At 45.3% G+C, this 230,686-nt stretch carries 210 protein-coding genes, 1 pseudogene and 2 other annotated features (2 of these 213 cut by a window edge); of the genes and pseudogenes, 53 read left to right on the forward strand and 158 right to left on the reverse strand.

The window, feature by feature from the left end:
- From OM416_RS03555 to OM416_RS03575, 5 genes are all read right to left on the reverse strand, one after another.
- Positions 1-284 carry the beginning of an ABC transporter permease gene (locus tag OM416_RS03555; RefSeq protein ID WP_413775762.1) on the reverse strand. 646 nt of this gene lie to the left of the window's left edge, so only the first 284 of its 930 coding nucleotides appear in the window; it begins with the start codon at positions 282-284; its stop codon lies off the left edge, out of view.
- Between the two features lie 591 nt (positions 285-875).
- Positions 876-1,667, reverse strand: a complete 792-nt coding sequence (locus OM416_RS03560; RefSeq protein WP_264927061.1) for an HAD family hydrolase — start codon at positions 1,665-1,667, stop codon at positions 876-878.
- Between the two features lie 28 nt (positions 1,668-1,695).
- Positions 1,696-2,205 carry a hypothetical protein gene (locus OM416_RS03565; protein ID WP_017688037.1) on the reverse strand — a complete coding sequence of 170 codons (510 nt, stop codon included), beginning with the start codon at positions 2,203-2,205 and terminating at the stop codon, positions 1,696-1,698.
- A gap of 126 nt (positions 2,206-2,331) precedes the next feature.
- Positions 2,332-2,541 carry a DUF896 domain-containing protein gene (locus OM416_RS03570; protein WP_264927063.1) on the reverse strand — a complete coding sequence of 70 codons (210 nt, stop codon included), beginning with the start codon at positions 2,539-2,541 and terminating at the stop codon, positions 2,332-2,334.
- Between the two features lie 95 nt (positions 2,542-2,636).
- Positions 2,637-3,014: a LysM peptidoglycan-binding domain-containing protein gene (locus OM416_RS03575; protein WP_264927065.1), complete on the reverse strand. Its 378-nt coding sequence runs from the start codon at positions 3,012-3,014 to the stop codon at positions 2,637-2,639.
- Positions 3,015-3,311: 297 nt separating this feature from the next.
- Here OM416_RS03575 and lexA point away from each other — a divergent pair, with 297 nt between their 5' ends.
- On the forward strand, positions 3,312-3,938 hold the full coding sequence (gene lexA, locus OM416_RS03580; protein ID WP_017688034.1) for a transcriptional repressor LexA: 627 nt from the start codon (positions 3,312-3,314) through the stop codon (positions 3,936-3,938).
- Positions 3,939-4,047: 109 nt separating this feature from the next.
- On the opposite strand, the gene OM416_RS03585 is transcribed toward lexA, so the two are convergent.
- Positions 4,048-5,349 (reverse strand): aldehyde dehydrogenase, encoded by a 1,302-nt coding sequence (locus tag OM416_RS03585; RefSeq protein WP_264927069.1) that lies wholly within the window; start codon positions 5,347-5,349, stop codon positions 4,048-4,050.
- 446 nt (positions 5,350-5,795) lie between these two features.
- Between OM416_RS03585 and OM416_RS03590 the strand changes: the two genes are divergently transcribed.
- Positions 5,796-6,281: a hypothetical protein gene (locus OM416_RS03590; RefSeq protein ID WP_264927071.1), complete on the forward strand. Its 486-nt coding sequence runs from the start codon at positions 5,796-5,798 to the stop codon at positions 6,279-6,281.
- A 429-nt stretch (positions 6,282-6,710) separates the two neighbouring features.
- Here OM416_RS03590 and glnA read toward each other — a convergent pair whose 3' ends face one another.
- From glnA to OM416_RS03690, 20 genes are all read right to left on the reverse strand, one after another.
- Positions 6,711-8,039, reverse strand: coding sequence for a type I glutamate--ammonia ligase (glnA, locus tag OM416_RS03595; protein ID WP_264927073.1), 1,329 nt, complete (start codon positions 8,037-8,039; stop codon positions 6,711-6,713).
- 129 nt (positions 8,040-8,168) lie between these two features.
- The gene (locus OM416_RS03600; RefSeq protein ID WP_056689944.1) at positions 8,169-8,582 is read right to left on the reverse strand and encodes a MerR family transcriptional regulator; all 414 of its coding nucleotides are present in this window, start codon (positions 8,580-8,582) and stop codon (positions 8,169-8,171) included.
- An 82-nt stretch (positions 8,583-8,664) separates the two neighbouring features.
- Entirely contained in the window at positions 8,665-9,918 is a 1,254-nt protein-coding gene (locus OM416_RS03605) for an aminotransferase class I/II-fold pyridoxal phosphate-dependent enzyme (RefSeq protein WP_264927075.1), read from the reverse strand.
- Positions 9,919-10,002: 84 nt separating this feature from the next.
- The gene (gene hflX, locus OM416_RS03610) at positions 10,003-11,289 is read right to left on the reverse strand and encodes a GTPase HflX (RefSeq protein ID WP_264927077.1); all 1,287 of its coding nucleotides are present in this window, start codon (positions 11,287-11,289) and stop codon (positions 10,003-10,005) included.
- Between the two features lie 119 nt (positions 11,290-11,408).
- Positions 11,409-12,380 (reverse strand): AAA family ATPase, encoded by a 972-nt coding sequence (locus tag OM416_RS03615; protein WP_264927079.1) that lies wholly within the window; start codon positions 12,378-12,380, stop codon positions 11,409-11,411.
- 110 nt (positions 12,381-12,490) lie between these two features.
- Complete coding sequence (locus OM416_RS03620; protein WP_062835000.1) at positions 12,491-13,054, reverse strand: DUF402 domain-containing protein; 564 nt, start codon at positions 13,052-13,054, stop codon at positions 12,491-12,493.
- A gap of 288 nt (positions 13,055-13,342) precedes the next feature.
- Entirely contained in the window at positions 13,343-15,985 is a 2,643-nt protein-coding gene (locus OM416_RS03625; RefSeq protein ID WP_264927082.1) for a PBP1A family penicillin-binding protein, read from the reverse strand.
- Between the two features lie 170 nt (positions 15,986-16,155).
- Positions 16,156-16,398, reverse strand: coding sequence for an RNA chaperone Hfq (gene hfq, locus OM416_RS03630; RefSeq protein ID WP_017687918.1), 243 nt, complete (start codon positions 16,396-16,398; stop codon positions 16,156-16,158).
- Between the two features lie 373 nt (positions 16,399-16,771).
- Entirely contained in the window at positions 16,772-17,719 is a 948-nt protein-coding gene (gene miaA, locus OM416_RS03635) for a tRNA (adenosine(37)-N6)-dimethylallyltransferase MiaA (RefSeq protein ID WP_413775763.1), read from the reverse strand.
- Positions 17,709-18,494, reverse strand: a complete 786-nt coding sequence (locus OM416_RS03640; protein ID WP_264927103.1) for a class I SAM-dependent methyltransferase — start codon at positions 18,492-18,494, stop codon at positions 17,709-17,711. Before OM416_RS03640 ends, miaA begins: the two co-directional genes overlap by 11 nt.
- Before the next feature lie 17 nt (positions 18,495-18,511).
- Entirely contained in the window at positions 18,512-20,734 is a 2,223-nt protein-coding gene (gene mutL, locus OM416_RS03645) for a DNA mismatch repair endonuclease MutL (RefSeq protein ID WP_264927105.1), read from the reverse strand.
- Positions 20,735-20,756: 22 nt separating this feature from the next.
- Complete coding sequence (gene mutS / locus OM416_RS03650; protein ID WP_264927107.1) at positions 20,757-23,558, reverse strand: DNA mismatch repair protein MutS; 2,802 nt, start codon at positions 23,556-23,558, stop codon at positions 20,757-20,759.
- A gap of 203 nt (positions 23,559-23,761) precedes the next feature.
- On the reverse strand, positions 23,762-25,012 hold the full coding sequence (locus tag OM416_RS03655) for a putative amidoligase domain-containing protein (protein ID WP_264927109.1): 1,251 nt from the start codon (positions 25,010-25,012) through the stop codon (positions 23,762-23,764).
- 201 nt (positions 25,013-25,213) lie between these two features.
- Complete coding sequence (locus OM416_RS03660; protein WP_062835006.1) at positions 25,214-25,774, reverse strand: outer spore coat protein CotE; 561 nt, start codon at positions 25,772-25,774, stop codon at positions 25,214-25,216.
- A gap of 75 nt (positions 25,775-25,849) precedes the next feature.
- Positions 25,850-26,827, reverse strand: a complete 978-nt coding sequence (locus OM416_RS03665; RefSeq protein ID WP_264927112.1) for an aromatic acid exporter family protein — start codon at positions 26,825-26,827, stop codon at positions 25,850-25,852.
- A gap of 132 nt (positions 26,828-26,959) precedes the next feature.
- On the reverse strand, positions 26,960-27,109 hold the full coding sequence (locus tag OM416_RS03670; RefSeq protein WP_264927114.1) for a hypothetical protein: 150 nt from the start codon (positions 27,107-27,109) through the stop codon (positions 26,960-26,962).
- A gap of 67 nt (positions 27,110-27,176) precedes the next feature.
- The gene (locus OM416_RS03675) at positions 27,177-27,968 is read right to left on the reverse strand and encodes an ABC transporter permease (protein ID WP_264928801.1); all 792 of its coding nucleotides are present in this window, start codon (positions 27,966-27,968) and stop codon (positions 27,177-27,179) included.
- Between the two features lie 38 nt (positions 27,969-28,006).
- Positions 28,007-28,801 (reverse strand): ABC transporter ATP-binding protein, encoded by a 795-nt coding sequence (locus tag OM416_RS03680; protein WP_264927115.1) that lies wholly within the window; start codon positions 28,799-28,801, stop codon positions 28,007-28,009.
- A gap of 29 nt (positions 28,802-28,830) precedes the next feature.
- A complete protein-coding gene (locus tag OM416_RS03685) occupies positions 28,831-29,835 on the reverse strand; it encodes an ABC transporter substrate-binding protein (RefSeq protein WP_264927117.1) in 1,005 nt (334 codons plus the stop codon).
- Between the two features lie 159 nt (positions 29,836-29,994).
- Positions 29,995-31,509: a carboxypeptidase M32 gene (locus tag OM416_RS03690; protein ID WP_264927119.1), complete on the reverse strand. Its 1,515-nt coding sequence runs from the start codon at positions 31,507-31,509 to the stop codon at positions 29,995-29,997.
- Positions 31,510-31,735: 226 nt separating this feature from the next.
- Between OM416_RS03690 and OM416_RS03695 the strand changes: the two genes are divergently transcribed.
- The 4 genes from OM416_RS03695 (at position 31,736) to OM416_RS03710 (ending at position 33,939) form a co-directional block, all read left to right on the forward strand.
- Entirely contained in the window at positions 31,736-32,311 is a 576-nt protein-coding gene (locus OM416_RS03695; protein WP_169481075.1) for a beta-class carbonic anhydrase, read from the forward strand.
- A 172-nt stretch (positions 32,312-32,483) separates the two neighbouring features.
- Positions 32,484-33,050: a PadR family transcriptional regulator gene (locus OM416_RS03700; protein ID WP_264927122.1), complete on the forward strand. Its 567-nt coding sequence runs from the start codon at positions 32,484-32,486 to the stop codon at positions 33,048-33,050.
- Positions 33,051-33,148: 98 nt separating this feature from the next.
- Positions 33,149-33,655 (forward strand): hypothetical protein, encoded by a 507-nt coding sequence (locus tag OM416_RS03705; protein WP_062835013.1) that lies wholly within the window; start codon positions 33,149-33,151, stop codon positions 33,653-33,655.
- Between the two features lie 5 nt (positions 33,656-33,660).
- Entirely contained in the window at positions 33,661-33,939 is a 279-nt protein-coding gene (locus tag OM416_RS03710; RefSeq protein WP_017687903.1) for a YxcD family protein, read from the forward strand.
- Positions 33,940-34,081: 142 nt separating this feature from the next.
- On the opposite strand, the gene tyrS is transcribed toward OM416_RS03710, so the two are convergent.
- The 5 genes from tyrS to OM416_RS03735 all read right to left on the reverse strand — a co-directional run bounded on the left by tyrS (position 34,082) and on the right by OM416_RS03735 (position 39,978).
- The gene (gene tyrS / locus OM416_RS03715) at positions 34,082-35,344 is read right to left on the reverse strand and encodes a tyrosine--tRNA ligase (RefSeq protein WP_264927126.1); all 1,263 of its coding nucleotides are present in this window, start codon (positions 35,342-35,344) and stop codon (positions 34,082-34,084) included.
- 117 nt (positions 35,345-35,461) lie between these two features.
- Positions 35,462-35,689 (reverse strand) — a binding site (T-box leader).
- Positions 35,690-35,788: 99 nt separating this feature from the next.
- Complete coding sequence (locus tag OM416_RS03720; protein WP_264927128.1) at positions 35,789-36,238, reverse strand: DMP19 family protein; 450 nt, start codon at positions 36,236-36,238, stop codon at positions 35,789-35,791.
- A 20-nt stretch (positions 36,239-36,258) separates the two neighbouring features.
- On the reverse strand, positions 36,259-36,702 hold the full coding sequence (locus tag OM416_RS03725; RefSeq protein ID WP_264927130.1) for an immunity 63 family protein: 444 nt from the start codon (positions 36,700-36,702) through the stop codon (positions 36,259-36,261).
- A 154-nt stretch (positions 36,703-36,856) separates the two neighbouring features.
- A complete protein-coding gene (locus tag OM416_RS03730) occupies positions 36,857-38,326 on the reverse strand; it encodes a protein adenylyltransferase SelO (protein WP_264927132.1) in 1,470 nt (489 codons plus the stop codon).
- Between the two features lie 335 nt (positions 38,327-38,661).
- Positions 38,662-39,978, reverse strand: coding sequence for a nucleobase:cation symporter-2 family protein (locus OM416_RS03735; protein ID WP_264927134.1), 1,317 nt, complete (start codon positions 39,976-39,978; stop codon positions 38,662-38,664).
- A gap of 333 nt (positions 39,979-40,311) precedes the next feature.
- Here OM416_RS03735 and OM416_RS03740 point away from each other — a divergent pair, with 333 nt between their 5' ends.
- The 3 genes from OM416_RS03740 to OM416_RS03750 all read left to right on the forward strand — a co-directional run bounded on the left by OM416_RS03740 (position 40,312) and on the right by OM416_RS03750 (position 43,878).
- Positions 40,312-41,964, forward strand: a complete 1,653-nt coding sequence (locus OM416_RS03740; RefSeq protein WP_264927136.1) for an AraC family transcriptional regulator — start codon at positions 40,312-40,314, stop codon at positions 41,962-41,964.
- A 130-nt stretch (positions 41,965-42,094) separates the two neighbouring features.
- A complete protein-coding gene (locus OM416_RS03745) occupies positions 42,095-43,090 on the forward strand; it encodes an ABC transporter substrate-binding protein (RefSeq protein WP_264927138.1) in 996 nt (331 codons plus the stop codon).
- A 2-nt stretch (positions 43,091-43,092) separates the two neighbouring features.
- Positions 43,093-43,878 (forward strand): hypothetical protein, encoded by a 786-nt coding sequence (locus tag OM416_RS03750; RefSeq protein ID WP_264927140.1) that lies wholly within the window; start codon positions 43,093-43,095, stop codon positions 43,876-43,878.
- 72 nt (positions 43,879-43,950) lie between these two features.
- On the opposite strand, the gene OM416_RS03755 is transcribed toward OM416_RS03750, so the two are convergent.
- The 4 genes from OM416_RS03755 to OM416_RS03770 all read right to left on the reverse strand — a co-directional run bounded on the left by OM416_RS03755 (position 43,951) and on the right by OM416_RS03770 (position 46,862).
- Positions 43,951-44,721 carry an NRDE family protein gene (locus OM416_RS03755; protein WP_264927142.1) on the reverse strand — a complete coding sequence of 257 codons (771 nt, stop codon included), beginning with the start codon at positions 44,719-44,721 and terminating at the stop codon, positions 43,951-43,953.
- 46 nt (positions 44,722-44,767) lie between these two features.
- Positions 44,768-45,067 carry a Dabb family protein gene (locus tag OM416_RS03760; protein ID WP_264927144.1) on the reverse strand — a complete coding sequence of 100 codons (300 nt, stop codon included), beginning with the start codon at positions 45,065-45,067 and terminating at the stop codon, positions 44,768-44,770.
- Between the two features lie 20 nt (positions 45,068-45,087).
- Positions 45,088-45,633, reverse strand: coding sequence for a PadR family transcriptional regulator (locus OM416_RS03765; protein WP_264927146.1), 546 nt, complete (start codon positions 45,631-45,633; stop codon positions 45,088-45,090).
- A 71-nt stretch (positions 45,634-45,704) separates the two neighbouring features.
- Complete coding sequence (locus OM416_RS03770; protein ID WP_264927148.1) at positions 45,705-46,862, reverse strand: YhgE/Pip domain-containing protein; 1,158 nt, start codon at positions 46,860-46,862, stop codon at positions 45,705-45,707.
- 98 nt (positions 46,863-46,960) lie between these two features.
- On the opposite strand from OM416_RS03770, the gene OM416_RS03775 reads away from it, so the two are divergent.
- A complete protein-coding gene (locus OM416_RS03775; RefSeq protein WP_264927150.1) occupies positions 46,961-48,214 on the forward strand; it encodes a cytochrome P450 in 1,254 nt (417 codons plus the stop codon).
- A gap of 96 nt (positions 48,215-48,310) precedes the next feature.
- Here the strand turns inward: OM416_RS03775 and OM416_RS03780 are convergent, their stop codons facing one another.
- Positions 48,311-48,676 (reverse strand): hypothetical protein, encoded by a 366-nt coding sequence (locus tag OM416_RS03780; protein ID WP_264927152.1) that lies wholly within the window; start codon positions 48,674-48,676, stop codon positions 48,311-48,313.
- 438 nt (positions 48,677-49,114) lie between these two features.
- Between OM416_RS03780 and OM416_RS03785 the strand changes: the two genes are divergently transcribed.
- The 3 genes from OM416_RS03785 (at position 49,115) to OM416_RS03795 (ending at position 52,225) form a co-directional block, all read left to right on the forward strand.
- On the forward strand, positions 49,115-50,230 hold the full coding sequence (locus tag OM416_RS03785; protein ID WP_413775743.1) for an NADH:flavin oxidoreductase: 1,116 nt from the start codon (positions 49,115-49,117) through the stop codon (positions 50,228-50,230).
- Between the two features lie 217 nt (positions 50,231-50,447).
- Positions 50,448-51,299, forward strand: a complete 852-nt coding sequence (locus OM416_RS03790; RefSeq protein ID WP_264927156.1) for an AraC family transcriptional regulator — start codon at positions 50,448-50,450, stop codon at positions 51,297-51,299.
- Positions 51,296-52,225, forward strand: a complete 930-nt coding sequence (locus tag OM416_RS03795; RefSeq protein WP_264927158.1) for a DMT family transporter — start codon at positions 51,296-51,298, stop codon at positions 52,223-52,225. The genes OM416_RS03790 and OM416_RS03795 overlap by 4 nt, the downstream gene beginning before the upstream one ends.
- Positions 52,226-52,244: 19 nt before the next feature.
- Here the strand turns inward: OM416_RS03795 and OM416_RS03800 are convergent, their stop codons facing one another.
- Positions 52,245-52,946 (reverse strand): pseudouridine synthase, encoded by a 702-nt coding sequence (locus tag OM416_RS03800; protein WP_264927160.1) that lies wholly within the window; start codon positions 52,944-52,946, stop codon positions 52,245-52,247.
- A gap of 204 nt (positions 52,947-53,150) precedes the next feature.
- Between OM416_RS03800 and OM416_RS03805 the strand changes: the two genes are divergently transcribed.
- The 5 genes from OM416_RS03805 (at position 53,151) to OM416_RS03825 (ending at position 58,793) form a co-directional block, all read left to right on the forward strand.
- Positions 53,151-53,783, forward strand: a complete 633-nt coding sequence (locus tag OM416_RS03805) for a DUF1963 domain-containing protein (protein WP_264927162.1) — start codon at positions 53,151-53,153, stop codon at positions 53,781-53,783.
- A gap of 341 nt (positions 53,784-54,124) precedes the next feature.
- Positions 54,125-55,333: an MFS transporter gene (locus OM416_RS03810; protein WP_264927164.1), complete on the forward strand. Its 1,209-nt coding sequence runs from the start codon at positions 54,125-54,127 to the stop codon at positions 55,331-55,333.
- Between the two features lie 90 nt (positions 55,334-55,423).
- Positions 55,424-56,662, forward strand: coding sequence for an aspartate aminotransferase family protein (locus OM416_RS03815; RefSeq protein WP_264927166.1), 1,239 nt, complete (start codon positions 55,424-55,426; stop codon positions 56,660-56,662).
- 272 nt (positions 56,663-56,934) lie between these two features.
- Entirely contained in the window at positions 56,935-57,984 is a 1,050-nt protein-coding gene (locus OM416_RS03820) for a zinc-dependent alcohol dehydrogenase (protein ID WP_264927167.1), read from the forward strand.
- A 71-nt stretch (positions 57,985-58,055) separates the two neighbouring features.
- Positions 58,056-58,793 carry an HAD family hydrolase gene (locus OM416_RS03825; RefSeq protein WP_264927169.1) on the forward strand — a complete coding sequence of 246 codons (738 nt, stop codon included), beginning with the start codon at positions 58,056-58,058 and terminating at the stop codon, positions 58,791-58,793.
- Between the two features lie 146 nt (positions 58,794-58,939).
- Here OM416_RS03825 and OM416_RS03830 read toward each other — a convergent pair whose 3' ends face one another.
- Positions 58,940-59,122, reverse strand: a complete 183-nt coding sequence (locus tag OM416_RS03830) for a YjfB family protein (RefSeq protein ID WP_264927171.1) — start codon at positions 59,120-59,122, stop codon at positions 58,940-58,942.
- Positions 59,123-59,284: 162 nt separating this feature from the next.
- Here OM416_RS03830 and OM416_RS03835 point away from each other — a divergent pair, with 162 nt between their 5' ends.
- A complete protein-coding gene (locus tag OM416_RS03835; protein ID WP_264927173.1) occupies positions 59,285-60,391 on the forward strand; it encodes a hypothetical protein in 1,107 nt (368 codons plus the stop codon).
- 68 nt (positions 60,392-60,459) lie between these two features.
- Here the strand turns inward: OM416_RS03835 and OM416_RS03840 are convergent.
- The 3 genes and pseudogenes from OM416_RS03840 to OM416_RS03850 form a co-directional block, all read right to left on the reverse strand.
- A pseudogene (locus OM416_RS03840) lies at positions 60,460-60,654 on the reverse strand (HAD family hydrolase); the annotation flags it as partial.
- Between the two features lie 120 nt (positions 60,655-60,774).
- Positions 60,775-61,233 (reverse strand): SMI1/KNR4 family protein, encoded by a 459-nt coding sequence (locus OM416_RS03845; RefSeq protein ID WP_264927175.1) that lies wholly within the window; start codon positions 61,231-61,233, stop codon positions 60,775-60,777.
- Positions 61,234-61,289: 56 nt separating this feature from the next.
- Positions 61,290-61,811, reverse strand: a complete 522-nt coding sequence (locus OM416_RS03850; protein WP_264927177.1) for a GNAT family N-acetyltransferase — start codon at positions 61,809-61,811, stop codon at positions 61,290-61,292.
- Between the two features lie 187 nt (positions 61,812-61,998).
- Between OM416_RS03850 and OM416_RS03855 the strand changes: the two genes are divergently transcribed.
- Entirely contained in the window at positions 61,999-63,156 is a 1,158-nt protein-coding gene (locus tag OM416_RS03855; protein ID WP_264927178.1) for a S8 family peptidase, read from the forward strand.
- Between the two features lie 117 nt (positions 63,157-63,273).
- On the opposite strand, the gene OM416_RS03860 is transcribed toward OM416_RS03855, so the two are convergent.
- The 10 genes from OM416_RS03860 to OM416_RS03905 form a co-directional block, all read right to left on the reverse strand.
- Positions 63,274-63,672 carry a RidA family protein gene (locus OM416_RS03860; RefSeq protein WP_076331772.1) on the reverse strand — a complete coding sequence of 133 codons (399 nt, stop codon included), beginning with the start codon at positions 63,670-63,672 and terminating at the stop codon, positions 63,274-63,276.
- Positions 63,673-63,976: 304 nt separating this feature from the next.
- Complete coding sequence (locus OM416_RS03865; RefSeq protein WP_264927180.1) at positions 63,977-65,419, reverse strand: 6-phospho-beta-glucosidase; 1,443 nt, start codon at positions 65,417-65,419, stop codon at positions 63,977-63,979.
- A gap of 34 nt (positions 65,420-65,453) precedes the next feature.
- The gene (locus OM416_RS03870) at positions 65,454-67,367 is read right to left on the reverse strand and encodes a beta-glucoside-specific PTS transporter subunit IIABC (RefSeq protein ID WP_264927182.1); all 1,914 of its coding nucleotides are present in this window, start codon (positions 67,365-67,367) and stop codon (positions 65,454-65,456) included.
- Between the two features lie 444 nt (positions 67,368-67,811).
- Entirely contained in the window at positions 67,812-69,752 is a 1,941-nt protein-coding gene (locus OM416_RS03875; RefSeq protein ID WP_264927184.1) for a beta-glucoside-specific PTS transporter subunit IIABC, read from the reverse strand.
- Between the two features lie 168 nt (positions 69,753-69,920).
- On the reverse strand, positions 69,921-70,763 hold the full coding sequence (licT, locus tag OM416_RS03880) for a BglG family transcription antiterminator LicT (RefSeq protein WP_017687870.1): 843 nt from the start codon (positions 70,761-70,763) through the stop codon (positions 69,921-69,923).
- A gap of 224 nt (positions 70,764-70,987) precedes the next feature.
- Entirely contained in the window at positions 70,988-71,293 is a 306-nt protein-coding gene (locus OM416_RS03885) for a hypothetical protein (protein ID WP_264927187.1), read from the reverse strand.
- Between the two features lie 61 nt (positions 71,294-71,354).
- On the reverse strand, positions 71,355-71,915 hold the full coding sequence (locus tag OM416_RS03890) for an AAA family ATPase (RefSeq protein ID WP_264927189.1): 561 nt from the start codon (positions 71,913-71,915) through the stop codon (positions 71,355-71,357).
- 165 nt (positions 71,916-72,080) lie between these two features.
- The gene (locus OM416_RS03895; protein ID WP_264927191.1) at positions 72,081-73,169 is read right to left on the reverse strand and encodes an acyltransferase; all 1,089 of its coding nucleotides are present in this window, start codon (positions 73,167-73,169) and stop codon (positions 72,081-72,083) included.
- Between the two features lie 139 nt (positions 73,170-73,308).
- A complete protein-coding gene (locus OM416_RS03900; protein WP_264927193.1) occupies positions 73,309-73,842 on the reverse strand; it encodes a GNAT family N-acetyltransferase in 534 nt (177 codons plus the stop codon).
- Positions 73,843-73,991: 149 nt separating this feature from the next.
- The gene (locus tag OM416_RS03905; RefSeq protein ID WP_264927194.1) at positions 73,992-76,715 is read right to left on the reverse strand and encodes an alpha-L-rhamnosidase; all 2,724 of its coding nucleotides are present in this window, start codon (positions 76,713-76,715) and stop codon (positions 73,992-73,994) included.
- Between the two features lie 134 nt (positions 76,716-76,849).
- On the opposite strand from OM416_RS03905, the gene OM416_RS03910 reads away from it, so the two are divergent.
- Positions 76,850-77,734, forward strand: a complete 885-nt coding sequence (locus OM416_RS03910; RefSeq protein WP_264927196.1) for an AraC family transcriptional regulator — start codon at positions 76,850-76,852, stop codon at positions 77,732-77,734.
- 9 nt (positions 77,735-77,743) lie between these two features.
- On the opposite strand, the gene OM416_RS03915 is transcribed toward OM416_RS03910, so the two are convergent.
- The 8 genes from OM416_RS03915 to zwf all read right to left on the reverse strand — a co-directional run bounded on the left by OM416_RS03915 (position 77,744) and on the right by zwf (position 88,396).
- Entirely contained in the window at positions 77,744-78,310 is a 567-nt protein-coding gene (locus tag OM416_RS03915; protein WP_264927198.1) for a 5' nucleotidase, NT5C type, read from the reverse strand.
- A gap of 166 nt (positions 78,311-78,476) precedes the next feature.
- Positions 78,477-79,940, reverse strand: a complete 1,464-nt coding sequence (locus OM416_RS03920; RefSeq protein WP_264927200.1) for a glycoside hydrolase family 1 protein — start codon at positions 79,938-79,940, stop codon at positions 78,477-78,479.
- Between the two features lie 49 nt (positions 79,941-79,989).
- The gene (locus OM416_RS03925; protein WP_264927202.1) at positions 79,990-81,909 is read right to left on the reverse strand and encodes a beta-glucoside-specific PTS transporter subunit IIABC; all 1,920 of its coding nucleotides are present in this window, start codon (positions 81,907-81,909) and stop codon (positions 79,990-79,992) included.
- Between the two features lie 146 nt (positions 81,910-82,055).
- Complete coding sequence (licT, locus tag OM416_RS03930) at positions 82,056-82,898, reverse strand: BglG family transcription antiterminator LicT (RefSeq protein WP_264927204.1); 843 nt, start codon at positions 82,896-82,898, stop codon at positions 82,056-82,058.
- A gap of 327 nt (positions 82,899-83,225) precedes the next feature.
- On the reverse strand, positions 83,226-84,329 hold the full coding sequence (locus tag OM416_RS03935; RefSeq protein ID WP_264927205.1) for a metallophosphoesterase: 1,104 nt from the start codon (positions 84,327-84,329) through the stop codon (positions 83,226-83,228).
- 365 nt (positions 84,330-84,694) lie between these two features.
- Positions 84,695-86,113 (reverse strand): NADP-dependent phosphogluconate dehydrogenase, encoded by a 1,419-nt coding sequence (gene gndA, locus OM416_RS03940; protein WP_264927207.1) that lies wholly within the window; start codon positions 86,111-86,113, stop codon positions 84,695-84,697.
- Positions 86,114-86,173: 60 nt separating this feature from the next.
- Positions 86,174-86,839, reverse strand: a complete 666-nt coding sequence (fsa, locus tag OM416_RS03945; RefSeq protein WP_036613461.1) for a fructose-6-phosphate aldolase — start codon at positions 86,837-86,839, stop codon at positions 86,174-86,176.
- Positions 86,840-86,872: 33 nt separating this feature from the next.
- Positions 86,873-88,396: a glucose-6-phosphate dehydrogenase gene (gene zwf / locus OM416_RS03950; RefSeq protein WP_264927210.1), complete on the reverse strand. Its 1,524-nt coding sequence runs from the start codon at positions 88,394-88,396 to the stop codon at positions 86,873-86,875.
- Between the two features lie 112 nt (positions 88,397-88,508).
- Between zwf and OM416_RS03955 the strand changes: the two genes are divergently transcribed.
- Positions 88,509-89,393: a LysR family transcriptional regulator gene (locus OM416_RS03955; RefSeq protein ID WP_062835045.1), complete on the forward strand. Its 885-nt coding sequence runs from the start codon at positions 88,509-88,511 to the stop codon at positions 89,391-89,393.
- Positions 89,394-89,484: 91 nt separating this feature from the next.
- Here OM416_RS03955 and OM416_RS03960 read toward each other — a convergent pair whose 3' ends face one another.
- From OM416_RS03960 to OM416_RS03980, 5 genes are all read right to left on the reverse strand, one after another.
- Positions 89,485-91,500 (reverse strand): chemotaxis protein CheA, encoded by a 2,016-nt coding sequence (locus OM416_RS03960; protein WP_264927212.1) that lies wholly within the window; start codon positions 91,498-91,500, stop codon positions 89,485-89,487.
- Between the two features lie 14 nt (positions 91,501-91,514).
- On the reverse strand, positions 91,515-91,940 hold the full coding sequence (locus OM416_RS03965) for a chemotaxis protein CheW (RefSeq protein WP_264927214.1): 426 nt from the start codon (positions 91,938-91,940) through the stop codon (positions 91,515-91,517).
- A gap of 24 nt (positions 91,941-91,964) precedes the next feature.
- Positions 91,965-93,554 (reverse strand): methyl-accepting chemotaxis protein, encoded by a 1,590-nt coding sequence (locus OM416_RS03970; protein ID WP_264927216.1) that lies wholly within the window; start codon positions 93,552-93,554, stop codon positions 91,965-91,967.
- Positions 93,555-94,094: 540 nt separating this feature from the next.
- A complete protein-coding gene (locus tag OM416_RS03975) occupies positions 94,095-94,775 on the reverse strand; it encodes a hypothetical protein (protein ID WP_062835049.1) in 681 nt (226 codons plus the stop codon).
- A 141-nt stretch (positions 94,776-94,916) separates the two neighbouring features.
- The gene (locus tag OM416_RS03980; RefSeq protein ID WP_062835050.1) at positions 94,917-95,510 is read right to left on the reverse strand and encodes a cupin domain-containing protein; all 594 of its coding nucleotides are present in this window, start codon (positions 95,508-95,510) and stop codon (positions 94,917-94,919) included.
- A 270-nt stretch (positions 95,511-95,780) separates the two neighbouring features.
- On the opposite strand from OM416_RS03980, the gene OM416_RS03985 reads away from it, so the two are divergent.
- Positions 95,781-97,289 (forward strand): hypothetical protein, encoded by a 1,509-nt coding sequence (locus OM416_RS03985; RefSeq protein ID WP_264927219.1) that lies wholly within the window; start codon positions 95,781-95,783, stop codon positions 97,287-97,289.
- A 77-nt stretch (positions 97,290-97,366) separates the two neighbouring features.
- Here OM416_RS03985 and OM416_RS03990 read toward each other — a convergent pair whose 3' ends face one another.
- The 7 genes from OM416_RS03990 to OM416_RS04020 all read right to left on the reverse strand — a co-directional run bounded on the left by OM416_RS03990 (position 97,367) and on the right by OM416_RS04020 (position 103,539).
- Complete coding sequence (locus OM416_RS03990; protein WP_264927221.1) at positions 97,367-97,858, reverse strand: hypothetical protein; 492 nt, start codon at positions 97,856-97,858, stop codon at positions 97,367-97,369.
- Between the two features lie 20 nt (positions 97,859-97,878).
- A complete protein-coding gene (locus tag OM416_RS03995; protein WP_047843476.1) occupies positions 97,879-98,250 on the reverse strand; it encodes a DUF3784 domain-containing protein in 372 nt (123 codons plus the stop codon).
- Positions 98,251-98,337: 87 nt separating this feature from the next.
- Complete coding sequence (locus OM416_RS04000; protein WP_264927225.1) at positions 98,338-98,718, reverse strand: hypothetical protein; 381 nt, start codon at positions 98,716-98,718, stop codon at positions 98,338-98,340.
- Between the two features lie 18 nt (positions 98,719-98,736).
- Positions 98,737-99,480 carry a hypothetical protein gene (locus OM416_RS04005; RefSeq protein ID WP_264927227.1) on the reverse strand — a complete coding sequence of 248 codons (744 nt, stop codon included), beginning with the start codon at positions 99,478-99,480 and terminating at the stop codon, positions 98,737-98,739.
- Positions 99,480-100,787, reverse strand: a complete 1,308-nt coding sequence (locus tag OM416_RS04010) for an SPFH domain-containing protein (protein ID WP_264927229.1) — start codon at positions 100,785-100,787, stop codon at positions 99,480-99,482. The genes OM416_RS04005 and OM416_RS04010 overlap by 1 nt, the downstream gene beginning before the upstream one ends.
- 817 nt (positions 100,788-101,604) lie before the next feature.
- Complete coding sequence (locus OM416_RS04015) at positions 101,605-102,270, reverse strand: Type 1 glutamine amidotransferase-like domain-containing protein (protein WP_264927231.1); 666 nt, start codon at positions 102,268-102,270, stop codon at positions 101,605-101,607.
- A gap of 195 nt (positions 102,271-102,465) precedes the next feature.
- Positions 102,466-103,539 (reverse strand): ankyrin repeat domain-containing protein, encoded by a 1,074-nt coding sequence (locus tag OM416_RS04020; RefSeq protein ID WP_264927233.1) that lies wholly within the window; start codon positions 103,537-103,539, stop codon positions 102,466-102,468.
- A 190-nt stretch (positions 103,540-103,729) separates the two neighbouring features.
- On the opposite strand from OM416_RS04020, the gene OM416_RS04025 reads away from it, so the two are divergent.
- Positions 103,730-104,710 carry a serine hydrolase domain-containing protein gene (locus OM416_RS04025; RefSeq protein WP_264927235.1) on the forward strand — a complete coding sequence of 327 codons (981 nt, stop codon included), beginning with the start codon at positions 103,730-103,732 and terminating at the stop codon, positions 104,708-104,710.
- Positions 104,711-104,794: 84 nt separating this feature from the next.
- Here OM416_RS04025 and OM416_RS04030 read toward each other — a convergent pair whose 3' ends face one another.
- The 3 genes from OM416_RS04030 to OM416_RS04040 all read right to left on the reverse strand — a co-directional run bounded on the left by OM416_RS04030 (position 104,795) and on the right by OM416_RS04040 (position 107,352).
- The gene (locus OM416_RS04030) at positions 104,795-105,817 is read right to left on the reverse strand and encodes a serine hydrolase domain-containing protein (RefSeq protein WP_264927237.1); all 1,023 of its coding nucleotides are present in this window, start codon (positions 105,815-105,817) and stop codon (positions 104,795-104,797) included.
- 240 nt (positions 105,818-106,057) lie between these two features.
- Positions 106,058-106,786: a DUF1361 domain-containing protein gene (locus OM416_RS04035; RefSeq protein ID WP_264927239.1), complete on the reverse strand. Its 729-nt coding sequence runs from the start codon at positions 106,784-106,786 to the stop codon at positions 106,058-106,060.
- 29 nt (positions 106,787-106,815) lie between these two features.
- Entirely contained in the window at positions 106,816-107,352 is a 537-nt protein-coding gene (locus tag OM416_RS04040; protein WP_264927241.1) for a hypothetical protein, read from the reverse strand.
- Between the two features lie 133 nt (positions 107,353-107,485).
- On the opposite strand from OM416_RS04040, the gene OM416_RS04045 reads away from it, so the two are divergent.
- Together OM416_RS04045 and OM416_RS04050 are read left to right on the forward strand one after the other, a co-directional pair.
- Complete coding sequence (locus OM416_RS04045) at positions 107,486-108,127, forward strand: spore coat protein (RefSeq protein ID WP_413775764.1); 642 nt, start codon at positions 107,486-107,488, stop codon at positions 108,125-108,127.
- A 242-nt stretch (positions 108,128-108,369) separates the two neighbouring features.
- The gene (locus tag OM416_RS04050; RefSeq protein ID WP_264927243.1) at positions 108,370-109,323 is read left to right on the forward strand and encodes a hypothetical protein; all 954 of its coding nucleotides are present in this window, start codon (positions 108,370-108,372) and stop codon (positions 109,321-109,323) included.
- Positions 109,324-109,419: 96 nt separating this feature from the next.
- Here OM416_RS04050 and OM416_RS04055 read toward each other — a convergent pair whose 3' ends face one another.
- Positions 109,420-110,355: a sigma-70 family RNA polymerase sigma factor gene (locus tag OM416_RS04055; RefSeq protein WP_264927245.1), complete on the reverse strand. Its 936-nt coding sequence runs from the start codon at positions 110,353-110,355 to the stop codon at positions 109,420-109,422.
- Positions 110,356-110,389: 34 nt separating this feature from the next.
- Positions 110,390-110,836 (reverse strand): carboxymuconolactone decarboxylase family protein, encoded by a 447-nt coding sequence (locus OM416_RS04060; RefSeq protein WP_062835074.1) that lies wholly within the window; start codon positions 110,834-110,836, stop codon positions 110,390-110,392.
- Positions 110,837-111,122: 286 nt separating this feature from the next.
- Here OM416_RS04060 and OM416_RS04065 point away from each other — a divergent pair, with 286 nt between their 5' ends.
- Positions 111,123-112,169, forward strand: coding sequence for an aromatic ring-hydroxylating oxygenase subunit alpha (locus tag OM416_RS04065; RefSeq protein WP_264927248.1), 1,047 nt, complete (start codon positions 111,123-111,125; stop codon positions 112,167-112,169).
- 101 nt (positions 112,170-112,270) lie between these two features.
- Here OM416_RS04065 and OM416_RS04070 read toward each other — a convergent pair whose 3' ends face one another.
- Both OM416_RS04070 and OM416_RS04075 read right to left on the reverse strand, forming a co-directional pair.
- A complete protein-coding gene (locus OM416_RS04070) occupies positions 112,271-113,068 on the reverse strand; it encodes a cupin domain-containing protein (RefSeq protein ID WP_264927250.1) in 798 nt (265 codons plus the stop codon).
- Positions 113,069-113,219: 151 nt separating this feature from the next.
- Entirely contained in the window at positions 113,220-114,269 is a 1,050-nt protein-coding gene (locus tag OM416_RS04075; RefSeq protein ID WP_264927253.1) for a leucine-rich repeat domain-containing protein, read from the reverse strand.
- Positions 114,270-114,377: 108 nt separating this feature from the next.
- Here OM416_RS04075 and OM416_RS04080 point away from each other — a divergent pair, with 108 nt between their 5' ends.
- Positions 114,378-114,698, forward strand: a complete 321-nt coding sequence (locus OM416_RS04080; protein WP_264927255.1) for a hypothetical protein — start codon at positions 114,378-114,380, stop codon at positions 114,696-114,698.
- A 79-nt stretch (positions 114,699-114,777) separates the two neighbouring features.
- Here OM416_RS04080 and OM416_RS04085 read toward each other — a convergent pair whose 3' ends face one another.
- From OM416_RS04085 to OM416_RS04115, 7 genes are read right to left on the reverse strand one after another with little or no spacing between them, the layout of a single operon-like run.
- Complete coding sequence (locus tag OM416_RS04085; protein ID WP_264927256.1) at positions 114,778-115,404, reverse strand: SMI1/KNR4 family protein; 627 nt, start codon at positions 115,402-115,404, stop codon at positions 114,778-114,780.
- Positions 115,405-115,423: 19 nt separating this feature from the next.
- Positions 115,424-115,825: a hypothetical protein gene (locus OM416_RS04090; RefSeq protein ID WP_319951887.1), complete on the reverse strand. Its 402-nt coding sequence runs from the start codon at positions 115,823-115,825 to the stop codon at positions 115,424-115,426.
- A 53-nt stretch (positions 115,826-115,878) separates the two neighbouring features.
- Positions 115,879-117,180: a hypothetical protein gene (locus tag OM416_RS04095; RefSeq protein WP_264927261.1), complete on the reverse strand. Its 1,302-nt coding sequence runs from the start codon at positions 117,178-117,180 to the stop codon at positions 115,879-115,881.
- A 21-nt stretch (positions 117,181-117,201) separates the two neighbouring features.
- Positions 117,202-117,936: an SMI1/KNR4 family protein gene (locus OM416_RS04100; RefSeq protein WP_264927263.1), complete on the reverse strand. Its 735-nt coding sequence runs from the start codon at positions 117,934-117,936 to the stop codon at positions 117,202-117,204.
- 45 nt (positions 117,937-117,981) lie between these two features.
- On the reverse strand, positions 117,982-118,539 hold the full coding sequence (locus OM416_RS04105) for a hypothetical protein (protein WP_264927266.1): 558 nt from the start codon (positions 118,537-118,539) through the stop codon (positions 117,982-117,984).
- Complete coding sequence (locus OM416_RS04110; protein WP_264927268.1) at positions 118,536-119,189, reverse strand: hypothetical protein; 654 nt, start codon at positions 119,187-119,189, stop codon at positions 118,536-118,538. The genes OM416_RS04105 and OM416_RS04110 overlap by 4 nt, the downstream gene beginning before the upstream one ends.
- A 45-nt stretch (positions 119,190-119,234) precedes the next feature.
- Entirely contained in the window at positions 119,235-119,843 is a 609-nt protein-coding gene (locus OM416_RS04115; RefSeq protein ID WP_264927269.1) for a hypothetical protein, read from the reverse strand.
- 267 nt (positions 119,844-120,110) lie between these two features.
- Here OM416_RS04115 and OM416_RS04120 point away from each other — a divergent pair, with 267 nt between their 5' ends.
- Positions 120,111-121,100 carry a multicopper oxidase domain-containing protein gene (locus tag OM416_RS04120; protein WP_264927271.1) on the forward strand — a complete coding sequence of 330 codons (990 nt, stop codon included), beginning with the start codon at positions 120,111-120,113 and terminating at the stop codon, positions 121,098-121,100.
- Between the two features lie 56 nt (positions 121,101-121,156).
- Complete coding sequence (locus OM416_RS04125) at positions 121,157-121,858, forward strand: Crp/Fnr family transcriptional regulator (RefSeq protein ID WP_264927274.1); 702 nt, start codon at positions 121,157-121,159, stop codon at positions 121,856-121,858.
- Between the two features lie 131 nt (positions 121,859-121,989).
- Here the strand turns inward: OM416_RS04125 and OM416_RS04130 are convergent, their stop codons facing one another.
- Complete coding sequence (locus OM416_RS04130; protein ID WP_264927276.1) at positions 121,990-122,712, reverse strand: ZIP family metal transporter; 723 nt, start codon at positions 122,710-122,712, stop codon at positions 121,990-121,992.
- Between the two features lie 174 nt (positions 122,713-122,886).
- On the opposite strand from OM416_RS04130, the gene OM416_RS04135 reads away from it, so the two are divergent.
- From OM416_RS04135 to OM416_RS04160, 6 genes are all read left to right on the forward strand, one after another.
- Positions 122,887-123,588 (forward strand): Crp/Fnr family transcriptional regulator, encoded by a 702-nt coding sequence (locus OM416_RS04135; protein WP_264927277.1) that lies wholly within the window; start codon positions 122,887-122,889, stop codon positions 123,586-123,588.
- Positions 123,589-123,890: 302 nt separating this feature from the next.
- Positions 123,891-124,124 (forward strand): DUF2249 domain-containing protein, encoded by a 234-nt coding sequence (locus OM416_RS04140; RefSeq protein WP_036613358.1) that lies wholly within the window; start codon positions 123,891-123,893, stop codon positions 124,122-124,124.
- Positions 124,125-124,141: 17 nt separating this feature from the next.
- Positions 124,142-124,516 carry a hypothetical protein gene (locus tag OM416_RS04145; protein WP_264927281.1) on the forward strand — a complete coding sequence of 125 codons (375 nt, stop codon included), beginning with the start codon at positions 124,142-124,144 and terminating at the stop codon, positions 124,514-124,516.
- Complete coding sequence (locus tag OM416_RS04150; protein ID WP_264927283.1) at positions 124,503-125,108, forward strand: DUF2249 domain-containing protein; 606 nt, start codon at positions 124,503-124,505, stop codon at positions 125,106-125,108. The genes OM416_RS04145 and OM416_RS04150 overlap by 14 nt, the downstream gene beginning before the upstream one ends.
- A gap of 13 nt (positions 125,109-125,121) precedes the next feature.
- Complete coding sequence (locus OM416_RS04155; protein WP_264927285.1) at positions 125,122-126,354, forward strand: hypothetical protein; 1,233 nt, start codon at positions 125,122-125,124, stop codon at positions 126,352-126,354.
- 31 nt (positions 126,355-126,385) lie between these two features.
- Positions 126,386-126,685, forward strand: a complete 300-nt coding sequence (locus OM416_RS04160; protein WP_036613395.1) for a metal-sulfur cluster assembly factor — start codon at positions 126,386-126,388, stop codon at positions 126,683-126,685.
- Between the two features lie 266 nt (positions 126,686-126,951).
- On the opposite strand, the gene OM416_RS04165 is transcribed toward OM416_RS04160, so the two are convergent.
- The 9 genes from OM416_RS04165 to OM416_RS04205 all read right to left on the reverse strand — a co-directional run bounded on the left by OM416_RS04165 (position 126,952) and on the right by OM416_RS04205 (position 140,017).
- Positions 126,952-127,293 (reverse strand): cupin domain-containing protein, encoded by a 342-nt coding sequence (locus tag OM416_RS04165; protein WP_264927288.1) that lies wholly within the window; start codon positions 127,291-127,293, stop codon positions 126,952-126,954.
- 144 nt (positions 127,294-127,437) lie between these two features.
- The gene (locus OM416_RS04170) at positions 127,438-129,399 is read right to left on the reverse strand and encodes an ABC transporter permease (protein WP_264927290.1); all 1,962 of its coding nucleotides are present in this window, start codon (positions 129,397-129,399) and stop codon (positions 127,438-127,440) included.
- The gene (locus tag OM416_RS04175; protein WP_264927292.1) at positions 129,374-130,144 is read right to left on the reverse strand and encodes an ABC transporter ATP-binding protein; all 771 of its coding nucleotides are present in this window, start codon (positions 130,142-130,144) and stop codon (positions 129,374-129,376) included. The genes OM416_RS04170 and OM416_RS04175 overlap by 26 nt, the downstream gene beginning before the upstream one ends.
- A 190-nt stretch (positions 130,145-130,334) precedes the next feature.
- Entirely contained in the window at positions 130,335-131,333 is a 999-nt protein-coding gene (locus OM416_RS04180; RefSeq protein ID WP_264927294.1) for a sensor histidine kinase, read from the reverse strand.
- Positions 131,330-132,043, reverse strand: a complete 714-nt coding sequence (locus tag OM416_RS04185; protein WP_264927296.1) for a response regulator transcription factor — start codon at positions 132,041-132,043, stop codon at positions 131,330-131,332. The genes OM416_RS04180 and OM416_RS04185 overlap by 4 nt, the downstream gene beginning before the upstream one ends.
- Positions 132,044-132,126: 83 nt before the next feature.
- Positions 132,127-133,101, reverse strand: a complete 975-nt coding sequence (locus OM416_RS04190) for a sugar kinase (RefSeq protein WP_264928805.1) — start codon at positions 133,099-133,101, stop codon at positions 132,127-132,129.
- Positions 133,102-133,172: 71 nt separating this feature from the next.
- On the reverse strand, positions 133,173-134,216 hold the full coding sequence (locus OM416_RS04195; protein WP_264927298.1) for an SPFH domain-containing protein: 1,044 nt from the start codon (positions 134,214-134,216) through the stop codon (positions 133,173-133,175).
- Positions 134,217-134,673: 457 nt separating this feature from the next.
- Positions 134,674-139,041 carry a glycosyl hydrolase 53 family protein gene (locus OM416_RS04200; protein WP_264927300.1) on the reverse strand — a complete coding sequence of 1,456 codons (4,368 nt, stop codon included), beginning with the start codon at positions 139,039-139,041 and terminating at the stop codon, positions 134,674-134,676.
- A gap of 259 nt (positions 139,042-139,300) precedes the next feature.
- Positions 139,301-140,017, reverse strand: a complete 717-nt coding sequence (locus OM416_RS04205) for a YceI family protein (protein ID WP_264927302.1) — start codon at positions 140,015-140,017, stop codon at positions 139,301-139,303.
- A gap of 192 nt (positions 140,018-140,209) precedes the next feature.
- Here OM416_RS04205 and OM416_RS04210 point away from each other — a divergent pair, with 192 nt between their 5' ends.
- Both OM416_RS04210 and OM416_RS04215 read left to right on the forward strand, forming a co-directional pair.
- On the forward strand, positions 140,210-140,896 hold the full coding sequence (locus OM416_RS04210; RefSeq protein WP_062835107.1) for a response regulator transcription factor: 687 nt from the start codon (positions 140,210-140,212) through the stop codon (positions 140,894-140,896).
- Positions 140,881-142,347 carry a sensor histidine kinase gene (locus OM416_RS04215; protein ID WP_264927304.1) on the forward strand — a complete coding sequence of 489 codons (1,467 nt, stop codon included), beginning with the start codon at positions 140,881-140,883 and terminating at the stop codon, positions 142,345-142,347. Before OM416_RS04210 ends, OM416_RS04215 begins: the two co-directional genes overlap by 16 nt.
- 65 nt (positions 142,348-142,412) lie before the next feature.
- On the opposite strand, the gene OM416_RS04220 is transcribed toward OM416_RS04215, so the two are convergent.
- Entirely contained in the window at positions 142,413-143,225 is an 813-nt protein-coding gene (locus OM416_RS04220; protein ID WP_264927306.1) for an AAA family ATPase, read from the reverse strand.
- 306 nt (positions 143,226-143,531) lie between these two features.
- Between OM416_RS04220 and OM416_RS04225 the strand changes: the two genes are divergently transcribed.
- Both OM416_RS04225 and OM416_RS04230 read left to right on the forward strand, forming a co-directional pair.
- Positions 143,532-143,687: a DUF1540 domain-containing protein gene (locus OM416_RS04225; RefSeq protein WP_264927308.1), complete on the forward strand. Its 156-nt coding sequence runs from the start codon at positions 143,532-143,534 to the stop codon at positions 143,685-143,687.
- A 202-nt stretch (positions 143,688-143,889) separates the two neighbouring features.
- A complete protein-coding gene (locus tag OM416_RS04230) occupies positions 143,890-145,347 on the forward strand; it encodes a 4-hydroxyphenylacetate 3-hydroxylase N-terminal domain-containing protein (protein WP_264927310.1) in 1,458 nt (485 codons plus the stop codon).
- A 20-nt stretch (positions 145,348-145,367) separates the two neighbouring features.
- On the opposite strand, the gene OM416_RS04235 is transcribed toward OM416_RS04230, so the two are convergent.
- Genes OM416_RS04235 through OM416_RS04245 form a run of 3 tightly spaced genes read right to left on the reverse strand, consistent with a single transcriptional unit; the run spans position 145,368 to position 147,250 of the window.
- On the reverse strand, positions 145,368-145,934 hold the full coding sequence (locus OM416_RS04235) for a nitroreductase family protein (RefSeq protein WP_264927312.1): 567 nt from the start codon (positions 145,932-145,934) through the stop codon (positions 145,368-145,370).
- A gap of 51 nt (positions 145,935-145,985) precedes the next feature.
- Entirely contained in the window at positions 145,986-146,792 is an 807-nt protein-coding gene (locus tag OM416_RS04240) for a hypothetical protein (RefSeq protein WP_264927314.1), read from the reverse strand.
- Positions 146,793-146,797: 5 nt separating this feature from the next.
- Complete coding sequence (locus tag OM416_RS04245) at positions 146,798-147,250, reverse strand: flavodoxin (RefSeq protein ID WP_264927316.1); 453 nt, start codon at positions 147,248-147,250, stop codon at positions 146,798-146,800.
- A 292-nt stretch (positions 147,251-147,542) separates the two neighbouring features.
- On the opposite strand from OM416_RS04245, the gene OM416_RS04250 reads away from it, so the two are divergent.
- The 3 genes from OM416_RS04250 to OM416_RS04260 all read left to right on the forward strand — a co-directional run bounded on the left by OM416_RS04250 (position 147,543) and on the right by OM416_RS04260 (position 149,655).
- On the forward strand, positions 147,543-148,406 hold the full coding sequence (locus tag OM416_RS04250; protein WP_062835114.1) for a class I SAM-dependent methyltransferase: 864 nt from the start codon (positions 147,543-147,545) through the stop codon (positions 148,404-148,406).
- A gap of 2 nt (positions 148,407-148,408) precedes the next feature.
- The gene (locus OM416_RS04255; protein WP_264927319.1) at positions 148,409-149,131 is read left to right on the forward strand and encodes an RluA family pseudouridine synthase; all 723 of its coding nucleotides are present in this window, start codon (positions 148,409-148,411) and stop codon (positions 149,129-149,131) included.
- 179 nt (positions 149,132-149,310) lie between these two features.
- Entirely contained in the window at positions 149,311-149,655 is a 345-nt protein-coding gene (locus OM416_RS04260; RefSeq protein ID WP_264928806.1) for an MGMT family protein, read from the forward strand.
- A gap of 103 nt (positions 149,656-149,758) precedes the next feature.
- On the opposite strand, the gene OM416_RS04265 is transcribed toward OM416_RS04260, so the two are convergent.
- The 24 genes from OM416_RS04265 to OM416_RS04380 all read right to left on the reverse strand — a co-directional run bounded on the left by OM416_RS04265 (position 149,759) and on the right by OM416_RS04380 (position 183,039).
- Positions 149,759-151,270 carry a DHA2 family efflux MFS transporter permease subunit gene (locus OM416_RS04265; protein WP_264927321.1) on the reverse strand — a complete coding sequence of 504 codons (1,512 nt, stop codon included), beginning with the start codon at positions 151,268-151,270 and terminating at the stop codon, positions 149,759-149,761.
- Positions 151,267-151,713 (reverse strand): MarR family winged helix-turn-helix transcriptional regulator, encoded by a 447-nt coding sequence (locus OM416_RS04270; protein WP_062835118.1) that lies wholly within the window; start codon positions 151,711-151,713, stop codon positions 151,267-151,269. Before OM416_RS04270 ends, OM416_RS04265 begins: the two co-directional genes overlap by 4 nt.
- Before the next feature lie 275 nt (positions 151,714-151,988).
- Entirely contained in the window at positions 151,989-152,429 is a 441-nt protein-coding gene (locus OM416_RS04275; RefSeq protein WP_062835119.1) for a MarR family winged helix-turn-helix transcriptional regulator, read from the reverse strand.
- 228 nt (positions 152,430-152,657) lie between these two features.
- Entirely contained in the window at positions 152,658-155,120 is a 2,463-nt protein-coding gene (gene gyrA / locus OM416_RS04280; protein ID WP_264927325.1) for a DNA gyrase subunit A, read from the reverse strand.
- A gap of 12 nt (positions 155,121-155,132) precedes the next feature.
- Positions 155,133-157,112, reverse strand: coding sequence for a DNA topoisomerase IV subunit B (gene parE / locus OM416_RS04285; RefSeq protein WP_264927327.1), 1,980 nt, complete (start codon positions 157,110-157,112; stop codon positions 155,133-155,135).
- A 76-nt stretch (positions 157,113-157,188) separates the two neighbouring features.
- Positions 157,189-158,178 (reverse strand): ABC transporter permease, encoded by a 990-nt coding sequence (locus tag OM416_RS04290; protein WP_145148733.1) that lies wholly within the window; start codon positions 158,176-158,178, stop codon positions 157,189-157,191.
- Positions 158,171-159,136: an ABC transporter ATP-binding protein gene (locus OM416_RS04295; RefSeq protein WP_100527270.1), complete on the reverse strand. Its 966-nt coding sequence runs from the start codon at positions 159,134-159,136 to the stop codon at positions 158,171-158,173. The genes OM416_RS04290 and OM416_RS04295 overlap by 8 nt, the downstream gene beginning before the upstream one ends.
- On the reverse strand, positions 159,137-160,009 hold the full coding sequence (locus OM416_RS04300) for a GDSL-type esterase/lipase family protein (RefSeq protein WP_264927332.1): 873 nt from the start codon (positions 160,007-160,009) through the stop codon (positions 159,137-159,139).
- Between the two features lie 289 nt (positions 160,010-160,298).
- The gene (locus OM416_RS04305; protein WP_264927334.1) at positions 160,299-161,084 is read right to left on the reverse strand and encodes a CAP domain-containing protein; all 786 of its coding nucleotides are present in this window, start codon (positions 161,082-161,084) and stop codon (positions 160,299-160,301) included.
- A gap of 314 nt (positions 161,085-161,398) precedes the next feature.
- A complete protein-coding gene (locus OM416_RS04310; protein WP_062835126.1) occupies positions 161,399-161,857 on the reverse strand; it encodes a GNAT family N-acetyltransferase in 459 nt (152 codons plus the stop codon).
- Positions 161,847-163,034: a formate-dependent phosphoribosylglycinamide formyltransferase gene (gene purT, locus OM416_RS04315; RefSeq protein WP_264927337.1), complete on the reverse strand. Its 1,188-nt coding sequence runs from the start codon at positions 163,032-163,034 to the stop codon at positions 161,847-161,849. Before purT ends, OM416_RS04310 begins: the two co-directional genes overlap by 11 nt.
- Positions 163,035-163,286: 252 nt before the next feature.
- Positions 163,287-164,309, reverse strand: a complete 1,023-nt coding sequence (locus OM416_RS04320) for an NAD(P)/FAD-dependent oxidoreductase (protein WP_264927339.1) — start codon at positions 164,307-164,309, stop codon at positions 163,287-163,289.
- 62 nt (positions 164,310-164,371) lie between these two features.
- The gene (locus OM416_RS04325) at positions 164,372-165,361 is read right to left on the reverse strand and encodes an ABC transporter substrate-binding protein (protein WP_264927341.1); all 990 of its coding nucleotides are present in this window, start codon (positions 165,359-165,361) and stop codon (positions 164,372-164,374) included.
- Between the two features lie 132 nt (positions 165,362-165,493).
- Positions 165,494-167,134: an AraC family transcriptional regulator gene (locus OM416_RS04330; protein WP_264927343.1), complete on the reverse strand. Its 1,641-nt coding sequence runs from the start codon at positions 167,132-167,134 to the stop codon at positions 165,494-165,496.
- A gap of 211 nt (positions 167,135-167,345) precedes the next feature.
- Positions 167,346-169,196, reverse strand: coding sequence for an ABC transporter ATP-binding protein (locus OM416_RS04335; protein WP_264927345.1), 1,851 nt, complete (start codon positions 169,194-169,196; stop codon positions 167,346-167,348).
- Positions 169,193-170,965 (reverse strand): ABC transporter ATP-binding protein, encoded by a 1,773-nt coding sequence (locus OM416_RS04340; RefSeq protein WP_062835132.1) that lies wholly within the window; start codon positions 170,963-170,965, stop codon positions 169,193-169,195. Before OM416_RS04340 ends, OM416_RS04335 begins: the two co-directional genes overlap by 4 nt.
- Positions 170,966-171,298: 333 nt before the next feature.
- Positions 171,299-174,976 carry a dynamin family protein gene (locus tag OM416_RS04345; protein ID WP_264927347.1) on the reverse strand — a complete coding sequence of 1,226 codons (3,678 nt, stop codon included), beginning with the start codon at positions 174,974-174,976 and terminating at the stop codon, positions 171,299-171,301.
- A gap of 310 nt (positions 174,977-175,286) precedes the next feature.
- On the reverse strand, positions 175,287-175,559 hold the full coding sequence (locus OM416_RS04350; RefSeq protein ID WP_017687779.1) for a hypothetical protein: 273 nt from the start codon (positions 175,557-175,559) through the stop codon (positions 175,287-175,289).
- A gap of 23 nt (positions 175,560-175,582) precedes the next feature.
- On the reverse strand, positions 175,583-176,278 hold the full coding sequence (gene nth, locus OM416_RS04355) for an endonuclease III (protein WP_036607558.1): 696 nt from the start codon (positions 176,276-176,278) through the stop codon (positions 175,583-175,585).
- Positions 176,279-176,441: 163 nt separating this feature from the next.
- Entirely contained in the window at positions 176,442-179,180 is a 2,739-nt protein-coding gene (locus OM416_RS04360) for an S-layer homology domain-containing protein (RefSeq protein WP_264927353.1), read from the reverse strand.
- A 72-nt stretch (positions 179,181-179,252) separates the two neighbouring features.
- Positions 179,253-179,930 carry a GerMN domain-containing protein gene (locus OM416_RS04365; protein ID WP_264927355.1) on the reverse strand — a complete coding sequence of 226 codons (678 nt, stop codon included), beginning with the start codon at positions 179,928-179,930 and terminating at the stop codon, positions 179,253-179,255.
- 35 nt (positions 179,931-179,965) lie between these two features.
- Positions 179,966-181,375, reverse strand: coding sequence for an N-acetylmuramoyl-L-alanine amidase family protein (locus tag OM416_RS04370; RefSeq protein WP_264927357.1), 1,410 nt, complete (start codon positions 181,373-181,375; stop codon positions 179,966-179,968).
- 257 nt (positions 181,376-181,632) lie between these two features.
- Positions 181,633-182,886 carry an N-acetylmuramoyl-L-alanine amidase family protein gene (locus OM416_RS04375; RefSeq protein WP_264927359.1) on the reverse strand — a complete coding sequence of 418 codons (1,254 nt, stop codon included), beginning with the start codon at positions 182,884-182,886 and terminating at the stop codon, positions 181,633-181,635.
- A gap of 9 nt (positions 182,887-182,895) precedes the next feature.
- A complete protein-coding gene (locus tag OM416_RS04380) occupies positions 182,896-183,039 on the reverse strand; it encodes a hypothetical protein (protein WP_264927361.1) in 144 nt (47 codons plus the stop codon).
- Positions 183,040-183,389: 350 nt separating this feature from the next.
- Here OM416_RS04380 and OM416_RS04385 point away from each other — a divergent pair, with 350 nt between their 5' ends.
- Positions 183,390-183,959: a hypothetical protein gene (locus tag OM416_RS04385; RefSeq protein WP_264927363.1), complete on the forward strand. Its 570-nt coding sequence runs from the start codon at positions 183,390-183,392 to the stop codon at positions 183,957-183,959.
- A gap of 114 nt (positions 183,960-184,073) precedes the next feature.
- Here the strand turns inward: OM416_RS04385 and leuD are convergent, their stop codons facing one another.
- The 5 genes from leuD to OM416_RS04410 form a co-directional block, all read right to left on the reverse strand.
- Positions 184,074-184,676 (reverse strand): 3-isopropylmalate dehydratase small subunit, encoded by a 603-nt coding sequence (gene leuD / locus OM416_RS04390; RefSeq protein WP_169482515.1) that lies wholly within the window; start codon positions 184,674-184,676, stop codon positions 184,074-184,076.
- 31 nt (positions 184,677-184,707) lie between these two features.
- On the reverse strand, positions 184,708-186,129 hold the full coding sequence (gene leuC, locus OM416_RS04395) for a 3-isopropylmalate dehydratase large subunit (protein ID WP_264928807.1): 1,422 nt from the start codon (positions 186,127-186,129) through the stop codon (positions 184,708-184,710).
- 371 nt (positions 186,130-186,500) lie between these two features.
- A complete protein-coding gene (locus OM416_RS04400) occupies positions 186,501-187,958 on the reverse strand; it encodes a glycoside hydrolase family 1 protein (RefSeq protein ID WP_264927366.1) in 1,458 nt (485 codons plus the stop codon).
- 45 nt (positions 187,959-188,003) lie between these two features.
- Positions 188,004-188,843, reverse strand: a complete 840-nt coding sequence (gene licT, locus OM416_RS04405) for a BglG family transcription antiterminator LicT (protein WP_264927368.1) — start codon at positions 188,841-188,843, stop codon at positions 188,004-188,006.
- Positions 188,844-188,879: 36 nt separating this feature from the next.
- On the reverse strand, positions 188,880-190,793 hold the full coding sequence (locus OM416_RS04410) for a beta-glucoside-specific PTS transporter subunit IIABC (protein ID WP_264927370.1): 1,914 nt from the start codon (positions 190,791-190,793) through the stop codon (positions 188,880-188,882).
- Between the two features lie 366 nt (positions 190,794-191,159).
- On the opposite strand from OM416_RS04410, the gene OM416_RS04415 reads away from it, so the two are divergent.
- A complete protein-coding gene (locus OM416_RS04415) occupies positions 191,160-192,080 on the forward strand; it encodes a LysR family transcriptional regulator (protein ID WP_264927372.1) in 921 nt (306 codons plus the stop codon).
- Between the two features lie 234 nt (positions 192,081-192,314).
- On the opposite strand, the gene OM416_RS04420 is transcribed toward OM416_RS04415, so the two are convergent.
- From OM416_RS04420 to OM416_RS04435, 4 genes are all read right to left on the reverse strand, one after another.
- The gene (locus OM416_RS04420; protein ID WP_017687767.1) at positions 192,315-192,500 is read right to left on the reverse strand and encodes a hypothetical protein; all 186 of its coding nucleotides are present in this window, start codon (positions 192,498-192,500) and stop codon (positions 192,315-192,317) included.
- Positions 192,501-192,591: 91 nt separating this feature from the next.
- Complete coding sequence (locus OM416_RS04425) at positions 192,592-193,413, reverse strand: carbon-nitrogen family hydrolase (protein ID WP_264927374.1); 822 nt, start codon at positions 193,411-193,413, stop codon at positions 192,592-192,594.
- Positions 193,414-193,486: 73 nt separating this feature from the next.
- Positions 193,487-195,109: an AraC family transcriptional regulator gene (locus tag OM416_RS04430; protein ID WP_264927376.1), complete on the reverse strand. Its 1,623-nt coding sequence runs from the start codon at positions 195,107-195,109 to the stop codon at positions 193,487-193,489.
- A 199-nt stretch (positions 195,110-195,308) separates the two neighbouring features.
- Positions 195,309-196,304, reverse strand: a complete 996-nt coding sequence (locus OM416_RS04435; protein ID WP_264927378.1) for an ABC transporter substrate-binding protein — start codon at positions 196,302-196,304, stop codon at positions 195,309-195,311.
- 260 nt (positions 196,305-196,564) lie between these two features.
- Here OM416_RS04435 and OM416_RS04440 point away from each other — a divergent pair, with 260 nt between their 5' ends.
- From OM416_RS04440 to OM416_RS04470, 7 genes are all read left to right on the forward strand, one after another.
- Entirely contained in the window at positions 196,565-197,773 is a 1,209-nt protein-coding gene (locus tag OM416_RS04440; RefSeq protein ID WP_264927380.1) for a pyridoxal phosphate-dependent aminotransferase, read from the forward strand.
- 64 nt (positions 197,774-197,837) lie between these two features.
- Positions 197,838-198,052, forward strand: a binding site (T-box leader).
- Between the two features lie 82 nt (positions 198,053-198,134).
- Positions 198,135-199,238: a glutamate 5-kinase gene (gene proB / locus OM416_RS04445; protein ID WP_264927381.1), complete on the forward strand. Its 1,104-nt coding sequence runs from the start codon at positions 198,135-198,137 to the stop codon at positions 199,236-199,238.
- A 56-nt stretch (positions 199,239-199,294) separates the two neighbouring features.
- On the forward strand, positions 199,295-200,542 hold the full coding sequence (locus tag OM416_RS04450; protein ID WP_264927383.1) for a glutamate-5-semialdehyde dehydrogenase: 1,248 nt from the start codon (positions 199,295-199,297) through the stop codon (positions 200,540-200,542).
- Between the two features lie 36 nt (positions 200,543-200,578).
- On the forward strand, positions 200,579-201,439 hold the full coding sequence (gene proC, locus OM416_RS04455; protein ID WP_036607595.1) for a pyrroline-5-carboxylate reductase: 861 nt from the start codon (positions 200,579-200,581) through the stop codon (positions 201,437-201,439).
- A complete protein-coding gene (locus OM416_RS04460; protein ID WP_264927385.1) occupies positions 201,436-202,659 on the forward strand; it encodes a 2,3-diketo-5-methylthiopentyl-1-phosphate enolase in 1,224 nt (407 codons plus the stop codon). The genes proC and OM416_RS04460 overlap by 4 nt, the downstream gene beginning before the upstream one ends.
- On the forward strand, positions 202,656-203,333 hold the full coding sequence (locus OM416_RS04465; RefSeq protein ID WP_062835151.1) for a 2-hydroxy-3-keto-5-methylthiopentenyl-1-phosphate phosphatase: 678 nt from the start codon (positions 202,656-202,658) through the stop codon (positions 203,331-203,333). Before OM416_RS04460 ends, OM416_RS04465 begins: the two co-directional genes overlap by 4 nt.
- Positions 203,334-203,336: 3 nt before the next feature.
- Entirely contained in the window at positions 203,337-203,990 is a 654-nt protein-coding gene (locus tag OM416_RS04470) for a methylthioribulose 1-phosphate dehydratase (protein WP_264927388.1), read from the forward strand.
- Positions 203,991-204,142: 152 nt separating this feature from the next.
- On the opposite strand, the gene OM416_RS04475 is transcribed toward OM416_RS04470, so the two are convergent.
- From OM416_RS04475 to OM416_RS04595, 25 genes are all read right to left on the reverse strand, one after another.
- Entirely contained in the window at positions 204,143-205,447 is a 1,305-nt protein-coding gene (locus tag OM416_RS04475; protein ID WP_413775744.1) for a multi-tm2 domain protein, read from the reverse strand.
- A gap of 28 nt (positions 205,448-205,475) precedes the next feature.
- The gene (locus OM416_RS04480) at positions 205,476-205,928 is read right to left on the reverse strand and encodes a hypothetical protein (protein ID WP_264927392.1); all 453 of its coding nucleotides are present in this window, start codon (positions 205,926-205,928) and stop codon (positions 205,476-205,478) included.
- Positions 205,921-206,421: an RNA polymerase sigma factor gene (locus OM416_RS04485; protein ID WP_319951888.1), complete on the reverse strand. Its 501-nt coding sequence runs from the start codon at positions 206,419-206,421 to the stop codon at positions 205,921-205,923. Before OM416_RS04485 ends, OM416_RS04480 begins: the two co-directional genes overlap by 8 nt.
- A 246-nt stretch (positions 206,422-206,667) precedes the next feature.
- Positions 206,668-207,372, reverse strand: coding sequence for a DnaD domain-containing protein (locus OM416_RS04490; RefSeq protein ID WP_082762797.1), 705 nt, complete (start codon positions 207,370-207,372; stop codon positions 206,668-206,670).
- A 20-nt stretch (positions 207,373-207,392) separates the two neighbouring features.
- Positions 207,393-208,688 (reverse strand): asparagine--tRNA ligase, encoded by a 1,296-nt coding sequence (gene asnS, locus OM416_RS04495; protein ID WP_017687752.1) that lies wholly within the window; start codon positions 208,686-208,688, stop codon positions 207,393-207,395.
- Positions 208,689-208,788: 100 nt separating this feature from the next.
- On the reverse strand, positions 208,789-209,994 hold the full coding sequence (locus OM416_RS04500) for an acetate kinase (RefSeq protein WP_264927399.1): 1,206 nt from the start codon (positions 209,992-209,994) through the stop codon (positions 208,789-208,791).
- A complete protein-coding gene (locus OM416_RS04505; protein ID WP_062835158.1) occupies positions 209,991-210,863 on the reverse strand; it encodes a 3-hydroxyacyl-CoA dehydrogenase family protein in 873 nt (290 codons plus the stop codon). The genes OM416_RS04500 and OM416_RS04505 overlap by 4 nt, the downstream gene beginning before the upstream one ends.
- 133 nt (positions 210,864-210,996) lie before the next feature.
- Positions 210,997-212,499: an AAA family ATPase gene (locus OM416_RS04510; protein ID WP_264927401.1), complete on the reverse strand. Its 1,503-nt coding sequence runs from the start codon at positions 212,497-212,499 to the stop codon at positions 210,997-210,999.
- The gene (locus OM416_RS04515) at positions 212,492-213,019 is read right to left on the reverse strand and encodes a hypothetical protein (protein WP_062835160.1); all 528 of its coding nucleotides are present in this window, start codon (positions 213,017-213,019) and stop codon (positions 212,492-212,494) included. Before OM416_RS04515 ends, OM416_RS04510 begins: the two co-directional genes overlap by 8 nt.
- A gap of 422 nt (positions 213,020-213,441) precedes the next feature.
- Entirely contained in the window at positions 213,442-213,972 is a 531-nt protein-coding gene (locus tag OM416_RS04520) for a DUF5590 domain-containing protein (protein WP_264927404.1), read from the reverse strand.
- A 39-nt stretch (positions 213,973-214,011) separates the two neighbouring features.
- Positions 214,012-215,316: an amidohydrolase gene (locus OM416_RS04525; RefSeq protein WP_264927406.1), complete on the reverse strand. Its 1,305-nt coding sequence runs from the start codon at positions 215,314-215,316 to the stop codon at positions 214,012-214,014.
- A complete protein-coding gene (locus OM416_RS04530; RefSeq protein ID WP_264927408.1) occupies positions 215,303-215,956 on the reverse strand; it encodes a redox-sensing transcriptional repressor Rex in 654 nt (217 codons plus the stop codon). Before OM416_RS04530 ends, OM416_RS04525 begins: the two co-directional genes overlap by 14 nt.
- Before the next feature lie 217 nt (positions 215,957-216,173).
- The gene (gene dinG, locus OM416_RS04535) at positions 216,174-219,035 is read right to left on the reverse strand and encodes an ATP-dependent DNA helicase DinG (protein WP_264927410.1); all 2,862 of its coding nucleotides are present in this window, start codon (positions 219,033-219,035) and stop codon (positions 216,174-216,176) included.
- A 142-nt stretch (positions 219,036-219,177) separates the two neighbouring features.
- Positions 219,178-219,825, reverse strand: coding sequence for a tetratricopeptide repeat protein (locus OM416_RS04540; RefSeq protein ID WP_264927412.1), 648 nt, complete (start codon positions 219,823-219,825; stop codon positions 219,178-219,180).
- 93 nt (positions 219,826-219,918) lie between these two features.
- Positions 219,919-220,302 carry an aspartate 1-decarboxylase gene (gene panD / locus OM416_RS04545; RefSeq protein ID WP_017687742.1) on the reverse strand — a complete coding sequence of 128 codons (384 nt, stop codon included), beginning with the start codon at positions 220,300-220,302 and terminating at the stop codon, positions 219,919-219,921.
- Positions 220,295-221,191, reverse strand: coding sequence for a pantoate--beta-alanine ligase (gene panC, locus OM416_RS04550; protein WP_264927416.1), 897 nt, complete (start codon positions 221,189-221,191; stop codon positions 220,295-220,297). Before panC ends, panD begins: the two co-directional genes overlap by 8 nt.
- Entirely contained in the window at positions 221,188-222,066 is an 879-nt protein-coding gene (gene panB / locus OM416_RS04555) for a 3-methyl-2-oxobutanoate hydroxymethyltransferase (protein WP_264927418.1), read from the reverse strand. The genes panC and panB overlap by 4 nt, the downstream gene beginning before the upstream one ends.
- 345 nt (positions 222,067-222,411) lie before the next feature.
- Positions 222,412-223,389 (reverse strand): biotin--[acetyl-CoA-carboxylase] ligase, encoded by a 978-nt coding sequence (locus tag OM416_RS04560; RefSeq protein ID WP_264927420.1) that lies wholly within the window; start codon positions 223,387-223,389, stop codon positions 222,412-222,414.
- On the reverse strand, positions 223,376-224,674 hold the full coding sequence (locus tag OM416_RS04565; RefSeq protein WP_264927421.1) for a CCA tRNA nucleotidyltransferase: 1,299 nt from the start codon (positions 224,672-224,674) through the stop codon (positions 223,376-223,378). The genes OM416_RS04560 and OM416_RS04565 overlap by 14 nt, the downstream gene beginning before the upstream one ends.
- Before the next feature lie 63 nt (positions 224,675-224,737).
- Entirely contained in the window at positions 224,738-225,898 is a 1,161-nt protein-coding gene (bshA, locus tag OM416_RS04570; protein ID WP_264927423.1) for an N-acetyl-alpha-D-glucosaminyl L-malate synthase BshA, read from the reverse strand.
- 99 nt (positions 225,899-225,997) lie between these two features.
- Positions 225,998-226,696 carry a bacillithiol biosynthesis deacetylase BshB1 gene (bshB1, locus tag OM416_RS04575; protein WP_237174719.1) on the reverse strand — a complete coding sequence of 233 codons (699 nt, stop codon included), beginning with the start codon at positions 226,694-226,696 and terminating at the stop codon, positions 225,998-226,000.
- Positions 226,693-227,133 (reverse strand): methylglyoxal synthase, encoded by a 441-nt coding sequence (mgsA, locus tag OM416_RS04580; protein WP_017687735.1) that lies wholly within the window; start codon positions 227,131-227,133, stop codon positions 226,693-226,695. Before mgsA ends, bshB1 begins: the two co-directional genes overlap by 4 nt.
- An 11-nt stretch (positions 227,134-227,144) precedes the next feature.
- On the reverse strand, positions 227,145-227,948 hold the full coding sequence (gene dapB / locus OM416_RS04585; RefSeq protein WP_264927428.1) for a 4-hydroxy-tetrahydrodipicolinate reductase: 804 nt from the start codon (positions 227,946-227,948) through the stop codon (positions 227,145-227,147).
- Positions 227,949-228,030: 82 nt separating this feature from the next.
- Positions 228,031-228,555 carry a tetratricopeptide repeat protein gene (locus tag OM416_RS04590; RefSeq protein WP_264927430.1) on the reverse strand — a complete coding sequence of 175 codons (525 nt, stop codon included), beginning with the start codon at positions 228,553-228,555 and terminating at the stop codon, positions 228,031-228,033.
- A gap of 50 nt (positions 228,556-228,605) precedes the next feature.
- Complete coding sequence (locus OM416_RS04595; RefSeq protein WP_017687732.1) at positions 228,606-228,935, reverse strand: nucleotide pyrophosphohydrolase; 330 nt, start codon at positions 228,933-228,935, stop codon at positions 228,606-228,608.
- A 172-nt stretch (positions 228,936-229,107) separates the two neighbouring features.
- Between OM416_RS04595 and OM416_RS04600 the strand changes: the two genes are divergently transcribed.
- Positions 229,108-229,977, forward strand: coding sequence for a YitT family protein (locus OM416_RS04600; protein WP_253438555.1), 870 nt, complete (start codon positions 229,108-229,110; stop codon positions 229,975-229,977).
- Between the two features lie 111 nt (positions 229,978-230,088).
- Here the strand turns inward: OM416_RS04600 and OM416_RS04605 are convergent, their stop codons facing one another.
- Positions 230,089-230,686, reverse strand: the 3' portion of a protein-coding gene (locus OM416_RS04605) for a sporulation protein YpjB (RefSeq protein ID WP_264927436.1). It continues 272 nt past the right edge of the window; 598 of the gene's 870 nt are visible here — the last part of the coding sequence; the start codon falls outside the window, past its right edge; it ends in the stop codon at positions 230,089-230,091.

Consider the following 230,686-nt stretch of genomic DNA (forward strand, 5'->3'; position numbering starts at 1 on the left):
AAGAGCAACGCGAGTCCGCCCAACATCAGCGTATTACCAAATACTCTCCAGAAGGTTGGGTCCTCGATGAACATTTTGAAGTACCTTAATCCAACCCATGTTTCTCCAAATATACTGCCCCCCGGAACAAAACGTCTGAACGCAATCACATTACCAATCATCGGTCCATATTTAAAAATAATGAGGTAGATGATGGGAAGGATTAATAGTGAATACAGCTGCCAGTCTTTGCGGAACAAGGTTGCTGCGGTTCGTAATCTGCTCTCTTTACGTAAAGATGTCATGGTTAGTGTTGTTTTAGCGGTTTCCGACTCCATGTGATTTCACTCCGATCCAGGACTTGATAGGTAAAGACGAATTCATGTACAACTCCCATCGCTTCTTCTTTTTGTAGAAGACAACCAATCCCTCAACTTCACCCCCACTGCGAAATAGATGATAGCCAAATGTAAGCGATGTCATTTTGATGTGTTATGTAGAATCACACAATTCAAAGTGCTTCACATCATTCATTAGCACTTAAGAGGTGGTGTGATCTCCAAATCAAAAGAAGGTGTTCAAAAGTAGGTGAAGCGCTTACAATATGTTGGAAATAATAAGCAACAACTCATGCTTCCATTCAAATGAAGTAAGTCAAAAGAAATTGCTCTAGGACAATCTAAATACTAGTCATACTAGTATGTTAGTTATATTCTAATCCAGCTTCCCCCTAATTTCAATAACTTTTAGCAAATAAAATTGATATCTCATTTAACAAGGTAAATTAGCCAACCTGCCCAAATAAAAAAACATTGGCAACTTCACGAACGATATCATCGTTCATTGAAGCTTCCAATGTTTCAGGGTGCTGAGGAAAGATGTTATAGCTGATCTGCTCAGGAATTAGCAATAAGCTGATCCAGTTCAGATAAATGCGTTATTTCATGGTCAGGCGCATACGTTTCATTGTTGGTCTTATGCTCACGGTTAATCCATACGGATTGGATGCCAGATGATAAAGCCCCACGAATATCAGTCGTCAACTTGTCTCCAACCATCATGCTCTCTTCAGGTTTAACATCCAGTTTACTCAAAGCATGTTCAAATATGGATGGATCCGGTTTTCCTTTTCCAAAGTTACCCGAGATAATAATCTCATCAAAGAAAGGAGTCAATTCAGGCACACCGTCCAACTTCTCTTGTTGCAAAGCAGGACAACCGTTTGTTAACAACAAAAGTTTGTAATTTCCTTGCAACTTACGCAAGGTATCCATCGTTTCTTCGTACACATGGGGTCTGGATCTCCGTTCTACTCCAAACTGCGAGGCAAGCTGTTCAGCAAGATCTTCCCGATCTACACCCAACTTCAACAAGCCACGACGCCAGGATTCTTTACGGTAAACTGGAGCAAGCTGTTCCAACTGACGAAACTCAGGTTGATCCCCACCAGTAAAGTTAGCCCAAAGGCCTTCAAACGGATTGATTCCAATCATTTTAGTAAAAGGAAAGGTTTCATATGATTCATACAGTCCACGTGCCTCATTACGAACAGCTTCTTCAAGTTCTTCTGGTTTAATCCCTGTCTCTTGCGCTGCGATTAGACAAGTCTCATGAAAAGCTTCTCGAACACTACGCTCATCCCATAATAAAGTATCATCTAGGTCGAACAAAATCGCTTTTAACGCCATTCCGATCATCTACCCCTTTATGCAATAATTACTTTTCGACGGTTTCCACGGTGATCTGGTGTGCTTTTGCAAATTTCAGCAAACGTTCTGCAATCGCATCTGTATCGTAACGGTTCAATAACTTGGTAAACACCCATCTTTTCCCGCGACTGTTATGTTCGATAACAACTGTACCTGGTTCAATTCTGAATTTAACGATATCGTCAACCCCGATTGAACGTTCACGATTACCCTTCGTCGTTATAATCCGATTACTGCTAATCTTGATGTATGGACGGCGAAGCATGAAGATGACTGCCAAAAATACGTAAAGCAGCATGGTCACCCAGTCCCAAGTTGTCATTGGAGCTTGTACAAGAAATGTGCTCATAAACAGATACAAAAAGGCGAGACCGATCAAAAATATAGGGAACAACAGGCTGCGTCCTTTAAAAACTTCTTCACCTGGTGTACCTGTAATTGGTTGACCACTTTTTTTGCGTTGCTGATTTAACTGCTTGGAATTTTTCTTAACCGTTCTCTCGAACGAACGCGACATGAGAATCCCCCTTATGTGTCTTTGTATCGGCTTACATAACTGTAAACCAACATTTCCCCCTATAAATTGCACACTCAAAATAACAGGAAGAAACCTAAATATCATAAATGATATCATTAGGTTTCGTTAGTGTTTGAGTTTGCCTTGGTGGCCTTTGTCATTCTCATCATCAACAATCTCAATGGTATCCAGTTGCTGTCTGAAATTGCTGCGAATATTACTCAAATAAATCTCTCTTAGCTCGGCACGTTCAGCAAGTTCTTCCTCCGACAAACCAGAGGACTTTTGCTTACGAGCCAATTCGTTAATGCGTGCTACCAGACTATCTATATCCAAGCTTGTCCCCTCCAAAAATACAAAGTCATATTAACTTTGCCATGATAAAGGCAGCTTGTCAAGCTGACACGCACTAACACGCATTGATGTGCATTTTATTCTGCAAATTGCGGTAGAGCTAATACTTGTCCCACTTGGATCGAAGTCGTCTGAAGTTGATTCACTTTCTTAATTGCTTCTATATAAATACGTGTATCCATATTCGTCGGTTTATGTTCCAAAGAAATACTCCATAATGTTTCCCCTTGTGAAACGGCTATCTCTCCTCCGGGAAGAACATCATTTTCATTGCCAGCAAATACAGTTAAAACGGTGCTGCATCCAATAAATATAATTAAAGAGGTAATTGCAATCTTTAACATCCATGAAGAAATTTTAAAACGCGCTAAAACCTTCTTGTAGTTCCCTATGTTAGACTTCACCAGTTCCGAATTCATCGGTTCATAAATGCTTTGATAAGTAGAATATCTCATTAAATACCCGCCTCCAAACGTTTGTTCCTATCTGTTGGAATCAATATAACACGAACACTTGTTTTGTTCAATAGGTTTTTAGAACAATTGTTCGCTTCTTTTTTCGAAGGAGAAATATCTGAATTGAAGTCTTTTTGCAAAGCATTTGCAGTATTATACTCCGACTTTTGGACAAATTCTGTTCTGAAAGTTAAAAAACACTGATTTTATGCCATTTTATTTAGAACTTATGTTTGTACGAACGGAGGTTCTATGTTATAATTTTCCCAAACGTTACTAAAATGGGGTTGATACGGTATGTCGAAGATATCCAGCAGGCAGCAGGCTATTCTGGAGTTTATACGAAATGAAGTCCGGTTGAAGGGGTATCCTCCTTCCGTACGGGAAATTGGTGAAGCGGTTGGACTGGCTTCCAGCTCAACAGTGCATGGACATTTGGATCGTTTGGAGAAAAAAGGGTTGATCCGACGTGACCCTACCAAGCCAAGAGCTATTGAGCTTTTGAGCCAGGAAGAATCTGAGCACTCTCATCAATTTGCTCATAGCGTTGCACGTATTCCTGTCGTTGGTAAGGTTACAGCGGGTGTTCCAATCACTGCAACCGAGAACATTGAAGACTACTTCCCTCTTCCTACGCATTATGTAGGCGAACAGAAAGTGTTCATGCTTTCGGTAGTCGGAGATAGTATGGTGGAAGCTGGAATCGTTAACGGAGATTATGTTATTGTCCGTCAACAGCAGACTGCTGATAACGGTGATATCGTCGTTGCAATGACTGAAGACGATGAAGCTACAGTGAAAACGTTCTATAAAGAGAAAGATCATATTCGCCTTCAACCGGAGAATGCGACCTTCGAACCTTTACGTTTGAAACACGTTAGTATTCTGGGTAAAGTCATTGGCCTTTTCCGAGATATTCATTAATATTTAACATGAGTAACAAAACTAGATGTAATGCAATAAATACGAAAAGAGGTTGTCCTGATGAACAGGACAACCTCTTTTTTCATGTTTATGTTGTTTTATCGGCTAATTATTCACTGCGTTTCAGAACACTTTTGTGATGGGAAAATACATCAAAGCTCTGTTGTCCATGATATGAGCCCATACCGCTCTCTCCTACACCACCAAACGGGAGATAGTGTGAAGTCATATGAGAAAGGGTGTCATTAATACATCCCCCACCGAAGGACACTTGATTTAGAACCTGTTCCTGCAGTTGCTCATCCTGTGTGAAGAGATATAGCGCCAATGGTTTTGGACGACGAACAATCTCATCCAGCATCGGGTTGAGGTCATTGTACGTAAATACAGGAAGAATCGGACCGAATATCTCTTCTTGCATGACAGGTGATTCCCAGTTCACATTTCCAAGCACAGTCGGCTCAATAAGCAATTGCTCACGCACAGAACGTCCACCTATGAGCGTTGTACCATCTGTGAGGAATTTCGACAACCGATCGAAGTTACGCGCGTTGACAATATGCGGGAAATCAGCGTTCTGGAGCACATCATCTCCAAATTTATCTTTGATCTCTGCGCCAATCAGATCGATCAGTTCATCATGAACTTGTTCATGCACAAGCAAGTAATCTGGAGCAACGCAAGTTTGACCTGCATTCAGGAACTTACCACGAACAATACGTTGGGCTACCAGCTTCAGATCTGCATCAATATGGACAATAGCAGGACTTTTACCGCCCAATTCAAGAGTTACAGGAGTCAGGTGCTCTGCAGCTGCCTTCATAACAATGCGGCCAACACCAGTACTGCCTGTGAAGAAAATATAATCAAACTTCTCTTTCAACAATGCTGTGCTAGCCTCGACTTCCCCTTCCATAACGGCAATATACTCCTGTGGGAAGATCTCCTGAATCAGATCAAACGTCAGACGAGACACGGCTGGTGTTAATTCAGATGGCTTGATAACTGCACAGTTACCGGCTGCAATTGCTCCAATCAGTGGACCGAAGGCCAGTTGGAAAGGATAGTTCCAAGGTGCAATAATAAGCGCCACTCCGTATGGTTCAGGGTAAATGGTGCTCACCCCATCCGGCATAGCCGAATTCGTTGGGACTTGTTTTGGTGCAGCCCATTCCTGCAAATGCTCTAATGCAAAATCCAGTTCACCCAGCACAATGCGAATCTCGGAACCGTAAGCTTCTGCCTCAGATTTGTTCAAATCTGCCCGAAGTGCTTCTTGAATCCGTTGCTGATACTTTTCGATTCCTTTTCTAAGCTGTTGAAGCGCATTAATCCGATACTCGATATTTTTAGTTTGACCTGTATAAAAAAATGTACGTTGTTCTGTCACTAGTTGTTTTGCTTGATCCATATTAACATCTCCAATTAATTATTTAAAATTAAATTGCTCAAAATTTAATTATAGTATACCTCTTCTATATGAAACTTTCAACATACAAATGAAACATTGATTTTCATGTAATTTGAAGTTGGGGTAGTCGTATGACGATTATTCTACATCACAGAGATGAATGACTCGGAGAGATCACGAATGTTCAGTCGTTGTTTAGTCCACTCAAACTTTATAAGAACAACTGAGATGCGTAAAGACAAGGTAAAACAAGAAGTTAGTAGTTCACGATCATCTAGGACAAACTGACTGACTGATACAATGACCTTGGTTAAGGTTTCTGAGAGGCTATCCAAATCTGGTTGTGACTCCAATGTACTAGCTTTTCCACATCCACTCATTTACATAGAAAAATATACTTAGGTCTGATAGACTATACAAAGAATACATATATTGGAGGAATCATCTTGAAAAAAGCATTACTTTTGTTGTCAGCCTTAATGTTGACGATAGCAATAACAGCATGTGGAAGTGAGACAGAAAAAAAAGCCGGTACAGCGCCTGTGAAATCAAATGAAACAGAATTAGCAGGAACGCCTGTGCCTGAAGTAGAAGACACTGAGCAAACAAAAGAAGAAACTAAGCAAGAAGAAGTAGCAGAACCAGTTGAAGCAATCGAATATGAATTTGATGGTTTAAAAATATCGGAAGTGTCCGTCAAAGATGATAATGGGATGTGGTCTTTAACAGCCTCTATTGAAAATACTGATAAAGAATTCGAAGTTGCTTTGCTCAAGGTGACCATTAACGACAAAGGAGGAAAACAAATCGGTACAGCAGACGGTACGGTTGACTTCTTGGGAAAAGGTGAAAGCAAAACGGTTGAGTTTTACTCAATGGATGATCTTACGGGTTACGATTCTTTCAAATTCCAGATCGACAATAAAATGTGATGAAGATCGGATTACGAAGCCCAGCCTGAAAGAGCGTTGTAAGCAAGCTTAAACCAATACCAATAAGTCATCATTCATCAAACTATATTCGATATTAATAAGAAAATCAAAAGTCATATTAAATGAAAATAAGGCCCTTTCAGCTAAGTGCTGATAAGGCCTTATTCTATTTCTAGACGCTTGGAAATATATTAGTTGTAAAAATTACGTGCATTTAGCGATATAGTAGAACTCATAGTTGTTTTGGATTACAATGTAAATTACTCTGAAGAATTTCTTTGATTGATCTTGTCAAAAACTATTTTTGACCATTTATTTCGCTTACAAAGAAAAATATTTTGTGGGCACTTTGGTTTTTCATTAAGAATATAGGCACTTGCCCACAAAAAGAAAAACCCCTCAGCGCTAGAGCGCCAAGGGATTGAGCTATTAGTACAACGTAATATATTGATCGCGTTCCCATTGGTGGACTTGTGTGCGATACATATCCCACTCAATTTCTTTCAGCTCATAGAAGTGAGCCAAGGCGTGGTCACCGAGAGCATCACAGATTACTTCGCTGCGGATCAATTCATTCAATGCTTCTTTCAGGTCAGCTGGCAAGCTTGGAATGCCTTCTTCCACACGCTCTTCTTCTGACATGATGTAGATGTTACGGTCAATTGGAGCTGGTAAGGAAAGCTCACGTTTGATTCCGTCCAGACCTGCTTTCAACAAAACAGACAAAGCCAGGTAAGGGTTAGCAGCCGGATCCGGGTTACGAACCTCAACACGTGTACTCAGACCACGGGAAGCTGGAATACGGATCATTGGGCTACGGTTACTAGCAGACCATGCTACATAACAAGGCGCTTCGTAACCTGGTACAAGACGTTTGTATGAGTTCACAGTTGGGTTAGTAATTGCTGCAAACGCACGCGCATGCTTCAGAGTTCCAGCCATGAAGTGACGTGCAGTTTTGCTCAGACCCAGCTCGTCCGACTCGTCAACGAATGCGTTCACATTGCCTTGGAACAAGGATTGGTTACAGTGCATACCGGAACCGTTCATACCAAACAGCGGTTTCGGCATAAAGGTAGCATGTAGACCATGCTGACGTGCAATCGTTTTAACAACGAGCTTGAACGTTTGGATCTGGTCTGCTGCTTTCAGAGCATCAGCATATTTAAAGTCGATTTCATGCTGACCTGGAGCTACCTCATGGTGGGAAGCTTCGATCTCAAAGCCCATTTCTTCAAGTGTGATAACGATGTCACGACGACAGTTTTCACCAAGATCCGTAGGTGCAAGGTCGAAATATCCACCTTGGTCATTCAGTTCGTTAGTCGGGTTTCCTTTTTCGTCTGTTTTGAACAAGAAGAACTCTGGTTCAGGACCAACGTTGAAAGAAGTGAATCCCATTTCTTCCGCTTCCTTCAGGTTACGTTTCAAGATGCCACGTGGATCTCCTGGGAACGGATTACCATCTGGAAGATACACGTCACAAATCAGACGAGCAACACGGTTTTCTGCTACCCATGGGAAAATAAGCCAAGAATCTAGATCTGGATAGAGGTACATGTCGGACTCTTCAATACGCACATAACCTTCAATGGAAGATCCATCGAACATCATTTTGTTATCCAGAGCCTTAGTCAACTGGCTCACAGGAATCTCAACGTTTTTGATAGCTCCAAGCAAATCAGTAAATTGCAATCGAATGAATCGTACGTTTTCTTCTTTCGAAATGCGGAGAATGTCTTCTTTTGTATAACTCACTATAACCTCTCCCTTTCTTATCTGCGTATTTGGCTTGCCTGTTATATTTGTACATTAGAAAGTTCCACGGGTCAAGGAGTCTGCCATCACAAGTGCATGATTTCCCCTCACTCGCCAAGTTATGCGAACTTACTTTTTATTAAAGAATCGGGAAAGCTCTCCCTGAATGAGAGATACTTGTCCAGGTCTCTTACCTGATACAAGCTGCTGCTTCAGCAAGCGGTGCAACTGCGTATCGGATAGCTCTCTGCGTTTGACTTCAGTATCTGGCGTGATAACTGTAGCTTCCTCGGATTCTTTCGAAACAGGATTCATCACTTGTTTGATCCCCGCGATGTTAACTCCTTTTTCAATCAAAGCCTTGATCTCTAGCAATCTCTCTACGTCATTAAAAGAGAACAAACGCTGATTACCTGACGTTCTCGCAGGAACAATCAAGCTGTGTTGCTCATAATAACGAATCTGCCTTGCGGACAGATCCGTAAGTTTCATTACAATACCAATCGGGAATAAGGCCATATTTCTGCGAATTTCATCACCCATGTTCATCAACCTTCCAGTCATCTATTCTTCTCCCTATTGTACATTTAGTTGTTACCAAGTGTCAATGACGTGTTAGATAAACTCACAATAATTTACGATCTTTCATCGTCTGTAACGCCATTAAAACGCCATATTTAACATGAGAGTACGTTAATCCGCCTTGCATATACCCGATATACGGCTCCCGAATAGGCGCATCGGCTGACAATTCCAGACTTCCGCCCTGAATAAACGTACCTGCCGCCATAATGACAGGATGCTCATAACCAGGCATGTCCCATGGTTCAGGAACCACGTGGCTATCTACAGCGGCTGCACGCTGGATTCCTTGAACGAAGGCGATCAGATGCTCAGCAGAGCTGAACTGAACAGCCTGGATCAGATCTGTACGGACTTCATTCCAGGCGGGTTTGGTTACAAATCCAGATTCAGCAAACATCGCAGCAGCAAACGTACTTCCTTTGATAGCTTGTCCTACAATTGTCGGAGCCATGTAAAGTCCTTGGTAGATGCCGCGTGTTGTCCCCAGCATCGCTCCCACTTCTCCCCCAATTCCCGGGGCTGTCAGACGATAAGCTGCCAGCTGTACGTACTGTTCCTTCCCACATATGTATCCACCGGTTTCCGCAATGCCTCCACCAGGATTCTTGATCAGTGACCCGGCCATCAGATCAACTCCGACTTCTGTCGGTTCACGTTCCTCCGTGAATTCACCGTAACAATTATCCACGAATACGATAACATCTTCCTTCAGCGCTTTAACACGCGTAACCATCTCAGCGATCTCAGCAACGCAGAAGGAGGAGCGCCAGTCATATCCACGTGAACGTTGAATCCCAATGACTTTTGTAGCCGGTGTCATGCTTTTCTCAACTGCTGCCCAGTCCACTCCACCTTCAGCAGTTAAGGCCGTCTCACGGTAACCGATGCCAAAATCACGTAACGAACCTGTACCATCGCCTGGTTTGCCAATAACTTTATGCAATGTGTCATAAGGCTTACCCGTGATGTACAATAATTCGTCACCTGGGCGCAACACGCCAAAGAGAGCCGTACTAATCGTATGTGTACCTGAAGCAAAATGAGGACGTACCAACGCGGCTTCCGCGCCGAAAACATCAGCATATACTTCATCAAGCACTTCACGCCCACGATCGTTATACGCATAACCTGTTGAACCTGCAAAGTGAAAATCGCTTACTTTTCGCTGTTGGAAAGCATTAATGACCTTCCATTGATTGTGATCTGTGATCCGATCAATCTGTTGCAGTTGTCCTTCAATCTGACGCTCCACTTGATGTTGAAGTTCAGATATTTCTGAATCAAAGCTTACCATCTTACTTCATTCCCCTTCATAGCACGAATCTGACATTACATATCTATTATCGTGTCAACTTATCACACAAATATGTCATGAATATTACAATTCAATGAAATCTTCAAGCATATGACCAAATTTCTCATATTCACCTTTTTGTAATTCCACTTCATAAATGACATCATTCTCTTCAAAGCTGGTATCCACTACATCACCAATTTTGTAGAGTACTGACGTAAGATCACCACGTTCTGCCGGAATTCGGAAGCGTTTCGTGTCACCTGTCAGCTCTGTCTGAATCAATTCACGGATTTTAAGCAGATCGTCCGAGTCCAATGCGCTTACTTTAATATGGTCTTTATCCAATGGAAGCATCTCAAGCTGTTCAGGTGTACATGCATCTTTTTTGTTATAAAGCACTAACTGTGGCTTGTCCCCTGAACCAAGTTCTTGCAGAATCGTATTAACAGTTCGCATCTGATCTTCACGCATAGCCGATGAGGCATCCACAACATGCAGGATCAGATCTGCTTCATTTACTTCCTCAAGCGTTGCACGGAATGCTGCAATCAGATCATGCGGGAGGTTTTGGATAAATCCTACTGTGTCGGTAAGTACGATTTCTTTTCCACTTGGAAGGTCCATCGTACGCGATGTTGGATCAAGAGTAGCGAATAACTGATCTTGAATATACACATCTGCAGCAGTCAACTGCTTGAGTAAGGTTGATTTGCCTGCATTCGTATAACCAACAAGGGCCACCTGAACAATACCCGTCTTTTTACGACGTTCACGATGCAACTTACGATGACGTGTCAATTCTTCCAGATGACGTTTCAGATCATCGATGCGACCACGGATGTGACGACGGTCCGTCTCAAGCTTACTTTCACCTGGGCCTCTTGTTCCGATTCCGCCCCCGAGTCTGGACAGATTCTTGCCATGACCCGACAACCGTGGCAGCAAGTAACTATGCTGAGCCAATTCCACTTGAATAATACCTTCTCTAGTGTTGGCACGTTGTGCGAAAATGTCCAAAATTAATTGGGTACGGTCAATAATTTTAAGATCCAGTGTCTCTTCCAGATTACGAACCTGAGCACCTGACAATTCCTGATCAAAAATAGCTGTAGTTGCTCCGAGTTCCTCCGCGATCACACGGAGTTCTTCCACCTTACCTTTACCAATAAACCATTTGGTATCACGTTTTTCCCTGTTCTGAGAAAGTACACTCAGCACTTCCACTCCAGCTGTCTCGGCAAGTTTCACCAGTTCCTCTAAAGAGTACTCCGGATTGATGCCTGAACGTTTTACATCATCCGTAACAAGACTCACCAAGACGGCGCGATCTTTTTTGACCATATCTGTATCATGTGTACCATTTGTCATGTATATGTTCACTCCCTCTAATTACTAATCCTTTGAAATACATTGCCATGAATATGCCATAGCATGCCTTAAGCCGAACCGGTTGGCCCGGCCGGCTGGTGTAAAAACTATATTATCGCTTACTTTCGCTCAAAGTTCAAATCCTCTGTACGGATTGTCATCAGCTCCAGTTTTCCTGGACTGCCTTCCGTATATTGTTCCAACAATCGAACCGCCTGATGCCTGATCGAACGCTCAATGGCATTACGAACGTATCTGGCGTTACTGAACGCATGCAGCGAATCATTTTTTTCCTGAAGCAGATGTTGCTTCAACTTGAGTATGGTCTGTGGCATTAGAATATAATCACGCTCTTTGGCCATAATCTCAGAGATTTGAATCAACTGATCAATGCTATAGTCTGGAAACTCTACCTGAATGGGAAAGCGGGATGGTAGCCCCGGATTCGTCTGGAGAAAAAAATCAATCTCTTCCGAATATCCAGCCAATATGAGGATGAATTGGTTTTTATTATCTTCCATGGACTTTACAAGCGTATCAATTGCTTCCTTGCCAAAATCTTTCTCACCACCGCGGGCCAAACTATATGCTTCATCAATGAACAAGATCCCACCGAGTGCCTTCTTAACCAGATCTCTTGTTTTCTGCGCCGTGTGACCGATATATTCTCCAACCAGATCGGCACGCTCTACTTCAATAAGATGTCCTTTACTCAACACACCCATCTTTTGAAAAAGTTTGGCAACAATTCTGGCTACGGTCGTCTTGCCGGTCCCCGGATTTCCTTTGAAAATCATATGATACACGTGCGCGCCACTAAGTAAGCCTGCTTCGGTACGCATTTGAGCAATCTGTAGGAAAGCATAGATTTCAAATACCAAGTCTTTGATATTTTCAAGTCCAACCAATTGCTCCAATTCACCCTGTATCTCCTGGAAGTGCGCATGTTTGGTTAAACTCTTAGCCGCCTGTACTGCAGCTGCTTCGTCTTTGACCAACATCTGAGGTTCCTGGTTACGCAATACAATATTGATTTGTCTGGATGGTCTGCCTCCCGGTTGCTCTCCTGCAGCCATGACCCGTCCGTTCATTCGCCATCACCTCTATTTTATCGGGCTGAACTCTCCTGATTATTAATGTATTCTATCAGGTGCTCCAATATTAGAAGTATCATGAAGAATTCTGCAGCTAGATACATGACTTAAATCTGAATGTTTTTCCGAAACTCTCCGTTCTCAAACAAACTCTGCCTGTGCTTCAGGGATAACTGAAAGTACGGGAATACATGTGCATCAATGGCATGCAGCAGTTCCTTTGCCGTCTTGTTCGCCAAATCATAGTCACCTGTCGTAATATGCTTCCGTGAAAGTGCATCTTCAAGCTCATCTTCATCCAGCAAAAATACTTCTCCATCTTTCAACACAACGACATCCAGATACAGGTCATCAAACCAAGGAACACCCTGATCGGTTATCCCCTGACTACGGCATGTATCAATGTACCATTCCACAATCCGTTCCTGATCGTCAAACATCGCTGTAACTACAAAGTGCTCTCCCTTCGGATAGTATTGCAGCCAGGAATAGCCTTTATCTGCGATACAGAAGGTACTGCCTCCATATGTTTTCCACAAAGGTTCTTTCAAATCCTGTATGGTGTACAACGTAATATATCCTGTGAAAATTTTGGATTGAACGAACCGGCATGTGAATTGTCGGTTCGTAATCCGGCGCCAGTTCGCGCGGTCCCCGAATTTCCGTTTCATACGAACCCCTCTTTGCCGACTACAGGCCCGTGACCTGCTCTCATATTGGTGAACAATGTAATAACGTCCGCATGATGGCTTCCAGCGCTCTGGACCCGCCTTGCACAACGTATTACGAATAGTTACAGCTTACCATATTTAAGGTATACACTCAAAATCAAGCTTTGTCCCACCTATTCATTAAATGAGCTTCTATTACAGATGGTTCCGTAACACACAAAAAAACTGCTTCACCGGTTTTCCGGGAAGCAGTTTTTTTTCAATGTAGCTATTTACTGATTCAATGGCTTAGCCGCCGGTTCCAGCTTGAGAATCTGCAGGTGTATCTGTTCCTCCAGTATCCCCACTCGTTCCGCTGTCCGGAGGAGTTACAACTTCCCCAGGCGTCGTTACGGACCCATCCTCGGAACCTTGACCGGTACCGCCTGGATCTGTCGTCCCCTGACCAGGTGGGGTCGTATTTCCTTCCCCAGGTTGACCGTTTCCGCCATTATTACCATTGTTGCTATTGTTTCCGTTATTACCATTACCATTACCGTTACCGTTATTACCGTTCGAGTTGCCATTATCCGGTGAACCATTATCCGGATTCTCTGTACCTGGCTGCTCAGGGTCTATCTCTGTTCCAGGGTCTATGCCAGGATCAGGTTCCTCCGGTGGCACTTCCTGCGCTTCAATCATCAGTGAAATGGTGTTGGAAGGATCCGTCTCCAGTCCTGATGCCGAGTCGTAGGCTGTCACATAGTACTCATAGGTCAGACCAGGCAACGCACTTAAATCTTGCGCATTAGTCGCGCCTACTGCATCTATGAGATGAGTGAACTGGGCTTCGGAGGTTTCTTTACGATACACCCGATATTGTGTGCTTCCGTCACCTGTTCCAGTCCAACTCAGTGAGACGGTTTGAGCAGATGGATCATATGATCCACTCAGACCACTAACGGACAGAGCTGGCTGTTCTGGTTCTTCTACTGGCGGAGGTGCTTGCCCTCCAGCCGGTGTTTTGAATTGCTTCACAGGAACGCCTTTCATCGCATCTCCCATGACTTTGGCAAAGAAAGCTGCCGACAGCTTACTGCTGTTCTTAAGCATATGATTCGCATCAGGATTGTCATACCCCATCCAGACTGCGGCAGTCCATTCTGGTGTATATCCAACGAACCATACATCACGGTTGGCACTGTTGCCAGAGATGCCACTTTGAACAGTTCCTGTTTTACCCGCTACCGGACGATCCAGACGTGCTGAACGTCCCGTACCGTCATTAACAACGTTCTGTAGCATCTGTGTAAGCTGATACGCATTTTGCTCACTCATGACACGCGTTGTGTCCGAGTTATCATGTTTGTACGTAGTTTTGCCTGCGCTATCCTTAATTTCCTTAATGGAATAGGCTGCTCGGTATTCTCCAAGGTTAGCAAATGCACTATAGGCTTGCGCCATTTCCAGTGTATTTGTACCTTTACTTAGACCACCAAGGGCAATCGCCAGGTTTTTGTCTTCATCCGTAAGTTGTATGCCTACACTCTTGGCAAAATTAATGCCTGTGTTAACGCCTATTTTATCAAGTAGCCAAACCGCAGGAATATTTTCCGACTTCGTAATGGCTTCCGTCATACTGATGGTTGAAGAATATCCATGCAAGTTACCAGGACAATAGTTACCAAAACATTGCTTCGCATTACTCAGCGAGGAGTTGGCACTGTAATTTCCTGATTCTAGAGCCGGTGCATAAGACACAATCGGTTTAAAAGCTGAACCCGGTTGTCTTCGACTCTGCGTTACACGGCTATAGCCTTTAGTTTGATAATCCCGTCCGCCCAGGAGGGCAACGAGGCTACCATTCTCATGGTTCATGATAACCATGGAGCCTTGAACCTGTTGATCATCTTTGCTTGCCTCGAACAGACTATCATCTGTGAAGGCAGTTTCCATGGCTGTTTGAGCCTGAGCATCCATGGTTGTGTAGATTTTGTATCCGCCGATATTCAGATCATCTTCCGTTTTGCCAGTTACACGTTCAGCTTCACGGAGCACATAATCAATAAAGGCTTGATATTTCTGATCTTTTTCTGGTCGCTTGTAGTTATAGTTAATCTCTTTTGCTTCATCCATCTCCGCCTTGGTAATGTAGCCTTGTTCATACATCAGCTGTAATACCACACCACGGCGTGCTTTAGAGTCGTTTGGATTACTCACCGGATTGTAGGCCGACGGGCCTTTCGGCATAGCTGCCAATGTAGCGATTTGCCATAACTTCAACTGACTCAAATCTTTTTGTCCAAAATAAAATTCAGATGCCGCTTTAATGCCGTAACGCTGATGACCGAAGAAAATTCGGTTCAGATACATCGTCAGGATTTCGTCTTTTGTGTACTTGCGCTCTAGTGCCATTGCAATCGATACTTCTGTTGCCTTCCGGAAGAACGTCTTGTCACGGGACAAGAACATGTTCTTGGCAAGCTGCTGGGTGAGTGTACTACCACCTTCCACCATAGAACGGGCCATGACGTCCTTAACCGCCGCACGCCCAATGGACCAGATATCCACGCCCTGATGATCGTAGAATCGTTTATCCTCCGTCGCAACAAAGGCTTGCTTCAACAGTTCAGGAATATCATCTTCTTTGACGGGTTCCAGCTTCTGAATGGACAGCTCCCCCATTAATTGGCCATTGCGATCATATACTTTTGAAGTTTCATTAATTGTGGTTTTGTCTTTGTTGGCTTTGAGCAGATTTTCGCCACTCACCATAATAAATAAATATCCGCCTAGTGCACAGAATATGGCGATTGCCATTGTGAAAAACAGTGTCCATCCAACGCGTTTACCCGTAATTTTTTTCTTTTTAGAGGTCTTTGGCTTCGCTTTTTTGGGTGACTTGTTATTGTTGTTGCGATTGTTAGACCTCGACAACGGATCGTTTGGCATGTTACCTCCTGACTCCCTTTCGGTTGCATAATTTCTATTCGTCTGTAGGCTCAGGCATATATTAAACATATTTTGCCCGGAATGAAAAGAACAACCCTTTATTCAGGTTGCTCTGTTTCAATACCTATACTTGTAGACGAAATGGTTGGTGAAAAGGTTTCGTAATTTTTTTAAGCTTCGCCGCTGTTATCTTGCTGCATCAGCGATACGCTGCGTTGCGGCGTGAACGTGGAGATGGCATGCTTGTAGACCATTTGCTGGCGTCCGTCGCTGTCAATGACGATCGTAAAATTGTCAAATGCCTTGATCGTCCCGCGGATTTGGAAGCCGTTGGTCAGATAGACCGTAGCAGGAATATTCTCTTTCCGCAGTTGGTTCAAGAACGTATCTTGGATGTTGATGGACTTGTTCATTAGCCGTACCCCCATTGGTTCATTTGAATTCGTGTTCAAGTAATATTCAATATCGCTGAGTAGCTTTCGTGCTATTATATCATGAACAGTTTCATATAATCCACAAAAACCCCTTGTCTGCTATTTTGCACCCATTCTTGGCGTCGTGTACAACTAGAAGACTTATCCATTATACACCGCTTGCCAGATTTGCAAAAGAGGGACAAGATCTTCGTTTTCAAGCATACTCCTTGCTTGTTTAGTGAAGCGTAAATCCCTTCCATCTGTTCTAGTGATAAGCAAAAACCTCTATCTTTTTAAATTTCAAAAGGTAGAGGTTTACATTCGCTGATCTAATCCAGGCATATGAGATCAATACTAAACATTGCTCAAATCAGTTAAATTTTCGTGTAATCAAGTCACTTACCTGATTGTAGTTACCTTCAAAATCTTCGGTATCTGTCATGTCCACCCATTCAATATCCTTCATATGGCGGAACCAGGAAAGCTGACGTTTGGCAAAACGCCGCGTATCTCTCTTCAACCACTCAACCGCAGCTTCCCAACTCACTTCCCCTTGCAGGAACGCCGCAATTTCCTTATATCCTAGCCCTTGCATGGAAATATGACCTCTGGCCACTCCGCGTTCCAACAGGGATTCCACCTCATTCACCAGACCTTGCTCGATCATCAGATCAATCCGCTCTTCCACCCGGGCATACAACTTCTGGCGATCCATTGTCAAACCAACAATAAGAAGGTCATAAGGCGACTCTTTCTTCTGTACTGCCAGCTGATCAGACCACTTCTCGCCTGTGAGGTGATGGATCTCAAGTGCACGTACAATTCGCCGTTGATCATTCGGATGCAGACGATCCGCACTAACCGGATCAACTTCCCTGAGTCGATCATGAAGGGCCTGTGCTCCATGTTGCTCCGCATAGCTAAACTGCTGCTCCCTGAACGCTTCGTCCGAGCCACTATCGGAAAATTGGAAGCCGTAACATACCGATTCCACATACAGACCAGTGCCGCCTACAATAAAAGGCATTTTACCGCGTTCATGGATTTCATTAATCAATCGTGTACAACTCTCCTGAAACTCGGCCACAGAGTACGGATACTCGGGTTCATGGATGTCAATGAGATGATGAGGTACACCCTTCATTTCTTCAGAAGTAATCTTGGCTGTTCCGATATCCATTTCACGATATACCTGCATCGAATCTCCTGAGATAATCTCACAATTGAAAGCTTGGGCAAGCTCGATGCTCATTCTTGTTTTGCCTACTGCTGTTGGTCCAACCAGCACAAGCAGTTTAGGTTTTGGTTTAACTTCCACTTTCAACATTAATCACTCCGTACAGGGTTTTTGCATTCGCCCGATCAAGTATTTCAAATCCGAGCCTGTCAAACTCCGCGCTGCCGCGCTTTTCTTTCATAACAACACGTTTACGGGCAACCCGTCTCGCTTCCATAATGCTCTGTTCGTGCAACGCGTGAGCATTTGCATAATCTCGCAAGGGCTGAATAGCACTTGAATCCATCATCGGTTCACGGAACATGGGGTCAAAATATACGGTATCACAGCTTCGATCCGGCATGGACCGCAGCAACTCAAGATGATCCACATGCCGCAGATCTATGCGCCGGAAAGCCTCATCCACCAAAGGCTGATTGCTCTTATAATGAGACATGCCCTCTAGCAGCAGGGTATAGAGCGGTTGAGAACTTTCACAGGCGATGACTTGTCCACTCTTACCAGCCGCAACCGAAAATACCAGCGCATCTGAACCGAGTCCAGCGGTACAATCAACAATGGTGTCTCCTTCGAGTACCGCACCAGCTTCAAGCATGGGGTCGGCTTCCCCTCTTAGAACACGTTTAGCGCGAACAAATCCCATACTGGGGTGAAACTCAAGCTCCGTTGCATCCTTGCGAAACAGGCGCGCTCTGCCATTGAGCACGACCAGTATTTCGTTGATACCATAATGTTCAATCAGTTTGGGTAAAGACGTTCTATTTCGCGGTACGTAGGTACCTCCAGTCATTTCGGCGAGCTTACGTGCACGCTCCACCTGAGAGGCAATCTCCTTGTCACCGGTTGTAATGTACATAATGTCCCCCTAAATAGCTACATCACTCGTTTAAATAATTTTTCCAAATCATACGTTGAAAATGAAATCACTATCGGCCGCCCATGCGGACACGTGTAGGGCTGTCGACATGAACCCAGACGCTGAATCAGCACTTCTGCTTCCTGATCGGTCAGCTTCTGGTTGGCTTTGATAGACGCCTTGCAGGAGCACATAATGGATGCAGCTTCTCGCATCTTGGCCACATCTATGCTGCGCTCGCTAAGAACCCATTCGGACATTTCTTCAATAATGTCTTTCTCGTCCCCTTTTGGGAACCAGAAAGGGTGGGAACGCACACGGAACGTCTGTCCACCAAAATGCTCCAAATATACACCCGCCTGTTCGAACCAGGGCAGTCTTGTTTTCAGCTTTTCCGTCTCCGAAGGTGTAAATTCCAGCGTAATCGGCAGCAATAACTCTTGTGAGGCCTGGGCAGGGTTACCGAATTGCTCGTAATAATACTCATAATTGACACGTTCATGAGCGGCATGCTGATCAATCAAATATAAACCTTGGTCATTTTGCGCGATTAAATACGTACCATGATGCTGTCCGATCAGACTCAGCTCCGGAAATGCGGGCATGGAAGCATCCGATTTAATGGCAGCAGCGAGTTTAGTGGCATCAGGCAATCCTGAAGTTTTCCACGTCCGTTCACTTCGCGTAACCGAAGACGGATTATACAATGAACGTGCTTCTCTAACCGGTGAATATACAGAGTCGGAGCGATACGTTGTTGGTTTGCTTTCAGCTAGCGGTTTTTCTATTGCTCCACGATCCCCACCATCTTGAGAAGAGAGGTCAGATTTGGGAACAGTTTCGGTAGAACTTGTACTTGTACTTACATCCTTAGTGCCTTCTTGCACGTTAACGGATGTCTGCTCCCCGTCATGACTAGCAATCTTCTGCAAAATATCCCCGTTCCAACTTTCTAACTGCACAGGGGGGTGTGTAATCTCAGGTGGAGCTTCGGGCAGCGGGACCAACTGACCCTGTTCAGATACTGGCTGTCCTGTGGTCACATCCGCCGGAGCTTCCAAATCCAGATCATCATCTTCCGTAGTCAACTTCAGCAATGCACTAGCAGGTTTCCCGAGTGGACCTTGTTGACCATATCCTTCTGGATCTGTTGCATCTTTCAGAGGACCACGTGGAAAGAGGAATTGCTCCTGGATAAAGGAGCTATCGTCTCCGCGTCGAATCTGCTGCTTTTTGACCTGTGGAATCAATACTTCCTGCCGGAGTATTCCCCGTAATGTCGTCTCTATGAATTCATACAGTTCCGGTTCCTTGCTGAAGCGAACCTCCAGTTTGGCCGGATGCACGTTCACATCCACAAGAGATGGATGCATCTCCAGTTGCACCACGACAAGAGGGAAGCGATTGATCGGCAGCAAGGTATGGTAGGCTTTGAGAATAGCCTGATTGAGACCGTAATTGCGAACAAATCGCCCATTAACAATCGTCGACATCCCACCACGATTCGCTCGTGTCCATTCAGGCAGGCTAATCAGCCCACTCACTCGGTAATCCAGACTTTCTCCCTGAATGGGAAGCATGGCTTTTGCTGCACTTGTTCCATAGATCGCTGCAACCACTTGCAGCAGATCCCCATTGCCCAACGTCTGAAGTAACACATTCTCATTATGGCGCAGTCGGAACGAAATGTTCGGGTGAGACATAGCCATCCGGTACAGGACATCGGAAATGTGTCCCAGTTCCGTCTGGATCGTTTTCATATATTTGAGTCTGGCTGGCGTATTGTAAAATAGTTCTTTCACTGCAAAATCTGTACCTTGGGGTGAGGTTGCGTCTTCATGAGTACGAAGGTTCCCGCCTTCAATTACGATGCGGCGCCCCCGCCCGTCATTACCACTTGCCGATAATACCTCTACCTTGGACACTGCGGCAATACTCGCTAAGGCTTCTCCGCGGAATCCAAGACTAGTGATCTGGAACAGATCTCGGCCATGGGCTATTTTGCTGGTCGCATGACGATAAAAGGCGGTTTCCATATCCTCTGGCTCAATACCTGAACCATTGTCTTTGACACGAATACTGAGGAGTCCACCCTCTTCCACCGTCACTTCAATCTTGGTGGCGCCTGCATCCACCGAGTTTTCAAGCAACTCCTTGACAACTGAAGCAGGTCGTTCGACCACCTCACCCGCCGCGATCTGGTTGGCAATATGTTCATCAAGCACATGTATTTTCGCCACAGGTTTTCCCCCTCCCATATATTCAGGATAATTGCTGTGCCTTCAATTTGAGATCATTCAATATTTGCATCGCCTGAAGAGGCGTCATATTCATGACATCGATATCTTTCATCGTACGGATGAATTCTCGCGCAGGTTTATCCACCGCAACTACATCCGCTTTCGTTGCCACACTCGGCTCATCATCTCCAAAGATGGACAGTTGAACCACATCCGAATGGCTGCCACTGGACTGTACCTTACTGTTGTCTTTCTTAGCATGCTGATTCCCGGTCGAACCTTCAATAGAAGGTGTGTAATCTGTACTTTCCGCAGTCTCTTGCTCCCGAATCAATGGTGCTGAATCCGTGTGCTGGAATTCTACACCTTTTACCTTCAGGTCTGCTTCCTGCTTCTCGCTACCGGTATATTCACTACCCACCGCTACCTGCGCAGCTGCATGCTCGAACCCATGTAATAGTCCATTAGCCCGCTCGATAATACTATCAGGCAGACCTGCCAGACGCGCGCAATAGATACCATAACTGCTGCTTGCTGCTCCGGCAATTAATTTGCGCAAGAAATTAACCTTGTCGCCGCTCTCCTGTACTGCCATCGAGTAGTTGGCCAGCTTGTCCAGACTCTCCTCCAGATGAGCAAGTTCATGGAAATGAGTTGATACAAGGGCTTTACAGCCGATAATATCATGTACATATTCAATAACGGACTGAGCAATCGCCATACCTTCGCTGGTCGACGTCCCGCGTCCCAATTCATCGATAATAATTAGACTGCGTGGTGTCGCTTTGTCCGTCATGACCTGAATATCGGCCATCTCCACCATGAATGTGCTTTGTCCGCCAATGAGATCATCCGCGGCACCAATCCGTGTGAAAATACGATCCATGATCGGCACTTCCGCCTGACCCGCAGGTACAAAACAACCCACTTGCGCCAAAATGGAGATTAAAGCGACCTGTCGCATATAAGTACTCTTACCAGCCATATTTGGACCGGTAATCAGCAGAATACGTGCCTCTTCCTTGGTCATTGCCGTGTGATTGGCAATAAATGCGCCGTCTCGCATGACCGCCTCGACGACCGGATGGCGTCCTTCTTCCACAACCAGGTCATAACCGTCGGTCAGCGTAGGCCGTACAAAGTTGCGCTCAGCGCTAATCACCGCAAAAGACTGATATACATCAATCTCTGCAACCTGTTCGGCCAGCTTCTGCAGTCTTGCAATCTCTTTGTTCAATCGCTCGCGCAGCTCTGCAAACAGTCCATACTCAATATCAACCATTTTGTCCTGAGCTTCGAGAATCAACGTCTCTTTTTCCTTCAACTCTGGCGTAATATATCGTTCTGCATTGGCAAGTGTCTGTTTACGTTCGTAACGTCCCTCTGGCAACGCGGACAGATTGGACTTGGTGATCTCGATATAATAACCAAACACTTTGTTATATCCAATCTTCAACGATCGAATGCCTGTCGCCTCACGCTCTCGCGCTTCCAACTCCGCAATCCACTGTTTCCCGTTGACCGAAGCCTCACGCAATTCATCCAGACGTTCATGATATCCTTCACGAATCAGACCTCCGTCCCTTACCGATACCGGCGGCTCGTCCACAATGGCTAGCCCGATGGCTTCACGCAGATCATTGCAATCATCCATCGTTTCGGCAATGTGCTGCAGCGTTACGGAAGATGATCCTGAGCAATGCTGCCGTAGCCCTGGAATTTTCTCCAGCGATGACTTGAGCGCGTTCAGGTCACGACCATTGGCATTACCAAACGCAATCCGGCCTACCAAGCGCTCCAGATCATAGATGTCTTTGAGTTCTGCCCGCAAATCCTCACGCAATATAAACTGGTTGTACAGCTTATCCACCGCTTCAAGACGCTCATTAATCTTCCCTTTTTGCAATAATGGCTTATCGACCCAACGACGCAGCATTCTCGCACCCATGGACGTCTCGGTCCGATCAAGCAACCAGAGCAATGAACCTTTTTTGGAGCGTTCACGCACAGTTTCCACCAATTCCAGGTTTCGGCGGGTAAACGGGTCTAAGATCATATAATGATCCGGCTCATACGTTGAGATTTGTGTTAATTGTCCGAGCGAACGTTTCTGAGTCTCACTCAGATAAGAGAAAAGTCGTGCAATACACGCTTGACGTTCAGGCTCCAGTCTTGCCCACACAGCCTCGCCAAACTGCTGACGGACCAGATCTTCCTTATTCTTTGTCCACGACGTATAGACCACAGGGCGACCGATTGGAGACGCCTCGGATTCTACCGTTTCAAGCAGCGCTGCATCCCCCACCAGCTCCGATGGTTCATAGATCCCGATCTCGTCCTTGAGCCATTCCTTGGAATAGGGCACTGATGTCACATATAACTCACCTGTTGACAGATCACAGGCCGCGAGCGCCAGCGTATTCTGATTACCTGTAAGGCAAACCATGTAGTTGTTGGACTTGTCCCCTAGCGTCTTTCCTTCCATCACCGTTCCGGGTGTAACCACACGTACAATTTCACGACGTACCATGCCTTTGGTTACACTCGCATCTTCCATCTGTTCGCATATCGCAACTTTATATCCTTTTTCAATCAGACGCTGTATGTAATTGTCAGCCGAATGATAAGGTACACCGCACATCGGAATTTTGTCATCCGTGCCCCCATTACGTGCGGTCAGCGTGATCTCAAGTTCACGGGAAGCATTAATCGCATCCTCGAAGAACAGTTCATAGAAGTCACCCAGTCTAAAAAATAGAAAAGCATCTTGTGCTTCGGCTTTCACTTGCAAATATTGTTGAATCATTGGCGTATACTGAGCCATGATGAATATCCTCCATCCCGTTCCTATAATGTCAGGAAGAAACGCGCCCTGGAAGGACAATAAGACGGTCAGGCACTGTGTTTGCGCCTCCGCCTTATGTTTTGGCTATTCGCCACTTCCTTCAAAGGTTGCTGCTCCATATCTTCCGTAGCTCTCATTTATAAAAGACTTGTTTCTTATTATATCAAAAAAACGTCCGTTCTTCATGAACCTGCCCGAATATTCCAGAGTTTGCGAATATCTCGGCTCTCATCCCAAGTTCTTCCCAGTTTTAATTGAAGGAGTAACGGTGACGCATACCGTTCATAACGTGCATATCCATCCAACCTCTTCAGATCATCTACCAGAGCTGGGATGTGTTCCTTGATCACATCGCGCTTTCCTTCATAAAAAGCGGTATGAACCTCAGCTTTCTCCAACGGACGCTGCCGTAATTGAGTATACCCGCTCGCGATCAGGCCTGCCAAGGCCACAACGCCTTTTGCAACAAGGGGCGACACAAGAAAGCTGGGTAACGTACGATACTCAAACCCACCGTAGGATTTCAGGCGAAAATCACCAAGTGCTCCATAACGTGGCCGTCTCCCCGATCCACGCGGATCTTGAAGAAATGCCAGCGGCAATGCCAGATAATTGTCCAGTGCACGGAGCAGTTCCCCGGTAAGATTCACGCCACTAAAATGAATATGACCGCCAAGAGGTAACCCACGCTGTGGCATCCCCCCTGCCTGCCAGATGAGTGAGTGATCACTTATGCTGCGGGAAGCCGCTGCAAATGCCCTCATTAGATGAGCCATTAGCTCACGCGGCTCAGAGCTGGGTGCGGGCCGCAATTCAGCAATTGGGTATATGCGCCGGCCACCAATCGTCACAGAATCACAACCTGCCATTCCTGTGCGTTCCAGAAATCTGGAGGCGGGTACGATTTTGGATTCTGGCATCTGTACCAGAAGAAACTCCGGGTCCATGCCGAGTATTGGAATGGGTCTGTGACTCACTTCCTCATCCAGCAGTTCCTGATGCTGCTTCCAGCTTTCCCTATAGGTAGCAGCAAGGTTGGTCACCCCTTTCCAGGGACATGGATCAATCGAAATCACTGCACAACCGCCGTTCCCTGAGGATTCCATTCGAACAGCTCCATGATTCAGTCCAAGCGTATACAGCGTTTTGATTGCAAGACGTTCAACACGCTTGAATAAGGTTGAACTCGCCTCACGCTCTAACAGACTTTCCTGTGTACTTCCCATACCGCTAGTATCCTTGCGCTTGATCCGGATCGCCTGCAGACAGCTTATCTCTACGTCGTAGCGTACACGCAAACCGGGTTCACGCTTGCGCCGATCCTGTAGTGACAATACTTCTATGCCTGCCTGTTTCAACCGTCCTGTACGTTGGGCAGAGGTCATATTTTCATATCGGCGTAGCGCTTCCTCCGCTTGTTCCATCACATTCATTACGTCCCCCCTCCCAGATCATGCAACTAAAATAAAAATAACCCCGCAATGCGGAGCCTTCCCGTGAAAGGTATTCCAGGCACATTGCGAGGCTCGTTACCACCCATTTTTTAATATTTAAGAAGAAAGAGGGCTTACGCCCTCTTCACCGCGCCTTCTGGCGCATATGATACCTTGGGTTATCAAATACAGGCGTCAAACTCACAGCTCATCGTCGAGCAGATCGGGATCGAGATCGTCATAATCTCCATCGCCACTGCCAAAGTCATAGTCCTTGTCTTCGTAATCACCGCAACCATCTGTGCAGACCTTCACACAAACTTTAGTCTCGGCAACGAGTTCCACAGCGAATTCCCGTTCTACTCGGATAATTACACTGCTTCCACCTGCTGATACTGTGGCTTCCACACAGCTAGGTTCCTGCGTTGCATCCGCAGATACCTCTACTGTGGAAGTCCGGTGTTTCGGGTCCAGATAGGACAAAGGTACATGTTCTACATACGACACCGTTTCTTTGGCTACATCCGTCTGCGAATTCTTGTCATAGGAATACCAAATGTTGATATCGTAAGTACCAATAACTTCAATTCCGTCACCCGCTGATACGGCTTCATATTGGTGGTTGATAATCCAAGCCCCCAAAATACTTGTCGGACCATTTGGCGGAGTCACGGTATGTGTTACGGTAGAGAACTTACGACCTTTGCCGCAGATCGCCTTCGTGATAATCTCTCTACATTGATGTTTATGACTCAATGACATCTTTAAACCTCCTCCATACAATCATTCACTACAAGTGTATGCAGGGCATTCGTCTAGGGTGACAACTATTTTCTATTATTCGTTTGTAGATTGGGACCGGTCCGAGATTGGGGACGGTGCTTTGTCCTTCTTCGCGACTTTCAGATACAGCGCGAGTTCACGGCACAGCTGGAGAATTGCGGAACGAATCTCGAATTCTTCCCTTGTATCCGGCAGCTCCATACGTTTGAATTCTTCTTGCACATCTGCAAGAAGTTTTTCAGTTCGTCCGGTGTAGGATTCAGTAAGTACATCCTGACTAAGCTGATCGAACAGCTCCGATACCATTTCCGCATGTGGCATCTTCTGATAGATCTGGGACACCAGATGCATCATGTGCTGAATGGAGTCCAGCTGCGTTTTGCGCATATAGAAGTAGACACTCCATTCCTCATTCGGATGAATCACCTGATTCTCCAGCGAACGCTTGGCTGCATCAATGCCGCCCAGAATTGCTTTATCTGCTTCAATCAATTCTCTCCCCGCCCAAGCTTCATTGGGATTACGTAGCGTGGCCGCGAATTCCTTGAAGATCTTCGAGAAGAGTTCATCGATTCGTTTGCGGATGCGCAGCATTTGTGGATCGGCTGCCGGCATATAAGCCAGGTTAACTGCCATTGCTGAACCCAGACCAATCAGCAGCAAAGCAATTTGCACGAGGATGACATGCAAGTCCATCTCTCCGCCGCCAAACACCCGAAACACCACAACTGAACCTGTTACAATGCCTTCCTTGAAGCCTACCCGAACAATAACCGGGAAAGCGATCAATATGTATACGGCCAGCACCCAATAATGGAAGCCTAGAAAGTGAAAAAGTACACTTGCAAATAAAAGTCCGACTACTGAAGCAAAGAACCGCGCCGATATGGTGCGAATACTTCGTTTTCTCGTTACATCCACACCAAGAATCGCAAGCAATCCCGCTGATGTTGGTCCCGGCAAGCGACACCAGTCTGCAATCAATACAGCCATTAATGCGGCGATTGCAGTTTTAATTACCCTAAAACCCATTTAACATTCCATCTCCTCTAAGCTGCAAAAAAAGTTCTTAGCCAGCTCGTTGCCTCATTCATGTATCATAACTAGTATGACTCATCCAACTGTAAACTAGACGACATCAACCGACATGCGCATGCATGCCGGTCACAGCAACACGCCCCGAATGAGGGACGCTGGCAAGTTAGATCGTTGCGACAGAACCTCAAGGCCCTCTTCTCCAATCATCGCATTCATTCCGGATCTGCGCGGAATATTCATACTAAATATGGTACTTGATTTTACGGTATCGGGCAACGTGACACCCCTTGTGAAATTGTATACATATTATAAACATTCATATTACGAATAAAACACGGCCAAATCACCTGCGTCCAGCCAGCAATTTGCGCTCTGCATAGACGACAAGTTGATACATGGCTGTTGCAACTGCAGCAATAATTAACAGACTCGATAATACGAGCGTGAAGTTGAATACCTGGAATCCGTAGATAATCAGATACCCAAGCCCCTGTTTGGCGACCAGAAACTCACCCACAATTACACCCACCCAGGCCATGCCTACGTTAACTTTCAAGGTCGATACAATCGCCGGAAAAGAAGCAGGCAATACAACTTTCGTAAAAATCTCGGAACGGTCGCCACCAAACGTACGAATGACTTTAATATAATTGGGATCGACTTCATTGAAGCTGTTATACACCACCAGTGTCGTGATAATCACCGTGATGGACAACGTGGTCATGACAATGGCTGTAAAACCCGCGCCAAACATAACAATAAAGATCGGACCAAGCGCTACCTTAGGCATACTGTTGAATACAACCATATAGGGGTCCAGCACTTTGGACAAAAAAGGAGACCACCAAATTAAGACCGCAAGCAAGGTTCCCACCAGTGTACCCAGCAAAAAACCAACTGCCGTTTCTCCTACGGTTACTCCAACATGCGCCCACAACTGGCCACTGGCGATGTCCTTACCGATCTGAGCAAAAATCTTGCTCGGATAACTGAACAACAGCACGTCAATCCAACGGAGTCTGCCCGCCAGTTCCCATAACAAAAACATAGATACCAGCATGGATAACTGTACAGCAAGCACTTGATGTCGCCATCTGGCCACCTGCTGAATATGATTCCGATGCAGCTGCCCCATCCATTCGTCACGCTTTTCCTGCCTCGGATTCGTTTGATTCACGCGTCTTTCTCACCTCCCCCGGACTGGTCCAGTTCACTCCATAACGCCTGAAACAGCTCATTGAATCCTTCTTGCTCCCTGGCATGAAACGGCTGCGATTTACGAATTCCATCGGGAATGATAAATTCACGACGGATCCGGCCCGGATTGCGATCCAGTACAATGACGCGGTCACTGACCGCAATGGCTTCAGACAAATCATGAGTGACGAGTACAGAGGTTTTGCCAAACTCTTTTAACGTATCCGAAACCAGATTCTCCAGTTGCAGCTTGGTTTGATAATCGAGTGCGGAGAACGGTTCATCCAACAATAAAATTCCCGGATCGGTTGCCAGCGTACGCACCAGGGCGACCCGCTGTCTCATGCCCCCTGAAAGCTCTGAAGGGTACTGATTCTCTGTTCCGGCCAAGCCCATGCTTATCAGCAATTCCCGTACACGCTCACGGCTACGCTCATCCAGTCTGCCTGTCAATTCAAGTCCGATTAATGCATTATCCAGAATGGTCCGCCACGGAAACAGATAGTCCTGTTGAAGCATATAACCAATCTGTGCGGAAGGGCCGCCTACGAGCTTGCCTTTAATCTTGACCTCTCCTTGAGTGGGTGTGAGCAGCCCGGCGATGATCGACAACAATGTCGTTTTACCGCATCCGCTCGGTCCGACCAGACTGACGAACTCCCCTTTTTGGATCTCAAGACTCAAATCTTCAATCACCAATGAAGCTTCCCGCTCGCTGACGTAGACTTGAGAGATCCCTTCCAGTCGGATCACACTTTCGGATTCAGGCATTCTGCTCACTTCCTTTCCTGAATACCCCATTACTTCGATATCGTAGCTTCTTCCGCATAGGTATTATCCACAATGACATTCAATTCCACGCGTTCTTTCAACTCGCCGGCGGCACTCATGACATCAAGCAGATTGTTCCACTCTTCCTTATCAATGATCGGGTCCGTTGCATAGCTGCCCTGTTCCTTATAACGGTTCACACTACTGACCAGAATGGCTGGATCGATGTCTTTGAAAAAAGGAGTAATGACTTCAGCAATCTCTTCAGCCGTATGGGAATCCACCCATGCTTGCGCTTTGTGCAGACCGTTCGTAAACTTCTGTACGATATCCTTATTGTCGTTAAGATAGCTCTGTTTCGTCATGAAGACGGTGTAAGGCAGAAGACCACTTTCTGTTCCAAAAGATGCAACAACCTTGCCCCGACTTTCTTGCTCAAAGATGGATGCCTGAGGTTCAAACAGTTGAACATAATCTCCCGTGCCTGAGGCGAAAGCAGACGCAATGTTCGCAAAGTCGACATTTTGAATCAGCTCCAGATCACTTTGCGGATCAATGCCACGTTTGTTCAGTGCAAACTCCCCTGCCATTTGTGGCATGCCGCCTTTGCGCTGTCCGAGAAATGTGGAATCCCTCAATTGCTCCCAATCGAAGCTACCTTCCGGGTTACGTGCGAACAGAAAAGTACCATCCGTCTGGGTAAGCTGGGCAAAGTTAATGACTGGATCTTCCGCTCCCTGCTGATAGACGTATATGGACGTCTCTGCACCTACCAGCGCAATGTCCACTGAACCGGCGAGCAATGCCGCCATCGTTTTGTCACCGCCAGCAGTCGTCTGAATCTCCACTTCAAGTCCCTGCTCCTCAAAAAAACCTTGAGCCACGGCCACATACTCCGGTGCGTAAAATACCGAACGAGTCACTTCGCCAATCGTAATCTTGGCTTCATTCTCTTCCTTATTACAGCTGGTGAGTGCCACAATGATAATCAGCAGAATAACGATGCCCCGGACGAACCATGGCGTGTATTTCATGTTGTTTCCCTCCTTCACTGGTTTCAGCAGTTTCTCTCTATTATGGATATGCTGATGCCCAACAAAAGGTTAAGAACTTGAATGCAAAAAAGAGCCGGGCAATAATGCCCGACTCTTCAGCTCTTCAAAATGTTATTGCAATATGCTGTTAAAGCGATATTACAGCTTGTAAATCTCCGCATATTTAGCTTCCAGATAATCGGCTAGATAATCCGGATTCAATTCTTCACCCGTTACGGCAACAATTAATTCCGAAGGTGTACGACTTTTGCCATATCGATAGATTTTGTCTGTAAGCCATTCCTTAATTGGAATCAGATTACCTTCGGTAATATGGGTATCAAACTCCGGCATTTCCTTGCGCAATGTATGTAGAATTTGAGCTGCATACATATTACCCAGAGAATACGATGCAAAGTAACCGAAGTCGCCACCGGACCAGTGAACATCCTGAAGAACACCATCTCCATCATTCGTTGGCATAATACCAAGGTATTCCTTGTATTTTGCATTCCAAGTTTCCGGCAGATCCTTCACTTCCAGACCATCGTTGAACAGCATTTTCTCGATCTCATAGCGGATAATAATGTGCAGGTTATAGGTCAGTTCATCGGCTTCAATGCGAATGAGTGAACTCTCCACCCGGTTGATTGCACGATAGAAATCTTCCAGTTCAACTTCGCTCAGTTGCGGGAAATGCTGCTGCAAATCTTTGTAATAGCGTGTCCAGAACGGCAGGCTGCGACCAATCATATTTTCCCAAAGACGGGACTGGGATTCATGGATACCCATTGAAGTACCTTCAGCAAGAAGGGTACCCGCCAGACTGTCATCAATATTTTGCTCATACAGGGCATGTCCGCCCTCATGCAGTGAACTGAAAACTGCGCTTGCTACATCATCCTGCAGATAATGTGTGGTGATCCGTACATCACCCGGGTTAAGGCCCGTTGCAAAAGGATGAACACTCTCGTCCAATCGTCCAGCTTCAAAGTCATAGCCCATCTGTTCCAGGATGAACAGACTGAATTTTTCCTGCTGTTCAGTGTCAAACAACTGATTCAGGAACTCTGTATTTGGCTTGTTTTCCGAAGCATTGATCTTCTCTTGCAGAGGCACCAAACGTGCTTTGAGACGGGCAAATACAGCATCCACTTTCTCTACGGTCAGATCCGGTTCATACATATCAAGCAACGTATCATAACGTGTATCCTTCACACCCCAATAATCAATAAACTCCTGCTTGAGCTTAACGATATCGGTCAGATAAGGTGAGAAGCCTGCAAAATCACTGTTATGCTTGGCATCTTCCCATGCGGTTTCGGACTTGGCCGTGAGCACGGTATACGCTTGTACTTTCTCAGGTGGTACAGACTGACTGCGATCATATTCTTTCTTGCAATCTTCAACCAACCGACGATCTATATCTTCGAGTTGTTCCAATAGCGCTGGAGAAGTCAATGCATCCAGGTATGTCTTCATGTCAGCAGAAGTTTGCAGCTTGAATGCTTCGGTGGATAACATGCCTAACGTCTCCGAACGAGTCGGAACGCCTTTTTTCGGCGCACCTGTGCGCAGATCCCAGTGAAGCAAACCAATGGCTTCATGATAGCTCTTAATTTTACGAGCCAAATTACGGAAGGATTCCAAATGTTCTAGTGTTTGTTTATCCATTGTTATCGTTCACCTCTTCAAAAAAAATGTTATACCCTATTGATGATACTTTTCCCATTGAGTATAATCAACTTTTAACAGAGGCAAATTGCATTATTCCACTACAAAGGGTGGAGTGATGTGATTTGCTGACCGTGATATACTATTAAAGCAAAGGCGCGTAGGACAAGCTGCATTAAATGCAAGTGGCCGTGCTCGTCGTATTGGATAACAGGAGGCAATGGACATGAACAACATTCAAGAGATTTTGGCTTACAACAAAACATTTGTCGAGACTAAAGAATACGAAAAGTATACGGCTGGCAAGTTTCCAACCAAAAAGATGGTTATCATCACTTGTATGGATACACGTCTGGTGGAAATGCTGCCCAAGGCCATGAATCTGAAGAACGGTGATGTGAAAATCATCAAAAACGCAGGCGCGATTATCTCTCAGCCTTTCGGCAGTGTAATGCGTAGTGTGCTTGTCGCCATCTATGAACTGGGTGCAGATGAAGTTCTGGTTGTCGGACATACGGAATGCGGTATGGCTTCCCTTCACGCAGAGACGATGATTGGACATATGGTTGAACGTGGCGTATCTGAAGAAGTCATGACAACCCTTGAGAACTCTGGCATCCGTTTGCAAAAATGGTTGCGCGGGTTTGACAGCGTCGAAGAAGGGGTAAAACATACTGTGGAAGTGATCAAGAAGCATCCTCTACTTCCTCCCAATGTACCCGTCCACGGCATGGTTATCGATTCTGCTACAGGTGAGCTTGATCTTGTCGCTGAGGGGTATGGGCAACAGGCATCTCTCTAAATGGTTTGGAGTGCGGACCTTATGGTTCGCACTTTTTTTGTCTAAATTGAGGCAGTTGCTCTGTCAGGTTGTCAAACCATACAGTTTCAGTGTACACTTTTATGAAAGCGGTCAAAGAAAGCAAAATTGATTATTTTCTCTGACCCAGCCCTAATATTAAGGAGACATGTGCATGAACATACTTTCCTACGGATTGCTCGGGCTGCTTACCCGCGAGGAGTCATCGGGCTATGATCTGATGCTGAAGATTCAGCCGCATTGGCAGGCGAAACACAGCCAGATCTACCCACTCCTGTCCAAGATGGAAAACGATGAGTTATTGGCCTCCCGCTGGGTACAACAGTCTGACAAACCCGACAAGAAAATGTACGCAGTTACGGAAAAAGGCATTGAAAAGCTCTTGGAATGGATGATTACTCCTGTTACCGCACCGGTTACACGCGATGAATTTAATTTGCGTATCTTGTGTGTTGGCATTGCGGAAGATGGAAGCATGAGACGCATTCTGAATGAGCGTAAAAGCTGGTTTATGGAACGCATACGTTATTTCGAGGAACTGAAGTCACGTATACCTCTGGATAATCTTCGTGTAGGCAACCGAGATTTTGGAAGCTACATCCTGGTACAAAAAGGGTTAATGCATGCGCAAACAGGCCTAGAATGGTGTCATTGGGTTACCCAATTACTTGATGGTCAAGCTGCAATTCAAGACCCAAGTCCAAGCGTTTCAGAAATTTAATAAAATTTGAAACGTTCCTGCAAGTTGACCGTATTACATGAGTAAGGCCCATTTTTGGGCGATTCAAACAAATTAATCGGGGGGTTACGATCTTTACAATGAAGAAAAAATTCGGAGTTAAACATCTAATGATGGTATTTATGGCCTTTACATTATTGTTCGCAACAGTGGGAGTAACGAATCCGGATTCTGCGGATGCAAGACGTGGTGGCGGATTCAAATCCGGTACGAAAAGTTATACTAACACACCTAAGAAATCCGACTCCAACAGTAACGTGAATCAATCCAATTCCGGTAATAACTCCGGTACTGGTGCAGCTGCAACTCGTGGTGGTGGATTCTTTGGCGGTGGCGGCGGCTTCATGAAAGGCATGATGCTTGGTGGTCTTGCTGGTATGATGTTCGGTGGATTGTTCGGTGGCATGGGCGCCCTGGGTAACATCCTCGGATTGCTCGTGAACGTTGCAGCAATTATGTTGATTGTAATGCTGGCTATGGCACTCTTCAGAGCTATCTCCAACCGTCGTAAACCTGCAGCGGATGGCCGTTATGACCGCCGCAATGATGATCGTGATGATGACCGTAACAGAAACGGACGGTACTAATCTCTATGGTTCTGAGCATGGATGAAATTGTGAATGCAATCTGTATTCATATGGCAGAACGTAAGGGTGTACGTCCAACCGATGTGAACGTGGAACTGAGCTGGGAAGAAGATACAGGTTATTCCGCTGAAGTTTGGATTCAAGGCCGCAGTCAGTATCTGGTGGAGTCCAATATGATTGAAGCAATTCTTCGCTACTTGCACAGTGAATACAACATTCGGGCGTACCGTGAGAACGTACGACTTGATCTGGATGAAGAGATCACAGCGATCGTTAATCAATAATATAGGTCAACCAATGACCTGTTATACAAAAGACCGTCTCCGCTCTGTCGCTTGACAGAGATGGAAGACGGTCTTTTTGTTTCTATATAAGTGGTGTGGTATAGTCTGATACGTTTCCGTATTTCGTTCTAATACTCAGACACTATGATTGGAGTTTAACCAGGCTGTAGTTCTTTTTACCTTTACGGATAATGATGAATTTACCGCCAATGGCATGCTCTGCCGACACTGTGAATTCAAGCTCCGTGATTTTCTCACCGTTCATGGAGATAGCGCCTTTAGTGACATCCTCACGCGCCTGGCGTTTGGATGGCTCCAAACCCAGATCTACGAGCCAGTCGACGATATTTTTCGCTTCGCCGTCCGTTTCGAATGTTGGCATTTCCTTGAAACCCTGCTCGATTTCATCTGCCGTCAGGGAACGGATATCACCACTGAACAGCGCCGCTGTAATACGCTTAGCCTGTTCCAGCATGTCTTCGCCGTGAACGAATTTCGTCATTTCTTCCGCGAGTGCTTTCTGTGCTTCACGTTTGTGTGGCTCTGTCTCTACCTTTTCAGCCAAAGCTTCAATTTCTTCTTTGCTCAGGAAGGTAAAGTATTTCAAGTATTTAATGACATCACGGTCATCTGTATTCGCCCAGAACTGGTAGAACTCAAATGGTGTCGTTTTGTTCGGATCAAGCCAGATTGCGCCGCCAGCTGTTTTACCGAATTTGGTTCCATCGGATTTGAGCATCAGTGGAATGGTCAGACCGTACGCTTTCGCTTCAGATCCTTCTTTTTTGCGTATCAAGTCGAGACCACTCGTGATATTACCCCATTGATCAGAACCGCCGATTTGAAGTTGAACATCCTCGTTCTGGAAAAGGTGCAAGTAGTCGAGTGATTGAAGAATCTGGTAGGAAAACTCAGTAAACGAAATTCCGCCTTCCAGTCTGCTCGCAACGACATCCTTAGCCAACATCGTATTGAGGTTAAAGTTTTTGCCGTAGTCACGCAAGAATTCGATGACATTGATTTTGTGTGTCCAATCGTAGTTGTTCACCATACGAACCTGATTATCACCGTCAGTTACGAACAGCTTCTTCATCTGTGCTGTCAGTGCATCCACATTCTCCTGCACCTGCTCCATGGTTTGCAAAGAGCGCTCTGCCTGACGTCCACTTGGATCACCAATCGTACCTGTAGCTCCACCAATCAGAATGACTGGACGATGTCCTGCCAGTTGAAAACGTTTGAGCATCATGAAGGGAATTAAATGTCCGATGTGCATGCTATCCCCCGTAGGGTCAACTCCGCAGTACAAGGAAACGGATTTCGTTTCAGTCAAGTCACGCAGTCCCTCTGCATCTGTCTGCTGGTTAATGGCGTCACGCCACTGTAGTTCATCAATAATATTCATTCGTAAAAACCCCTTTTCTATCCTCAAGATTCAGTCATGATCTACGTTAAATTACGAAATAACACGCTGGAACGGCTTTTTTGGACACAAAAAAATCGCCTCCTTGTCTTCATTAGACACAGGGACGATTATCATAACCGTGGTACCACCCAAATTGCATGGACAACACGTGACTTTAACACGCTATCCATACCACTTTTGGCAATATATCGTTTGCCCTTCCGCTTGGCATTACCCAAGTACTCCAGAGTGTAATTCGCAGCCCTTGTATGTATCAGGTTCCATCAACCCCTGACTTTCTGTAACAGGGACAAAGCCGCTACTGCGCTCTATCAACGTGATTCATGTATTCAATTTATAGCAAGTATAGCCGAACGTTTGAGTCATTGCAAGGGCAAGTATGCAATCTTTCAACAGAGCTATGGGTGCATATTTGAAACCAGCTTATATAGTCATCATGTTCAATTTCCCGTGGTAATAACCATAGGCCTTCTCCGCAATCTGATCCTCATTGCTCCAAAATTGCTGATCCAACGTATCTAAACGCTGCTCCTGTTCCTGTGTCAGAAATTTAGGAATATCCCACAGTTCAGTAAGCCGTTCATCCTCTTCCAGATGCTCAATGCAGCCGTATGCTGATGTTACAATCTCCAACACTTGAGTCGCACCAATGGTATGTAATGCCCGTAACGCGTAACGGTATACCTCTTCACCCCAGTTACAGAAAAACTGAATAAAACCGCCACTAAAGATATCCGCCTCTAACAGCCATAAAGCAGCAATGTCCTGCTCGTTCGAAGTCAACGAAGCCCAGCCCTGTTCAGATTCATTCTTTTTTTCGACAAATAACACAGCATAGTCATACCATCCATCATTAATATCTTGCTCGCTCACGTAACACACCTCATTTTTATTTATTTCATGCCCTCTAACTCCTGACGTTTACCCGTCTGATGCCAATGTAAATACGGATCACCGATCTGCTGGAAGGCTTCCTGAACACCCCTGTTTAGTTCCTTCATCACTTCATTTGTGTAGTTCAAATGCGTCTGTTTATTATCCACACCATATCTTTCCAAAAACCCCACATGCGTCGCGGTGAAAATAATATCCTCCAGCAGCCAATAGATGACTTCATCTGGCTGTTTCACCCGTTTCTCTAACAAGACGAGACCACGTTCGTATATTCGAACGATATACGTATCTTTTCCACACTCTACATAGGGGACACCATCCGATTTAAAGCTCTCAAACATACGGTTAACATAGTTCTGCATCTGTTCCCTATGGAAAGCTGTTCGCTCTAACAACTCTAAAAGGATCGCTGCCAGTTGTTGTTTGCTTAACATGTTGGACATCACTACACCTGCCTATATAAGTAAATCACTTCTTCTCTAATTATTACATGACAATCTCCGAATTCAATGTCAATGATGGATATTAACGTCGATGACAGTGTGAAAAAATGAAAAAGCTGCCCACGGCAGCCTTTTCTTCTTTCATATTGTTTAATCAGGTCCCACAAAAAGTCTGATACGAAGTATTACATTGTGCAGGTAGTTCAGCATACTCAGCCTGTTCAGGTGAATGCTTGAATGGATCTGAAAGAACAGCCAAAAGCTTCTCCAACAAGCTAAGATCTCCATGATTCTCTGCTCGCTCAAGCGCTTCTTCGACCCGATGATTGCGGGGAATGACAGCTGGATTGCTTGTTCTCATCAACTGCTTAGAGACTTCCTTCTCCCCCTGCTGTCTGTCCAATCTTGCTTGCCACCGCTCATGCCATTCAGCAAATTCTGCCGTACCAAACAAAGCTGTTCCTTCCAATGTATCAAAGGTCAATGCCAGGAACGTATTCGTGTAATCTGCACTATGCTTCTCCATGAGTTCAAGAAGGTCCTTGATTAGGGCTTCATCTTCGGCCTCTTCATCCAACAAGCCCAGTTTGGAACGCATTCCCTTGAGCCAATGATGATGGTACAATTCAGAAAATTGCGCGATAGCATCCTGAGCGATTTGCACGGCCTGCTCCTCGTCTTCATGCAGCAGTGGTATCAGTGTCTCGGCAAATCGAGCCAAATTCCATCCGCCAATATACGGTTGATTGCCATAAGCATAACGACCTTGCTTATCAATTGAACTAAACACCGTACTCAGATTATAGGCATCCATAAAAGCACATGGCCCGTAATCAATCGTTTCTCCACTAATCGCCATATTGTCCGTATTCATTACACCATGAATAAAGCCAACTCGCTGCCACTGGGCAACGAGCGCCGCCTGTCGCTTAATTACTTCCTGAAGGAGCAACAGATAGCGATTCTCCGCTTGAGCGACATCAGGAAAATGTCGATGCAAGGTGTAATCAGCCAACGCCCGAAGATCATCAATAGACCCCCATCTTGCTGCGTACTGAAAGGTTGCTACTCGGATGTGACTGGAAGCCACACGGGTCAAGATAGCCCCAGGCCGTTCTGTTTCGCGAATAATGTTTTCTCCTGTAGACACCACTGCCAGACTGCGAGTCGTTGGGATACCCAGTGCATACATTGCCTCACTAATGATGTACTCACGCAACATGGGTCCAACAGCAGCTCGTCCATCCCCTCCACGGGAGTATGGTGTTCTACCTGAACCTTTCAGCTGGATATCCACTCGCTCGCCTTGTGGCGTAATCTGTTCTCCCAGCAGTAAAGCCCGTCCATCACCAAGCATGTTAAAATTGCCGAATTGATGTCCTGCATAAGCCTGCGCCAGAGGCTCGGCTCCTTCCGGAATCGAATTACCTGCAAAAATTCGTGCTCCTTCATCACTGTCAAGAGACTCCACATCCAGTCCTAAGCTGGATGCAAGCAGTCTATTGAAAATGATCAGCTTCGGTGATTCAACAGGAACCGCACCCTGACTTGTAAAAAAGGGTTGCGGTAGCTGCGCATAACTATTGTCCAAATTCCAGCCTTTGTTCAATGTTTCTTGTTGCATGGTGATCACAACTCCTTTTCTGTACCCAGGGATATCCCCTGGTTTTATTTTAGCCTTGTGAATCAATGCTCATTTATGTAGTCGCATGGAAATTCAATGTAGGGAACATCTAAAATGTTCTTGATGAAACTTTAGCATATTTGCATTCCTTTTGCATTCCCTCAGCAATAACTTTCATATGTAGATCATCATTAAGCGCCATAGCTCCCAAGCAAATAAAAACCCAAGAGATTCTGTCATGAGGGGAGTTCTTACCTTATTTCCCTCAATCCATCACGCCTTGGGTCTATTTCGTTCATTTAAATCAGTTTTGTTATCTTATCGTAGAAAAAGGATCAGGTATGCGCTTCCTGAGCCTGTACAGGCTGTACTGGCAAGCTCTTATTTTTGAAACCGAGGTTAAAGAAGACATTAAGCAGGATGGCTGATAAACTTCCGGTAATAATACCATCGCTGACAATGATACGAATACTTTGAGGAAGTTGAGCAAACAGATCTGGTACAGCGGTAACACCAAGTCCGAGTGAAACAGAGCAAGCCACGATCAACAGATTGGATTGTTTAACAAAATCGACGTTTTGCAGCATTTTAATCCCGGATGAGACGACCATTCCGAACAGGACAACAGTCGCTCCTCCAAGGACAGCACTTGGAATAATCGTTGCAAAAGCAGCTACCTTCGGAATAAGTCCGAGAAAGACCAGAATACCTCCGGCTGCAACGACTACATTAGTCGTTTTCACCTTGGAAAGCTGAACCAAACCGACATTCTGAGCAAATGTATTGTATGGAAAGGCATTGAATATGCCACCTAGAACAAACGCAAGACCTTCTGCGCGATATCCCCGTGCCAGATCTTTTTCGTTGATCGGTTGATCACAGATTTTACTCAAAGCCATAAACACACCTGTTGATTCGATAATAACTACCGTACCTACAATAATCATTGTAATAATGGGGCCGATTTCGAAGGTTGGCCATCCAAAGTAGAAAGGTTGGGGCAAATGGAACCATGAGGCTTCCTGTACAGCGGCAAAATTCACTTTTCCCATGAAAGCCGCGATGAGGGTCCCCACGATAATGCCCAGAAGAACAGCCAGGGATTTAACAAAACCGCGAGCATATCGATTCAGAATTAGAATGAAGAGTAATACGCTAAAAGAAAGAGCCAAATTATCCAAGCTTCCGAAATTCTCACTGTTTGCTCCACCCGCCATATTTTTAATGCCTGTTGGGATCAGCGCAAGACCGATGATCGTTACCACTGTACCTATCACGACTGGCGGAAAAAATTTGACTATTTTACTGAAAAAAACGGCAAAGATGACGATAAATACTCCTGCTGCAATGATCGACCCATATATGGCAGGAATTCCGTATTGCGATCCAATGGCTATCATGGGTGTCACCGCTACAAAAGAACTTCCGAGCACCGCTGGCAGACCAATACCCAAGTACTTGCCTTTCCGAGCCTGAAGCCATGTTGCAATCCCACACGTTAACAGGTCAATGGATACTAGATAAGCCAACTGCTCTGCTGTCAAATTTAGCGCTCTGCCCACAAGCAAAGGTACCAGTATTGCTCCCGCATACATCGCGAGTACGTGCTGAATCCCCAGTGAAAAAATTCTCATCTTTTTGGTTTCTTTCATCCCACGTTGCCCCCCTGAAATTAGAATCAACCGAACCGCTGCAAAATCATGTTATGTTGATTCACATTATATAAACTATTCAGGGAAGTTCCATGATTCATAACATATAATTGTTATAAGATATAAAGATCCTAACTTAAATTGGGCGTGTTGTACAAAGGATCACCCCACGCCATTCACATTGCGTCATATTAGTTAACATCCGTGATTGAGCAACAACGTAGTTACATCCAGAAGAAGTATCTAGAGATGAATAACTTCCTCTCGTCACCCATTTCTGACCAATTGCGGTAAGTATGCTGGTGAGCTAGAATGTTCATTAGCAAAGGACTGGTGATTCGCATCGTACATATCAACAGAAACAACGAAAATTCCAAATATTCGCTACTCGAACATTCATCTTTTAAACTCCGACATATTCAACATATCAAAAACACTGCCACCGATTGGGAGCTTAAACTCCAGTTCATTGAATCCCACTTGTTTATTGTTGCAGCAAGCGGACAAGGATGGATTACCCTTGATGGACAGTACATTGAATGGCAAGAAGGTAGTGTATACATCTGTAACCCTGGTCAACTGGTACAGGCAGCAGCACAATCGCTGGATGAACGCGGACTTTACCTTCTGCGATTCGATATTATCAAGGATTACGATTCAAGGACGACTGACTCCGTTCGGCCAATCCAAGGCGAACTTCCTTTTCCTATTAAAGAAAAGATTATTCTTTCTTCACCAGTTTCTATAAATGCTTTGTGCGAGAATATTACGAAAAACTTGCAAAGCGATGATCAACTGAAGCAATTTCGAAGTCAAATTTACTTTCAGGAACTCCTGTATCACCTCTTTCAAGATGACCTACTTGTTCATGAAAATGATCCGGAGGAAGTTCTCGAATATGTAAAATCATACATGGAAGAGCATTATCAACAAGAGTTAACGATTGAACATTTGGCAAAGGTCGCAGGAATAAGTTCCCGTCATTTTATCAGGCTTTTCAAGAAAAGGTATGGATGCAGCGCAATTGAATATCTGGCTGTTTATCGAATTAATCAAGCTCAGAAACTTATGAAAATGGACGGTGAATACCGACTCAAGGACATCGCCAGTCACGTAGGTTATCCTGATGATATTTATTTTCGTCGCAAATTCAAACAGATTACGGGTATCCCTCCAGCCACGTTTATTAGGAACAACAAGCAAAAAATTGTTGCCTATAACCCTTTTAATATCGGACAATTGTTGCCCTTAGAGATCACTCCTATTGCCGCACCTGGGGATCATCCCTGGACTGATTATTACAAGAGAAAGTACGGAGCTGATCTGGTTCTATCACTGAATTCAATTGAAGCGGTAAAAAGAGAAGAGCTTCTCCTCGCTAATCCGGATTATATTATTGGAATTGATAATATGGTTTCCACTGATGAGCAGGCTTGGATTAAACAAATCGCACCTGCCTTTTTCGTGCCCTGGATTGACCATACCTGGCGTGAACATGTACAGCTGATTGCGGAATTTTTGGACAAAACCGCCCTGGCTGACACCTGGTTTGAAAAATACGAACGGAAGTCACGCTTTGTAAAAGAACAAATTCAGTACACTATTAAGGAGGATACGCTTCTTGTAATTAGAGTCACAGGAGATTCATACCACATTTTGGGATGTAGAAGTCTGGCTACGGTCTTTTACGATGATTTGCACATCGCTCCTCCACATGATATCAACCGCTTGATGCCCGATCTTAGGGTTACACCTGCAGAGCTCGCCAAGTACGATGCTGATCGTTTAGTGATTATCCTCGATGATGATGCACGCTCACAGTTGGGTTGGCAATTACTCATGCAATCTGAACATTGGCGTGATCTCAAAGCGGTCCGAAATGGTCGAATCGATTTCCTCCCTACGTATCCATGGATAGAATACACGGCATTTACGCATGAACTGGTTTTGGATGAGGTGCTGATGCTTTGGCGTAATCGTGCATAGAACGTTGTCGTGATCGTCAATATTCCGTAAGATGAAAAACATTTATACTCCTTTTATGTGATAATGATAATCAATCTTATTGTGAGATTATCAATTGCAAATTTTATTAGTTCAAGGGGAGCATCAAGAAATGAAACAAAAAAGAGGTTGGAGTACGAGCATCATTATTGTATTGTTAATCGCGCTGTGCACTGCCTGTGCAGGAAGCAAAACAGGGTCAGATACTTCAGGAACTGCCACTGGAGATTCCAGCACACTAGAAACAGCGTTATCCGATAAAACTCGTGTTGTAGCTAGTGAAAAAGGAGAAATTAGCATTCCTGCTGATCCACAAAGAATTGTTGGTCTTTCAGTTGTTTACCCGGAATTTCTGTATGCTCTGGGTGTAAGACCTGTTGCGGTACAGAACTACCATCCAGAGTTCCCGGCTTATCTGCAAGAGGCATTGAAAGACACATTGAAGACCGGGCTCGCCCAAACACCTAATTTTGAAGCCATTCTATCCACGCAACCAGACCTTATTATTGCTCCTGCCTGGTGGTCTGATAAGGACTATGATCAATTGACTGCCATTGCTCCAACCGTTCTTCTGCCGCAGCGAGACAATTGGCGGGATGAACTGCGAGATATCGCTGAAGTTCTGGGCAAGAAAGATGTGGCTGAAAAGGTCATCACAGATCTGCAGGTTCAAGAAGCAGAAGCCAAGAAGAAACTAGATACCCTGGTGGGTGAAGAAACGGTTATGTATATGATGATCATGGCTGACGAGATCGTTATATATGGAGAAAATATTGATCGGGGCAAGTTCATTCATCAAGAGCTGGGGTTAAATCCGGTCAAAGACTTTCCACAGAGTGAAATGAGTGTCTCGATCTCTTTGGAAAAGATTCCTGAGTACAACCCTGATCATATTATTTTGCAATTGGATGATGAGTCCAGTGATAAAGTTCAAAAGAGATACAAGGAAATGATGAATAGTTCGTTGTGGAAAAATATGACTGCAGTCAAGAAAAACCAGGTGTACACCATGGGCGGCAAGGAATGGTTTAGTCTGGGCATGTCTCCGCTGGCAGATAGCAATGCAGTGAACGATGTGCTTCAAGCTTTTGAGAAGAAAGAAAATTAAACGTGGATATAGACGAGCTGGAGAATCGTTATTTCCTGACTTTGCATGGTCTCGATCCTATGCATATGCTGCTTACCATTTCTGCTACAGATCTTCTTCACGAAAATCAAATGAACCGTTTGCTCGACATGTATGGCCCTCTGATCAAGTCAGACGAACGCTCTGTCACCGCAGCTTTTTTCTGCAACTGGTATGCTTCCGTATGTAGTGCGCTTCAGAACATGCTGTTTGGAGATGAAGATTATATTTACGATTTGTCTTTATCTAATATCAGTGTGCAACTGTACATCCAGGAACAATACCCTTTGTTTTCATTTAAAATCAAAAATACAAAGCGTATCCAGATTCCCAAGCATAACCGTGAGGAATGGTGTACACAGGTTCTACAAGTATTCTATAAAGAGAACGTACGGCCGCTGTTAGAAGTGTTATCTGGCACAACTCAGATCAACGCCCTCTCTTTATGGGGACAAGTCGTCAGCACTTTATACAGTCACATGGAAGAAGAACTATCCGAGACATCAGATGAGAATAACAAGCGAAGTATTACTTTCCAAAAACATATTCTTCGCCATGGGTTGGATGCCAGTATCTTGGGACTTCTAAAAAATCCGTTTGAAATCAAATTGAGATTTACCCAGCATATAAATGACTCTGGTCGGCAAGTTTTGATCAAACCTTCCTGCTGTCAAGCATATCGTTTGGATGCCAAATTCGGATACTGCTACGTTTGTCCCCGCCTGAAAGAAGTGGATCGAGTATCCATGCGCGCAGGATCATGCGGTTAAATGAGAAATAGAACAGGTCATGTTGAGAAGCAATGTCTCGACATGACCTGTTCTATTCTCGGAAGTTGTGCTCTATTTCTTAATCTCTATCTCTAAACGCTGCTCCATGACCTCTCCGTTCTGATGAGCCCTCTCCGTAAACAATACTTCTTCTCTGGTCATCAGGACAACGGACGAAGCTCTGGTCCCATAGTCGAATTTCTCACTTTTAACAAATATAGGAGAAAGCAAACGTTCCCATTCCAATGGAACGCCTGTATGGGGCAGAAGTTCATCCACTGAAGGGTCTGCCATTTGCAGCAAATCTAATATTTGCTCTGTCAGGGTTACTTCGTCCTGCCCGTTGATGATTTTCTCCAGCCCTTCTTTCCCGCGTTTCACCTTGGGCCAATCCGTATTGATCAAGTGATTACTAATCCCGTAAATTCCTGGTTTCAACTTCATCACAACGTTGCCCACATTAGAGTAATAATAGAGGTCGTCAGGATCACCCACCAACAAATTGTAGCCAGGATAATCATTGCGACTTTGCTCCGCACGTTGCATATATTGCTCAGGTGTGGACGTTCCCTTTAAAAAATCAGCAACCAAATCTCCCCTTGAACCCTTGGCATGTAAATCTTCATTCGGATCACGATAATTCGTAACAGCAGCAAGACGTCCCCCTGTGGTTACGCCCATCCAGGTTCCCATTTTCGACAAATCGCGGCCTGCCAATATTTGAGGGTGATCTTCCCAATAATGTGCTTGAGCCGCAGGTCTGTGATAGAATTCATCCCTATTGGATCCCAATATAAGCGGATACTTTGGATGTACTTTGTAAGCAAATAGAATCAAACACATGGAAATCTTCAACTCCTATATTTGTTAAACCTATGATATTGGGGCTTTATATCGCATAATCAACTACAATGACATCTTCCACCCAACCATCCAGGGAAGCTACAAATGCCTGATGAGCAGGATGTGGACCATAGGCGCGCAACGCGTCCTGATCTTCAAATGTCACTCGTAATCCAATCGTATAACCTTGAATACGGTCCGTTTCTTCCGTTGCATTGATTCCTGCGGTCAGCGCGACAATTCCCGGAATCTGTTCCTGTAGTGCGAGCAATTGAGCCACCCATTCCTGTTGCTTGGCTAATGTGATATTATCGTTAAATTTAAAAACAACCAAATGTTCAAACATCTTGTTATTCCTCCTCTGTTTTAATCCTTCGCCACTCTTCTTTGAACATGTTTCAGCAGTTTCTCCAACCAGTTGATATCGCTTTGAATACTCTGATAAGCATGATCTCTCATTAATAACAGAGCATCTTTCAGGTCCCCTTTAGTATCCATCTGTTCTGGGGTATGAAGCTCAATATACTCTATTTTCTTTTTCATCTTATCGATAATATCCTCAATCAGGTAAGCAATCTTCTGATTGTCCACCTTATCCAGGTTGACCAGCGCAGCGTACAATGACTGCACATTCGTAAACTTCTGGAACACCTTATATATGCTTTCTTCGAGCGACTGTCGCCCTTTTTCGGTAATTCCATATGTTGTTTTGTCCGGTCGATTTTCAGTCTGGATCGTTTCTACCTTCTCGATCAGGCCCTTCTTCAGCAACACTTCGAAATTATAGTAGATCGTGCCTTCAGTAATTTTGGCGTCGGTTTGATCCAGATGTTTACCAATACGCTTCTTAATATCATAAGGGTAATAATTCCCTTCACTTAGTGCACCAAGTATAAATATTTGAATCGACATTGTGACTGCCCCCATTCCGCTTATCCAAGGGTACAGCTTGTTCCTAATCGCTTACCCTCATAACTTCTATTTTATATCATAACGGGCTGTTGTACAGGCTCCTGTGTTGTATCGATCTGTTTGGCTTTTTTGAAATGATGGATGGCTGTATTGATAACAAAGGCTACCACGCCCACCAGTGCCAATCCGACCGCATATTCTACTGTCTTCCCTCCGCCGAAGAGAATATTATAATCCAGATGTGTTGAATAGAACATTGGTGTGATCTGACTTACGACTTTGAAATATCCTGGCATCATCTCTGGTGACATGGACGTCCCGTTCGCAATGGATTGGCTGAGTACAAAGATCATATTGACCAGCATTCCGCCTTGACCGAGAAGCATAATAAAGATACTCGTGAACTCAATCGATACAAATAGCTGCAAGCTGTGTACCATCCACATTTTCAAAAACACTTCCACCCCATACCCCTGCACCATAAAATAAATACCAATCCCTACAAGTGGCGCAAGGATGGAAATAAGCAGGTTGGCTCCTCGCATTGCAAAGAATGCTCTCCATTTCCCCATCTGTCCTTGCAGCTGTTGCATTCCGCCAATGCTTTGCATCGCATAGATCATAGCCCCGACATACAGCGCCATGGTGATGAACATCGGTGCCATCTGATTCTGCATGCCTGCTGGCTGCGGGTTACTCAGAACGATGTCAGATGACACTTTGCCCATCGTCGATTCCACAATCTGCTTCGATTGCTCCGCAGGAACCTGCATACTGCCCAGCACACCCTCGAAGCTCTGTGCTTGAATCTGAGTTCCCATCTGTGCAGTAATTTCAGCAGCTACATTTTTCATGGTGCTCGTAATTGTTGTTGGGTTTGATTCATTAATCAGGTACTGGAGCTGCGTTTTCCCGCCCTGTTCAGACAGTTTCTCCGTAAAATCACCCGGTATACGAATGATCATATGAATATCCCGGTCTTCAAGTCCTGTCTTCGCCTGTTGCAACGATTCATCCGTTACCACGTTAAACGGCAATTGCTCTTGCAATTTTTGTACAAATTCCGTGCCGGATTGCTGGTCTTCGTTGACAATAGCCACGGTAAGATTCGTTACATTTTTCGGAATGGCACTATACCCTGACATAAAAACGGTCAACATTACGATCTGATAAAAAATAATCATGAATATGCCTGCTTTGACTCCGCCGTGCTTCAGTGTGTTCTTCACTGTCTACTCCACCTTGTTTATTATAATTTGAACTACTTGAATTAAAGTACTCTTGTTTGGTATATTTGTCAATGAAACCAACCAAGGAGGCGAAACGAATGAAGAAGAGCTCTATTATTTCTCTGTCTGAAATCACGAATTTCCAATCGAAAGAAGAAGAATTCAGTCCCTACCGTTGGTATCGCAGCATGTTGAATCAGGAACCTGTCATCTACAACGAAGAGACCGATTCCTGGCATGTGTTCAGGTATGATCTTGTCAAAATGGTGCTTAATGATCACGAGCACTTCTCCAGTGTGAGAAAAAGATCGATTGTTAACGTAGGATATTCGAATGATAAAGAAGGTTCGGAGAACGAGCACCATATGCCGGACAAGCTGGATATTCACAACGTAGATCCTCCGGAACATCGCAAGCGGAGATCCTTACTCGCCAGTGCATTTACGCCAAGAAGTCTCAAGCTCTGGGAACCGAGAATTGAGGCCGTGGCCGAAGAATTAATCAGCGCATTTGAACATCAGCCGGAAGTCGATATTGTTAAAGCTTATACGAGTATGTTTCCAATCATTATCATGTCTGACCTGCTCGGTATTCCTTCCAAAGATCGTCATCTGTTCAAGGATTGGGTGGACACCATGTTTATGCCTACTACTGATGCCACCTTTGATCAGATTAACCAATTGAAAAAGATTGCTGGTGAAGAATACTTCAAGTACTTGTATCCCTTCGTTGTGTCCAAACGATCCAATCTGGGAGAAGATATCATATCAGACCTGATTCAGGTTGAGATGGATGGCGAGCACTTTACGGACGAAGAGATTGTGCGAACCACCATGTTTATTCTGGGAGCTGGCATCGAAACGACCAGTAATCTGCTGGCCAACTCGTTCTACGCCCTTCTATATGACCAACCGGAATTGTATGCCGAGCTCAGAGATCACCCTGAACTTGTTCCTGCCGCGGTAGAAGAAATGCTGAGATATCGTTTTCACATCAGCAAAATGGACCGCATGGTCAAAGAGGATACCGATCTACTTGGGGTTAAGTTGAAAAAGGGAGACGCCATCGTGGCGTGGATGAGTGCAGCCAATATGGATAAGAACATGTTCGAAGATCCATTCACGCTGAATATTCATCGTTCGAACAATAACAAACAGCTAGCGTTTGGTTTTGGTACTCACTTCTGTCTGGGGGCTCCTCTGGCGCGCCTGGAAGCGAAGATTGTGTTAAGCGTATTCCTAAAATCATTCACCAAAATTGAACCTGTTCAAGGGTTCATCCTGGAAGAAAACCTGACTCCATCGGCCGCTGGGCAGTCCTTAACAAACCTTCCAATGAAGCTGTATAAGTAAATTCGGTATATGTGGATACCAAAAAAGAGCAGATTATCTGCTCTTTTCTCATCCTATGATTAATTCATTTGATAAGCTCTTTCAAGTCAACTTAACTCAATTCAATAATTCCAAGCCGCCGATCATGTAGGGGACAACTCGTTGAGCCAACTCAGCAGGGGATTCCTGCCCACCTTCAATATTCCATCGATAGGTTATTCCATAGATCGACCAGCTTAGCATGGTTGCCGTAATTTTCAACGTTTTGGGATCTACATCTCCCGCTACTTTGCTCATTAATTCAAGAAGGAATTGCTCCAGTTGAGTCTTGATGTTCTCTTCAATAATTGGTGCAACCGTCTCATATTTTTTGATGCATCCATTACTGGAGACGTGATAATCACATAATGAAAATATAAGTTGCTGTATGGTCTCGGCCGATAACCTAGCATCCGGGTCCACCCTATTCGTTACATATTCCATAAAAGCATCCGATAACAAGGCTTCAAGCAGTGCATATTTATCCTGAAAATGGGCGTAGAATAGCCCTGTTAATTGTGGCTTGTTCCGTAATGTTTTGAATCGTAATGCTGTTGAAATTTTTAAGGCTCAAGTGGTATAAAAACGCATCAAGAATTAATTGACGAGTACGGATTACACGCGGATCGTTAGAATTGGAAGATACTACACCTGACATTTCCTAATGCTCCTTTGTACTAAAGATCGTTTAATAGGTTCTTCTAGTATAGATAAGTACTGTTTATTCAACAAGTAAAAAGGGAGTTTCCAAGACACCATACAATTTGGGAAGTATTTCGCTTAAGCAACAAAATGATCAATCTGTTGGTTGAGCAAGTATGTTGGGATTGCTAATATTACACTCGTACCCACCGAAAGGTACTAATAATGGAGGTGCTTATTTTGAGCAATGAACAATATCGTGTTATTTCTACGGATTTTCTGTTCCAACCATACACTGTTAAAAAATTAACCCTATCCTCGCGCATCGTCATGTCCCCCATGGCTCGTGCCTTCTCCCCGGAAGGTGTCCCGGGCCCCGATGTAGCCGCATATTATCGTCGGCGTGCCGAGCATGGTGTTGGACTCATTATTACCGAAGGTGCGACCATTGAGCATCCATCTGCATCAAGTGAGCCTAAAATCCCTCATATGTATGGGGAAGCAGCTCTTCAAGGGTGGGCTAAAGTAGTCGAACATGTTCATGAAGCCGGCGGCAAGATTTTCCCTCAGATTTTACATATGGGAATCGTTCGTCCTTCCGGATCTCAACCTCACCCGGAAGCCGCTTCGCTTAGTCCATCAGGACTCGATATGGAGGGTAATCAGGTAAGTACACCTATGACGGAGGAAGAGATCGCAACAGTGATTCAAGCTTATGCCGATGCAGCGGCCAATGCGCAAAGCATTGGTTTTGACGGGATTGAGCTTCACGGTGCGCACGGTTTTCTGATCGATCAGTTTTTCTGGAAAACAACGAATAACAGAACAGACCGCTACGGTGGCGACCTTGAGAAACGAACTCAATTCGCGGTTGAACTTGTTAAGGCAGTCCGTGCGGCGGTAGGCCCTGATTTCCCTATTGCCATGCGAATTTCTCAATGGAAGATGAATGATTATCAAGCCAGACTGTTCGACACACCCGAACAACTGGAACAATTCCTTCGTTTGCTGGTTGACGCTGGTGTAGACATCTTCCACTGCTCCACACGACGCTTCTGGGAGCCCGAGTTCGAAGGATCTGAGCTTGGATTTGCAGGTTGGGTACGGAAGCTGAGTGGTCAAACCACCATTACCGTCGGTTCTGTGGGGATACCAGATGAGCCTGAAGCAGGAGCAGATAAAGCAACACATCCAGGTATGAGCGAACTTATCAAGCGATATGAGCAACAGGAATTTGATCTGGTGGCTGTAGGACGTGCGCTCCTTGGAGACCCTGCATGGGCTGCTAAACTACGCGAAGGCCGCGTATCTGAGATTCAGCCTTTTACACCTGAAGCACTGGCTACGTTACACTAAGAATAATTAATTATTGTTCCTGACATTTTTTTGCCATATATATAGGTTTGAACTCATGAATCAACTATACTAAGCAAAGGGCTCGCTTTCCCTCCGGGATTGCGAGTATTTTGTTATGAGTCCCCCTGTCCGATTAGACACTTCGAGCAATATCGTTCAAGAAAAAGCCTTCTTTACATCCTATAATGACGTTAACATACCAGAAAGAAGGTGCATCATGACCCGGGAAGTTCGGACTGTGGTTTTTGATACCGATTTACAACTAGAAGCGTATCAATTTGAAGGCATCATGCAGAAGTTTCCCAATCATTTTCATGACTATTACGTCATTGGATTTATTGAGCAAGGCAAGCGTCACCTCGTCTGCAACAACGAAGAATATATTTTGAATAGTGGAGATATTATTGTCTTTAATCCACAGGACCCTCATGCCTGCGAACAGATCGACGGAAGCACATTCGACTATCGCTGTATCAACGTCCAGCCTGAGGTCATGCGAGAGTATGTGAGAGAAATTACCGGACAAGCTTACTTGCCCCGGTTCACATCTCCCGTTCTCTACCAAAGTGAACTTGTTGGTTCCCTGCATGAATTGCATCAGATGATTCTGGAAGAGCAATCGGATTTCTATAAGGAAGAATTGTTACTCTTTTTGTTGGATCAATTGCTGCGAGATTATTCGGATGCTGAACCTCCTGTTTCCACTCAGGATGTTACCATAGAGATCAGACGCATATGTGATTACATAGAATCTCATTACATGGAGAGCATCTCGTTGAACGAGTTAGCCTACTTGACGGAGATGAGCAAGTATCACCTGCTGCGTTTATTCACTCGCCAGAAAGGGATATCACCCTACCGTTATCTGGAGACGATTCGCATCAATCAAGCCAAACGACTATTGGAACAAGGCCAGCTTCCGATTGAAGTGGCCGCACAGACCGGATTCAGCGACCAGAGCCACTTCACGAATTTTTTCAAAAAACTGATTGGCCTGACGCCCAAGCAATATAGACGTATCTTCAATCATGATACCGAGCCGAAAAGAACCACCGATCACATCGTATGACGAGTCATCCTAACACCAAGGTTTCTACCGGACATTTACTCGCTTTGTTTACCATCTTGATCTGGGGGACTACCTTTGTCTCGACGAAGGTTCTGTTAATTGACTTTACTCCAGTGGAAATTCTATTTTTCCGCTTTCTGATCGGGTATTTGGTACTGTTGGTGATCTATCCACGTTCATTGCGGATCGTCTCGTTCAGAGAAGAATGGTTATTTATCGGAGCAGGTCTGTGCGGGGTGACGTTATATTTTCTCATTGAAAATGTAGCACTCGTGTACACAACGGCTTCCAATGTGGGTGTTATTGTCTCCATTGCCCCATTCTTCACTGCCGTGCTCGCACATTTCTTCCTGGATGGTGAGAAGTTAACGCGCCGCTTTATCATCGGATTCGGGATTGCCTTGAGCGGTATCATACTCATCGGCCTGAACGGCAGTTTCGTTCTGCAACTGAATCCGGTAGGTGGTCTGCTTGCTTTTATAGCACCCGCGGTGTGGGCGATCTACTCCGTGTTGATGCGCAAAATTGGCGAGCTTCCCTATCACATCATCGGTGCTACACGCAAAGTGTTCTTCTATGGTCTAGTCTTGATGCTGCCAGCTTTGTTCCTGTCTGACTTCCATTTGGATCTTGGCCGTTTTAAGAACATGACCAATCTCTCCAATTTCCTCTACCTCGGTCTGGGTGCCTCCGCGTTGTGTTTCGTAACCTGGAACCGGACCGTGAGTCTTCTTGGAGCTATTAAAGCGAGTGTATATATCTATCTGGTACCTGTTATTACAGTGGTGTCATCTGCGATCATTCTTCGGGAACAGATAACCTGGGTCATCCTGCTCGGGGCGTTCTTAACCTTATTCGGGTCTTACATTTCAGAGCGAACAGGAAACAAGCTCAACAACAAAAACACTAATCCGCGTAGCGGTTAGTGTTTGCTTCATTTTTTACTCATTTTATTTCATTTAATTGAGACAAAAGAATTCCCAGCTCCTCTTGCTCCAAATGACGCCATTGCCCCCGCTCCAGTTGATCCAGCGTAATATTCATAATTCGCACGCGCTCCAGCTTTAACACTCGATACCCCAAGGCTTTGCACATTCTGCGAATCTGCAGGTTGAGACCCTGTGTCAAAATAATACGAAATACGTCTTCACTTTGCCTATACACTTCGCAGGGCTTGGTCACCACGTCCAGAATTTCAACCCCTTCGGACATGGACTTTATAAATTCGTCTGTTACGGGTTTGTCTACGGTCACTACATATTCTTTATCATGGTTGTGCTCCGAACGCATCATCTTGTTCACAATTCCCCCGTCATTCGTAAGCAAAATCAACCCCTCAGATGCCTTATCCAGCCTGCCTATCGCAAATATGCGAGAAGGATAATTCATATATTGAATGATGTTCCCCTCCACATGTTCTGCTGCTGTGCAGACAATGCCGATGGGTTTATTCAGAGCAATATAGACAGGTTCGCTGTCATCACGAGGAATCTCCTTGCCATCAATGAGGACCACATCGTGAGGTTCAACTTCTGCCCCTTTTTCACAAACCCTTCCATTGATCGATATGCGTCCAGCTGCAATTAATCGGTTCGTTTCCCTGCGGGAGCAGAATCCCGTTTCACTTATGTATTTGTTAATTAACATATGTCACCGCTTCTCATCTATAAAATATCTGCTGGTTCATTGAATTAATGATATGTTCATTTACTTCGTGCGAGAGTTAGTACCTTGTACTGATTCTCATTCCATATCATCTCATTTATACTGAAATGAAGCAATGAATGGTTATATGAAAACATATACAGCGGTACATAGGAAAGCCAAAATACACTATGGAGGGAGTTTCTCATGTACAAAGTTACTCGATTTACAGTTGACCCCGATGATCCAAACCATGACTCCGGCATGTGGATTGGTGGAGAAATTGCATACGTTGCGGACTGGCCGCTCAACCCTGAGGGACAGCCTTTATTGCATCTGTTCTCCATCAATTGCAATACACTTTCACAGCAGGTCCATATGCCTTCTTTACCACAAAATAAGTATATCTCGGTTTTCTCGACCTACTCTGCCTCCGAATACTTTCTGGATCAGGTAACCTATACGGGAGATGAGCTGGAATGGAACGATAACATACTCGCCGGATGCACTTATGTCTCGGTATCATCGCATCCACTAACTTCCGTATGTCCCGTTCCACCCATTCCGTTAAGCAGCGTACGTTTGATTGAAATGGAGTTAGACGATCAGGAGTTCCCTGCGTTTTCATTTTTCTCTCCCATTTTACCAAACGGTGTGAAAGGAATTGATCATTTGGTAGAGGAACATCAACTGGTGTGTCAAATATATTCCGGAGATTTTCCTGAACCTTATCGGGATATATTGGGTCTTCCCGATGCAAACGGTTATTTATTTTTGCGAAGTGGTCCCGCGTCTGCTCAAGCACCATTCGATGGAATTTTCTTTGTACAGACTGCTTAATGGCAATACGTTGAGGCAGGTATTATCATATAAAACGACTAATCAGAACGTTTCCCGTCTACTCAGACAGGAAACGTTTTTTATCTATGCAAGTTTTACAATCCTCCATCAATACAAATGCCAAACACTGTTAAAAGATCATATTGATTGGATCACATCCACCCTTTCGACACGAAATCGTTTTAGAAAAAATATAGTCCGAGAAATATTTTCATTCATCAAATTTTAACATTATTTTACAATAAAAAGCATGTACATTTGCGTGATTATGGTATAAGTTATATATGAAATAAACATTAATTACATAATATAAAATTATTATCTAACTAGGAGGTAGGCTTTTGAAAAGAATATTCGCTTTAAGCTGCGGTTTTTATCTGTTAATCGGCATAACCAGCGTTGTGCTCGGTGCACTTCTCCCTGTTTTATTGTCATATTATGAGCGCGGTTACAGTGATGGCGGATTTTTGTTATTTTTGCAGTTTCTCGGATTTCTTGTCGGTGTACTTGTATCTCCTGTCCTGACAGCCCGTATCGGAAGAAAAGCTATGCTGACCTTTGCCCTGATCTGTATTGTAGCCGCCTATACATTACTCGGTTTTTTGCCATCCTGGCCTGTAGTTCTTCTTCTCACCATTATCGTGGGTTTCGGGTCAGGCATCATCGAACCCTCCGTTGGTGCGTTTACGATAGAATTCACTGAAAATCAGAAGGCCGTGGCGATGTCCAAGCTTGATGTGTTCTTTGCTCTCGGTGCACTTCTCATTCCCGCTGTCGCTGCTTTATTTATCTGGATGGATCTGTGGCATCTTACCTTTTATACAGTGGCCGTGTTGTCACTGGTTCTCATGCTCCTATGGATCACAATGCCCCGTCCAGCCGCACTGTATCTGCAACAGGCTGGCGAGAATACAGTAGCACATGCAGCAGGTAAAACCCGATACTCTAAAAAGCATCTGGGTCTGCTGACGATCTTCGTGATCTTCTTTTTCATCTACATGGGATTGGAACTGGGATTAATGAACTTCCTGCCCTCCATTCTAGTAGAACGATTGCAACTTCAGGAATCTGTCGCATCACTGAGTGTCTCCATCCTGTGGATTGCGATGATCATCGGTCGTCTTTTCTCCGGGAAAATAGCGGAAGCCGTCAACTATATGCCTTTCCTGATCTGGAGTACAGTCGGCACGTTTTTGTTCGCAGTCGCTATGGTATTTGTAACTGGACAGTGGGCAACGTATTTGCTGATCTTCGGAACCGGTCTGTTCATGTCAGGGTTGTTCTGTATCGCACTCGTCTATGCAAATGTTCTGATTCCCGGTATGACCGAACGCACAACCAGTATCCTGATCGCATCGGGTGGTATTGGAGGTGCCATCTTGCAGTATGTGACTGGATGGAGTATGAGTACAGGGCCTGTCGTGAATACGATCTGGATTTTGGCCGGATTCTGTCTGATCTTGCTTCTAACATTGATCGTCTCTCATCTATGGACTGTAAAAAATAATGCAGTACGTGCTGCTCTCGCACAACATAGTAAGGAAATGTAACCATCGTTTCTTAAGGGAGGTGATGCCCGCATCATCCGGGATTGTTGAGCTTCGTTCGAGCTAGTACACCATTATATTGGAGGAAATCGTATGCAAACTTTAACCAACAACCGCTTCATAGCCGGAAAAGGGATTAAGTTGATTGACGATTCAGGTGTTGAATACCTCGATGGCGTGTCGGGCACGTTCAATCTGTCACTGGGCTATAATCACCCACATGTAGTCAGCAAAATTCAGGAACAAGTCGGCAATCTGACGCATATGTCTTCCTCCTTCACTGAACCATACGTAAATGAAGTACTTGATCACTTAATCGAATATGCTCCAAACGACATTAATGCCGGATGGATGCGGGATATTACTGGTTCAACTGCAAACGAATGTGCGACCAAAATTGCACAAAAGTATACCGAATCGACAGACATCATCAGCCTGTATATGTCCCATCATGGGCAGACCCAATTTGCCACCGGGATTTCGGGGAATGCCTTTAGGCGGAAACGGTTCCCTAATTCAGCTGTGGCTAACGCTGTCCATGTACCTGCCCCATACTGTTATCGTTGCCCATTCAAATCCTCAAATGGTGACTGCGGATATCAATGCGTTGAAGCTATATCTGATGCAATAGAATATGCAAGTTCCGGCTCAGTCGCCTGTATGATTATTGAACCCATTCTCGGGAATGGCGGCAATATCATTCCTCCCGCCGGATATTTCAAACGTCTGCGCAAACTGTGTGATGAGTACAATATTATTCTTATTGCCGACGAAGTACAGACAGGAATCGGTCGTACCGGAACCATGTTTGCCAGCGAACTGTTTGATATCCACCCTGATATGATTACCCTTGCAAAAGGTCTCGGCGGGATCGGCGTACCTGTTGCTGCGGTATTAATGCAATCCCGGCTGAATGTGCTCGAAAAGCACGAACACTCCTTCACCTCAGGAAGTAATCTGATCTCCGTAACCGCTGCCAAATCTACCTTGGAAGTGGTATCCGAACCCGGATTCCTGAATGCGGTGAAACGCAAAGGTGAAATTTTGGGTGAATTGCTGCAAGAATTGGCAATGAAGTACCCAAGCATCGGGGAAGCTCGTGGGGTCGGGTTAATGTGGGGGCTGGAGATCGTAGGTGACGCTAATGAACCGGATACGCTCAAAACCAATGCCATTGTTGACCGTGCTTTTACAGATGAGCATCTGATCTTGAGAAGTTCAAGATATGGCTTCGGCAACGTTGTTAAGGTCCGTCCTTCCCTTACCACAACCGAAGACGAACTGGTCGAGATTGTGGAGCGTCTGGATTCGGTGCTTGCCAGCGTTCATTAGTGAGTAATTCATTTACACTCAAACACTACGCAAACAGAACAACCTTTCGATCGCTGTTATCCACGGATTTTCTTAATATCCCTCTCACGAGGGAAAAATCCTTTGATAGCGTATGCTTCCGAAGCAGCTTTCTTTCAGAAAGCTTTAAGGCGAACGCTCCGCTTCTCCAGAATCGATTTCATCCCCTTCACTACTTTCGTATCTTGTCAGAAACTGTTTTAAGATGAATCGCTATATTTATATTTTTATATAATTATTAAGGAGGTTATATCATGCTTGCATTGGTATACAAATCGGCTTGGGATGTGGCGCTTGAGGAACGGCCTGTTCCGGAAATCACAAGAGATAATCAAGTGTTGGTTCGTATTCGGGCGACAGGCGTATGCGGTACCGATCTCGGTATTGTCAGCGGTAAATATCATGCGGTTCCTTCTGTCATTCTCGGTCATGAGTCTGCTGGGGAAGTTATTGATGTTGGCTCTGCAGTAACGACATTACAACCGGGTGACCGTGTTGTGATTGATCCTACCTACTATTGCGGACAATGTGACATGTGCAGAACAGGCAGACAAAATCATTGCACACATAAGTCTGTTACGGAGACAGGTGTAAGTGCTGACGGGACATTTACAGATTATTATGTGACCGAAGATCGCTTTTTGTACAAATTAAAGGATCATGTGAGCTATGAGGAAGCGACTTTGACGGAACCTCTCAGTTGTATGCTAACGGGGATTAATCAGATCCATCTACTGCCGAATTTCAGAACGGTTATCCTCGGCGCAGGCCCGATTGGCATTTTGTACAGCTACGCGCTCGCTTCCAAAGGTGTTACCGGTTGTCTGGTCGACATCTCTCAGGAACGCTTAGCGATTGCCGGCTCCATTGCACCAGACCGTTGGGAGGTCCATTCATCCTTCGAAAATGCAATAGAATCGATGTCACCCGCAACCCATCAGGTCGATATGATTGTGGATACAACAGGTGTCGTAGGTACACAAGTGCTCTCCCAGCTCGCCAGTGGCGGTTATCTGATGCTGGTAGGTCTAAGAGATGGAAATACGTCCTTTAATCCAAAAGAAGTCGTGGACCGCAGTCTGAAAATTATTGGCTCCATCGATTCTCTGGGCACATTCGCAACAGCACATTACATGATTGAGCAAGGGATCATTCCAGCAAAAAAAATCATCACCCACTCCTTCCCGTTGGAGGATTACGAAGAGGCATTCCGCACACTTGGCTGCGATATTCAGGGACGCACACTTCAAGCCTCTTCACATGCCATTAAAGTTGTGCTGCAATCCAGCAGTTCCAGTTTCTAAAGTAAAAAGCTAACCATGAATGGATTAGATTAGAGATATATGTTTACACAATTCTGGAGGAGGAATACAACATGGTAGCAAACCAAGAGTTTGGCGGACTGGGAGCGACCGATGATGCCATCATTCAAGCAGTCATCTTTGACATGGATGGTGTACTGATTGACAGTGAACCGATTTATTTCGAGATTGAGCGTAGCTCCTTTGCCCATTTTGGCGCAGTGATGACGGATGAAGAACACCACACTTATGTTGGAGTTACGCTGGAGTCCATGTGGCAACAAGTATTGGATAAACATCAACTGACAGTCTCGCTAGAAGAAGTATTTGCTTATCATCAGCATAATGTGATGCAAACCATGCTGGCTCATGCAAATCTGACGGCAATGCCTTCCGTGGAACGCTGGTTAAGCTGGCTGCATGAGCAACACATTCCCATAGCCGTTGCTTCTTCCTCTCCACGTGCACTGATTGATTTGATCATGGACAAGACTGGACTTGGGCGATACTTTGAGGTGCGAATGACCGGAGAGGAAGTTACGAACGGCAAGCCGGCACCAGATATTTTTCTGACCACAGCTGAAATGATTGGTGCATCCCCGTCGAATTGTCTGGTGATCGAGGACTCCCGCAATGGTGTCCAGGCCGCCAAAAGTGCAGGCATGCGCTGCATTGGATATCGCAATCCTGGATCAGGCAATCAGGACTTGTCCAAAGCCGATCTTCAGATTTCCAGTTACGATGAGTTGTGGACCTTGAAGGATACACTGCCCTTTGAAGCAAGTTCGCCAAGCCTAGCGAAGCTACGCTGAGTAGGTGTACGTCTGGAAATAACGAACCTGAACAGACTTATAGAAAAAAACAACCCGACCAGCTTCAATTCTTTTGAATTGGAGCTGGTCGGGCTTTGCTTGCTGCAATGGGTGGAGTTACATGAGAACACATGCTGTAATATCAACTAAACCGAAATATCCAGACCACTACCCAGATTAGGGTGAGGAGCAGGTACTGACTTCAACATTTCCGCCATCTGCTGACCTTGCTGCTGCGCCATGTCTTTCGTAATCGACATCACTTGCAAGCTTGCCGACTGTACTACTGAAGCTTGGCTCATCGCCATTGATAATGCTGCAATATCCATGCTCTGTGCTCCTTTCTCTATCTTATCCTTTGGGCGTACTTAATATATATCGGACAGTGAGGATCGAATGTTGAGCAGCTCAGATCAAGCAAATAATTACCTGTTATGGCTGTTAGCTTCATGCTATAGTTTTAAGGTGAAAAAATAAAAGGAGAATCTGTCATGAAAAGTCTTAATAAATTGATATGTATTTTTATTAGTTTTAGTTTACTGTTCGTATTACTTCCGCCTCACATGTTAGCGGCTAGTAATCCTCTAGCTGAGTCTTACCGTGATATTGAATACACTATATTCATTGATGGAAAGCTTGCGAGTTCCAAAGATCAAGCATATCTAGCGGATAATGATACCGTCTACATCCCTATCAAAATGTTCAAACAAATCGGTTCACTTATAGCTGTCGGAAATGGATTTGAAGTCAAAACCAAATTAAAGCAAGAGCAAGTTAGTAAGAAAGACACCATTTTGTACAAAGGAATAACCTACATATCATTCGAGAAGTTTTTAAAGGTTTCCGGTTACTCAGGTAGGAATGAAGATAATTTAATGGTCGCATTTATGTGGGGAGACGAGGATGGAGCAACACGGACTAAGAAATTAATGAACGGAGCCCTTAATGTTCCAAAAGCATATCGTTCCGTTTTTGGATCAAAAGTATATTCTTATGCACTAGATCAACCTGGCTGGATCGTCGGCATGACGCAACTTTATCAACTCACGGAAGTAACTATACAATCAGCAAATGGAAAGACCGTCACAGAATACATATATAAAGACATTGGATTTTCGAATTTTTGTTATTATTTTGATTACGAACATTTCATACATATCGCTTTTAAGGGGGGCGAATATTGGGCTAACAAAAATAATTTACCTTCTTCAAATCCACTTTATCATTTAGAAAAAATAAAAATCATTTCCGTTGATATTAAAAAAAATAATGTCATTGTGAAAGCCAAAAGGGCTAGTGGAAAGTCGGTTACGTTCAAGTTGCCTGTTACAGACGAGCCAAATGATTTTATTAACGGGTTGTTCTATGACAGTGATCCTAAAAAAGATTACCCAGGCTGGTCTTCAAACGTTTGGAAACTTATTAGTCAGCAAAAGATCAAATTAGGGATGACGTTTAATCAAGTGTTACTTTCTTGGGGGAATCCAAATAGCACCAGTAACTCTACCAGCTCATTAGGTTCCATTGATATCTGGGTCTATGGAAATACCTACGTAACCTTCTACAATGGACAGATATATTCATGGTCCGATTACTAAAATTCGAGAGCAACTAGGTTGCTCTCTTTTTATTAGCTGTTCATTAGTGAATCCTTATGCACTTCCCCCTAAATCAATCCATACTTCACAAAACTGTGATACAATCCATCTTCTTCAACGGTTCCAGTAATGTCATCCGCAATGGCTTTCAGACCTGGCTTCGCATTATCCATGGCAATTCCGTTGTTACAAAATTCCAGCATCTCAGCATCATTCATGCCATCCCCGATGGCGAATGTATCTTGCTGTGACATGCCCAGATGGAATCATAGATTGCCGCTTTGGATCGACCTGTATATAAATAGAGCAAATGCCCATTCTCACGAGCCTGTTTGCAAGCCTTCTGTGCTGACAACGGAATACTTCCGTCACCTTATACAAATTTACGGATTCCGAGGTGTTCGCTGATCGATTAACTTTTCCAAAAATCCGGCAAAAGAATCTGCGTATACTTCAGGTTCCCCATTAAAGTAATCCAAACGCATCACTTTGTATTCCCCAAGGTGATCAGCTGTCCGCGTATCAAAATAGTAATATTCATCCTCGTCCGGTACAAACAGCTCCAGCTTCCCTTCCTTCTTCGCGTCTTCATCGGCAAGTCGGTATCTATACAAAATGTCAGCGTCCGTATACTCTCGATGTTCTGAAGATGTAATGGTCAGAACTTCTGTTCCGCTTAACATCGCTTCACCATAATTCAGAAGCCACCAGCGATAGGACGGAGGTAACGGAAAGCCCAGCTCCTGTTCCACTTCTACAATCCAGTTCACTTGAACTTGATGATTCGGGAACCAGCGTATTACCTCGGTATGCTCCAGTTTCTCAATCAGACTTGTATACATGGATAGATCTCTCCCATTACCATCACAATGTCATTTCCCTTCAATAATTCCAATGCTCACTTACGTGTGAACTTGTCCATATGTACGGTTTGCCAGTCATCATCCTGCTCAGCAATAACCGTAAACCCTTGGCGTTTCCAGAAATCTACGGCCCCTGGCAAGAAGCGATGTGTATGCAAATACAGTGTCGTATAGTGCATATCCTTCACTGCATTCTCAAGTTCCCTTACCAGCATCGAACCAATGCCATATCTGCGATACGCAGGATCCACATAACATTTCACAATTTCGGCTGCGGACTGAGCTGCATATCGACCTTCCACGGCTTCAATACGTCCATCATATGGCAAAATCCCAATGGACCCGACAATGCCTGCATCCCCCATCATTGCAACAAGAAAGATCGCATCATCTGAATCCATATAGTGTTCTCTGAACTGCTCGAAGTCCACAGGCAATCTCGTATGATCCATCATCGGAAACACTTCACTACGTACACGCATAGCAAAATCAATGGCATCATGAACCTGCAGTTCCTGAACAGCTACTACTGTCGGTATAATCTGAAGTTGTGTCAAAAATTCCACATTCCTTATCCTGTGTATTTGGAGCTAAGAATCTGCTCTCTTCACTTCATCTTACCGAATTTATCCCGCCCTATCAATCTCTCTACACTACAAACCAAATTGAAAGAGTGCCCGCGCATTCTGATAGAGTTCGCATACGATAAGGCGTGTCACAAACTATATTAGAGGGGGGACGCTCATGTGGTTATGGTTAGGTGTTTTTGCTACCATTATGCTAGCAATCGGGTTCGTATATCGTTATCTGGACCATCGTGCAGAGAGCCAGTTTCATCCTCATGCTCCGAAGCAGCTCTTAGTCAAATTCAAGGAAGGTACGACACCAGATGAAATGCACACCGTTCACAAAAAAGGAAAATGTAAGCTCGCCGAAACCTATGAGGATTTAGGATGGTACCGTCTCGAATCCCGCAAAAAAATGCATCGGATGCTGAAACATTATAAAGATCATGAGTTAATTGAACATGCAGAGCCGAATTACCTCGTTGAGGCCTCTTTCACCCCTAATGATCCTTTCTTTCCTTACCAGTATAACCTGCCAAAAATTAATGCACCCGCTGCATGGGATATTACTCAGAGCAACAGCTCAGTCAAAATCGCCATTATCGATACAGGTGTACAGTTGAACCACCCCGAATTGGCCTCCAAGCTCCTCCCCGGTTACGATTATGTTGATTATGATAATATTCCCGAGGACGGGAACGGTCACGGCACCCATGTAGCTGGGATCGCTGCCTCCGTTACCAACAACGGTGTGGGTATCGCAGGTGTTGCACCACTCGCATCCATCGTTCCGCTCCGGGTACTGGATAACAACGGGCAGGGAACGATAGGCAATGTGGGTAACGGGCTTGTCTTTGCTGCCAACAATGGTATCCAGGTAGTCAACCTGAGCTTGGGCGGACCGGCGGGAGATGCTTTCCTTCAAGCTGCCGTACAGTATGCATGGGATCGGGGAGCCGTGATTATCGCTGCAGCCGGCAATGACAACACCTCTTTCCCTATCGTACCGGCATCGTATCCTAACGTGATCGCTGTTGCTTCAACTAACCCTTCCGATCTCAAATCCAATTTCTCCAACTACGGCTCCTGGGTTGATATGGCTGCACCGGGGGATACCATATTATCCACATACCTGGGTGGTTCCTATGCCTACCTTAGCGGAACATCTATGGCTGCACCGCATGTGGCTGGAGCGGCTGCATTGCTCGCTGCACAGGGTAAAACGAATGCCCAGATAAGGGATGCACTCTGTTTCGCTTCCGATCCGGTATCAGGTTCCGGGATCTATTGGACGTATGGTCGACTGAATGCCTATCAGAGCTTGCAGGTGCCATAATACACCAACTATTTCTCATGATTGCTCAAGGCATTTCCTTTCCATTTTTCACGAATAAAAAAAGAAGGGGCATCTGTAAATAAGATGCTCCTTCTTTTGCTTAGAAAATATTCCTTGTTAAACTTTTGCTGCCCAAAGCTCTATTTCAATTTTAATCTCTGGTAGACCTAACTCCGTAATATATCCAATCGTCATTGCAGGATAATCCGTACTAAATAATTGTCCCCACTCGGCATATAAGAAATCCCAATCGATTTTCTCGGTTGCCCATACGTTCACTTTGATAATATGTTCAGCATCTAAATGCTCCGATTCGAGCACTGTTTTAATATTATTAAATGTATTAGTGACTTGCTCATTCAGGCTCTCTGGAAAGAGTCCACTACGATCTGCTCCAATTTGACCCGAAGTCACAAATAACTCTGCATTCCTCGGGATTCTTGTAATATGCGTGTACTGACCTACAGGAGCTGGCATATTGGCTGGATTTTTTCTGGTGATTTTGTCAATATTCATTTGGATTACCTCGTCATTCCTAAGATTTTTCTGCATTATCTCCTAGTTTTCTTCCGATTTTGGGCAGACCTCACGATTCTAGAAAAAGACAGCAGTGGAGTATCCATATCCCGAAGATATAAACGCAAGTGATTTTTTCTTCATGAGTGGATGCTCCTCCCTTCTTAAGTGACAAGATTCTCTTGATTTTTTTATTATATCTAAAGGTCATATCATGGGTCAAATTCATCCTCTCATAAACAAAGAGCAATCCCGTAATAACGAGACTGCTCTTTGTTTATTCTATAGCGTCGAACACCTTGTATCAGAAATATTGTGCACCATTACTCGCAATAACATCTTTGTACCAGTGAAAACTCTTCTTCTTCACTCTGCGAAGTGTGCCCGTGCCATCATTATTTCTATCTACATAGATATAGCCATAACGTTTCTTCATCTCTCCGGTACCCGCACTGACCAGGTCGATCGGTCCCCAGCTCGTGTAACCCAGAAGTTCTACCCCATCTTGAATCGCTTCAGCCATCTCGGCAAAATGACTATTCAAATACTCGATGCGATAGTCATCTTCAACAGAGTCATTGTCTAGCAGCACATCGGTTGCCCCAAGTCCATTTTCTACGATAAACAAAGGTTTGCCATAGCGATCATGTAGCTGATTACATGTAATTCGAAGCCCCTTAGGATCAATGGTCCATCCCCACTCAGATGCTTGAAGATATGGATTCTTCACTGAACCAAATACATTGCCTTCTGTCGAATCTTTCAAAATCTCAGGGTCTGTACTTGTACACCGGCTTGCATAGTAGCTAAAACCGATATAGTCGACCGTGTTCTGCATCAAGATCTCTGCATCTTCAGGTTGCATTTCAATTCGAATATCATTTTCCCTGAAAAATCTTTTCGTATATCCCGGATATGCTCCCTTCGACTGCACGTCGATGAAGAAGAATGACTCTCGATCTTTCTCCATGGCTTTCCACACGTCATCAGGGTTAGAGCTGTATGGATAGACCATTCCAGCGGCTAACATACACCCGATCTGCGCACTAGGAATAATCTCATGACAAGCCTTAACAGCAAGTGCACTCGCTACCAATTCATGATGTGCTGCCTGATACAGAACCTGTTCTTTGTCTTCCCCATCCTGCAGAACAATTCCCGCTCCGATGTAAGGAAGATGCAGCAACATATTGATTTCATTAAACGTCATCCAATACTTTACTTTATCCTTGTAACGATTGAATAAAGTCGTCGCATACTTCTCAAAGAAACCGATCATCTTGCGATTCTTCCACCCGCCGTATGTCTCGACCAGATGCACAGGTACATCGAAATGACAGATCGTCACCACAGGTTCAATGTTGTATTTCAATAACTCATCGAAGACATCATCATAAAATTGCAAGCCCGCTTCGTTCGGCTCCGCTTCATCGCCATTAGGGAAAATCCGTGCCCAGGCAATGGAAAGCCTGAGACACTTGAATCCCATTTCTGCAAATAACGCAATATCTTCCTTATAGCGATGATAGAAGTCAATGGCTTCATGGGAAGGATAGAACTCTCCTGCTTTGGGTTCATACGAATCCAGGTTACCCAGAGCAATATTCCATCGATTGGCACCAATCGGAATCAGATCTACGGTTGTTAAACCTTTGCCACCTTCCAGATAAGCGCCTTCCAATTGATTCGCTGCGGTTGCTCCTCCCCAGAGAAAATTCTCCGGGAAGGCTGTAAACTTTTCATTCATTGAGGAGTTCCTCCTAAACCATCTGTAATTTTAATTAGCTTAATACCGTGATCAATTTATCTTTCTCATGAACGGATGCATCTTTGGTTCCTACAACGTCCAGATATTTTGAAGTATTAGTGACAATGATCGGTGTAACCGTTTCATACCCTGCATCCTTAATCGCTTGCAGATCAAACTCAACAATCAGGTCACCTGCGTTAACACGGTCTCCGTCTTTCACATGTGTTGTAAAATGTTGACCTTTCAGTTTTACCGTATCCTGTCCAATATGGATCAGCATCTCTACACCATCATCGCTTACTAGACCAATGGCATGTTTGGTACGATATACAGTTTGAACGACACCTGTGATTGGAGATACCACTCTGCCACTGGTAGGACGAATCGCAATCCCTTTACCCATGTGTTCTCCTGCAAATGTTACGTCATTGATTTCTTTCAGTGCAACGACTTCACCAGCCATTGGGCTTACGATTTCGTATCTGCTGTTCGGATTTGGATCAAGTACAGGTGCTGGAGCTGGTGCAGCTTCTACTTTGTCTTTGAACCCAACCACGTATGTCAGAATAAAACCAAGGATGAACGCGATACCACATGCGACCAGAGCCATATAGAATCCGGAATCAACGCCTGTTGCTTTATTAATGAAGCTTGGGAAACCGAACACACCCAGTCCACCAAAGATGTATAATTTCGAACCGGCCAATCCCAAGATACCACCACCGATACCACCTGCAATACAGCTCATGATAAACGGTTTTTTCAGTGGAAGTGTCAAACCATAGATCGCTGGCTCAGTTACACCGAAGATACCCGATATGAATGCAGGAATACCTAATGATTTCAACTTCGTATTTTTGGTTTTCAACATTACTGCAAGTACAGCACCCGTTTGAGCAAAGGAAGCCGCGAAAGACATCGCCACCACCGGGTCAGCACCGGATGTGCTCAGGTTGAGAAGCATAACCGGCACGAGTCCCCAGTGAAGTCCAAACAGTACAAACACTTGCCACAAACCACCGATAATCAAACCTGTTGCAACTGGGCTTAAGTCGTAGATACCTGTTGCTCCTGCACCAATCAACTGACCTGCCCAAGTGGATACTGGACCAATCAGAATGAATGTTGCCGGAACGATAACGAGCAATGTAAAGAATGGAACAAGGAACGTGCTAACAACTTTCGGAATAACATTTTTGAAGAATCTTTCAATTTTCACAGCGAAGAATGTAGCGATAATGATTGGAATAACTGATGTTGAATAGCTCATCAGAATTACTGGAATACCCAGGAACGTAATGTGAATTGGTGATTCAAACAACGTACCTGCAAACAAAGTGTACAATGGATCTCCTGCAGTCAAACCGGACAGCGTAGGATAAACTAACGAAGCACCTATCGCCATACCCAGGAATGGTGAACCGCCAAATTTCTTGATTGCGGTATAGCCCAGGAAGATCGGGAAGAAGTAGAACAGACAGTCACCCGTTGCATTCAACAATTGGTACGTTCCGGAAGTATCTGTAATCCATCCAAAGGATAAAAACATGGCTGTGAAACCTTTGATCATACCTGTAGCAGCAAGCAAACCGAGCAGTGGTGTGAACACACCGGAGATCATGTCGATAAATCGGCTGAACAATCCTACTTTTTTGCCTGAGTTGTCCGTTTCCTCTTCAACTTGTCCTTCACTCGGGAAATTCCCTACTTTAAGGACTGCTTTATATACATCCGGCACTTCGTTGCCGATAACGACCTGATATTGTCCACCACTTTGCATAACGGTAATAACACCTGGCAGATTTTTAAGTTCTTCTGTTTTGGCTACGCTTTCATTTTTCAGTTTAAACCGCAGTCTTGTTACACAATGGAATACACTGTTTACATTTTCACGACCACCTACACGTGTCAGAATATCCTTAGCCAATTGATCGTAGTTGCTCATTGTAATTCTCCCTCTCTAAGTAGACTCCCCATGACTTTTGAAACAAATAAAACCTGAACCACTGAACATACACAACATACCGGATCGTCCGGAAATCAGTCGTGTTATTCAGCAATTCAGGTTTTGCCCTTAACGGTTGCAACCCTGTAAGGCTGTACACATTGGTATTTAATTATTTGGATAACGAAAGTAAGTTACATTCCATATCCTCTGAACTGAGGATGGTCGGCATTGCCTGATTGAACAGTTACAATCCGATTGATGTATGCGCTTACTTCTTGAATTCATCATAGTACATCTGAACTACATTTGCAACACTTATTTTTATGACATTACAAAATAAATTCAAGCTGTCGAAAACGAGAAAAAGGACAACTTCAAAAGCATCGAAGTTGTCCCTGTATTACATTCTATTCTCATATATAATTGCGCACTGAAGTAGAATTAACCAATAACCGTAATCAATTTATCCTTCTCTTGCACTTTACGATCTGTCGTACCAACCACGTCCAAATAATCAGCCGTATTGGTTACAATAATCGGTGTTACCGTCTCATATCCCGCGTCAATAATGGCCTGCAGATCGAATTCAACGATCAGATCGCCAACATTCACACGATCCCCGTCCTTCACATGTGCAGTGAAATGCTGACCTTTGAGCTGTACCGTATCCTGACCGATATGGATCAGAATCTCTACACCTTGATCATCTACAAGACCAATCGCATGCTTGGTACGGTAAATCGTCTGTACAACACCATTAATCGGGGATACAACTCTACCACTGGTTGGGCGAATAGCAATACCTTTACCCATATGTTCACCAGCAAATGTAGCATCATTAATTTCTTGCAAAGGAACCACATCACCCGTCATCGGGCTGGCAATTTCGTAACGATTGTTTGGATTAGGCTCAAGTGCAGCCTTCTCTTCTTTTACCGCTTCCGGAGTCTGTTTGGCAGTTTCCGGATTAGCAGGATCTTTGAATCCTACGAAATAAACGAGAACAAAGCTGAGTACAAAAGCAATAACTGTGGCAATCATAGCCATCCAGAATTCATAGTTAATGCCTGCTGTCGGACTAATCAGCGCTGGAACACCGAAGATACCTGAAGCGAACACAAACATTTTGGAACCTGCGAATCCAATAATACCACCAGCTACTGCAGAAGAAATACAACTCATAATAAATGGTTTTTTCAGTGGCAAAGTAAGACCATAGATAGCAGGCTCAGTTACACCGAAGATCCCGGACACGAAGGCAGGAACACCCAGTGATTTGAGTTTAGTATTTTTCGTTTTGAGCATAACTCCAAGAACAGCACCAATCTGAGCAAATGAAGCAGCGAACATCATGGCCAGAATCGGATCTGCTTTCAGTGTGGACAGATTGAGCAGCATGATTGGCACGATACCCCAGTGTAACCCGAAGATAACCAATACTTGCCACAATCCACCAACAACAATACCTGTTACCAATGGACTCAAGTCATAGATGCCCGATACGCCCGCACCAATCAGCTGACTTGCCCATGTTGCGATAGGACCAATCAAGAGGAATGTTACTGGAACAACAATGAGAATCGTAAAGAATGGCGTAAGGAACGTTCTCACAACAGATGGTATGATCTTTTTGAAGAATGCTTCTACTTTTGCTCCAAAATAAGCAGCAATAATAATTGGAATTACAGATGAAGAATAGCTCATCAAAATAACGGGAATACCCAGGAACGTGATATGAATCGGTGATTCAAACAATGTGCCTGTAAATAGCGTATACAACGGTTCTCCACCGCTAAGACCGGATAAGGTCGGATATACAAGTGATGCTCCGATAGCCATCCCGAGGAATGGAGATCCACCGAATTTTTTCATTGCTGTGTAACCCAGGAAGATTGGGAAGAAGTAGAACAGACAGTCACCTGCAGCATTCAACAATTGATATGTTCCTGAAGCCGGGTCCAACCATTCGAGAGAAGTAAACATGGACAGGAAACCTTTGATCATCCCTGTTGCAGCTAGCAAGCCGAGAATTGGTGTAAATACACCTGAGATTAAGTCGATAAACCGACCCAGAAGACTTTCTTTTTTACCGGAAGATTCGGAACCATCGTCACTTGAAACCGGTTCATCCGCATTCATATTACCAACCTGTAGCAAGGCTTTATACACATCAGACACTTCGTTACCTACAACAACCTGATATTGTCCCCCGCTTTGCATTACCGTTATGACTCCGGGCAGATTTTTGAGATCGTCCGTTTTGGCATTACTGTCATTTTTTAATTTGAAACGAAGTCTGGTCGCACAGTGCACCACACTGTTAATGTTCTGTTTACCACCAACACCAGACAGAATGTCTTTAGCTAATTGCTCGTGTTTCATGAAGTTGTTTTCTTCCTTTCTGATTAAACACGGATTCGAAGCATATTGGAGAGAATAAAAAAACCTGAACATCTGAATGTACGGAACATCCGGTTAACGGTATGCTCTATCATTCAATCGTTCAGGTTTTGCCCTAGTGGTTGCAACCCTGCAAGCTGATCTATGGGATTATTCAGAAGTTGCATTCACAACTCTCTCAATATGAATCGTTAAGTACATCATTTCTTCGTCAGTTAGTTGATACGTGTAGTTGCTTTCAATGAATTTCTTGATTTTTTCCGAGCATTTGTGTGCTGCCGGATATTTCTTCTGAATCATCAGGAACAATTCATCATCGTTGTTGCTCTTGTAATGTTTTCCCTTCACCAAACGTTGAGCGAAAAACTTCAAATGCGTCACAAAGCGATAGAATGTCAGTGAGTTTTCATCAAAATCAATCTTGAAATGATACTTGATGATCGTCAAGATTTCCTGCATGACCTGCGTCATACTCTTGATGTTGGGCATTTCCTCGTTCAAAGCTGCATTTACAAAGTGAAGTGCCATAAAACCGGCTTCGTCCTCGGGCAAGATCACACCAAACTGATCACAGATCATATTGAGCGCTTCCATTCCGACTTCGTATTCCTCTTTGTATAACTGCTTTGTCTCCCAGATTAGACCATTACGTATGGGCAGATTCTTGCGATACCGCTCAATGGCAAAGTGAATATGATCTGTGAGATGCAAGTAGATGCTCTCATTCAGTTTTTTGCCAAGTTTTAATTTGGCGTAAGCGATGATTTCCTCAGATACTTTCATGTATTCCAGCGGAATGCTTGAGATTAATGCCTTGAAGTTTTCCTGAATATCTTCATTCTGTAAAGTAAATATCTTGTCGATATGCTGCTCGGAAACCATATCACCCGCCCGCTTCTGATAAGCAATCCCCCGGCCAATGATAATAACTTCCTGTTGTTCGTCATTCATTGCAACTACAGCATTATTGTTCAGCACCTTCTCGATTTTCACTTTATCACTCCAATATACAGAAAAAGACAAACCAATCCCTTTTCTCAAGGTATACGGCTTTGCCTGATTCAACAGTTACAACCCGATATGTTGTACGCGCTTCCCTCATAATATTACAAAATTCTACACAGTGCAACAAAAAGTTAATATCGAATTAGCATGACTCCCGATCTAGGTAAATATACTCACAGGAGTGATCAAAATAAGAATTATTTTACAGAGATTCAAGGTTTATTGTTTTTGTTGTCTTTCTCCAGTTCTGCTTCAATTCTTCGATTAATCATGTCCATCTCTTCTGAATCCAAACGATCGACTTGAGTGTATTCTTTATCCATCTCGTACTCTTTCGCCTCACCTTTGTTCATTAGCCCCAGATGATTCTTGATGTCCCGGATGTCTTCACGCATATGCATCGTCTGACGGTAATGATCTATCACAAGTGCGAAAACAATGCCCCCAGCCAAAATCGGACCGAATGGGATCAGATAACATAGAACAAGTCCTATGAGCAAAAATATAACAAAGTACATATGTAGTGCCCCTCTCCTCTCATATAAAGTAACTAATCTGCCAAGTTAGACGTTTCTCCAATTACAAATTAAAGCGTTCCTGGATTAACTGTGCCACTTCATCCGGGCTCTTGTTCGTGTTATCAATCCTTATGTGGTGCTCATGCATGATTTCTCCAGGTTCCGAGTTCAATCGATATTTCTTCATCGTATCAAGCAAATCTCGCTCAGACCACGCGACGTCACGCTTTGTTGGCTTATGCAGCAGCCGATGCGGACTCTTGTTACGCTCCAGTCTTTCTAATGCATCAGCTTCCAGTTCCACATAACAGACCTGTCCTCCATTAGATTCGAATAACTCGCTGATCTGACGAATGTACTCTCCATCTTGCTCCTGATCAAACGCCCATACAAAAGTAAAAATCAGACCCGGCAGATCACTCTTGGCCACCTCTTCGAAAATCTCCTGACGGAACAGATTAACCAGTCGTTTGCCTTGTGGTGTACCATAGCTGAAATAAGGAGACACCAGTTCAATGGTCATATGGTTATGAAACAATTTTAGCTTCGTTATCTTCTCCAGTTCTTGCCCAACCGTCATTTTGCCCACAGCCTGCGGACCAAAAATAATCACCAATTTCATTTGATCACTCCTGACAAGGTAGTGTTCATTCCATTAATTCAATTTTATGGACATTAAACTCTATGATACCTTCTTTAGGGCAAATAAAAAAGAGGTTTCAAGTGATTCCCCCAACGCGTGAGGGCTTGAAATCTCTTATCTTAAAATGAGTATGTTCATTTTAACTTAACGTCCGATCAGTACCCATCCCCACTTCATCCGGCGCAATCCCATCGCGCAGATCCATGAGATCAGGAGCGCTACAACATAAGATAGAATGATGCCCACGCTGAAGTGCCGAGCCAGGTCATCTGTGAATTCACGTCTCCAGAAGAGCAGTACGAGTGGATGCATTAAAAATACACCGAACGCCACTGTACCCAAAGAGTCCAGAACACGTGTAGCTTTACGAACCTCGGTATGTTGTCCAGTGCCGATTCGTTCACTAAAGATCAGCAGGAGCAAGCAGGCAGACAGAGTAAACATATTTCGGAATAAGAACAGCACGGTATAGGTAACCACCGGGTATGCAGCAAAAGCGGTTTTGATATAAGCATTACCATAGATAAAAATGGCACCTCCGCTCAACAATGCAGCTATTAGCACATAACGGTGTGTATACAGTTTCTTCAAAGCCCATTCAAAGTTCAACCCAATCCATGCACCAAATCCGATCACGATCAGATAACTCGGTAGCAAACTGCCTGTTCGTTCAAAGTGAAACTGTAAATGCAATGCATAGAATATGGCCTGGGCAGCAATAAAGAATAATGGCAAGTACCGTTTAAACAGACGATAGCGTGTAAGCGACAGAAGCCATGGAAACACGATATAAAACTGAAGAATAATCAGAAAAAAGTACAAGTGCGTATGGGCAGTTCCCATCACTAATTGTTTGGCAAATTGAACACCATGAGTCAAAGGTTCTTTGCCCGCAAGCAGCTGTTTAATGGCAAAATAGATAAGGGACCATGCCACATAGGGTACAAATACATTAAATAAACGCTTCTTATAAAAAGCAAGCATCCAACCCTTCTCATTTACCTTGGAACTGTAGTTGTAGAACAAGACCAGGGATGACAGAAACAGGAACGCTGGAACGGCAAATTGTAAAAACATGTTCCAGAAGTAATACACATCATGATCTAGTGTATGCTTGGGGTAATGCGCAACTGCTGTTGAAGTAGCGTGGATGGCTACAACCGCCATGATCGCAAAAGCACGATAGAGATCCAGATACTCAATACGCCGGGGCCGATTAACCGGTTGATTCATAAAAATAACCTCACTTGTGCCTGATATGGGATGTTAGTTTCCGGCCGCAATCCAGATTCTAGCTTCATTTTAATCAGCACACGAGGGTAATACAATCATAATCTATATTATTTTCGTTAAATTACATCATTATTCTGCATTATTCGACATTCTCTATCCAGAATCGTTCAACAACGTTACCATTAGACTCCACATAGTCCACATCCTTGATGCCACCATTTCGAAGGATACCCCTTCTGGAAGGCTCATTAACCGCATCACATACGACTAATACTTTGGAAATTCCAAGCTCTCTCGTTTTCTCCAAAGACAACCTGAGAATTTCGGAACCATAGCCATTGTGCCGCTCCCCCGGACGAATGCCATAACCAATATGTCCTCCGCTATTGTATAGTCTGTCATTAAGCTCATGCCTTATATTCACGGCGCCCACGATTTGTTGACTCTCCGTAACCAGCCAGTATGTACTGTCTTTGACCCAGCCTTCCGGGATGTCGATGCCTTGTTCATTACGCTGCAAAAATGCCAACATCTCGTCAAACGCATAGGGTTCTTTGGAAATGACCCAAGGTACCATCAATTCTCCGCTTCTGACCCAGTCTTCATAAAATGCCAAATACGCATCCTTATACGCTAATGATGGTTTAATTAATCTAACGTGTTCTTTCCCCATAGTCCGTACTTCCTCTCAACAGATATTGATATTGCCACGCTCTTTCCTCCAGAACACGCCGCTCTTGATCTTCGATCAAACAAGTTCGAAAAAGGACCTGCGTGTGTGCAGATCCTCTACAAGTGAACATCTTACCGCTTATTCTATTATTATACGGACTCTGTCAATGTAGCCTCCTGGACATCTGGTTCCTTCTTCGCTTTCGTATCCTTGTAAGTAAATTGGTAACTTCCAGATCCCAGGGTGACTTCAACATCATCTCCCATGCTGCGAATAACCTGAACTTCACTCACCTGATCCAACGGTTTTCCTTGCTCCAGAACGATCTGTGCACCTGCTCCAGGAAGACGTACCGTACCTCTCGTGTTGGCGGGAATATGCACCCGAATCTCCATTTCACCCTCCGCCAGCCGATGCCAGCTTGAAGCAACTTGACCATACATCGTCTCCAAACTCGCTTCTACCCAGTCCAGTCCTGGTCCAGGTTGCGGCTCGATATGCACCAATCGGAATCCTGGCTGATGTTCATCGAACCGAATGCCGGCAACGTAACGATACAACCATTCTCCAATCGCTCCGTACGCATAGTGGTTAAATGAGTTCATATCAGCACTCCAGAGACTGCCATCCTCTTTGATCCCATCCCAATGTTCCCAAACAGTCGTTGCCCCTTGAGTCACCTGATACAGCCAGGACGGGTAATCCTCTTGAAAAAGTAATGTATATGCCAGGTCGTGAAGACCTGCATCACTCAGCACCGGATTCAGATAAGGTGTGCCCACGAAACCTGTAGTAAGATGATTGCCCGCCTCTTTCACGAGTTTTGCCAACTGTTCGACAGCACGAGTTCGGGCAGTCGCGTCCAGCAGGTCAAATTGGAGCGCAAGAACATGCGCTGTTTGCGTAGGAACAGCAATTTTGCCGGCTGGCGTCACGAATTCATTTCGAAACGCATGAACAATGTTTGTATGCAGCTGCTTGTAATATTCAGCATCGTCTGTCTTTCCAAGTGCCTCAGCAGCCTTTTGAGTTAACGAAACCGAATAGGCATAGAATGCAGTCGCCACGTAGTCCGTGTCCGTTGCGCCGACATAACTATCGGGCTTGGAATCCAGTCCCAGCCAATCGCCAAAGTGGAATCCCGTGTTCCACAGATACGGGTTGTCACCCTGCACGTGAATGTACTCAATCCACTGTTTCATACTCTCATATTGCTCAGCCAGTAATCTGGCATCCCCATACATCTCATAGATGGTCCATGGACAGATAACTGCTGCATCCCCCCAAGCGGCAGAAGAATGACTGGTGTCTCCCCATCCTTCTGACGTGGAACTTCTCAGATCCGGAACGAAGAATGGAATACCTCCATCTGATCCCTGATCCGCTTCCAGATCCCGCAACCATTTGGTGAAGAAGGGAGCCGTGTTCATCAGGTAGGAGGACGTGCGGATAAACATCTGTGCATCACCCGTCCATCCGAGCCGTTCATCCCTCTGTGGACAGTCTGTCGGCACATCAAGGAAATTCCCCTTTTGCCCCCACAATATATTGTGATGCAGTTGGTTCACCAGTGGACTGGAGCATGAGAATTGACCTGTTTGCTCCATATTCGAGTGCAGGACTATTCCGGTGAATTCTTCCAGACGAACGTGTTCCGGGAAGCCAACCAGCTTCACATATCGAAAGCCATGGAATGTAAAATGCGGTTCAAACGTTTCTACTCCATCCCCCTTGCAAGTGTAGCGAATACACTGCTCGGCGGCGCGAAGATTATCGGTGTAGAAGTTGCCTTCATGATCCAAGATCTCAGCATGGTGCAGCTCAACCGTCTGATCCTCTTTACCTTGAATGCTGAACTTCACCCATCCCACCATATTCTGCCCCATGTCTATTACACGATCTCCCTGTGGAGTTGTCAGCAAGTCAATTGGCTGTAGCTGTTCAACTTGGGTGACGGGTACGTTCTCCTGTGCAACGATGATATCTTTCGGATGTTCCAGTACGTTCACGAGTGACCAACTCACCTGAGAGGAATCCGACCAATCGGACTCCATTCGTGCATCATACGTCTCTCCCATATAGATGTCCGACATGCGAATGGCACTTGGAGCTGCCGTCCAATCCCCGTTAGATAAAATAGATTCCTCCGAACCATCTGCGTATTTTATCTGCAATTCCAGCAGCAATGCGGATGTTGAACCGAATATTTCCCGTTCTTTGTTCCAGCCAAGATATCCTCGGTACCAGCCATCTCCCAGATTAGCACCTAAAGTATTCTGTCCATGTTGGAGCATGTGAGTAACATCATAGGTTTGATATTGTAATCGCTTACGATAAGAGGTCCAGCCAGGTGTAAAATAATCTTCTCCTACTCTTGTGTTGTTTATATGCAACTCGTATAATCCAAGTGCTGTTACATATATTCTGGCAGACGTAATCGATTTTTTCACATTAAACTGCTTGCGCATACGCGGACATGACGTGTCTCCATCATCATCTGATGGTTGAGCTGTGATCCATTCTGCTTGCCACTTGTTATGGCTATCCATAAGTCCCATCTCGAAATAAGCCGTTTCGGACCAACCGGAATCACTTCCTGCATCATCCCATGCCCGAATCCGGTAGTAATATCGCGTTCGCGGAGCAGGCTGAAAATGGTTTAATTCCACATGTATGGATTGATCCGTGATTATCTCGCCAGAATCCCATGCAATCCCATCAAAATCTTCCGTCAAAGACAGCTGAATCTGGTAAGCGGATTGCATGCAGTTCCGACGATCGGACTGCAACTGCCAGCTTATTCTCGGTGATTTTACATCAAGGCCAATCGGATTCATTCTATACTCACAGCGAAGGTGACTAACGTTGAACATTAGCAAATCGTCCTTTCCATCTTGGCTTCCCATTCGGGGTTACGATATAATTATATCGAGCCTGTTGCCGTAAATACCCGGTAATCAGGACTATTTCATCCGGTATTTCAGCCATCTGTATGAGGAGGTTGCTTGTGAATTCATCTGTACAACTCATGAAAAGTGAGTACTTCCTGCATAATCATCTGCAGCTTTTCGTCAATCGTTGCTCTGAAGATTTTGTGCTTCCTTTTCACGCACATGATTTTATTGAGTATAGCTATGTTGCCGAAGGAAAGGGCTTTCATCATATCGGTGAAGATGTCATTCCGGTGACGAAGGGCATGCTGTTTGTCATCCCTGTCGGTGTTCCTCATGTTTTCCGTCCTGTGAGCACCAACGTAACCGAGCATCCGTTAATTCTATATAACTGCCTATTTAATGCTGAATTGATTCACACCCTGACCTCCGTCATTCAGGAAAAAGAAATCATTCATCATCTGTTGGATCTGGCACAAAATCAAGTTCCTTATATATCCCTTGTGGATCACAACGACCGGATTGAAGAACTTATGGTGAAGCTGTACCGTGAATCCTCCGTTCCGGGAATCGGTTCGTCTACCATGTTATACACCCTGGTAAGCCAGCTGGTATTGATGACCTACAGACAACTTTATCAAGAGATTCAGGATGAAGTGGTTCATTCCACCGATTTTGAGTACATTCTTCACTATCTCAAACAACATGTGAGCAACCGAATCCGAATATCTGATCTGGTCCGTGTATCAGGCTGGAGCGAAAAACAAATTGGACGAATGTTTCTGCGGCATACCGGACAGACCTTTAGCGCCCACTTGCAACATCTCCGTATACAAAAAAGCTGTGAACTGCTTAAGAGTTCACGGCACAAAGTCAGCCTGATTGCCGAGCTGGTCGGATATCGGGATATGGATTCATTTTATGCTGCATTCAAAAAAATAACAGGCGAAACACCTCTCGCCTATCGCAAAAAATCCAGAGCACAGCACTCTGGACAATAAGATTTACTTTCAGACACCAACAACCTGTAATACTTCATCTATGTAGGCCTTGGCCTCTTTCCATGAAGACATCAACGGAAAGTTGTATCGTTCACGCTCCTGTATATTCCATGGATGCGGGATACATATGACTTTCTTGCCATCCTCATGCGCTGGAATCAAATTATGTGCTCCATCATCAATGAGCAGATCGAAACCGAGCAGATTTTTTCTTTTGCATGTAATAAACTGTTCTGCGGTTATAAAAGGCATATGCTGCTGAAGCCAGTTCCACTTCTCAACGACTGTTCTTGGTTCTGCTGCCGTAACGACAATGACATCATAAGCATCGTTCAGCTTTTTCATCTCATCTACAACATATTCGTCGTATAATTCCAATTCCTCGAACAGACCCGGCCGACCATAAAATACATCATGTGTGCTCTCCGGATGACGCAAATGGGATGTATCCCAATGAATCATATCCTCATAGCGCAACGGATGGGTCGGGAAGCTGAGGTTGTTGTGATAAATAGCCCGCTTGACCAGATGACATATCGTGTCATCCATATCTACAGCAATAATAGGCTTCTTCATGGTTATCCCTCCCCCAATACGATCACAGTATACCATCCAGAATGTTATGAAGTCATCCTTTTTACATGACAGTGCAATAGTGTTGATGAATTCCTGCGAGATTATAGTAAAAAGGCGCCCCAGCGCCGTAATACCAGCTACGCCCGGGGTGCCTATATAGGTTGATCTATTCCAAGTTCTCGCCGTTGGAGGCAATGACTTTTTGGTACCAGCCAAAGCTCTTTTTCTTATACCGATTTAATGTGCCTTGTCCGTTGTCATCCTGATCCACGTAGATTACGCCATAACGCTTGGACATTTCCGAAGTGGATGCACTGATGATATCAATCGCTCCCCAGTTGGTATATCCCATCAGGTCCACACCATCCATAACGGCTTCTTTCATTTGTGTGATATGTTTTCTCAGATAATCAATCCGGTAATCATCGTTTATGGAACCATCTGCTTCAACGGTATCTTTGGCACCAAGGCCGTTCTCCACCACAAACAGAGGCAGTTGATAACGGTCATACAGCTCTTTCAATGCCACGCGCAGACCGATCGGATCAAGCTGCCAGCCCCATTCCGTACGCTCCAGGTTCGGGTTCTTAATCGTACTGTACAGGTTACCACCCGTCACTCCATATTCCTCTGGGTTCACTGCGGACACCAAGGATGTGTAGTAACTGAACGAGATGAAGTCAACCGTGTGCTCACGCAGGATCTGTTCATCCCCCGGTTCCATGGCAATGGTAATCCCATTCTCTGCCCAGTACCGAGCCATGAACGTTGGATAACTACCACGAACTTGTACATCCGTATGCAGCAGGTTCAGTTGGTTATCAATCTGTGCTTGCAGCACATCCTCTGGCTTCGACGTCGCCGGGTAGTGAATCATGCGCGCAAGCATACATCCGATCTGGAAGTTCGGGTTAATCTGACGCGCTTTTTCTGTTACCAGGCTACTGGCTACAAATTGATGATGAAGTGCCTGATAAGAAGCTTGCATCGTGTTCTCAACTCGGTCTTCAATAATACCGCCACCTGTGAACGGTTCAATAATAGTTGTGTTAATCTCATTAAACGTCAACCAGTATTTTACTTTGTCCTTGTATCGGTTCATCACTGTCTCGGCATATCTTACAAAATGTCCAATCACTTCGCGGCCAGCCCAGCCGTTATATTTCAGGACAAGCGCCATAGGCATCTCATAATGCGAGAGTGTTACAAGCGGTTCAATATCGTATTTACGGAGTTCATCGAACACTTCGTCATAGAAACGCAATCCTTCTTCATTCGGCTCGGCATCATAACCATTCGGGAAAATACGCGGCCAGTTGATGGACAGACGGAATGTCTTGAAGCCCAGCTCTGCGAAGAGCGCAATATCCTCTTTGAAACGGTGGTAAAAATCAATCCCGTAACGTTTCGGATAACCTGCTGCACTGTGATGTGCCATGGCTTTCTCAACCGTTGCACTGGTAACATGCATCAGTTCTCTAAGGTTGGTGTAGTCCTTTTTCTCAAAATAAGGAACCATGTCGGCCGTCGACCATCCTTTGCCACCAGCGTCGAATCCACCTTCAGCCTGGTTGGCGGCAATAGCCCCGCCCCATAGAAAACTTTCCGGAAACCCTTGTCGATTAATCATTCGTATCTCCCCTTCTTTTGTTGATATTGTTAGTCCTGAGATGGACAGTTTAGATTTCAGCTTTCAATACGTCTTCACCCATCGTGATTTCACCCAATTTCACAGGCAAAACCTCCTTGTAATCAGCCGTATTGGTAACAACCATAGCGGTTGTAATGTCATATTCTTTTGCAATCTCAGCCAGTTCAAATGTGAGTAACTTGTCTCCAGCCTGTACACGTGCTCCTGTAGCAACATGTGCATCGAAGTACTGTCCGCGCAGCTTCACTGTGTTAATTCCAACATGAATCAGCAATTCCATTCCGTTATCACTGCGGACAACGATCGCATGTTTCGTTTTGAACACATTCATGATGGTACCTGTCACTGGAGAAACCAATTCGCCTACCGTTGGAACAAATGCTACACCTTTACCCATCAATTCATCACCGAATGTTGGATCGTTGACTTCTTTGAGCGGGATCGACTTACCTGTCATCGGGGCAACGGCTACCGCATCACTTGTTGGTTCTGGAGCGCCCATGTCGTCCACGTTCACGCTTGCAGCATCGCTGGAAGCTACTTTCGCTGGTGCTGTAGAAGCGCCTGGTGAGAATTGAGCCAACGCCTCAGCGTCTCCTTCTTCTTCTTTGATACCGAATATTGTAGACATGATTGCACCCACAACAAAGGCAAGAGCCATGCCACTTAGAGAATACCAAAACATCTCTCCGACCAAGGAGGGTAGACCTGGGAGACCACCGTTACCCGCAAGCACATACGCTTTCGCACCAAAAGCAAGGGCGAATCCGCCACCTACTGCACTACCAATCATCGCTGCTGCGAATGGTTTTTTGTATTTCATGTTAACCCCATACATAGCCGGCTCCGTTACACCCATCAGCGCTGTAAAGCTCGTGGACAACGCCACCGTTTTGAGTTTTTCATCTTTTGCCCGGAAGAATACGCCGAGTGTTGCACCAGCCTGACCCATATTGGAGATAAAGGTCAATGGTAAGAATTTATCGAAGCCCAGTGTAGCGATATTACTCAGGATGATTGGCACAAGTGCATAGTGCATTCCTGTCATAATAATAAGCGCCATCGCGCCGCCAAGAACAATACCTGCAATCAATCCGCCTTCATTCAGAAGCCAGTTGATGCCGCCAGACAATCCGTTACCTACAAATGTACCCAATGGACCGATCGCAATCAGCGTTACCGGAACCATGACAAGCAAGGTAATCAGAGGTACAAGCAATAGCTTGAGCGCAGCAGGGATAACGCGGTCAACCCATTTCTCAACATAAGACATCAACCATACTGCAAGAAGAATTGGGATGACTGATGAAGCATACGTAACAGCTGTTACCGGGATACCAAGAAAGGCAACCGCTTGTTTACCATTGAGCAACTCTGTCATATCCGGTACCATCAGTGCGGTACCTAGTGCAATCGCAACAAACGGGTTGCTGCCGAATTTACGAGCAGCGCTGACTGCAATCAGTAAAGGCAGGTAGTGGAATACGCCGTCACCGATGGCTGAAAGAATACGATACGTATCCGTTCCAGCAGACATCCAACCCAAGGACACGAACAGGGCCAGTAATCCTTTAAGCATACCTGCCGCTGTAATCGCTGGGAGCATCGGAGCAAAGACACCTGCTATTGTTTCAAAAATCTTCAGCACTACATTTTGTTTTTTATCCGACTTTGGCTCTTTATTTTCTGTACTTTGCTGGATTGCCGGATGTTCCTTCACCATAGCATCGAATACTTTTGCCACGTCATTACCGATAATGACTTGGAATTGATCGCCGGAAATATTTGTTCCCATGACCTTATCCAATTTCTTGAGTGAGCCATTATCGACTTTATCGTTACTCTTCAAATCAAAGCGCAATCGAGTAACGCAATGATACACCGAGTTAATATTGTTTGTTCCCCCAACGGCTTTGATGATTTCCTGTGCCGTTTCCTGATGTTTCATGATATTTTCCTCCTCATTTTTCCAATAAAAAATACCCGAATGAATACAGCGCACATTGATGGCGCCATCTCATTCGGGTATTGCCTGATTGAACAGTAACAAGCCCATAGGATATCCAGTTGTGATTTGATTCTATTGCGTGGACTTTATACGTCCCGCTTGGTTTTCATCAGACGTTCCAGATGGAGCGTTAGATATAACTGCTCAGAGTGAGTCATGTCATACTGATAATTCTTATGGATAAAAGTCTCGATCTTGCCAATACATTTGAATGTCTCCGGATAGTTTTTCCGAACCACTTCATATAAATACTCCTCGGCATCATCATGTGAAGAATGGGTAATGACACGCTGACAGAAATATTTCAAATGGGTAATGAAGCGGAAATAGTTGACGCTATCTTCATCCAATTCGACGTTGAAGTGATATTTGATGATATTCATAATCTCCTGCAACAGCTGCATCAGATGAGTGACATCGTTCATGGAATCATTCACTTCCGCATTGATGAAATGTAATGCAATATTACAGATCTCATCTTTGGGAAACTCAATATCCAGTCTTTCCTTCAGCAAGGTCAGTGCTTCTTTGGCCACATCATACTCCGCCTTATAGAAATGCTGAACTTCCCAAGAAAGTGGATTTCGAGTAATCATTCCTTTTTCCAAGCGTTGAACAGCAAAGTGAATGTGATCAGACAGCGAGACATAGATCCCGTCACTGATGGTTTTGTTCAATTGCGTTCGTGCCAGTGTCACGATATCATCTGTTGCCTGCAGAATCTCAATCGGCACTTCAGCTACGATGGATTTGAATTTCTCATAAATCGATGCATCCTGAAGACGAAATATCTTCTCAATCCGCTCTTCATCAATCTCATCGCCTGCCTTGAACTTAAATCCGATTCCCCGGCCGAGGATCAGTAGTTCCTGATTTTTGTCATCCACGGTACTGACAATATTGTTATTAAATATCTGTTTAATAATCATTCTGGACCCACCTGGTTTTTTTTGAGGAATAAAAAAGGGCAAAACCAAAACAGAAATAATAAAATCATTTCCATAGTGGTTTTGCCCGCATTACCGGTAACAAGCCTCGGATCTAATTTATCATAACCTGAAAACGGTGTCAACCAAAATTACTGCTACTGCTATTCCACCACTTCATTCCCTTACTTGAGTCATTTCCCTATGCTTCCACGTTTAAGGGCACATATGTTTAAGTATTCACATGTTGATGCAGTTTCAAACGGCGTCATCCAACAACTCATCACTTGCTTTGAACAAAAAAAGACCCTTCTTTCGAAGGGCCTTTCATCATTGCTGGAAGGTCACATTAATCTGTACAATCTCCGAACGACTGCTTGTGCGAATCGGAGGCCCCCAGAAGCCAAATCCTGACGTTACAATGGAGTGCATGGAGCCTTTTTGCAGATAACCCCAATCATTCTCATAAATAGCCTGTGTGATGAACTGAGCCGGTGCGATCTGACCACGGTGGGTGTGACCAGATACGACCAGATCTACATTGTTTTGCTCCGCAATATCCAGATCATATGGCTGGTGATCCATCATAAGTACTGGTTGACTCAAGTCCGTATTTTGCATTAATGTGGCTACTTCTGCACGATCCTTCTCTGTCCGGTCTTTCCGTCCAATGAGGGTGATCTTGTCATCCAAGACGATCTTGTCATCGTACAAAACTTGCATGTTGCTCTTCTCCAGCGCAGCAATCAGATCTTCAATCGGACCATCGAACTTGTCGTGATTCCCGAGTGAAGCATAGACGCCGTATGGAGCCTGAATGTCACTGATAATGTCGGCAATTCCGCTATTGAGGTACATATCCAGATTGTCATCAATAATATCTCCAGGATACAGCACCAGATCCGGCTTCACAGCATTAATTTCCTCCACCATGCGTTTCGCATGTGCAGGGCCAGACAGAAGTCCAAAGTGCATATCGGCAGCCATGACAATATTAAGCTTGTCCACACCTTCTACTTTTTTATCAATCTGAATGTTATACGTTCTCACTACCGGGCTATAGGCGTTGAAGATTCCATAACCCATTGTGGACACCAACAGCACCAGTGTAACGACTCCTGCCCATTTCTGTGTGTGATGTCTAGGAATGCGGGTTAATCTCAGTAGCCACATCGTCAAGTGAATGACTGGCAAGATCAGCAATAACAACGAGAAGATCGCCAGCCAGTAGGAACCAATGATACTAAGAAACGAAATGCTTCCAAATACTCGTGCCAGAATGAAGGAAACGGCAAGGAATACAAGCGCTATGATATAAAACCACCGGAATCTGGCGGACACGACAGGTTTCATCCAACTCCACCCGCTCCAGCCTATGTAGAACACTAATAAACCGTATACGACCAAAAACAATATACCCGCTAATACAAACATGCCCGGTCTAACCTCCACGTCAATAAGTTGTATTCTGAATTTTCATCACGGATGTAGGTCCGTCTGAACAAGTATAACGTAGTTGAAGGGTCAGATCATCTGTTTGCCAAACCCAGATTCGTACATTTTATTACAATTTGATGATATTCAAATTCAAATGTATCAATTTCATAATACCTTTAGCTGCTTCAATCAAGGCTAGATATAGATCAAAACGGTTCAATTTGTCTATATCTAGTTTCAACACTCGATTTTAGTAAGTTATGAAAATGATTCGAACCATTAACGGGAAAAAGCACCCTTGCAGGTACCATGAAGTTAAATTCATGAATGACTGCAAGAATGCTATATATTTCGAATTAAAATTACTCGTTAGTGTCCATCCACTGGAAGTGGAATGAACCTTCTTTGTCCACACGTTTGAATGTGTGAGCACCGAAGTAGTCACGTTGTGCTTGCAGCAAGTTTGCTGGCAAACGCTCTGTACGGTAGCTGTCGTAGTAAGACAGTGCGCTGGAGAATCCAGGTACCGGAATACCTTGTTTTACAGCAGCCGCTACAACTTCACGCCATGCACCTTGATAAGACTCAACGATGTTTTGGAAGTATGGATCCAAGAGCAGGTTTTTGAGTTCTGCGTCTTTGTCATACGCTTCTTTGATGTTTTGCAGGAACTGCGAACGGATGATACAGCCGCCGCGGAAGATCATGGCAATGTTGCCGTATTTCAGGTCCCAACCATACTCATCGGAAGCTGCACGCATTTGTGCAAATCCTTGTGCGTAGGATACGATTTTACTTGCAAACAACGCTTTACGAACGTTCTCGATGAACGCTTTTTTGTCGCCAGAGAATGGTTCAGTTGCTGGTCCATTCAGGATTTTGCTAGCTGCTACACGCTCGTCTTTCATGGCAGACAGGAAACGGGAGAATACGGATTCCGTGATCATGGACAGTGGTACGCCGAGATCCAGCGCGCTTTGGCTTGTCCATTTACCTGTTCCTTTTTGTCCAGCAGCGTCCAGAATAACGTCAACCATTGGTTTGCCTGTTTCAGGATCGTATTTGGAGAAGATATCTGCTGTGATTTCGATCAGGTAGCTGTCCAGTTCCCCTTGATTCCACTCCGTGAAGATCTCATGCAACTCTTCAACGGAAACGTTCAATACGGATTTGAGCAGGTGGTAAGCTTCACCAATTAACTGCATGTCTCCGTACTCGATACCGTTATGCACCATTTTTACATAGTGTCCGGCACCGTCTGGTCCGATATATGTGCTACAAGCGTCATCGCCAACTTTGGCGGAGATCGCTGTCAGGATCGGTTCTACCAACTGATAAGCACTTTCCTGACCACCTGGCATGATAGCCGGGCCTTTCAGTGCGCCTTCTTCACCACCGGATACACCTGCGCCGATGAAGCGGAACCCTTTTTCTTCAAGTTCTTTACTGCGACGTTGTGTGTCAGGGAAGTAAGCATTACCTCCGTCGATAATGATGTCGCCTTGATCCAGATGAGGAAGCAGTTGCTCGATGGTTGCATCTGTCGCTTTACCTGCTTGTACCATGATCAGAATTTTACGCGGAGACTCCAGGGACTCTACGAATTCTTCAATGGTGAACGCACCTGTTAGGTTTTTACCTTCTGCTTCTTTCAGAAGATCGTTCGTTTTCTCCGGGGAACGGTTAAATACCGCTACCGAGAAACCTTTGCTTTCAATATTCAAAGCCAGGTTTTTACCCATTACTGCCAATCCAATAACACCAATCTGTTGTTTACTCATTATGTCCTCCCAATACTCCATTATTTATATAGTAAGTTGAAACGAATGAATGGTTATAGATTATTGTACTGTTTTTTTCCAGTCAGCTGCAAATTTGTCCATACCTTGATCTGTCAGCGGGTGTTTGGAGATTTGTTCAATGACGGAGAATGGAACAGTAGCGATATGTGCTCCCGCCATTGCTACACGTGTAACGTGATCCGGATGTCTTACAGAAGCCGCAATAATCTGAGCATCCAGGTTATGTGTACGGAACAATTCAGCAATTTTGGTAACCAATTGTACGCCATCTTCGGAGATATCATCAAGACGTCCCAGGAATGGGGATACATATGTCGCACCAGCACGAGCAGCCAGAAGCGCCTGGTTCACCGTGAAGATCAACGTTACGTTGGTTTTCACGCCTTTTTTGGTCAAGTAACGGCAAGCTTCAAGTCCTGCAAGTGTCATTGGCAATTTGATCGTAATGTTTTTGTCACTATTGTTGATTTTGATCAATTCATCTGCTTGCGCAATCATCTCTTCAGCAGTAAGGGCATCTGGTGTTACTTCCGCAGAAACGGACTCTACTTCAGGTACCAAACGCAAGATTTCTTCGATACGATCTTCGAATTTCACACCTTCTTTGGCTACCAAAGAAGGGTTCGTCGTTACGCCGGACAATACGCCGATTTTGTATGCTTTTTGGATATCTTCCACGTTAGCTGTATCGATAAAAAATTTCATGATTGAATTACCTCCAGATATTTTTATTATGGTTTAGAGATTGGCATTAACCGCCAAGGGTGTGCTACTTGCAACAACAGACTGCTGATCCGCCGGCTCATCAAACCACCAGTGGTGGCCTTCTTCTTCAAGCATAGCATCAGATTCAGCAGGTCCATAGCTGCCCGCAGGATACAGGTGAAGTGGCAACAGATTTTCCTGGAATGCGTCCAGAATTGGTTGCACCCAAGCCCAGGACAATTCTACTTCATCCCAGTGGGCAAAGAATGTTGGATCACCAAGCAAAGCATCACGAATCAGATTCTCGTAAGCTTCCGCGAGGTCACCTTTATCCGGAGAAAGATCGATATGAACCGGTTTGAATTCACCTTTATTCTCAGGATCACTTGCATTCAGTTGCAATGTCATGCTCTGATCCGGACTCATCTCAATGACGAGCAGGTTTGGCTTGGAACCTTTGTTTTTCAGGACATTCGTCTGGCCAGAAGGTTCTTTGAATTCAATCACGATACGTGTTGATTTCTCCTTCATTCTTTTACCCGTGCGAATGTAAAACGGAACACCACGCCAGAAGAAATCATCAATTTGCAATTTGGCAGCAATGAACGTGTCATTCATCGTATTCTCCGCTACACCCGGTTCAGCAGCATAGGCATTAACCGGTTGGCCTTGAATGTTGCCTGCTGCATACTGTCCACGGATGATGTTTGCACCCACAGTCTGCTTTTGCAATGGCTGGATCGATTCCATGATGTGCTTTTTCTTCAATCCAACCTTTTCGGAAGTACTGTTGTATGGAAGCTGAATCGCCATCATCATGAGCAATTGCAGCATATGATTCTGGAACATGTCTCGCACTGCACCTACATGATCATAATAGGATGCACGTTCTTCGACACCTACAGTCTCATTCGCCGTAATTTGCACGTTTGAAATGTAACGGTTGTTCCATAGTGCCTTCATGATTGGATTACTCTGATGCAACGTCTCCAGACGTTGTACCATCGGTTTGCCCAAGTAATGGTCGATTCGGTAAATCTCTTCTTCCGTGAAGGATTCGCTTAATTTGCGATTGAGGTCTCTTGCGGACTGTAGATCGTGACCAAATGGCTTCTCGATAACAAGACGTTTCCAGCCCTCTGTGGAACCCAGCCCACTTTCTTGAATATTTTCGGCAATCGGTTCGAAGAATTCCGGACCAACCGAGAGATAGAACAAGCGATTGGACGGAATGCCAAGCTCAGCTTCTCTTTGTTCAACTAATCCCAGCAGCTTTATATAATCTTCCTTATGACTTATATTCAATACACTGTAGCGGAAAGCTTTCACAAATGACTTCACAACTTCAGGATCAGCCTGGCGTCTGGAAAATTCATTTAATGATTTTTCCACTTGTGCCTGAAAGAATTCATCAGACCACTCTCTACGCCCCAGACCAATCAATGAGAAGGTTTCCGGAAGCTTCTGCTCAAGATATAAGTTATATAAGGCAGGATATATTTTTCTTTTGGCTAAATCGCCAGTAGCACCAAATAAAACAATGGTAGTTGGTTCCATCTCACCGTTCTCCTTCCAAGTAACTCTGGTTTCTTTGTTGTAGTTACACTATAATACGTTTTATAGCCATACAAGTAATTAATATATTTCACAGGAGCTATAGACCACATCTATGACAACAAATTACGAACTATATAAAGTCTTTTACTGGGCTGCCAAAACGGGAAGTTTGACACAGGCTGCGAAAGCACTGTATATCACTCAACCCAGCGTCAGTCATGCCATCAAGCAGTTGGAAGAGAGCTTTGGTCTTACTTTGTTTTATCGAAATTCCAAGGGTGTTGCGTTGACACAGGAAGGTGTCAGTCTATACTCCTATATTGAACAATCCCAGATTTTGATCTCGCTTGCGGAAGAAAAAATGGCCGCACTGAAGAACCTCGACAATGGTGAATTGAGGATCGGCGGAAGTGATTCCCTGTTCAAGCATTACATGCTGGCATACCTTGAGGAATTCCACACCTTATACCCTAACATCAAGCTACATCTTAGTCATGGAACTACGCCGGAAGTCATTACGTTTCTGAAAGAAGGTAAGATCGATCTTGGTGTTGTTCGCATGCCCATTGTTGATCCACAACTCGAAGTCAGGGAAAGTATTCAGTTGAAAGACTGCTTTGTAGCCGGGGAACGTTATGCTCAGTTGAAAGGTAAAGTCATGACACTTGAGATGCTTCTTGAGCATCAACTGATCCTCTTCTCCCGGAATAGCCGGGTTCGGATGGCTATAACCGAGTTGTTTAACAGCTATAATTACACGCTGAAGCCGGAGATTGAGGTCGGTAGCGTTGATCTGCTGATTGAATTTGCGCGTCGGGGACTGGGGATCTCCTATGTTACCCGTGAATTTATCTCCAAAGAGCTGGAGGAAGGTTCTCTCTTTGAGATTCAGCTTGATGTCCCACTCCCCCCTTCCCATGTGGGGATAATGACCAAACGCAATATGCCGATTTCTCTGGCGGCCAACCGGTTTATGGATCTCATTTTCAAAGCCTGAGTGACCACCGTGTCAAAAGGTACAACGAAGAGCCCCACCGTCCAGTTATGGATGATGAGGCTCTTTGATCTGCATAATGCTTATCTAAAGATTAATGACTCACCAGATAGGAAGCGTCCAATATCAGGGCAACCTTACCATTACCCAGAATCGTTGCGCCAGACAGATGATTCATCGCACCCAGATACGTACCCAGCGTTTTAATCACAACTTCCTGATTCCCAATGATCTCATCTACTGCGTATGCTGCAATTTTGTCCACGGAACGCACGATTACTAGTGGAATGGTTTTGGATTTGCGGTCCGTTCGTGGATAGTTCAATTTATCACACAGTCTGTGAAAAGGTACAATACGACCATGATTCAGAATCGCTTGTTGCCCTTGGATCATCTGAATATCTTCAGGTGAAATTCGAACGATCTCTGCGACGTTGTACATCGGCAAGATCAGAACACGACCCGATACTTTGACTAACAGACCTTTAATAATCGCCAAAGTAAGCGGTAGACGAATCGTAAACGTGGTGCCCACACCAACCTCCGTATCAATATCAATGATACCGTTGAGTCGTCCGATCTGACTACGCACGATGTCCATTCCAACGCCGCGTCCTGATACTTCACTGACAGAAGAAGCTGTTGAGAAACCAGGCTCAAATATGAGATGCACAGCTTCCTGTGTCGTTAGGCGCGCAGCCTGTTCCTCACTAATAATACCTTTGCCCAAAGCGGAAGCCTTGATCTTCTCACCATCGATGCCTTTGCCATCATCTGAATAACGAATGACGACATGATTTTCTTCGTGAAATGAGGTTAAGGTAATACGGCCTTTGGACGGCTTACCGTGCTCTGCTCGAACCTCTACACTTTCAATGCCATGATCCGCACTGTTGCGGATGAGATGGATCAGTGGGTCACTCAATTCCTCAATAATCATCCGGTCAAGCTCCGTCTCTCCACCTTGAATGACCAGTTCCAGATCTTTACCCAGCTTTTGCGAAAGGTCACGAACCAATCTCGGGAAGCGGCTGAAGAGTTGATCAATGGGTAACATACGTGTCTTCATGACACCTTCTTGAAGTTCTTTGATCACCCTGCCCATATGATCGGATACACCACTTATGCTCTGGATGAGTGAGGAAGGTTCCTTACGTGCACCCGATCCACTAAGATCTGCAAGGGATGTCTGATCAATTAAAAGCTCCCCAACCAGGTTCATCAAATGATCCAGACGTTCAACACTCACACGAACCGTAGGTTGAGCCGTTTTCACTTTCTCTTCCGGACCAGATGTAGCTGCGGTAGTCACGATTGGTTTCGTTTGCTCTGTTTCAGAGATTAATTCAAGTGGTGCAGAAGTCGCTGCAACCTCATTGGATTCCAGCATATATGGATCAATCTCCAGCATATGAATATCCGAGTCTGAAGACAACTCTGCCTTAAGCTGCTGTGGGTCCTTTGAAGTAGCCGCGATGATGATGAACTGACCATAATGATCGTCTTCATTCTCCGCGCCCGGTTGGCTCTCCATGAGCGAAGTAGCGACAACCGTACCACATATGTCCTCAATTCGTTGTCGCAAAATATGATATCTGGCCGCTTTCATCATGCACTTCTGCTCCAGCACAATGTGAAGGGACAATAACTGTTTGCCTGATACGACTGCCACCTGTGCCACAATCGATTCTGCTGGTTGCAAATAAGGTGCTTTAAGTTTCCCGATTGCTGCCGGGGTCTGAATTAAATCCTTTATTTCTCGGACTACCGCTCGAAAGTCTGCATATGCTTCCCCACGAATGTACTGATCCCGAAGCACCTTCATAGCGTCCAAAGAGCGGAACAACGTATCAATTAGCTCCGAAGTCATCTCTGGTTTTTTCTCCCTAACCCACTCAAGGGCATACTCCACTTCATGCGTGAGGTCGCTTAATTCACGGAAATCCATAGTGGATGCCGATCCCTTGATGGTATGGGCTGCCCGAAACAGTGTCTGAACCAGTTCGACAGAAGGAGTAAGCTCCAATGCCAGCAAAGACTGATCCATACGTTCCAGTTGATCATTCAATTCTTCGATAAAGATGTCACGGTAGGCAGACAAATCCATCATTCGTGTATACCTCCCTAACCGCCCAAAATTTCGTCCAGTTTCAAAATGCCCACAAGCTTGTCTTCCTGTTGACCGACACCATGGAATAACCCTTCACGATTACGGCCATAACCGCCGGTTGGCGGATGTATTTCTGAATATGTGGTGACCTTGTTCACGCGATCCACGATCAAACCAATATATTCATCCTGATATCGAACTACGATAATCCGAGTCGCTCTGGTGTCCGGTTCATCCGGCATACCCAGCAGGTTCCGCAGGCTCATCACACATACAACCTTGCCACGCAGATTGACCACCCCTTTGATCTCTGGACGACTAAATGGGATATCTGTGATGCTCAGCATTTTAATAATTTCGTGGATTTCTTCGATCCGAATGGCGCAAGTCTCTGCACCTACAGACAGTTCAATATATTGTTCCTTCTGAAGTGAAGACATCGATTCACCCTCAATTCAATTTTATTAATTTGTTTTGAAGGCCGCTGCCGAATTCGCCAGTTCTTCCGCCAGATGTGCCAAAGACTGGCATGTTGCCGCTGTCTCTTCAGACGCTGCTGCGGATTCCTCACTGGAAGCCGAGATGGATTCAACTGAACTCATGACCTCTGCGGCTTGAGCTGCTTCTTCTTCACATGCAGCTGCAATTTCGTTTACTTTCTGTGAGGAGTTATTGACCATATCAATGATTTGATCAAATGCCTGTCCCGTCATGGAAGACTGCTCAACACTAGCTGCTACGGCCTGTACGCTTTGTCTCGTGTTTTCCTGCATCGCTTTGATGATGGCTGTAATTTCTTTGGTCGCCTCACCGCTTCGCTCTGCAAGCTTCCGGACTTCATCTGCTACTACGGCGAATCCTCGCCCTTGTTCTCCCGCACGTGCCGCTTCAATGGCTGCATTCAGCGCAAGCAGATTGGTCTGTTCAGCGATATCGTCAATCACTTCAATGATGTCACCGATTTTCCGGGAATCATCTTCTAGCTTGGTCATTTTCGTATTAACAGCTTGCATACCTTCCAATGATGTCTGTACAACAAGTCCACCTTCACGAGCAGTCTTTACGGTATCATTGGACAATTCAGCAGCTTCTTCCGCACTTGCAGCGACAGAGTTAATGGCAAGTGAAAGCTCCTTGAACAATTCCGATATGTTTCCTGCCTCGCTGGATTGGCTTGTGCTCGTACTTGCAATTTCCTGTGTGCTGGCTGAGATCTGTTCCGAAGAAGCGGCAACACTTTGAGAGTTCATCACGATATTGTTGATCAACTCTTTCAGGTTGTCGACCATACGATTCAATGCCGCAGCCAGTTGACCCACTTCATCTTTGCTGGAGATGTCTGACTTGAGGGTCAGATTTCCGCCGGCAACTTCCGTAGCCAGACCCAGCATAGCCATGAGCGGCTTCGAAATGGAGCGAGAGATAATATATCCAATGAGGATACTGAAGAGTACGGATGCAACTACCATAACAATCGTTACTGCAAAGGCATTTGTGTAGGCTTCTTCAGACTTTGTGTTAGCCTGATCTGCCAACGTTACATTAAGATTCACCAAGTCCGCGAGCGTTTTTACAACCTCATCACCAGGTGGTTTCAATGTCCCTTTCAGGAATGTAATAAAAGCTGCATCATCATCTGATACCGCCATAGTGACGCCTTGATCATAAAGTTTCATATAGCTGGTGTATTGGGTATCTAATTTACGAAGCAATTCGGCTTCTTCGGGAGTAGTGGCAAGAGGACGGTACGTAGCAACTCTCTCCTCCATGGATTGACGTATTGTAGCAATATTTTCTGTAATTCTAGTCTGTTCTGCTGCTACCGTTTCGTAATTCAAATCACGTACGTTAACTCGCAATCGCTGATAATCAACCTGAGCAGAAGAGAGCTCTCGAACCGAGATCAGATTGTTGTTGTACATCTCTTGCATCCGTTCATTCGTACTTCTTAATGTAACCACTGAGTAGATTCCAAGGGCCGCAAGGATCATCGACACAATTAAAAACGCTGAGATAATCTTTGTTGCTGTTTTCAAATTTCCAAACCACTTCATGTAATCTCCTCCTAGGCATCGTAGTGTCCAGTTATGTATATAACGCTTGGTAAACCCTTCTCTAGGTCGCGCTCCAGACAACTTACGATTTATTTCGACAGAAATATATCAAAACTGAATAGGGAATTTTTAATTCTATAAATTTGCACTATTACGAATTTTTATTTTAGATATTAAGTTTCTACTATTTTATTAAGTAACTAACTAATTACCTGTTTATTGAAATCAACATTTTCATATATACGAAATTCAGATATTTTTCAAACATATTACATATGATTTATTAGACATAACGCTAGCAAAATGTACGACTTCATTTTTATGATTTGGTAAGATACAATCTTGTAGTTCTTCAGACTAACGAAGATTATAATTTGTTAAAAATTGATGCCTTATTTTCACATATTCACAGTTCAACCCATGACTTAAGTCTAATAATTTGCAACTTTAACTAATGCCTTTGACATACAAAAAAATCAAACCCACCTAAGGTGAGTTTGATTAAATACGTATCAATTCTATGGATTAGCATGAATAAAGCTACGTGCCGTACAACTGCTCCAGTTCGACTAGGCGGTCCTTAATCCGCTGTGGAATAATGTGAAACAACTGGTCCCAAGTCATAAACATTTCCGGTTCCAACAGATACTCTTCAAACGCCATGGAAGGCACGAACGCCTTGGTCTGCAGATAAGTCATTACTTGTGCATCAATCTGCTCATTCGTTTCAAAATACCCACGGAATAAATCATTCACGAGTAACCCATCACATCCGGCTTTGGTACCGGCAGCACTATATAAGTCTGGCAATAATTCAAACACAACTGGCAGCGGTGAGAAAGCATGCTTGCCAGGCTGTGAATACAGACATACATGACGTCCAACCACATTAACTCGATCCTTCAGCAACCCCCGCAGCACTTTACCATGAAAGCTGGCTTCACAGTCCACAACTTCACCGTCATGACCCACATATATCCACACATGTTCCATCTCATACAGATGACCAATCTCATAATCCCACCAGATCGCAAACTCAATTACATATTGAACTGCTTCAGCCGGGAATTGAATATCCCTCTTGAACGAAGGCGATGGTCCTGAACGATCCAGCACAGAAACGCCAACAAAATCAGGATAAAAGGGTTCGTTCCGGTCAAACATCAATACAGGTGCAAAACTCATTGCAGTTTCAAGCATTTCTGTTTCGGACATTGCCATGGTCGGTATCCCCCATTTTCATCGATGTTACAACTATATTAACAGAGAATTGTATAGGTGTTAACGCATAGAATAAGCCCACAACCGAATAAGTTCCAGTTGCAGGCTTGAATGGTTCTATTTTATTAGAGAGGAATTGCCCTAGTCTTTAGATCCTTTGGTTGGTTTGGATGCATTGGATGGTTGGGTAGACAGGTCAGAAACAGCAGTATCACACCCTATTGGAGGGCCCAGAATGGCATCATTTTTAATGGATGCAACGGCTCTGGCATATGCCTCTTCATCCAAACAGTACGCGCGGTGGGCCACCTCCGGCGGTGTAGCTGCCAAGAAATCCGCTCCAAACACAATATCAGGCGTTGGTTGATCAAAGATAGTTAATACATATACATCATCTGTCTCAGCGACAAACCAGTGAAACCAGCCTTTCGGAAAAACCACAACCTGACCTGGTTTCAGACGGTATGTCAATCGTTCACGCGTAAACGGGTTGAATACTGACGCTGTAATTTCACCGGTGATGACCACAACCATCTCCGTGACATTGGTGTGCCAGTGCGGCTGCACAATAATTCCTTTGCTTAAGTACACGTTGAAGAAACCATTTGCAATGGTCGGCAGCTGTTCTCCAAACAACTGGGTTATATAGTTGCGTGAATCCCTCTGATAATTGACAACCGCATTAGAATCGGCAGCTAACGGAACATTCGGAGCTTGCAAAATCGGATCAATCATACGGTTATTTCTCCTCCTTGGCATACATCTCATTGTTGTACTGTATGCGGAGGAAATGCGACTCATACCTGTGTCCGTAGACATCGTTCCTTTTTATAAAAGTATTCAAACAAGTCAGACTCTATCTCAAAATGGAAGTCTCTGAATGGCTTTGATATAATTCATCTATCATTAGTTATACAGGATACTTGGTGCAATAGTAGCTTAGCTTCAATTGGTACAGAACGAAAGGAGCATACCATGATCCCTACTGTTGGAGATATATACTGCGTGTACGTCGAAAAACTACAACAATATGCCGCCTGCCAGGTAACTGGACTCAAAGAAACGGAGGGTAAAACTTCCGACATGCTTGCCTCAGTTCTTCAATTGGATTGGACTGGTGATCAACTGCCTAATGAAACGCAGCTTCATCAGATGAAGCCACTGATCTGTAATTTCTATTTCTGGAATGACAGAGTTGATCATAGTTTCGTGAGTGCTATTGTTCCTTCACAGTATGTGCTTGCAGGCAACCTCCCTCCACTCTTCACCGAGGAAACAAATACGTATGGGGGAGGCTGGCCGATCGGAGAAAAGCTCTATCTCCAGCGTGAATGGGAAGGTATCGATGCGATCCGAAGAGCAGAGTTCAAACAGGCTGTGCATGATGACGAAGAAGTCATGATTGGCGATCGTGTAATGCGGCGCAGTACGAGTACACTCCGCGATTTCAGCCCTAAATCTGAGGAAGACGTAACCGAACTCGCACAGCTACATTGTCTAACACATATTGAGATGAATGGATATACGGAATCGATCTTTCCATTTATAGAGGACAACCCGTTTATTAATGAACTTCATATCATAGATCATGGTCAAACGATTCTGGATATCAGCAAGAGCCACCTGACCAAACTTATTGTGGATGTCAGCGGGTTGAGGGAGTTAATTTTGAACACGAAAATGACGAGTCTGAATTTCACAGGTGAGCTGTCTCCAGATCTGCGTATCGTGGCTCTCAAAGACGGTAAATGCATCACTCTCAATGTTCCATCGGGCCTGCCACAGGTTACGGGTATCTCACGACTTGAAGGCCTGCATATCAGAGATATCACGGAGCTCAATCTGGAGCCACTTGTGCAGTACTATCCAGAGCTTTCAGAATTGAGATTGTGGGGTAAACCCGGCAATGTATCCAATATAGAAACGATTCAGCAGTGGGCAAATTTGCAAACCTTCACTACATATGACCTGTTCGGCTTCAATGGTAAACAATTCCCTGATCCAGAGCAATTTCCGGAATTGACTAGGCTGTGGCTAACCAGCCTGCCTGCCGATGCAGCCAAGTCGATCAAAACAAAATATAAAAAATTAGCCGCTGCCGGACTTGATGTGGAAATCACCAAAGCACGCAAACCGGAATGGCTTGCCGAGAACCTGAACAACCCGTTTCGGGATTGGGATGGGAGGGACCACATCAAGGCAGCACACGCGAAAAAAGCAGCTCAATTGTACAAGCAGTGCTTGAAGGAAATCCGTCAATTAAGTCAAAATTGCAACAATCAGGAAGCTATACACAAACAGCTCGTCTCCATGGTTGAGAACTACACACAGACCTTCAACAAGATGGATGCCAAGACTGGCTTTATTGAAACTGTTGAGCGGGAAGAGATTTATGTTGTTCTAACCGAGTTACTGGATCAGTTGAATGAGCAATTGGAACTGCGTCAAGATGATTTGATTAAGGTCAATCACGAGGAATTGTATGAGGTATTTGATCGTTTGAGAGATTTTTAAGTTCTAAATTGATATGATAAAAGCCTGACTCCACTGGAATCAGGCTTAACTCTTTCTCGTATCCACCCTGAATCGTTTTAAGTTGCTACAACTGTTGTTCCGCAATACTCGCAATCCGTTGATTGCTTAGGAAGCACTTTTGCTTTTGCCCCACATCCCGGGCAACTCACTGAAATAGGCCTTTGTGGCTCTTCAACTTTTTCTTCGGCTTTCTCTTCAGCGTTTTCCTTGTCTGAAAAATTGATCTCTGTATAGTTAATAGTATTATGACTACTGTAACTCACGGTGTTGCTATTGTAGCTTGAATAAGTACGTGGATTCGCATTTTCGCGATCAAGATGACCTCCATAGTCTCCTCCATAAAAGTTTCGTTCAGGGCCACGCTTTTTCTTAACAAGTTTTTTCCTAAGCAATTTAATACCAAAAAACAAAAATAAAAATTCAACGATAATAATTTCAACTACAAGAACTATATTCAATTGATCTACGATATTCTCTTCCATAAGTAATCGTATGGGTATAGCAATGGCATAAAACATGAAAAAGAGTCCAAATAACTTCCTTAACAACACGATTCCTCCTATGCAGTTTAAGAGATCCTCATAGTTGTTCCGCAATACTCACAATCCGCAGACAAAGTAGGATATACCCTTACCTTGGCTCCACACCCTGAACAATTCACGGCTACAGTTTCTTGAGGTGCCTCGTCATATTTCACACGATGCTGATCTTCCTGATCTTGCTTATCATTAGAATCATAATGCTGGTATGGATTAGTCTTAGAATGAGATTTAGGTCTACCACACATTTTAATGCCTGTAACAAGTACGATAACCCCAGGGATAAAAAGAATAATTGTACTGATAATGGCCGTTTCTGTTCCTTCGGATATTAATATTAAAGATAAAAGGATCGTCACAGACGAAAGGATAATGAATAAAATGCCAAAAAATTTCTTCACCGCGTTTCCTCCTTAAAACATCACACTCTACCTAGCAGTGTATATTACAAGTATCCGTAAAAGAAGTCATTTAGTCCGCTACACGGTTTACGAGATTCTCATCGTTGTTCCGCAATATTCACAATCCGCAGACGAAGTAGGATATACCTTTACTCTAGCTCCACACCCTGAACATATTAAGGATAAAGGTTCTTGAGATTCCTCGACTTCTTCATACTCCTCGTGATAGTTACCTCTGTCATATTGCACATTACTACTAGAATCGTCATCATAATGTTGATCGGCTTTAAGTTGAAATTTAGGTCGACCACACATTTTAATTCCTATAACAAGCAGAACAATTCCACTTACAAAAAGTACAAATGCATTGATAATTGCCACATCCGTTCCCTCGGATAGTTCGACTAAAGAGAACAGAATTGCTATACATGAAATTATAATGAATATAATCCCAAATTTCTTTTTCAAAGTTTCTCCTCCTGCAATTTATGATTTGCTTGTCATGATCTGCTGATTGCGCTCTTTCAAACGGAACCTTAACTGGGATAGTTGCGAAGCAAAACGTTCACTATTTACCAATTCCCCTGCTTCATACTGATTTGCAAGCTCACTGTTCATCAATTCAATGTCCAGCAAGATCTGGCGGTCATTTTTCTCAAGGGAATTCGGTGTGATTGGGTCACTGTACTTCACCAGTTCAATTAATGATTGAACGGTTTTCCGCTCCTCTTCCACAGTTAGGACGGGTTGTTGCACCATGGTATGAAGCAATTGCTGTAAAGCTTTTTCGATTAATTGTAAGTTTGCGATTTTTGTATGTTCATCTGCTTCATGACGGCGCGCACTCTGAATATAGATCATAATGATTCCGCACAAAATAATTGCGATCGCAATCGTTACCGTGTGTAACAATAAGAACCAACGAAGCGCATGATCTGCTGAACCTGTTAACAACGTGTAGATCATCACACAAATCAGATAAATAACCAATACTACTCCTAACGCTGTGTAACCTGGAACAAACCGTTTAAACCGATCCATATTTTGCATGATGAACCGTGCGTAGATCCAAATAGCCGTAATCGCTACATAAGAAGCAACGAGATTCATCCAAAAAGAAAACGATAGTAGCGCATGATTAAACAGCGTAAAAGTAACGATTGACGTTACTAACATGCATATTAAATAGACGACATCCAAAATCAAGAGATTGCTCCGTTTTACCATCACTATGCCTGTCCTCCTTCTTGCAGATTGTTTCCGCAATCGAGACAGAACTTCTGACCGGGTTTTACTTCATGTTGGCACCGACTACACTTCAAGCTTAAACCTGTGCCACAGTTGCCACAGAATTTTGTATGACCGGAATTCATATGGTTACAATTTGGGCATGGGCTAGGCATCGGTTGGTTACATTGAATGCATTCCAATGCGTTCTCCGCATTATCCGCTCCACATGATGGACATGCATAGTATTTGTCACCACAGTTAGGACAGAATTTGGTTCCCTTTGGCAAGGCATGTCCACAATTGTTGCAATCTGTTGTTGCTACCGATTTTTCGGCTAATGAATTGCCACATTTGCTGCAAAAAGAGCTGTTCTCCTGATTCGGATGATGACACTGCTTACATATGCTTACTGCAGGCGTTTCCTTCGTAGACATCAATTTAGACATCTGGGACATCTCGCCACTGAAAGAACCACCCAGACCAACCCCCATGCCCATACCAAGCCCTGCGCCCATGATGTCTGACTGCATGCTTCCTTCATTCTTCGCTGCACCTTCAAGCGTATCAAACGAACGTTCTTGCTGATATGTGTAGCCAATGATATCCATCTCAGCTTTGCGTGCCAACGCTTCTCTTAATCGAATGACTGAAGGGTCTTCTTCGGGCAGATTGACATTGTGAATATACAAGTTGATTAACTCAATACCAAATTCTTCAAAAGTAGAAGCTACCGTATCTGCAAAATGTCGTGATATCTCGGCGATATATGCATTGATCTCCAAAACACTTACTTTTCTATGTATTAGATAGGATGACAACATGGAGTTAATATTCATGATAATCAACCCACGGAAGTAATTAATCATATTAACTTGGTTAAACTCAGGCAGTGTTCCCACAAGCTTGACCAAAAATTTTCGTGAATCCGAAATTTTAATTCCCATTTGTCCAAATGTTCTTACGGGAACAATAATATTATACTTGGGATCCTGGATCTGAATCGGATTCGCCGTTCCCCATTTAACGTCCAATGCGCTTACTTGATTGACATACCACACTTCTGCTGCAAAAGGTGACTTTCCTCCGAACGGAAGGTTAACGAGTCGGTTCAAGATTGGGATATTCGCAGTACTCAACGTATGCCTTCCTGGTCCAAACATATCAAGCGCTCTTCCATCCTTAAAGAGAATTGCTTGTTGAGATTGATTCACAATTAACTGAGTCCATGTTCCCAGTTCAGTCTCCGGATGTTTCCAAGCAAATACATCAGGTGAGCCATCATACTTAATTACGTCAATAATCGCCATGTTTAATTCCTCAATTCAGTATTAGATTACTATGATTTAAAGCTAGAAACTCTGATTCTACAACATTTCCTATATTAATGATCTTTCATTAACTTGTTTTCATGTTTAGGCATTGATATTTTACCATTTCTAACCTTATTACGCACTAGCATAGTTCATTTTTCATATGATAATTTTCCTATATTAGCATTTCTATCATAGTAAAAAACCTCTTCCATATGGTTATAGGAAAGGGCTTAATGTAAAAATCTCGTATACTCTCCATTTAATTCAGGAAATGCTCTATAGCTGTACCCGGATCTGCCATGAACTCTTCAAGTTATACTTTTTTAAACCCGGGAGCGCTAACGAATCTGTGACGTCTTATTCAGCGATTTGAAGCTCCCGCAGCAATCTAAAGAATCTGAAACACGCAATATTGAAATAACCAGCCGTTTACAGCGTGTTTGTCAGGTGATTTTGGTAAATAACGTGTCTCATGTTCCTTACAAAATAAAAGGAGGACCCTAAGACTAAATAAGACGTCCTCGGTTCCTTAGAAAATCGTCTGCACAATTCGCCAGGATCAGCCAGCCTGGACTTCAAGAGGTTTTGGACCCTGACAAAACGTATCGCATGCCTGAGTTTGAAGACACACGCTAGTATCTTCTTGACCAATTTTAATTAAACTTAAGCCTAACCTGAAAAAACAGTGGTTCATTCCCTACAAATCGAACAGCCAGTTGGCACGTAGAGGAGACCTGAGATGTCCGCTGTAAGTCTTGATTTTATACATCAAAAGGAATAAATTATGTAAGGTCACAGCCCTTCTCCCTATTTAGAACGTCTCAACCAATTTTTGAATCTTTGAGTGGGAAATTAAATATAAAGGACCCATCATTTCTATTTTTCCGTCCTTTACACGTATAGCACTCTCCTGTTCTGTCGCGTAAACATCAATCTCTTCAGACAAGGGGAACAGGTAGCCTTGAACAAACGTGGCGTAGTTGCGTTGAGAATGAGATTCATAGGCAAAATGGTCAAAGCCGATACCATCATAAATAGTACTCGTTTCAACTTCATCAGTGTTATTCAAGCTCAACCATTTTGCAGCCATATTTAAAGCACCGGCGCTGGCACCCATTATAACGGCATTGCTATTCTTGATAACATTCGATAATTCATAATCCCCCAAAAACTCATTCTGCAAAACAGGATCTCCACCGCATAAAAAAATGACAGAAGCGTTGTGAATTAAGCGCTGGGCAGTTTCCTTCTGCACGCGATAATCAATGAAATGATATTCATCAAAAATAATGTTAGCCTGATTCAACCAAGTCCATTCAGAAATATCATCAAAGTTAATTTGCTTATCTGTATAACCAGACGGGTCAGCGCTAATCATAACAAGCGATTTTCTGTCTTGTATATCCTCATGCAAACAATGGACTAGCTTCTCTGGAAAAAAATGATTAAACCAACTGAAATAGTAATGAGTACTCAAACTTAATTACCTCCATATATATTATTTACATTCATCCATTCTTAACGATAAAACATATAATACATGCTAGAAAGATGAACGCTTCTTTCGTCATCCTGTTTGCATCTCACATGTTTCTTAATCTATGAAAGAATTCCAACTTTCGATATATCTCAATTGGCCTATTAACTCCCTACCAGATTATTATGGACATAATTACATTTGATCAAAAAAATCTGCAATTTGTTTCCCCGGCTCAGCCAAGAACTCTTCAAATGTAGCTATCGTTCCATGTTCTTGATGTTCAATATCTGCATATCCAATCATTTTTTTGCTCGGATTCCAGACGATCTGAATATGCGAATATTGATCGACGTTCGAGGATATACGCAGTAGCTTCTGTCTGCCCATTTTCATCTCCACTGTATCGATCAGATGAAAGAATTCTATATATCGAATGCCTGATTCATTATCTGGCAAGTCTATTCTTCGGATACCAACGGTTAGGAAATCAATCAGTTGCTGTGGTAGTTTATAAGATTTTAATGCATGCAATTTGTTGCTCATATCATGAAAATTTTGAGGTTCATGCCCCTTTAGATATTCGGCCATTTCTTCATTTTTCTGACTCACTGCAATCGTATACGCCCGCTCTCCATCCTTTTCCTGAATGGTCACATCTGCTCCTTGGTCCACCAGATATCGAACCATCTTCATGTTATTAAGCCTTGCAGCTACCGTGAGAGGTGTCGCCTTATACGGGTATACCATATCTGGTTCATTGTAATTGACGTCTACCCCTTTAACCAGCAAATACTGGATTGTCTTCATATCGTGATCAGCTACAGCCTTGCGTAACGTTTTGCCTCCATATTCTCGAATATCCAACCCCAGTTCATTCAGCACGTTTATATTCTTTTTGTTACCATAGTAGGCTTCGTCATATGCACTAGATTTGACCCGATTAAGTCCGTTTAACTTGGCACCCTGCTGGTACAGGTAACGCACCATTTCTTCTCCACAATATCTAACGGCCTTCAGGATCGCCGGATTATTTTTGACATTCAGGTTAACTCCATACTCCACCAACAACTTAACCACTTCCGGTTGATTGCAGATTAAGGCAAGGTCGAGTGGCGTCAATGCTATGTATTTACTGAGTACGATTTCTTCTTCAAGATCCATGCCCTGCTTAATGAATTCTTCTACAGCATCCGTGTCTCCCTCATATATTGCTCTAGCATGATCAGGTAGCGTTTCAAACGATCCTTGATTTCCAATTTTGAACAAAAGTGTACCCTCCTTTCGTTTACTTAATTCTACACTACGATCAGTCTTTTTTTCCTACTCCTTAGCTACCAGTATACCTCTCACAATCTGAATAAGTAATCGTTTGTTGAGCTTCCCTCAACTAATATGCTAAGATAATGGACACCTATTTCCACAAAATCAATACAATCAAACGCACAGAAAGGACACTATGAATCCTTCATCACTGTCATCCAAATTACAACAGATTATTCCGCCGCTGGATCTGCGAAGCTGCCTCGTCAGCGTACGCGGTGGGATCCTGTTCGAACACTACCGCAACCATGAGGCTGCGACCGATATTGCTAAAATCAATTCATGTACCAAGAGTGTGCTGTCGGCACTCATCTGTATAGCGATAGATAAAGGTTTGTTGCCAGAGGCATCAACCCCAATCTCCACCTTTTTTCCACAGTTGACATCCGATCCTGATCCGCGCAAACCAGCGATCACGCTGGAACAACTGCTCACCATGACAGCCGGATTCAACTGGGACGAGTTCGGCGGGCAGAATTCATTCCCTCGCATGACCCGCACCGATCATTGGGTGGATTTTGCATTGGAACAACGCCTAAGCCATGTACCCGGTACATATATGGAGTACAACTCCGGAGTATCACAGACCCTATCCGCCATCCTGATGCAAAATGCAGGTATGAACGTAGCCGAGTTCGCAGAACGTTATCTTTTTGACCCTCTGGGAATTAAGCATTATGAATGGGAAAGCGACCCTCAGGGTGTACATACAGGTGGGTTCGGTCTTAAGATGTTACCCGTAGATCTGCTGAAATTCGGTCAGCTGTTTCTACAGCAAGGTATGTGGGAGGGTGAGTCTCTCATTTCAAGTGATCTCGTCTCCCGTTCGACGCAGCCTTTCATTACAGTCACTCCACCAAATCACGGCAGTTATGCTTGGCATTGGTGGGTGGATGTCTATCCGAATGAAAGGTCTGACTCCGAAGATATTGCTGCTGAAGACGACCAACCCAATTTCCATTATTATTACGCGCGAGGATTTGGTGGTCAGTATGTATATATTGTCCCAGAGCTCGAAATCGTTACGGTGTTAACCAATGACAAACGAAAGAAAGAGAAACCTCCGCTCGATGTCTTCCCTCGGTTAATCGCCCCTGAGCTATGGAAAATGTTATAAATGCATGCAGTCCTTTTATCCTGTTCGACCAATGAACCCCCAACCTTGTGGCCATAACCTGACCATTGGTTGAGGGTTTATTTGTCATGCCAAAGCTTCTTCGATGGCAATCGTTATTGGATACGGACCAGACTCTTGATTAGAGACCACAACCAGTTGTAGATCATAGTCCGGATACACGGAAGACATGAACGACACCCCTGGATCGAATCCCATGACATGATATTTGAAAATGTCTTCCCCCTTGCGTTCAATCCAGATACCCTGCCCATAATACTCTTCATCCTCTTGATGAGCGTGTGGAGTTAATAACTGCTGTGTCGTCTCTTCACTCAACAATTGGTGACCCAGCAAAGCCTCCCAGAATTGAATTATATCCGGTGCCGTAACATAGGCTCCACCATCTGATCCACCTTTGACAGGAATCGAGAAAATATTAGTGTTCCAAGTGCCATCTTCATCATCGATATACCCTACGGCTGTGTTGCGCGGAAGCTGATCTGTTAAAAAATAACCCGAGTCCTTCATGCCACACCGTTTGAAAATGTGCTCTTCCACATAATCTGTAAACGACCGTCCTGAATGTTGTTCCACGATAAGCCCCAGCACAATGAAACCCGCATTGTTGTAATGAAAACGTTCACCCGGAGCAGACTTCATCGGCAGATGCTGAAACATGGGCAGAAAGTCACTTAATCGCCGCATCGCGTAAACGGGTCTCTCTTTCCATAATTCTGAAAAGTCATCCATCACTTCTTCATCGAAATAATCTGGAATGCCTGACATGTGTGTTAACAATTGATGGATGGTGATCCCTTCGTCCCAAAGCGGGAACTCCATATCCAACACATCGTTCAGCTTGGAATCCGCAGACAACTCGCCCGCTTCAATTAGTTGGCATATACTCACTGCCGTGAAGATCTTACATCCTGATGCAATTCCAAAGCGTGTGTCCACCTGATTGGCAAGTTCTTCGCTGCGATTCGCATAACCACGTTTCATATTCAGAAGGGTTTTCCCAGCTTGTTGGAGTAATACAACACCCGAAAAATTCACGCCTTCCATGACTTCTTCTACTTTTGTTGTCAGCTCTACTGCATTCAACATTTTGTTGTTCACCTACTTGTCTATGTATTCATTACATTCTCATTCTTAATTCTTCGTCATATCCTGCATACCTGCCAAATTTCCATAAAAAGAAGGGGTACTCCCTTATAAAAGGAAATAACCCTTCTTCAGACAACGCAAGTATAAGTTGCACAAAACATGCTCAACTGCCGTTCAATCACTTGTTCCACTCGTTTTACCGTAAGTCTATCTGGCTGCATGCCTTCAAAACAACATGAATTAACGCATTGCTTGCAGGTCCGCCTCAGGACTTCCTGCACTCTTCTTCGTTTCACGGGGAGACCTGGTATTCATCAGATAATACAATGTGGCATAGATCGTAATGATAAACGTGCCAAAAAACAGGCAAAACGCAAGAGACGGGCGGCTTACACTTTCGTGCATCAGCTCAATCAGCGTCTCGCGATTCGTCAGTGCATCCCAGCTATTCAGTCGATATACGCGTCCAAGCAATACCCCGTAACTTCCCAAAGCACAGCCTGCCAGTACAAAAATCCAGGATGCCCAGCGTCCAATTCGGTGATAGATCACTTCCTGAAGCTGATACATTGACAGGAAGCCAAGCAGGAGTCCAGTCCAGACAAACATTAATATAACGCTCAAGTCGTACCAATAGGTGTAGTCCACCCCATTCCCACCATAATACCGGGAACTTCTCGCTGTCAGATGAACCAAATCCGTAACAATATAAGAAGAGTTCGGGAAAAATAACAACCACAGCAGACCACTTGCTATTGCAAGCCATCCGGCACCTTTCCATTTCACACCACTTAGAAGATAGGAAGCATAAGAGAACACAAAAGGAATCCAACCCAAGAATAGGTTCCAGATCAGGAAGCGGAAATAACGCTGATCCAGCCAATCTGCGGCTAAATAGTACAACCCAAGTGTTACTATTGTGACCACACTAAGGAAAATAAATATGCGAATATAATTCAGTTTTCTCAATGATTCTGACCTCACTTGATAAAATTCAATTAGTTTCGAAAATATCGGATGATTTCTTCCTTATTCTTTTCCACACGCAAATTCAATCCACGTTTATCCTTTAATCCATACTGCTGTAATTCATGACTTGGATCAAGCACCAGCGGTTTAGTCGCCACATCGACCAGCAAATCCATCGTCAGTTGATAGGTTTCCCGTATCTTGTCCATCGGCAGAGAGGATTCATACCGTTTGATCAGCTCAATCAGACGTTCAGCATATATAAGACGAACCATACTGTCCGCACTCTTCAATTGTCTTGAAGCAAATGCTGTAATTGCCGTAATAATACTAGGTTCAGTCCGATGCTTGGCAATCAACGCAAGTTCATCCACCGCATCCCAATTCATGATAGACAGCTCGGAACTTAATTGTTGAATTCGCTCACTTATCCATTGCTCCTCTAACTCTTGGGGTACATCCCAGCGCTTATAGTCCGCGTACACGCCTTCTCGATGCATCTGTATAGCGCTCCCGGAATGTTTGACGAACAATTCCTTTGCTACACCCCAATCGGTCTCTTCCATCTTTAACCACCACCATACCTATTCCTATTTGTGCGTATACTCCTACATATTACATAAGTTTACTGCTCTCCAAGCATACTAGAATCATACCATTTACCAAAGGAGAATCAAATTTACAATGAATCCGAATTCGATGCACCCTCAAAATCTAGTACAACCCACTTTGAATGCAAATCCAAATGTCACTCCTAACATGAATCATGGCGGCCACGAGATGTTCGATGTGCATGAGATTCTGTCCTCCACCATTAACGTGCTGGATCAATATATGATCTTTCGTACATTTGTGCAGAGCCAGGAACTGATTGGCATTTTGGACCGTCAGTACAATTTCATTTTATCCCAATACAATCTGACAGCAGAGTGTTTTGCATCCGGACAGAAGCCTCATCAAGAGACGGCAACCTATATGATTCCCAACATCGTACCACCGGTATATGGCCTTAAGCCCTCGGCACCGAAAAAGCCAAACCAGAGCTTAGCTGATGTAAAGGATGCCGGTATTAGCGGTCATATGCTGGGACTGATCAAGTCACATGCGAGTCTTCTGGGCATGTCCTGCAGCGAGATCACGAACGGAACGGTTCGTCGAGTCATCGCTTCGCAGATCCAGCATTTTATCGAGATGGCCTATGAAATTTTCATGTTCCAGAATAAAAACGCCTACTATCAAGTACCTCAACTCACCATAAGTGATACACAACAGATGCTTCAAGCATACATCGCGGCAACCGGAGCACCCCAGATGCCTATTAGCAATAAACCACTTCATTAATTAGAAAATAAAGTGCGATTACCCAGAACAGTCTCTTCAACCCACCAGGGTCTTAAGGGACTGTTTTTTTGATTATTTGCAATCATACTCCTACTGAAGACTCTTGATTCGCTTACCAGAAACTGGTTTAATCAAAGACAGAACTTACATATTCAACATACGGATCATACATATAAAATACGGTAAAATGCGGTTATAAGAAAATTCAAATGGCTTTTTCTTCATTATGGGGAGGTATACAGATGAGATGGAAGCAACCTGCTAAACTTGGTTTACTGGCTATGGCTCTAGGCTGTACTGCCATTGGCGCAACAATCACACCTTCAACAACACTCGCTGCACCTGTTCCCGCCTCCAAAGCGGTGTATCATCAGTTCCAAACCTATCGAACAGCAGCAGTGAAGTCTACCGAAAGTCTGATTAAAGCGCGTAAATACCTCATGAATCATATCGATAAAGTTGGCCCCTGGCAGGCCACACTCATGACGCTGCAACTGGAGAACATGCAGAACGTGAAGTTGGCTGATTTGGATTACAAAATGTATACGGAACAGTTTCAACAGGCCATATCTCAAGCCCATGAACAACTTGGTTACGAACAGAAGCTTACATATAGTCGTCTGCTGAAAGAAATTAAAGATCCGGCAGTGAAGAAGCTTCTGCAGGAAGCATCTGATCTTGGGTTCAAACTGGAAACGAGTGAAGGCCTGTATTACCCCATCATCAACTATGAGATATACCAAAAGTTCAAGCTCTTCGTCCAGGCAGACATTGCTGCCTACATTAATATTATGGCTACCGAGTCCAACCAAATGACGACTTCAGATGGTGGCATTATCATCCCTTGGAACGAATTAATCCAGCGTGCATTGGAGAAAGAAGCCTTTTTGAACAAATTCCCGAATTCCAATCGGACAGCAGCAGTGAAGCAAGGGTTATTTGTGGATTATCTGTTTTACGGAAGTGACAACACGCCTGCATACGACTGGAACACGGATGAAGAAATCCGCACCATAGACCCTGAGGTGAAAAAGGCTTACGAGAAAGCTTTGGCTAAGCGGGAGCCTAATACGGAGAGTGTTCTTCTGGACACTATGGAAAAGATTTTGCTGGTTCTCAATCAGAACAATGATGAGCTAACACCTGAAATTAGAGCAATCATTGAACCTGTTCAACAACAATTTGCCCTTGAATAATCAGATGCTGAATAACAAAATGTAAACTTAAAAGCGGCAGTCCTCAAAACAGAGGGTGCCGCTTTTAAGTTTACATATCCAGTCCTTACGTTGTGATCAAAGAGTTGACGTGTTTATCGATGTAAGTTTGTTCGGATTAACGACGAGATAAACGCCCTCAATGCGCTCTCCGGAAGGGTTCAACTCTATACAGAGTACCTCGGACAACTGCCCTTCTTTCATCAATGCGAGTTGAAGCTCGCCATTGATCCACATCGGTACCCATTCTCTTTCACGCAATCGAATAAGGACTCGCCGTGAGGTCAGGAGTGCAAGCACACCTTTGTGCACGTTCATCGTTCTCATAACGGTATGCTCAACGCCACCGCCATCTGCTGTAAATACAGGCTGATCCGCCAGTAACTCCAACATGGCAGAGACGTCATAACGAAGGAATGCCGTTGTAAAACGGCTCAGCAATTCACCTTTGGCTTTCATAACCGCATCACTCTGCTCGATCGGTGGTAGTCTTTCGGGCAGATTTCGTCTGGCACGGCTATATATTTGACGGCAGTTACTCTCCGTTTTGCCCAGCCAATCCGCTATTTCGGCATAATCATATCGGAACGCTTCACGAAGTACAAAAACAGCCCGTTCCATGGGCGATAGGCGCTCCAACATGACCAGATAGGCGTAGGAGATCAGCTCTTTTTTCTGCATCGTTTCCTCTGGCATGTTCCCCACTTCACTGTCACCCATCGGCTCTGGCAGCCACTCACCAACATAACTTTCCCGCTGATTACGGGCGGAATTTAGCAGGTTCAAGCTTCGGTTCACAATCAGTCTGGCGATGTAGGACTTGGGATTACGAATATCCTGAGCAGACGTGCTCTGAATCCCCGCAAAACAATCCTGTACAATATCTTCAGCTTCTACCACACTGCCGAGCATACGGTAAGCTATTGAAAATGCATAATTTTTATAACGAATATACAACTCACCAACATCCAGAGAAGACACTTCTGGCTCATTGGCGTGGAGATTGGAATTCATGAGAATGGCCTCCTCTGGCATGGTGCATGTAGTTTTAGTTAAAGCAACCCGGATACATTCCTGTCGTAATCGCAATCCGGTTCCAATTGTTAATCGTGTTAATGGCCAGGATCAGATCCACCAGTTCGGATTCACTGAAATGTTCACGGACCTTATCGTACAAAGTAAGTGGTACACCATGTTCCGAGATTCGGGTCACTGCTTCAGCCAGCTCCAGCATAACACGTTCTTGATCCGTGAAGAAAGGCACTTCACGCCACACACTTAGCAAAAGAATATGATCCGCGTAATCTCCCAGTTTCATCAGATCTTTGGCATGCATATCGAGACAAAAGGCACAGCCATTGATCTGGGACACACGGATTTTCAACAACTCGTATAACACTTTATCCTCAAATTGCCCGGATATATATTGCTCCATCGCCATCATCGCTTTAAAAGCACCTGGACTCACTGCTCTGTAGTTCGTTCTTAAATTCATTTCTCATTCCCCTCCTTCATTTGGTCTACATAATGAAGACAAACGACGGCCGGGATCTGTGACATTCTTTGCGAAAACTTTTCACTATTAACATCTGACGTAATATAAACCCGGAATTTTCCGTATCCATGTACTGTTTTTACTGAGCTGTTTGTGATTTCAACCAAAAGTAGGTTGTAAATATTGATACATTGACCAAAAGAGTAGTAACATACGACTAATCAAGTTAACTTTTATGACATAAAAAAAAAGAATCGTTTATTCATATCAGCAAGGAGTGTTTCATATGATAACTTCCAACGCAAACCGTAATGTGACATCTGAATTGCCTAGAGGCTGTACGTTCACCGCTGAAGACTGGCATGTATTATCCCAATATTGGTACCCGATAGCACAAGCAACTGAAGTAACCGACAAACCACTGGCTGCTCAATTGCTCGATGTGAAGCTGGTTCTTTATCGCAGTAATGATCAGGTTGTGGTAGCCAAGGATCTTTGTTTTCACCGTGGGGCGCCACTTAGCAAAGGTTGGGTAGAAAATGGTGAGATTGTCTGCCCTTATCACGGTTTCCGTTACAATTGTGAAGGAAAATGTACCGCAGTACCTGCGCACCCAAGTTCCAAAATCTCGCCTAAGCTCAAACTCATCGTGTACCCGGCAGTCGAACGTTATGGCTTAATATGGACTTCACTGGCGGGAACGGAAGAACAGATTCCATCCTTCCCTGGATGGGATGATCCGGATTATATCAATATTTTAATACCCAACTTTGATATTGCTGGTTCCTCTGGACGACAAATGGAAGGATTCCTGGATGTATCCCATTTTGCCTATGTGCATACCGAAACATTTGGTGACCGAAACAACACAGAAGTCCCCCAGTACAAAGTGAAACGCGAGGGTAATGAGTTGCTGGCTGAGTATTGGAGTACGGTAAGCAACTATGGCAAAGGGCAAGATCTTGTTGCACCTGAAGGTTTCCAATGGCTGCGTGAGTTTCGGGTGTTTCCACCCTTTGCAGCTTCGCTTACGGTACATTTTCCGGGGGACGACAAGCTAAATATTCTGAATTGTGCTTCACCGATCTCTGCCCGTTATACACGTCTATTCTGTCCAATCACACGCAACTTTGATAAAGATGCTCCGATTGAAGACACGATTAAGTTCAACTTACAGGTATTCGAAGAAGACCGCGAGATGGTCGAGTCACAGAAACCGGAGGATCTTCCACTTGATCTGCATGCCGAGGCCCATATTCCCGCGGACCGTACTTCGATTGCCTATCGTCAATTATTAACGGAAATTGGTTTGGGACGAAACTACACATCGTAAATGAATAAAAAAGAAGCGTTCCGTTGCGGACGCTTCTTTTTCTATACCTAATTCAATTGAAGTACCTAGCGCCTATTAGAAAGACCTTACCTAATAAAGCGTCATTTTTCCTCTTGATTAATCGTATTCACAGAAAGCTCTCTATAATACGGGCAACCCGGTTCGTGGATAATACGTGGATCAACCCAAGTGCCCCAGTACGGAAGACGGTTTACGTAAGGTTGCATGTTTGGTTGGTTGTTCGGCTGTGAGTTAGGCTGCATGTTTGGTTGCATGTTTGGCTGTACATTGGGTTGTACATTAGGCATTACGTAAGGCTGATGATTCACATTTGGAGCACTGTTAGAGGCAGGAGCAGTTGAAGGCTGGCAATCTGCCGGTGGGCCAATAATCACTGTTTTTTGAATGGGAGCCAGCGCTTCTTGCACTTTTTTCTCATCCAGACAGTACGTATAAGCCAGAAGTTTTGCAGGGGTAAGACGTAAGGTGTCTGAGCCAAATATCGCTTCAGGAACCGGAGCATCAAAGATCGCGAGTAAGTGCGTGTGATCGACAGTAGCCACTTCATAGTGCCACCAGCCTTGAGGTACATTAGCTACTTGCCCTGGTGTAATCGGGAAATGAAGCAACTCGTTGGTAAACGGATTAATAAGGGACACAACTGCCGAACCACTGATGCAGTATACCAACTCGGTAGCATTCTGATGAGTGTGAGGCTCAACCACATTGCCTGTGCTAAGAAAAATATCCAATAAAGAAGTATTGCCCAGTGTGTTTAACTGTTTGATGGAAAGGGAGTTAATATAGTTGTTCTCATCCTTCTTGAATAACGGGTTATTGCTCAAATCGTAAGTAAATTCGGTAGTTGATAAAGTGTAATCCATGGTTGAGGTTGCCAAAATAAAACGCCTGCCCTTCGCTCTCGGTTTAGGTCATAACCTATATGCCAGCTTATGCCCAGTGCCCAGATACGTGAGCCCATTTCCGCTATGTTTGCGGCGCATGACAAATATCCCTGACTCGGACATCCCGAGCAGGGCTCATTAGATATTAAGTTTCTTCCTCGCTCAAGATGTGCTCCGAACTAATTCCCAATGGAGTACTGTTCAGATTCACACCCAGAAGCCAGGTCATTCGCTTCACCATATCCGGCGTTTCCTCGATTAAACCATTAGTTACACTCAAATAACGTAGCTTCTTCAGTTGCTCCAGTTCAGGCGGGAGTTCACGAATCCCCGAGTACCCTATATCCAGATTCACGAGTTCACTCAATTCACCAATCTCGGCAGGAATATGCTTTAGACCAAGGTCAGACTTCTCCTTCGGCTTCCACCCGGTTGGAACATGATATGAACTACCGCAATAAATTCTTAGCTCTCGAAGTTGTTTCAATTTTCCAATGTCTTGGTGAATACCTTCAAAATCCGCAGTCATAATCTCCAATTCTTCCAATGATGTCAGTTCAAAAAGGGCTGGAGGAAGCGTATAAACATCCTGCTCAAAAATCGTCAAACGTTTCAAGTGGTTTAATTCCCGAATCCGTTCGGGAATCTCTTTCAAGTAATGTGAACTAATATTCAGCACATCCGTCTGATGTCTAATCGCATCGTCCAGTAAGCAATGAATGTCCTGATGCCGATCTAATCTAAAAAATAACCCAGTGATTCGCTCCATTAGCTCAATTGCTTCTTCTTGTGTAATATGCATGCCAAACATATTCTCATGAGCAACAGTGTAGAAGTAGTCACTTCCATCCTCGTTCAAAAAACAAAGATCATCTGGCAATGAGGGATATAACCAGTCATGAAAGCGGTTGGCTTCCTCCTTAAGGATCTGCCCTGATTCCGGCGTGCAACGATATATGTAATAAATCCCCTCTGAATACATGGCGCCACTTTTCATCATCATTTCTTCCATCGTACTGCTTTCAATCAGATACGGATCCAATCTCCGTAACACTTTGGTTACTCTTTCAGGTGTAGGTTCTTCTGCATACTTTCTGTCAACCAGCATAAACCGGTCTGTCTTCTCGATCAATTCGTCAATCAACAGTTCATAGGCCGTTCCTCTTGGGTCGGTGTGAAAAGCTACGGCTACCATATGATCCCCCTCATGGCTCTATATTCATTAATCTTCAATCTGCTGTATCATCTGAAACCACTGTGGCATAGGCTGATATCATCAATCCAGTTATTGGAGGCTTGTTACATGGCATACGGCCCTGGTTCAGTATCATCCCCGCAACCTGCGGGTTATCCTTACCCTTATTATCCACCACCTCCGCCACCCCCACCGTATCCTTACCCTTATCCCTATCCATACCCGCCCATCGTTCCTTTTCCACTGCCATTTCCGATCGGCGGTCCTTGGTGGCATGGTGGTTACCCAGGTGGGCACCACGGTCCTTTCCCAGGAGGTGGCTATCCCGGCGGACCTCACGGAGGTGGACCTGGCGGTCCGGGTGGCCCAGGTGGGCACGGAGGTCCTCCAGGCGGAGGATTTCACGGACATCGTTTCTTTCAGTGGTAATCATGAGGCTTATCCAAAGTACTGATTCAGATCAGATAAAGGAGCTGCTTCGGCAGCTTCTTTACTATTAAAAGCCATTCTAATCGTTCAGGATTTCATATGTGATCTCATCCATCATCTTCAGATTACGGTTCGACATGCTGAGGATATCCGTGAAGGTAGGTGTAAGGTAATAAACAAAGTCCGGATCGTGAACGTACATAATAATCTGCCCATACGTGCCTTCCACCGTTGGGTCGAAATCGAGCATCAGATACAGTGAACCTCCCGCGATCGTTGCAAAAGGAATCCATGGTTTATGGAACAGGTATGGCTTGATTTCCGGGTCCAACTGGCTGATCTCTTCGGCAGAATAATGCTCTTCGAGCTTCTCATCTACTTCACAGAAGTATTGTTTGGTCTCTCGCATCTCTTCCAATGACATCAGATAAAATGGCGTACATCGACCGTTTTCGGCATCACCTGGGTACAGCACATGTAACCCGTAGCCACTGCCGTCTTTTCTTTGGTAAAAGGCACGAAAATCTCCAGGCAGCCGGATGCCATACTCCTTTTCGAATAAATCCAGATTTTCCTCGGATGCACCTTCCCGTTGTTGATATTCTTCGAACAATTGCCGAATTTCTTGATCCTGAATTCTCTCATCCAGCAAGCGACTCAGCTCGTCCATTAGCACGTTTAATGATACATTCGGCTCCACGCTCACCACACTAACCTCCCCGCCCTCAGTTCTTCCCTTCTTGCACATATTGATAATATTCCCAAAATGCTTCTTCTTCTCCTCCACCTTCAATTAGAATCATGACTGCGTAAGATAACAAATTAAGCCATTGTTCCATCAACGCCACCTGTTCATCCGAAATGAGGTTGTTACTGCGAAGCATACCCTCAGATTCAACAGCCCAGGTACGTGCCATATGAGTAATTCCCCATAGACATGCCATGACTTCCCGATCCAGTGAAGGTCTTGCAAGTTCTGGTGCCAGAACCCGCAATATCTCCATCAACTCATGAAAATTCTCCTCAATCAAATGTCCACGGAAAGGACGCAGACTGCCAATAAAACCGTTCTCCATCTTGGGATGACTCAGATCATCATAGGAAAAAGCATGACATTTTAATAACATTACTGCCTCTTCACATTCCATTCCTTCACCCCTAATTAGGTCGCAATACTACCTCACCAGCGCAGAGGCTCTTCTCCACGCCACAACACATATCGCTCCAGCTCACGAAGAGTGCCTGTACCGATTCCGTACTCATCCATCTCGTGGGAACGAAGATCGAGCACGTGCAACATGCCGCCATAGGTGCCTACTGCTAGCTTGGACTGCTCTGGCGATACGGCGAGAGAATAGATGGTACTTCCCACAAAATGACGCCATACTTCTTTACCCTCGTTATTCACGCAATATAGATAACCGTATGCATCTCCAAGCACCATGCCCGCCTCTATTTCAACTGCTGCATACACTCGTGCATTCTCATCCATGACCGGCCAATCTTCCTTCGTTTCGTTACCTGCGATTGAGTTCAGCGGAACCTGTATTGTGACTCCATTATAGAAATGACATGCGTTAAACCAGACGTTCTGGTTATCACTGGTGAATGCCGCATAATGAGGATAGCTCGATTCCGGATAGAGGGAGTATGTCTTGTTCAGCTGACGGTCCATCACCATATGATTGCTCCCCTGGCTGCCATAGGCAATCCATCGACCATCCCGTGATACAGCTGCATGTCCCATATCGATCTGCGTATCCTCTAGCTCATATTCTTCGATCTCTGCCAGATCGGGATGAAGCAAGGTCACTTGAGCCTGCGTTACCACATATATTCCGTATCGAGAATGTATAAGTAGTGCTCTGCCTTCATCCATAGGTATAAGTCCCTCAAGTGTCCGTTCAGGATGCTCACAATCCGCAAGTGATTCAATCCGAGGTAAGGAAGACTGTATCCGGGCTTGAATATCTTCCCATCGATATGTCGCTATCTCTTGTCCTTCCAACCTGCGATCTGGCTGACGGATAATACGAATCCCATCCGGTCCTGCAAGCGCATAGTCCAATCCATCCGATGAGCAACCTGCAAAAGTATATGGAGAGATCAACTGCCATCCGTGCTGATCCATCGTATATATCTGACCATTCTCCGTGAAGATACCCGTATTACATACACACGTCTCTTCGTTCAGATAACCTACAACTTTGACCGCCTGCATGGAAGCCTGAAACGCCTCGCTCAATGGCCACGTCGATGCTGGCAGCTCACGTCGGAGCATCTCCAAGTCACCTTGGAGATTGGCCTGTCTCACCATATGTAAAACTTCAGTACTCATACCGCCTCTGGAGTCTCCCTCCAGCTCGGATTCATCTGGTTGCTCTCCCTGCATGCCTCTCCGTACAAATGCATTGACATCCCTTGCATAACGCTTGCCCTCATTGCGCCATTGTTCCGCGATGTCTTCCTTTAACCAACTCATATGTTGTCCTCCACTCTGCCCCTATTCATATGCCGTACAATGATGTGCTTGCAAAAACAGACTGATTTCGTTATCCGTCGCCTCCTCCGCACCGTTCTTTTCTTCATAGAACAGGGCAACTTCTCTCCCAATCGCATAGTTAAAACGTACATATCCTCCCATCGACGCCATAAACAGCTTGCACATGTACTCATTCTCCAACACAGCGTCCCACTCAAATTCCGTCTTGCACGTATCCGCGAGTTCCTTCATGGAGATTCCCTGTTCCGTCCCTGTAAAATGGTAAAACGTATGCTTCCGCAGCTCATTCCACGGTTCATAGTATAGTGGCGATATCGGTTTATCCTGACGGTAATACCCGCAATAGATCCGGTCCAGCGTATCGCCAAATTCAGCCTCCGTGCATGACCATAAGGTGATATTCTCATCATGACGCGGTAGCCACAGTAGCCCCTCAACTTCTGGATGAACAGCAAGGAAATCTCCATCTACAGAACTGCCGATCGTGATGCACTGCTCAAGTTGATGCTGACTTATTGGCGAATCGTCCGTATGTATCCAAAAATCATACTCAACAAAAGGCTTCAGCACTTCCGGGTCCGGTCTTTGCACATTCATCCAACCCGTGTATGTACCCTCTCCGTATTGTTCAATCCAGGTACGGTATGACGAAGGTAGCGAGATGGCATGTTGTTGTTCAAAGTGATCCAGTTCCTCTACTGGAACCGGCTTAAGTGCACGGGATACGATATACATTTGTCGACATCTCCCATCTCAATTTGGTTCATTCGTTTTCAGGATCTAAGCCAGTTCTTCCTGTACAATGTCAGTCCATACCCCTTTACGATTCAGAATACGAATGGCAAAAGCATCAAATCCATCACGCTTGACCTGATCAAAATGCATGCGCTCTCCCGTAATCAGTTCATATGCACCACGCTCATCTACATCTTCGCCAAACTCATCATCCCAAGGCACATTATAATAGGCCGTCAACTCTACCTCAAAGATGTCCTCTCCTTCAACATCCAGATAAGGACGAAGGGGTCTGTCATGTAGTGCTTCTTCTGAATAGGTCTCACATAACATGGCATCATATCCGTGCTTAGCGGCATCAATAAGCAGATAGCGCTCACCCGTGACCGTATGCTCCGCATATACAAGAAGCGGTGTCGAATCATGCCAGGCAATCAGATCATCTTCCGTCAAGTCACCATAATAAAAAATATGGAATTTATCGTGTCCATCACTCATTTGAAGTTTGCCTTTCCACTCCACTTCATCGGACTTTATGTCCTCTTCCTTCTTTGTTAATCCTTCCAGATAAGCCGGTCCGTGTTGCACACCATACTCATTCATGATCTCGCCTCCGATTTATTCATTCGAATGGTAACCACTTTGTGTTCCTCATCCACCGTCAGTTTCACATCTATGTTTAGCTTGTCGCGAAATAACGCCGTAATATTGATATAAGGATCGCGAGCAGCTTCGCTGCCACTCCCACTGGTACGGCTCATTCCCTGGTGAATAATGGATTCTACCAGCTGTTTATCTCCCTTGCCGGTGTTATTGTAGGTATAGATCACCTGCCCATCCTGATCATACAGATTCAAAACCGTTGTGAAATCATTGGCGTTCTCATACTGTCTCTCGGTCTGTACATAGTTGTGATCTGTACGTTGATAGTTTACCGTACCAGCCAGATACGGATTGTCCCCGTCGGGCCTCACATCATACTCCTGATAGGCCAGATTAAACAGGTATTGGATATGATTCATATCAATCCGGTAATAAAACTGACTGTTCTCTTCCTCTTTGTCCATCGCTGCAAAACTGTTGATCAGCGGCCAGGCTTCATAGGATTTTCCATTAACATCAACGGCGAGAGCATAGTCAGATAATACTGTCTCTTTTTGAAATACACCAAATGCCTGTAAAATAAAATAAGCCGGAATCATCAACACACCAAGAATGACTGCAAAAATAGTAAGTTTAACGCGTAGTTTCATATCTTCTCTCCTTGCGGCTTTAACGCTTCATCTTCAATTCCATTCTCATCCAGTCTTGTGCTGAAGCTTTGACAGTGTACGCACAACCACATCCCTGTTCTTCGCATCCTTGATATAAGCCGGAATACTATGTGAAGCCGTTCGTATAGGCATATTTCCGTATTTTACACGCAGATCTGCGGAGACATAAGCGATGAGATAATTCAGATGCTCCCGATTCACAGCCCATATTATTTTTCCTCTGAAATTATCCAGGAAGTATAATTCCATTCCGAACACAGGATCTTTCCCTGCAAAAATCTCGGAAAAATACCTTTGGTATGTCGGCTTGGCGTGTAATTCAACCTGATTAATAGAACTACAATGCGGACATTCCACATGCGTTGATCGGTGAGAAGTCTTCTTCTCGTCTGTGACTTCCACGTTAAACCAACGTTCACATACAGCACAATTCCCCTTGGCTTTATATTGATATACTGGTTCTTCAGAAGCTTGAGCGTAACATTCGGAACACTTCCATCCCATTTGATCGTTCCGTTGTTCAATCGAAGCGTGCCCACCGCATTTGGGACATTTCACATCAACCCGCTCTCCCCGACGAAGTACCGAATAGAAACTGTACTTATAGGCACCTTCATCTTCGAAACGTTTCATTCCGCATTCACCCCTCTCCTGAAACTACGTCATAATACTCAACATTTACCAATCCATCTCTCTAAAATTATATGAAACTCCGTTCCTCAGCACAAGAATTGAAGACAGATTGTTGGAAATGCCTCTAATACGACATACCCAAGTGTGTGCCTTATCACACCCGTCCCCACCTCAATAACGTAATCTATAACTAAATAATTACTGAAATGAAAGAATACCTGTTTTTTAGCTTGTGAAAAACATCACTTGAGTAAAGGTTGTGTACCTATGTTTTCCTTAATGAATGTATATAAATGGTCACTCGTATTCGCTATATTCACAGCAACTCTCTCTCACTGTAGTACAACCGATACGGTTAAACCTGTTCACCACGATGAAGTCTCCTCCTCTGCGATCAGTCAACCCCCGGTGGACCCAAACATTCGCAGAGAAGGTACTACGGTATATATTGAAATGACGGCCCAGGTTACAGATATCGAAATCTCCGAAGGAGTTATATACAACGCTTGGACATTTAATGGTACCGTTCCCGGACCCGTCCTACGAGTGACCGAGGGAGATACCTTGGTGTTCACGTTAAAAAATAAAGATTCCAGCCTGCCTCATTCCATGGATTTTCACGCTGTACATGCTGCTCCCAGCAGCAAATTCATTGATGTTATGCCAGGCGAGGAAGGCACGTTCACCTATCCAACCTCCTCACCCGGCGTATTCATGTATCACTGTGGAACCAAACCGGTTCTTGCCCATATCGCAAACGGGATGTACGGCATGATTATTGTGGAACCCAAAGCAGGATACCCTTCTGATCACTTGGTTGATCGTGAGTATACCCTTGTTCAGAGTGAATGGTATAAAGAGCATGATTACGAAGCTTTTTTGAACGGGGAACCGGATTATGTCGTATTTAACGGCAATGATTATGGATTAGTAAAACATCCCCTATTAGCCAAAGTAGGAGATACGGTGCGGATCTATGTCAGTAATGCCGGACCCAATGAAGTCTCATCCTTCCATGTTGTAGGTACAATTATGGACCGTGTATATACCGATGGGAATCCACGCAACATCCAGTATGGAATACAGACCGTTATGCTCCCCGCAAGTGGTGGAGCTGTCGTAGAGTTCACCGTGACCGAAGAAGGCGATTATACGATTGTAACCCATCAGTTCAACCATGTAGCCAAAGGTGCTGCCGCTGTTCTGCGTGTGACCAAGGATGGTACTGATCATGGTGGACTCGCGATGTCTCACTGAGACATGACAATAGATAATGGCTATACCCATCCTGAACAATTCGAGGTGATTAAACGATGATCTGTGCGCACGAAGCGAAGGATGTCTGTTTCTCCAAAGTATCTTTGTTCCAGCATCTTGATCCATCCGAAGCTGCATTGTTGGCCTCCCTTTTGCATACCCGCAAATATAACAAAGGCGAAGTTGTCGTCCAGGAGGGCGAACGCTCCGATACGCTTTATGTGGTTCATCAGGGATGTGTGAAGTTATCCAAATACAATGAAAATGGCAAGGAACATATTATCCGGTTTCTGTTTCCCGGGGATTTCTTCGGACAAGATTCCCTGTTACATCAAAAACCACATGCCACAAACGCCGAAGTTCTGGAGCCTTCGGCCATCTGCTCTATCAGCAAGCATGACTTTGACCAGTTACTCGAACATGATCCGAAGCTTGCTTATCATTTCCTGCTTGCCATTTCCAATCTGCTCCGTGAAACAGATGAATGGAACAGCTCGCTCAGTGCGATGACAACGGAACAGAAGATTGCCAAGTTGCTTTTGTATTTTCATACCCGAAATCATGCAAAGCATGAGATCCGCTTGCCTGTTTTCAAAAAAGATATGGCTCTGCTGCTCGGGATCACACCCGAAACACTTAGTCGTAAACTCGCCATAATGCAAACTCAGGGACTGCTTCAGGTTACGGGGAACTGTATCCTTATTCTTCAACTGGAACAGCTCAGGGAAAGAATGGAACCCTCTGCACGAAGACAATGAACTAGGCAAGGAAACTTGCGAATGCGGAGGAAGCTGTTTTGGCAAAAAAAGAGTATCCGATCAGAAATCACTCTGTTCGGATACTCTTTTTATATAAATTCAACTCAGCGATCGGAAGCTTATTCTGTCATCTACAGATCCAACAACAGTGATACGAGTAATCCCATGGATGCAATCAAACCCACTACAGGTCCGCCCTCTTCAAAGGCTTCTGGCATCATCGTCGAGCAGATCATGGCAATGATTCCGCCACCTGCAAATGCACCAATCGCTGCCCCCATCTCCTCTGGAAGCTGCTCCAGAAACAGATATCCACCCAGTGCGGCAAGCGCAGAGATCAGCAGTACACTCAGCCACATCAATATGATTTTGGCACGACTGTACTTGCCTTGGAGTCCAACCGTACTCGACAGACCTTCAGGGATGTTGCTGACAAAGATCGATACCACCAGCACCACACTGACACCGTTGCCAGCCAACAAGCTGGCTCCAAGCATGATGGATTCCGGAATAGCGTCCATTACCGTGCCTGCAAAGATCCCAAGGCCGCTTTGATTCGAGTCTCCCGACTTTGCGGAACGTTTACGCCCTGCCCCTCCATTTGCAGATACGAGTAGGTCAAACAGGGTATACACGACGGCACCCGCCGTAAATCCAATGGCTGTAGGTATAATCCCTCCATCATTCAGCGCATCTCCGAGAAGTTCATAGGTCGCTGCACCAATTAATGTTCCTGTACCAAAAGCCATGATCCATCCAATGACTCGTTTGGGTATCTTCAGAAACAATGCTGCGAGTGCGCCTATGACAACCGCTGAGGCAGAGATGCCGCCCCACATGAATGCAATCCACATCCGGGCCGACCCCTCTCAAGTTCAATTATGTTCTATCATTCCATTAACCTTGGGTAAGCAATCAAAAACAATCCTGTGACGTTGTGATCTATATCACCTGTTGTGTTCAAAAATCACGCTATGATGAAATGATATCGTCGTTCAGAAATATGAACACAGAGAGGAAAGATTCTCATGAGCAGGGTAAACAAAGATACAGCAGGGGAGTTTCTACAACAGTTTCCCATCTTTCAGGACCTTAGCCCTGAGGAATTAAAGCAAGTCGAAGATATCGCCATTTCCAGAAGCATTCAGAAGAAATCAGTTATTTTCAGCGAAGGAAGCGAAAAAGAAGCTGTCTTTTTCATTCGTGTCGGCATTGTAAAAGCCTATAAAACCGATGAGAATGGACATGAACAGATCGTCTCTTTTCTCAAAACAGGAGATATGTTCCCACACACCGGCTTTTTTAACGCGTACCCTTACCCGGCTACCGCAGAAGCCATTACCCCTACCGAACTATTGGCGATACCTGTCCGGCTTTTCGAAAGATTAATGTTGAGTACACCATCCATTGCGATCAAAATTATGCGTGTGCTCGGTGATAAAATAAGAGAATTACAGGACAAATTGCAGGTGCTCTCTGGTCAGGATGTACGCAATCGTGTGCTTTCCTTTCTTCTTATGCTAGCAGAGCAGCACGGACAGATACATGGAAATCAAATTATGATCAACTTGCCCATGACACATCAGGAGTTTGCCAATTCCATAGGTACAACAAGGGAAACAGCAAATCGGCTTTTAAATCAGCTTACGAAAGAAGATTTGCTCGAAGTGGATCGCAACCGGATCATCATTCATGATTTGCAAGCTTTGAAGGAACAAAGGGATACGTGACCACCCTGCACCCAGATACACTGTTTTCTCCCACTCTATTACATTAAACTGTGTGTGCATAAAGAGACCTTAACGTCTGCAATCCATGTTAAGGTCTCTTTCACATGCACAATTAGCAATACACGTATCAGGACATTGTTAGCTTTGACTTGCTCATGTCATTCTTTCCATACAAGATTCTGACTCAAATAAGGCGAGACGATGACATTAAAAAAGGTGTGAGCAGGCTCACACAGCCCCCTCCTCACGTTTTCTATAATTAAATTGCAACACCACACTATCCCTATCTGGAGGAATGACACATGAACACATACGCAGCAACCATTAATGCCACGGAGTATCCACCGCATTTGAAACATAAAGTTATTTTCGAAACGTTTGATCAATTGCAACCACAGGAATCCATGCTGCTCATTAACGATCACGATCCTAAGCCCCTTCGATTCCAGTTCCAATCCACACATCCCGATGGCTTCAACTGGGAGTATATTGAGCAGGGTCCTACAACCTTCCAGGTCAAAATCAGCAAATTATAGATTGGAGCTGAACCGCTATGGCGCACGTTGAAATCATTGACGATACTACACTCCGCATCACGCTGCGGCTGGAAGACGCTACAACCATGGTTCAAATGGCACAGCGTGAGCAAGCGGAATATGCGCAAGAGATTATCACCATATACGAAAAAATGCCTGTATTCGAATATACTCATTTCTGTTTTTACGCCTATGACAGTGCAAGACTTTTTGAGCGTGTGCTCGGCATGGACCCCAAAGCCTACCTGTCCTTCTCCCTCGATGCGCCGGAGTCATTCTTCTATGTGCTGTACGGTGGAATGGCCGCCCTGTATGAATCATCTCTACAGTTGGTACAGCAGGCGGATGCAGCTAGTGCAGGATCGGATGTGAACGCACATGTCTCCATCTGATGTCCATATTGTTGAATTGGATGTGCGTCCTCATCTGAGTAAAAAGTTGGAGCCGTTTCAACTGATCATGGACACGGTCAAAGGCCTTCAGCATGAAGATGTCTTTGTACTCCATGCTCCATTCAAACCCACGCCTCTGCTTGGTATTCTCAAGATGAAAGGATACTCAAGCACATCGGAAAGAAAGGGTTCGGATCACTGGGTTACCACGTTTGTGCACAAAAAAAATAAAACCGGTGCAAAAGCCTTATCTGCAATGGTTTTATCTGGATCGGAAGCTGATTCTGATCCAGATTCCGACGAAGAATCAGTTTCATGCAAAGGGCATCCGGAGGAACAAGCTGTTGCGATTGAAAACCTTGAATCTCCACAGGCGCCCACCGTTATACTGGACAATCGCGGATTGGAACCGCCACACCCCATGATGCGAACACTTGCCGCACTGGAGCGTTGCAGACCTGGGGAAGTCGTGCTGATCCACAATGACCGTGTGCCTGTCTTCTTGATAGAAGAGTTAAATAATCTCGGTTGCCCCTACACCGTTGAGGATCAAGCCGATGGTACGGCCAAAGTGAGAATTGAAAAAGGGTAAGGAGGCAAAGGCCATGTCCAGGTTGCCGTTTCTTTTTATCATCACGGGCATCTTTGGATTTGTAATGTATCACGCATTCTCCCTGCTCTCGCTGACAGGCTGGCTTGGTGATGAACTCAGAGGACCCGAAGGCTGGTTTCATGCCCATCTGTTTGTGCTCGGGTGGGCAACCATGCTAGCTATGGGTGCCATTTATCAGTTGATACATGTTATATTGCAATCCAATATCTACAGTCTGTTTCTTGGTTATTGTCATTATTTCTTGTTCAGTATCGGAATCGTGGGCATGTTATACGGCTTCATCCGTGCAGATGTCATCTGGATTGCCGGTTCTGCTACACTCGCGCTCTCGGGCATTCTATTGTTCGGATGGAATATGGGCGCTACCCTTCTCCGTGCCTCACAGTGGAATCCGGTGACGATCAGTGCAGCTTGTTCCTGTCTATATCTGTTTCTTACCGGGCTGTCCGGTATGCTGATGGGTCTGAATTTTGCCTTTGGTGATTGGAACGGTCTGCATGAACGCTTATTCGGCGCACATATCTGGATGGGAACACTCGGCTGGTTTGGCATGTTAATTACCGGCTTCAGTTACAAAATGCTGCCCATGTTCTACCTGTCCCACGATTATTCCATTCGACTGCAAAAAGTGGTCTTGGTTCTGTGGAATGCAGCTGTAGTTACAGGTGTTGTCGCATTTCTGACAGGTATTAAGGGAGGATTGCTCTGGTTTGCGCTCTTACTTCTAACCGCCGCCCTTCTCTTCTATGTATATCACTTGGAACAAATTCAGGAGAAACGGCACAAAAGCAATCCGGGTCCAGGCATTCGCTGGTCTGTCTATGTAAGCCGTGCGTTTGCTGTATATGCTGTTGCCCTACTGATCTATTCTTCGCAAGGGACTGAACTGCTGCTCCATCCACGTGTTGTTCTGCTGTCTGGATGGGTATATCTCGGGGGCTGGGTTTCTCTCACCATACTTGGCTATGCCTCCAAAATCGTGCCTTTTCTATGGTGGACCCATAAATATGGCAAGCAAGCCGGCAGACCCGGAACACCGCTGATGGCAGGTATGTTGAGTGAACGTCATGTCAATTGGGGTATGCTCGCCATGGTTGCTGGAAGCCTTCTGCTTGTCAGTGGAATTCTGATTAATCTGGCTGAGGTCATGATGGTTGGAGGGACGATTTTGTCTCTTGTCTCCATCGTTTATATAACAAATATTGCTATGGTATTCAGACGTTAACATAAATAAGGTGGACTGGAGAGTGAACATGATGGAACAAACCACGCATTTGCTGGAATGTCTCAAGGAAGTGTATGACCCTGAATTAGGTGTCAATATCGTTGACCTGGGTCTGGTGTATGAAGTAAGGGAAGAGCCTGAACGGGTACATGTACGGATGACGCTGACTACACCAGGTTGCCCGCTGCATGATACAATTGTCGGTGCGGTGAAATGGGTTTTGCAGGAGAATACAAATAAGACCGATATTGATGTACAAGTGGTGTGGGAGCCACAATGGTCTCCACAGCTGATGTCGAATGAAGCCAAGGAAATGCTGGGATACTTCTAGGCAGAATGACGATAAACCGGATGAATGAACAAATTGCTGCCGGAATACGAAAAAGCATACCTAAGCTCTGATGTTCTCAGACCCAGGTATGCTTTTTGTTTTGCGATGGAAGCCACACTTGATATACACCCCGGAGATTGCTAGAAGGACGAATGTTGGAGCAGAGTATTCTTGAATAAAAAATAAATAAGGAAACTCCAGAATAGAGTTTCCCTTATATTAGTGCCGATCAGTGAATCATTTTATCGCTTCCTTATTATTAGATGTTAGATGTCCTTGGCATACGATGCTGCTGGTACTTTATTTAACACCACGAACAAACGAACCTCCTGATTTCCTGTATTATGGAATGCGAACTCTACTTCACCGCCACAATGAATCACATCCTCTTGTTTCACCGCTTGTTCTTTTCCATCCAGAATAAGTGTACCTGTGCCTTCGACTACCAGCAAAATAACGTCTGTGCCCGGATGTTTATGAACAGGAAGCTGCTGACCTGGTAGAAAATGAAGGACAAAAGTCACTCCACCATCCTGCTGGAATAAAACCCTTTTCGTAAAGCGGTCCTCACTGAATGCTTTGACTTCTTGCAATGACGTAATACTCATGATAATCGTCCTCCTCGATAATATAATCTGTGAATGCATTCATCTTAACGCAAGAAAGCCCGCGTTTCCTTGATCTGAATCAAGAAAATGCGGGCAAGGAACAGATCATGATCGATTCATTATGATCATTCGTTTCCTGGATGACTAAACCATCATTTTGCGCAGAGAAGATATATATCTCGAACGGATAACAAAGAAATAAAACGTCTGTGCAAGGAGAAACGCACCAAATACAGTCAACACCGGAACCGTATAATTGGTAATACCGAATTCAGTCAGGAATGGCTTAACCACTACCAAAGTTTCAATGATGGCAACACCGATCGGTAAGAAGAACAAAATGGCAATCTGAACGGTAGATGATCGTTTCATCTCCTGAAAACTGAGACCCATTTTCGAAAGAGAGTGCACCATTTTCCCATCTGCTTCAAGATCGGTATGCAGTCTGAAATACAGAAAACTTGCAGAAGAGATGGAGAAGATCAATCCGATAAATATGCCGAGAAAGGTAAAGAGTGCTGTACTCTGTCTGTATCTCTCAAAATCCCCGTATCGAGTGGTCAGAAATCCAGAGTAATTCTCATCCGAAGAAGCATTATCGCTTCGAATGGTATCTGCGGACGACAGTAGCTGATCGCTAACCATAGCTTCCGAGGAGTGTCGGTCAGGTACAGCATGACCCCATGCCGGAATCTGATAAAGAACTTTGCCAGATAATCTATTTCCTTTGAGCTGTTGTGTGATCTCTTCATACTTCTCATTCGGCAGAACGACTACACCTGTAGAATAGATCAGGGTTGCGAACCGTGGCTCTACATCCGTAGCTGTAATTCTTGCTTGCAATGAGCCATCTTCCAGATTCAGAGTCAATGTGTCTCCTTCCGCATAATTACGAAACCTGTTTCGATCAATCTGATCCTGATCCTTCTCATTACGCGAATCTACGAATAATGCTGAGCCTGAATCCAAATGGAATGTCTTTTTTCCTAGGATTGTATTGAATCGGTTGTAATGACTGAGCGGCATGACCGAGACAGCGCTCAGATCCGCATCAGACCAGAAGTACTCCAAATACACTTGCTGATAATCCAAGCCTGCGGCTTCAAGTGTCGAATCAATAAAACTCATATCCAATTGATCCGAAGTTGTGTACACATTGTATTTGATTGGAAAATCGTTATTGGTAAACTGCTCCCGATTCTCCTGATCCAGTGACAAAATCACCACCGCACTCATCGAAGCAATCGCAATCACCACAGTCACCATGAAGAGCATGCGAGCATTATCCTTCATTTTGTAACTCATCTCTGAGATCCATAACAGACGTGTACCATGCCATACCGTTTTACGATTACGCTTCAATAAACGGATGATGAGCACGGAAAGCTGTGAATAGAAAAAATACGTTCCCGCTATGCCTGTCACTGCTGCAAGCATGATCGTCCCACCATTCAACTCGCTGCGCAGTACCACAAAGCCGACTGTAAGTAATGCCAGTCCCAGAAGTGAGAAGAACCATGAAGCTTTGGGCTCTTTTTTGGGTTTGCTTGTACCCGTCAATAGCTCTAACGTCCGTTTGTTTCCGATAAAAACCAATGTGAAGAGTGAAATGCAGAAGAATAATATCAAAAAGGCTGCTACTGTAATCAGAATTGCTTTGATCGGAAAATAAAAGGGCAGATCATCCATGCCAATAAAACGAGTGGTTAACATCAGGAATAGCTTCGACAACAACATGCCTCCGCCTATACCGGCAATAATGGACAAGCAGCCGATCAACATGTTTTCCAAAATGACCAATCTCCGAATCTGTGCGGGCTCTGCACCAAGTATGGTCAGAATGCCAAACTCCTTGTTCCGTGATTTGAGAAAAGCACTGATGGAATACATAACAAAGAAAAATGCAAACACATATACAATGATCGAAGCCACCTGCATCCCCGTAGCAGTTGTGTCACCCATCGGCAACTCTGTCACATACGGATGATAGATGAACACCGCATAGGCGAAGAAAATCATGACCATAAACACACTACTTAGAAAAAAAGCAATATACGCTCGCCCATTTCGGCGAATATTGTTAAACGCGAACTGAGGAAAGCTCATGTGAATTCCCTCCCCAGAAGGATAAGGTATCGATGATCCGCTGGAAGAACGTCTGTCGATTATCTCCGCGGTGCACTTCGGCTGCCAGTTTTCCATCCTTGATGAACACGATTCGGTTGCAATAACTTGCAGCAAGGGGATCGTGTGTAACCAGCATAATGGTCGTTTTCTCCTGCTGGTTAATCTGTTCAAGCGACTCCATGACCGCCTGAGATGACGTAGAATCCAGGGCGCCGGTTGGTTCATCCGCCAATACAATCGAAGGCATATTAATCATGGATCTCGCAATGGCTGTCCGCTGTCGCTGTCCGCCCGAAATTTCGTAGACTCGTTTATCCAGAATGTGATCTATCCCGAGCTTGGCTGTAATGCGTTGTAGTCTACTCTCCATCTCCTTCAGTTTGACCTTGTCCAGTGTCAGTGGAAGTACAATATTCTCAGCAACCGTCAGCGTGTCCAACAGATTGAAATCCTGAAAGACAAATCCGAGTTCCCGACGTCGGAACATGGCAAGTTCTTTCTTCTTCATATCAAACGGGTTCATGCCATTAATCAGCACCTTGCCCGAGCTGGGTTCATCAATGGTCGAGACCATGTTTAACAACGTGGTTTTGCCGCTGCCCGACGGACCCATAATACCCACAAACTCACCTTGCTTGATTGTCAGATGAATATCACTAAGGGCTTGGGTTTGCACTTTGCCCTGATACACTTTATTGAGTGCTGATACCTGTAACATTTCCATGCGTAATTCCCTCCTGATCCATCATTCTATATACGTTTATTTCTATTCTTATCCTAACTGACCTCCTGTAACGGTGCTATCGAATTACCTTAAACTTCTCTTACAACGCGTTTAAGGTTCTGTTCCCCTGCCTTCTCTATCACACTTCTGTGCATTAAAAAAAGCACCTCACCCATGGGCAAAGCGCTCTTTACTTCGGATATTTCGTATGAACCCAGCTGAATCTGACCAACGTTCCCTCATTCGGCTCCGAAAACAACTCCACACGGTTATCCAGGCGGGCACTGATCTCACGAACCAGATATAATCCCATTCCCGTAGATTCATGGTATTGTCTACCCCGTTCGCCTGTAAAATAGGGATTAAACACCCGATGAATATCTTCGGATGAGATGCCGATCCCCTCATCCTGAATGTCCAGGATTGTACGCTCTTCCTGTTTATAGCCTGTAATGATCACTTTTTTGCCTGATTTGCTATCGGAATAGTTCACGGCATTGGTCAAAATCTGGGTGAACATGAACCGCAGCCACTTGGAATCACTGTAGATCTGAAGGTCGCCCTCCATCCGGATATCCGGTGTAATGCCTCTGCGAATAAACAAACGTCGGTTCTCTGCAATGCTGCTCCGAAGCACCTCATGCAGAGACAGCAGCTCTACACGAAAATCCCCTTCGAACTGTTCAAGCCTTGATGAATGCAAGACCATTTCAAGTCCTTTGCGCATTTTATCCAACTCATCCTGAATACTGCCCGCCGTCTCATCTTCTACATCTTCCAAGGTCAGTTGGATAATGGACAACGGGGTCTTCATCTGATGAACCCAGCGATTCATGAATACCACCTGTTGTTCCTTACTGGTACGTAACTGACCCATCTCGTTCTGCCGATTACGCTCCAGTTCATGTAACAATTCCTGGATAGCTTCCGCCACGACCGAATTTCCAAGCGTTTGAAAAGGCTCCTTTACCAGCAAATGTGGTTGTTGAAGTAAACGATAATACGCTCGCATCTGGAAGTAACGTATGACTAGATAGACCATCAGTACCACCGTACTGATCAGCATGCCATAAAGGACAATCTTCATCGGACGGCCCTCACCAGAGAGCCAGTAGACACACGGAACCAGTAGCATCTGTAACACATAAAATCCGACTAACATCTGGTGGTCTCTCAGGAAAAGTCTCATTTCCCTTTCCCCTGTGCGGACGAATCCAGATCCAACACACGATAACCCGCTCCGCGAACCGTCTCCAAAATCTCTTCTGCACCCAGCTCCTTCAACTTCCGGCGAACACGTGTAATATATACATTCAACGTATTGTCATCAATAAAATGCTGATCTTCCCACATCTGTTCAAGCAATTTTTCCCGACACACAACCCGCCCTGCCTTCGCCATTAGTGCTTCCACCAATATGGCTTCCTTTTGTGTTAGCTCTGTAGAACGTTCATCATATTCCAGTACAAATCGCTCAGGATAGAGGATCATGGGACCGTTCTTCACCTTCACTTCCTGCTGCACAGCAGCGTAAGAACCATAGGCTCTGCGCAGCTGACTGCGGACTTTGGCAAGAACGACTTCATATTGAAAAGGTTTCGTAATATAATCATCCGCTCCATGTTCCAACGCCATAATCTGATCCATACCACTGTCACGAGCCGATATGAATAAAATAGGACATATGGAATGTGTGCGTATCTGTCTGCACCAATAATAGCCATCATATTGAGGCAAGTTCACATCCATCAGCACAAGATCCGGTTCCATCTTCACGAATTCATCCAGTACATGACGAAAATCTTCTGTGACCTGTACCTGAAATCCATTTCGGGTCAGATAAGCGGCCAGCAATCCTGCAAGCTTCGCATCATCCTCAACCAACAATATCGACTGCATCGTTAACCCTCTTTCCGTTTCCTGACGTCAGTGTATCACATCTAGTTACCCATTCTAGTCGGAAACGGCTTGGAAATAAAGGGTCAGACCACGAGGCGTCCTCTCTTCTCTGCCAAACCAATGATAGCTTCAACCCCTGAGTTAAACTCAAGAAAGTCCTGCTCAACTCCATCACTGAAAATGACACCATCCTCTGGCATCTGGGATACAATGTGCAATGGCTGCTTCGAATGAATCTGTCCAAACACCAGATTGGCTGCTGTCGTCCGGCTCGGGAACGGTTCACGTACTGAAAAATATAAGTACGGTGCATCCCAGTTAAAATGATTCAACTCCTGCCTGCTTCCATGAATGGATGCGGATGCTGTAGCGACCTCAGCTTCGGAATTCATGTTCTGCCATGCCGCCGATCCTACAATTCCGGTAGCTCCCGCCAGCACACTTTTGAACCAGCCAGTCGATCCCATGCCTGTGGAGACAATGATACCACTGGAAGATTGTTGTTCTGCGGATGAACCCAGACGCACTTCATAACGAGCCGACACATGCGTCTTTCGACCAATGAACAGATCGTTCACACCATATAGATACTGCCCATCATTAAGTTCTACTTTGGCAAGAGTGACTTCTTTCAATGTTCGTTGCTTTCGAATGACATCAGGGACAATGAAGCTGATATCCTCCACGGTAAAAGGTAATAATACCCCGTCCCACCGCATCGGGTCCGGATTCACACCGATGAGCGGCTGCTCAGTTACATACTTGAGGGTATTAGCTACAAGCCCATCCTGTCCCACCACAACCACGATATCCTGCTCTCCAAAGATAAAATTGGGCACATGTTCCCGATCAATGGTCTGTACACGACCCAATTGTCCCAGTTGCTGCTGCGCCTGCTGTACGGATTGACGATAACGACGGTCTTCCTCCATATAATCACTGAAGTCCGCGCCCAGACGTTCAATATAGAACTGGGCTTGCTGCACCGTGTTATATCGAACTACCAGCTCCTCCAGTCTGGTCCGGCGCTTCACCAGTATCAGCTTGTGTTCGCTCATCCGGTCATCCGCTCCAGGCTGCTGACGTGCTGATTTCCCTGTCTGCTCCGCTTGCTCTCTTCTACCTAATCTCATCTCGCTCGCCCTCCCTGATCTCTGCCCGGCGCGGGAGTCATTAATCCCTGCAACAGATCCGGCGAGATATTAAGCTGTCCGATCTTGCCTGCATTTTCAGCCAGTTCCTGGAACGCGAGTGCGATCAGCTTATCGGAATTCATGCCCATGTTCGCCATCGCTTGCAGTACATTCGGCTGTACATTTTGCAATGAATTCATCACGGCAGCAATCTCATACGCTTTGGCATCCGCTTCAGCATTGTGATTGGCAATGGTTAACTCAATGAGCTGCTGCTTACGTTCCTCCATCGCTGTATTGAACTGTAGCTGTTCCTGTTCCATCTCATTTTGTTTTTGTTTCACCGAGCGTTCTGCCTGTAATTGGGTCTCACGAATTTGCTGTTTCTTCGTCTCCACGGCAATTTCCGTATTCAGTTCGTTCTCTTTCACTCGTCTTTCCTGTTCAATCGATGCATTCCGACGCACATACAGCGCTTCGTCTGCTTGACGCAAAATCTCTTCCCGTGCTTGTGCTTCCAATGCACGCATCGTCTCTTTGTTAGGCAAAATGGCCAGGATGGACAGACTCATCAGCTCAACGCCCAGTTTCTCCAACTCTTCACTTTGCACAACTTCGCGTTTCATGCTGCTTGCCAGCCGTTCACTGGATTGAATGGCCTCCTTCAGCGGCATTTGCTCCAGATGTTTCTTGGTTAGTACTTTCGCTGTGGTGATTACCCGTTGGTCCAGTTTGCCGGGGTCGTCGGAAATATACCGATTCTTACGCAAATTGTACGTGTAATTCAGACTCTGGGTTATTTTCAAATAATCCACTATGCGATAGCTTAATTGGCCCTGCACAGTAACCGTCTGATAGTCCACCGTAATCTCTTCGAACATGAATGGTACATCAACCGAGGATACGGGTAGAACCACTACCGATGTGGTCGGCTCATAATAATAGAAGGATAATCCCACACCCTGACGCTGTACCTCACCATTTTTCACCTTCATTACATATTCACTGGGTTGAAATTTCGCAAATCGGAATCCAAACATGGCTCATTCCTCATTTCATAATATTGTCGTTTTGATATTATCGAAATGATAACAAACTATTTTGATATTGTCAATACGACATTAACAAAATGGTTAGATGCCTATTTAAAGAAAGCGGGTCCGTTCTATATAAGTTGAACTAAAGATTATTTACACTGACACTCCGATGACAGAATAACCTTCTAATCGCTGTTATCCCCAGATTTTTTCGATTCCCTTTTCTAAAGGGAAAATCCAGTGATAAAGGCGAACGCTTCGCTTTTTCAGTTTTTTCTGTCCTCTCCGTTATCGTGTAAAACAATAGTTAAACTTATATAATCTCTTTTCACAAAAAAATAAAGAGACCGAATCCTATGATCCGATCTCTTTAGATACTTCGTTATTTTCTATTCATGAGTGTTGATAATGCCATCAAGCATCACCCTTCATAATCAAAAGCGGGCTTTTTGAACTACCTCTAATACAGTTGTTCCATCAGTCTGGCGACTGCAACAGCACCCTGTGCACGGTTCGCTGTTTCTTTCGGAGCAAACGTGCCATCAGGCATGCCATTTAGCAGTCCAAGTTGTTGCATCGAGGCTACAGCCTCTTTAGCATATCCCGCGATCTCGGGGTTGTCTACAAACACCGTATTTCCTTGTGCAGCATTGTTCGCATCCTGATCACGTTGCAGAACCTGCAGCGCTCGATTCAGCATAACAGCCATATCTTCTCGTGAAATAAGTTCATTGGCTCCAAAGCTTCCATCCGCCCGGCCTTGAACAATGTTCATTTCAATTCCAAGTCGTACTGAATCGGCATACCACTGCCCTTCCTTCACATCCGTTGGGATCGAAATAGATGGATCGGGCTGGCGTGCATCACCAATACCTTTAATAATCATTTGCAAAAATTGTGCTCTGGTCAGTTCACCCTGTGGGGCAAAACGGGTTGCACTCATCCCCGTAATAATTCCCTTACCGTAGAGGTTCTGCACCTCTTGGATCGCCCAATTGTGATTTTGCAGATCATGTAATGGCACTTCAACTTCCGCAATGACATAACTGCCGGATTCAAGAGGTTTAAACGCCATCGTTTTTGTATTGTCATCGTACTTGGAATACGTAACAGGTTTCATTTCCCCATTTGGAGATATGGAATGCACGACCATAACGACATCATTTTTTGTAGGTTGCTCCATATTGGATAGAACAACTTCAACCGCTCTGTTTGTCCATTGCAATGGCTTATTGTTCATTAACAAATTCACATCAACAATCTCATGGTTACCGATCGCTGCTTTTTGAGATGTGGACAGTGTATCTGTCGATCCTGTTGCCACTACGATGTCGAACGTTCCAGCAGTCTCCGCAATGGTTAGTGGCAGTGATGTTAGAGGAACACGAACGGTAGTCGGTCCTACGACTACATCCAAAGATTTTACTTCCTCTGAACGAATCCATGCTGCCAGTTGACTTGCAGCCAACTGGAATGTGACTGTCTTGGCTGTGTCAGGCACATCTGCAATCAGCTTCAACGTACGATTTCCTGCCTCCATGGATTTCAGTGCCTGATTTAATTGAGATGCATCTGGACGAATCGAATACTTGTCATCCCCAGTTGCTGTTCCTTTTACCGTGATTGAACCCTTCGCTGGTGCAGAACCCGAATCAACAGGCGGGGTTACAGCCGGATTCCCGGGCGTTGGAGCTGTTCCCGGGCTGGAAGGTTGTGATGGTTCACTTGGTTGGGACGGCTGCCCAGGGCCAGGTGTTACATCTTGACGTACAAGCTTACTCACAGCATCTTGCAACGCACGATCCGCCTCACTTACATCTTGCGTTGAAGATTCAACATCCAGAATGAATGCCTTCGCTTCAGAGAGCGCCTTACTGAATACATTCCAGCTTGCAGTCGTGTATTCGGTTTGCTTTAATTTCTCAGCGGCATCTACAGTAGCTTGCAGTGCAGATTTGTCCGCCGGGAACGTACCGTATGCTTCAAAATCCATAAACCCTACCCATTCTGGACCTTCTGTAATCGTTACAAGAATATAACGCGCTTCTGTATTGTTCGAGAACACGTGTCTTGGCGCTGTTGAAACGACAACGTCGCTCGTGGTATCGACCACTTTCACAAAATTTTTGTTATCATTAGACACTTCAATCGTATATTTGATTCCGCCACTCCACATCGACATTTCGATCTTGCGCAGGTTTGCGACTTGTCCCAAATCCACTTGCCACCAGCTACCTTTACTCTGGTCTGTTCCCCATGAACTATTGGGATTGCTGTCAATTGCACCTTCTGGGGAGTTGGGTTGATTGTCCCCTGTACCTGCACTTGTTGAAGCCGTCGCCGTCTTACCTGTAGTTAATGCTTGCAACTGAACGAGACTCTGATTCGCTTGTTGCAGTACTTCATGCGCTTGATTTACCTCAGCTTGTACTGCATTTTGATTATCTCTCACTGTGATAGCATGCTCTAATGCATCCATTAGTGTTTGCCAGCTACGATGAGTATATGAAGATTCATTTTGCTGTTGCGTCTCACCAATAAGCAGAGCCAATTTTGTTTTATCTACATCGGATAATCCGTTTATCGCATCCTGCAACCGTTTCTCTGCAGCATTCACTTCAGTCTGGGTTGCTCTAGGATCTGTCATAACCTTATCTGCATTAGCAAGAGCCTTGGCAAAAATATCCCAAGTTAAGGCTGACCAATCCGACTCCTTGTAAGTCTGAGCATCAGTCAGCTTAGATTGGAGGGAATCCCTCTTCGCAGGAATCACGTTCATTTGCAACATAACTTGTTCAAGCGCAGCTGTTGCATAATTGGTGTCCGATTGCGTCACTCCAGTTGATGTATACGCTTGGTTGTACACATCCTGTGCTGCCTTAATCGCAGGAGCAAGTGAGTTCCAGCTCGTTTCTTCAAAATCCGGAGCTACCAAACCTTCGGCACGTGTAATTGCAGCCGCTAAATGCTGACGATCCGCAGGTACATTTTCTAGCCCCCGCTTGTAAACATCCAGTGATGGCAAGGCACGTCCTTCGTAGGAGTATCCACCATTCCCAGGAAATTCATCATAATCGAACATCGCATGATTCTCCCAAGCATCGCCTTCGGAAGCAATCCAGCCCACATTCGCCGCTATCCATGCAGGCTCCCAATAGAAGAACCCGGCTCCACGGTTCGCAGGTACGTCAGCAATCATATCCATTATGCCAGCGATTGCATCATATTGACCTTGAACTGTTGCAGGGAATGTTGCTCCCCCAACATGTAGCGCTTCATCCGATCCAATGATATTGCCATGAGCATCCCCATTTTTATAGGAAAATGGATAGGAAGTCTCGGCAATAATCACGTCTTTTTCGAACTTTTCAGATACTTCATTCATCGTCTTTTGCACATCAGCAAATGTCCCATGCCAGAACGGATAATAGGAAAGTCCGATGATATCATAATCAAGCCCACGACTCTCTAGTTCACTAAAGTAATCCTTAAACATTTGTGCTTTACCACCCTCAGCCAGATGGATCATAATCTGAACATGCTGGTCCTCTTCTTGGAGGGCACGCACAGCATCAACACCTCGTTTTAACAATTCATAATTTTCCTGAGGGTTTATCCTGCTGTTGAATCCATTCAACACACCACTATTAATTTCGTTACCGATCTGTACCATATCAGGCATAGCGTTCGCAGCTTTCATCTCACTTACAACTTCATACGTATAATCATATACAGCTTGTTTCAACTGATCGAAAGTATAACTCTCCCAAGCTTTAGGACGAAGTTGCTGTCCCGGATGAGCCCACTCGTCAGAATAATGGAAATCAAGCAGCACTTTCATTCCTTTTGCTTTCACCCGTGCGGCTAGCTCAATTACATCTTCCTTATCGTTGTATCCCCCTGATTTCTGTGGATCATTCCACAGACGAAGACGCACATAATTGACACCGCGATCCTTGAGGATATCAAGCAAGTCCCTTTCTGTACCATTAGTATCCAGATACTTTCCTCCATTATCCTCAATGGCGGTTAACGTGGAAATATCTACTCCTCTAACATAATCCGTCCGGTATCCTCCAACGGTTACAGTGGCCTTCGGTTGAACAGGGGCTCCATATACTGCACCTGTCACGGTAAAAGTATCAGAAGATGCATACTTCAAAGGGTCGATACTATCCCATTCTACTGGAACCGAACCCGACTTTCCGTTTAGATACTGTGCTGTCACTTTTGTCGGCAGAACAGGAGCAACCCCAGCCATTGTTTTGACCTGAACGGCATTGTATCCAGTAATGTTTGCCGGATCAGTAGCTTCCTCTTCCCCCCAGACCTTAACCTCGGATATCCCGGGCCACCAATTTGTTCCCGCATAGTATGGAATCGTGACTTTGACATACTGGACAGGTGTACTGATCTGGAATTCTTCACTGGCAACACTCTGTTTGATTTCGTTAGTCGTTTTGTCCACTGAAGTTGACCAGTTACTTCCATCAACAGATACTTCAATCAAATATTTTACAACTTGGTCTTTGTCCTTCCAGGTTAATTCTGCTCCAGAAAGATCATATGGCGCACCTAGGTCTATGGTCAACCAATGAGGATTGCTCTCAGAAGAAGGTGAGCTCGCACTCCAATGAGTATTTACATCACCATCTACCGCCTTTTCTTTTTGCCCCCCATACAATAGATCTTCCTCACTTACCGTAACCGCCTTATTAAGTGCTACGTTCACTTTCGCATCTTCTGCAGCAGCTGGACGAATCATCAACCCCAGATCACAGAATAGCATCAGTAATACCAGACACCCGCTTATGTACCTTTTGTTCACTCTTGATCTCCCCCTTTTTGTGTTTGATTGTGCATGGATCAATGAATGTTATGAATCTCCCTCATTGTAAGCGCTTAATAGCTATAGGCGACACGGCATTATCCAAAGGAAACAGCAGTTATTTTAACAATATGATCCTGTAAAAGTTACATTTGAGCTATATCCATCACACTATTTTGCAAGGAGAAAGCAAAAAAATCTGTCCGTCCACCCTAAGGCAGAACAGAACAGATTTTTAGGTATATGATCATTGTTACACTTATTTGGAAAGTTTCAATTCAAGTTGTACTTGGATATCATTTTCAGTCGAGAGCACCACGGAGTGAGGATTTTCCATTCCGAAATCTTCGAACGTTACCATGGATGTTGCCGACAACAACACTTCGTTATTCTCATAGGCGGCTTTTGCATCAAAAGTCACTTCTTTTTCGATACCTTTAACCGTAATGGTACCATTCATTTTGATACCAACCGTTTGACCGACAGGCCATTCTGCAGGTACACCTTCAAATGAAGTCGCTGTAAATGTTGCTTGTGGATACGTAGCAATATCGAAGAAATCGGCTTGCTTCACGTGACCGTCCCGTTGTCCATTTCCGGAATCAATCCCGTCCATCTCGATCTGTCCTTCTGCTTTCATCTGAGCAGCATCGTCTACATTAATTGTCCAATTGCCTGTTACCTGCTCGTCCACAAAGTTAACGGTCTCCTGTGAAGTGGTTACTGAGAAGTATACTTTAGACCCTTCACTGATGCTCCAGTCTCCATTCAACTGCTCTGCTGCCGCTGTTTCATTAGCAACAACCGCTCCTGTGCTATCAACTGCTGTTGTGGAAGTCGCTGTGCTTGCAGGCAGTACCTGTTCGATCTCAACGTTGTTCCCCAAGTAACTATTAGTGAGATAGTAACCACCGCCACCGATTACAGCAACCGCCGCCACACCTGTAATAAGCCATGCTTTTGCTTTCTTGTTCATCTGTATGTTTCCTCCAGTATATTATTGTTTAGGTTGCTTGTTGATATGGATATTACCAGTCGAATGTGTCAGGAAGAAGTCAAGAAAAGACAAGTTCCGCATTTTTTTGTAATCCGTAATACAGGATTGGCTTTATGCTCTTGCTCATGTAAAATCAGTACAAGCTTATGAAATGAAAGGAGACAGTTTTTCTTGAAATCCATACTCATCGTCGAAGATGAGCAAGCTATTGCACGCGTACTGGCTGCTTATCTGAGAAAAGCAGAATTTGAAGTTCATCATGCAGCAGATGGACCGACTGCACTTACCCTTTTTGATTCCGTAACGCCTTCCCTTGTATTACTCGATGTAATGCTGCCAGGAATGGACGGTTGGGATCTACTGCGGATTATTCGTGAAAAAAGTGCTTGTCCCGTGATCATGCTAACCGCACTGGATGACATTTCAGACCGTCTCAACGGCTTGAATGCCGGTGCTGACGATTATATGAGCAAACCTTTTGTACCGGAAGAAGTGGTCGCGAGAGTTAATGCTGTGCTGCGTCGTAATCCACATTGGACCTCAGGTGGTGAAGAGAAGCGTTCCTTTGGTAATCTCGTCATTGATCTTGCTGCCAAGCAGGTGCTGCTGAACGGTGCAGAGGTTGCACTCACACCTCGTGACCTGTCGTTACTGCTATTCCTGTCCGATTATCCCAATCGTACATTTACCAGGGATCATCTTATTGAACAGGTATGGGGAATGGATTATGACGGCAGTGACCGTGCTGTGGATCTATCGATTAAACGACTACGTCAAGCACTCTCCCACTGGTTGCCCGAAACAGGAGAAATTCGGACGTTGCGAGGAATGGGGTATCAATTTTGGATCGCCAACTGAAACAGAAGAAACCCAAACGACCGATATCCATTCTGTCACACTGGACACTACGATATTTTCTAATTTTATGTATTGGTTTCACCATCATTGTGGCAGGGGCGCTCTACTGGATTCGAACAACCTCTATTGAAAAAAGCCTCAAAACCGCAGAGCTGCTTGGTCTGGAGATTGCAGATCGAGTGACCAGTGAAAATAATGTGCTTCGGGTTCCACCCGATCTGGACAGAATGGTAACCAAGCGAGAGAAGCTATTCAATACAGATCATTATTTTTGTGTCATGATCTTGGATAACAACAATCAATTAATCTTTTCCCAGCCTAAAATGGAGCAAAAAGATGTGCATTATCGACTGTCAGACGACTATCGTGAACCTCGTAATAACAAATATGCAGGTGTAACGGTCAACATATCCGAAGGTGATCAAACCATGGGTAAAGTGTGGGTCATGCAGTCGAAACAATCCATTACATTTGGTCCAGAGACCATATGGCTCGTTGCTCTAATCCTCGGAGGACTAATCCTCTGCGGATGGTTTACGATCTATCTCCTGTCCAGTAAGTTATCCAGACCTATTCGTCAGGTTGCCTATGCCGCTGAGCAGATTCGAGGTGGTAATTATGATGTGAGTCTTGATTTGAATACACGAGAGCGTGAGATCAACGAACTTGTCAGTTCATTCCGTGATATGGCCACTCGTTTGCAACAACTCGAAGAATGGCGAACAATTTCGCTGGCAGGGGTAAGCCATGAACTCAAGACACCGGTAACTTCCATCAAGGGGCTCGTTATGGCAGTACGTGACGATGTCGTGAGTCCACAGGAAGGGAAAGAATTTTTGGATATCGCTTTGAAGGAATCTGAACGTATGGAGCGAATGGTCGCAGATCTGCTTGACTATAACGCAATGGCTGCAGGAAGTGTTGCTGTTCGCAAGGAACGAACGGATCTGAAGCTATTGGTCGGTGAGATCATCTATCAGTGGAAGATTGCGTACGAGGATAAAATGCCGGAGGTTCAGTTGCACTCCCCTCCAGTTACGTTCTTTACGATGGGAGATGCTCTCCGCATTCAGCAGATCATTGTCAATTTGCTTAATAATGCACTTCATGCCACAGCTCCTGAACAAAAGGCTGTCTTCGATATTTATCTACGCGCAGAAGAACAGATGCTGTACGTTGACGTCAAGGACAACGGCACAGGCATCCCGGCAGAAGATCAACCCAAAATCTTTGAACGGTTCTATCGTGGAGAACTCAAGAAACGCCGTAACCGTGGTCTGGGCCTAGGATTAACATATAGTCGCTTACTCGCACAGGAACAGGGTGGTGAACTGACACTTGTCTCCAGCAGCCCGGAAGGAAGCATGTTCAGATTAAGCCTGCCACGCTGGACTGCAACGCAAGAAGCCATCACTACAGAAAAGGCATACGGAGCAGCCGTTAAAGTATAACGCACCACGCTAACATGCCAATTAGCCCAGGACTCCATTCAGGAGACTGGGCTATTTCGTTGTTGTTAGTACTCTAATACACGTGGCCTGTATTCCTCGTAAGCATCCGAGACCAATTCCTTATGAAGTGCACTGCTGGCAATGATCGCTTTCCGCTTTGCTTTCAGAACAATCTGCTCTACATCTGCATAACTGCATCCTGCCAAGCGTTCACATATGTAATCCTCCAACCTGCTCTCCTGTTCAAATGCCCCCACCAACTTGCTGATATACAATCTGCGACTTGCATCATCAGGCATACCATAGGTCATCTTGGTATCAAAACGCCGCCATATGGCGTGATCCAGTTGGGTTTCCAGATTCGTCGCAGCCACGAGAATACTGTCCCCATCGAATTCGTCCAGACATTGCAACAACGTATTGACGACACGTGCCATCTCTTTCACTTCATCATTACTCTCACGCGTACGCCCTATGGCATCAAATTCATCCAGAAATAACACACAGGGATTCATTCGTGCATATTCGAATAACTTCCGTACGTTACTCCCTGTCTCCCCAAGATGGCTATGAATGATCGCATCTAATCTCACGAGAACCAAAGGTAGATCCAGGCGCTCCGCCAGATGTGATGCCGTTAATGTTTTTCCCGTGCCCGGAGGTCCGAACATGACCATTTTGTTGGGGATCGATACATCATGCTCTCTGAATTTCTCTTTCATGCCCAGAATGGTGATAAACTCATTAATAATCCGTTCATTTTCAGCCGAAAATACAATATGCTGGGCTTTACGTCTGCACTCTTTCGGTGTGTAAAAAGCAGCCATATCGATTCCTTTCGCGCGGGGAATCCGATTCATATGATTTATTTTGCTCATGTATACACATGCTCCTTCATTTACGCTTTCGGTTTAATCGTAATTATTACTATTAAATAATAACATACTGCTGCCTTTTTGCAAAGATAACCACAGCGCGTCCACTATTTTGCCACAGAAGGTGGCATTTGGTTGCAAGCATCAAAAAAATTTGCTATTCTAAGTATGCATCGTTGTGTATAACGCAAAAAAGCCCTCTAAATTTCATGAGAGCAACAAATTTTTCCAGATTCGCAAGCGGCAACTTGCTATATCCGGATTCTTTATACCAACGAATGTAATCCAATTAAAGTGAGGTTAACAATCATGGCAAAAGACGTATTGTGTGAAGTTAATTCCTGTCGTCACTGGGCTCAAGAAAACAAATGTAGCGCTTCTTCGATCTACATCGTGAGCCACACTTCCAAAGATGGAGTTCGTCAGTCTGCTGAAACAGACTGCAAAACTTTTGAAGTGAAATAAGAAATTGCATATGATCCACTTAAAGGAGCCCTTACCGGTTCCTTTTTTCTTTGTCTATTGTAACAAGAATGATAATTATTATCAAGCCCCAATCTGCAAAAATCCTGCTCACCTCTTTAATGCACATTGGACAGATTGCCTACGTACACTACGTAAGAAGTCAGTCTGCCTATGAACGATTAGAACCAAGAGGTGAATAACAATGCCTGTTAAAAGCGGCGCACAGTATCTTGAACGAATTAATGCCCAGTCCGTCCCCTGCTGGTACAAAGGTAAGCTTATTACTGGAAAACGCTCTGAACATGTTGCATTTTCTGGCTTGATGGAGACTCAGAAATACATGTATGATCTGCAATCTGATCCTCAATTTGCGGGAACGATGACGTATGCCTCGCCGGCAGACGGTAAACCTGTGGGCATATCCTTCCTGCCTCCAACCAGTGTCGACGACCTCCGTAAACGCCGGGAAGGGATGAATATCTGGGCGAATGTGCATCATGGTTTTCTTGGTCGCTCACCCGATTACATGAATACAGCCATTATGGCCTTTTACACAGGTGCGGATCTCCTGAACGAATTATCTCCCCAATATGCAGAAAATCTCAAGAATTATTATGCGTACTGCCGTGACCATGATATCACACTATCCCATGCTTTCATTCAGCCACATGCCAGCAAAATATCGGGTCAAATGGATGCTACTGAGGATGCTATTGCCGCGAAGGTCGTAGATCGCACTGAGGAAGGTCTCATTATTAGCGGTGCATTCATGATGGCTACCCAAGCTGCAACTTCGGATGAGATTTTTGTCTATCCTTCACCTTCTCCTGCCCCATTTGATGATGAGAACCCATTTGCATTTTCCTTTGCTGTCCCGAATGATCTGCCAGGAATCAGTCTGGTATGCAGGGATACCTACGCAGCCGAATCTCATGCCAACTATCCCCTAAGTTCCAGATATGAAGAAATGGATAATATCGTCATCTTTGACCGGGTGCTCGTTCCGCATGAACGAATATTTTTTGCAGGAAGTGAGGAGATGTCCTCCCGTCTCTTCAGTGGCAGTCATTTTCATATTCATGCCGGTCATCAGGTATTGTGTCGTTATATTGCGAAGACGGAATTTATTCTTGGTACACTCCAGCTTCTCACGGATACCCTAGATCTGAATACGGAGACACATGTTATAGAAAAAACAGCACGTGTATTCGCGGGTCTTGAATCGTTAAAAGCGTTGGCCTTGGCTGCGGAAGCAGGTGCCATCCCTGATGGACGCGGATTTGTGTTACCTGCACCCAAACCATTGATGGCAGCCAATCTCCTTTTTCCAAAACTTTATCCTGAGATGATTGAAATCCTGCAACTCTTGGGTTCAAGCGGGGTGATTATGGTGCCTCAGGAAGAAGAGTTTCAATCCAATATCGCTCCTTCACTGAATATATATCTTAAAGGAAACGATATGACTTCTCACGAACGCAACGCGCTGTTCCGCCTGATCTGGGAACTTGGGGCGGGATCATTCGGGGGCAGACAGACCCAATTCGAACGATTCTTTTTTGGCAATACCATTACGGTATCGAATCGATTGTTCTCCGCCTGCAACAAGGATCAGACGAATCGTCAGCTCGTTCGTGATTTTCTGACTAACACCAACAAATAAGAGAACTAACAGATCATTTTTTAAACCAGATGGTCATAGACCGTCATCAGTTCAGAGGCTGGTCTGCTTGCATCCATATCCCGCATAGCAGGCTGGTCTCCGTAACCGATATGAAATACCCCGAGCACCTTCTCTTCACTATTCAAGCCCATCAAATTCATAAACACAGGATGTTGTTGATAATCATTGATCTTCCAGACGGCATTCAAGCCCTGTTCCGCAGCCAGAATAGTAAAGCGTTTGCTCCAGGCTTTGGCGGGTAGAAGATCATCCTCACGGGCATTGGTAGGCGCCACGACAACCAGATGGGCAGGGATGGCTTCCGTGTATTGATATGTAGCCCAGTCGCCGTAGAAATCGGCCAGATGGGGTGGATAGCTCTGTCTGACCGCTTCCAGATAAAGTTGACGTCCTTCGCCTGCGAACAACATAAACCGCCAGGGTTCTGAACTCAGTACATATAATGAAGGATCTGCTTCATCAAGCAGCTTTCGTATAACCGACTGTGGTACGGGCAACGGACTGAATTCGCAAGCTCCTGTACGTCTTTTGCCACTGCTTATATCTTGACTTAGACCGGTAGACATGGGAACTCCCCTCCTCTATCTGCATGATATATGGTTATCCTTCGACCATCTTCACATCAACCATGTTTTCTTCGGTTCGGCAGCTTCTGTTCTCCAGCGATCTACCTCTTCGTGTATCCGTGCTTTATCACGCGTTGTAAACCGCTCCGACTCCACCACTTCTGCTTGTGGCATGCTATCACGTATCAAGCGAATATAGTCCATGGAACGTACCAGCGACTGGCGTCCAGGGATGTATCTGATCTTGCGACCTTCCAGCAGGCAATAAATCTCGATCATACCCGGTAATTTACCGAAGGCTTCCCAGCAGAAAGCACTGACCATATGCTGAAATGCCTCAACCACGTTCGGATCATGGACAACCATATATTTCTGAACAAGCAGCGAATCCCAGCCTTCTGGTTGCCAGGCCGCCTGAAATATCATCGATAAATGCATGGATAATGAAGGTAACTCCGTTCTCCACTGTTCAAAAAGAATGGCTGGATGCTTCAGATCATCGTTCATTGCAATAGCGAGCGACAATTCATCCGTAATCTTGTTCTTCACATCCCAGTAATGGAGGACAGATTCGAAACCAGTTGTCTTCTTGGGCCACCACTTCTCAAGTAAATACTGTATGGGTACCTCTTTTCGAACATCGGGGTCGAGACTGTAAAAGGCATTGACCGCATGGCTGACCGCATACTGTACACGGTGCCTCCATTGCAGAGGAGAACGTTGCTCAGACACCGGTTCAGGGCGGATGAATCGGTGTGGGCTGCGCAGCATCTCTTCCAATCTGTAATCTTCAAGCAGACGTCCAGGAAGGTCATTCCTTCCGACCGGCATCGCTGCCTGAACATTATGTCTTAACATGACCTTTAGGACACCTGTAATCCGGCAGCAGCGAAACGTTTGCCAAAGTCACGGCATGTATCCTTCTCCTGCTCAAGCGGACTGTATTCAATCTTTAACATCTCTGGAGATACCTCCGCCCCACGCTCTTGCAGCTTGGCAGCCGCGAGATCAACTGCACCGCAGAACTGCTCATACGAGGTGTCACCACTACCGAACACCGCAGCTCTCTTTCCACTCAGATCAAGCTCATCCAGCTCCTCATAGAAATCCAGGAATTCATCTGGCAACTCCCCGTCTCCCCAAGTGTAGACGCCGATCATGAATCCGTCATAGTCCAATACATCAGCTGCATTACAATCCGTTACGGATTTCAGGTCTGCCTCGTGGCCTCCCTGTGAAATTCCTTCCACAATCAGTTCTGCAATTTCTTCTGTATTTCCCGTCATACTCGCATAAGCCACTAACAATTTAGCCATCTATTTTTCCCTCACTTTAGTTTGATCATGTTATATTCTCTCTCTGAAGAAAGAATGAATTTTGAATTAACAAAATCATATGTGATAATGATTATCATTGTCAAATTAAATTTTTGGTTATCTTTGTTTTTCAGTATATGGTGCACATTGAATTTCAACACAGCTAAAATACTTACTCCTTTCAGGACAGATTCGTTTGCTTCCTTCAATCCCCCCGTTCCCAACTGGCGTCCAAGCCCTTTTTTGTTGTACAATAGTATCCAAATGACTTTTGAAGGATGGATAAATCATTATGTACGTAGCTAAGAATTGGAAGGACTATGAAGTAATCGATACAGGAGGCGGCGAGAAACTGGAGCGTTGGGGAGATGTCATTTTGCGCAGACCCGATCCTCAGATCATCTGGCCCCTTGAGCAAGAAACGAATGAATGGCGTCAGGCGCATGGCCACTACCATCGTAGCTCCTCCGGTGGCGGTAACTGGGATATGAAAAAGCCCATTCCCGAGCGCTGGACAATCGGATACGAAAACTTGAAATTCCATATTAAACCGACCAGCTTCAAACATACCGGCCTGTTCCCTGAACAAGCGGCTAACTGGAGCTGGATGATGGATAAAATCTCCAATGCAGGACGCCCTATTTCTGTCTTGAACCTGTTTGCATATACAGGCGGAGCAACGGTAGCCGCTGCTTATGCAGGCGCTTCTGTAGTACACGTGGATGCAGCTAAAGGCATGGTTCAATGGGCCAAGGAAAATGTTCAATTATCCGGACTGGCTGATCGCCCTGTTCGTTTTATTACAGATGATGTATTCAAATTCGTACAACGGGAACAACGGCGCGGAAATCGTTATGACGCTATTATTATGGACCCTCCTTCTTATGGCCGCGGTCCGAATGGAGAGACATGGAAGCTGGAAGAGAACCTTTATCCTTTCCTGAAGTCATGTATGACGATTTTGTCGGATAATCCATTATTCATGCTGGTTAACTCCTATACCACAGGCATCTCCTCCACGGTTCTGCGCAATATGCTGACCATGACGATGTCTTCCCAGTACGGTGGTCAAATTACTGCAGGTGAAATTGGTCTGCCGATCACACGCAGTGGTCTTGATCTGCCTTGTGGTATTCTGGGCCGTTGGGAGTCCTAATCATGTCAGAACATCGGCATGGTCACGATGCGATTCCGATTTTGTTCGAAGACAACCATTTATTAGGTATTACGAAGCCTGTCAATGTACCTACTCAGGAAGATGCATCAGGCGATCCGGATTTGCTTACATTGCTGAAGCAGGATCTGAAAGAGCGATATAACAAACCCGGTAATGTCTATCTCGGGTTAGTGCACCGACTTGACCGTCCTGTTGGAGGGGCAATGATCTTCGCCAAAACATCCAAAGCAGCTTCGAGATTGTCCGAGACTGTAAGGGGACGTCATTTCCGTAAAATATATGCGGCTGTTGTTCATGGCAAGTTGCCTGCACAGCAGGGAACGTTAAAGCACACGCTGCTGAAAGATGCACGCACGAATATCGTTACGGTTGTGCCTAAGGGTACAGCTGGCGGTAAGGATGCCGTTCTGGATTACAGAGTTATTGGGGAGACAGACCGATATAGCCTCGTTCATATCGAACTGCACACCGGCAGATCTCATCAGATTCGGGTGCAAATGAAAGAAATCGGCTGTCCTCTCTACGGAGATCAGAAATACGGTGCAGGCGTCAATAAACCCGGACAACAAATTGCTCTGTGGTCTGTGATTGCAGCTTTTCCTCATCCGGTTACCAAGGAAGAAGTTATTTTGCAATCTTTGCCTGAAAGAGAATTTCCTTGGGCAGAATGGCCAGCTGCTGTGTACCAAAAAGCTTTTGAATAACTTCTATAAGTACGTGTTCAAACAGACTGGTTTTCAGTAGTTTTTTTGAACAACCTCTATAAGTGCACAGGATCAGGTCACATCTGTCCATATCACGTGTCGTTCAGATCCTGTATCTGAACGACACGTTTTTTAATATTTTCAGCTACATACCTAAGCTATAGAGAGGAGACATCATGATGACCCCATTTACCAAACAAGTCATTGCGATCATTGCGGCGATTCCTGAAGGTAAAGTGATGACTTACGGTCAGATTGCAGCCCACGCCGGAAGTCCAAGAGCCGCGAGACAAGTCGTACGAATCCTGCACTCGATGAGCCGCAAGGAACGTCTGCCCTGGCACCGTGTCGTTAATGCAAAAGGCGAAATCTCCATACCGGACGAACACTCGCGCATGATGCAGGAAACAGAACTGATTAGCGAGGGTGTCGAGTTTCAACTGAACGGAACCATAAACCTCAAACAGTTCGGACATGAGCCCGATCCTGTATTTCTTTTCGATCCATCGGCCCAGTCCGAATAAGACGTCTCCCCTCGTATCGCGCACAAAAAAAGAAAACTCCAGCGGTTATGGGCTCCCCCATTTCAACTGCTAGAGTTCTCTTTTTTTATTTATCCGATATTCGTTATGCTGTTGCCGTCACTTTTTCCTGTTCTACAGTACCAGGTTCAATAGCTGGTTTCGTTTTACGGATAAAGAATGCCATGATCAAAGCAACCACGGTCATTCCTGTAGCAACGATGAATGCATAGTTTACACCGTAAATCGTTGCATCTGCCGTAGCAGCTAACATCGCTGTCTTATCATTCGGATTAACCTGACCCGCAGCCACTGCATCAGCCAGATGTGTTTTGAGCTTACTGCTCATGATGGTCACGAGAATGGCTGTACCGATCGCACCAGCAACAGTACGCAATGTATTGGACATCGCTGTACCATGCGCGTTCAGACGCTGAGGCAGTTGATTCAGACCTGCTGTCTGGATCGGCATCATCAGCATCGACATACCGAACATACGAGCCGTGTAGATGAACATCATGTAACCATAAGTAGTATCTATTGCCAAGCGACTCAGTCCAAAAGTTGTAATTGCCGTAATGGCAAGACCTGCAACCGAAAGCCAGCGTGCGCCCACTTTATCAAATATGCGACCTGTAATTGGGGACATAATCCCCATCAATATCGCACCCGGCATCATCAGAAGCCCTGATTCAATCGGTGAGAATCCACGAATGTTTTGCAGGAAAATAGGAAGCAGGATCATCCCTGCAAACATTGCCATCGTCACGAGCATATTGATGATCGTTGTTAATGTATACATATTGTACTTAAAGATACGGAACTCGAGGAGCGGATGATCTGTTGTCAGCTGACGAATAACGAACAGAATCAGGGATATCGCACCTACAACCAGGCATCCAATGACAATTGCACTGCCCCATCCATCGGTACCCGCATCACTGAATCCGTAGAGCAAACTACCAAAACCAAGTGTAGATAAAATAACACCTGGGTAATCCAGTTTAGGTCTGGACTGACGTGTTACATTTTTGACAAAAGCAATACCAATTGCCGTTGCAATAATAGAGAATGGCAAGATGATGTAGAACAACAATCTCCAGGAATAATGCTCAACCACATAACCTGAAAGTGTAGGCCCAATCGCAGGAGCCAGAATCATCGCAATCCCCATGGTTCCCATGGCCTGACCGCGTTTCTCAATCGGGAAGATGGTCAGGAATACAACGGTCATAAGAGGCATCAGAATACCTGCACCAGCAGCCTGAATGACACGACCTACCATCAGAATGGTGAAGGTTGGACTAAGACCACAGACTAACGTCCCTATGGTAAAGAGAGTCATGGCTGTAATAAAAATTTGACGTGTTGAGAATTTCGCAATCAGATATGCCGTAACCGGAATCAGTACACCGTTGACGAGCATATAACCCGTAGTTAGCCATTGGGCTTTGTTAGCATTGATAGCGAGGTCTTCCATGATTTTAGGAAGCGCTACGTTCATCAGGGTTTGGTTCAGGAATGCCACAAAGGCACCAATTAACAATGCCGCTACAATTGGACCTTTCTTGATGTTGTCCATCGCAGAGGATGGAGCTGCAGCAGTAGTCGTACTCATATGTTGTTCATCTCTCTTCCTTGTAACTTTTCAATCATTTGACTATGAATTCTAAGTAGGTGCTCAAGGTCTTCCTTCGAAATATCCAGAATGGGTGACACTCTTTCCATCCACAAATGGTGCGTTTCCTGCTGGGCCTGTTCTCCTTTATCCGTGATTTGAAGTTTAACGGATCGGCGATCAGCATCTGAACGTGTCCGAACGATATACTCGCCCTTGACCAACCGCTCCACAACAGCACTCATGGAACTGCTGCCCATATGGCATAGCTCAGCCACTTCGTTGATGCCGATGGAAGGACGCTCCCTCAGGATGGATAACACCATAAACTGGATCGAAGTCAGCTCGATCTCTTTGTTTTCATTCCAAAATGCTCGAAAAAGCATTTGATTCACTTGGCGGAACGAATTGATAATATAGAATACTTCATACGTATCAGTCATTGTTTCACCCTTTTACTTTTGGAATATAATATTTCGTACACGAAATATCAGGGGAACAATTACTTATTATAACAAAAATATTTACATAGTCAACTCTTTACATATGATTTCATCAAAATAATATTAGGACATACTAAATGACATATATTCATGCCTTTAATCAACTAACTTGGACACAGTCTGTATCATATGTATTTTTCAAATAAAATAACCACAGGACTCCTGCATGAAACGAGCAGGCACACCTGTGGTTGTTCAGAAAAATCAACATGGTATCATACCGAAGTCGATAATGCAGGCTCTTTGGTCTTGGGCGTTGTCATTTTGCCTAACAGATATACCAACAGTTGTTGATTGTGCATCGAAATGTTACTGAGAACGGAATTCATGAATTCATTGCGGATGGTGATGCCACGCTCTGTCTCCATTCTCCCTTTGTCGGATAGAGATACCCACACAATGCGTCGATCCTGATTATCCCGATTCCTGCGAATCAGATCATTCTTCTCCATGCGATCGAGCAGCATCGTTACGGCAGCTGGCGTCGTCGCCAGAAAAGGAATCAGATCTGAAGGTTTCATCTTCTGATGATCCTCAAGCACCTCCAGAACAGCCAGCTGAGCCTCCGTCAATGAGGGTGCCAGCTCTTGATCCATGTGCAATTTATAATCTTTGGTTAGTCTGGACCAGCACTTGGCAAAATCGGAATTATACATCTTACATCGCTCCTCTCTGCAACCGGTTATCACTTCACCTGCTTAAGTTTTCGCGCTCCAAAGCCGCATTCCTGCTGACTTTTTTCAATTTCCTAGCGATCGACCGTAATCGACGAAGGTTGTTAAACTTCGCATGAATGCCCTCTTCTAATCCGCCTTTGAACAACAAAAAAAGACTCTTCGCATGACAGGATTAGCTGCTCTGCGAAAAGTCTCGTTTACTAACTTTTATGAAGATGATGCTGGTTGATTCTCATTAAAGTCCCTTAGAAGTTCAACGATCTCGTCCTGTTTGTCCACATGAACGAGCAGCTTGCCAATATGTTTGCGCTCGGTGATCGGAACACCTTCCGATGATATCGGAGCCACTTGGCCTTCCTTGGTCATTACCGTGATATTACGTTGCTCTTTACAATAAAACGCGCCAACAATGCGGCTACCATTCGGTTTAACGCGTTTGCCTTCCTTAAACTCGAATGTGGCAAGCCCCTTGCCTCCACGGCTCTGTATAGCGTAATCCAGAAGTAATGATCGTTTACCATATCCCAGATCGGACAACACGGCAACTTCACCTTCATCTCCTTCTACCCATAAAGCCGATACAACTTCATCTGTATCTCTTAACTGAATACCACGAACACCACCAGACACACGACCCATTGGATTGACTTCATCCTCTCGGAAACGAATCGCCATGGCTTCTTTCGTAATCAGCATAATATCTTGACCACCTGTACTTAGATGTACAGATAGCACCTCATCATCCTTGCCTACTTTACAAGCCGCAACTGCACCGGAACGCTTGGTAACGTAATCCTTCAGCTCCGTACGTTTCACCTGTCCTCTCCGCGTGACGAAGACCAGACTGTGATTCGGCTCTTCAAAGGATTTCACAGCAAGAACACTTGCAATACGGTCATCTTTCGCAAGTGGAATCACGTTCACAATTGCTGTGCCCGGGTCTTTCCACTTGAATTCAGGTACCTGGTGAACAGGTAACAGGAAATACTGACCTTTCCTCGTAAAGACAAGCAGATTCTCAAGCGTATTCACTTCCAGAACCTGAGCGATATAATCGCCGTCTTTCACACCACTTCCGCTCCGTTCACCACCAGAACGTGTAAAGGACTGCATGCCTGTACGTTTCACGTATCCCTCTTTGGATAACGTAACAAATACATCTTCCGCATTCACAAGTACTTCGAGATTAACTTTGAGTTCTTCTACTTCACCCTGGATCGCAGAACGACGGTCTATGCCGTATTTCTCACGAATCTCCATCAATTCTTTGCGGATAACTCCGATGAGCTTGCGATCACTATCCAGAATGGATTGTAATTGCGCAATCTTTTTCATCAGTTCACCGAGTTCCTTTTCCAGAGAATTGATCTCGAGATTCGTCAAACGGTACAATTGCAAAGTAAGGATGGAATCCGCTTGGCGTTCTGTGAATCCAAACATCCACATCAGGTTATTTTGGGCATCCTGACGGTTTTTCGATGCTTTGATCGCTGCAATGACCTCGTCAAGGATGTTAAGTGCTTTTACCAGGCCCTCGAGTACATGCGCACGGTCTTGCGCCTTCTCCAGCTCAAACCGGGTACGGAATGTCACAACTTCCCGCTGATGGGCAATGTAAGCCTCCAGGATCGATTTCAATCCTAATTGGTGAGGTGCTTTATTCACAATCGCAACCATATTGAAGTTATAGGTGACTTGCAGGTCGGTTTTCTTCAGCAAATAAGCCAAAATGCCTTGTGCATCCGCTTCTTTTTTCAGCTCAACCACGATTCGCAGACCTTCACGTCCACTCTCATCACGCACTTCAGCAATACCTTCAACCTTCTTCTCAAGTCGAATGTTCTCCATCGCTGTAACCAGACGAGACTTCACGACCTGATAAGGGATCTCGGTAATAACGATTTGCTGTTTGCCACCACGCATGTTTTCAATCTCGGTTTTGGACCGGATATAGATCCGTCCTTTACCTGTGCGATAGGCATCCAGAATGCCGTCGCCGCCCATAATCAATCCGCCTGTCGGAAAGTCAGGACCTTTCATGAACATCATGATCTCGTCAAGCTCAATGGACGGTTTTTCCATTACAGCGATGGAAGCATCAATGACTTCACGCAAATTGTGCGGAGGAATCTCCGTTGCAAACCCAGAGGAAATTCCGCTGACGCCATTCACCAGCAAGTTCGGATAACGGGATGGCAATACAACCGGTTCTTTGGCCGTATTATCAAAGTTATCCTTAAACAGAACGGTCCGTTTCTCGATATCGCGAAGCATCTCCATCGCGATGGGCGACAAACGGGCCTCCGTATACCGCATCGCCGCTGCCGGGTCATCATCCTGTGATCCCCAGTTACCATGACCGTCCACGAGCATATGGCCCATTTTCCATGGCTGTGCCATCCGCACCATACCCTCATAGATAGAGGAGTCACCGTGAGGATGATAATTACCCATTACGTCCCCAACGGTTTTGGCAGACTTGCGGTAAGTCTTGTCAGGCGTATTACCTGAATCGTACATAGCGTACAGAATACGCCGTTGTACTGGCTTCAACCCATCCCGTACGTCGGGAATGGCTCGATCCTGAATAATATATTTGGAGTAGCGACCGAAACGGTCCCCTACGACCTCTTCGAGAAAGGCCGGCATAAATTGTTCTGATGGACTCATTCCAAGCACCTTCTATTCTTCGTACTCTGTAAAGTCGACGTTCTCTACAATCCAGCGTTTACGCGGATCAACCTTATCACCCATGAGCGTAGATACACGACGTTCTGCTTTTGCTGCATCAACAATCTGTACCTTCAGCATCGCACGAGTTTCCGGATTCATCGTTGTCTCCCATAGTTGATCCGGATTCATCTCACCAAGCCCTTTATAACGTTGAAGCTCAACATTATTACCGAATTCCTTCATATAATTCGCCAGTTCTTCATCCGTCCATGCATATCGAACGCTCGCAAGCTTACCAGACTTACGAGTAAGTTTGTACAATGGTGGCTGAGCTATATATACTTTGCCTGCGTCAATTAATGGCTTCATATAACGATAAAAGAAGGTTAACAACAGCACCTGAATATGTGCGCCGTCCGTATCGGCATCGGTCATAATGATAATTTTGGAATAATTGCTGTCTTCAACTGCAAATTCGGTTCCAATGCCCGCCCCGATCGCCGCTGTGATCGCACGGTATTCTTCATTTTTGAGAATATCAGCCAGCTTCGATTTTTCCGGATTGAGCGGTTTTCCCTTGAGGGGCAAAATAGCCTGAATCTTCGAGTCGCGTCCCTGTTTGGCAGAACCACCTGCGGAATCACCTTCGACAATAAATAACTCATTGCGGGTAAAATCCTTCGATTGCGCCGGCGTGAGCTTGCCGTTCAGGTTGGAACTTTCGCTTCGTTTCTTGCCTGTACGCATATCATCACGTGCTTTGCGGGCTGCTTCTCTGGCTCTGGAGGCTTGAACCGCTTTACGAATTAACGTCTGCGCTACCTGCGGGTTTTCTTCCAGGAACCTTTGAATATTCTCGGACACGACCGAATCTACTGCACTTCGTGCGGAAGCGCTACCGAGCTGATCCTTCGTCTGACCTACGAACTCAACCTCTGACATTTTGACACTGATGACGGCCATCATACCTTCACGCAAATCATTGCCTTCGAGGTTTTTATCTTTTTCCTTAATCATGCTGGTACGCCGTGCGTAGTCATTCATTACACGAGTGTACGCAGCCCTGAATCCGGTCTCATGAGTACCGCCACCCCGAGTAGGGATCGAGTTCACGAACGAAGCCAGCGTTTCGGTATAACCTGCGTTATACTGGATCGCCACTTCAACTTCAATGTCATCCTTCTCCGCATAGAAGTGAATGACATCATGCAGCACGTCTTTATTTTCGTTAAGAAAAGCAACAAACTGGCTTGCTCCGCCTTCATACATATATTCATCTTGATTACCTGAACGTTCGTCCTTGAGCACAATTCTCAGACCTGAATTCAGAAAAGCAATCTCCTGAAGACGTTCTGCCAGTGTATCATAATTAAATTGAATGCCGCTCTGGAACACACGAATATCCGGTTTAAATGTAACTTTCGTACCTGTCCGGTTGGTATTGCCCAATACTTCGAGACCCGACACCGGTTCTCCGACATGTTCAATCCCTTTTTTGTCCTGCCAATACTCGAATCGCTGACGATGAATCTTGCCATCACGGAAAATTTCGACTTCAAGCCATTCGGACAATGCGTTTGTAACTGACGCACCTACACCGTGCAAACCGCCGGATTTTTTGTATCCTGATCCACCGAACTTTCCGCCTGCGTGCAAAATCGTAAACACGACCTGGGGAGTAGGAATCCCTGTTTTATGTATACCTGTCGGAATTCCCCTTCCGTTATCCTGAACCGTAATAGAACCGTCCTTATGCAGCGTGATATCGATTTTGGAGCAGAATTTGGCGAGATGTTCGTCGACAGCGTTGTCCACTATTTCCCATACCAAATGATGTAGACCTGAAGTGCTGGTGCTGCCGATGTACATCCCCGGCCGTTTCCGTACCGCTACCAACCCTTCAAGTACTTGAATGTCGTCCGCGTCGTAGCCTGAAGACCCCTGTCCTCCGCCTGTCGAACCTGCCGACATATCGATTTGCTCGACCATTCATGCTCCCCCTTCTTAACTTGCAACTAAAAAAATGCCTAAAATGCAAACAGATGTTTTCTTATCCTTGTCCATTTTAATTCAAGATATCCCGTTTCGTAAAGACAAGGAATGACACAATCAGTGAAGCAACGCCCCAAACACTAAGCACAATAAGGGAAAAACCTAAATTCATACCCTCGATTGGCGGTAATCCACCAGACAAATAATCAGGAAGTTCGAGGTTAACCATGAACAGATACTTCGCTGTCTGCCAGGATGCTGCCATACTGGTCAAGATTGTTCCTGCAATCAAAGCGGCCATCATGATAACAATACTTGCAGCAGTACTGCGCACAAGCACAGATACCATAAATGCAAGCATAGCCACAATTACACTCACAAACCAGATCAGTCCTGCCTGCATGAGCATATACAGCCACTGGTCTACAGCATGCACTGCCGACATATCGACATCGGTTCCCACTACCTTGAATCCTGTGAAGATCGGCATGTTGAAGCCTTTGTAGCCAAAGACGGCACCCGATATGACATAACATATAATGTAGGCTGATACCACTATGATCGAAACAAACATAATCAGCGTAATTAATTTGCTCAGAAGTACTTTCCAGCGTCTAACCGGACGCGTTAAAAGCATTTTAATCGTACCTGTCGTACGTTCACCTGAAACAAGATCCGAAGCAATAGCCATGATTAACAGTGGAATAAACAATCCTACTGCATTGTTCATGAACTCCCTCGTAAAAGTAACACCACCAGGTTCTTTGGGATTGATGTCATTTTCGAGATAGTACTGCATCTGCTGGATATATACTGTTCTATATTTCTTATATTCTTCAGGTACCCGATCGCTACCGAGCGAGTTTTGATTGTCTGTGATGGCCTGTTGCAGTTCAAGCCGCCAATCGCCGCCGAATTTGTCCCGATTATTCTCCGCAGATTTCATCTGGGCATACGTAAACATCGGTACGAGGATCGCAAGTACAATAAATATAATATAAAGCCGTTTTTTCTTCACCATCTTAATCGTTTCATTGCGAATCAGCGGCATGATATTATTCAATGGATTCACCTTCTGTCATTTTTAAGAATAGTTGTTCGAGCGTAGGCTGAATCCGCTGTACCCCTTCAACCTGTACACCAGCTTGAACCATCTGTTGCACCATATCAGGAATTCGATCTTCGTGCATCTCGGCAACCACAGCGTTGGGACCAAGTCCCGCAACAATGGTATCATCCATCACATCGGCTGGTCGACCTACCAGAGCAATACCTGCATCCTGCAACATTTTTTTGCCTTGCTCCAGTGGTGAAACATGCCATATAGCCAACTTCGAATGATCTTCAATCAGCTCGCTAACGCCTCCAACGGCAAGCACACGTCCAGCACTGATAATGGCTACTCTGTCACAGAGAAGCTGGATCTCACTTAGCAAGTGACTGCTGACAAATACAGCCATACCTTCACTGGCAAGTTGTTTAATAAAGACCCGTAGTTCCTTAATGCCTTTCGGATCAAGGCCATTTGTCGGTTCATCCAAAATAAGCAGACGTGGACGCCCAAGCAACGCTTGCGCAATACCGAGGCGTTGACGCATACCCAGTGAGTATGTTCTGACTTTATCGTGAATGCGCTGATCCAAACGTACAATATCCACGACTTCCTGAATACGCTCATTGTCCACACCTGGTTGCATGCGGGCAAAATGCTCCAAGTTCTCCCACCCGGTCAGATATGTATATACCTCCGGATTCTCAACAATAGAGCCTACGTACTTCAAAGCACGCTCAGGGTCCCGATTCACATCATAACCACAGACTTTAATTTTACCTTCTGTAGGTTTGATCAGATCGACCAGCATCCGTATCGTAGTTGTTTTGCCAGCACCGTTGGGACCGAGAAATCCGAAGATTTCACCAGGTTTTACGTCAAATGTAACGTCCTTAATGATCCATTTGCGTCCGATCCGCTTTTTCAGATTCTGTACGGATAGGACGGAATCATACTGCTGCTCTGCCATTTAATTTCCGCTCCCTTCTGCCGGTGTATCCGCCTGAAATTCCTGTGCAATCCGAACTGCAATCTGCTCATAACCTTGTCCGTTCGGATGGAAATGATCTGAAGAGAGATACTCCCCCAGATGATTTTCAAATAAATCGAATGTAGGGACTAGTGTCATCTTGTCCTCATTGTTCAAAATAGCCAGCGCAGCATCGTTCCATGCAGCAACAACGGCATTACCTGGCTTCTCCAGTTCCTTCACATCTCCAAATGGATTGTACAACCCTATGTACGCAATCTGTGCATCAGGATTGATTTCTTTTACTTTCTTCAATATCTCTTGAAGACGTTTCGATGTTTCCGGCAAAGCCGCTGCCAATTGCTCTGCTGTTGGCGGATCTTCCCCTTGCAAAACTTGCCCCCCCTGGAATAGATCATTCGCTCCGATGGAGAGTAAAATAAAATTAGATTGCTGAAGTACATAACGTACACCTTGCTCATCCAGTTTTGTCAATAAAGCATCTGTTCTCAATCCGTTAACACCCAGATTATTAAGAACTTGAACGTCATATCCTTTATCTTTGAGCAGATTCCCTGCACGTCTCACAAAACCAAGTCCTTCATCATCCCCCGTACCTCTTGCCAAGGAATCGCCGATGACGGCCATCCGAATCTTGCCATCTTCCACGACAGCCGTTTGCCCCTCGTTATTCTTTGGTGGTGCAGTTGTCTCCGGACCTGTAGTTAATGCGGAATCTCCCTCGGGGAAAATCACGTCTTTTATGGCGTATCCAAATCCAAATAACAACAACAAAGTTGCCAAGATGGATACTGTACTAACGGTTCTCCAGATCCATGGTGCTGAATCAAGGTTTTTTTTCTTTTTCATCATCACATCTCCGCTCAAGTACACCGATCCGGGTGCTTTATAATTTATAATGACTTTACATTAAGGCGTGTCTGAAAATCCGCTTCCTTCGGAGTTTTCAGACACGCCTTAATGAGGCTATTCCTAAATAACATAAATGTTCTGTCGTTAATTTGCAAATTTTGGCGCCACATTCGTAAAATTCATTTTGTATATGTCATTTTACGGAAAAAAGGTTATGCCACACACAGATTTCAACTGTGCTGGCATAACCTTTTGCAAAACAAATCTACATTTACTTCATTAAGAAATCTTATTTACCGATAAATTCTTGAGCCCAATATCCATTGTAGAAACCTACACCGATATGCGTAAAGTTTTTGCTCAAAATATTGGCACGGTGGCCTTCACTATTCATCCAGGCTGTTACAACTTCCTGCGGTGTTTTTTGTCCTTTGGCAATGTTCTCACCTGCATAGCTGTATGTTACTCCGAATTGTTTCATCATATCAAACGGAGAACCATATGTTGGTGACTGGTGATCAAAATAGTTATTGTTGCTCATATCTTTTACTTTGGCTACAGCTACTTTGTCCAGAAGGGCATCCGAAGAAAGAGCGCTCAGACCTGCTTTGGCACGCTCAGCGTTCACAAGTTTTACAACTTGAGTAGCAAAGTCTGATTGTGTGCTTTCGCTACCGCTATTACTTGTATTGTTACCTGTATTACCTGTGTTCGAAGGATCTTTAGCCGGTGTAGTTGCCGGTTTTTCTTCTTGAGTTGGTTGGGTAGGTTTTGTCGGTTGCTCGGGCTTAGTTGTTGGCTCAGTAGGTTTTGTTGTCGGTTCAGCAGGTTTAGTGGTTTGATCAGGCTGCGTAGCAGGCTTCTCTACAATTTGTCCTTCGGATAGGGTATATCCGTTTTGTTTGAGCCATTGCTCAATGTATGCTTTCAGGCTGTCTGTACTTGTAATCTTGTACGTTGCGGTAGTCTTATATGTTGAATCTGCAGCAGACGCGGAAGCAGGGAGCATAACCCCTACGGCCAGTACGGCTGTCAGACTGCTCGTCACGACGGTTTTCATCCATTTCTTTTTCAAATTCATTCATCTCCTTAAGATTAGTTATTACAACTTTGTAATTAATACTCTAGCAGTATATCAATTCATAAGAAGATTGTGAACCCATAAATTATGGAAAAGTAACTTTTTTGTCATTTTTAAAGTGTTTCAAACACGCCGTGGCGGCTTATCCATCATGCCTCTATCCCTGTCTACAAAAGCATAAAAAAAAGACATTCAGACTAAAAATGCTAGTCGAATGCCACTTCACCATCTATTTATCACTCACGACACCAGAAGGTGTAGATCAGGATATAATGAGAATTTTAATGCTAGAAAGAACCTTGTTTATACTATAGAAGAACTTTACTGAACCGATAGCCTCTCTTCTGAAAACCAATGTGCTCATAAAAAGAGTACGTTGTTGAAGTCACTTCACGGTTCGCACCCGTGACAAACAGTTGTTTACCACCTTGCTGTCTGCCCCAATCTTCAGCACGAGCCATCAGACGACGGCCAATTCCACCACCACGATGTTCCTGACCTACAATTAGAGAAGTAATCTGTGCGGCAGGTTCTGGATAGGCATGATTTTGCACACATTGCAAGCCAATCACACCAATAATTTGTTCATCCACTTCGGCAACAAGCATGCACGCATTTGGATTGGTTTCCAAACATTCAATGCGTTCTTTCATGACATTGGCTGTTGTCGGATAGCTGACCTCTCGCATCAATCCCGTTACCGCTTCAGCATCTCGCAGTTCACACTCTCGGATCATCAGTACAGGGGCCTCAACATTATTGGACATGATTTACCTCCACTTTCAGCATATTAGCGGCTTGCACCGCTGTTTTACGAGCTTCTTCCACATCTTGGCCAGCACTTAGGGCTACAGCCATTCGGCGTCCTACTTTGGTCTCAGGTTTGCCAAATACACGAATCTGAGTACGAGGAAGAGCCAGTGCTTCTTCAATCCCGCCTACAGTAAAGTCAGATGTTTCATCATTAGCCTTCAGCGTTGCTGAAGCTCCCGGTGTCAACAGATGTACACCTGTGACCGGAAAACCAAGAATTGCACGTACATGCAGCGCAAACTCGGAACTGTCTTGCGTCACCATTGTAACCATGCCTGTGTCATGCGGACGAGGAGATACCTCGCTAAACACAACACCATCCGGAGTCAGGAATAATTCCACTCCAAACAGTCCATAACCGCCAAGCTCATCCGTAACGGATTTGGCAATATGACAAGCCTGCTCCCATTGTTCAGGAGTCATTGAATGAGGTTGCCAGGATTCGACATAATCCCCATCCTTCTGAATGTGGCCGATCGGAGGACAGAATACGGTGCCTGATACAGACCTAACGGTAAGTAATGTAATCTCACTGTCAAATTGCACAAAGCTCTCCACGATAACACGAACGGATTTGCCACGTGCCCCCGAAAGAGCAATGTTCCAGCAATCCTCCACGTCGCCCGGTGTTCGGCATACACTCTGCCCTTTGCCGGAAGAACTCATCAATGGTTTAATGACACAAGGTGTGCCAAGCTCACGTACGGCTTCCTGAAGTTGTTCCAGGTTGTCCGCAAAAAGGTAGTCAGCTGTCGGAAGTTTCAATTGTTCGGCTGCAAGGCGACGGATGCCTTCGCGATCCATCGTTAAACGTGCAGCTCGGGCAGTCGGCACTACACAAAATCCCTCTTCCTCAAGCTCCAGTAAAGCTTCTGTTGCAATAGCTTCAATCTCAGGTACGATGTAATGAGGTTTTTCTTTACGGATCAATTGTTTTAAAGCTTCAGCATCCAGCATGTCGATGCAGTAAGACCGGTGCGCGACCTGCATCGCAGGTGCGTTCTCATAACGATCAACAGCGATCGTCTCTACTCCCAGTCGTTGGGCCTCAATAACGACCTCTTTTCCCAATTCTCCACTGCCTAGTAGCAGCATTTTTTTGGCTTGAGCCGTAAAAGGAGCACCCCACATGTTCTTTCCAATCCTCCCAAAGAGAAATCTTCTATATCTGTCTCTCTATTTTCGGGGTTTTGGTTAAAGATTGCAAGAGTGCTCCCTATTTTTCTTGTGAATTTTACAAGATTTTTTGTGTTTTTTCGATCAAATTTTACAATTACCGCTCACAGATTCGATACTCCTTCCATTCCTCCCAAAATTAAGGAAATGTTAAAAGAGTAGATTTTAATACTCCAGCGAATCGGAATACGCAAATAAATCCCAAGTTTAAAGACTTGGGATTTGTCGATTTTTTTCTCGGAAGATTTCATTATGGGAAGAAACATAAGCCATCTTGGGTGCGTCTGGCGTCATATATTGTTTCGCACTATTGACTGCCACGATCGCATCATTGAAGGCTCCTGCAATGAGTCTAACTTTGCTCTCGTGGGTCGCACAGTCCCCTGCTGCAAAAACACCCGGAAGACTCGTCTGTGCATGGTGGCTCATTAGAACCATTCCATCGTTCATTTCTAAGCCACAACTGGCAAGATCACTTAGATTGCTTTTATATCCGTGACTAATGACGACTTCATCCACTTCCAACACTACATTGTCCTGACTTTCCGTATGCGTAATCACAACCTGCTGGATTCGCTTACCATGATTATGAAGCTGCGTGATGCTATATGGTGTTCTCACATCTGTTATGTTGTTCATCTCACTGACATTCCGTTCCAATGCACGAAACTCATTATTCCGGTGGATTACGACTACACTGTGAGCAAGTTTAGCAAGTTCAATGGCCCAGTCTACAGCACTGTTGCCTCCACCCGAAATGAGTACACGCTTCCCGTAAAAATGTTCTGGATTTTGCACGGTGTAATGAAGATTCTCATGCTCATATTGAATTGGCTCTTGAAGCTCCAATTTCTGAATTTCTGCGATACCACGGCCAACTGCGACAATGATCGCACGTGTATAGTGTATCTCGCCTTCAGCAGTATACAGAGCCAAAATCTCGTTGTCCAGTCGAGCGAACCGATCTACTTTGCAATTCAATTCAACCGTTGGTTTAAAGGTATTCGCTTGCAGGACCAGATACTCAATCAACTTTGAACACTTCATTGGTGGCAGGCCACCCACATCCCAAATGGTTTTTTCGGAATAGGTATGCAGAAAACCACCAAGTTGGTCTTTGCCTTCAATGATCTTAACTCTCATATCACGCATCCCGGCATAAAAGGCCGCATACAATCCGGCCGGTCCGCCTCCGATGATGGTCAAGTCATAGATATCTTCCTTATTCATTTTGGACACATCCTGTTATTTAGTATTGAATTTAGAGATATGTGTAACATGAACCGTTTGCCTTATTTATTTTTCTCTTCAAAAACAGCTACAATGTCATCAATAACATACTCGTCAGCCAGTGGAGACATCCCCAGATTGAGCCATTCCTTACCACCAACCATATACACATGATCATTTTTGACTGCTTTCAAATTTTTCCACAGTGAAGTTGCCAACATCTCTTCAAATTTCTTCTTAATTTCAGGATTCTTATCGTCATCCAGTTGAACGATCAAGTGATCTGCATCGTATTCAGGCAACACTTCCATGGATACCGACATGGCAACTTGATCTTTCGGGAAATTCGGGAGCGGATTCATACCCAGACGTTTGTGCACGAAGTTTCCACGGTCAAGGTTCTCCCCGTGAAGGACGATTTCTTTTTCCATAACTCGAATATAGAGAACTGTTTCTTCTCCGATCATCTCGTTTAATTTGTCGGCTGCAACTTTTTCCTTCGCTACCAAATCTTCAATAACCTTTTCTGCCTGTTCTTCTTTGTCCAGAATTTTGGCCATATCACGCAACTCGTCCCGCCAATCATCACGTTGTGGAAGAAGTACAGTCGGTGCAATCAGAGAAAGCTGATCATAATCCTTTTCGGACCACCAGTCAGGAGCTATAATCAAATCAGGCATTGTCTCCATAACCGCTTCAAAATTCGGCGTTCGTGCGATGCCCATTTTCATGGTATTCGCGAATGGCTCTTCCAAATAAGAAGGATGATCCTCGTGATAGTTCTGCACAGCAACAGGTACGATGCCAAGTGCATACAAAAACTCAGGATATACAAGGGACAGACCCACTACTCTTTGTGGTTCAACCGGGATTTCAATTTCTCCCATCTTTGTAGTCACTTTTTTTACCTGACTTGTTTCTGTTGTGGATGTATTGGCAGAACCAGTCTTCTGACCTTCGCTTGTAGCCTCATCTTGCCCCGCTGCACCGCAAGCCGAAATAATGAGCACCAACATCATGGTGCATAGTACCGTTAACCATCTGAATCTCATTCTTTATGTACCCCCTATATGGCATTTAGTTATGACAACGTCTAATTAATAATAATTATCATTATCATTATGATATAGGAGTAAGTATATTAAAATATGTTCAGGTATGATATTGACTATTCAGACTTTTTGTTATGGACGATCTTGCCATAACTTTAATATTTCATCCAGCATAAGCTCATGGGTAAACGCAGTGTAGTCCAGCAGAACGCTCGACAAAAGGATGTCCACTCTGCCATTCTGCACCGCCATCAACGCAAGCCATTCTTCAGACTTCCGCACATCCGTCCATGTCTGCCTGGATGTCTCGTCATCACCCACAATCAATAATATTCTTTCAACGTTGAGAACAGATAGCTCCTTAATGCTCACTGTACCCCTTTCCCAATAAGTCTCAATTCCTTCAGGTCCTTCCATTTGCATATCAACGTAAAAAACGGAAGCAATGCTTCTTGGGCCTAACATCTGCAATGCTTCACCATATACTTTGAGTACAACCAGCCTGTCTTTTCGTATGAAATCCGTAAGTTGGTTCTTAATGATCGTTGCCTTCTCTTCATATCTTTGAAGCCACACCTCTGCAATATCCGACCTGTCCAAAAAGCTTGCAACATATCTCAAATGTTCTCTCCAATCGCCTTTTTCCCACGGGAGGTCACACACAGGAGCAATGGAGTGAAGCTGACTTAGCAGAGCCGCAGACTTCGTGCCAGCGGTAATAATATAATCAGGTTTAACTAATCGAAGCTGTTCCAGCCAGATGGTCTCCCCCTCTGCGAGTGGCATAACTTTGTCCGTTTCATATTTACGTCTGTAATAGTATGTCCACGGATGACTTGCCCGCGCAGCACAGGGAATGATCTGCAATGCAAGCAGTATGCCAATGCTCACAGAATGAACCGCAGCAATTTTTTGTTTGCTATTACGTATAAATGCTGCCGGTGGAATACCGGAAATTTGTTTGAATTTACGCCGGAAATACATCTCATCCTGATAACCCACGTACGATGCCACATCCTTGAGTCGATAACTGTGATCATTTCTCATTAAGATCTGGGCTTGTTTGATTCGATAAAAGGTCAAATAATCCACTGGACTGTAGCCATATCTTTTTTTGAATAAACGCATGAAGTGACGCGGGCTCATTCGTGCAACATTTGCTAATTCCTCGATGGTTAATCTCTTCGCGTAATTCTGCTCCATATAGGCTTTAACATGTTCAATCGGTGAAGTCAGATCCGTCTTTTCTGCATTGGCTCCGTCGTAAAACATAGTATACAGCAGTTCCTGAAAACGAATCTGACCATAGTACCGTTGCAAGCCATCCTTCTTCAATGTATGGTGATGAATCATCTGACAGATCACGCCAACAGCAACGGGTGAAGATGAGGTGACCTCACCATTCACTTCATTACGCAAAAGTTGTTTCATCATATCCAGGGCTGTTTCACCCTCCTGCTCCAGTGCGTACATGACATCAAAGCTCATGTGATACACACCTCGTTCATCCAGCGAATGCACATTTGCCTCAACCAGTTGCCCCGGGAAGCCTACATACAGTCCGCCCGCCTTTAATTCAATAAAACTGCCATCTATCTTTAACCACCCTTGCCCACTGGCTACAAATAATAACATGTATGTTTCAATGAAGTGTTTCCTCAGAAGCCACTCCGTCCCAGGACCACTCGTATAATTGACATTAATGAGCCTAAAGTTCATATGATCAAGGTGATCAAAATGCTCTGATTTTATTTCGTTATTGTGCATCTGCATTGATCTCCCTCCAGCCATGAACGATTATATTGATTTCATTCTTCAAAAATATAACATACCACACTAACGAATAAAAAAAACACTCCGGCTATCCTCTACCCTGTCTTCAATGAATAAGATGCACTTATTATTGAAAGAATCAGGCTATAGAACGCCAGAGTGTTATCATTTCATATGCATTCAGACGCTTCACGGGCGTCCAAGAAGTTCATCACAAAAATCGGTATTGAGCTTCTATTAATCCATTATAGACGCCTTGTTTTTGGATAAGCTGCTCATGGTTTCCTTCTTCTTTAATTTCACCATGATCCAGGACGATAATGTTATCTGCATTCCGGATAGTTGAGAGGCGGTGAGCGACCATAAAGGACGTTCTTCCCTGCAACAGTACCTTCAACGCTTCCTGAATTTTCAGCTCTGTTTCGGTGTCGATACTGGCTGTAGCTTCATCCAGAATCAATATGCGCGGATTAGCAAGGAGCGCGCGGGCAAAGGATAACAATTGCCGTTGTCCCATGGATAATACGTTACCGCGTTCCTCTACTTCAGTATCATATCCGCCAGGCAGCTTCATGATGAACTCATGTGCATTCACTGCTTTGGCCGCGTCCTCCACTTCTTCATTGGTTGCATCCAATCGTCCAAATCGAATATTGTCACGAATCGTACCCGAGAAAATAAAGGTATCCTGCAATACAATACTGATCTGGCTGCGTAAACTCTCTACCGTTACATCCCGTACATCCTGTCCGTCAATCGTGAGACGTCCGCCGGATATATCATAGAAACGGCTGATCAGATTGATGATTGTACTTTTACCTGAGCCCGTATGACCAACAAGTGCAATTGATTGGCCCGCAGCCGCCGAGAAGCTGATTCCTTTCAGCGCCTGTCTTCCCTTCTCGTATTCGAACACCACATTTTCGAATGCGATATCTCCTTTAATAGAAGGAAGTGGCTTCGCACCTGGTTTATCTGCGATACTTGGCTTTTCATCCATGAACTCGAAGATACGCTCCGATGATGCCATCGCAACCAGCAGCTGATTGTACATCTGTCCCAGACGGTTGATTGGGTCCCAGAAGTTGCCGACATAGTTGGCAAAAGCCACAAGTAATCCTACAGTCAATTGACCTTCCTGAATCAGATAAGCACCGAACCAGAAGAGGATTAATGTTCCGAAACCGCCAGTAATCTCAATCAGCGGTCCGAAGCCTTGGTTCATCGCTGATGCTCTATCCCATGACTTTTTGCTGGACAGGTTCATGTTGTCAAAGTATTTCATGTTCTCTTTTTCCTGTGTGTAAGCCTGAGTCACTCGAATCCCCTGAATGGATTCATTCAAGTGGGAGTTAATCCGGGAGTTCTTCATGCGCACATCCTGCCAAGCACGACGGATCAGCACCCGCAGTTTGGTCGAGATGATAAACATGATCGGCACCGTAATAATCACGGCAAGACCCAGTTTCCAGTTAATCAACAGCAAGATCACAATGATCCCGAGCAGCTGTACGCAGTCGATCATGACGTTAACTGCACCGTTCGTAAACAGATCCTGAAGGGAGTTAATATCATTCGTAACACGCACCAGTACGGAACCTGCCGGCCTTTTGTCAAAAAAGTTAAAGGACAGCTTCTGGATATGCTTGAACAGATCCGAGCGAAGATCATAAATAACGCGCTGTCCGATAATATTGGTCAGTTTGATCCGGTACGTATTGGCAGCCCATTGAACGAGATACAAGAATAATATAGAGCCTGCTATCCAATAAAGCATAGTCATACTTGGCAACCCTGTTGCCGGTGCGATGGCCCGGTCAATCGCCAGACTGATCAGAAACGGTACAGATAATTTCGTAATGGTACCCAAAATCATCATCAGAATAACGAGTGGTAACAGTTGTTTCGCATATGGTTTCATGTATGCAAACAAACGTCCGAACTCTTTCCAGTTAAACGGCTTTTCAATAATTTCATCGTCCTGATACACAAATCGTTCATTCAGTTTCTTCTCAGAGGCGCCTTTGGCCTCGCGCCTGTCTGCTATCGTTTCGGCACTCATGAATTCACCTGCTCCCCAGCCTCCCGCTTACCGCGGGCAATATAATCTGCATATTGAATTTTATAAACATCCTGGTATGGTCCAGGCACTTCAATGAGTTCGGTATGTTTACCACGTTGTACCACGCGACCTTCATCAAGCACCAGAATCTCATCTGCATGTCGTAGTGAAGATATCCGGTGTGCAATAATAAATGTAGTTCTGCCGCGCATAACTTCCTGGAAACCGGATTGAATTTCATGTTCCGTCTCCATATCCACGGCGCTGGTTGCATCATCAAGTACCAGGATTTTCGGATTTTTCAGCAAAGCCCTTGCGATCGCAATCCGCTGTTTCTGTCCACCCGATAATCCCATGCCGCGTTCACCAACCACCGTATCATATCCATCCGGGAACTCCATAATGAAGTCATGAGCCTTAGCAAGCTTGGCTGCACGAATAATCTCATCCGTGGTGACGTTCTTAAGTCCGTAGGAAATATTATTACGAATACTGGATGAGAACAGGAATGTTTCCTGGAAAACAGAAGCAATCTGACTCCGCAAACTGCGGATGCCTATGTCTTTGATGTTTTTTCCATCCAGCTTGATCGTACCCGAGTTGACGTTATATGCACGCATCAGAAGCTGAATGATGGTCGATTTACCTGAACCTGTTCCCCCGAGGAAACCGATTACAGAACCGGGTGCAGCATCAAAATTAATATCGGTTACCGCTGGCATTTTGTTGCCGTAGGCAAAGGTAACGGATTCAAACGTTACATGGCCGTTCACCTGGTCTGCCTCCACAATGACCGGATCTTGCGTTTCTTCCACATCCACTGGTGTATTGAGCAGTTCAAGCACCCGTTCACCTGAAGCTTTGGATTGCGTATAGTTGTTGATATGGAACCCAAGGTTCCACATTGGACCGATTATGTACCAGATCAAACTGAAAAAGGCAACGAGTTCACCGAGTGTCAGCGTCTTCTGTATAACCATTCTTCCACCGATCACCAGCAACAGCACGATGCTCACCGAAGCAAGAATCTCCATGATCGGAAAATAGCGACTCCACAATGTTGCGGCATGAATCTGATTCGTCTTGTAGCGTTCATTGCGTGTGGAGAATTTCTCCACTTCATAAGGCTCACGTGCAAAGGATTTTACCGTACGTACTCCAGTGATATTCTCCTGTACCGCTGTCGTCAGTGAACTGAGCGCCAGCCGCATCTCCTGAAACGCAGGGTGAATTTTGGATTCGAATCTCAGCGCAACGAAGGCAAGTAATGGGATGCATATGAGCGTGAACAGCGTAAGCTGCCAACTCATGGTCATCATCATGATTGCGCCGAATACGACCATCAAAACCATGTTGAGAATCTGGGCGAAACCAAATCCGATAAAGTTACGGATGGCTTCCAAATCTCCCGTGAGGCGGGACATCAGATCACCTGTCTTGGCCGTATCATAATAACGGAAGGATAAAAATTGAAGCTTTTCGTAACATGCGTTACGAAGTCTGTACGCCAGGAAGTTACCCAAGCGTCCTCCGTAAAAGCCATGTAAAAACTGCATTCCCGCTTTCAAAATCACTACACCTAACACAGTCAAGGCAATTATGGGAACGTCTTCAAAAGTGCGCGGAACAATGATGTCATCAATCAGTATCCTCAGCATGTACGGATACACCAACCCAAGTGCGGTCGCTAAGGCGAGGAACAAGATTGATACAAATAAATACGTTCGCTTTTCCCAAAAAAAGGTTTGCAGTTGCCTAAGAACATCCATGTTTCTCCTCCTCTTATGTCGTTCAAAAATACTATGAACATTTATGAAGTTTATCACCGTACCCCATTCGCGGCAAAGCGAATAACAGACCATATTCTGCCTGCTTTCAGCTTATTGACGCATTAACGAAGGTAAATGCCCACCTTTCAATCAAATGTTTGAATATTCTCTTTATTTCAGGTTGTTCGTACCAAAAAAAGGCTCCCTGTATGCCTTTTGGGCAGGAGCCTTTTTGGGTTGATTTACGCAACATTTTCAATCTGTTGCTGTATCATTCATTTTGTTTTACAAAGACTTCCAGAGACTACGCGTTATACCGCGAATTTAACTGAGTTAAATCTGTTCCAGTTGTACAGACAAGCTCGACCATTGCTCGGCAGGAATTCCGCTTTCCAGGGTATCTTGAATTCCGCTCACCGCCTCGTCCAGACGTTCTTCCAACTGACGGGATTGGTGTTGCAAGGATTGACGAAGCTGGTTGTCATAAAACTGAATCAGCTTGTCTTGCGCAGCAGGAAGAACTTCAATGATCATCTGTTTGAGGACAGGATCAAGTGCCTCTTGTAGCCGCTGACGTCCATCCCCTTCGAAGAACTGCTTTGGATTACGGAAGTAATTCAAATAGCTTTTCCATCCGGACGGTTCTTCCAGGCGAACCTCTTCAAGCACAGGTGTACTCCAACGTTCGTTCAATGGCAGTGATACATCTAAACCCCCAGATAACTGTCTCACCTCGTCTATACATTCCGTAACTTGCTTCATCAGCCAGGTCTGACCTGCCTGTTCGAGTCTGAGAGTTGTGGCGAGCAGTTCCTGCTCCAGTTCGATGGCAATCATGCGTAACAGTTCACGTCCACAGGCTGCAAAAGCCGTCTTCAGATTGCCAAGATCCTCCCGAAGTACGGATGGATGGAATGCCTCTGCCATGAATAGACCAAGACGATAGGCAAGTCGCTGCCGCACATGGAACAGCAATTCTGCTGTTTCCTGTGACAATTCTTCCTTCATGGATCGCTCTGCAAGTCGCTGTATGCGCTGGCGTGACTGTCCCTGAATGGTCTCCAGTTCATCCCGCCGCTGCTGCAATGCTTCCTCACCCTGAGCTGCATCCTCGGCACGCTTCTTCAACCGCTGAATGACACGTGCCATCTCTTCGGAAGCTCCACCGACGGCAAGATCAGCTAATTCTCTACCTGCAAATTGGTTGAACTCTTCCTCAAACCTGATAAATCCGGATTGCTCCAGCAGCCTCGAATCCCCTGCCATCTTACCTTCCATCGCCAGTATACTGGATACCGGGAAGAGTCGTGGTGCCCGAATTCCATTACTGCGCAGTTGGGTGCTCACATGATCGAGAACCTGCTCCAGTTCTTCCTCGGAGGAAGACAGGTCACTGGCATTCACGACAAAGAACATCTGATCCATGGCAGAACTATCTTTGACACGTCCCAGCTGGTTCAGGAACTGGCGATCTCCTTGGGAGAAAGCATGGTTGTAATACGTTACGAAAATGAGTGCATCCGCATTCTTCATATAATTGAAGGTTACACCCGTATGACGAGCATTCACGGAGTCCGCTCCTGGTGTGTCCACCAATACAATGCCTTGTTCAGTCACATCGCAACTGTAATACAGATCGATACTGTCTACAAAACAAGACTTCTTCTCGTGCGCGACAAAGTTACGGTAACCCTCCAGATCCACCAGCACATCCTGACCCAGCTGGTCCGCTGTCTCTTCCCAGCCGGCTGCCGCTGCCTGCAAAAAGCTGTAATGCGGGCGCCCCGCGGGATGTACATCCTGTGGCGAGAGAGATTTAACTCGCTTCTGCCACTCGGTTCCAGGTTCACCCAGTCCGAGTAGTCGGAAGGAATAGCCTAGATCTTCCTGGAAGGCGTCCCGGGTCTTCATGCGGACCCGGGCTGTACCATGCTCCGCGCCCCCGGCAGGAGCCATGATTCGGTTAATCGCCGCTGTTGTTGGATGCGGCGAGACGGGTAGTACAGCTTCGCCCAGCAACGCGTTGGCGAAGGAGGATTTGCCGGCGCTGAATGCTCCGAACAGCGCCAGAGTGAACGTGCCGCCCGCAAGCGAAGCCGCGCGTGCACGCAGATCCCGTACCGCCGACCCCATGGCGGGGTACGGCTCCACCAGCGCAGCAGCGGCTTCAAGCCGTGCCGCTGCTGAGTCCAGGCGTCGGCGGCGTTCAGCACCAGCCGCCGCCGATGGCCCAGGCACCGCCGCTGCGGCTGCGCGCTGCGCTGGCGGTGCCTCTGGCGTCTGTGGCCGCGCAGCCACAGACGTTGACGTGCCCGCATGCGAACCGGGAGCTTCGCCCGGTTCAGGCACCGCGGGCACGTGCGGGCCCTTCACCTCCGGCAATAGCCCGGAGGGGAGGGGGCCCGCATAGGGCAGCAGGCTGCGCAGCCCTGCTGCCTCTGCGGCGGCGCTGCGCTGGAGCGCCGTGTAGCGCGCCGCCGCCGCGGATTGCGCCAGCAGCGCTGCGCGGCTGGCGTCCAGCGCCTGGAGCGCGGCTTCGCCTCGCGCGCCCAGCGCCTCCAGCATGCGGTCGGCCAGCATCATGGCCGACCTGCGATAGCGGGCCTCAATCTCGCCCCGCACATCTTTACTGAACTGAATCACATACTCTGGAGATACCTCTGCACTCGCACTCCGCTTCATCTCCAATAGTGCTTCATCTACAGCAGGCAACTCCGCATTGAGCGCCTGCTCCCAATCCGCTCCCCATAGCTGATGGGATTCACCCAGCTGCCTGAGCATCGTGCGAATATGTACCTCCACTTGTCCGGAAGTCTGATCCTGTAACAGTCTGACCAGTTCAGAAGCACGGCGTTGTTTCTCCTGCTCGGTTTTGCCACCTGAGAATAATAGGCCCACGCGGAAGCCCGGTTTACGACTCTCCAAATAGGCAGCAGCCGACGAACGAATATCCGCAGGTGTAAGATTCGCATTCGCCAGAAGAGGTTCCAGTTCTGCCCTGAATTTCTCACGTACTCGCGAAGGTCCGGTACGAATGTCTGCTGCTTGCTGATCGAGAAGCTCCAGCTCCCGTTCCAAACGTTCAATGCCTTCCTTGCCACCGATCTCATCCAGCAGGGAACTCTCTTCGTCCTCACGTTTCTCCGCTTGCCTTGTCAGATGTTGCTCTGTTACATGACTGGCCGAACTCGCCAAACTGTGCGTAATTAACGCTTCCTTCTCTTGCATCATATGTCCAATGAGTTCCGGGAGCACATCCCACTGGTTGTAGCGATGCTCCTTGTCGCGAAGGGAAGTAAACAACAGTCCGTCATATCTGACTTCCCAGGCCGCAAATATAGCTTCCACACCTTCGGTATATTGGTCAAAAGAAAGCTCACGATCCCGATGCTTGTCGATCTGGTTCACGATCAGAAACAACGGTTTCCCCCAATCCGACAGACTCTTGGCAAATGAAAGGTTCGTCTCGGACTGAACATGATTATAGTCCATGACATAGAACACCACATCCGCCAGATGCAGCGCAGAATGGGTCGCGAGACTGTGCCCGCGATCTGTTGAATCCACTCCTGGTGTATCCAGCAGGACAGCATCATCTTTCAGCAGCCGGATATCATCCCACACCTCAATTGAGCTGTACGCTCCGCCATTTTTGCAATACGCCTCCAATTCCTCTGGAGATACTTCAAGTGTTCCTGCACTATTGTCAGCGCTTACGTTTGGAGATGTATAAATAAGCGCTCTCGGCTTACCATTACGTATGGACACCACATTCGCACTTGTTGGCACCGGGCTTGAAGGCAACACCCGCTTACCGCATAAACTGTTGATGAGACTCGATTTGCCTGCAGAGAAGTGACCACAGAACGCAATCGTCAGATGTTTCATTTCCGCCTTGCTGATTAAATCCGTTAAAGCCTGTACAGCCGTATGGTCCCCTGTCTGCTCCATCGCTTCACGCAGCGGAAGCAGAGGTTTAGCCATTTCTTTTGGGTAATCTGTTCTGGACATGACTGGCCTTCCCCCTGGCTCCTCTAATTTGACATCCGTTTCGACGTCTATCTCTTTTACAACATTTATTTTAACATTATCAAGTTTGAATTTGAACGGTTGGAATTGAATATGCATAAAAGAGCGTATCAATTCTATCATCTAAAAAAAATAAAACCGACCAAGTCGGTTTTATCTCGTAATACGTTCTATATTCGGCATTTAGCAAAATGCTTACGCCAAGTATCTGTTGCATGAAATCCGATGCGATCACTTAACCACAACGATCCTTGTGACACTAATGCAACAAGACAAATCGTGTAATCATTTCTTAAGAAACTGCGTTTTCCATGGAAGGAAGCAAAATTTCAAATACTTGTCCATGTTGCAGAATTGTGATGTCTCTGCCTTTGTCTCTCATAACAACAACTTCTGGTTTAACGGACATACGCTCCAGATAATGTTCAGGCACGTCGCCAGAATGGCTTACTGTGATGCCTTCTACTTCTTTTTCTTCATTTTCAGCCATTTCCTGTTCAACGATTTGTTCAAAGATATCGGAGAAGGCCTCAAAATTGTCAGTGTACACGGAAATGCATTTCATGATTATTCATCCTTTTCTGCTCATTAATTTATTTTGCGTTTTCGGGTGGTGACACGTTCCTTATCTTTCCTGATTTGGGACGTTTTCATACGTTTTTTTCCTTCCCTGCATATGTCCAGCAATGGACAGATATGACACGCAGGGTTCTGTGCCTTGCAATGGTAGCGTCCAAAAAATATAAACCGGTGGTGAGTTAAAGTCCACTCATCCCGGGGTACGCGCTTCATTAGTTTCTTTTCGACTTCAAGTACGGAGTCATCCCAACCTGCAAGCGCCAGCCGCTTGGATACTCGTTCAACATGAGTATCTACCGCAATTGCCGGTACGCCAAACGCATTGGAAACAACTACATTCGCGGTTTTCCGCCCGACACCTGGTAGCGTCACAAGCTGATCATGTTCCTGCGGTACATCACCGCCATACTGCTCTATTAAAATTCGGCACATGTTCTGAATATGCTTGGCCTTGTTCCGGTACAAACCGATTCGCCGTATATCCTGTTCCAGCTCTTCGAGAGGAACCGCCAGATAATCTGCTGGGCTTCTGTATTTCTGGAACAAATCTGCGGTTACCTTGTTCACCGTTTCATCGGTGCACTGGGCAGACAAAAGGACAGCTACCGTCAATTCAAATGCATTGCTGTGATTTAATTCGCAATGTGCATCAGGAAACATTGCTTCCATAGTTTCGAGTATATGTCTAACCGTCGCTGCATTCATGAAGAGCTACCTCCCACAAAATGACTCCATGCTGAGGAGCCTTACTTCGAAGCTTCATCCAAGTACTTTGCGGGGACCTCAAAAAGCTTGCAAAAAAAACGTCTTGATGCGGGAAAGATCCCGTATCAAGACGGTCATTCTTTTGATCCTCGAAAAGAAACGATTACTGTTTTTGAATCTCCAGAATAACATTGTTCAGGAGATACAATACAATATTATCATTATCTTTGAGAGATTGCACGCTTAAAGTATTGTCACCCTGGTGAACAAATACACTTGATCCGAGTGCAAAACGATAGTTCGTGTCTGCTGTCGTTTCCCGTTTAACCAAAATCTGGTTGCCAACGCCATCATAAGACCAGAATTGTTTGCTCATGACAGTCAGCACTCTGAAGCGTGTGGAATTATCCGTATCTTTTGTCATTTCGACACGATCTCCAACCGTAAGACTCGTTAGTGAAGTTAATGTAGAGCCAGATTTTAAGACTTTAACCGAACCACTAACAGGCACAGTTTCAGTCTGGCCGTTAAACTGCTTGAGCGTTACAGATGAAGCATCCACCGCTGTAACTTCAGCCAGCGTACGCTTCACAACTTGAACCGCTTTTGGCGTAGCTCCTTCAAACGTTACATTAATCAGGTTGCCTGCTGTCAATTGTGAAGGCGTGATCGTCTGACCACTTTCTCCTGTCAGTACCGCTTGATCCACGTAGAACTGACTGGTCAACAGATCCGATTTCACTCGAATACGACCATTTGCTTCCAAGGCAACAACTTCGAATTGAGCCACAGTGTTCAGTGCAACCTTCTGCACCACATCCTGATTTGCTCCAAGCGTTACGGTAACTTTGTCACCAATCTTCAAATCTCCCAGACTTGCGCCAGATTTGTTATAGATCTCAACCGCAGGAGCGGTAGTGTAAGGCACTGTGATTGTCTGATTACCAGACAATAAACTAATTTTTTTGCCAGAAGTATCAATGTTGCTGATCGTACCTTCGTACTTATAAATCACCTTAACGGACAATGCGCGAGTTCCCACATAGGTCAGATCCAATTTGCGGCCATCATTTAAGAGCGACTCCAGACCAGCGAGTGTAGGTTTGGTCGTATTGTAATCCAGTTTGGTTTTCTCATCCAATGTAAATACAAACGGCTTCTTGTTGTTGTCCAGTACGGTAAGTACCTTTGTTTTACTGTTGTAAGATACAACCGTTACCCCGTTCATAGGTTCCATTTGACGTCCAATGACCTGAATACGCGTTACCTGATCGTCAGAGTTCAATGTCAGCTCCACCTGATCCCCATTCGTTGCGTCTGTGATCAGATCATTCAATGTTGCATCCTGAATGCCATTGATAATGACTTCCGGATTTGCAGTCAGCAGTTTCGCCTCAAGGGAACCTCCTTCACGTTTGAACGTTAATGTGGATTGGTTGCCACCGATCTCAACCAATGTTCCGCGTACAGATTGCTCCACACCTTGAGACAATGCGATGGTTTGCAGAACACTATCCTTTACGGTGTATTTCACGGCACTGCCGGCTTTGAGATCAGCCACTGACAGAATACGGTTTTGATATGTGATAATCAGATTGTCATTGTATGCAAACTGTTCTGTAGCACCCGCTGCATTAACAAACTTGATCGTTTTGCCAGAAGTAGAGACTTCAGCAATGACACCATTGTCACTCTTGTTCACAATGCCGGACTTCACACGAATAACGACTGTTTTTTTGTCAGCCGAGAACGTCTCCCGCTGTACTTCGATGATGCTATCTGCTGTAATATCGGACAGTTTAATTGTATTACCATTTTGATCGATGAATGCAGTTGCCTCATCATAACTGTACGTTTCGTAATTTTCGCCCACAAAGATACCAATTTTATTTCCTGACAATGAACGTGCAAAAGTCCCCTCAACGCTTTCCACCTGCGGTGTCGCATCAACGACTTCCACATAGGAAGCCACACCTGTAGAACCTACAACCTGAACTTTCGTATACAGCTTCACATCGGTGGATGAAGCACGAGTTTCACTGTCTTTCGTAAAGTAAGGCGTACTGCTGTTCACTGCGAAGTTAACGGCTTTGCCGTCCACAACCAGCGTGATCTGCCCATCTTTCAATCCAGTCACATAACCCGTGGATGTGTTGGGATACGCTGTATCCGTCAACGATTCGCCACGACTGAAGAAGGTAGCGAGTTGAGCACGGGTTACGGAACCGGTTGGATTGAATTTGTTGCCTTCTACACCTTTGGCCAGATCCAGGCTAACAGCCAGATTGATATAACCTTTACCACTTTCGGAGATATCTGCATTATCAGCAAATCCGGTAGATTGATTGTTTTGAGCCTTGGCTTCAGCATCCTTGTCCAATGAACGAATTAACAATTTCGTAATCCATTCCCGTGAAGCCGGTTTTTGACCCCAGGATGTCTTGGATACATCCACCGTTGATTCTTCCGTCTTATCAATCAGTCCCAGTTGAAGTGCCAGCGCGACATATGGCTTGAAATAATTTCCCACTTCCATGTTTGTCGGTAATGCCGCAGCCGTGTCGGTATTCAACTGGCCCTCTTGATTCATAAAACGGATTGCCATCGTTACAGCTTCTTGCTGTGTTACCGCGTCTCCTGGACGGAACAGGCCGTTATTTCCGAGAAGAATGCCTTGATATGCCAGTTTGTACACATGTTTCTCAGCCCAGTATCCGACCTTGATATCACTGAACAAACCAGTTGGTGCAGCCGTGTTTGTTATTGCAGCAGTCTGACCCTGCCCCGATTCTGTTGATTCTGCTGCCATTGCAGCTCCGCCGGCGCTAAGGGCCATCATGCCTGCAAGCACGGCTGATACTACTTTTTTAGAGTGTGATGGATGGTTATATTTAAAAGTCACCTATGATTCCCCTCTCTCATGTAAAACGACCTATATTCCGTGGATTCCCGGTACGACAGCATGCTGTCTAGCCTATTCGGATCTTGTCATTGGATGTTCAAGATCCACATGGCCCATCAGACTCTCGGACTGCTGACCGTCCACCAGTAAGTCAAGTGATTTAACTTCATCAAACTGGAAGAATGTTTGTTTCAGAGCATCCAGCGCATAGGATTCTCCACCTGCACCAAGACGTGCCGTATCTGGCATATGAATATCCAGCGTAAGGGCTCCATCTTTGAACTGTACAGATTTCAATTCAATTTCTTTAGCCCACAGTGGAACCAGTTTAGCATCTTTGCTCTGTTGCAGTGATTCAAAAGCAGCCTTATATTTGGCATCATCAGATGCGTATGAAATCTCTGCCGAAGCTTTGTGCAACTCCAGTTCTTCTTCATCCGTATAGAATACAGTGATCGTTTTCTTTTCATTACCCTCGGAAGTTGCTGGCGTCTCCGTAGACGTTTCGCTTGGCGGAGTAGTTGTAGTCGTTCCCTCCGAGCTGCCTTCCGTGGATTCTGTAGGTGTTGTGTTCTCTTCAGGTTCAGCAGTTACCGGTTCGGTAATTGTTTCGCCTTCAACCTCGGTTACATTGGTCTCAGTTCCTGCGCCTTGCGTCTGATTCGGAGCAGCTGTTGGCTTGCTTCCACATCCAGCAGCAACTGCCATAACCGTTACCAGCAAGGCTGCAATCCATATTTTCTTATTCATTCTAACTCCGCCTCCTCAACATAAGGGCTTGTCCCTTATTTAATTCCCAGATACTCCTTGATTCCTGCAACAATGCCTTTGGCAACACTGTTCTGAAAACTCTCAGTGAACAGAGCTGCTTCGTCGCTCTTATTGCTAAGGAATCCACCTTCCAGCAATACTGCTGGCATTGTCGTTTCACGGGTTACATGGAGACTTGCCGTTTTCACTCCACGATCTTTCAGTCCGGAAGACTGCAAAAGATACTTGTGCATCACTGTAGCAAGTGCTTTGCTGTTGGAGCGTGTATAGAATGTCTCTACACCGTTCGCAGCAGCAGGGCCACTGTTAGCATGAATGGAGATGAAAATATCCGCTTTTATGTCTTGTGCAATCTTCACACGTTCTTTCAACGCCAAAAATGTATCATCGCTGCGCGTTAACACAACGTCAATTTTGGATTCTTTTTTCAACAAGGCTTCCACTTTCAGAGCCATTGCCAAATTGAAGTCTTTTTCACGTTTGCCTGTTACACCGATTGCCCCAGGATCCTGATCTCCATGACCTGCATCGATAACGACAACTTTTTTGCCATTATCACCAACTGGAGGAGCAGGTGTACCACTTTGATTGTCCAGGTTAATCATGATCAGTCCGGAGTCATTTTGCACGCTGTACCCTTTTGAACTGGACAGATCGATAACAAAACGAAGTGTAGACGGACTGTTGCTGTATAACGAGTAACGAATCTTAGACACATCCGGGTAACCGCTAACGACGAGTTGTCCATTCTGGTTGCTGTCTAGAGCCTGTCCTTCACTGAATGAATCAGCAAATGCGGTATTCGGCAAGTCTATTACGATTCGATCCGGTCCTGTCATCGTGAAGACGTTCGGCTTCGTACTTCCGCTAGTTGCAATTATGAAGCGGTTGTCGCTGAAGCTGATGCCGTTCACCAGTACAAGACCTTCCTGATCCGATCCTCCGCCTTCATTGCCAGAGTTCGGAGGTGTGGTTGTCCCGTTTCCGGAACCTGAATTCTGGGTAACTAATGTTACCGTCTTCGTGGTATTGTTCCAACCCACCTTAAGACCCATTTCCTCACCAATAAATCGGAGAGGCACGAGTGTAGTACCATTTTTCACGAGTGGCGGGGCATCCAGGTTTACGTTACTGCCGTTCACCGTTGCCGTCTTCTGTCCAACAATCATCTGCATGGCAGTGTTGTCTTTGCTGATAGTCACCGTTTGCGTTTGCTGCTTCCACTCCACGCTATACCCAAGATTTTCGGACACAACCCGGATCGGAACCATCACCTTGCTGTTGATAATTTCCGCCTTCGTGTCCGATGGCTGTACGATTTCTTTTCCGTCTAGGATAATTTTCGTGTCTGTTGCTGCATGACTATAGCCCGGGAAAACGAGCCCAAAGACAAATAACAGTACCAAAAAACCGAACTTCTTCATCCTTCACCCCTACCATTCTCATATTTTTTTGCCGCATGTTGTCATTTTCCAACTCCGACTGACCGCTTGGGCATTACCAGACACCTATTAGACGCCCCTCGCTCTCAAAAGTTGCGAATATATTCCAACATAACAGAAAAAAACGTTGTCAGATCAAGCTTTTTTTACATTTTAATGTCTGTTTCTTTCCTTATTTATCAAATATACATCTCTAAACAACGTACTACCCTAACCTTCATATTTGCGCACAATCTACTTTACAGTCCCAAAAATTCAACAATTCCGTCTACAATCGCCTGTGCACATTTGTCCTGGTATTCTTCGGTGAGCATAACTGCTTCATCCGTTGGGTTGCTTAAAAAACCAAGTTCAAGTAACACAGCAGGCATGGTTGTTTCCCGGGTCACATGCAGACTCGCCGTTTTAACACCACGATCCTTGAGTCCTGTTACCGGCAATACATATTTGTGAAGAGTGTCAGCCAAAGTCTTGCTTTCTTTGCGACTGTATAGCGTCTCAATGCCGTTTGGTACGGGTGTGGTGAATTTATTCCCATGAATGGACACAAAAACATCAGCCTGATTCAATTCAGCAATATCTACACGCTGTTTAAGTGAAAGCTCTGTATCATCCTGGCGTGTAATGACCGTCTGAATATCTTGGTATTGTTGAAGGATTGCCTGAACCTTCAGCCCTACAGCCAGATTGAAATCTTTCTCATAAGCTCCTGACAAACTCACTGCCCCAGATTGACGACCACCATGTCCCGGATCAATGACCACAATCGTTTTGCCATCATTCGTAGGTACTGCTGGTTGGCTTGTAGGTTTTCCACTCGTGGCTGTCAGGTCAACGAGTAAGACATTGTTATCTCCAACTGACCATTTGGCTGTGGCCGTCTGAGTCAGGTCCAAAACGACACGTACGGTGGAAGGTGTTTTGCTGAACATGGCATACCGAACTTTGGACACGAGGGATGAATCCGTAACGAGAATTTGTCCACTGCCGTCCGGATTAGAGGCTTGTCCCTGAATGAAATCCTGAGAAAATGTCGCCGCAGGCAGATCAACAATAATGCGATCTGGCCCACCAAGACTGGATACTTTGGGGCTAATATTACCGTTTGTCGCTACAATCAAACGATCTCCGCTGAAGCTGATGCCTTGAAGTTCTGTCAGACCGTCCGGGACCGGCGTCTCGACGGGGTCACTGTCACTTTCCGTACCAACTACTGGAGGAATACTAAATAGGCTTACTGTCTTGGTTCCATTGTCCCAACCCACACGCAGACCCATGCCTTCCCCGACAAAGCGTAAAGGAACAAGCGTCGTTCCTTGTTTGATCAGTGGGGGCGAATCCAGATTCACCACGGTTCCATTCACTGTAGCTGCATCCTTGCCAGCCGTCATTTGAATCGTGCTGTTTCCTTTTTGAACCTGGACTGACTTGGTTGCCTTCTCCCACTTCACCTCATATCCCAGGTTCTCGGATACAATTCGAATCGGAACCATGACCGTCTTTCAGATATTTTCTGCAGGTGCTCCCGTCTGCTGATTAATGGTTACACCGTCGAGCACAATCGAGGGAGTGGTGTCTGCGTGGGCCATGACTGGAAATAAACATAGGAACAGAAGAAAAACGACTGCTGCCGACCATTTTTTCATACCTCATCCACCATTCTTTTTGTCTTTTGAACATCCGACCTGATTCTCTACAGCGTAACATCAATGACGCTATGTAACCTTCCATAATCTACTAATCAGTTTATCAGATATTGCCCCTTCATCCGGTTACAACGTTGTCATATTCAGTCGGAAATAAGATAAAAAAAGAAGATCACATTCAAGCATAAGATCACTATTTACATGAATGTATATCAATATCGTTTCAAGGATGTCATATATTGACGATATTACCTCTATTAATGTAACTTTAAAGTATACATATACTGGCACAGGAATTGCTGCAAAAAAAGTGATTTATTAGACAAAACAAACGACTAGGAGGGAAATGAATGCTCACTCTATATAAGAAAGAATCAGATAGCAAGATACTTTATGCGGAATACTGGATTGAAGAAGGACAGGTTGTGGAACACATCGGTACAGTTGGAACTTATGGCACAACGACTAGAACAGACTTGCCCGGTTCGTATCGTGATGAGGCCGAATACAAAAGTGATTTTCTAACGCGCTTCACAGATCAGGGCTATGAGGAAGCGGCTAATCAGTACGGTTACGTATTGCTTATCCAATATCCCATGAAGAGTATGGCAGGAAGTAAACGTGATCTGTGGCTCAAGGATAAGGCTAGTGAGGCACTGATCAGTGAGCTGGGCTGGAAAGGGCTGGGCGTTGTCGATGGGCACGATATGGGCAAGACAGCAAATCCGGTCACGGCGTTCGCATTGAATATATACTGTTATGTTGTGGATGAAAAACTCGGGATTCAAGCGATTAAGCGTGTGCTTAAAGAGACGCGACTAGACTACACCCGAACCAAAATTGCATCCAGAGAACTGGAGAATGACGGGGAGTACGTGTTGAAGTACTCGGCCAAGAAGGATCAGGAGTTCTACGTATAGATGACTCATTAATATAAATTACCTTCTGAAATTACAAAAAGCTTCTGTCTCACCCATAGGAACAAGATTCCTTTGGGGAGGCAGAAGCTTTTTACTTGTCTGATACTTTAACGATTAACCGAACAGTTTTGCCGCGTGGCGCTGTTCATACGCAGCGATCTCATCATCATGTTGAAGGGTCAGACCGATATCGTCCAGTCCTTGCAATAGGAATTGACGACGATGCTCATCCAGATCAAAATCGATATGCAGTCCGTATGCATCAGTAATCGTTTTGTTTTCCAGATTCACATTCATCTCATAGCCTTCATGTGTCGCTGTACGTTGGAACAGGTCTTCAACTTGCTCTTCTGACAGCTTGATTGGCAAGATTCCGTTCTTAAAGCAGTTATTATAGAAGATGTCCGCATAAGATGGAGCGATGACACAACGGAATCCGTAATCCATAATCGCCCATGGCGCATGCTCACGGGAAGATCCACAGCCAAAGTTGGCACGCGAGATCAGGATGGATGCCCCTTCGTAACGAGGTTTGTTCATTTCAAAAGAAGGAATGTTGTTGCCCTCTTCATCGAAACGCCATTCATAGAACAAAAATTGCCCAAATCCGGTACGTTCAATCCGTTTCAAAAACTGTTTCGGAATGATTGCATCTGTATCTACATTGACCCGGTCTACCGGTGCAACGATGCCTTGTAATGTTTTGAATTCTTCCATATTAAACGTTCTCCCTTCTGTCTGTTATAAATTAGATCGCTGCTTCCGTTTTGAAATTCCAGTCCCGTACATCCACAAAGTGACCCTTAACCGCTGCTGCTGCTGCCATTGCCGGAGATACCAGATGCGTACGTCCTCCGCGTCCTTGGCGTCCTTCAAAGTTACGATTGGACGTTGAAGCACAACGTTGTCCTGGCTTCAATACATCCGGGTTCATCGCCAGACACATGCTGCATCCCGCATCACGCCATTCAAATCCTGCTTCCGTAAAGATTTTATCCAAACCTTCTTGTTCTGCTTGGATTTTAACTCGTCCTGAACCTGGTACAACAATTGCTGTAACCTGACTGGATACCGTGTGACCTTTAGCCACTTGTGCTGCTGCACGCAGATCTTCGATCCGTCCATTGGTGCAAGAACCGATAAATACATAGTCAATTGGAATCTCGGCAATTGGTGTTCCCGGTTCAAGTCCCATATATTCAAGCGCTTTTTCAGCCGCTTTACGTTCATTTTCAGTAGGCAGTTCAGCCGGAACAGGAACTTTCGAAGAAATGTCGGTTCCCATACCTGGGCTTGTTCCCCAAGTTACTTGCGGAATCAATGTTTCCACATCGATTTCAACTACATGGTCGAACTCCGCACCTTCATCTGTTACAAGTTGTTTCCAACCTGCTACAGCTTCATCGAACTTGGCATCTGCTGGTACATACTCACGTCCACGCAGATATTCGAATGTTGTCTCATCCGGCGCGATCAATCCTGCTCTTGCTCCACCTTCGATGGACATGTTGCAGACCGTCATACGCTCTTCCATGCTCAACTCACGGATGGATTCGCCTGTGTACTCAATAACATAACCTGTTGCAAAGTCTGTACCGTATTTGGCGATGACTGCGAGGATCATATCCTTCGCGGTTACACCCGGGTTACGTTTACCGACAAAACGAACTTCCATCGTTTTGGCTTTCGCTTGTTGCAAACATTGGGTTGCCATAACGTGCTCAACTTCACTGGTTCCGATTCCGAATGCCAGTGCGCCAAACGCACCGTGTGTGGACGTATGACTGTCACCACATACAATCGTTTTGCCCGGGTGAGTCAGACCCAGTTCAGGTCCCATAACGTGAACAACGCCTTGATCAATCGTATCCAGATCATACAATTTCACGCCGAAATCACGGCAGTTTTGCGAAAGTGTATCAATTTGTTGTTTGGAGATTGGATCTGTAATGTTGAAACGGTCTTTCGTTGGAACGTTGTGGTCCATTGTTGCAAATGTCAGCTCAGGGCGACGAACTTTACGTCCACTCAGACGAAGTCCTTCAAATGCCTGCGGAGAAGTTACTTCATGCACCAGATGCAGATCGATATACAGAATGCTTGGTTTGCCTTCTTCTTGATGAATTACGTGATTTTCCCAAATTTTCTCAAACATCGTTTTTTTACTCATCATTTTCACCTCATCATAAGTTCGGTCCTTGGAAGAGCCTCGTGTTTTCCTCTAAAAAGTGAAGCTCTTGAATGACATAAATATATCACCCTGTCCTTCATTGTTCCAAGATATAATATCTATAGATGTAATAGGTTTAACCTATAATGAGGGAAAGACAAATAAACCACTGCTCATAGCAGAGGTTTTAATTGATAACAATTATCATTATCATATAAGTCTTATACTACGTTCCCGCCTCTTCGCTGTCAATGCTTTTTATCTAGAACAAGAAAAAACAGCCCTGAATCCAGGGCTGTTTTCCTACTTTCTTATGAGATGAACATTACCATTCAACGCCTTCTTATGACAGTGCTTGTCCTACTAGTGTATTACAAGCCGTTATTCGCGATCACATTTTTGTACCAATAGAAACTTTGCTTGCGTTTTCTCTCCAGTGTTCCATTGCCGTCATTATCCTGATCCACATAAATAAAGCCATACCTTTTCTCCATCTCTGAAGAAGAATAACTAATCAGATCAATCACGCCCCAACTGGTATAGCCCAGCAGTTCAACACCGTCCAGAATCGCTTCATGCATCTGTTCAATGTGAGAACGGAAATAAGCAATACGATAATCATCCTGAATGCTACCATCAGCTTCAATCCTGTCTACCGCTCCAATCCCATTTTCAACGATAAACAAGGGCACCTCATAACGGCTGTACAGTTCATTCAGTGAGATGCGTAGACCTACCGGGTCAATCTGCCACCCCCAATCATTCGTTTGCAGGTACGGATTCTTCACTCCCCCAGTTGTATTGCCACTCACCTGTTCCAATCGGTCGCCATCCACACTCGATACCAAAGACATATAATAACTGAATGAGATAAAGTCCACAGTGTGTACTTTCAGAATCTCTTCATCCCCCTCAAGCATATCCAGGTTAATCCCTTTTTCCGCAAAAAATCTCTTCGTAAAGTACGGATACGCTCCACGCACCTGTACATCCGTGAACATAAGATTGAATTGATTATCCCGGGAAGCAACGAGTACGTCTTCTGGATTACATGTATGGGCATACGTCGTCAGTTTGGTAAGCATACATCCGATCTGGGAACCGGGAATGATCTCATGACAGTATTTCACTGCGAGCGCACTTGCTACAAATTGATGATGTAGCCCTTGATATACGGCCTGCTCCACATTCTCAAAACGTTCTGGAACAATACCACCACTGGTAAACGGATGACGAACAATGCTGTCAATTTCATTAAATGTAATCCAATACTTCACTTTATCCTTATAACGGGTGAACACGGTTTTACAAAAGTGGACAAAATAATCGACGACTTTTCGATCTGTCCATCCACCGTGGTGATTCACCAGATACATTGGCATTTCATAATGAGACAACGTTATCAGAGGTTCAATTCCTTGTTTCAGCATGCCATCAATAACGCGGTCATAGAATTGCAAACCGGCTTCATTCGGCTCTGTTTCGTTGCCATTCGGGAAAATTCGAGTCCACGCAATAGATAGACGCAATGTTTTGAGACCCATCTCCCCAAACAGGGCCAGATCCTCCTCATAGCGGTGGTAGAAATCAATGCCTCTGCGTTTCGGATATTCTCTATCCGAGGTAGACTCCATCGCAGTCGTAATCTGTTCTTCATTAATGGCATTATGCTTCTTATACTCACTCTTGGCCACACCTTTTCTATAGATAGCAATGTCGGCTGTTGATAGACCTTTGCCGTCCACATTCCAGGCTCCTTCGGCTTGATTGGCAGCTATTGCCCCTCCCCATAGAAAATCTTCTGGAAACGTTCTTGTTGTATTGGTCATTGTGTATTCCTCCTTGGATTATCTCTTTGACTCTTTCATTCTTGCTTAATTACGACTCATGACTCGATTAATATGAATAATCAAATACATCATTTCCTCATTGGAGATCGTATGTTCAAACCGGGCTTCAATATAATCCTTGATTAGAAGTACGCAGGCTTCTTCCTGCGGGTATTTATTCGCAATCTGTTCAAAGAGCTCATGATCCTGCGTATTTAAGGTTTTATGCTCAAAGAGCCGTTGAATGAAAAACTGCAAATGGGTCAAAAAGCGTGAATAGTTGATGCTGTGTGTATCCAGCTCCACGTGATAGTGAATTTTGATAATATTGAGTACATCCTTGACTGTATTGGTCATCATCATGACCTGATTCATATTGTCATCATTCTGCTGGGCATTAACGAGATGAAAGGCGATATTGGCCGCTTCCTCTTCAGGCAGGGAGTGACCAAGCTGTTTTTGAATGAGAGACAGGCCATGCAACCCGATACTGAACTCCTGGGGATAGAACTTTTTTACTTCCCACAGCATACGGTTCTGGATCGTCATATTGTCCTTGAATCGCTTCATGGCCATATACAGGTGATCCGTTAATGCGACATAGAGATGATCACTCAGATGGCGGGACAATGTATGTTTGGCATGGGAGATGATTTCGTCAGCCAGAATCAGATATTCTTTTGGCGTTTCCTTCATCAGGGCAGTGAGATCGGAAGAGATCGTTTCATTTTCAAGGACATAGATCTTCTCGACCTCATCCTCACTCACGACATCTCCCGGTTTGCTCCTGTAGCCGATGCCCTTTCCCATCACAATAATTTCCTTGTCATCCTCACCACGTCTGGCGAGAACAATGCTCGAATTCAATATTTTTACGACTTCCATATCAGGCTGCCTGCCTTTCATTCATATTTCAGCGGGTTATAACACCGTAATTAATGGTTTCCCCGGTCCCGTCATTGCTACAGATTCATTGCCCAGTACCTCCAGATAGTCCGAGGAATTGGTCACGATTACAGGGGTCGTGGTGTCATAACCTGCGGCTTGTATAGCTTCAAGATCAAATTCGATCAGGAGCTGACCATGGGAGATCTGTTCTCCTTCGTTCACTTTTACATCAAAATGCTGGCCTTTCAGTTTCACCGTATCCAATCCGACATGAATCAGAAGTTCTACCCCTTCTACCGATCTCAGACCGATGGAATGTTTGGTTCGGAACACCGTCTCAACGGTACCATCAAACGGGGCAAACACCTTTCCAGCACTTGGCTGAATCGCCATACCTTGTCCCATGGCCTCTTGTGAGAAGGCTTCGTCCTTCACCTCTCTTAGAGGCAGTACCTTACCTTCCAAAGGAGCAAAAACCACTTTTTTGGATTTCAGTCCTGAAACCGAAGTTTGCGACTGAGAATCCATGGTGATTGGAGAAACTGGCTCACCTGATGGCTTACTCGCATTGGCAGACTCCGGGCTTGCTACTGTATCCTGAAACCCAATCAGAAATACGCCTACAAAGGCAATAACGGAAGAAATCGCAACCGTAATCAGCGCATATAAAATATTGTTGGGATCATCACTGACAAAGATCGGCAATGTGGCAAGACCCGGGCCAACTGCTGTATACGCCTTCAGATTGACAATGCCCGCGAACATACCCGCTGCTCCCGCCCCGATGATACAGGCCAAGAATGTCTTCTTCAGTCGGAGATGTACACCATAGATCGCTGGCTCAGTAATTCCGAACATACCTGAAATCCCGGCAGATAAGGCGATCTGTTTCATTTTTGGGTCTTTCGATTTGAATGCTACGGCGAGCGCTCCTCCCCCTTGTGCCATGTTGGCAGCAAGCATTGAGACGAGGAACAGTGTTTCGTAACCAGGTGAAGCAATTGCTCCAAAGATCACAGGATAAAACACTTTGTGCATCCCAAACATCACGATAAATGGCATTAACATCGACATAATAACGACCGTTACCCAGCCCACTTTATCCTGTATCCAGAAGACACCCTCTGACATTCCCGTACCGATATATGTGCCCAATGGACCAAGTGCAATCAGCGAAACCGGGGCAACAATCAGAATCACAATGAGCGGTTTTAAAAATATTTTTACAGGACCGGGCGATACTTTATCAGCGAAACGTTCGATATATGACATGAACCAAACGGTCAAAATAATTGGGATGACGGAAGTTGCATAAGCAACATTCGGCACGTTCATACCAAGGAAATACACCGGTTCCTCTCCACCCAGAAGACCAATCATGTTGGGATGAAGCATAACCCCTCCCAGTAACACGGCTATATATGGATTGGCCTTAAACTTGTTTGCACTTGAGAAGGCAAGCAGCATGGGCAGGAAATAAAAGCCTGCATCCGCGATCGCATTCAAAAATACGTAAGCCTGATCTTCTTTGGTCATTATGCCGAAGACGGTAGCCAGCAACAGCAGAGCTTTGAGCATTCCAGAGGCTGCAATAGCCGGAATAATCGGTTGGAAGATGCCTGCGATGACATTGGCAAAAGCATTAAACAAACCCTTGGGACTGTAATCCCGTTGAGGCTTAACCTCATCACTGGCAGTGTCCATACTTACTAACGGAGCCAGTTCGTTATATACATAACTTACATCATTACCAATGATGACCTGATATTGCCCGCCACTATCCACAGCTCCTATGACTCCATCTAACCGTTTGATCTCTTCTGTATTGGCAAGCTTTGAATTCTTAAGTGTAAAACGTAATCTTGTTGAACAATGAATTACTTGATTGATGTTATTATTTCCACCTACATGCTCCAAAATTTCCTGAGCCAGCTTTTTGGAATTCATAACGACACCTCCGCCATTTCTTCTTGATGGGAACAAAAAAAGACCTAAAAAGGGTAGGAAAAAGAAACTCTTCCCACCCAATCTAGGTCTTGCCTGCCGAACAGTAACACGCCATCGTTGGATGAATGTTATTCAATTATATGAACGAAAAAGAATATGAATATTTGAAATGTATTCGTACTAAAGCTTGAAGCTGTCACATATGAAAACGTTGATTTTGTTTTACCCGGGTAAGTAGTTCTCTTAAGCGTTTTCAAAATCAGTATATCAACTCTTCTGATACAGTGCAAGCGGTTAAGCGAAATTAATGATTTCTTCATCTGTAGTGATATAATGATGGCATAACGAAAGGAATGACCAATGACAATGGAATTCAGACAACTTCAATATACGCTGCAAATCGCGGCCGAACGAAATTTCTCTCGGGCAGCAGAGAAGCTGCATATTGCCCAGCCTTCATTAAGCCAGCAATTATCCAAATTGGAAAAAGAATTGGGAGTCCTGCTATTTCAGCGTAATACGAGTACCGTGGAGTTAACCCATGCCGGTGTTACGTTTGTCGAGCAAGCCCAAAAGATCGTAGATGCCGTGGAGCTATTGCGTCAGGAGATGTCAGACATCTCCCAGCTGCGCAAAGGTAAAGTCGTTGTGGGCAGCATGCCCATCACAGGCTCACACCTGCTCCCACACGTGCTTCCTGCGTTCCAACAAGCGTATCCCGAGGTTGAAGTCACCTTGTTAGAAGACTCCGGTCTTACGCTTGAGAAATTGACTGCAAGCGGCAAAGCAGATCTCAGTCTGCTATCGCTTCCTTTACAAGAAGCAAGTCTCGCCTACGTTGCCATTGGAGAGGAACGGATTGATCTGGCAGTTCCACCGAATCATCCCCTCGCTCGCAGAGCAGATCCGGAACATTTGCTACCTGTGCGAATTGAAGAACTTCGGGATGAACCCTTTGTTGTATTGAAAAAAGGACAGGGCTTCCGCAAACTTACATTTGATCTCTGTGAGCAGGCTGGCTTCGATCCCCAAGTTGTGTTTGAGAGCACAAATATTGAAACCGTTCAGTCGCTGGTCGCCACTGGTATGGGTATCACACTGGTTCCACGCTTTATCGCCCGTGCCCCACGCAGTGAATTCGTGCCTGTTTACGTCCCGCTTGCTGAGCCGACACCCAGCAGAACACTTGTTGTGGCTTATCGTCAAGGCAGAGTGCTGTCGAAGGCAGCCGAAGCATTCATTCATACGTTTCAACAAACCGTGGCCGAACTGTCTCAAGGAGACTAATGAATTGCGCCTATGGATATGGAGACATATGGTACTGAACCAAAACAAAGGCTTGACCCAAATGGGCCAAGCCTTTGTCATATACTCGTTTCCCGCATCCGCAGGATAGAGTTCTTACATTGCAATCACAGTATCTGGTTACAGTACAATGTTGCTTGTTAAGTCGTTTAGCTTCAATGCTAATTTATAATGTTAACGTAGAAACGTACATAAGAAAACTTCATGTTTGGCGGTTTATTTACGCAAATTACGATCGCTTGTCAGCCTGTTTTGCTGATTCATGACACGGCCTTCATCCTGAACAGTAGAATCAGGGGGTGATAGCCCTCCTGCTCCATTCTCTAAGAATGCCCTTAAGTGATCTTCCCTTGTGTTATCCTGTTCCAGTCTCCTGAGCGTATCTTTCACATGGTTGTCCATTGATTGATCATCTCCTTGGTAACGGGATAGTTATCATTACCCGTGTCCTGGAAGAATAAACACTTTCTCTGCAGAATTTATTTCATTTTTTTTATTTTTCGCCAAAATAAACGCCAGGTCTACGGTCCTCAAACACGGGAATCCGTCCGCGAACCTCATCTACCAGAGATGGACGAATAATTCCGGTCACGATCTCTTCTCCTTCGCCACCTTCAGCCACAATCTCACCCCAAGGATCAATGATGAGGGAATGTCCGAAAAATTCGGTCTCTCCCCCTTTACCTACACGGTTACATGCGATCACATACATCTGATTCTCAATCGCTCGTGCCGTAAGCAACGTACGCCAGTGGTGCAAACGAGGGTTCGGCCATTCGGCCGGTACGATCAATGCCTTGGCACCATTCAAAGCAAGTGTGCGGGCAAGTTCCGGAAACCGGATATCATAACAGATCGAAGCACCCGCTGTAAGACCGTTCTCCAATTCAAAAATTTCAGGTTCCGCACCAGGCTGTAGATATTTCTCTTCATCCATCAGACGGAACAAATGTAATTTATCGTATCGAGTTACCTGTTTTCCTTCACGATTATAAGCGTACATTGTATTGTATATTTGACCATCCCGTTTCTCAGCGATTGAACCGCCAACGATGGAAATTTGATGTTTTTGGGCAAAAGCAGACAGCCACTCCCGGGATTTCTGGCCTTCCGGGTCAGCGAGTTCATGAATTTGCGACAAAGCGTAGCCCGTATTCCACATCTCAGGTAACACCGCCAGCCCCAGATCCGGATATTGTTCTACCGCACGTTCAAGTAACGTCTGCATATGTTTATGATTGGCCTCAGGGTCTCCGAGCTGAATATCGCCCTGAATCAAGGCTACACGCATTTCTCCCTGTTCGTTTTCTGTCATGACAAGCACTCCTCTGAACCGTAATACCTGCTATCATAGCTTGATCCTCCTGAGGACTGCAAGCCTGTTTTCGTTATGAACTTCCACATAACAACTCAGGCAGCAGAGTCAATAATCGATCACTCGTGAGCGCGTCACCCACATTCCAGATCGACTCCTCCACAGGGTACACCCGTCCATTCTGCACAGCCGGAAGGGCCTTCCAACTGGGACTTTTCATCAGGATCTCTGTCGCCTGCCGGGCTACAATTTCCTCAGGCAACATAACAAATACATGATCTCCCGCATACTGACGTACCGCTTCAGCCGAAATTTCCTTATAGGCTCTGCCCGCAGTAAGTGCTTCCTTCACTTTGTTAACTGGCCTGAATCCCATCGGATGATATAACAATGGCGCCAGACCGATATTGCCCATAACAAATAATCGTGCACCCCGATGGTATGTAAATACAGATGCCGTTTCCCCTGCTTCAATCGCCATATGGATCTTCGTCCACATCTGCTCAGTACGATCCCCATAGGAGGTTAGCCATTGTTCAGCCTGAGATTGTCTGCCAAACCAATTGCCCAAACTGCGCACTCGCTCGTCCAACATGGCATGTGAGTTGTAAGCGAGTGTTGGTGCAATACGGGAAAGTTGTTCATATTGCTGTTCGTTGTTGCTATCAAAAATAATCAAATCCGGCTTCATGATAACAGCTGCTTCCACATTAACCGGAGCAACCGCGTCATATGTCTGATCTCCCAATATCTGAACGCCCAACATCAGCAGATCTCCAGCTGAATCTCCGTAATACATAATTCGCTCCGGGTTTACTGGAATATTCACATCATGACCTAACCAATCTTGTACCAACGTCTGTTGCTGAATAGATCTGTCATATTGACGAGGAGACAATCCGGTGATTTGGCGAAAACGCCTGCTGAAATAATACTCATCCTTAAACCCCACGCGGCTCGCTATATCCCGAAGCGGTTCATCCGATTTGCGAAGCCATTCCTTGGCATGTTTAATGCGCACATGATTCACATAATCGAGCGGCTTGTGACCCGTGAGTTGTCTGAACAGGGTCGTATACTGTACAGGTCTGACTTCCGCAAGACGTGCCAGTTTCTGTACAGTGATTTCTTCAGCATAATGGTCGTCTACATACTGAATCGTACTGTATAACCTTGCTTCCATGCTCTGCTCCGTCTTTGGAGAAGTGTATCGGGTAATGATCATCTCCATCCATTTTTGGAACTGTGCATTCAGATGGCTGTATTCAGCATCTGTTTTATAATTCCGAATGACATACATTTGCTCCAGCAGCCCACTTAACGGAGCATAGGGATAACCATTCAATTGGTTTCTCTGTTCAAATACAGGGCGGGTAAAGAGCTCAGGATCACCCGTCAAGACGTGAATAACATCAAATGCCATCATAATATATTTCAATTCCAAGTTATTACGATGTTCAATCTGGTACCCTTCTCCCGGAGATAGCGGATAAACACATCCCGGAGTAAACGGAAACTGTTCATGTCCAATATATAAACGCCCATCCCCTTCTTCACAGATCAGGAACGCATGTTTCTCGCAAGCTACTTCCAGCATAATCTGTTCAGGTGGTTCAATTCGTCGTACCAGATGATCCAGCCGAAACATGAATGCTGAAAAGAACAACGTTCCCCCATCGGCATCCAAAGCCTGCATGTCGGTTCACCTCGTTTTTATAAAATGAGAATAATTATCAATCATTCTGTATGATCTGATTATAAGCGAGCGATTGTTAATAATCCAGATACGAGTTTAATCAGCAAAAAAGAGCGTTCAACGATATGTTGAAGGCTCCTTTTACTTTTATAAAATGCATTCTCAAAGGTATTACTGGTGCCTTACTAGCTCGTCACCATTATTGAATCATCTGTTTTGGCAGCTCTTGTAACAGCCACTCCCTGGAAAGAGCATCACTAGAAGCTTTTACGATATTAAAACGATACACTTTTCCTTCTTTTACCGCAGGCAAGTTCTTCCAGATTGAACTATCCAGTAATTCCTTGGTGGATTGCTTGGCATCGTCGGTTACAGGATCCAGAATAAATATCCGATCACCGGCAAATTCAGATAATTTTTCAGTTGAAATCTCTACGAATCCCATGTCTTCATCCAATACTTTCTGGATTTCCGCGGTTGGCTTCAGCCCGTCTTTTCCATATAACAACTGTGGCAATCCTGCACCCGCCATAACAAACAGACGATTCCCGGGATACATGGTGAATACCGAAGCCGTCTCCCCTTCTTTCAATCCGTTCTCATGAAGTTGCGTCCACATCTCTTCTGTCGCTTTTTGATGAGCCGTGATCCAGTCCTCTGCCTCTTGCTTCTTATTCAACAAGTCGCCAAGAATGCGCATGCGGTCTTCTATTGACCCGAACGAATCAAATGTAACCGTTGGTGCCACCTTCGCGATCTGATCGTATTGCGCCTCATCACTGTTCGAGAAAATGATCAGATCGGGATTTAAGGCTAGCGCCTTTTCCACACTGATCGGAAATCCTACATCCTCTGCCTGAGCAACCTGATCATCGTATACGGTTCCATCCTGACGAAGTATGCCTACAGGAACAACACCAAGCGCAAGCAGATCCCCGGTAACTTCTCCATGATAGATGACACGTTTCGGTGTTACAGGGACCTCTACTTCATGGCCTGTCCAATCTTTGAATACTCGGGTCTCGCCCTCTTTCGTCTCTTCCGTTGCGGGTTGGGTCTCCTTGGTTTCTGTGGCTGCTTTGGAATCATCTGCTCCAGCAGCAGGTGTTGTAGCCTGATTTCCACAAGCCAGCAACAGAATGGATAACCACGTAACCGTAAATAATACTGCCGTATTTCGAATGCCCTTTTTCATTTCTATTTCTCCCCCTATATCATGTGCGTTGTGCAAGGAATTAATGATATTGATTATCATTATCGGATATTATCATAAAACATGGCTTCTCTCAGCTCAATGGACAAAACTAAATGAGCACTTTCAGTTTTGTACAATACTCCGCTCTTTGCGCCTATGTACTGTATATTCAAGTGGATTTCCCTCTATACAGCTCGGGATTGACGTGATAAATTAATGAGAACTATTTGCCATTTTTAATAACCGGAGTGATGAATATAATGACCAATTCAGACCATACATCTGCTCGTTCAGCTTTTACGATACCGACTTCTGATGTGATGACACAGCTGCCAACGCAATTTTTTGCTACCCTTGTTCAAAATGTAAATCGCGAAATCGCAAGTGGACATGACGTGATCAACCTGGGTCAGGGGAACCCGGATACACCTACACCACCTCATATTGTGAAAACACTGCAAGAATCGGCTGAAAATCCCCTCTACCACAAATATTCACCCTTTAGAGGATACTCTTTCCTGAAGGAAGCTGTAGCCAAACGGTATAAGGAAGATTACAACGTTGATCTGGATCCCGAGACTGAAGTTGCCATTTTGTTCGGGGGCAAAACAGGTCTGGTTCAGTTACCACAGGTACTGCTTAACCCCGGCGACACCGTCCTCGTTCCCGATCCGGGCTACCCGGATTACTGGTCTGGTGTTGCACTCGCCAAAGCAAACATGTCATTTATGCCTTTGCTGGAGTCCAATGCATACCTGCCGAATTACGAAGCTGTTACAGCCGAAGATCGGGAGAAGGCCAAGCTGATGTTCCTGAACTATCCCAACAATCCAACGTCAGCAACGGCACCACTTTCGTTCTACGAAGATACGGTTGAATTTGCCCTTCAAAATCAAATTGTCGTTGCGAGCGATTTTGCTTATGGTGCGATTGGATTTGACGGACATCGTCCCGTAAGTTTCCTACAAGCCCCTGGTGCCAAAGAAGTGGGCATCGAGTTCTATACGTTATCCAAAACATACAACATGGCTGGATGGCGTGTTGGATTCGCGCTTGGTAATGCAGAGATTGTCTCTAAAATCAATCTGCTTCAGGATCATATCTATGTCAGTCTCTTCGGTGGGATTCAGGCTGCGGCAACGGAAGCACTTACTGGCTCTCAGGAATGTGTTACTTCGCTGGTTGCACGTTATGAATCCCGTCGCAATGCGTTTTATGACGCTCTTTCCTCTATTGGTTGGCAAGCTTCGAAACCCGCAGGTTCATTCTTCAGCTGGTTGCCTGTACCTGCAGGTTATACCTCCGCTTCATTTGCAGACTTGTTACTGCGAGAAGCCAAGGTGGCCGTAGCCCCAGGTATTGGTTTTGGTTCGCATGGTGAAGGCTATGTGCGCGCAGGACTGCTAAGTGATGAAAACCGATTACGCGAAGCTGTGGAGCGGATTGGCAAGCTGAATTTATTCAAGTAATTTACAGGACCATAACCCCTTTGCATATGCCAAGTTTCCATGGTATGTTATAAGAAATATTGAACGAAACGTGATGACGGGACCAGTAAGAGAATATCAGTCGCGCCCAGAGAGTAAATTCCACCCTGCTGAAAGAATTTACCGCGACTCTTCTCTGAAACCTACCCCTGAGCGGCCTGTTACGTGCAGGACAGTGCCTTCTGTTACAGGGCATGAAGCCGGATGATCTAATCATCAATAAAGGTGGTACCGCGGAAGTAACGAACTTTCGTCCTTTTTAACTAAAGGGCGGGAGTTTTTTTTGTACCCGCTAAAGCCTGCTCCAGAAGCACTTATTAATCATGTTTAAGGAAGTGAAACCATGACTTCACGTATTGTAGTTAAGATTGGAAGCAGCTCGCTTACAACGGAAGAAGGCGGTCTGGATCGCAGTTCGATCACTTTTTTTGCCGGAGAAATTGCAGCATTGGCTGATCAGGGTCATGAAGTACTTCTGGTTACCTCTGGAGCGGTAGCGGCCGGATTCCGGGAGATCGGTTACCCTCAGCGGCCCAAACAGCTGCATGAGAAACAAGCGGCAGCAGCCGTTGGGCAGGCATTACTGATGCAGGCATATCAACAGGCTTTTGCAGCGCACCGCGTTACTACGGCGCAAATTCTGTTAACCCGTACAGACTTTCACAGTCTTAAACGCATGGGGAATGCAGGTATGACCGTAGAGGAACTGCTTAAACAACGAGTGATTCCGATTTTTAATGAGAATGATACGGTATCGGTGGATGAATTGAAGTTTGGTGATAACGATCTGTTGTCCGCATTGGTTGCAAACCTGGTGAAGGCACAGCATCTGATCATTCTTACCGATACCAACGGGCTGTACACCGCAGATCCGCGTAAAGATCCTTCTGCCGTACGTTACGACCGGATCCCCGAAATCACGGCTGAGATCTACGCGTTTGCCGGTGGTTCAGGATCATCGGTTGGCACAGGTGGAATGCGTTCCAAAGTTGATGCAGCCAAGGTTGCTACACGTGGAGGCGTGCCCGTATTTGTAGGAAGTGTGAAAGAACCTGGAGATATGCAGCAGGCGGTTGATGGCACGGGCAAAGGTACTTACTTTGAGACACGACTCGCTTCGCTATCCCGTAAAAAGCAGTGGCTTGGCTTCATGTCTACTCCGCTGGGAACCGTTGTTGTAGATGATGGTGCTGAAGAGGCCCTTGTCCATGGGGGGCACAGTCTTCTGCCTGTAGGCGTCAAGCGGGTACTCGGAACGTTCCACGCCGGAGACGTCGTAGAGGTGATTGGCATGGACGAAACTTTGCTAGGTCGCGGTATTGTCAATTATGATGATGACCAGCTTCGACTCATTGCCGGACTTCCCAGTGGCGAAGTGATGAAACAACTCGCTAGCATCCATAGGCTTGAGGTTATTCATAGAGACGAATGGATTACGTTAAAATAAACAAGAAGTTATAGTGGTCGAAATACTCAACTTTATATATATGAGGAGGAATTAAGATGAGTGAAGTCAGAGAAAAAGCCAGCAAAGCTCAAGCCACGGTTCCACAGCTGAACCGATTGAATACAGAACAGAAAAATACGGCCCTTCGTGTCATGGCAGATGCTTTGATTACGGAAACGGATTCCATCATTACGGCAAATGCCGAAGATCTGGCACGAGGCAGAGAACAAGGCACGCCGGAATCCATGCTGGATCGACTCGCCCTCAATAAGGAGCGCATTGCTGGCATCGCTGAAGGATTACGTCAGATTGCGGATCTGCCTGATCCAGTTGGTGAAGTACTGGAGACATTCACCCGTCCGAACGGATTACATGTTGAAAAATTAAGAGTGCCGATTGGCCTGATTGGCATCATCTATGAAGCTCGTCCTAATGTAACTGTAGACGCAGCCGGATTATGTCTCAAAACAGGCAATGCAGTGCTTCTGCGCGGTGGCTCGTCTGCCCTGTCCTCCAATCGAAAAATTGTGAAGGTGCTGCATCAGGCACTGGCAACGACGGACATGCCTGCTGATGCGCTGCAACTGGTTGAAGATGCAGACCGTGCTTCCGTCGATGAAATGCTCAAGTTGAACGGGCTGCTGGACGTCATCATTCCACGCGGCGGGGCCTCACTTATTCGTAATGTGGTTGCCAATGCAACCGTACCTGTTATTGAAACCGGGGCAGGCATCTGTCATACCTATGTGGATGAATCAGCTGATCCGGTCATGGCAGCCGAAATCGCCATCAATGCCAAGGCACAACGTCCATCTGTATGTAACTCCATGGAAACGTTGCTGCTGCATGCCGCATATGCGGAAGAGCATCTGCCTGCACTTGCCGAGCAACTCCGTGAGGCCAATGTGGTCTTGAAAGGTTGCGACACGGTGCGCCGTCTTGTTCCTTCTGCCCTTGAGGCAACCGAGGAAGACTATGCGACCGAGTACAACGACTATATTTTAAATATCCGGGTGGTTGAGAACCTGGACGAAGCGATGCAGCACATCGCACATTACGGAACCAAACATTCCGAGTGTATCGTAACCCGGGATACAGCCCATGCAGAACGCTTCATGCATGATGTGGATGCAGCAGCCGTCTATCACAATGCGTCCACGCGTTTCACCGACGGATTTGAATTTGGCTATGGAGCCGAAATCGGAATCAGTACCCAGAAACTGCATGCACGTGGACCGATGGGACTACCAGCACTGACGTCAACCAAATATCGGATTACAGGCAATGGACAGATTCGTCAATAATATCCCAGCACCAGTTATATAGGAGGAACGATAAATATGAGTCAAGAGCAACAGACGTTACTACAACAGAAGATTACTTTCCACGGAGCAGGCGCGATGGCTGAAGCCATCGTGCGCGGACTGATCTCCCGCCTAGTCGTTCGTCCTCAGGATATTACGATGCTGAACCGCAGCAACCAGAAACGTCAGGAGGAGCTCAGCACCCGTTATGCTGTACATACCGGAACTGCCTCACAATCTCTGGATCATCTTGCCTCCACTCCGGTCATTGTACTCTGTATGAAACCCAAAGATGCTGCCGCAGCGCTGCGCGAACTGGGTCCGCTGTTATCACCTGATCAACTGATCGTGTCTGTCATTGCGGGATTATCGATCCGCACGATGCAGTCCTTGCTCGGTCGTAAACAGCCGATTGCCAGAACCATGCCGAATACATCCAGTACCATTGGACTCGGCGCGACCGGGCTTGCCTTCTCTGCGGAGATTACGGATGACCAACGCAGTACGGTGATGACCATGTTTGAAGCCGTTGGTATCGTGACCATCGTGCCTGAAGATAAACTCGAAGTGCTCACAGGGATTTCCGGAAGCGGCCCTGCTTATGTATACTATTTAATGGAGGCCATGATTGCCGCAGGTATTCGTGGTGGTTTATCTAGCCAGCAATCTCGTGATCTCACTGTTCAGACGGTGCTTGGCGCGTCACGTATGGTACAACAAACCGGTTTGGAACCGATGAAGCTTCGTAGTGATGTGACATCCCCTGGAGGGGCAACCCAGGCAGCACTGAAGACGCTGGACGAAGGAGATTTCTTTGAAAATGTAATCGCAGCCGTCAACCGCTGTGCAGAGCGCTCACGGGAGATGGGAGCTGCTTTGGAAGGGGATTTAAAATGAATAACATGTGCACAGCCACATATCGTCTGCATGATGATCATGCAGACTTTCGCAAGAAGGCTCAGTCTATCGCGATTGGCATGACCGTAGGTAGCTGGACGGAGTTGCCACAAGCCCAGCGTGAAGCGATGCAGAAACATCTGGGTGAAGTAATCAGCGTAGAAGTACATGAAGCTGATGGCATGGGTGCGGGCGAGCGTTACGCCGATATTACCATCGGATATCCTGATGTTAACTTCAGCCGTGATATCCCTGCCCTGCTCGTGACGGTCTTTGGCAAAATCTCAATGGATGGCCGGATCAAATTAACAAAGCTTGGTTTCTCGGATGGCTTCCTCAGTGCATTCCCGGGACCCAAGTTTGGACTGAATGGTGTTCGTGATCTGCTTGGTGTACATGACCGTCCACTGTTAATGAGTATCTTCAAATCGGTTATCGGACTGGATGCAGATGAACTTCGTGAACAATTTATTCGTCAGGCTCTTGGAGGCGTTGATCTGATCAAGGACGATGAAATTCTGTTCGAGAACAAACTGACGCCCATCGAAAAAAGAGTCGAGGTCTGCATGATAGCTGCCGAACAGGCACGCCAGGAGACGGGCAAGAAGCTACTGTATGCAACCAATCTCACAGGACCTACATCTCGTCTGAAAGAGCAAGCTGAACGCGCCATTGGTGCAGGAGCCAATGCCCTGTTGTTCAACGTATTGTCTTACGGATATGATGTACTGCATGAACTCAGCAGTGATCCTGATATCAATGTGCCGATTATGGCTCACCCTGCGCTTGCAGGAGCATTGTATCCTTCACCACATTACGGCATATCGGCTTCGGTTGTACTTGGCCAGTTAATGCGACTTGCGGGTGCCGATCTGGTGCTCTTCCCTTCTCCTTATGGATCGGTAACGATGCCGAAGGAAGAAAACATGGCGATCACGGAGCAATTACTGACAGCTGATCTGCCTGTACGAACCAGTATGCCAGTGCCTTCCGCCGGCATCCATCCAGGCCTTGTACCGCTTATTTTGCGCGACTTTGGCACAGATGTCATCGTTAATGCTGGTGGCGGTATTCATGGACATCCTATGGGCACTGAGGCAGGCGGACGTGCATTCCTGCAAGCCATTGAGGCAGCTCAACGTTCCATTCCACTAGCGCAATATGCAACCGAGCATCCGGAGCTGAAAAGTGCATTGGATCTGTGGGGTGGCGAACGATGAGAAGTGATAAAAAAACAGTCATTTTCTGTGACTTTGACGGTACGATTACACTCTCGGACAATATTGTCGCAATCATGAAACATTTCAAGCCTGAGGGCATTGAAGCGATTATGAAAGATACGATTGAGCAAAAAATCTCGCTGCGTGAAGGTGTTGGAGCCATGTTTGCTCTGTTGCCTGCATCGCAGAAAGATGAAATTGTGGAATTTGTGCTTGGACAAGCGGGCATCCGTGAAGGATTCAGCGAGTTTCTTGAGTACGTTCGAAGTGAAGGTATCGAATTCAATGTGACCAGCGGTGGCATGGACTTCTTTATTGAGCCGTTACTCGCACCATTCCATATCCCGCAGGATCATGTCTACTGCAACGGAGCTGACTTCTCGGGTGAAACCATTAAGATTGAATGGCCGAATCCCTGCCAGCCTCCTTGTGAGAATGGCTGCGGCATGTGCAAAACAACAGTGATTCGTACCTTCCCGGAAGAACAATATAATCGAATTCTCATTGGAGACAGTCTGACAGATTTTGAAGGTGCAAAGATCGCCGATCTCGTCTACTCTCGCTCCATTTTGACGGATAAGTGTATTGAACTTGGTGTGGACCATGTGCCATTCGCTACCTTTTACGATATCATCGAAGATATGAAACAGAAGCAAACACAAGGAGTGCTGTAAACGATGGGCTTTGAAAAGATTACATTGGAACACAAACGTCAGGTCCTTGAAGAACTGGCTGATATTAAAGCGTTGTTCGCCAGTCGTAACTGGTTCCCTGGAACAAGTGGCAATCTGTCGATGCGTGTAGGAGATTTTGATCCGGAGCAATTTTATTTTGCGGTTACCGCTTCAGGCAAAGACAAATCTCTTCGCACACCGGAAGACTTTCTTTTTGTGGACAAGCATGGCAAAGCAATTGAAACAACAACGTTGAAACCAAGTGCCGAAACGTTGATTCACTGCGAAATCTATCGCTTGACGGGTTGTGGCGCTGTATTCCACGTGCATACCGTGTTTAACAACCTGATTAGCGAATTCTTTGGAGCAGAGGGTCAGGTTCCGATTCAAGGTATCGAGTTGATCAAGGCTTTCAACATCTGGGAAGAAAATGCGGAGATTCGTGTCCCTGTCCTGCCTAACTTTGCGGACATTCCGTCCATTGCTGAATTGGTACCGGATGTACTGGATGCCAAAGTGCCAGGGATCTTGCTTCGTAATCACGGCATATATGCGTGGGGCAAAGATGCTTTTGAAGCGAAACGTCATCTGGAAGCCTTCGAATTCTTATTCGAAGTGATGTACCGTCAACTTCTGTTGAAGGGCGCTACGAAATAGCAATCATTTATTCGAAATCAAAGCTGCACAACAAAAAACACGCCAGAGGCTGGTATACATAGCCCTTGGCGTGTTTTTATGTTGTGGGGATAACAGCGATTAGAAGGTTGCTCTGTCATCGTAGTGTCAGTGTAACTTTTCTTTAGGTCACTCTACAGTCGATCATCCCGATCCTTGAATAAAAAGAGGCTGTCTGTCCCCTCATCATTTCGTTGAGCAGTACTTTGAATACCCGTCCCCCGTTGCTTGCCAAACAGCAGTTTCAAGCCGCCAAAAATGAGCAGCAAGGATACAATGACAGTGTTCAAATAGGAACGTATCTCATACGTCATAAATGCATTAGGGAAGAGCTCATTCAGCTGTGGAATGACAAGACGGATCGTCAGGTAATATAGACCCAGCGCGGCAATTCCGAATCCAATCAGACGCTGATGGCGGGCCCAGTCCTTGAAGATCGGTTGATCAACCAAAGGCTCGCGTCCATAACGACTGGAGCACTGGAGCCCGTCAAAGAAGCTGTAGAACCAGACCAGTGGAATCATGAACAGAAACACAGATAAGTGAAGCAGGTCCAGTACATAGATGCTGCCCAGGAACAGGAACATCAATTGCATGCCTCTTTTCTGCAATCCAAGATATAGATGACCTGCACCTGGAAAAGCGGATAGCAGCGTTGCAAGCACTTTGCTACGTCGTCCGGCTACTCTGCCCATCTCCAATTCCTCAAATAATGTCCGATCCTGCAACACCTCACCAGCCTGCTTACGGTGGACATGCTGTACCGCATCAAACATGCAGTATACCCAAATGACAGGTAGAATGAGCAAGAACATCAAAAATACAGATTCATTGGTGATCGAAGCCACGAAAACCATCATGGCGAATGAACCAAAGAACGCTATCAGGAACGACAATCCGCGATGCAACAATCCCAGATGAAGGTGGCCCAATCCCGGAACAAATGAGAGCAAAATGGTGAAGAACCGCTCACCCTCACTGCCTTTTCGATACATAGGTTGACCATAGGCACCCGCAGGCGTACCATACTCGTCGCCCTGTCGTTGATGTATTCCCTCCTGGTCAATCTCCATCTGTCCCAGATGGCCTTCCTGACCAGCGTGTGCTCCCTGATATGCCGGCCCCTGATGCGGCCCACTGTAATGTGCCCCATATCCATGGTTTCGGGCATCCATTGGAGATGGGGCACGAAGCAGAACGATAATCATATCCAGCATGCTGACACACCAGAAGAATATGGCCCCCAAGGCCCCGAAAATCATTAATTCCCTCTCACTCACCAACATTGCCAGCATGAATGAGCCAACAGCTGTTCCAAAAAAAAGTAATGGATAGATCACAGCTCTTGCGGCTCGCCCCCAATACATAAAACCAAGACCAGGTATCAGGTTTAATAGAAATGCGAGTAATTTATTACGATCTGAGTGCACAGTCGTCATCCTTTCTTTTCAGGCAATGCGAAACCATTTATGGTTTAGGCTTGAAGTTATCCAGCCATGAAGTGGCTGCCTCCGTCCATTTCTCCGTAAAAGACCCTCTGTGGTCGCCATCCTGGAACTTGTGATAAGGAGCTACCTTGTCAAAAAGTCCTGACGAGAGGAAGATCAATGTCAAACAGGCCGCTACCGCATAATGAAACACTTTATGTTCAAGCCAGCGTCGGTTTCGTCCAGCGCGGGATTTGCGCTGTGATTGGGTTGGCTGAATACCCTCAATCCGATGCATGACTGAATCCGCAAACCCTGTCGGGTCATGTAGCGGAGGCAGCTCCCCATGGATACCGAGCGCTTCCAGATAGCTGTCCATCGCATCTGCATCTTCCATCAGAAACTGTTCCATCCGGTTCGCTTGAGTTTCACTCATACGCCCTTCAATATAATCAGTCCATTGTGCAACGGTATACTTCTCCTGTTTACTCACGCCATTCATCCTCCTTCCAATGATTCCGAATCCACTGCCGGGCACGATACAAGCGGGATTCCACAGTCTTCACAGCCACCTGTGCATCACTGGCAATCTGCTCATAATTTTTTTCACTTAGATAATACGCAGTGATAATGTCACGGTGCTGAGCAGGCAACTGATTAATTCGTTCGCGAAGTTTATCGTGACGTTCTTCACGAACGAGACGGGCAAGAACGTCTTCATCCCGTCCGGGCATATTTATGATTTTTTCTTCTCCACCCAGATCCTCAGCACTTCGTCTGCCCAGCTTGCGTTTGGCATCAATCGCTTTGTGAAAGGCGATTCGGGTTAACCACGTTTTGAACCCTTCGGAACGGTAGTCGGGGAGAGACTTATACATCTGAATGAACGCTTCCTGAGCTGCATCCTGAGCATCCTGATCGTTCCTGAGTACGGAATAGGCCACATGGTACACATGCTGGCTGTACTTATCAATCAGAGTACGCATCTGGGATGTATCTCCTTGACGGATTTGTTCGATTACGCGCGCTTCATCAATAACTCTCCCCTCCTCTCCAATACAATAGACGACAGCTTGTGTGGTAACCCCTGCGTGATCCATCAAATTTTTCAAAACAAAGTGAATTCATTGCCTGAAAGATTGGTGCCGCTGATAACTCATCAACTTATAATCCCAAAAAAAACAGGCACAGAATGACTTCTGGCCTGTTTCTTGTTCTTGCCTACGCCTGAATCAACGTCCACCATTACGAAACCGCTGCGTGTACGCCTTCGCGTCTTGAACGGTCTTGACACGATTGCGGCTCCACTCAAGCAGAATTCGATCGATATACCGGAAGTGAACTTTTCCTGCAAAAACCGCTTCCTTCAGAGCCATGAGAATCAGTTCCTCTTGATAACGATCCTGATCCAACCAGCTGGATATCGTCTCACACTCCATTGGAGATAGTGGACGGCCGAATTCTTTTTCAAAGATGGAGAACATGTTTCGTTCTTCCTCTTCTTTTTGAACACTGTTCGAATCTTGACGTGCTGTACTGCTGCTCAGCTGCTCCGCACGGTATGCGGCTACTTCTTCGGCAGTGCACGCTGCAAGCTTGGCATATAATCCATGTAAATCATATCGCTCGTACTGGATGTCACGTTCCTCGTCACGATGCTCGTCAATCGCAATATATCCATCCCTCATCAGACGTTGCAACATTCTGGCAATGCCTTCAGGTGCAAGTCCCATGCGTCCCGCAAGCTCTTCAAGCGTGGGAAACTCATTGAACTCTGCCTGACGAAACCCTAGCAGTTGAATCAGAAGAAGCACTTCTGCATCTGATAGGCCAAGCTGGTGATAATAACGTAACAACGCATACGGCAGGTGAGCTGTACCCGAAGTCATGCCATAAGCTGCTCCATCCAACCACGCTTTGGATGTGGTGTCTTCCATAGACGCTCCTCGGTTAAGCATTAAGGGTACAGACGATAGAGCATACGTGGGAATGCGATTGTTTCACGTACATGATCCAATCCACAGATCCATGCTACCGTCCGCTCCAATCCCAGACCGAAACCGGAGTGAGGAACCGATCCGTATTTACGTAGATCCAGATACCATTGGTAAGCTTCATCCGAAAGGTTGTGCTCCTCAAAGCGTTGTTGCATCAATTCCGGATCATCGATACGCTGCGAACCACCAATAATCTCTCCGTAGCCTTCTGGTGCAATCATATCCGCACAGAGAACAACTTCAGGACGATTCGGATCTGGTTTCATGTAGAAAGCTTTAATTCCAGCAGGATAATGCGTGATAAAGACGGGTGTATTGTACTTCTCAGCAATCGCTGTTTCGTGTGGTGCACCAAAGTCTTCTCCCCAAGGAATATCGAAGCCTTGTCCATGCAGGAATTCAATCGCTTCATCATACGTAATACGCGGGAATGGAGCTACGATGCCTTCCAGTTTGGATACGTCACGACCGATGGATTCCAATTCTGCTCGGCAGTTTTTCACCACGGATTGAACGACATGAGCAATAAATTTCTCTTGCACGCGCAGGCTCTCCTCGTGATCTACAAATGCCATTTCCGGCTCAATCATCCAGAACTCAATCAAGTGACGACGTGTTTTGGACTTCTCGGCGCGGAATGTTGGACCAAATGAATATACTTTACCCAGCGCCATCGCTGCGGCTTCCATATACAATTGACCACTTTGCGTCAGATAAGCATCTTCATCAAAGTATTTGATGTGGAACAAATTCGTTGTTCCTTCCGCAGACGATGGTGTCAAAATCGGAGGGTCAACTTGCGTGAATCCGTTACCATCAAAGAACTGCTGAACAGCGCGAATGATCTCTGCACGAATCACCATAACTGCACGTTGCTTCGTAGAACGGAGCCACAGATGACGATGGTCCATCAGGAAATCAACACCATGTTCTTTAGGCGTAATTGGATAGTTTTCAGTCAGGTGAATGATCTCCACCCCAGTAACAGTCATCTCGTAACCGGACGCACTGCGAGGTTCTTCACGGATAATACCTGTAACATACAAAGAGCTCTCTTGAGTCAGGCTCTTGGCATTGTTCCAGATCTCTTCACTAACTTCACTTTTCACAACAACCCCTTGAATATATCCGGTTCCATCACGCAGCTGCAAAAACTGAATTTTACCGCTGGAACGTTTGTTGTTAATCCAGGCACCGATTGTCACGGTTTCGCCCACATGCTCGTTCACATTACGAATTACACAATTCGTATTCATGCCATATCTCCCCTTGGTTCCTGAATTTGAAAATGCAGCGGGCAGGCTTATGCCTGTCCTCTGCACTTCCTTGTCATTCTATATTTACTTTACAGTTAGATTACTGAGAATTCAATACGATTCGGTGTGTATCGCGTGCAATGACCAATTCTTCGTTTGTTGGCACAACGAGAACTTCCACTTTGGAATTCGCTGTTGTGATCCGGCGTGGTTCGCCAGAACGAATGGCATTCAGCGCTTCATCCAGTTCAACACCCAGATAAGTGAGCTGCTCACATACTTTTTGGCGAAGAACAACGGAGTTCTCACCTACACCAGCCGTAAATACAATCACGTCTACACCGTTCATTGCAGCTGCATATGAACCAATGTATTTACGCAGACGGTATTCGTACATTTCAAAAGCAAGCGTGGAGTTGGCATCGCCATTCTCCATACCTTCTGTAATCTCACGCATGTCACTGCTGATTCCGGAGATTGCAAGCAATCCACTGTGTTTGTTCAACATGGAGTTCACTTCGCTTACGCTCAGTTCTTCCTTGTTCATCACATAAGGTACGATAGCTGGGTCAAGGTCACCTGAACGCGTTCCCATCATCAGACCTTCAAGCGGAGTCATCCCCATCGAAGTATCCACGGATACGCCACCTTTAACTGCTGTTACACTACCGCCGTTACCCACGTGACAAGTGATGATTTTCAGATCTTCCACTGGACGATCCAAATACTCAGCAGCTGCCTTGCTTACGAAATCATGGGAAGTACCGTGTGCGCCATAGCGACGTACTTTATATTTTTTGTAAAGTACACGCGGAATAGCGTACAGATATGCTTTTTCCGGCATCGTTTGATGGAACGCTGTATCGAAGACCATAACCTGAGGCACACCTGGCATATTTAATTCAGCCGCACGAATACCCATCATTGCAGCAGGGTTATGAAGCGGAGCCAGGTCGAACAAACGACGAATTTCAGCTTTGGCAGCATCATCTACCAATGCAGATTCCTTAAATGCTTCACCACCATGAACAACACGGTGTCCAACAGCTTGAATTTCACTTACGGAACCTAACACACCGTTTTCTTTGTCAGTCAGAATATCGATGACTTTACGAATCGCTGTTGTATGTTCCAAAATTTCGCTAACTTCTGTAACATCTTCACGGCCTGTCGGTTTGTGCGTCAGAATGGAGGAATCCATACCGATTCGCTCTACCAGACCTTTAGCCAGTACAGATTCGTCAGTCATATTATACAATTGATATTTGAGCGAGGAACTCCCCGCATTAATTACGAGTACTTTCACAGTCGGTCACCATCCTTGTCGTACTTGAAGAATCCTTCGCCTGTTTTAACACCCAGGTGTCCTGCACGCACCATTTTCTTCAGAACTGTGGAAGGACGATATTTCAATTCTCCGAATTCACGGAACATTCTTTCGAGTGCAGCTTCAACAGAATCCAATCCGAAACGGTCAGCCATTTCGAGTGGTCCATGTTGGAAATTGTATCCGATACGCATTGCATCATCGATATCTTCCGCAGATGCAACACCTTCTTGCAATACATGCAATGCTTCGTTAATCAGCAGGCAGATCAGACGGGAGGTTACGAATCCAGGGGATTCATAGATCATGACTCCTTTTTTGTCCGCTACTTCTTCTACGAAACGTCTGGTCTCTTCGAATGTAGTATCCGAAGTTTTCAGTCCACGAATAATCTCTACAAGATCAACCCGGGATACCGGGTGAATAAAGTGCATACCAATAACACGCTCTGGATATTTGGTCGAGCTTGCAAGCTCGGTCAAACTCAGCGTGGATGTATTACTTGCCAGAATGACATTGCTTGGGCAAACTTGGTCCAGTTGACTGAATACTGCTTTTTTCGCATCCAGATCCTCTGAAATCGTCTCAATGACCATATCGCAAGTCCCAAGTTCAGCTAAATGAGCTACCTTGGTAATACGGGAAAGAATCAATTTCTTCTCCGCTTTTGTAATCGCCCATTTCTCCAATTGCTTATCCAGGTTTGTTTCGATCATGTCATATGCATGATCCAGCTTTTGTGTTGTATGCTCCACGAGAAGCACATCAAGTCCTTTGGCTGCGAGCATCTGGGAAATACCTTGTCCCATCGTACCGCCACCGACAACTCCTATTTTTTTGAAAAACATGGTTCTGCTCCATCCTTTCGGTTCTCTATTTCTCTATTGTACCCTGTTCGCCGAAAATTACAAATTTCGACCCAACATATAATAATATCTTAGCACGAGTGAAATGTAAAAAAAAATAACCAGCATAAATAAATTATGCTGGTAAAAGGGCACTGTCACGAAATTGACAACGAAATTGCTCGCCAGACAATACTTCCTCACGAATCAGGATGTCCAGGGAATTGTCGAAAATTGTCCGCTGTTCTTCAAGCAACCGTTTCGTCTGCTCCATAAGTTCTTGCAAAATCAATTTATTCTCCCGCATGAGCTCCTCGGTTGTGACCATATCCATGTTCACAATACCAAGTGAAGTCAACCCGGAAGCCATCATCGTCTGCACCACATTAGTCGCCTGATCAAAGTCATTACGTGACCCAGTGGAACGTCCACCGTAGTACATTTCCTCCGCAGCTGCCCCTCCGAGTGCAATCATGATCTGTTCCTCCAGAAAACGCTTCGTATAGAGGAACTGTTCCTGTTGCGGGTTATGACGTACATATCCCAGTGCCTGCCCACGCGGACTAAGTGCAACCTGGCTTACACTGCCTGGACGAACGAGTTCAGCCATAATAGCATGTCCCAACTCGTGGATGGCAACCCTTTTCTTCTCTTCTACACTGGATTCACGGTCTGTCTTCTCACCCATCATGACTTTATCAATAGCCAGGGACAAGTGCCGCTGTTCAATGTTTAAGAGCCCGTCCCGCATGGCGTATATTGCTGCTTCGTTCATTACACTTTCGAGCTGTGCACCAGAGAAACCATACGATTCTTCTGCTGTCTTCTCAAGGCTGACCCCTTCCAAAAGAGGTTTATTGACTGCATGCAGCTCCAGTATGTGTTTTCTGCCTTTCTTATCTGGCAAGTCTACCTGAATATGACGGTCAAAGCGTCCTGGACGCGTCAGAGCGCTATCCAGCATTTCTTTGCGGTTCGTTGCAGCGATAACCAAGATTCTTGGCGTATCGGAAGAATAGATTCCGTCCATTTCCGTCAAGAGCTGATTCAGGGTCTGATCATACTCGCGCTGTTGACCGCCTTCACGTTTCCCCCCGATGACATCGATCTCATCGATAAATATAATGGCATTTTCCTTATTTTCCTTAGTGGCACGAGTTCTCGCGTCCTTGAACAAATCCCGAATTCTGCTGGCACCCACACCAACATACATTTCCACGAACTCACTACCCGATGCTGCTACGAAAACAGAATCCGTGTAATGGGCAGCAGCCTTAGCCATCAACGTTTTCCCGGTCCCTGGAGGGCCCGTCAGCAAGATGCCTTTTAACGGACGAATCCCGAACTTACGAATTTCTTCATGTTTGATGAGAAAGTCGAGTGCTTCACGCAATTCCTGCTTGGCACTGTCCTGTCCTCCAATTTCTTCAAATGTAAGTTTTGAAGGTCCTTTTTTCTTTCGTTTACGTTCCTGCGCAGCGCCTACGGTTATCCCTCCGCGCATTTGCATCATGAACAACAAAGCTCCGACAAGCACGGCTGCAATCAGAATTGGAACAATATTAACACCAGTAAAAGCAAGGAAAATAATCAATACGGGAAAAAATCCGATGGCAACTTCTTTTGTCCACTTAGGCATTAGGCCACACTCCTATCTGACCGGGCACACGCGGCAGAATAATAAACTTGCTGGCATCTCCGTCTCTGAGACTGACATAGACATTGTTGTCATCCATCGCTGTATTTACCTTAATTCCATTGGTCGCCATCTTGGACAGCGTCGGTGTAATCTCGGTGTACTGTTTGTTCTCCATCGCCTGAGCTACGGTAAACATCGCATCCCCCCACCAACTCTCCAGTGCTTCACTGGAATGATCCACGACATCCAATTTAAGTGAACGTGTTCCAATCAGGGTCTGTCCTTCTTTGTGAATATATTGTACCAGTCTGCCCAGATCAACATCGGGTTGCAGATCCAGTTTCAATTGTACGTCATTGCGGTTAATAGTTAATTGAACATCATTGACTCCATCGTACTGGGTAACCATCTTTTCAATTGGATTCTGCATAGCCACCTGACGATACACAAACCAACCTCCAAACAACACAACGGCTGAAATGACGGCAGTTAAAGCAATAGGCAATACTTTTAGCTTCAAGTGAATTACCCCTCCCAGATATTGGCCTAACCTACTGGCTTATTGGTATGATACGAATATGTGCACATAGACTCCTGCGAGAATTTCGTCAGGATTATTTGTTTACAATGTAACTTTGAGTACATATCTGAGTATATCACATCGTATATACAATTTCGAAGGCGAAAATATGAATAAATTATTAATTTTAACTATTTAAATCATTTTCATAACTCACTAAAAATAGATTTTTGTAACTAGATATAGACAAATTGAATCGTTTTGATCTATATCTACCCTTGATTGAAGAAGCTAAAGGTATTATAAAATTGATTTATTTAAATCAAATATGTTTACAGACAACACAAAGAACCGGTTCAGTCGGATATCCGTCTGCCGGTTCTTTCTAATCATTGATTCATTAGCTAATCACTCTGTGTGTTCTAGCTATTCGGGAGTGTGTAGACTAGGTCCACCTGTTCTCCGTTGCTGAAACGATAAAAGCGATAGTGGTTATGCGTGCCGTCCTTATAATACACTTGCCACACATATATCCCATTCACAACTCCGGGCATGATTCGCTTGATCTCGCCAGCAGGAACTTCAGAACTGAAGCGATTGCGTATTTGTGTTTCGGACATGCCACTCTGCAGCAACTCGCTGTGTATAGCGTTTGCCCCCGTAGCAGGTTGATTGTTTGCGTCGAATTTAACCCAGACCATTACATCCTGGTTATCCTTGTTTTTGCCGATCAGTGTCCAATAAATGTTATCAGAGCCTTCTTTATCTCCCCAGATGTACTTACGCAATTCATCATAGGATGTAATGCCAAGCTGCTCCTGTGCTGCCTGTATGGCGAGCGCCTCTTCCTTGCGCTGGTCCTGCGTGACATAGACGTAATAACGCTGAAGTCCAAACAGAATCAGAACCAGTGCAAGGAGTGAAATCCATATCCACTTCTTTTTTTTCTTCAAAAGCCGAACTTCCTTTCCCTATGATGCTCTGTCCTGCAATTAACGAGCAAGCAAACCATCAAATGCCAATTGAGACTCACGCAAAATACGCTCTTCATCCAGCGTCAGACATTCGCCATGTTTCACCACTTGTTTTCCGTCCACCCATACATGCTCCACATCTTTGGCAGAAGCCGAGTAGATCGTATGTGAGATCAGGTCTGTATGCGGATAGAAATGTGCCTGTTCAATGTCCAGGGCGATAAAGTCAGCCTTCATGCCTACCTGAAGTGCTCCCGTATTGTTCAAGAAAATGGATTTGGCGCCATATGACGTTCCAAGTAATAACGCTTCGCCTGCTGGGACTGCCGTCGGATCACCGGACACGCCTTTGTGGATCAATGCAGCCAGTCTCATTTCCTCGAACATATCCAAATTGTTGTTGCTTGCCGGTCCGTCTGTTCCGAGTGACACGGTAACTCCTGCTTTCAGCAAAGCAGGTACACGCGCAACACCGGAAGCCAGTTTCAGGTTACTTCCCGGGTTATGGGATACAGCCACATCATGACGGGCTAGAATCTCAATCTCTTCGTCATTCAGATGCACCGCATGTGCAACCAGAGATGGGCGGGAGAAAAAGCCCAGTTTCTCCAGATGTGCCACAGGACGCAGTCCATAATCAGCCACGTTCTGCTCGACTTCACGAAGCGTTTCCGACATATGTGTATGAAGGGGAAGGTTTAAGTCGTTCGCGACCTGTACAAGCTTCTCTATGTAGTCTGGAGGGCATGTATATGGTGCGTGTGGTGAGATTACGGTTGTAATGCGACCATCGGCCTGTCCATTCCACTCACGCGCAAACGCAGCCGACTCCTCCAGCTTCCGCAATTGTTCTTCTTCCGAGCACAGACCAATGACACCACGTGCCAGTGCTGCTCTAACGCCGGATTGTTCCACCACTTTGGCAACCTGATCCATGTGATCATACATGTCCAGGAAAGCAGTAGTTCCGCCTTTCAACATTTCAAGCACCGAGAGTGAAGTTCCCCAGTATACATCTTCTGAAGTCATTTTCGCTTCCATCGGCCACATTTTTTCCTGTAACCATACTTGCAGCGCAAGATCGTCTCCATGTCCTCTGAGCAGCGACATCGCTGCATGACCATGCGTATTGATCAGACCCGGCAGGAAGAACAGTCCTTTTCCATCCACTTTGGTACAATTTTCGTCTCCATCCGGCAATGTCTCACCAATATGCACAATCTTGTCATCCTCAACAACCATGTAGCCTTGAACTACATTCCATGTTGCGCCTTCATTAACGGCAAATTTCCCGTTGTGAATTACCCATCTATTTGTTGTCATCTTCTTCGTCGTCCTTTCCAGTCTCCAAGTAATAGGCCAAACTAAGCAGATCCGTCGTAAAGTCAGCATGGTGAATGCGGATATGTGGCGGTGTTTTTAGAATTGTTGGTGCAAAATTAAGGATCGCTTCAATTCCCGATTCAATAAGCTGATCGGCTACATTTTGGGCTTCCGTATCCGGAACCGTGATAATTCCGATGCGGATGTTATCCGTTTTCACTGCTTCCGTCAATTCGTTCATTGGTTTCACTATCAAACTGTTGATTTGACTGCCAATCTTCGGTCCGTATGCATCGAATACAGCCACAATCTTCATGTTGTCTTTCAGATAAGCGTTGTAGTTGGATAATGCCTGTCCGAGATTACCCGCTCCTACCAGAGCCACATTAATTTGCTGATCGATTTTGAGGATGTGACGAATTTTCTCAATCAAGTAGGATACATCATACCCGATCCCTTTACGACCAAAATCACCGAAGTAAGCCAGGTCTTTACGAATTTGGGCCGGATTCAGATCCAGCCTCTGTCCAAGCTCTTGAGAAGAAACAGTAGCCACCTCACGCTGATGCAACTCGCTCAAATAACGCAAGTATACAGGCAGACGTCGTACCACCGCTTCCGAAATTTTATCCGATTTCATTCTTGCTCCCCCTTACCAAAGCCACGATAAAATAATAGATGAAAAGATGAGCACTCTGTATAAATTCAATGATAGACGTGACATTTTATACAGAATGCTCCTTGTAATTTAGGTTATAAGTTCTTACGTGCAACTGCTTAATCGGATATGGAAATATCTCATAAAGTTTAACGTCAAACGATAGTGTCATGCAATGATATAACGATCAAAACAAACATTATTCTTGTTCATTAGCAGGTTTTTCTAACCACTCGGTAATTCGTGGAACCATCTGCTCCGTGAGCATATGCTCCATTTTGGGACCAGGTAATGAATATAAAAAGAATTTACCATAGTACGCTTCAATCACGCGTGTATCATAGACAATCACAATTCCTCTGTCCTTCGCGGTACGCACCAATCGGCCAAATCCCTGCTTGAAACGAATGACCGCTTGTGGCACGGACAGTTTCATGAACGGATTTTTCTTTTGCTCCTGGAGCAACTCACTCTTGGCTTCCACCAACGGATGATTCGGTGGCTGGAACGGCAATCTTACAATAGCCAGACACGTCAGCGCATCACCCGGGATATCTACCCCCTCCCAGAAGCTGCTTGTGCCCAAAAGTACCGTAGCTTTGGCGTCCTGGAACCTGCGAGTCAACTTGGAGCGACTTCCACTGTCCACACCTTGCCCCAATAACGAGATGTCATTACCAGACAGAGCTTCTTTCAGCGGATCATAGACCTGTCGCAGCATCTTGTATGAAGTAAACAGAACCATCATGCGTCCACGCGTGGCAATTGCGGTCTCTGCAAGGGATTGCACCAGCATATTGACAAAGTGCGCATCACCCACACTGCCCTTCACACTCGGGAAATCACGTGGAATCACCAGAAGTGCCTGATCACGATAGTTGAAAGGTGATGGCAGCATCGACGTTAACAGACGATTATTATCGGCGGCTTCCTGCAAACCAAGCTGCTCAATCATGAACTGGAAAGACTTATCGACAGAGAGCGTAGCCGATGTAAGCACAACGCTTTTCTTTTTGTCAAAAAACAAATCCTTGAGTTGTGCACTGACATCTACAGGTACAGCATACAGCTGAAGCGATTTGCTGCGGAACTGGCCGCTGGCTTCCATCCAGTACACCGTTTTGGCATCATCCATACGCATGAAGAACCGTAGATTCTCCTTCAACGTAGTCAGATCTTTCAGCAATCCTGTGATGTCCGTGATCAGGCTATCCGATTGATAATCATCCTGATCTTCCTTCACCTCAAGCAGCAATTTGTCCCCTTTGCGAACCAAATCACCCAGTGTCACATAGATCTGGTTCTCCAGATCCTGCAACTCTTGCCATTTCGCAGGTTTCTGAGATGCCTTCAGACGCAGGGAAAATTGACCTGTCTCTCCCGGTGAAGCATCACTTCGTTCAGGCAACAGCCCGAACAGAGCATCGCTCATACGATCCCATAACTCTTTGACCTCAAGAGCGAGCGGAAACATCTGATCCACCATGGAGCCCCATTGCACCGAATTTTCATGTCCGGATAACTGCGAACGAAGCATAGGCAGCTGACCATTACGACTGTCTTTAAACAGACGGGTCAGTGTATGAACCAACGTGAAATATTTCATATGCATTCCAAGATGTTTACCAGCTACATCCTCCAGATGATGGGCCTCATCGATCACAAGACTCTCATAAGCTGGCAGCAGCTGATGTGCTGCTTTGACATCCGTAAATAATTTGGAGTGATTGGTGATTACAATATCTGACAACCCGGCCTCATGTTTGGCGCGATGATAGAAACATTTGCGGAACCATGGACAGGATCTTCCCAGACAGGACTCGGATTCGCTCTGCACGGTCTCCCAGAAGTCCCCACCGCGTCCGCTAAGGTTAAGCTCCTCATCATCTCCAGTTTCGGTCTGTGTAAGCCACACGATCATCTGAGCGGCTGTGAAATAATCCTCTTTTGGTGTGGCGAATTCACGTTTATTGATTTTGTGTTCAAATTTGCGCAGGCACAGGTAATGTCCACGTCCTTTGAATACAGCAGCCTTAAACGGAAACGGAACCACTTGGGTCAGCATCGGAATGTCCCGCTCTCTCAGTTGCTCCTGCAGATTGATCGTATGCGTGCTGACCATGACTTTCTGTTCTTGCTTCACACTTTCGTAAATAGCAGGCAACAGATACCCCAGAGATTTACCGGTACCCGTTCCAGCTTCGATCAAGAGGTGTTTCTCTTCGTCCAAAGCTTGCCTTACACTGCTGAACATCTGAGTCTGCGCTTCGCGCTCTTCATAATGATCCAGCGTTTCCTTCAGGTTCTCCCGAACTTGGTCCATAAACTGTTCGAAGCTTACACCATCGAGAGGGTTACCCTCCCGCTCATCACGTGGTGCACCAATATCCGTCCAATCACTTACATTAAGAGCAAGCTGACGATAATAGGTATGTCCGTCTAGGTCCTGAATCGGCTCTGCTTCCTTCTCACTGCGCATCCCGTCCAAGAACCAACCCAAGTCACTGTCTTCTGGTGCAAACAGGTCACTGAGCCGCTGAATCGTTATGAGTGGTAATTCCTTTAACTCATCCAGACATTTGAGAAGCACATAGGCTGTCGCCAGTGCATCACTGTCAGCCTGATGAGGGCGATCATGCTGAAAACCAAATTCTGAAGACACATAACCAAGTTGATAAGAACCAAGTGATGGGAACGTAATCTTCAGAAAATCAATCGTATCCAGAATACGGCCAGTGAACGGCAAATAACCGCAACGGTCCAGAGCATTCTGCAAAAAGTGAAAATCAAAAGCAACGTTGTGTCCAACAAGAACCACATCGTTAAGCAGCGGAACCATCTCCATCATCATCTCTTCGAGTGAAGGAGCGTCCGCCACATCGGCATCGGTAATACCCGTTAACCCCGAAATAAACGGGGGAATCGGTACACCAGGGTTCACATAAGAACTATATATTTGAGTTATGCTGAAGTCATGATCTATGATGGCAAGTCCGGCCTGTATAATCTCACCGTCGGACTGCGTGCCGGTTGTTTCGAAATCCAATACGGCAAATTTCATTGCAATGTACGGTCCCTTCCATTCCAGTCTATGTTACAGCATAGCAAAAAAAAGGGGATTTGAAAATTAACTGACAAAAAAGCGGTGTTCCCACCGCTATGCCAAAGGAGGGAACACCGTTTTTTTGTCGCCGATTTCCCGCTTAATGAAGGGTCGTCAGCTGATTTGCATATTGCAATTTTCCCCTGTTCAACCTGCATGCTTCCATGTTGTACAGTGGTTCGGTCAATGTCGGGTCATACTGAAGGGCCTGTGCAAAGAGTGAACATGCAGCTTCCGGATTCGCAAGCTTGGCTTGAATACAGCCCAGAGCGTTACATACAAGCCCTTTTAAGCGAGGCGAACCTTTAAGGTACATGATCTGCTGCAAATGTGTCCCGGCTTCCGCCATTTGTTCCAGATTCAGATACGCGAGCGCCAGGTAAAAACGAGTCAATGCACTCTCCGGATGGTCGGTCACAACCTGGGAGAACTGCATGATCGCCTGCGGATACATCTGTAATTTGAAATAGCCCTGACCCCGACTGAAATATTCCAGATGGAGTTCAGGCAGAGCGGTGACAGCTTCCTGTTCCGGTTCAAGGGAAGCGGGCTTATCCATCTCACGCTCCCGCACTTGGCTCATCTTTTCTTCAAACATCAGCCATTCATCCAGCATTCCGTCACTCATCCGCTTAAGCAAGTTCCACTTTTGCAGCAATTCCTGTTTGTTCAGGCCTTCAGCGGAAGGATAGCTCTTGATAATTTCATCTAACATGTCGTTCATTTCTGCGAAAACATGCTGGAACATCGATGCATCCCCACCCTTGAAAAAATGGATTAGTGCAGTGACCTGTACTCATTTTTTGCTTCAAGGGCCGATTTCATTCTCCTTACCAGTCGATTACATAATCGTGGCGTGCACTTCCTGCTTCATCGTTTGTACAGGTTTATTCTGTCCATCTACAAATACAACCGTTGGTTTGTGAGTATTTGCCTCTTCTTGAGACATCATGGCGTAAGAAATGATAATGACGTTATCTCCAGGCTGGACCAGACGTGCAGCTGCGCCGTTTAGACAGATGACCCCGCTTCCGCGCGGTCCTGGAATCACATAAGTTTCCAGACGTGCACCATTGTTGTTGTTCACGATTTGCACTTTCTCGTTTTCCATCAAGTCGGATGTTTCCATTAGATCTTCATCTATGGTAATGCTACCCACATAGTTCAAGTTGGCTTCCGTTACCGTAGCCCGGTGAATTTTGGATTTCATGAGTGTTCTAAACATGGGACAGTACCTCCGATTTTTGCAACCTAATATTGTCAATCAATCTTGTTTTTCCGAATTTCACCGCAAGTGCGATAAGCAGATCGTCACGTCCTTGAACTTCTTCCTGATCTGCGAGCGGCTCAAGGCTAGGAAAAGCCTGAATCTCGGCGTAGTCGATAATGGCAAGCGGTGAGCTTGTAATATGCTCACGCAAGATACGACGGATATCTGCGGCCGTAGTAACTACACCTGTATCTGCGGCTTCCTGAGCTGCGCGCAGTGCCTTCGACAGAACCAACGCCTGTGTACGCTGTTCTGCGCTAAGATAGACATTACGTGAACTGAGGGCAAGACCATCCTCTTCCCGAACAATCGGACAGGGTACAATTTCTACTGGCATATTCAAATCATTCACCATCTGTTGAATGACCGCAACCTGCTGAGCGTCTTTCATCCCGAAAAATGCACGTTGTGGCTGTACGATGTTGAAGAGTTTGGAGACAACAGTCGTTACTCCGTCAAAATGCCCCGGGCGTGAAGCGCCACATAAGCGCTCCGTCAGTTGTGAGACAGATACTGTCGTTTGCGTTGCCTGTGGATACATCTCTTCCACAGAGGGAATAAATACAATATCTACCCCTTGTGAGCGTGCTGTTTCAACGTCTCTGGCCTCATCTCGCGGATAGCTGTCAAAATCTTCATTTGGTCCAAATTGAATCGGATTAACAAATATGCTTAATACCACGATATCGCTCTGTTGTTTGGCTGCTTGCATCAAGCTTGCATGACCTTGATGAAGATAACCCATTGTAGGTACCAGACCTACAACGGACGCATTGGACCGAATCGCTTGACGCATCAAGCTTAGCTCCTGTCTTAACTCTGCGATTGTCCGTAATACTTTCATGAGTTACTTCCCACCTTTTCCTTGCGTTGTCCATACAATTGATCCAGAACACCAGCATCCGTAGCATTAAACACGTGCTCTTGAGCCGGGAAAGAACGATCTTTAACTTCCTTCACGTAGGCTTCAATGCTGGTTCTGATTAATGCACCCACATCTCCATAGGTTTTGACAAAACGTTTGGGCGTATACGGAGAGGCATACTGAACCACATCATGGAACACCAGCACCTGACCGTCACAGCCTCGTCCTGCTCCAATCCCGATGGTAGGGATGGTCAGTTCCTCAGAAATCGCCCGCGCGACTTCTTCCGTAACCAGTTCAAGCACAATTCCGAATGCGCCTGCAGCTTCCAAAGCTTTGGCTTCGTCCATCAGACGCTTAGCATCTGCTGCATCCTTGCCCTGAATGCGGTAACCACCAATCTGATTAACGGATTGAGGTGTCAGTCCGATATGTCCAAGAACAGGCACACCTGCTTGCACGACTGCTCTAACGGTATCCGCTATTTCGACTCCGCCTTCCATTTTAACTGCATGGGCCTGCCCCTCTTGCATCAGTCGACGTACACCCTTGAGCGTCTCATCTACGCTGCCATGATACGTCATAAAAGGCATGTCAGCTACAATAAACGTCTTCTCAGCCCCGCGCACAACGGAACGTGTGTGGTACACCATGTCGTCGATGGTCACCGGAAGAGTTGAGTTATAACCGAGCACGACATTGCCAAGTGAATCGCCAACAAGGATCAGATCGATACCTGCTTCCTCTGCAAGGAGAGCTGTTGGATAATCGTAAGCCGTGATCATACTGAGCGGCACACCATCCTGCTTGTATTTTTTCATTTTCACAATATTCATCGCTTGTTTGTTCGCCATTTTCTGTCATGGCTCCTTTCTTCTTTTCAAATAAAACGCAACAAAAAAACCTTTTAGTTTTCCACTAAAAAGTCCCGAAAAGTCAAAAAAGAGTCACTTGCGATCGTCCCTTCTGTCTCGGTCCTCTTCGGCTCAGAGCAGAATCCAACAACTCACTTAAACGTATTTCATTCTTGCACTGCGGTCTGCTTATATGAAACAAATCAAAGCAGAACAAAGGCTACTGTTACGGGAGTGCAATTCGGTCTGCATTAGCCGATATCGCCTCACGAACACAGTATACCAAAGTTCTGCTCAAACTTCACGTCTTATGTTCATTTTACCAGTGAAAATTCGACAAATTGTTTACGATTTCCAGGAAATCTCACCAGAGATGACTAGCATATGTTCTCCATCGTGCTTCTCCACGACGAGTGCTCCCGAAGGGTCAAGACCGATTGCCTTCCCTTCAATGACACCATGAGGATTCGTTACTGTAATCTCGCGATTCATCGATACGGACAGGGCCTCCCAAAGGGCTGAGATGACACCGAATCCTTCTTTTTGATACAAAAAATACAATTGTTCCAGTTCCGTCAAAATAGCAGCCGTGAGCTTGGTGCGATCAACAGGTTGACCGGTCTCCATCTTAAGCGAAGTTGCGATTGTAGTCAGATCTTCCGGATAATCCTCGGAATCAAAGTTCACGTCCACACCTATACCCGCAATGCAGTATCTGACTTCATGATCTTCTACCGTGGATTCAAGCAATATGCCACACACCTTGCGTCCATCAATCAACAGATCATTCGGCCATTTGATGCCTGCATCAGCTCCTGTGCAAGCTCGAACGGCACGACATACAGCCACACCCGCTAACAGAGTTAGCTGAGGCGTGCGCTGAAGTGCTAAATCAGGGCGCAACAGAACACTCATCCAGATTCCTTTACCCGGAGGAGAGAACCACTTTCGACCGAAGCGTCCTCTTCCACCCGTTTGCTCTTCTGCAATGACTACAGCGCCTTCGGCCTGCCCCTGCTCAGCTAACTTCAGAACATCCCCTTGGGTAGACAAGGTCGAGGTCAATAGAATCGCCTTACGGCCAAATACGGTTGTGTCCAACGCCAATTGAAGGGCAGTAGCGTCAATGTTGTCCGGCTTCGTTACGAGACGATACCCTTTGCGAGAGACAGCTTCAAACTCATAACCCATGTCACGCAATTTGTTCACATGTTTCCACACAGCGGTTCGACTGATGGACAGATTACGGCTGATCTCTTCACCCGATACGAATCGTCCTTCTGCATTCAATAACATATGTAACAGATCCTCATGCTTGGTCATTTGCAACCACCCGCTTCACTTCTGCACTTAGCGCTTCATACTGATTCGCTATCGTTCCAATTGCCGTCTCTTTTAACAAATGTTTCATCAGTTGACCCAGCCAAGGTCCGCCTTTGCGCTGCACCATCTGCAACACTTGTTCGCCTGTGATATCGAGCTCTTTCAAGTCATGCACAGGGATTGAGTGACTCCATTCGGATGCAAGTTCTTGCACCAAAACAACCTGCAATTCTGCCTGGTCAGGCTGATCCCGCCAGCCTGCTGGCAACAGCGACTGTATCCGAAGCCAATCATCCGCAGCCTGAACGCCACAAGCCAGAACTGTAACGATCCAATCGGAACGCAGGCTTAGTGTATCCTTCTGCTCCTGAACGGAAGTATGAATCAACTGCTCTACCTGAAGGACACCTGTTATGCGGGAACGATGTTCATTGGAGAATGTCCACTGACGTAATAGAACATCTGCTTCATCCTTGCTATAACCGCCAGCAATCAGGAGCAGTGACCAACGAAGCAATACATGCTCGTCTGACATTTGTTCCAGATTGGATAACAACATCTTGTTGAATCGATCCGAGCTAACAGGCGCTTTGATATGCTCAAGCGCATTACTTCTGTATAACAGCTCCAAACCTCTTAAGGGATGCGGTCCCGACATCATTTTTACCATCTCGGTCCGTACCCGTTCCATCGCTATATGTTGAAGCAGGTCTTTCTGACTTACAAGACCCCTCCATGTATTATGAGCGATTTTGAAATCAAACACCGAAGCAAACCGAACACAACGGAGCATCCGCAGTGCATCTTCACCAAATCGTTCCATCGCAGAGCCCACACATCTGACGCGCTCTTCCTTAATATCTGCCTGTCCACCGAACGGATCAACGATTGTCCCAGAGACGTCCATGGCAAGAGCGTTCATCGTGAAGTCACGCCGCTGCAAATCTTCCTTAATCTCCTGGACAAATTGAACTGCAGCGGGTCTGCGGTTATCCTGATACTCGGATTCTGTTCGAAACGTGGTAACTTCAAAGTAATAACCACCTGAACGCACGGTAACCGTCCCGTGTTGCAAGCCTGTAGGGATACAGTCGTCGAACAGTTCCATCACTTGCTGAGGAGAAGCAGATGTCGTGATATCCATATCGTCTACAACTCGTTCCAGCAATTCATCACGGACACAACCGCCCACCCAATATGCCTTGTAGCCATGTTCATTTAATCTTGTGAGTACATTCTCACTTTGAATTGCCATTTCACGATCTACCTGTGTCCATTGAACCACCACATATCACCTCTTCTCTTGCCTGTTGTGGTATGCACAGTATGATTTCGCCGAGCAAAACGGTTATCCGCAAACCGGCTTCAGATTCGGAACTTCTCTTCCCAGCACCCGGTAATAAATCTGTTCATATTCATGCCGAATGGCATCATTGCAAAAGTCATGATGTGCGCGCTGGAGACATGCTTCCCTGAACTCTGCAGCCAAACGATCGTCCGTCAACAAACGGATCGTGTTCTCGGCCATGGATTGTGTATCCCCGATTGCGGATAAGAAACCTGTTTTACCATGCAAGACCAGTTCCGGAATTCCGCCGGCTTGTGAACCGATCGTAGGTACACCACAAGCCATTGCTTCGAGCGCCACAAGTCCGAAACTTTCCTTCTCCGATGGAAGCATCAATACGTCAGCCATGGAGATGACCTGAGCAATGTCATCCTGTTTGCCAAGGAAATGAACCTTATCATTCAAGCCGAGATCATTAATTTTCCATTGCATCTTCGGCAAATCAGGTCCTTCACCAACAAATAGCAGTTTGGCAGGAACCTGCTCTTGTACCTGACGGAAGACCTCTACCACATCCTGAGTTCTCTTCACCGGTCGGAAGTTGGAAATGTGCATTAATATTTTTTCGTCGGGCGTAGCAAAGTCTCTTCGCAGACTGGCAGCATCCCGCGGATAATATATTCGTTTATCAATAAAATTATAGGTCAAATCAATTGGGCGCTGAATATCCAGCAGTTCGACCGTTTCCCGAATCAAATCTTGTGATACGGCAGTAACCGCGTCACTTTCATTAATGGCTAGACGGATCAGATCCTTCAGAGATTCATCCTGAGCCAGAACCGTAATATCCGTTCCATGTAACGTGGTAACCACTTTAAGGCCGTCCCCGACCATCTGTTTCGCCAGAAATGCACATACTGCGTGTGGAACGGCATAGTGAACATGCAGCAGATCCAGCTGCTGTGACTTAGCCACCTGCGCCATCTTCGTTGCCAGTGACAGGTCATACGGTGGGTAACGGAAAACATAATAATCATTTACTTCCACTTCGTGATAAAAAATATTCTTCTGGAACGTACCCAGTCTGAACGGGATACTGTTGGCAATAAAATGAACCTGATGCCCCTGTTCGGCAAGTAATTTGCCCAGTTCCGTTGCGACAACGCCAGACCCGCCGAGGGACGGATAACAGGTGATGCCGATTTTTAGCTTTTTATCCATCCTGTGGACGCTCCTTTGATCTCCCGCTTCATGCAGGTTGATATAATGCAATGGAATAATGAAACCCTTCGTTTCATTAGACGTAAAATGTGAAATCGCTTATTGGGCACCCGGGCCAAATTGATGAACCACGTAAGGTGTAATTGTAGCAAAACCTTCTGCAAACGGGATGAGACTGCGCTGTCCGAGCAAGGAATCACGGGCTCTTACACGTTCAATATACCCTTGATTCAATGGCGTCGAGACCGCTCCGTCTCCCAGTTCGAATTGGGAACGATAAGAGAGCAATGATGTTTCTTTTTGCTCATAGTGTTCCGTAATATCGACAATCAAATCCGTAGGACCGATGTCATTAATAAAGTAAAAATAAAGTTCCTTCACCTGCACGGCAGGCATGTCCGGCATGTAGTTGCGAAGTTTGGCGTTAAATACAGCCTCCTGCACAAGCTTACTGCAATTGACATGATCCGGATGTCGATCTTCCCAATAGGGTGCAAACACCATACGAGGAGCATGACGCCGTATTTCAGCTGTTACCGCTTGTACATGTTCAGGAGTAAGGTACAATCCGCGATCAGGAAGACCCAGATTCGTTCGACACGAAAGACCGAGGACGCGGGAGGCTTGCTCCGCTTCCTCGGTTCTGCGCTCTACTGTTCCGTTGGAAGACATCTCAGCACGAGTCAGATCACACACGCCTACTTTTAAGCCGGCAGCGGTATGTTTGGCAATCGTTCCACCCATACCAATCTCCGCGTCGTCCGCATGTGCTCCAAAGATGAGAATATCCAGACTCATTCGGAATCACCCGAATTCAATCCAGCCTCCGGTTTGTATTTATGTACCAGCTCTCTCCAGGCAAAATCGCCACGATCCAGAGCCTTAACCAGAATCTCAGCCGTTGCGATATTCGTGGCAAGTGGAATTCCCTGCACATCACAAAGACGCAGCAACGCATTAATATCCGGCTCGTGAGGTTGTGCCATCAGTGGATCGCGCAGAAAAATAATCAGATCCATCTCATTTTGCGCAACCAAAGCTCCAATCTGCTGATCTCCACCCAATGGGCCTGATTCGAATCGATGAATCTTCAGAGAAGTTCCTTCCATAATACGTAGCCCTGTTGTTCCGGTCGAGTACAATTGATGGTCCGTAAATACAGGCTCATATGCCGTTACAAAGTTAACCATCTCTTCTTTTTTGCGATCATGGGCGATAAATGCTATTTTCAACATGACAATCTCCTTTAGTCGATAAAGTGATCAAATCCGTAGATGAGCCCTGTATATTCCATAACTTTTTGTACACCAATTTTAACACCAGGCATATAACCTGCACGTTCGTATGAGTCATGCCGAATTTTGAGCGACTGTCCATAGTCTCCGAAAACAACTTCCTGCTGCGCGAATACGCCAGGCAACCGTACACTGTGAATTCGGAAGCCATTGTAATAACCGCCGCGTGATCCTTCAATCGTTTCTTCCTCATTTGGATTACCCTGACGAAGTTCTTCACGATTGGCAGCAATCAGTTCAGCTGTTTTGATCGCTGTTCCTGAAGGAGCGTCCAGCTTCTGATCTCCGTGATATTCGATGATCTCCACATTCGGCATATGCTTGGCAGCCTGTGCTGCGAATCGCATCATCAAAATGGCACCGATCGAGAAGTTAGGGGCAATAAGCCCTCCAATTCCTTTATCCTGGCACTGCTTGTCCAACTGTTCGATCTGCTCCGGCGTGAAGCCAGTAACACCCATGACAGGTCTGACTCCATGACGGATCGCGATCTCGGTATGTGCAAACGCATATTGTGGCACTGTAAAATCAACCATAACCTGCGGTTTCGTTTCGGCAAAAGCCATTTCAATATCATCAGTTACCAGTACTCCACACGCTGGCAAACCAACAAGTGTTCCGGCATCCGTGCCCGCTCCGGAGCGGTTAACTGCAGCTGCAAGCTCCAGTTCAGGGTCCTGAAGTACCAATTTTACGACTTCACGGCCCATTCGACCAGCCGCTCCGATCACGGCAACTCTTATTACTTCACTCATCTTGACTGCATCTCCTCGCTATGTTGGATCATATCGTCGAATCCATTTCAACTTAACTTGCATACCCTTGTGAAATGGATTCTTACTGTATGGATTTCATACGTTGCTTGATTTCCTGTAACATCTGATGCAGTTGCCCGTTCTGCGGGTCCAACAAAATGGCCTCACGTAACGCCTGAATTGCACAATCAAATTCATTCAAGTCACTGTAAGCGAGTGCAAGCATGACCTGAGCTTCTACGGAAAGAGGATCAAGTCTGACCGCTTCTTTCAACAGCGTAGACGCTTCCACATAACGCTCCTGTGTTGCAATACCTGCCTGCTCCAACAGCAACTTGGCTCTGGAAGTCAGTTGTTTCGCTTCCAATGTCTGCAGGTGCAAAACATACTCCTCTGTTCCTGCCGACAACTCAACCGCCTTGCGCGCATATTCAAGCGCCGGAACGAGATGTTTGCTACGGGCGTGCGTAATGGAACAGCGATAATATAACTCCGCATGTTGCGGATGAGCATGAATGGCTGATTCGAACCAACGAATGGCCTGCTCAAAATCATTTTGCAATATACAGCGATAAGCCTGCTGCATATATTCTTCCGGTTTCATCATCAAGCTGACCCTCCCCAATCGGGTGATGGTACAGCATATGTAATCTACGCCTAATCGGTGTTTTTTGGAGTCCACCGATTGGCATCGCGGGTGTTAAATTTATGCATGACTTTATCGTGCGCCTCAGCCAGATCAATACCCAGCGAGTTTGCAAAACAAATCGTGATAAATAAAATATCTCCAAGCTCAAGTTCAATGGAATTGGCTGCTTCAGAAGACTTTTTGGGCTTCTCACCGAACTCGTGATTCACTTCCCTGGCAAGCTCCCCAACCTCTTCAGACATCCGGGCCAACATGGCCAGAGGACTGAAGTACCCCTCCTTGAACTGGGAGATATATTGATCAACCTCACGCTGCATTTCTGCGATGCTTTTCTCCATGAGAACGGATTCTCCTTTTGAAATGATGTCGTATTTGTTCCTAATAATATCAGTTATTTAGATTCACTTCCACCATCATCAGCGACAAATCATTTTTAAAGAATCAATAAACAGGTATACTAGATGGGAATGATTGCTTCTTCATTCTAATTTATCTACAGTGAGGGATCTTATGAGCACTGCCAAAACCTGGGTTCAAGTCAAACTGGTTCTGCCCATCCTTCTGGGTACAGCCTTATATGCCTTTGGGCTCCTCTATTTCATTATCCCCAATCAGCTTATGGAAGGTGGCCTTACCGGGGTTACGGTGCTGATCAATTACGCGTTCGGCATCTCACCTTCACTTACGACCCTGATTCTTAACGTCCCTCTCTTTCTGATCGGGCTCAAAATTTTGGGCGGCAGACAGATGATCTATACCGGTATCGGAATTGGGGCATTGACCGTTTTTCTATGGTTATTCGAAAAGTTGATTCATCTGGGCTGGATAGAACCATTACATACCGAGAATGACCTCCTGCTAGCCGCCCTGTATGCGGGTGTTACCCTCGGAGCCGGCCTCGGCATCGTATTCCGTTGGGGCGGAACAACGGGCGGGTCAGACATCATTGCTCGCATTCTTAACCGCAAGTACGGATGGAGTATGGGGCGAGTATTGCTGGGCATTGATTTCGTCATTATCGGGCTCTCTCTCATCTACATCCCCAAAGAAAAAATTCTGTATACGCTCGTAGCGGTATTTATCGCCTCCAAAGTCATCGACTTTATTCAGGAAGGTGCATATTCTGCCCGGGCATTTATGATCATCAGTGACCATGCACCCGAGATTGCGGACCAGATCACACGGGATATGGATCGTGGCGTTACCCTCATTCCAGCCATTGGCGCGTACTCTAAACAGGCCAAACACATGGCCTACTGCGTAATCTCCAGGCAAGAGTTCAGGCGACTGCAGACCATTGTACGTTCCATTGACCCCAGAGCTTTTGTCATCATCAGCGATGTTCATGATGTACATGGAGAAGGTTTCAAAGAAAGTTGATGTAACTATACAAAAACTACAAAAAAACCTCTTTCACATGAAGAGCCGTTAGCGTGGCTGTTTATGTGGAAAGAGGTTTTTTTTATATACAACGATTAGGTCAATAAGCCATTAGCGCCGAAAAGGAAAAATCCCCTGCTGCTGCGCACGATACTTACGGTATCCGGCGTAACTTAACGTCGCCACAATGACCGAACTGATGAGCAAACCAGCTGCCCTGCGATCAGGGCCCTGTACAAACGGTACGAAGGCACTCTCGTCCTTCTCCCGACCAAATAACTGGTTCACCAGTTCCTCACCATGGCCCACCATGCTTTTTAACTGAGCCAGATCTGGCTGCTTTGCAGTGGTAAGCCCCTTGGTATGAGATAACCAGGCGTCCATCTGAGCAATTTCATACGGTTCACGGCGAATCATTGCGGCAGGACGAATCGTCTCATAATGCTCCTCCAGAACAACGTAACGGTTAGCCAGAACAGCCGCAGTTTGACCCTGATTTGTAGCATCGGATAAAGCGTCCAGATCATTTTTCACGATTTTATAATACTGAAGCCATAAAGGCTTGGTTGGATTCGCGAGACTATCTGCTGCAAGTCTGAGTTTGGCAGAGGACTGCTGAAGAGAAGCATCGTCATTTTTCACCTTCACAACCGCTTGTTTCACTTCAACTATAGTCTCGGACAAGGCGTGAATGCCCTCCACTGTCGTT

Origin of the sequence: Paenibacillus sp. LS1 (assembly GCF_026013365.1) — a bacterium.
Classification (GTDB): Bacteria; Bacillota; Bacilli; order Paenibacillales; family Paenibacillaceae; genus Paenibacillus.

Excerpts from the sequence above, each read along its gene's own strand:
- OM416_RS03560 (WP_264927061.1), bottom strand. The coding sequence starts at position 1,667 with ATGGCGTTAAAAGCGATTTTGTTCGACCTAGATGATACTTTATTATGG.
- OM416_RS03565 (WP_017688037.1), bottom strand. The coding sequence starts at position 2,205 with ATGTCGCGTTCGTTCGAGAGAACGGTTAAGAAAAATTCCAAGCAGTTA.
- OM416_RS03575 (WP_264927065.1), bottom strand. The coding sequence starts at position 3,014 with ATGAGATATTCTACTTATCAAAGCATTTATGAACCGATGAATTCGGAA.
- lexA (WP_017688034.1), top strand. The coding sequence starts at position 3,312 with ATGTCGAAGATATCCAGCAGGCAGCAGGCTATTCTGGAGTTTATACGA.
- OM416_RS03585 (WP_264927069.1), bottom strand. The coding sequence starts at position 5,349 with ATGGATCAAGCAAAACAACTAGTGACAGAACAACGTACATTTTTTTAT.
- OM416_RS03600 (WP_056689944.1), bottom strand. The coding sequence starts at position 8,582 with ATGGGTGATGAAATTCGCAGAAATATGGCCTTATTCCCGATTGGTATT.
- OM416_RS03605 (WP_264927075.1), bottom strand. The coding sequence starts at position 9,918 with ATGGTAAGCTTTGATTCAGAAATATCTGAACTTCAACATCAAGTGGAG.
- hflX (WP_264927077.1), bottom strand. The coding sequence starts at position 11,289 with ATGACAAATGGTACACATGATACAGATATGGTCAAAAAAGATCGCGCC.
- OM416_RS03615 (WP_264927079.1), bottom strand. The coding sequence starts at position 12,380 with ATGAACGGACGGGTCATGGCTGCAGGAGAGCAACCGGGAGGCAGACCA.
- OM416_RS03620 (WP_062835000.1), bottom strand. The coding sequence starts at position 13,054 with ATGAAACGGAAATTCGGGGACCGCGCGAACTGGCGCCGGATTACGAAC.
- OM416_RS03625 (WP_264927082.1), bottom strand. The coding sequence starts at position 15,985 with ATGCCAAACGATCCGTTGTCGAGGTCTAACAATCGCAACAACAATAAC.
- hfq (WP_017687918.1), bottom strand. The coding sequence starts at position 16,398 with ATGAACAAGTCCATCAACATCCAAGATACGTTCTTGAACCAACTGCGG.
- OM416_RS03640 (WP_264927103.1), bottom strand. The coding sequence starts at position 18,494 with ATGTACATTACAACCGGTGACAAGGAGATTGCCTCTCAGGTGGAGCGT.
- mutS (WP_264927107.1), bottom strand. The coding sequence starts at position 23,558 with ATGGCTCAGTATACGCCAATGATTCAACAATATTTGCAAGTGAAAGCC.
- OM416_RS03655 (WP_264927109.1), bottom strand. The coding sequence starts at position 25,012 with ATGAATGTGATGGAACAAGCGGAGGAAGCGCTACGCCGATATGAAAAT.
- OM416_RS03660 (WP_062835006.1), bottom strand. The coding sequence starts at position 25,774 with ATGTCATTGAGTCATAAACATCAATGTAGAGAGATTATCACGAAGGCG.
- OM416_RS03665 (WP_264927112.1), bottom strand. The coding sequence starts at position 26,827 with ATGGGTTTTAGGGTAATTAAAACTGCAATCGCCGCATTAATGGCTGTA.
- OM416_RS03675 (WP_264928801.1), bottom strand. The coding sequence starts at position 27,968 with ATGGGGCAGCTGCATCGGAATCATATTCAGCAGGTGGCCAGATGGCGA.
- OM416_RS03680 (WP_264927115.1), bottom strand. The coding sequence starts at position 28,801 with ATGCCTGAATCCGAAAGTGTGATCCGACTGGAAGGGATCTCTCAAGTC.
- OM416_RS03685 (WP_264927117.1), bottom strand. The coding sequence starts at position 29,835 with ATGAAATACACGCCATGGTTCGTCCGGGGCATCGTTATTCTGCTGATT.
- OM416_RS03690 (WP_264927119.1), bottom strand. The coding sequence starts at position 31,509 with ATGGATAAACAAACACTAGAACATTTGGAATCCTTCCGTAATTTGGCT.
- OM416_RS03695 (WP_169481075.1), top strand. The coding sequence starts at position 31,736 with ATGAACAACATTCAAGAGATTTTGGCTTACAACAAAACATTTGTCGAG.
- OM416_RS03700 (WP_264927122.1), top strand. The coding sequence starts at position 32,484 with ATGAACATACTTTCCTACGGATTGCTCGGGCTGCTTACCCGCGAGGAG.
- OM416_RS03705 (WP_062835013.1), top strand. The coding sequence starts at position 33,149 with ATGAAGAAAAAATTCGGAGTTAAACATCTAATGATGGTATTTATGGCC.
- OM416_RS03710 (WP_017687903.1), top strand. The coding sequence starts at position 33,661 with ATGGTTCTGAGCATGGATGAAATTGTGAATGCAATCTGTATTCATATG.
- tyrS (WP_264927126.1), bottom strand. The coding sequence starts at position 35,344 with ATGAATATTATTGATGAACTACAGTGGCGTGACGCCATTAACCAGCAG.
- OM416_RS03725 (WP_264927130.1), bottom strand. The coding sequence starts at position 36,702 with ATGTCCAACATGTTAAGCAAACAACAACTGGCAGCGATCCTTTTAGAG.
- OM416_RS03730 (WP_264927132.1), bottom strand. The coding sequence starts at position 38,326 with ATGCAACAAGAAACATTGAACAAAGGCTGGAATTTGGACAATAGTTAT.
- OM416_RS03735 (WP_264927134.1), bottom strand. The coding sequence starts at position 39,978 with ATGAAAGAAACCAAAAAGATGAGAATTTTTTCACTGGGGATTCAGCAC.
- OM416_RS03745 (WP_264927138.1), top strand. The coding sequence starts at position 42,095 with ATGAAACAAAAAAGAGGTTGGAGTACGAGCATCATTATTGTATTGTTA.
- OM416_RS03755 (WP_264927142.1), bottom strand. The coding sequence starts at position 44,721 with ATGTGTTTGATTCTATTTGCTTACAAAGTACATCCAAAGTATCCGCTT.
- OM416_RS03760 (WP_264927144.1), bottom strand. The coding sequence starts at position 45,067 with ATGTTTGAACATTTGGTTGTTTTTAAATTTAACGATAATATCACATTA.
- OM416_RS03765 (WP_264927146.1), bottom strand. The coding sequence starts at position 45,633 with ATGTCGATTCAAATATTTATACTTGGTGCACTAAGTGAAGGGAATTAT.
- OM416_RS03775 (WP_264927150.1), top strand. The coding sequence starts at position 46,961 with ATGAAGAAGAGCTCTATTATTTCTCTGTCTGAAATCACGAATTTCCAA.
- OM416_RS03780 (WP_264927152.1), bottom strand. The coding sequence starts at position 48,676 with ATGGAATATGTAACGAATAGGGTGGACCCGGATGCTAGGTTATCGGCC.
- OM416_RS03790 (WP_264927156.1), top strand. The coding sequence starts at position 50,448 with ATGACCCGGGAAGTTCGGACTGTGGTTTTTGATACCGATTTACAACTA.
- OM416_RS03795 (WP_264927158.1), top strand. The coding sequence starts at position 51,296 with ATGACGAGTCATCCTAACACCAAGGTTTCTACCGGACATTTACTCGCT.
- OM416_RS03800 (WP_264927160.1), bottom strand. The coding sequence starts at position 52,946 with ATGTTAATTAACAAATACATAAGTGAAACGGGATTCTGCTCCCGCAGG.
- OM416_RS03805 (WP_264927162.1), top strand. The coding sequence starts at position 53,151 with ATGTACAAAGTTACTCGATTTACAGTTGACCCCGATGATCCAAACCAT.
- OM416_RS03815 (WP_264927166.1), top strand. The coding sequence starts at position 55,424 with ATGCAAACTTTAACCAACAACCGCTTCATAGCCGGAAAAGGGATTAAG.
- OM416_RS03820 (WP_264927167.1), top strand. The coding sequence starts at position 56,935 with ATGCTTGCATTGGTATACAAATCGGCTTGGGATGTGGCGCTTGAGGAA.
- OM416_RS03825 (WP_264927169.1), top strand. The coding sequence starts at position 58,056 with ATGGTAGCAAACCAAGAGTTTGGCGGACTGGGAGCGACCGATGATGCC.
- OM416_RS03830 (WP_264927171.1), bottom strand. The coding sequence starts at position 59,122 with ATGGATATTGCAGCATTATCAATGGCGATGAGCCAAGCTTCAGTAGTA.
- OM416_RS03835 (WP_264927173.1), top strand. The coding sequence starts at position 59,285 with ATGAAAAGTCTTAATAAATTGATATGTATTTTTATTAGTTTTAGTTTA.
- OM416_RS03845 (WP_264927175.1), bottom strand. The coding sequence starts at position 61,233 with ATGTATACAAGTCTGATTGAGAAACTGGAGCATACCGAGGTAATACGC.
- OM416_RS03855 (WP_264927178.1), top strand. The coding sequence starts at position 61,999 with ATGTGGTTATGGTTAGGTGTTTTTGCTACCATTATGCTAGCAATCGGG.
- OM416_RS03860 (WP_076331772.1), bottom strand. The coding sequence starts at position 63,672 with ATGAATATTGACAAAATCACCAGAAAAAATCCAGCCAATATGCCAGCT.
- OM416_RS03865 (WP_264927180.1), bottom strand. The coding sequence starts at position 65,419 with ATGAATGAAAAGTTTACAGCCTTCCCGGAGAATTTTCTCTGGGGAGGA.
- OM416_RS03870 (WP_264927182.1), bottom strand. The coding sequence starts at position 67,367 with ATGAGCAACTACGATCAATTGGCTAAGGATATTCTGACACGTGTAGGT.
- OM416_RS03875 (WP_264927184.1), bottom strand. The coding sequence starts at position 69,752 with ATGAAACACGAGCAATTAGCTAAAGACATTCTGTCTGGTGTTGGTGGT.
- OM416_RS03885 (WP_264927187.1), bottom strand. The coding sequence starts at position 71,293 with ATGTACTTTGTTATATTTTTGCTCATAGGACTTGTTCTATGTTATCTG.
- OM416_RS03890 (WP_264927189.1), bottom strand. The coding sequence starts at position 71,915 with ATGAAATTGGTGATTATTTTTGGTCCGCAGGCTGTGGGCAAAATGACG.
- OM416_RS03895 (WP_264927191.1), bottom strand. The coding sequence starts at position 73,169 with ATGAATCAACCGGTTAATCGGCCCCGGCGTATTGAGTATCTGGATCTC.
- OM416_RS03900 (WP_264927193.1), bottom strand. The coding sequence starts at position 73,842 with ATGGGGAAAGAACACGTTAGATTAATTAAACCATCATTAGCGTATAAG.
- OM416_RS03905 (WP_264927194.1), bottom strand. The coding sequence starts at position 76,715 with ATGTTCAACGTTAGTCACCTTCGCTGTGAGTATAGAATGAATCCGATT.
- OM416_RS03915 (WP_264927198.1), bottom strand. The coding sequence starts at position 78,310 with ATGAAGAAGCCTATTATTGCTGTAGATATGGATGACACGATATGTCAT.
- OM416_RS03920 (WP_264927200.1), bottom strand. The coding sequence starts at position 79,940 with ATGATTAATCGACAAGGGTTTCCGGAAAGTTTTCTATGGGGCGGGGCT.
- OM416_RS03925 (WP_264927202.1), bottom strand. The coding sequence starts at position 81,909 with ATGAAACATCAGGAAACGGCACAGGAAATCATCAAAGCCGTTGGGGGA.
- licT (WP_264927204.1), bottom strand. The coding sequence starts at position 82,898 with ATGATTATTAAACAGATATTTAATAACAATATTGTCAGTACCGTGGAT.
- OM416_RS03935 (WP_264927205.1), bottom strand. The coding sequence starts at position 84,329 with ATGTTTGTATTAGCGGGTATATTGTTTTTGGTCGTATACGGTTTATTA.
- gndA (WP_264927207.1), bottom strand. The coding sequence starts at position 86,113 with ATGAGTAAACAACAGATTGGTGTTATTGGATTGGCAGTAATGGGTAAA.
- fsa (WP_036613461.1), bottom strand. The coding sequence starts at position 86,839 with ATGAAATTTTTTATCGATACAGCTAACGTGGAAGATATCCAAAAAGCA.
- zwf (WP_264927210.1), bottom strand. The coding sequence starts at position 88,396 with ATGGAACCAACTACCATTGTTTTATTTGGTGCTACTGGCGATTTAGCC.
- OM416_RS03955 (WP_062835045.1), top strand. The coding sequence starts at position 88,509 with ATGACAACAAATTACGAACTATATAAAGTCTTTTACTGGGCTGCCAAA.
- OM416_RS03960 (WP_264927212.1), bottom strand. The coding sequence starts at position 91,500 with ATGATGGATTTGTCTGCCTACCGTGACATCTTTATCGAAGAATTGAAT.
- OM416_RS03965 (WP_264927214.1), bottom strand. The coding sequence starts at position 91,940 with ATGTCTTCACTTCAGAAGGAACAATATATTGAACTGTCTGTAGGTGCA.
- OM416_RS03970 (WP_264927216.1), bottom strand. The coding sequence starts at position 93,554 with ATGAAGTGGTTTGGAAATTTGAAAACAGCAACAAAGATTATCTCAGCG.
- OM416_RS03975 (WP_062835049.1), bottom strand. The coding sequence starts at position 94,775 with ATGGCAATGTCCGAAACAGAAATGCTTGAAACTGCAATGAGTTTTGCA.
- OM416_RS03980 (WP_062835050.1), bottom strand. The coding sequence starts at position 95,510 with ATGATTGATCCGATTTTGCAAGCTCCGAATGTTCCGTTAGCTGCCGAT.
- OM416_RS04010 (WP_264927229.1), bottom strand. The coding sequence starts at position 100,787 with ATGGCGATTATTGACGTAATTAAGTATGATGGCTCACCTGATGTATTT.
- OM416_RS04025 (WP_264927235.1), top strand. The coding sequence starts at position 103,730 with ATGAATCCTTCATCACTGTCATCCAAATTACAACAGATTATTCCGCCG.
- OM416_RS04030 (WP_264927237.1), bottom strand. The coding sequence starts at position 105,817 with ATGTTGAATGCAGTAGAGCTGACAACAAAAGTAGAAGAAGTCATGGAA.
- OM416_RS04040 (WP_264927241.1), bottom strand. The coding sequence starts at position 107,352 with ATGGAAGAGACCGATTGGGGTGTAGCAAAGGAATTGTTCGTCAAACAT.
- OM416_RS04045 (WP_413775764.1), top strand. The coding sequence starts at position 107,486 with ATGCACCCTCAAAATCTAGTACAACCCACTTTGAATGCAAATCCAAAT.
- OM416_RS04050 (WP_264927243.1), top strand. The coding sequence starts at position 108,370 with ATGAGATGGAAGCAACCTGCTAAACTTGGTTTACTGGCTATGGCTCTA.
- OM416_RS04055 (WP_264927245.1), bottom strand. The coding sequence starts at position 110,355 with ATGAATTCCAATCTCCACGCCAATGAGCCAGAAGTGTCTTCTCTGGAT.
- OM416_RS04060 (WP_062835074.1), bottom strand. The coding sequence starts at position 110,836 with ATGAATTTAAGAACGAACTACAGAGCAGTGAGTCCAGGTGCTTTTAAA.
- OM416_RS04065 (WP_264927248.1), top strand. The coding sequence starts at position 111,123 with ATGATAACTTCCAACGCAAACCGTAATGTGACATCTGAATTGCCTAGA.
- OM416_RS04075 (WP_264927253.1), bottom strand. The coding sequence starts at position 114,269 with ATGGTAGCCGTAGCTTTTCACACCGACCCAAGAGGAACGGCCTATGAA.
- OM416_RS04080 (WP_264927255.1), top strand. The coding sequence starts at position 114,378 with ATGGCATACGGCCCTGGTTCAGTATCATCCCCGCAACCTGCGGGTTAT.
- OM416_RS04090 (WP_319951887.1), bottom strand. The coding sequence starts at position 115,825 with ATGTTATTAAAATGTCATGCTTTTTCCTATGATGATCTGAGTCATCCC.
- OM416_RS04095 (WP_264927261.1), bottom strand. The coding sequence starts at position 117,180 with ATGAGTTGGTTAAAGGAAGACATCGCGGAACAATGGCGCAATGAGGGC.
- OM416_RS04100 (WP_264927263.1), bottom strand. The coding sequence starts at position 117,936 with ATGTATATCGTATCCCGTGCACTTAAGCCGGTTCCAGTAGAGGAACTG.
- OM416_RS04105 (WP_264927266.1), bottom strand. The coding sequence starts at position 118,539 with ATGAATGAGTATGGTGTGCAACACGGACCGGCTTATCTGGAAGGATTA.
- OM416_RS04110 (WP_264927268.1), bottom strand. The coding sequence starts at position 119,189 with ATGAAACTACGCGTTAAACTTACTATTTTTGCAGTCATTCTTGGTGTG.
- OM416_RS04115 (WP_264927269.1), bottom strand. The coding sequence starts at position 119,843 with ATGAAACGTTTCGAAGATGAAGGTGCCTATAAGTACAGTTTCTATTCG.
- OM416_RS04120 (WP_264927271.1), top strand. The coding sequence starts at position 120,111 with ATGTTTTCCTTAATGAATGTATATAAATGGTCACTCGTATTCGCTATA.
- OM416_RS04125 (WP_264927274.1), top strand. The coding sequence starts at position 121,157 with ATGATCTGTGCGCACGAAGCGAAGGATGTCTGTTTCTCCAAAGTATCT.
- OM416_RS04130 (WP_264927276.1), bottom strand. The coding sequence starts at position 122,712 with ATGTGGATTGCATTCATGTGGGGCGGCATCTCTGCCTCAGCGGTTGTC.
- OM416_RS04135 (WP_264927277.1), top strand. The coding sequence starts at position 122,887 with ATGAGCAGGGTAAACAAAGATACAGCAGGGGAGTTTCTACAACAGTTT.
- OM416_RS04140 (WP_036613358.1), top strand. The coding sequence starts at position 123,891 with ATGAACACATACGCAGCAACCATTAATGCCACGGAGTATCCACCGCAT.
- OM416_RS04145 (WP_264927281.1), top strand. The coding sequence starts at position 124,142 with ATGGCGCACGTTGAAATCATTGACGATACTACACTCCGCATCACGCTG.
- OM416_RS04150 (WP_264927283.1), top strand. The coding sequence starts at position 124,503 with ATGTCTCCATCTGATGTCCATATTGTTGAATTGGATGTGCGTCCTCAT.
- OM416_RS04155 (WP_264927285.1), top strand. The coding sequence starts at position 125,122 with ATGTCCAGGTTGCCGTTTCTTTTTATCATCACGGGCATCTTTGGATTT.
- OM416_RS04160 (WP_036613395.1), top strand. The coding sequence starts at position 126,386 with ATGGAACAAACCACGCATTTGCTGGAATGTCTCAAGGAAGTGTATGAC.
- OM416_RS04165 (WP_264927288.1), bottom strand. The coding sequence starts at position 127,293 with ATGAGTATTACGTCATTGCAAGAAGTCAAAGCATTCAGTGAGGACCGC.
- OM416_RS04170 (WP_264927290.1), bottom strand. The coding sequence starts at position 129,399 with ATGAGCTTTCCTCAGTTCGCGTTTAACAATATTCGCCGAAATGGGCGA.
- OM416_RS04175 (WP_264927292.1), bottom strand. The coding sequence starts at position 130,144 with ATGGAAATGTTACAGGTATCAGCACTCAATAAAGTGTATCAGGGCAAA.
- OM416_RS04180 (WP_264927294.1), bottom strand. The coding sequence starts at position 131,333 with ATGAGACTTTTCCTGAGAGACCACCAGATGTTAGTCGGATTTTATGTG.
- OM416_RS04185 (WP_264927296.1), bottom strand. The coding sequence starts at position 132,043 with ATGCAGTCGATATTGTTGGTTGAGGATGATGCGAAGCTTGCAGGATTG.
- OM416_RS04190 (WP_264928805.1), bottom strand. The coding sequence starts at position 133,101 with ATGAGCGAACACAAGCTGATACTGGTGAAGCGCCGGACCAGACTGGAG.
- OM416_RS04195 (WP_264927298.1), bottom strand. The coding sequence starts at position 134,216 with ATGTTTGGATTCCGATTTGCGAAATTTCAACCCAGTGAATATGTAATG.
- OM416_RS04205 (WP_264927302.1), bottom strand. The coding sequence starts at position 140,017 with ATGAACAAGAAAGCAAAAGCATGGCTTATTACAGGTGTGGCGGCGGTT.
- OM416_RS04220 (WP_264927306.1), bottom strand. The coding sequence starts at position 143,225 with ATGAGCAAAATAAATCATATGAATCGGATTCCCCGCGCGAAAGGAATC.
- OM416_RS04225 (WP_264927308.1), top strand. The coding sequence starts at position 143,532 with ATGGCAAAAGACGTATTGTGTGAAGTTAATTCCTGTCGTCACTGGGCT.
- OM416_RS04230 (WP_264927310.1), top strand. The coding sequence starts at position 143,890 with ATGCCTGTTAAAAGCGGCGCACAGTATCTTGAACGAATTAATGCCCAG.
- OM416_RS04235 (WP_264927312.1), bottom strand. The coding sequence starts at position 145,934 with ATGTCTACCGGTCTAAGTCAAGATATAAGCAGTGGCAAAAGACGTACA.
- OM416_RS04240 (WP_264927314.1), bottom strand. The coding sequence starts at position 146,792 with ATGTTAAGACATAATGTTCAGGCAGCGATGCCGGTCGGAAGGAATGAC.
- OM416_RS04245 (WP_264927316.1), bottom strand. The coding sequence starts at position 147,250 with ATGGCTAAATTGTTAGTGGCTTATGCGAGTATGACGGGAAATACAGAA.
- OM416_RS04250 (WP_062835114.1), top strand. The coding sequence starts at position 147,543 with ATGTACGTAGCTAAGAATTGGAAGGACTATGAAGTAATCGATACAGGA.
- OM416_RS04255 (WP_264927319.1), top strand. The coding sequence starts at position 148,409 with ATGTCAGAACATCGGCATGGTCACGATGCGATTCCGATTTTGTTCGAA.
- OM416_RS04260 (WP_264928806.1), top strand. The coding sequence starts at position 149,311 with ATGACCCCATTTACCAAACAAGTCATTGCGATCATTGCGGCGATTCCT.
- OM416_RS04265 (WP_264927321.1), bottom strand. The coding sequence starts at position 151,270 with ATGAGTACGACTACTGCTGCAGCTCCATCCTCTGCGATGGACAACATC.
- OM416_RS04270 (WP_062835118.1), bottom strand. The coding sequence starts at position 151,713 with ATGACTGATACGTATGAAGTATTCTATATTATCAATTCGTTCCGCCAA.
- OM416_RS04275 (WP_062835119.1), bottom strand. The coding sequence starts at position 152,429 with ATGTATAATTCCGATTTTGCCAAGTGCTGGTCCAGACTAACCAAAGAT.
- gyrA (WP_264927325.1), bottom strand. The coding sequence starts at position 155,120 with ATGAGTCCATCAGAACAATTTATGCCGGCCTTTCTCGAAGAGGTCGTA.
- parE (WP_264927327.1), bottom strand. The coding sequence starts at position 157,112 with ATGGTCGAGCAAATCGATATGTCGGCAGGTTCGACAGGCGGAGGACAG.
- OM416_RS04295 (WP_100527270.1), bottom strand. The coding sequence starts at position 159,136 with ATGGCAGAGCAGCAGTATGATTCCGTCCTATCCGTACAGAATCTGAAA.
- OM416_RS04300 (WP_264927332.1), bottom strand. The coding sequence starts at position 160,009 with ATGATGAAAAAGAAAAAAAACCTTGATTCAGCACCATGGATCTGGAGA.
- OM416_RS04310 (WP_062835126.1), bottom strand. The coding sequence starts at position 161,857 with ATGTCCAATAATGTTGAGGCCCCTGTACTGATGATCCGAGAGTGTGAA.
- purT (WP_264927337.1), bottom strand. The coding sequence starts at position 163,034 with ATGTGGGGTGCTCCTTTTACGGCTCAAGCCAAAAAAATGCTGCTACTA.
- OM416_RS04320 (WP_264927339.1), bottom strand. The coding sequence starts at position 164,309 with ATGAATAAGGAAGATATCTATGACTTGACCATCATCGGAGGCGGACCG.
- OM416_RS04325 (WP_264927341.1), bottom strand. The coding sequence starts at position 165,361 with ATGAGATTCAGATGGTTAACGGTACTATGCACCATGATGTTGGTGCTC.
- OM416_RS04330 (WP_264927343.1), bottom strand. The coding sequence starts at position 167,134 with ATGCAGATGCACAATAACGAAATAAAATCAGAGCATTTTGATCACCTT.
- OM416_RS04335 (WP_264927345.1), bottom strand. The coding sequence starts at position 169,196 with ATGAGTGCCGAAACGATAGCAGACAGGCGCGAGGCCAAAGGCGCCTCT.
- OM416_RS04340 (WP_062835132.1), bottom strand. The coding sequence starts at position 170,965 with ATGGATGTTCTTAGGCAACTGCAAACCTTTTTTTGGGAAAAGCGAACG.
- OM416_RS04345 (WP_264927347.1), bottom strand. The coding sequence starts at position 174,976 with ATGTCCAGAACAGATTACCCAAAAGAAATGGCTAAACCTCTGCTTCCG.
- OM416_RS04350 (WP_017687779.1), bottom strand. The coding sequence starts at position 175,559 with ATGAAATGCATTTCCGTGTACACTGACAATTTTGAGGCCTTCTCCGAT.
- nth (WP_036607558.1), bottom strand. The coding sequence starts at position 176,278 with ATGAATGCAGCGACGGTTAGACATATACTCGAAACTATGGAAGCAATG.
- OM416_RS04365 (WP_264927355.1), bottom strand. The coding sequence starts at position 179,930 with ATGAATAAGAAAATATGGATTGCAGCCTTGCTGGTAACGGTTATGGCA.
- OM416_RS04370 (WP_264927357.1), bottom strand. The coding sequence starts at position 181,375 with ATGAAGAAGTTCGGTTTTTTGGTACTGTTATTTGTCTTTGGGCTCGTT.
- OM416_RS04375 (WP_264927359.1), bottom strand. The coding sequence starts at position 182,886 with ATGGTTCCGATTCGAATTGTATCCGAGAACCTGGGATATGAGGTGAAG.
- OM416_RS04380 (WP_264927361.1), bottom strand. The coding sequence starts at position 183,039 with ATGAAAAAATGGTCGGCAGCAGTCGTTTTTCTTCTGTTCCTATGTTTA.
- OM416_RS04385 (WP_264927363.1), top strand. The coding sequence starts at position 183,390 with ATGCTCACTCTATATAAGAAAGAATCAGATAGCAAGATACTTTATGCG.
- leuD (WP_169482515.1), bottom strand. The coding sequence starts at position 184,676 with ATGGAAGAATTCAAAACATTACAAGGCATCGTTGCACCGGTAGACCGG.
- leuC (WP_264928807.1), bottom strand. The coding sequence starts at position 186,129 with ATGAGTAAAAAAACGATGTTTGAGAAAATTTGGGAAAATCACGTAATT.
- OM416_RS04400 (WP_264927366.1), bottom strand. The coding sequence starts at position 187,958 with ATGACCAATACAACAAGAACGTTTCCAGAAGATTTTCTATGGGGAGGG.
- licT (WP_264927368.1), bottom strand. The coding sequence starts at position 188,843 with ATGGAAGTCGTAAAAATATTGAATTCGAGCATTGTTCTCGCCAGACGT.
- OM416_RS04410 (WP_264927370.1), bottom strand. The coding sequence starts at position 190,793 with ATGAATTCCAAAAAGCTGGCTCAGGAAATTTTGGAGCATGTAGGTGGA.
- OM416_RS04415 (WP_264927372.1), top strand. The coding sequence starts at position 191,160 with ATGGAATTCAGACAACTTCAATATACGCTGCAAATCGCGGCCGAACGA.
- OM416_RS04420 (WP_017687767.1), bottom strand. The coding sequence starts at position 192,500 with ATGGACAACCATGTGAAAGATACGCTCAGGAGACTGGAACAGGATAAC.
- OM416_RS04425 (WP_264927374.1), bottom strand. The coding sequence starts at position 193,413 with ATGACAGAAAACGAACAGGGAGAAATGCGTGTAGCCTTGATTCAGGGC.
- OM416_RS04430 (WP_264927376.1), bottom strand. The coding sequence starts at position 195,109 with ATGCAGGCTTTGGATGCCGATGGGGGAACGTTGTTCTTTTCAGCATTC.
- OM416_RS04435 (WP_264927378.1), bottom strand. The coding sequence starts at position 196,304 with ATGAAAAAGGGCATTCGAAATACGGCAGTATTATTTACGGTTACGTGG.
- OM416_RS04440 (WP_264927380.1), top strand. The coding sequence starts at position 196,565 with ATGACCAATTCAGACCATACATCTGCTCGTTCAGCTTTTACGATACCG.
- proB (WP_264927381.1), top strand. The coding sequence starts at position 198,135 with ATGACTTCACGTATTGTAGTTAAGATTGGAAGCAGCTCGCTTACAACG.
- OM416_RS04450 (WP_264927383.1), top strand. The coding sequence starts at position 199,295 with ATGAGTGAAGTCAGAGAAAAAGCCAGCAAAGCTCAAGCCACGGTTCCA.
- proC (WP_036607595.1), top strand. The coding sequence starts at position 200,579 with ATGAGTCAAGAGCAACAGACGTTACTACAACAGAAGATTACTTTCCAC.
- OM416_RS04460 (WP_264927385.1), top strand. The coding sequence starts at position 201,436 with ATGAATAACATGTGCACAGCCACATATCGTCTGCATGATGATCATGCA.
- OM416_RS04465 (WP_062835151.1), top strand. The coding sequence starts at position 202,656 with ATGAGAAGTGATAAAAAAACAGTCATTTTCTGTGACTTTGACGGTACG.
- OM416_RS04470 (WP_264927388.1), top strand. The coding sequence starts at position 203,337 with ATGGGCTTTGAAAAGATTACATTGGAACACAAACGTCAGGTCCTTGAA.
- OM416_RS04475 (WP_413775744.1), bottom strand. The coding sequence starts at position 205,447 with ATGACGACTGTGCACTCAGATCGTAATAAATTACTCGCATTTCTATTA.
- OM416_RS04485 (WP_319951888.1), bottom strand. The coding sequence starts at position 206,421 with ATGCGTACTCTGATTGATAAGTACAGCCAGCATGTGTACCATGTGGCC.
- OM416_RS04490 (WP_082762797.1), bottom strand. The coding sequence starts at position 207,372 with ATGGAAGACACCACATCCAAAGCGTGGTTGGATGGAGCAGCTTATGGC.
- asnS (WP_017687752.1), bottom strand. The coding sequence starts at position 208,688 with ATGAATACGAATTGTGTAATTCGTAATGTGAACGAGCATGTGGGCGAA.
- OM416_RS04505 (WP_062835158.1), bottom strand. The coding sequence starts at position 210,863 with ATGTTTTTCAAAAAAATAGGAGTTGTCGGTGGCGGTACGATGGGACAA.
- OM416_RS04510 (WP_264927401.1), bottom strand. The coding sequence starts at position 212,499 with ATGCCTAAGTGGACAAAAGAAGTTGCCATCGGATTTTTTCCCGTATTG.
- OM416_RS04525 (WP_264927406.1), bottom strand. The coding sequence starts at position 215,316 with ATGACAACAAATAGATGGGTAATTCACAACGGGAAATTTGCCGTTAAT.
- OM416_RS04530 (WP_264927408.1), bottom strand. The coding sequence starts at position 215,956 with ATGAAATCGGATAAAATTTCGGAAGCGGTGGTACGACGTCTGCCTGTA.
- dinG (WP_264927410.1), bottom strand. The coding sequence starts at position 219,035 with ATGAAATTTGCCGTATTGGATTTCGAAACAACCGGCACGCAGTCCGAC.
- OM416_RS04540 (WP_264927412.1), bottom strand. The coding sequence starts at position 219,825 with ATGTTCCAGCATGTTTTCGCAGAAATGAACGACATGTTAGATGAAATT.
- panD (WP_017687742.1), bottom strand. The coding sequence starts at position 220,302 with ATGTTTAGAACACTCATGAAATCCAAAATTCACCGGGCTACGGTAACG.
- panC (WP_264927416.1), bottom strand. The coding sequence starts at position 221,191 with ATGAAAGTATTACGGACAATCGCAGAGTTAAGACAGGAGCTAAGCTTG.
- panB (WP_264927418.1), bottom strand. The coding sequence starts at position 222,066 with ATGGCGAACAAACAAGCGATGAATATTGTGAAAATGAAAAAATACAAG.
- OM416_RS04560 (WP_264927420.1), bottom strand. The coding sequence starts at position 223,389 with ATGACCAAGCATGAGGATCTGTTACATATGTTATTGAATGCAGAAGGA.
- bshA (WP_264927423.1), bottom strand. The coding sequence starts at position 225,898 with ATGGATAAAAAGCTAAAAATCGGCATCACCTGTTATCCGTCCCTCGGC.
- bshB1 (WP_237174719.1), bottom strand. The coding sequence starts at position 226,696 with ATGAGTCTGGATATTCTCATCTTTGGAGCACATGCGGACGACGCGGAG.
- mgsA (WP_017687735.1), bottom strand. The coding sequence starts at position 227,133 with ATGTTGAAAATAGCATTTATCGCCCATGATCGCAAAAAAGAAGAGATG.
- dapB (WP_264927428.1), bottom strand. The coding sequence starts at position 227,948 with ATGAGTGAAGTAATAAGAGTTGCCGTGATCGGAGCGGCTGGTCGAATG.
- OM416_RS04590 (WP_264927430.1), bottom strand. The coding sequence starts at position 228,555 with ATGATGAAACCGGAAGAATATATGCAGCAGGCTTATCGCTGTATATTG.
- OM416_RS04595 (WP_017687732.1), bottom strand. The coding sequence starts at position 228,935 with ATGGAGAAAAGCATCGCAGAAATGCAGCGTGAGGTTGATCAATATATC.
- OM416_RS04600 (WP_253438555.1), top strand. The coding sequence starts at position 229,108 with ATGAGCACTGCCAAAACCTGGGTTCAAGTCAAACTGGTTCTGCCCATC.